Origin of the sequence: Streptomyces violaceusniger Tu 4113, from assembly GCF_000147815.2 — a bacterium.
GTDB classification, from domain to species: Bacteria; Actinomycetota; Actinomycetes; order Streptomycetales; family Streptomycetaceae; genus Streptomyces; species Streptomyces violaceusniger_A.
In genome coordinates this window covers 2457389-2688074 of the sequence record NC_015957.1, presented here as the reverse complement: position 1 = coordinate 2688074, position 230686 = coordinate 2457389, and the positions used below count along the sequence as shown (strand labels likewise).

Annotated in this window: 191 protein-coding genes, 1 tRNA gene and 8 pseudogenes (2 of these 200 cut by a window edge); 97 read left to right on the top strand and 103 right to left on the bottom strand. The window is 71.5% G+C overall.

All coding sequences use genetic code 11. From position 1 onward, the window contains the following. A protein-coding gene (locus tag STRVI_RS11750) for a hypothetical protein (protein ID WP_014055867.1) crosses the window boundary here: on the top strand, positions 1-240 show its 3' portion. It extends 384 nt beyond the left edge of the window; 240 of the gene's 624 nt are visible here — the last part of the coding sequence; its start codon lies off the left edge, out of view; it ends in the stop codon at positions 238-240. A 26-nt stretch (positions 241-266) separates the two neighbouring features. Here STRVI_RS11750 and STRVI_RS11745 read toward each other — a convergent pair whose 3' ends face one another. The 4 genes from STRVI_RS11745 to STRVI_RS11730 all read right to left on the bottom strand — a co-directional run bounded on the left by STRVI_RS11745 (position 267) and on the right by STRVI_RS11730 (position 3484). After that, positions 267-554, bottom strand: a complete 288-nt coding sequence (locus STRVI_RS11745) for a hypothetical protein (protein WP_014055866.1) — start codon at positions 552-554, stop codon at positions 267-269. A gap of 46 nt (positions 555-600) precedes the next feature. Then, positions 601-1173 carry a transposase gene (locus STRVI_RS11740; RefSeq protein WP_014055865.1) on the bottom strand — a complete coding sequence of 191 codons (573 nt, stop codon included), beginning with the start codon at positions 1171-1173 and terminating at the stop codon, positions 601-603. A gap of 185 nt (positions 1174-1358) precedes the next feature. Beyond that, entirely contained in the window at positions 1359-2171 is an 813-nt protein-coding gene (locus tag STRVI_RS11735; protein ID WP_043235771.1) for an inositol monophosphatase family protein, read from the bottom strand. 26 nt (positions 2172-2197) lie between these two features. Further along, the gene (locus STRVI_RS11730) at positions 2198-3484 is read right to left on the bottom strand and encodes an IS256 family transposase (protein WP_014055863.1); all 1287 of its coding nucleotides are present in this window, start codon (positions 3482-3484) and stop codon (positions 2198-2200) included. A gap of 88 nt (positions 3485-3572) precedes the next feature. Between STRVI_RS11730 and STRVI_RS52035 the strand changes: the two genes are divergently transcribed. Further along, entirely contained in the window at positions 3573-3764 is a 192-nt protein-coding gene (locus STRVI_RS52035) for a hypothetical protein (protein ID WP_150112887.1), read from the top strand. 115 nt (positions 3765-3879) lie between these two features. After that, on the top strand, positions 3880-5565 hold the full coding sequence (locus STRVI_RS46260) for a recombinase family protein (RefSeq protein WP_078505225.1): 1686 nt from the start codon (positions 3880-3882) through the stop codon (positions 5563-5565). Here the strand turns inward: STRVI_RS46260 and STRVI_RS11725 are convergent. The 4 genes from STRVI_RS11725 to sucC all read right to left on the bottom strand — a co-directional run bounded on the left by STRVI_RS11725 (position 5530) and on the right by sucC (position 9546). Continuing rightward, positions 5530-5614, bottom strand: a tRNA-Leu gene (locus tag STRVI_RS11725). The genes STRVI_RS46260 and STRVI_RS11725 overlap by 36 nt on opposite strands. A gap of 135 nt (positions 5615-5749) precedes the next feature. Beyond that, positions 5750-7324, bottom strand: a complete 1575-nt coding sequence (locus STRVI_RS11720) for an aldehyde dehydrogenase family protein (RefSeq protein WP_014055862.1) — start codon at positions 7322-7324, stop codon at positions 5750-5752. A gap of 174 nt (positions 7325-7498) precedes the next feature. Then, positions 7499-8395 carry a succinate--CoA ligase subunit alpha gene (sucD, locus tag STRVI_RS11715; RefSeq protein ID WP_014055861.1) on the bottom strand — a complete coding sequence of 299 codons (897 nt, stop codon included), beginning with the start codon at positions 8393-8395 and terminating at the stop codon, positions 7499-7501. Between the two features lie 11 nt (positions 8396-8406). Beyond that, the gene (gene sucC, locus STRVI_RS11710; protein WP_286012077.1) at positions 8407-9546 is read right to left on the bottom strand and encodes an ADP-forming succinate--CoA ligase subunit beta; all 1140 of its coding nucleotides are present in this window, start codon (positions 9544-9546) and stop codon (positions 8407-8409) included. A 177-nt stretch (positions 9547-9723) separates the two neighbouring features. On the opposite strand from sucC, the gene STRVI_RS11705 reads away from it, so the two are divergent. The 4 genes from STRVI_RS11705 to STRVI_RS11690 all read left to right on the top strand — a co-directional run bounded on the left by STRVI_RS11705 (position 9724) and on the right by STRVI_RS11690 (position 16281). Further along, positions 9724-11406 carry a thiamine pyrophosphate-binding protein gene (locus STRVI_RS11705; protein ID WP_014055859.1) on the top strand — a complete coding sequence of 561 codons (1683 nt, stop codon included), beginning with the start codon at positions 9724-9726 and terminating at the stop codon, positions 11404-11406. A gap of 12 nt (positions 11407-11418) precedes the next feature. Beyond that, the gene (gene frc / locus STRVI_RS11700) at positions 11419-12675 is read left to right on the top strand and encodes a formyl-CoA transferase (RefSeq protein WP_014055858.1); all 1257 of its coding nucleotides are present in this window, start codon (positions 11419-11421) and stop codon (positions 12673-12675) included. A 2-nt stretch (positions 12676-12677) separates the two neighbouring features. Further along, positions 12678-14813 carry an acetate--CoA ligase family protein gene (locus tag STRVI_RS11695; protein ID WP_014055857.1) on the top strand — a complete coding sequence of 712 codons (2136 nt, stop codon included), beginning with the start codon at positions 12678-12680 and terminating at the stop codon, positions 14811-14813. A gap of 76 nt (positions 14814-14889) precedes the next feature. Next, positions 14890-16281 (top strand): OFA family MFS transporter, encoded by a 1392-nt coding sequence (locus STRVI_RS11690; RefSeq protein WP_014055856.1) that lies wholly within the window; start codon positions 14890-14892, stop codon positions 16279-16281. Positions 16282-16303: 22 nt separating this feature from the next. Here STRVI_RS11690 and STRVI_RS11685 read toward each other — a convergent pair whose 3' ends face one another. The 16 genes from STRVI_RS11685 to STRVI_RS11610 all read right to left on the bottom strand — a co-directional run bounded on the left by STRVI_RS11685 (position 16304) and on the right by STRVI_RS11610 (position 38284). Further along, positions 16304-17356, bottom strand: a complete 1053-nt coding sequence (locus STRVI_RS11685; RefSeq protein ID WP_014055855.1) for a sugar phosphate isomerase/epimerase family protein — start codon at positions 17354-17356, stop codon at positions 16304-16306. Then, positions 17353-18786 (bottom strand): nucleotide pyrophosphatase/phosphodiesterase family protein, encoded by a 1434-nt coding sequence (locus STRVI_RS11680; protein WP_014055854.1) that lies wholly within the window; start codon positions 18784-18786, stop codon positions 17353-17355. The genes STRVI_RS11685 and STRVI_RS11680 overlap by 4 nt, the downstream gene beginning before the upstream one ends. Then, positions 18783-19961: a metabolite traffic protein EboE gene (eboE, locus tag STRVI_RS11675; RefSeq protein ID WP_014055853.1), complete on the bottom strand. Its 1179-nt coding sequence runs from the start codon at positions 19959-19961 to the stop codon at positions 18783-18785. The genes STRVI_RS11680 and eboE overlap by 4 nt, the downstream gene beginning before the upstream one ends. Before the next feature lie 10 nt (positions 19962-19971). After that, entirely contained in the window at positions 19972-20859 is an 888-nt protein-coding gene (locus tag STRVI_RS11670) for a TatD family hydrolase (protein ID WP_014055852.1), read from the bottom strand. Next, positions 20859-21611: an EboA domain-containing protein gene (locus STRVI_RS11665; protein WP_208949229.1), complete on the bottom strand. Its 753-nt coding sequence runs from the start codon at positions 21609-21611 to the stop codon at positions 20859-20861. The genes STRVI_RS11670 and STRVI_RS11665 overlap by 1 nt, the downstream gene beginning before the upstream one ends. Positions 21612-21859: 248 nt before the next feature. Continuing rightward, positions 21860-22744 carry a sugar phosphate isomerase/epimerase family protein gene (locus STRVI_RS11660; RefSeq protein WP_014055850.1) on the bottom strand — a complete coding sequence of 295 codons (885 nt, stop codon included), beginning with the start codon at positions 22742-22744 and terminating at the stop codon, positions 21860-21862. Continuing rightward, positions 22741-24138, bottom strand: coding sequence for an SCO3242 family prenyltransferase (locus STRVI_RS56365; RefSeq protein ID WP_014055849.1), 1398 nt, complete (start codon positions 24136-24138; stop codon positions 22741-22743). The genes STRVI_RS11660 and STRVI_RS56365 overlap by 4 nt, the downstream gene beginning before the upstream one ends. Then, positions 24135-25310, bottom strand: a complete 1176-nt coding sequence (locus STRVI_RS11650; RefSeq protein WP_078505222.1) for an inositol-3-phosphate synthase — start codon at positions 25308-25310, stop codon at positions 24135-24137. Before STRVI_RS11650 ends, STRVI_RS56365 begins: the two co-directional genes overlap by 4 nt. A 1150-nt stretch (positions 25311-26460) precedes the next feature. Next, entirely contained in the window at positions 26461-27768 is a 1308-nt protein-coding gene (locus tag STRVI_RS11645; protein ID WP_106685866.1) for a ThuA domain-containing protein, read from the bottom strand. Between the two features lie 266 nt (positions 27769-28034). Continuing rightward, positions 28035-30476 carry a PQQ-dependent sugar dehydrogenase gene (locus tag STRVI_RS11640; protein WP_014055846.1) on the bottom strand — a complete coding sequence of 814 codons (2442 nt, stop codon included), beginning with the start codon at positions 30474-30476 and terminating at the stop codon, positions 28035-28037. Between the two features lie 286 nt (positions 30477-30762). Next, positions 30763-31770, bottom strand: coding sequence for a sugar phosphate isomerase/epimerase family protein (locus STRVI_RS11635; protein ID WP_014055845.1), 1008 nt, complete (start codon positions 31768-31770; stop codon positions 30763-30765). A gap of 14 nt (positions 31771-31784) precedes the next feature. After that, the gene (locus tag STRVI_RS11630; RefSeq protein ID WP_014055844.1) at positions 31785-32975 is read right to left on the bottom strand and encodes a Gfo/Idh/MocA family protein; all 1191 of its coding nucleotides are present in this window, start codon (positions 32973-32975) and stop codon (positions 31785-31787) included. A 60-nt stretch (positions 32976-33035) separates the two neighbouring features. After that, positions 33036-34091 carry a substrate-binding domain-containing protein gene (locus STRVI_RS11625; RefSeq protein WP_014055843.1) on the bottom strand — a complete coding sequence of 352 codons (1056 nt, stop codon included), beginning with the start codon at positions 34089-34091 and terminating at the stop codon, positions 33036-33038. Then, a complete protein-coding gene (locus tag STRVI_RS11620; RefSeq protein ID WP_014055842.1) occupies positions 34088-35164 on the bottom strand; it encodes an ABC transporter permease in 1077 nt (358 codons plus the stop codon). The genes STRVI_RS11625 and STRVI_RS11620 overlap by 4 nt, the downstream gene beginning before the upstream one ends. Then, the gene (locus STRVI_RS11615) at positions 35161-36690 is read right to left on the bottom strand and encodes a sugar ABC transporter ATP-binding protein (protein ID WP_014055841.1); all 1530 of its coding nucleotides are present in this window, start codon (positions 36688-36690) and stop codon (positions 35161-35163) included. The genes STRVI_RS11620 and STRVI_RS11615 overlap by 4 nt, the downstream gene beginning before the upstream one ends. A gap of 412 nt (positions 36691-37102) precedes the next feature. Then, positions 37103-38284, bottom strand: a complete 1182-nt coding sequence (locus tag STRVI_RS11610) for an ROK family transcriptional regulator (protein WP_043235769.1) — start codon at positions 38282-38284, stop codon at positions 37103-37105. A 231-nt stretch (positions 38285-38515) separates the two neighbouring features. Between STRVI_RS11610 and STRVI_RS11605 the strand changes: the two genes are divergently transcribed. Beyond that, a complete protein-coding gene (locus STRVI_RS11605; protein ID WP_014055839.1) occupies positions 38516-38803 on the top strand; it encodes a hypothetical protein in 288 nt (95 codons plus the stop codon). A gap of 62 nt (positions 38804-38865) precedes the next feature. Here the strand turns inward: STRVI_RS11605 and STRVI_RS11600 are convergent, their stop codons facing one another. Beyond that, positions 38866-39543, bottom strand: coding sequence for a GntR family transcriptional regulator (locus STRVI_RS11600; protein ID WP_014055838.1), 678 nt, complete (start codon positions 39541-39543; stop codon positions 38866-38868). A gap of 141 nt (positions 39544-39684) precedes the next feature. Between STRVI_RS11600 and STRVI_RS11595 the strand changes: the two genes are divergently transcribed. From STRVI_RS11595 to STRVI_RS11570, 7 genes are all read left to right on the top strand, one after another. Continuing rightward, entirely contained in the window at positions 39685-41073 is a 1389-nt protein-coding gene (locus STRVI_RS11595; protein ID WP_014055837.1) for an L-lactate MFS transporter, read from the top strand. Then, positions 41070-41192, top strand: a complete 123-nt coding sequence (locus tag STRVI_RS55515; RefSeq protein WP_014055836.1) for an MFS transporter small subunit — start codon at positions 41070-41072, stop codon at positions 41190-41192. The genes STRVI_RS11595 and STRVI_RS55515 overlap by 4 nt, the downstream gene beginning before the upstream one ends. Before the next feature lie 322 nt (positions 41193-41514). Beyond that, on the top strand, positions 41515-43464 hold the full coding sequence (locus tag STRVI_RS11590; protein ID WP_014055835.1) for a molybdopterin oxidoreductase family protein: 1950 nt from the start codon (positions 41515-41517) through the stop codon (positions 43462-43464). Between the two features lie 2 nt (positions 43465-43466). After that, positions 43467-45524: an NADH-ubiquinone oxidoreductase-F iron-sulfur binding region domain-containing protein gene (locus STRVI_RS11585; RefSeq protein WP_014055834.1), complete on the top strand. Its 2058-nt coding sequence runs from the start codon at positions 43467-43469 to the stop codon at positions 45522-45524. Continuing rightward, complete coding sequence (locus STRVI_RS11580) at positions 45521-46393, top strand: 2Fe-2S iron-sulfur cluster-binding protein (protein WP_014055833.1); 873 nt, start codon at positions 45521-45523, stop codon at positions 46391-46393. Before STRVI_RS11585 ends, STRVI_RS11580 begins: the two co-directional genes overlap by 4 nt. A 5-nt stretch (positions 46394-46398) precedes the next feature. Then, on the top strand, positions 46399-47286 hold the full coding sequence (fdhD, locus tag STRVI_RS11575; RefSeq protein WP_014055832.1) for a formate dehydrogenase accessory sulfurtransferase FdhD: 888 nt from the start codon (positions 46399-46401) through the stop codon (positions 47284-47286). Positions 47287-47457: 171 nt separating this feature from the next. Further along, positions 47458-48042, top strand: coding sequence for a TetR/AcrR family transcriptional regulator (locus tag STRVI_RS11570; RefSeq protein ID WP_014055831.1), 585 nt, complete (start codon positions 47458-47460; stop codon positions 48040-48042). Positions 48043-48400: 358 nt separating this feature from the next. Here the strand turns inward: STRVI_RS11570 and STRVI_RS56360 are convergent, their stop codons facing one another. Continuing rightward, entirely contained in the window at positions 48401-49627 is a 1227-nt protein-coding gene (locus tag STRVI_RS56360; protein WP_014055830.1) for a transposase, read from the bottom strand. A 225-nt stretch (positions 49628-49852) separates the two neighbouring features. Between STRVI_RS56360 and STRVI_RS11560 the strand changes: the two genes are divergently transcribed. From STRVI_RS11560 to STRVI_RS11545, 4 genes and pseudogenes are all read left to right on the top strand, one after another. Then, complete coding sequence (locus STRVI_RS11560) at positions 49853-50611, top strand: SDR family NAD(P)-dependent oxidoreductase (RefSeq protein ID WP_014055829.1); 759 nt, start codon at positions 49853-49855, stop codon at positions 50609-50611. Between the two features lie 220 nt (positions 50612-50831). Beyond that, positions 50832-52118 (top strand): serine hydrolase domain-containing protein, encoded by a 1287-nt coding sequence (locus STRVI_RS11555; RefSeq protein WP_014055828.1) that lies wholly within the window; start codon positions 50832-50834, stop codon positions 52116-52118. Positions 52119-52190: 72 nt separating this feature from the next. Further along, positions 52191-52478, top strand: a pseudogene (locus tag STRVI_RS11550) (MerR family transcriptional regulator); the annotation flags it as partial. Between the two features lie 119 nt (positions 52479-52597). Beyond that, on the top strand, positions 52598-55741 hold the full coding sequence (locus STRVI_RS11545; RefSeq protein WP_014055826.1) for a Tn3 family transposase: 3144 nt from the start codon (positions 52598-52600) through the stop codon (positions 55739-55741). A 205-nt stretch (positions 55742-55946) separates the two neighbouring features. Here the strand turns inward: STRVI_RS11545 and STRVI_RS46250 are convergent, their stop codons facing one another. Next, the gene (locus STRVI_RS46250) at positions 55947-56261 is read right to left on the bottom strand and encodes a hypothetical protein (protein WP_014055824.1); all 315 of its coding nucleotides are present in this window, start codon (positions 56259-56261) and stop codon (positions 55947-55949) included. Continuing rightward, complete coding sequence (locus tag STRVI_RS52575; protein WP_167543201.1) at positions 56237-56410, bottom strand: hypothetical protein; 174 nt, start codon at positions 56408-56410, stop codon at positions 56237-56239. The genes STRVI_RS46250 and STRVI_RS52575 overlap by 25 nt, the downstream gene beginning before the upstream one ends. Positions 56411-56962: 552 nt before the next feature. Between STRVI_RS52575 and STRVI_RS11530 the strand changes: the two genes are divergently transcribed. Continuing rightward, positions 56963-59833 carry an AfsR/SARP family transcriptional regulator gene (locus STRVI_RS11530; protein WP_251982589.1) on the top strand — a complete coding sequence of 957 codons (2871 nt, stop codon included), beginning with the start codon at positions 56963-56965 and terminating at the stop codon, positions 59831-59833. Between the two features lie 415 nt (positions 59834-60248). On the opposite strand, the gene STRVI_RS11525 is transcribed toward STRVI_RS11530, so the two are convergent. From STRVI_RS11525 to STRVI_RS54125, 6 genes are all read right to left on the bottom strand, one after another. Next, positions 60249-61166, bottom strand: coding sequence for an alpha/beta hydrolase (locus STRVI_RS11525; protein ID WP_014043566.1), 918 nt, complete (start codon positions 61164-61166; stop codon positions 60249-60251). Between the two features lie 456 nt (positions 61167-61622). Further along, a complete protein-coding gene (locus STRVI_RS11520) occupies positions 61623-63794 on the bottom strand; it encodes an integrase (protein ID WP_014043568.1) in 2172 nt (723 codons plus the stop codon). After that, the gene (locus STRVI_RS11515; RefSeq protein WP_014043569.1) at positions 63791-65509 is read right to left on the bottom strand and encodes a hypothetical protein; all 1719 of its coding nucleotides are present in this window, start codon (positions 65507-65509) and stop codon (positions 63791-63793) included. The genes STRVI_RS11520 and STRVI_RS11515 overlap by 4 nt, the downstream gene beginning before the upstream one ends. Beyond that, positions 65509-65784: a hypothetical protein gene (locus tag STRVI_RS54130; protein WP_251982588.1), complete on the bottom strand. Its 276-nt coding sequence runs from the start codon at positions 65782-65784 to the stop codon at positions 65509-65511. Before STRVI_RS54130 ends, STRVI_RS11515 begins: the two co-directional genes overlap by 1 nt. Continuing rightward, positions 65688-66638 carry a hypothetical protein gene (locus STRVI_RS11510; protein WP_251982587.1) on the bottom strand — a complete coding sequence of 317 codons (951 nt, stop codon included), beginning with the start codon at positions 66636-66638 and terminating at the stop codon, positions 65688-65690. Before STRVI_RS11510 ends, STRVI_RS54130 begins: the two co-directional genes overlap by 97 nt. Before the next feature lie 28 nt (positions 66639-66666). Beyond that, entirely contained in the window at positions 66667-66936 is a 270-nt protein-coding gene (locus STRVI_RS54125) for a hypothetical protein (RefSeq protein WP_251982586.1), read from the bottom strand. A gap of 14 nt (positions 66937-66950) precedes the next feature. Here STRVI_RS54125 and STRVI_RS11505 point away from each other — a divergent pair, with 14 nt between their 5' ends. Both STRVI_RS11505 and STRVI_RS11500 read left to right on the top strand, forming a co-directional pair. Next, positions 66951-67625: a recombinase family protein gene (locus STRVI_RS11505; protein WP_014055820.1), complete on the top strand. Its 675-nt coding sequence runs from the start codon at positions 66951-66953 to the stop codon at positions 67623-67625. Between the two features lie 552 nt (positions 67626-68177). After that, a complete protein-coding gene (locus STRVI_RS11500; protein ID WP_078505220.1) occupies positions 68178-70145 on the top strand; it encodes a sialidase family protein in 1968 nt (655 codons plus the stop codon). Between the two features lie 22 nt (positions 70146-70167). Here the strand turns inward: STRVI_RS11500 and STRVI_RS11495 are convergent, their stop codons facing one another. Further along, entirely contained in the window at positions 70168-70626 is a 459-nt protein-coding gene (locus STRVI_RS11495; RefSeq protein WP_014055818.1) for a VOC family protein, read from the bottom strand. A gap of 94 nt (positions 70627-70720) precedes the next feature. Between STRVI_RS11495 and STRVI_RS11490 the strand changes: the two genes are divergently transcribed. Next, entirely contained in the window at positions 70721-71416 is a 696-nt protein-coding gene (locus STRVI_RS11490; protein WP_014055817.1) for a class I SAM-dependent DNA methyltransferase, read from the top strand. A gap of 9 nt (positions 71417-71425) precedes the next feature. Here the strand turns inward: STRVI_RS11490 and STRVI_RS11485 are convergent, their stop codons facing one another. Next, entirely contained in the window at positions 71426-72502 is a 1077-nt protein-coding gene (locus STRVI_RS11485; protein ID WP_014055816.1) for a bile acid:sodium symporter family protein, read from the bottom strand. A gap of 185 nt (positions 72503-72687) precedes the next feature. Between STRVI_RS11485 and STRVI_RS11480 the strand changes: the two genes are divergently transcribed. From STRVI_RS11480 to STRVI_RS11440, 9 genes are all read left to right on the top strand, one after another. Beyond that, a complete protein-coding gene (locus STRVI_RS11480; RefSeq protein WP_014055815.1) occupies positions 72688-73581 on the top strand; it encodes a LysR substrate-binding domain-containing protein in 894 nt (297 codons plus the stop codon). Between the two features lie 185 nt (positions 73582-73766). Further along, the gene (locus STRVI_RS11475; protein ID WP_014055814.1) at positions 73767-75593 is read left to right on the top strand and encodes an AMP-dependent synthetase/ligase; all 1827 of its coding nucleotides are present in this window, start codon (positions 73767-73769) and stop codon (positions 75591-75593) included. Positions 75594-75612: 19 nt separating this feature from the next. Continuing rightward, positions 75613-76293, top strand: coding sequence for a hypothetical protein (locus STRVI_RS11470; RefSeq protein WP_014055813.1), 681 nt, complete (start codon positions 75613-75615; stop codon positions 76291-76293). 52 nt (positions 76294-76345) lie between these two features. Next, positions 76346-77158: an effector-associated domain EAD1-containing protein gene (locus tag STRVI_RS11465; RefSeq protein ID WP_014055812.1), complete on the top strand. Its 813-nt coding sequence runs from the start codon at positions 76346-76348 to the stop codon at positions 77156-77158. A gap of 89 nt (positions 77159-77247) precedes the next feature. Next, complete coding sequence (locus STRVI_RS11460; RefSeq protein ID WP_014055811.1) at positions 77248-78078, top strand: aldo/keto reductase; 831 nt, start codon at positions 77248-77250, stop codon at positions 78076-78078. A 216-nt stretch (positions 78079-78294) separates the two neighbouring features. Next, on the top strand, positions 78295-79470 hold the full coding sequence (locus tag STRVI_RS11455) for a S1 family peptidase (protein WP_014055810.1): 1176 nt from the start codon (positions 78295-78297) through the stop codon (positions 79468-79470). A 255-nt stretch (positions 79471-79725) separates the two neighbouring features. Then, entirely contained in the window at positions 79726-80310 is a 585-nt protein-coding gene (locus tag STRVI_RS11450; protein WP_014055809.1) for a sigma-70 family RNA polymerase sigma factor, read from the top strand. Continuing rightward, the gene (locus STRVI_RS11445; RefSeq protein ID WP_014055808.1) at positions 80307-81083 is read left to right on the top strand and encodes an anti-sigma factor; all 777 of its coding nucleotides are present in this window, start codon (positions 80307-80309) and stop codon (positions 81081-81083) included. Before STRVI_RS11450 ends, STRVI_RS11445 begins: the two co-directional genes overlap by 4 nt. A 58-nt stretch (positions 81084-81141) precedes the next feature. Then, positions 81142-82506: a cryptochrome/photolyase family protein gene (locus STRVI_RS11440; RefSeq protein ID WP_014055807.1), complete on the top strand. Its 1365-nt coding sequence runs from the start codon at positions 81142-81144 to the stop codon at positions 82504-82506. A gap of 46 nt (positions 82507-82552) precedes the next feature. Here the strand turns inward: STRVI_RS11440 and STRVI_RS11435 are convergent, their stop codons facing one another. Next, a complete protein-coding gene (locus STRVI_RS11435; RefSeq protein ID WP_014055806.1) occupies positions 82553-82864 on the bottom strand; it encodes a 4a-hydroxytetrahydrobiopterin dehydratase in 312 nt (103 codons plus the stop codon). 79 nt (positions 82865-82943) lie between these two features. Between STRVI_RS11435 and STRVI_RS11430 the strand changes: the two genes are divergently transcribed. Continuing rightward, positions 82944-83747 (top strand): helix-turn-helix domain-containing protein, encoded by an 804-nt coding sequence (locus STRVI_RS11430; protein WP_043238513.1) that lies wholly within the window; start codon positions 82944-82946, stop codon positions 83745-83747. Here the strand turns inward: STRVI_RS11430 and STRVI_RS11425 are convergent. Then, positions 83734-84105 (bottom strand): nuclear transport factor 2 family protein, encoded by a 372-nt coding sequence (locus STRVI_RS11425; RefSeq protein ID WP_014055804.1) that lies wholly within the window; start codon positions 84103-84105, stop codon positions 83734-83736. The two genes, STRVI_RS11430 and STRVI_RS11425, sit on opposite strands and share 14 nt — an antisense overlap. 158 nt (positions 84106-84263) lie before the next feature. Further along, positions 84264-85727 carry a glycine betaine/L-proline transporter ProP gene (gene proP / locus STRVI_RS11420; protein WP_014055803.1) on the bottom strand — a complete coding sequence of 488 codons (1464 nt, stop codon included), beginning with the start codon at positions 85725-85727 and terminating at the stop codon, positions 84264-84266. Between the two features lie 253 nt (positions 85728-85980). Between proP and STRVI_RS11415 the strand changes: the two genes are divergently transcribed. Genes STRVI_RS11415 through STRVI_RS11405 form a run of 3 tightly spaced genes read left to right on the top strand, consistent with a single transcriptional unit; the run spans position 85981 to position 88337 of the window. Beyond that, on the top strand, positions 85981-86844 hold the full coding sequence (locus STRVI_RS11415; protein ID WP_014055802.1) for an isocitrate lyase/PEP mutase family protein: 864 nt from the start codon (positions 85981-85983) through the stop codon (positions 86842-86844). A gap of 16 nt (positions 86845-86860) precedes the next feature. Next, positions 86861-87298, top strand: coding sequence for a hypothetical protein (locus STRVI_RS54120; RefSeq protein ID WP_014055801.1), 438 nt, complete (start codon positions 86861-86863; stop codon positions 87296-87298). Beyond that, on the top strand, positions 87291-88337 hold the full coding sequence (locus tag STRVI_RS11405) for a bile acid:sodium symporter family protein (RefSeq protein ID WP_014055800.1): 1047 nt from the start codon (positions 87291-87293) through the stop codon (positions 88335-88337). The genes STRVI_RS54120 and STRVI_RS11405 overlap by 8 nt, the downstream gene beginning before the upstream one ends. Positions 88338-88370: 33 nt before the next feature. On the opposite strand, the gene STRVI_RS11400 is transcribed toward STRVI_RS11405, so the two are convergent. From STRVI_RS11400 to STRVI_RS11375, 7 genes and pseudogenes are all read right to left on the bottom strand, one after another. Further along, complete coding sequence (locus tag STRVI_RS11400) at positions 88371-89477, bottom strand: PP2C family protein-serine/threonine phosphatase (RefSeq protein WP_014055799.1); 1107 nt, start codon at positions 89475-89477, stop codon at positions 88371-88373. A gap of 65 nt (positions 89478-89542) precedes the next feature. Next, on the bottom strand, positions 89543-91021 hold the full coding sequence (locus STRVI_RS11395) for an amino acid permease (protein ID WP_014055798.1): 1479 nt from the start codon (positions 91019-91021) through the stop codon (positions 89543-89545). Between the two features lie 37 nt (positions 91022-91058). After that, a complete protein-coding gene (locus tag STRVI_RS49950; RefSeq protein ID WP_014055797.1) occupies positions 91059-93488 on the bottom strand; it encodes a phage holin family protein in 2430 nt (809 codons plus the stop codon). A 93-nt stretch (positions 93489-93581) separates the two neighbouring features. After that, entirely contained in the window at positions 93582-94835 is a 1254-nt protein-coding gene (locus STRVI_RS11385) for a methyltransferase domain-containing protein (RefSeq protein WP_014055796.1), read from the bottom strand. Further along, positions 94832-95842: an ATP-binding protein gene (locus STRVI_RS11380; protein WP_043235759.1), complete on the bottom strand. Its 1011-nt coding sequence runs from the start codon at positions 95840-95842 to the stop codon at positions 94832-94834. Before STRVI_RS11380 ends, STRVI_RS11385 begins: the two co-directional genes overlap by 4 nt. A 17-nt stretch (positions 95843-95859) precedes the next feature. Further along, positions 95860-95979: pseudogene (locus STRVI_RS54115) on the bottom strand (DSD1 family PLP-dependent enzyme); the annotation flags it as partial. A gap of 45 nt (positions 95980-96024) precedes the next feature. After that, positions 96025-96621: a short chain dehydrogenase gene (locus tag STRVI_RS11375; protein WP_014055795.1), complete on the bottom strand. Its 597-nt coding sequence runs from the start codon at positions 96619-96621 to the stop codon at positions 96025-96027. Positions 96622-96691: 70 nt separating this feature from the next. On the opposite strand from STRVI_RS11375, the gene STRVI_RS11370 reads away from it, so the two are divergent. Continuing rightward, on the top strand, positions 96692-97558 hold the full coding sequence (locus STRVI_RS11370) for a LysR family transcriptional regulator (RefSeq protein ID WP_014055794.1): 867 nt from the start codon (positions 96692-96694) through the stop codon (positions 97556-97558). Between the two features lie 446 nt (positions 97559-98004). After that, positions 98005-98775: pseudogene (locus STRVI_RS11365) on the top strand (recombinase family protein); the annotation flags it as partial. A 32-nt stretch (positions 98776-98807) separates the two neighbouring features. Here STRVI_RS11365 and STRVI_RS11360 read toward each other — a convergent pair. Continuing rightward, the gene (locus STRVI_RS11360; RefSeq protein WP_043235757.1) at positions 98808-98990 is read right to left on the bottom strand and encodes a hypothetical protein; all 183 of its coding nucleotides are present in this window, start codon (positions 98988-98990) and stop codon (positions 98808-98810) included. A 171-nt stretch (positions 98991-99161) separates the two neighbouring features. After that, positions 99162-99536: an ATP-binding protein gene (locus STRVI_RS11355; RefSeq protein WP_043235755.1), complete on the bottom strand. Its 375-nt coding sequence runs from the start codon at positions 99534-99536 to the stop codon at positions 99162-99164. A gap of 131 nt (positions 99537-99667) precedes the next feature. Between STRVI_RS11355 and STRVI_RS11350 the strand changes: the two genes are divergently transcribed. Both STRVI_RS11350 and STRVI_RS11345 read left to right on the top strand, forming a co-directional pair. Further along, positions 99668-100516 carry a helix-turn-helix domain-containing protein gene (locus tag STRVI_RS11350; protein ID WP_251982585.1) on the top strand — a complete coding sequence of 283 codons (849 nt, stop codon included), beginning with the start codon at positions 99668-99670 and terminating at the stop codon, positions 100514-100516. Beyond that, entirely contained in the window at positions 100513-100749 is a 237-nt protein-coding gene (locus STRVI_RS11345) for a DUF397 domain-containing protein (protein WP_014055790.1), read from the top strand. Before STRVI_RS11350 ends, STRVI_RS11345 begins: the two co-directional genes overlap by 4 nt. A 76-nt stretch (positions 100750-100825) precedes the next feature. Here the strand turns inward: STRVI_RS11345 and STRVI_RS11340 are convergent, their stop codons facing one another. The 5 genes from STRVI_RS11340 to STRVI_RS11320 form a co-directional block, all read right to left on the bottom strand. Next, on the bottom strand, positions 100826-101104 hold the full coding sequence (locus STRVI_RS11340; RefSeq protein ID WP_014055789.1) for a hypothetical protein: 279 nt from the start codon (positions 101102-101104) through the stop codon (positions 100826-100828). A gap of 124 nt (positions 101105-101228) precedes the next feature. Beyond that, the gene (locus STRVI_RS11335) at positions 101229-102443 is read right to left on the bottom strand and encodes a sugar ABC transporter permease (protein WP_014055788.1); all 1215 of its coding nucleotides are present in this window, start codon (positions 102441-102443) and stop codon (positions 101229-101231) included. Positions 102444-102445: 2 nt separating this feature from the next. After that, positions 102446-103228, bottom strand: coding sequence for an ATP-binding cassette domain-containing protein (locus STRVI_RS11330; RefSeq protein WP_014055787.1), 783 nt, complete (start codon positions 103226-103228; stop codon positions 102446-102448). Between the two features lie 12 nt (positions 103229-103240). Next, complete coding sequence (locus STRVI_RS11325) at positions 103241-104524, bottom strand: sugar ABC transporter substrate-binding protein (RefSeq protein WP_078505709.1); 1284 nt, start codon at positions 104522-104524, stop codon at positions 103241-103243. Continuing rightward, positions 104521-107040, bottom strand: coding sequence for a SpoIIE family protein phosphatase (locus STRVI_RS11320; protein ID WP_014055785.1), 2520 nt, complete (start codon positions 107038-107040; stop codon positions 104521-104523). Before STRVI_RS11320 ends, STRVI_RS11325 begins: the two co-directional genes overlap by 4 nt. A gap of 244 nt (positions 107041-107284) precedes the next feature. On the opposite strand from STRVI_RS11320, the pseudogene STRVI_RS11315 reads away from it, so the two are divergent. From STRVI_RS11315 to STRVI_RS11300, 4 genes and pseudogenes are all read left to right on the top strand, one after another. Further along, positions 107285-107781 (top strand): annotated as a pseudogene (locus STRVI_RS11315) (N-acetyltransferase family protein). 183 nt (positions 107782-107964) lie between these two features. Next, positions 107965-108624, top strand: a complete 660-nt coding sequence (locus tag STRVI_RS11310) for a cinnamyl-alcohol dehydrogenase (protein WP_014055783.1) — start codon at positions 107965-107967, stop codon at positions 108622-108624. 12 nt (positions 108625-108636) lie between these two features. Further along, complete coding sequence (locus tag STRVI_RS11305) at positions 108637-109245, top strand: hypothetical protein (protein ID WP_014055782.1); 609 nt, start codon at positions 108637-108639, stop codon at positions 109243-109245. Positions 109246-109352: 107 nt separating this feature from the next. Then, a complete protein-coding gene (locus STRVI_RS11300) occupies positions 109353-109988 on the top strand; it encodes a fibronectin type III domain-containing protein (RefSeq protein ID WP_014055781.1) in 636 nt (211 codons plus the stop codon). A gap of 124 nt (positions 109989-110112) precedes the next feature. On the opposite strand, the gene STRVI_RS11295 is transcribed toward STRVI_RS11300, so the two are convergent. Next, positions 110113-110841: a TetR/AcrR family transcriptional regulator gene (locus STRVI_RS11295; RefSeq protein WP_014055780.1), complete on the bottom strand. Its 729-nt coding sequence runs from the start codon at positions 110839-110841 to the stop codon at positions 110113-110115. A gap of 159 nt (positions 110842-111000) precedes the next feature. Between STRVI_RS11295 and STRVI_RS11290 the strand changes: the two genes are divergently transcribed. Further along, positions 111001-112179 carry an FAD-dependent oxidoreductase gene (locus STRVI_RS11290; protein ID WP_014055779.1) on the top strand — a complete coding sequence of 393 codons (1179 nt, stop codon included), beginning with the start codon at positions 111001-111003 and terminating at the stop codon, positions 112177-112179. After that, entirely contained in the window at positions 112176-112961 is a 786-nt protein-coding gene (locus tag STRVI_RS11285; protein ID WP_014055778.1) for an alpha/beta fold hydrolase, read from the top strand. Before STRVI_RS11290 ends, STRVI_RS11285 begins: the two co-directional genes overlap by 4 nt. Positions 112962-112971: 10 nt before the next feature. Here STRVI_RS11285 and STRVI_RS11280 read toward each other — a convergent pair whose 3' ends face one another. Further along, entirely contained in the window at positions 112972-113997 is a 1026-nt protein-coding gene (locus STRVI_RS11280) for a dipeptidase (protein ID WP_014055777.1), read from the bottom strand. Positions 113998-114187: 190 nt separating this feature from the next. On the opposite strand from STRVI_RS11280, the gene STRVI_RS11275 reads away from it, so the two are divergent. Further along, positions 114188-114970 carry an MBL fold metallo-hydrolase gene (locus STRVI_RS11275; RefSeq protein ID WP_014055776.1) on the top strand — a complete coding sequence of 261 codons (783 nt, stop codon included), beginning with the start codon at positions 114188-114190 and terminating at the stop codon, positions 114968-114970. After that, positions 114970-115641 carry a DedA family protein gene (locus STRVI_RS11270; protein ID WP_014055775.1) on the top strand — a complete coding sequence of 224 codons (672 nt, stop codon included), beginning with the start codon at positions 114970-114972 and terminating at the stop codon, positions 115639-115641. The genes STRVI_RS11275 and STRVI_RS11270 overlap by 1 nt, the downstream gene beginning before the upstream one ends. Before the next feature lie 85 nt (positions 115642-115726). On the opposite strand, the pseudogene STRVI_RS11265 reads toward STRVI_RS11270, so the two are convergent. Further along, a pseudogene (locus STRVI_RS11265) lies at positions 115727-116131 on the bottom strand (transposase); the annotation flags it as partial. Between the two features lie 227 nt (positions 116132-116358). Beyond that, positions 116359-117186 carry an enoyl-CoA hydratase/isomerase family protein gene (locus tag STRVI_RS11260; RefSeq protein WP_014055773.1) on the bottom strand — a complete coding sequence of 276 codons (828 nt, stop codon included), beginning with the start codon at positions 117184-117186 and terminating at the stop codon, positions 116359-116361. A gap of 120 nt (positions 117187-117306) precedes the next feature. Between STRVI_RS11260 and STRVI_RS11255 the strand changes: the two genes are divergently transcribed. Together STRVI_RS11255 and STRVI_RS52570 are read left to right on the top strand one after the other, a co-directional pair. Beyond that, entirely contained in the window at positions 117307-117699 is a 393-nt protein-coding gene (locus STRVI_RS11255; RefSeq protein WP_014055772.1) for a winged helix-turn-helix transcriptional regulator, read from the top strand. Between the two features lie 201 nt (positions 117700-117900). Next, entirely contained in the window at positions 117901-118059 is a 159-nt protein-coding gene (locus tag STRVI_RS52570) for a hypothetical protein (RefSeq protein WP_167543200.1), read from the top strand. A 125-nt stretch (positions 118060-118184) separates the two neighbouring features. On the opposite strand, the pseudogene STRVI_RS56355 reads toward STRVI_RS52570, so the two are convergent. Together STRVI_RS56355 and STRVI_RS11250 are read right to left on the bottom strand one after the other, a co-directional pair. After that, a pseudogene (locus STRVI_RS56355) lies at positions 118185-118278 on the bottom strand (IS982 family transposase); the annotation flags it as partial. 109 nt (positions 118279-118387) lie between these two features. After that, entirely contained in the window at positions 118388-120031 is a 1644-nt protein-coding gene (locus STRVI_RS11250; protein ID WP_014055771.1) for an FAD-dependent oxidoreductase, read from the bottom strand. A gap of 165 nt (positions 120032-120196) precedes the next feature. Between STRVI_RS11250 and STRVI_RS11245 the strand changes: the two genes are divergently transcribed. From STRVI_RS11245 to STRVI_RS11205, 9 genes are all read left to right on the top strand, one after another. Continuing rightward, entirely contained in the window at positions 120197-121375 is a 1179-nt protein-coding gene (locus STRVI_RS11245) for a SchA/CurD-like domain-containing protein (protein ID WP_014055770.1), read from the top strand. A gap of 73 nt (positions 121376-121448) precedes the next feature. Then, positions 121449-121856 carry a cupin domain-containing protein gene (locus tag STRVI_RS11240; RefSeq protein ID WP_014055769.1) on the top strand — a complete coding sequence of 136 codons (408 nt, stop codon included), beginning with the start codon at positions 121449-121451 and terminating at the stop codon, positions 121854-121856. Further along, entirely contained in the window at positions 121853-123121 is a 1269-nt protein-coding gene (locus tag STRVI_RS11235; RefSeq protein WP_014055768.1) for a beta-ketoacyl-[acyl-carrier-protein] synthase family protein, read from the top strand. The genes STRVI_RS11240 and STRVI_RS11235 overlap by 4 nt, the downstream gene beginning before the upstream one ends. Continuing rightward, entirely contained in the window at positions 123118-124368 is a 1251-nt protein-coding gene (locus STRVI_RS11230) for a ketosynthase chain-length factor (protein ID WP_014055767.1), read from the top strand. Before STRVI_RS11235 ends, STRVI_RS11230 begins: the two co-directional genes overlap by 4 nt. Continuing rightward, positions 124368-124625, top strand: coding sequence for an acyl carrier protein (locus STRVI_RS11225; RefSeq protein ID WP_014055766.1), 258 nt, complete (start codon positions 124368-124370; stop codon positions 124623-124625). Before STRVI_RS11230 ends, STRVI_RS11225 begins: the two co-directional genes overlap by 1 nt. 2 nt (positions 124626-124627) lie before the next feature. Beyond that, positions 124628-125092 (top strand): SRPBCC family protein, encoded by a 465-nt coding sequence (locus STRVI_RS11220; protein ID WP_014055765.1) that lies wholly within the window; start codon positions 124628-124630, stop codon positions 125090-125092. Continuing rightward, on the top strand, positions 125089-125424 hold the full coding sequence (locus STRVI_RS11215; protein WP_014055764.1) for a TcmI family type II polyketide cyclase: 336 nt from the start codon (positions 125089-125091) through the stop codon (positions 125422-125424). Before STRVI_RS11220 ends, STRVI_RS11215 begins: the two co-directional genes overlap by 4 nt. Before the next feature lie 322 nt (positions 125425-125746). Further along, positions 125747-126316 (top strand): hypothetical protein, encoded by a 570-nt coding sequence (locus STRVI_RS11210; protein ID WP_014055763.1) that lies wholly within the window; start codon positions 125747-125749, stop codon positions 126314-126316. A 138-nt stretch (positions 126317-126454) separates the two neighbouring features. After that, complete coding sequence (locus STRVI_RS11205) at positions 126455-127180, top strand: class F sortase (protein WP_014055762.1); 726 nt, start codon at positions 126455-126457, stop codon at positions 127178-127180. 92 nt (positions 127181-127272) lie between these two features. On the opposite strand, the gene STRVI_RS11200 is transcribed toward STRVI_RS11205, so the two are convergent. The 4 genes from STRVI_RS11200 to STRVI_RS11185 all read right to left on the bottom strand — a co-directional run bounded on the left by STRVI_RS11200 (position 127273) and on the right by STRVI_RS11185 (position 132561). After that, on the bottom strand, positions 127273-128346 hold the full coding sequence (locus STRVI_RS11200; RefSeq protein WP_014055761.1) for a methyltransferase: 1074 nt from the start codon (positions 128344-128346) through the stop codon (positions 127273-127275). 11 nt (positions 128347-128357) lie between these two features. Continuing rightward, on the bottom strand, positions 128358-129443 hold the full coding sequence (locus tag STRVI_RS11195; RefSeq protein WP_014055760.1) for a right-handed parallel beta-helix repeat-containing protein: 1086 nt from the start codon (positions 129441-129443) through the stop codon (positions 128358-128360). Positions 129444-129527: 84 nt separating this feature from the next. Continuing rightward, positions 129528-130772: an MBL fold metallo-hydrolase gene (locus tag STRVI_RS11190; protein ID WP_435532614.1), complete on the bottom strand. Its 1245-nt coding sequence runs from the start codon at positions 130770-130772 to the stop codon at positions 129528-129530. 565 nt (positions 130773-131337) lie between these two features. After that, entirely contained in the window at positions 131338-132561 is a 1224-nt protein-coding gene (locus STRVI_RS11185; protein WP_014055758.1) for an aminotransferase class I/II-fold pyridoxal phosphate-dependent enzyme, read from the bottom strand. Between the two features lie 115 nt (positions 132562-132676). Here STRVI_RS11185 and STRVI_RS11180 point away from each other — a divergent pair, with 115 nt between their 5' ends. Further along, complete coding sequence (locus STRVI_RS11180) at positions 132677-133219, top strand: hemerythrin domain-containing protein (protein ID WP_014055757.1); 543 nt, start codon at positions 132677-132679, stop codon at positions 133217-133219. Here the strand turns inward: STRVI_RS11180 and STRVI_RS11175 are convergent. Continuing rightward, positions 133143-133931 (bottom strand): ANTAR domain-containing response regulator, encoded by a 789-nt coding sequence (locus STRVI_RS11175; protein WP_014055756.1) that lies wholly within the window; start codon positions 133929-133931, stop codon positions 133143-133145. The genes STRVI_RS11180 and STRVI_RS11175 overlap by 77 nt on opposite strands. A gap of 157 nt (positions 133932-134088) precedes the next feature. Between STRVI_RS11175 and STRVI_RS11170 the strand changes: the two genes are divergently transcribed. The 5 genes from STRVI_RS11170 to STRVI_RS11150 all read left to right on the top strand — a co-directional run bounded on the left by STRVI_RS11170 (position 134089) and on the right by STRVI_RS11150 (position 141474). Beyond that, positions 134089-135285 carry a PAS domain-containing protein gene (locus STRVI_RS11170; protein ID WP_014055755.1) on the top strand — a complete coding sequence of 399 codons (1197 nt, stop codon included), beginning with the start codon at positions 134089-134091 and terminating at the stop codon, positions 135283-135285. A 507-nt stretch (positions 135286-135792) separates the two neighbouring features. Then, entirely contained in the window at positions 135793-136758 is a 966-nt protein-coding gene (locus tag STRVI_RS11165; protein ID WP_014055754.1) for a TIGR03557 family F420-dependent LLM class oxidoreductase, read from the top strand. Between the two features lie 122 nt (positions 136759-136880). After that, complete coding sequence (locus STRVI_RS11160) at positions 136881-138701, top strand: thiamine pyrophosphate-requiring protein (RefSeq protein ID WP_014055753.1); 1821 nt, start codon at positions 136881-136883, stop codon at positions 138699-138701. 122 nt (positions 138702-138823) lie between these two features. Beyond that, positions 138824-139378, top strand: coding sequence for a type 1 glutamine amidotransferase domain-containing protein (locus tag STRVI_RS11155; protein ID WP_014055752.1), 555 nt, complete (start codon positions 138824-138826; stop codon positions 139376-139378). Continuing rightward, positions 139375-141474, top strand: coding sequence for a catalase (locus STRVI_RS11150; RefSeq protein ID WP_014055751.1), 2100 nt, complete (start codon positions 139375-139377; stop codon positions 141472-141474). Before STRVI_RS11155 ends, STRVI_RS11150 begins: the two co-directional genes overlap by 4 nt. A gap of 534 nt (positions 141475-142008) precedes the next feature. Here STRVI_RS11150 and STRVI_RS11145 read toward each other — a convergent pair. Together STRVI_RS11145 and STRVI_RS47685 are read right to left on the bottom strand one after the other, a co-directional pair. Next, positions 142009-142584 carry a TIGR03086 family metal-binding protein gene (locus STRVI_RS11145; RefSeq protein ID WP_014055750.1) on the bottom strand — a complete coding sequence of 192 codons (576 nt, stop codon included), beginning with the start codon at positions 142582-142584 and terminating at the stop codon, positions 142009-142011. A 6-nt stretch (positions 142585-142590) separates the two neighbouring features. Further along, the gene (locus tag STRVI_RS47685; RefSeq protein ID WP_078505216.1) at positions 142591-143103 is read right to left on the bottom strand and encodes a phage holin family protein; all 513 of its coding nucleotides are present in this window, start codon (positions 143101-143103) and stop codon (positions 142591-142593) included. Positions 143104-143392: 289 nt separating this feature from the next. Between STRVI_RS47685 and STRVI_RS11140 the strand changes: the two genes are divergently transcribed. The 6 genes and pseudogenes from STRVI_RS11140 (at position 143393) to STRVI_RS11115 (ending at position 146820) form a co-directional block, all read left to right on the top strand. After that, entirely contained in the window at positions 143393-143863 is a 471-nt protein-coding gene (locus STRVI_RS11140; RefSeq protein ID WP_014055749.1) for a hypothetical protein, read from the top strand. A gap of 107 nt (positions 143864-143970) precedes the next feature. Further along, positions 143971-144354, top strand: coding sequence for a DUF2795 domain-containing protein (locus STRVI_RS11135; protein WP_014055748.1), 384 nt, complete (start codon positions 143971-143973; stop codon positions 144352-144354). A gap of 132 nt (positions 144355-144486) precedes the next feature. Further along, positions 144487-144870, top strand: a complete 384-nt coding sequence (locus tag STRVI_RS11130) for a CBS domain-containing protein (protein WP_014055747.1) — start codon at positions 144487-144489, stop codon at positions 144868-144870. 85 nt (positions 144871-144955) lie between these two features. Next, positions 144956-145534, top strand: a pseudogene (locus STRVI_RS11125) (helix-turn-helix domain-containing protein); the annotation flags it as partial. Positions 145535-145627: 93 nt separating this feature from the next. Further along, entirely contained in the window at positions 145628-146443 is an 816-nt protein-coding gene (locus STRVI_RS11120; RefSeq protein WP_014055745.1) for a class I SAM-dependent methyltransferase, read from the top strand. Positions 146444-146466: 23 nt separating this feature from the next. Further along, the gene (locus STRVI_RS11115; protein ID WP_014055744.1) at positions 146467-146820 is read left to right on the top strand and encodes a VOC family protein; all 354 of its coding nucleotides are present in this window, start codon (positions 146467-146469) and stop codon (positions 146818-146820) included. Between the two features lie 33 nt (positions 146821-146853). Here the strand turns inward: STRVI_RS11115 and STRVI_RS11110 are convergent, their stop codons facing one another. The 11 genes from STRVI_RS11110 to STRVI_RS11060 all read right to left on the bottom strand — a co-directional run bounded on the left by STRVI_RS11110 (position 146854) and on the right by STRVI_RS11060 (position 162782). Then, positions 146854-147297: a DUF5709 domain-containing protein gene (locus STRVI_RS11110; protein ID WP_014055743.1), complete on the bottom strand. Its 444-nt coding sequence runs from the start codon at positions 147295-147297 to the stop codon at positions 146854-146856. 825 nt (positions 147298-148122) lie between these two features. Then, on the bottom strand, positions 148123-150348 hold the full coding sequence (locus STRVI_RS11105; RefSeq protein WP_014055742.1) for a DUF5107 domain-containing protein: 2226 nt from the start codon (positions 150346-150348) through the stop codon (positions 148123-148125). 116 nt (positions 150349-150464) lie between these two features. Next, positions 150465-151019, bottom strand: coding sequence for a GNAT family N-acetyltransferase (locus STRVI_RS11100; protein ID WP_014055741.1), 555 nt, complete (start codon positions 151017-151019; stop codon positions 150465-150467). Continuing rightward, on the bottom strand, positions 151012-151755 hold the full coding sequence (locus STRVI_RS11095; RefSeq protein ID WP_014055740.1) for a 4'-phosphopantetheinyl transferase family protein: 744 nt from the start codon (positions 151753-151755) through the stop codon (positions 151012-151014). Before STRVI_RS11095 ends, STRVI_RS11100 begins: the two co-directional genes overlap by 8 nt. Continuing rightward, a complete protein-coding gene (locus STRVI_RS11090; protein ID WP_014055739.1) occupies positions 151752-153794 on the bottom strand; it encodes a prolyl oligopeptidase family serine peptidase in 2043 nt (680 codons plus the stop codon). Before STRVI_RS11090 ends, STRVI_RS11095 begins: the two co-directional genes overlap by 4 nt. A gap of 36 nt (positions 153795-153830) precedes the next feature. Then, entirely contained in the window at positions 153831-155171 is a 1341-nt protein-coding gene (locus tag STRVI_RS11085; protein ID WP_014055738.1) for a M20/M25/M40 family metallo-hydrolase, read from the bottom strand. Beyond that, a complete protein-coding gene (locus tag STRVI_RS11080; RefSeq protein ID WP_014055737.1) occupies positions 155164-155997 on the bottom strand; it encodes a M55 family metallopeptidase in 834 nt (277 codons plus the stop codon). The genes STRVI_RS11085 and STRVI_RS11080 overlap by 8 nt, the downstream gene beginning before the upstream one ends. 205 nt (positions 155998-156202) lie before the next feature. Then, a complete protein-coding gene (locus STRVI_RS11075) occupies positions 156203-156922 on the bottom strand; it encodes a class I SAM-dependent methyltransferase (protein WP_014055736.1) in 720 nt (239 codons plus the stop codon). Next, positions 156919-159405, bottom strand: a complete 2487-nt coding sequence (locus STRVI_RS11070) for a SpoIIE family protein phosphatase (protein ID WP_014055735.1) — start codon at positions 159403-159405, stop codon at positions 156919-156921. Before STRVI_RS11070 ends, STRVI_RS11075 begins: the two co-directional genes overlap by 4 nt. A gap of 165 nt (positions 159406-159570) precedes the next feature. Further along, positions 159571-162120 (bottom strand): MFS transporter, encoded by a 2550-nt coding sequence (locus tag STRVI_RS11065; protein WP_014055734.1) that lies wholly within the window; start codon positions 162118-162120, stop codon positions 159571-159573. A gap of 209 nt (positions 162121-162329) precedes the next feature. Beyond that, the gene (locus tag STRVI_RS11060; RefSeq protein WP_014055733.1) at positions 162330-162782 is read right to left on the bottom strand and encodes an SRPBCC family protein; all 453 of its coding nucleotides are present in this window, start codon (positions 162780-162782) and stop codon (positions 162330-162332) included. Positions 162783-162940: 158 nt separating this feature from the next. On the opposite strand from STRVI_RS11060, the gene STRVI_RS11055 reads away from it, so the two are divergent. Next, positions 162941-163984: an Rv2578c family radical SAM protein gene (locus STRVI_RS11055; protein WP_014055732.1), complete on the top strand. Its 1044-nt coding sequence runs from the start codon at positions 162941-162943 to the stop codon at positions 163982-163984. 76 nt (positions 163985-164060) lie between these two features. Here the strand turns inward: STRVI_RS11055 and STRVI_RS11050 are convergent, their stop codons facing one another. Beyond that, positions 164061-164741: a HEAT repeat domain-containing protein gene (locus STRVI_RS11050; protein ID WP_014055731.1), complete on the bottom strand. Its 681-nt coding sequence runs from the start codon at positions 164739-164741 to the stop codon at positions 164061-164063. Positions 164742-165135: 394 nt separating this feature from the next. Between STRVI_RS11050 and STRVI_RS11045 the strand changes: the two genes are divergently transcribed. Next, complete coding sequence (locus STRVI_RS11045) at positions 165136-166974, top strand: 3-hydroxyacyl-CoA dehydrogenase family protein (protein WP_014055730.1); 1839 nt, start codon at positions 165136-165138, stop codon at positions 166972-166974. Between the two features lie 115 nt (positions 166975-167089). Next, positions 167090-167914: a TetR family transcriptional regulator gene (locus STRVI_RS11040; RefSeq protein WP_014055729.1), complete on the top strand. Its 825-nt coding sequence runs from the start codon at positions 167090-167092 to the stop codon at positions 167912-167914. A 458-nt stretch (positions 167915-168372) separates the two neighbouring features. Here STRVI_RS11040 and STRVI_RS11035 read toward each other — a convergent pair whose 3' ends face one another. Beyond that, entirely contained in the window at positions 168373-170223 is a 1851-nt protein-coding gene (locus tag STRVI_RS11035; RefSeq protein ID WP_014055728.1) for a glycoside hydrolase family 97 protein, read from the bottom strand. Positions 170224-170370: 147 nt separating this feature from the next. Here STRVI_RS11035 and STRVI_RS11030 point away from each other — a divergent pair, with 147 nt between their 5' ends. From STRVI_RS11030 to pssA, 8 genes are all read left to right on the top strand, one after another. Next, a complete protein-coding gene (locus STRVI_RS11030) occupies positions 170371-173238 on the top strand; it encodes a glycosyl hydrolase family 95 catalytic domain-containing protein (protein WP_014055727.1) in 2868 nt (955 codons plus the stop codon). Between the two features lie 367 nt (positions 173239-173605). Next, positions 173606-175051: a crotonyl-CoA carboxylase/reductase gene (ccrA, locus tag STRVI_RS11025; protein WP_014055726.1), complete on the top strand. Its 1446-nt coding sequence runs from the start codon at positions 173606-173608 to the stop codon at positions 175049-175051. Further along, positions 175051-177078, top strand: a complete 2028-nt coding sequence (locus STRVI_RS11020; RefSeq protein WP_014055725.1) for a protein meaA — start codon at positions 175051-175053, stop codon at positions 177076-177078. Before ccrA ends, STRVI_RS11020 begins: the two co-directional genes overlap by 1 nt. Beyond that, positions 177075-178055, top strand: coding sequence for an HpcH/HpaI aldolase/citrate lyase family protein (locus STRVI_RS11015; protein WP_014055724.1), 981 nt, complete (start codon positions 177075-177077; stop codon positions 178053-178055). Before STRVI_RS11020 ends, STRVI_RS11015 begins: the two co-directional genes overlap by 4 nt. 3 nt (positions 178056-178058) lie before the next feature. After that, complete coding sequence (locus STRVI_RS11010) at positions 178059-178565, top strand: MaoC family dehydratase (protein WP_014055723.1); 507 nt, start codon at positions 178059-178061, stop codon at positions 178563-178565. Position 178566: 1 nt separating this feature from the next. Next, the gene (locus tag STRVI_RS11005; protein ID WP_014055722.1) at positions 178567-179769 is read left to right on the top strand and encodes an acyl-CoA dehydrogenase family protein; all 1203 of its coding nucleotides are present in this window, start codon (positions 178567-178569) and stop codon (positions 179767-179769) included. Positions 179770-179949: 180 nt separating this feature from the next. Further along, positions 179950-180606: a phosphatidylserine decarboxylase gene (locus tag STRVI_RS11000; protein ID WP_014055721.1), complete on the top strand. Its 657-nt coding sequence runs from the start codon at positions 179950-179952 to the stop codon at positions 180604-180606. Further along, a complete protein-coding gene (pssA, locus tag STRVI_RS10995) occupies positions 180593-181453 on the top strand; it encodes a CDP-diacylglycerol--serine O-phosphatidyltransferase (protein ID WP_014055720.1) in 861 nt (286 codons plus the stop codon). The genes STRVI_RS11000 and pssA overlap by 14 nt, the downstream gene beginning before the upstream one ends. A gap of 957 nt (positions 181454-182410) precedes the next feature. Here pssA and STRVI_RS10990 read toward each other — a convergent pair. Beyond that, a complete protein-coding gene (locus tag STRVI_RS10990; RefSeq protein WP_014055719.1) occupies positions 182411-183694 on the bottom strand; it encodes a glycerate kinase in 1284 nt (427 codons plus the stop codon). A 99-nt stretch (positions 183695-183793) separates the two neighbouring features. Here STRVI_RS10990 and STRVI_RS10985 point away from each other — a divergent pair, with 99 nt between their 5' ends. Next, on the top strand, positions 183794-184870 hold the full coding sequence (locus STRVI_RS10985; RefSeq protein ID WP_014055718.1) for an ADP-ribosylglycohydrolase family protein: 1077 nt from the start codon (positions 183794-183796) through the stop codon (positions 184868-184870). Between the two features lie 216 nt (positions 184871-185086). Next, the gene (locus STRVI_RS10980; protein ID WP_043238473.1) at positions 185087-185848 is read left to right on the top strand and encodes an SIR2 family NAD-dependent protein deacylase; all 762 of its coding nucleotides are present in this window, start codon (positions 185087-185089) and stop codon (positions 185846-185848) included. 20 nt (positions 185849-185868) lie between these two features. Here STRVI_RS10980 and STRVI_RS10975 read toward each other — a convergent pair whose 3' ends face one another. After that, a complete protein-coding gene (locus STRVI_RS10975) occupies positions 185869-186372 on the bottom strand; it encodes a methylated-DNA--[protein]-cysteine S-methyltransferase (protein ID WP_014055716.1) in 504 nt (167 codons plus the stop codon). Between the two features lie 208 nt (positions 186373-186580). Continuing rightward, positions 186581-188056 (bottom strand): DNA-3-methyladenine glycosylase 2 family protein, encoded by a 1476-nt coding sequence (locus STRVI_RS10970; RefSeq protein ID WP_014055715.1) that lies wholly within the window; start codon positions 188054-188056, stop codon positions 186581-186583. Between the two features lie 153 nt (positions 188057-188209). Between STRVI_RS10970 and STRVI_RS10965 the strand changes: the two genes are divergently transcribed. The 5 genes from STRVI_RS10965 (at position 188210) to hemC (ending at position 197795) form a co-directional block, all read left to right on the top strand. After that, entirely contained in the window at positions 188210-188635 is a 426-nt protein-coding gene (locus STRVI_RS10965; protein WP_435532581.1) for a CU044_2847 family protein, read from the top strand. Between the two features lie 3 nt (positions 188636-188638). Beyond that, entirely contained in the window at positions 188639-190849 is a 2211-nt protein-coding gene (locus tag STRVI_RS10960) for a trypsin-like peptidase domain-containing protein (RefSeq protein WP_014055713.1), read from the top strand. A 100-nt stretch (positions 190850-190949) separates the two neighbouring features. Continuing rightward, positions 190950-191939, top strand: coding sequence for an AAA family ATPase (locus STRVI_RS10955; protein ID WP_043235741.1), 990 nt, complete (start codon positions 190950-190952; stop codon positions 191937-191939). A gap of 6 nt (positions 191940-191945) precedes the next feature. Continuing rightward, positions 191946-196805 carry an SAV_2336 N-terminal domain-related protein gene (locus tag STRVI_RS46240; RefSeq protein ID WP_014055711.1) on the top strand — a complete coding sequence of 1620 codons (4860 nt, stop codon included), beginning with the start codon at positions 191946-191948 and terminating at the stop codon, positions 196803-196805. Positions 196806-196835: 30 nt separating this feature from the next. Continuing rightward, positions 196836-197795 carry a hydroxymethylbilane synthase gene (gene hemC, locus STRVI_RS10940; protein ID WP_014055710.1) on the top strand — a complete coding sequence of 320 codons (960 nt, stop codon included), beginning with the start codon at positions 196836-196838 and terminating at the stop codon, positions 197793-197795. Positions 197796-197820: 25 nt separating this feature from the next. Here hemC and STRVI_RS10935 read toward each other — a convergent pair whose 3' ends face one another. From STRVI_RS10935 to STRVI_RS10895, 9 genes are all read right to left on the bottom strand, one after another. Continuing rightward, entirely contained in the window at positions 197821-199233 is a 1413-nt protein-coding gene (locus STRVI_RS10935) for a phytoene desaturase family protein (RefSeq protein ID WP_014055709.1), read from the bottom strand. Between the two features lie 45 nt (positions 199234-199278). After that, positions 199279-200106 (bottom strand): inositol monophosphatase family protein, encoded by an 828-nt coding sequence (locus STRVI_RS10930; RefSeq protein WP_014055708.1) that lies wholly within the window; start codon positions 200104-200106, stop codon positions 199279-199281. 1267 nt (positions 200107-201373) lie between these two features. Next, positions 201374-202864, bottom strand: a complete 1491-nt coding sequence (locus STRVI_RS10925) for an MFS transporter (RefSeq protein ID WP_014055706.1) — start codon at positions 202862-202864, stop codon at positions 201374-201376. A gap of 119 nt (positions 202865-202983) precedes the next feature. Then, positions 202984-204021 (bottom strand): methyltransferase, encoded by a 1038-nt coding sequence (locus STRVI_RS10920; protein ID WP_014055705.1) that lies wholly within the window; start codon positions 204019-204021, stop codon positions 202984-202986. Between the two features lie 299 nt (positions 204022-204320). Further along, entirely contained in the window at positions 204321-205322 is a 1002-nt protein-coding gene (locus STRVI_RS10915; protein WP_014055704.1) for a TIGR03842 family LLM class F420-dependent oxidoreductase, read from the bottom strand. A 14-nt stretch (positions 205323-205336) separates the two neighbouring features. Then, positions 205337-206740: a dihydropyrimidinase gene (gene hydA / locus STRVI_RS10910; RefSeq protein ID WP_043235736.1), complete on the bottom strand. Its 1404-nt coding sequence runs from the start codon at positions 206738-206740 to the stop codon at positions 205337-205339. After that, positions 206737-208128: an aspartate aminotransferase family protein gene (locus STRVI_RS10905; protein WP_014055702.1), complete on the bottom strand. Its 1392-nt coding sequence runs from the start codon at positions 208126-208128 to the stop codon at positions 206737-206739. Before STRVI_RS10905 ends, hydA begins: the two co-directional genes overlap by 4 nt. Further along, complete coding sequence (locus tag STRVI_RS10900; protein WP_014055701.1) at positions 208125-208967, bottom strand: nitrilase-related carbon-nitrogen hydrolase; 843 nt, start codon at positions 208965-208967, stop codon at positions 208125-208127. The genes STRVI_RS10905 and STRVI_RS10900 overlap by 4 nt, the downstream gene beginning before the upstream one ends. Positions 208968-209260: 293 nt before the next feature. Further along, positions 209261-211108, bottom strand: a complete 1848-nt coding sequence (locus STRVI_RS10895; RefSeq protein ID WP_014055700.1) for a hypothetical protein — start codon at positions 211106-211108, stop codon at positions 209261-209263. A 163-nt stretch (positions 211109-211271) separates the two neighbouring features. Between STRVI_RS10895 and STRVI_RS10890 the strand changes: the two genes are divergently transcribed. The 3 genes from STRVI_RS10890 (at position 211272) to STRVI_RS10880 (ending at position 213894) form a co-directional block, all read left to right on the top strand. Then, positions 211272-211769: a MarR family winged helix-turn-helix transcriptional regulator gene (locus tag STRVI_RS10890; protein ID WP_014055699.1), complete on the top strand. Its 498-nt coding sequence runs from the start codon at positions 211272-211274 to the stop codon at positions 211767-211769. Further along, the gene (locus tag STRVI_RS10885) at positions 211766-213256 is read left to right on the top strand and encodes an MFS transporter (RefSeq protein ID WP_014055698.1); all 1491 of its coding nucleotides are present in this window, start codon (positions 211766-211768) and stop codon (positions 213254-213256) included. Before STRVI_RS10890 ends, STRVI_RS10885 begins: the two co-directional genes overlap by 4 nt. An 80-nt stretch (positions 213257-213336) precedes the next feature. Beyond that, on the top strand, positions 213337-213894 hold the full coding sequence (locus tag STRVI_RS10880) for an isochorismatase family protein (protein ID WP_014055697.1): 558 nt from the start codon (positions 213337-213339) through the stop codon (positions 213892-213894). Positions 213895-213983: 89 nt separating this feature from the next. Here STRVI_RS10880 and ggt read toward each other — a convergent pair whose 3' ends face one another. Continuing rightward, positions 213984-215765 (bottom strand): gamma-glutamyltransferase, encoded by a 1782-nt coding sequence (ggt, locus tag STRVI_RS10875; RefSeq protein WP_050993920.1) that lies wholly within the window; start codon positions 215763-215765, stop codon positions 213984-213986. Between the two features lie 279 nt (positions 215766-216044). On the opposite strand from ggt, the gene STRVI_RS10870 reads away from it, so the two are divergent. Then, positions 216045-216800 carry a hypothetical protein gene (locus tag STRVI_RS10870; RefSeq protein ID WP_014055695.1) on the top strand — a complete coding sequence of 252 codons (756 nt, stop codon included), beginning with the start codon at positions 216045-216047 and terminating at the stop codon, positions 216798-216800. A gap of 60 nt (positions 216801-216860) precedes the next feature. Here the strand turns inward: STRVI_RS10870 and STRVI_RS10865 are convergent, their stop codons facing one another. Continuing rightward, positions 216861-217613, bottom strand: coding sequence for an ABC transporter permease (locus STRVI_RS10865; RefSeq protein WP_014055694.1), 753 nt, complete (start codon positions 217611-217613; stop codon positions 216861-216863). Positions 217614-217714: 101 nt separating this feature from the next. Next, positions 217715-218494, bottom strand: a complete 780-nt coding sequence (locus STRVI_RS10860; RefSeq protein WP_014055693.1) for an ABC transporter ATP-binding protein — start codon at positions 218492-218494, stop codon at positions 217715-217717. Between the two features lie 91 nt (positions 218495-218585). Here STRVI_RS10860 and STRVI_RS10855 point away from each other — a divergent pair, with 91 nt between their 5' ends. From STRVI_RS10855 to STRVI_RS10845, 3 genes are all read left to right on the top strand, one after another. Continuing rightward, positions 218586-219239, top strand: coding sequence for a TetR/AcrR family transcriptional regulator (locus tag STRVI_RS10855; protein ID WP_043235732.1), 654 nt, complete (start codon positions 218586-218588; stop codon positions 219237-219239). Next, positions 219227-219535: a DUF6204 family protein gene (locus STRVI_RS10850; RefSeq protein WP_014055691.1), complete on the top strand. Its 309-nt coding sequence runs from the start codon at positions 219227-219229 to the stop codon at positions 219533-219535. The genes STRVI_RS10855 and STRVI_RS10850 overlap by 13 nt, the downstream gene beginning before the upstream one ends. 430 nt (positions 219536-219965) lie before the next feature. Then, on the top strand, positions 219966-221579 hold the full coding sequence (locus STRVI_RS10845) for an alpha/beta fold hydrolase (RefSeq protein ID WP_014055690.1): 1614 nt from the start codon (positions 219966-219968) through the stop codon (positions 221577-221579). A 22-nt stretch (positions 221580-221601) separates the two neighbouring features. Here STRVI_RS10845 and STRVI_RS10840 read toward each other — a convergent pair whose 3' ends face one another. From STRVI_RS10840 to STRVI_RS10820, 5 genes are all read right to left on the bottom strand, one after another. Beyond that, on the bottom strand, positions 221602-222471 hold the full coding sequence (locus STRVI_RS10840; RefSeq protein ID WP_014055689.1) for an amino acid ABC transporter permease: 870 nt from the start codon (positions 222469-222471) through the stop codon (positions 221602-221604). Beyond that, positions 222468-223112 carry an amino acid ABC transporter permease gene (locus tag STRVI_RS10835; RefSeq protein WP_014055688.1) on the bottom strand — a complete coding sequence of 215 codons (645 nt, stop codon included), beginning with the start codon at positions 223110-223112 and terminating at the stop codon, positions 222468-222470. Before STRVI_RS10835 ends, STRVI_RS10840 begins: the two co-directional genes overlap by 4 nt. A gap of 10 nt (positions 223113-223122) precedes the next feature. Further along, positions 223123-224046, bottom strand: coding sequence for a glutamate ABC transporter substrate-binding protein (locus tag STRVI_RS10830; protein ID WP_014055687.1), 924 nt, complete (start codon positions 224044-224046; stop codon positions 223123-223125). 7 nt (positions 224047-224053) lie between these two features. Further along, entirely contained in the window at positions 224054-224800 is a 747-nt protein-coding gene (locus STRVI_RS10825; protein ID WP_014055686.1) for an amino acid ABC transporter ATP-binding protein, read from the bottom strand. 261 nt (positions 224801-225061) lie between these two features. Beyond that, complete coding sequence (locus STRVI_RS10820; RefSeq protein ID WP_014055685.1) at positions 225062-225502, bottom strand: DUF6278 family protein; 441 nt, start codon at positions 225500-225502, stop codon at positions 225062-225064. Positions 225503-225708: 206 nt separating this feature from the next. Between STRVI_RS10820 and STRVI_RS10815 the strand changes: the two genes are divergently transcribed. Continuing rightward, positions 225709-227535 (top strand): SGNH/GDSL hydrolase family protein, encoded by a 1827-nt coding sequence (locus tag STRVI_RS10815; RefSeq protein WP_014055684.1) that lies wholly within the window; start codon positions 225709-225711, stop codon positions 227533-227535. A 57-nt stretch (positions 227536-227592) separates the two neighbouring features. Here STRVI_RS10815 and STRVI_RS10810 read toward each other — a convergent pair whose 3' ends face one another. The 4 genes and pseudogenes from STRVI_RS10810 to STRVI_RS47680 all read right to left on the bottom strand — a co-directional run. Then, on the bottom strand, positions 227593-228372 hold the full coding sequence (locus STRVI_RS10810) for an exodeoxyribonuclease III (protein WP_014055683.1): 780 nt from the start codon (positions 228370-228372) through the stop codon (positions 227593-227595). Positions 228373-228471: 99 nt separating this feature from the next. After that, positions 228472-229119 (bottom strand): MBL fold metallo-hydrolase, encoded by a 648-nt coding sequence (locus STRVI_RS10805; RefSeq protein ID WP_043238447.1) that lies wholly within the window; start codon positions 229117-229119, stop codon positions 228472-228474. Positions 229120-229321: 202 nt separating this feature from the next. After that, a complete protein-coding gene (pcaDC, locus tag STRVI_RS10800) occupies positions 229322-230614 on the bottom strand; it encodes a bifunctional 3-oxoadipate enol-lactonase/4-carboxymuconolactone decarboxylase PcaDC (RefSeq protein WP_014055680.1) in 1293 nt (430 codons plus the stop codon). A 58-nt stretch (positions 230615-230672) separates the two neighbouring features. Continuing rightward, positions 230673-230686 (bottom strand): annotated as a pseudogene (locus tag STRVI_RS47680) (tetratricopeptide repeat protein); its annotated part runs 198 nt beyond the window's last position; the annotation flags it as partial.

The window sequence follows — 230686 nt, the reverse complement described above, 5'->3', positions numbered from 1 at the left end:
GACCTTGAGGGGCCAAAGGAAGTTCGCGAAGCGGCATTGCGTGTGGTGGAGTCGGCGCACCAGCTCAGCGAGGGATACGAGGGGTTCGAGCTGCTGGCGCGAGCCATGGAGATGGAAGCGAAAATCAATGGCGGAGGCCCCACGAGTACGGCCGCTGACCTTATGCAGGCCGAGGTCTACCGCTACTCGGTCGGGTGCGCCGACTTCAGACTGGAGGTGAAAGCGGCGCTGAAGCTGTAGCAGCTGGCCTGTGTCAGGCAAGTCGGTTAGCCTGCGGCTGGGGTCAGAGATAACGCGCGGCTCCACTCGACGTCAACCGCGGCAAGGAACCGGAACCAGCGAAGCAGGTCAAAGGCATAGGAGCGGCAGGAAGCCGCAGTATTGCCGCAGGCCAGCAACTCCCGCAGGAACTCGGTTGCCGGTGTGATCGCCCGCCCCGCCCCGTCGAGAACCACCCAGGGCAACGCGGTGGCACTGGTCGCCTCCACCCTGCCGACCCGGGCCACCACCAGCCCAGTCACCTCGCGTTCGTCCATCACCGCAGCGTGATCCATCACGTCTCCGTCTCATCGGGAACATCCGAACGGAGACTCCTCGCCCTCACAAAGCCAACACGTAGGACACGCCGATAGTGCGGTCAACGGGTCGATGGACTGCCTTGCCGGAGTACGACAGCCGCAGTGTGAACAGGTGACACTTGACGGCCTGGCCCGCCAGGCGGACCCAGACATCGGCGAAGTCGACCTCGGCCTCCTCGCCGGGCAGATGAACCTGCGGAGCCATCCCGGTCAGGTGCCGACGGCCCTCCAGCACCTCGGCCTCGATCTGCGGGCGCCTGGCCAGCACGTAATCGCAGACCGTGGAATAGGACACCAGGTCAAAGTCGTACTCCTGGGCAAGGCACTGGTAGATCCGGCGGGCAGTGTGCTTCTGCTTGCGCGGCGCGTTAGCGTCTTCCCGCAGCATCGCGTCGATCCACGGCTTGGCCGGGTCCAGGACCGCGACCCGCGGCGCCGGCTTCTTCCGCGGTGGCGGAACCGCAGACAGCAGAGCTTGCCGCACCGTCCTGCGATGCACCCCGTACTTCTCCGCCAGAGCCCGTTGCGACAACCCGGGATCAAGACGCTTATCCCTCCGGATCGCAGCGAACAACTCCGCCCGTGACAAACCCATCCCGGCCTCCCGACACGACCGTGATCAAGCAACACGGCCTCCGACATGACCGTGATCGACGCACAAACCCTGCCGTCGCCGAGCGGACGGAGCAGCGCATTCACTACAAAGAGGGCACGTCGCCGACCTTGTTGTCGGCGAACTCGCGAACATCGCCAGCCACTGGTGCGGCGCAGGCAGCCGCACTAATCACCACTGTCGAAGGCATGCAGGTCACGGCTGTGCGGCAAGCCCTCAACCAGGTGCAGGAAGGCGTCATGGAGTCGGCCGTTGGTGGCCAGCACCGTCATGTCGCCCTCCAGCACGGACGTCCCGCTCAGGTCGGTCACCCGGCCGCCTGCCTCCGTGACGATGACGGGCATCGGCGCCACGTCCTCGTAGCCCATCGGCGGACCGGCGACCACCACCGCATCGGCACGGCCCGTGACCAGATCCACGATGCCGCCCGTCGAGGGCAGCAGGAAGACCTGACGGTGGAGAGCGATAAGGAGTTCCTCCGGCCAGCCGACCGGGTTGTGCATCTGAGTCCTGGCTGCGCGGATGCCGGCCCGTTCTGTGACCCGGGCACGGTATCCCGACTGCAGGTCCGGCTCCGGGCCAGGCAGCACCCAGCACCCCAGACCACGCCCGGCCACGACCATCTGCTGACTCAGAGGCAGGTTGATCACGCCAATGGCCGGGCCGTGCTCGTCTTCGTAGGCGAGATCATTCGAGAACAGAGGAACCCTGCGGGTGAAGTAGCTCGTGCCGTTGATGGGGTCGATGATCCATCGGCGTCCGGATGTTCCGCTGGTCACGCCTCCCTCCTCGCCGAAGACCCCGTCCCCCGGAGCACGGCGGCCTAACCCGGCTCTGATCAGTTCCTCAACCGCTTCGTCGACCTCGGTGACCTCGCTCCCGTCCTCCTTGCGACGGCTGTGCCAGTCACCGAAGAAGCCCTTCACGGACATCTGCCCAGCACGGCTGACCAGGCGGACAGCGAAGTCAGGGTCTGTCAAACGAGTGGTGTAACTGGGGCTGATGGTTACTGACGGGCTGCGGAGAGGCGGCCGTCGAAGGTGATGTCGAAGGCGTTCAGCGCGGTCTTCCAACGCATGGTCCAGCGTGCCTGGCCCTTGCCGGTGGGGTCGAGGGACATGATCGCCATGTAGACGCACTTCAGGGCGGCCTGCTCGTTGGGGAAGTGGCCGCGAGCCTTGACCGCCCGGCGGATGCGGGCGTTGACCGACTCGATCGCGTTCGTCGTGCAGACGATGCGGCGGATCTCGGTGTCGAACCGCAGGAACGGGATGAACTCCTCCCAGGCGTTCTCCCACAGCTTCACGATCGCCGGATACTTCCGGCCCCAGGCATCGGCGAACTCGGCGAACCGCTCCAGGGCGGCCTCTTCGGTCGGCGCCGTGTAGACGGGCTTCAGAAGCTTGGCGATCTTGTCCCAGTCCTGGCGGGCGGCATAGCGGAAGGAGTTCCGCAGCAGGTGCACCACGCAGGTCTGCACGATCGTCCGCGGCCAGAGGGTCTCCACTGCCTCGGGCAGGCCCTTGAGCCCGTCGCAGACGAGCATGAGCACATCACTGACGCCGCGGTTCTTGATTTCGGTGAGGATGTGCAGCCAGTGCTTGGCGCCCTCGCCGCCGTCGCCGGCCCATAGTCCCAGGATGTCGCGCCGGCCCTCGGCGGTGACGGCCAGGGCCACGTAGACGGGCCGGTTGGCGACCGCGCCGTCGCGGATCTTCACGTGGATGGCGTCGATGAAGACCACCGGATAGACGGCGTCGAGGGGGCGGCTCTGCCATTCGGCCATGCCCTCCAGCACCTTGTCCGTGATGGTGGAGATTGTCTGGCGGGAGACCTCGGCACCATAGACCTCCGCCAGGTGGGCCTGGACCTCGCCGGTGGTCAGGCCCTTCGCGGCCAGCGAGATGACCATCTCATCGACGCCGGTCAGACGCTTCTGCCGCTTCTTGACAATCTTCGGCTCGAAGGAGCCGTCGCGGTCGCGGGGCACGGTTATCTCCACAGGTCCGACGTCGGTCAGGACTGTCTTGGAGCGTTTGCCGTTGCGGGAGTTGCCGCCGTTCTTGCCCGCCGGGTCGTGCTTGTCATAGCCGAGGTGGTCGGTGATTTCACCCTCCAGGGCGGACTCCAACAGCCGCTTGGTCAGCTGCTGCAGCAGCCCGCCCTCACCAGTCAACTGCAGACCCCCGGCCTGGGCCCGGCCCACCAGCTCGTCGATCAACTGGTCGTCCACGGCCTTCGCCGGCACAGCCTCCACGGGCTCGACAGAGCCGGACACGTTCTCACTGGTCATCGATGTATCTTCCATGATCGGGAGTTACACCGAACGTTTTACAGTCCCAGACAAGGCTGTGAACGCGCACACACGAAGCGGGGAAGCCATGACACCAGCCGCTACCACCCCAAGCTCCCCAGCAGCAGTGCGCCAGGCCCAGGAAGCGGATGAGCCACCCGAGGTGACCGTGATCCTCCCGGACGGTCCTGTGCCGCTCACCCCGCATGCCGCCAAAGCGCTACTGGCCTTCATCCAGGACGAGTACCAACACCGCCGCACCGTTCATCACAGCGGCTGACCACCCACGACCGGGCGGAGACACGGTGGACGGCTGGCCCTCCGGGCCGAGCCAGAGGTACGACGGACGACCACCGTCCACCGTGCACACCAAGCGATCCCAAGGAAGACGGCCCATGCCCCGCTTCGCCTTCGCCGGACGCTGCTCCACCGAGGACCTCCAGGACCCGGAGACCTCCCGCAACTGGCAGCTCACCCGCGCCCGCGCCCTCATGGAACCCGCTGGAGGCGAAATCGTCGCCGAATACTTCGACGCCGGACACTCCCGCGCACTGCCGTGGAAACGCCGCCCCCAGGCCGCCGCCCTCCTCACAGCCCTGCGTGACCCCCACCGCGGCTTCGACGCGGTCGTGATCGGCGAACCCCAGCGCACCTTCTACGGCAACCAGTTCGGCAATACCTTCCCCCTGTTCACCCACTTCAACGTCCCCCTGTGGGTTCCGGAAATCGGCGGGCCGATCGATCCCGACAACGAGGCCCACGATCTCGTCATGTCCGTCTTCGGCGGCATGAGCAAAGGCGAACGCAATCGCGTCAAGATCCGTGTACGCACCGCCATGGGCTCTCAAGCCAAGATCGAGGGCCGCTTCCTCGGCGGCAGACCCCCATACGGCTACCGGCTCGCCGACGCCGGCCCACACCCCAACCCGGCCAAGGCCGCCGACGGCAAACGCCTCCACCGTCTCGAACCCGACCCCCAAACCGCGCCCATCGTGGTCCGCATCTTCACCGAGTACCTTCGCGGAACCGGCCTATACGCCCTCGCCGAAGGCTTGACCCGTGACAACATCCCCTGCCCCTCGGCCCACGACCGCGCCCGCAATCCGCACCGCGATGGCCACGCCTGGTCCAAGAACACCGTCCGCGCCATCCTCACCAACCCCCGCTACACCGGCCACGAAGTATGGAACAAACAACGCAAACAGGAAATCCTCCTCGACATCGACGATGTCACCCTGGGCCACCGCACCCAACAGACCTGGAACACCCCCGAACAGTGGATCTGGTCTACCCAACCCGTCCACGAACCCCTGGTCAGCAAGACCACCTTCACCCGCGCCCAAGCCAGGAGACACGACCGCCGCCAGCACCACCCCGCAGAACGCAGCCCCCGCACCACACCACGCACCTACGCCCTGCGCGGACTCATCCGCTGCTCCCTGTGCGACCGCAAGATGCAGGGCACCTTCAACCACGGCCACCCCCACTACCGCTGCCGCTACCCGTACGAATACGCCAAGAGCGGCACCCTCGACCACCCGCTCACCGTCTACATCCGGGAAGCCGTCATTCTCCCGGAACTCGACCGGTGGGTCTCACAGGTCTTCGCCCCCGGACAGCTGAAGACCACGCTACAGGCCATGCAGCAATCCCAACGGGCGACAACCACCGCCTTGCCCGGCCTCGAGGCCGCCCGCCGCACCATTACCGACTGCGACCGGCGACTGAACCAATACCGCGCGGCACTCGACGTCGGAGCCAACCCCGCAACCGTCGCCGGCTGGATCAGTCAGGCCGAGGCCGACAAAGCCGCCGCACAAGAACAGCTCATCGCCGCCAGCGCAGCCCGGCCCACCGTCCTCACCGACGAACAGATCCACGGCATGATCAAAGACCTCGGTGACCTCACCGACCGGCTTCTCACCGCCCCCGCCGACCGCAAAGCCCCTCTCTACCAGGCTTTCGGCCTCACTCTCACCTACAACATGAAGAAGCGGGTCGTGACCGTTGAGTCACAACCCGCTTCATCCGTGTACGTAAGATCGTGTCCGAGGGGGGACTTGAACCCCCACGCCCGATAAAGGGCACTAGCACCTCAAGCTAGCGCGTCTGCCATTCCGCCACCCGGACCAGGTGTGTCTCCGCGGCCCGCCGCGGCGACATGGACCACGATACCAAGGTTTCGGAGTGCGTTTCACCTGCGTATGCCGGGCGCCCACCCCTGGGCCGACCTGGGGGGATGGCGGGAGTGGGCACGGAGGGTGACTAGCTGGGCATCAGGTGGTAGTCGGGGAAGTTGCCGGGCAGGCGCTCGGGGTGTGGGCCCTCGGTGACGGCGCGGATCAGGAGGTCGCCGCCGACGAAGGCGCCGCGCCAGGAGGCTCCGAAGCCGCCGAAGAGTTCGTCGCGGTCGCCGCGGGAGCGGGGCGTGCCGTGGCCGGTTTTGAAGGCGCGGATCTGGGGGGCCAGCCGGGCGTAGGTGGCGGGGTCGTCGCAGGAGAGGGTGGCGACGAGGGCGCCGTTGCCGGCGTTCATGGCGGCGAGCAGTTCGGCCTCGGTGTCGACCAGTACGAGGGTGTCGACCGGGCCGAAGGGCTCGGCGTGGTGGAGCGGGGAGGTGGAGGGCGGGTTGAGGAGGGTGACGGGGGGCGTGTAGGCGGAGAGGTCCTGGTCGGGGAGGAAGTGGCCGTCGGCGAGGTCGCCGCGGTGGAGGGGGACGGCGCCGCGGTCGATGGCCTCGGCGACCTGGTCGGCCAGCTCCTTGGCCTTGGCCGCGTTGATCAGGGGTCCGAAGTCCAGGTCGGGGAGCTGGTCGGAGGGGTGCTCCACCGCCAGGGGGTGGCCCATGCGGACGGCGCGCACCGCCGGGAGGTAGACGGCGAGGAAGGCGTCGAAGGACGAGCGCTGGACGACGAAGCGCGGATAGGCGGTGCAGCGCTGTTTGCCGTAGTCGAAGGTCTTGCCGATCAGCGGGGCGAGGGCGTCCCAGTCGGTGAAGTTCCAGATGCCCCAGGCGTTGAGCCCCTCCTGCTCCAGGATGTGGCGCTTGCCGAGGTCGGCGACGGCGGTGGCGACCCGGGCGCCGGTGTCGCGACCGCCGACGAAGGAGACGCAGCCGATCTCGGGCGCGCGGACCAGGGCCTCGGAGAGCTCACCGCCGCTGCCGCTGACGAGGGTGACCGGGATGCCTTCGCGGGCGGCGAGCGCGCAGGCGAGGGTGAGGCAGGCCAGCCCGCCGTCGGTGGGGGTCTTGGCGATGACGGCGTTGCCTGCCAGCGCCTGGACGAGCAGGGCGTGGGCGAGGACGCTCATCGGGTAGTTCCAGCTCGCGATGTTGGAGACCGGGCCGGGCAGCGGGGTACGGCCCTCGGCCATGCGGTCGATCTCGTCGACGTACCAGCGGACGCCGTCGATGGCCCGGTCCACATCGGCCTGGGCGAGCCGCCAGGGCTTGCCGATCTCCCAGACCAGCAGGAGGGCGAGCAGTCCCCGGTGCGCGCAGAGTGCGTCGAGGGTGGCGGACACCCGCGCCCGGCGCTCCGGGAGGGCGATATGGCGCCAGCCGCGGTGCTGGTCGAGGGAGGCGCGTACGGCCTGGTGGGCGGTGGTGGCGTCGAGGCGTGGCGGGCCCGCGATCGGGGTGCCGTCGACGGGGGTGGTGGCGGGGCTGGTGGCGGGGCTGGTGGCGGGGAGGGCCCGGCCGTCGCGGTGCCAGGTGCCGTCCCAGAGGTTGAGGACGCGGCCGTCCTGGAACGCCTCGGGGGCCGCGGCCAGGCAGCGCTGCCAGGCGTCGGCCCAGGCGGTTCCGGGCTTGAGGGTGAGGGTGCGGGTGGGTGCCATCGGGGATCTCCGCTCTCGTTGCACAGGCGGGGCGGGACGTGGCGGTCTGTGGCGGTCCGTACGGACACCCGCCACGTACGCGTCGTGGCTGTGCGTGGCGGGCGGCCGTACGGAGAGGAAGGTGGCGGCACGGAGCGTGACGGTGACCGGTTCGCGGATCGGGTACGGCTCAGCTCACGCGGCGTCGCCGGGTGTTTGGGCCAGCAGGGCCACCACCAGCCCGGCGGTCTCCGTGGGGGTCGCCCCTACGCGCACGCCCGCCGCCTCCAGCGCCGCCTTCTTGGCCGCGGCGGTGCCCGAGGAGCCGGAGACGATGGCGCCCGCGTGGCCCATGGTGCGGCCCTCGGGGGCGGTGAAACCGGCGATATAGCCGACGACCGGCTTGGTGACGTGGTCGGCGAGGTACCGCGCGGCGCGCTCCTCCGCGTCGCCGCCGATCTCTCCGATCATCACGATGAGGTCGGTGTCCGGGTCGGCCTCGAAGGCGGCCAGGGCGTCGATGTGGGTGGTGCCGATGACCGGGTCGCCGCCGATGCCCACGCAGGTGGAGAAGCCGATGTCGCGCAGCTCGTACATGAGTTGGTAGGTGAGGGTGCCGGACTTGGAGACCAGGCCGATCCGGCCCGGTTTGGTGATGTCGGCGGGGATGATGCCCGCGTTGGACTGGCCCGGGGAGATCAGCCCGGGGCAGTTCGGGCCGATGATCCTGGTGGCGCGGGCCCGGGCGTACGCCTGGAAGGCGACCGCGTCATGGACCGGGATGCCCTCGGTGATGACGACGGCGAGCGGGATCCGGGCGTCGGCGGCCTCGGTGACGGCGGCCTTGGCGTGGGGCGGCGGGACGAACAGGACGCTCACATCGGCACCGGTGGCGTCCATGGCCTCGCGTACGGAGCCGAAGACGGGCACCGCAGCGCCGTCGATGTCGACCCGGGTCCCGGCCTTGCGCGGATTGACACCGCCGACGACATCGGTGCCGGCGGCGAGCATCCGCCGGGTGTGCTTCATGCCTTCGGCGCCGGTCATGCCCTGGACGATGACCTTGCTGTCCTTGGTGAGGAAGATGGCCATGATGTGCTCCCCTACGCGGCGAGTTCGGCGGCGCGTGCGGCGGCGCCGTCCATGGTGTCGGCCTGGTGGACGAGTGGATGAGCCAATTGGCCAAGGATGGCCCGGCCACGTGCGGCGTTGTTGCCGTCGAGCCGGACGACCAGTGGTTTGGTGAGGGGGACGGTGTCCAGGGCGCGCACGATGCCGTCGGCCACCGCGTCGCAGGCGGTGATGCCGCCGAAGACGTTGACCAGGACGGAGCGCACCTCGGGGTCGTCGAGGACGAGGGACAGCCCGTCGGCCATCACCTGTGCCGAGGCGCCGCCGCCGATGTCGAGGAAGTCGGCGGGGCGGGCGCCGCAGCCCGCGACGACGTCCAGGGTGGACATCACCAGGCCCGCGCCGTTGCCGATGACGCCCACCTGGCCGTCCAGTTTGACGTAGCCGAGCCCGGCGGCCGCGGCGCGGGCCTCCAGCGGGTCCCGGGCGCGGTCGCCGGAGTCGTCCCATGACGGCTGCCGGAAGCTGGCGTTGTCGTCCAGGGTGACCTTTCCGTCCAGCGCCACGATCGCGCCGTCCCGGGTCACCACCAGCGGGTTGATCTCGACCAGGAGGGCGTCGTACGCGGTCAGGACGGTCCACAGCCGGCGGATGGTCCCGGCCGTCTCCGGCGGCAGTCCCCCGGCGGCGGCGATCTCGGCGGCCTTGGCCTCGGTCACCCCCTCCGCCGGGTCGATCGGGATCCGGGCCACCGCCTCGGGGCGGTGCGCCGCGACCTCCTCGATCTCCATACCGCCCTCGGCGGAGGCGATGGCCAGAAAGCGACCCGCGGCCCGGTCCAGGGTGAAGCCGAGGTACATCTCCCGTTCCACCTCGACCGGTTCGGCGACCATCACCCGGTGGACGGTGTGGCCCTTGATGTCCATGCCCAGGATCCGGCGTGCGGTCCGCTCGGCCGCCGCCGGGTCGTCGGCGAGTTTCACCCCGCCGGCCTTGCCCCGGCCGCCGGTCTTCACCTGGGCCTTGATGACGACGCGGCCGCCGAGCCGCTCGGCGGCGGCGCGGGCGGCTTCGGCCGTGTCCACGACCTCGGCTCGCGGCACCAACACGCCGTTTTCTTGGAGGAGTTCCCGTGCCTGGTGTTCGTACAGGTCCATCGCCCGCTCCCTGATGACCGGTCAACAGCGCTTGATCCAGCGCTGGATCGAACGAGTGGCGCACGCCCCCTGGACATCGCTCGGCCGATGGTGGGATAACAAAGTTCATACAGGATAACGTCGACTGTATGCAATCCACCTGAACCACCCCGCGAGGCAAGCACCGACCCCTACGAAGGGACGCGATTCGCCATGCCCGACGACAGCCAGGACGTCATCTCCGGCGGGCACTTGGTCGCCAAAGCACTCAAGGCAGAGGGCGTCGAGGTCATCTACACCCTCTGCGGCGGCCACATCATCGACATCTACGACGGCTGCGTCGACGAAGGCATCGATGTCATCGACGTACGCCATGAACAGGTCGCCGCCCACGCCGCCGACGGCTACGCCCGGATCACCGGCAAGCCCGGCTGCGCCGTCGTCACCGCCGGCCCCGGCACCACCGACGCGGTCACCGGCGTCGCCAACGCCTTCCGCGCCGAGTCACCCATGCTGCTCATCGGCGGCCAGGGCGCCCACAACCAGCACAAGATGGGTTCCCTGCAGGACCTTCCGCACGTCGACATGATGGCGCCGATCACCAAGTTCGCCGCCACCGTGCCGGACACCGCCCGTGCCGCCGACATGGTCTCCATGGCCTTCCGCGAGTGCTTCCACGGCGCCCCCGGACCCTCCTTCCTGGAGATCCCGCGGGATGTGCTGGACGCGAAGGTGCCGGTGGACAAAGCCCGTATCCCCCAGGCCGGGCACTACCGGGCATCGACCCGCAGCGCCGGCGACCCCGAGTCCGTCCAGAAGCTGGCCGATCTGCTGGTCCAGGCCGAGAAGCCCGCGATCCTGCTGGGCAGTCAGGTGTGGACCACCCGCGCCACCGACGCGGCCATCGAGCTGGTGCGCACGCTCAATGTGCCCGCGTACATGAACGGCGCGGGGCGCGGCACCCTGCCGCCCGGCGATCCGCACCACTTCCAGCTCTCCCGCCGCTACGCGTTTTCCAACGCCGACCTCATCGTCATCGTCGGCACGCCCTTCGACTTCCGGATGGGCTACGGCAAGCGGCTCTCCCCCGACGCCACCGTGGTCCAGATCGACCTCGACTACCGCACGGTCGGCAAGAACCGGGACATCGACCTCGGCATCGTGGGCGACGCGGGGCTGGTGCTCTCGGCCGTCACCCAGGCCGCCTCCGGCCGCATCAATGGAGGCGCGGGCAAGCGCAAGGAGTGGCTGGACGAGCTGCGGGCCGCCGAGCAGAAGGCGATCGAGAAGCGGCTGCCCAACCTCCGGTCCGACGCCTCCCCCATCCATCCGTACCGCCTGGTCAGCGAGATCAACGACTTCCTCACCGAGGACTCGATCTACATCGGCGACGGCGGCGACATCGTCACCTTTTCCGGTCAGGTCGTCCAGCCCAAGTCGCCCGGCCACTGGATGGACCCGGGGCCGCTCGGGACGCTCGGCGTCGGTGTGCCGTTCGTGATGGCCGCCAAGCAGGCCCGCCCCGACAAGGAGGTGGTGGCGCTCTTCGGCGACGGCGCGTTCTCCCTGACCGGCTGGGACTTCGAGACGCTGGTCCGCTTCGACCTGCCGTTCGTCGGCATCGTCGGCAACAACTCCTCGATGAACCAGATCCGTTACGGCCAGAAGGCCAAGTACGGCGAGGAGCGGGAGCGGATCGGCAACACCCTCGGCGATGTGCCCTACGACCAGTTCGCGCGGATGCTCGGCGGCCACGGCGAGGAGGTCCGCGACCCGGCGGACATCGGCCCGGCGCTGCGACGCGCCCGGGAGTCCGGCAAGCCGTCGCTGATCAACGTCTGGGTGGACCCGGACGCGTACGCCCCCGGAACCATGAACCAGACCATGTACAAGTAGGGAGCCGCCACCATGTCCCAGGCTCTTGAGGCCAATCAAGCTCTGACGGGCATCCGCGTCCTCGACATGACGCATGTGCAGTCCGGTCCCTCCGCCACCCAGTTGCTCGCCTGGCTCGGCGCGGATGTGATCAAGCTGGAGAACACCACCGGGGACATCACCCGCAAGCAGTTGCGGGACCTCCCCGACGTGGACTCGCTGTACTTCACGATGCTCAACTGCAACAAGCGGAGCATCACCCTCAACACCAAGTCCGAGCGCGGCAAGGAGATCCTGACCGAGCTGATCCGCCGCAGCGATGTGCTGGTGGAGAACTTCGGTCCGGGCGCCGTGGACCGCATGGGGTTCTCCTGGGAGCGCATCCAGGAGATCAACCCGCGGCTGGTCTACGCCTCGATCAAGGGGTTCGGCGACGGCCCGTACACCAAGTTCAAGGCGTACGAGGTGGTCGCGCAGGCCATGGGCGGGTCGATGTCCACGACCGGCTTCGAGGACGGCCCGCCGCTGGCCACCGGCGCCCAGATCGGCGACTCCGGCACCGGGGTGCACTGCGTGGCGGGCATCCTCGCCGCGCTCTACCAGCGCACCCACACCGGACGTGGCCAGCGGGTCAACGTGGCGATGCAGCACGCGGTCCTCAACCTGTGCCGGGTCAAGCTGCGCGACCAGCAGCGGCTGACGCACGGGCCGCTCGCAGAGTATCCAAACGCAGAAAACACCTCTGAGGCCGACGAGGTGCCGCGCAGTGGCAACGCCAGCGGTGGCGGCCAGCCCGGCTGGGCGGTCAAATGCGCGCCCGGCGGGCCCAACGACTACGTCTACGTCATCGTGCAGCCGGTCGGCTGGGAGCCGATCACCCGGCTCATCGGCCGCCCCGAGCTGGCCGAGGACCCGGAGTGGGCCTCGCCCGAGTCGCGGCTGCCGAAGCTGGCCAAGATGTTCCAGCTCATCGAGGAGTGGTCCAGCACCCTGCCCAAGTGGGAGGTGCTGGAGCAGCTCACGGCCCACAACATCCCGTGCGGGCCGATCCTGTCCACCAAGGAGATCGTCGAGGACGCGTCGCTCGCGGCCAACGAGATGATCGTCGAGGTCGACCACCCCGAGCGCGGCTCCTTCACCACGGTCGGCTCCCCGCTGAAGCTCTCCGACTCCCCGGTCCAGGTCGAGCGCTCCCCGCTGCTGGGTGAGCACAACGAAGAGGTGTACGTCGGGGAGCTGGGACTCGGCGACGAGGAACTGCGGCTGCTCAAAACGAACGGAGTGATCTGACGGTGACGTATGACAACGATGCCGTGCGCGCGGTGCTGGACGCCGCCCGCGCCGAGGGGCGCACGGCGCTGACCGCTCCCGAGGGGAAGCGGATCACCGATGCCTACGGCATCCCGACCCCGGCCGAGGGGCTGGCGGAGACCGTCGACGAGGCGGTGTCGCTGGCCGACCGGATCGGCTTCCCGGTCGTCCTCAAGATCGTGTCCCCGGACATCCTGCACAAGACCGACGCGGGCGGGGTCCGGGTGGGGCTGGCCTCCTGCGCAGAGGTGCGGGGCGCGTTCACCGCGATCGTCGACAACGCCCGCTCCTACGACCCCGAGGCCCGGATCCAGGGCGTCCAGGTGCAGCAGATGGTCCCGGACGGCGGGCAGGAGGTCATCGTCGGCGCGGTCACCGATCCCACCTTCGGCAAGGTCGTGGCGTTCGGCCTCGGCGGGGTGCTGGTGGAGGTACTCAAGGACATCACCTTCCGGCTGGCCCCGGCGACCGAGGACGAGGCACTGTCGATGCTGGACGGGATCCGCGCCGCCGAGGTGCTGCGCGGGGTGCGCGGCGGACCGGCGGTGGACCGCGGGGCGCTCGCCGATCTGATCGTGCGGGTCTCCCGGCTGGTGGCGGACTTCCCGGAGATCACGGAGGTCGATCTCAACCCGGTGTTCGCCACGCCGAGCGGGGTGCTCGCCGCCGATGTGCGGCTGCTGATCGGGGACCCCGCCCCGCAGGAGCGCCGCCGCTACTCACGCGAGGAGATCCTGAGCGCGATGCGCCGGCTGATGCAGCCGCGCTCGGTGGCGGTGGTGGGTGCCTCCAACGAGCAGGGCAAGATCGGCAATTCGGTGATGCGCAACCTCATCGACGGCGGCTTCCCCGGGGAGATCCACCCGGTGAACCCCAAGGCCGACGACATCCTGGGCCGCAAGGCGTACAAGAGCGTCACGGACGTCCCCGGCGAGGTGGATGTGGCGGTCTTCGCGATCCCCGCGAAGTTCGTGCCCGCCGCGCTGGAGGAGGTCGGCCGCAAGGGCATCCCGAACGCCGTGCTGATCCCGTCCGGCTTCGCCGAGACCGGTGAACACGAGCTGCAGCGGCGGATCGTGGAGATCGCCGAGGAGTACGGGGTGCGGGTGCTGGGGCCCAACATCTACGGCTACTACTCCACCTGGCAGGACCTGTGCGCCACCTTCTGCACCCCGTACGACGTCAAGGGGCCGGTGGCGCTCACCTCGCAGTCCGGTGGCATCGGGATGGCGATCCTCGGCTTCGCCCGGACGACCAAGACCGGTGTCTCGGCGATCGTCGGCCTCGGCAACAAGTCCGATGTGGACGAGGACGATCTGCTCACCTGGTTCGCCGAGGACGACCGCACCCAGTGCATCGCGATGCATCTGGAGGACCTCAAGGACGGCCGGGCCTTCGTGGAGGCGGCGCGGGCCACGGTGCCCCGGAAGCCCGTGGTGGTGCTCAAGGCGGGCCGTACGGCGGCGGGCGCGAAGGCGGCCGGCTCCCACACCGGCGCGCTGGCCGGGGACGACGCGGTCTACGACGACATCCTGCGGCAGGCCGGGGTGATCCGGGCGCCGGGCCTCAACGAGATGCTGGAGTACGCGCGGGCGCTGCCCGTGCTGCCCACGCCACAGGGTGACAACGTCGTCATCATCACCGGCGCCGGGGGCTCGGGGGTGCTGCTGTCGGACGCGATCGTCGACAACGGGCTGTCGCTGATGGAGATCCCGGACGACCTGGACGCCGCGTTCCGCCGCTTCATCCCGCCGTTCGGCGCGGCCGGGAACCCGGTGGACATCACCGGCGGCGAACCGCCGTCCACCTACGAGGCGACCATCCGGCTGGGCCTGGAGGATCCGCGGATCCACTCGCTGGTCCTGGGCTACTGGCACACCATCGTCACCCCGCCGATGGTGTTCGCCGAGCTGACCGCGCGGGTCGTCGAGGAGTTCCGCGCCCGGGGCATCGCCAAACCGGTGGTGGCCTCGCTCGCGGGCGACACCGAGGTCGAGGAGGCGTGCGCCTACCTCTTCGAGCGCGGGGTCGTGGCTTATCCGTACACCACCGAGAAGCCGGTGGCCGTCCTGGGTGCCAAGTACCGCTGGGCCAGGTCAGCGGGGCTGCTCACCTGAGCCACCACGTTTCCCGGAGCACGAAGAGTTTGGACAGGGGGCGCTGGCCGGGTTCCTTCGAAGCCAAGGGGACGACATGAGCACAGCAGAACGACCGGAGGGGGCCCTCCCCTTCCGTGAAGTGCAGGACAGCAAGGGACGCACGTATCGCATCGGTGAGACGGACCGCGACATCCTGGGCCACAGCCGGAAGCTGATGGTCTATCTGCCGTGGATCGCGATGATGGCCATCAGCGTGTCCGAGTACGCGTACGGCTCGGCCGAGGACACGCTCTCGGAGGCGCACGGCTGGACCCAGAGCAACACCTTCTGGATCCTGAGCGTCTGGGTGTTCTTCCAGGCGGGAATCGCCTTCCCGGCCGGGTGGCTGCGGGAGAAGGGGATCCTGACCGCCCGCGCGGCGATGTTCCTGGGGTCGGGGCTGTGCCTGATCGGGTTCGTGGCCCTCGCCCACCTGGACAACGTTTTCGCCGCCATCGTCGGCTTCGGCGTCATCGGCGGGCTCGGCTCCGGATTCATCTACGCCACCTGCATCAATATGGTGGGCAAATGGTTCCCGGAGCGGCGCGGGGCGAAGACGGGGTTCGTCAACGGAGGGTTCGCCTACGGCGCGCTGCCGTTCATCTTCATCTTCAACTACTGGTTCGACACGGCTAACTTCGACGAGGTCCTGGACCTTATCGGGGTCTATGTGCTGATCGCCGTGGCGATCTGCGCCTGGTTCTTCAAGGATCCGCCGAAGAACTGGTGGCCCGCCGACATCGACCCGCTGAGCTACAGCGGCAACGCCAAGAGCGCGGCGAGTCTGGCGAAGAACCCGCCGGCATCACGGCAGTACACGCCCAAGGAGGCCATCAGGACCGGGATGCTGCCGCTGATGTGGGTGTGCCTGGTGCTCACCGCCGGGGTGTCCATCTTCGGCATCTCCTTCCAGGTCGACTACGCCAAGGAGGTGGGCTTCGGCCCGCTGGTGGCGGCCTCGTCCATGGGCATCATGTCCGTCATCAACGGTGTCGGACGCGGGGTGGTCGGCTGGCTCTCGGACCTGTGGGGACGGAAATCGACCCTGGTGTTCGTCATCGTGGTGCTGGGCCTCGCCCAGTTCGGGGTGATCTGGGCCGGCAACATACACAACGAGGTGCTGTTCCTCTTCTTCGCCTTCCTCTCCGGATTCGGCGGCGGCGCCTTCTACCCGATGTTCGCGGCGCTGACCCCGGACTACTTCGGGGAGAACTACAACGCCACCAACTACGGCCTGGTGTACAGCGGAAAGCTGATCAGCGGGCTGTTCGGCGGCGGTCTGGGCTCGATGGTGGTGGACTCCTGGGGCTACGACGGCGCGTACGCGCTGGCCGGAGGCATCTCCATGCTGGCGGCCGCGGTGGCCCTGCTGCTGCGGCAACCAGGTCGGCCACGGGTCCGGGACATCGCCCCGAACCCGCAGCCGATCAGCCGCGAGGCCGTCTAGCTCCGCCCCGAGGGGCCCTCGCTCAGCCCCGTCCGCCGCACCGCAGTGACCGCAGATAGCGGGCGGAGCGGCGGGCGGTGGTGAGCGAATCGGCGGGCTGGTCGTGCTCCACCATCCAGTGGTGGTCACGGCGGCCGCCATGGGTCCTGCCGACCGCGGTCAGGAAGCGGCGGTAGTCGATGTCACCGTCTCCGACGTCCACCATCCGGTAGCCGTCGGTGGCGGTTTCGTCGTGTTCCCCATCCTTGACGTGGAAGAGCGGATAGCGGTGCGGGGCCCGCAGGACGTAGTCGAGCGGCTCGAAGGGCGCCGGGGAACCGTCCACCTTCTTGCCGAAGCGGTACTGGGCCACATACGCCCAGTAGATGTCCATCTCCAGATGGACCAGGTCGGGGTCGGTCTCGGCGAGCAGCACGTCGTAGAGGCGGACGTCCGGCCGGTCGGTGGCGAAGGAGAACTCCTCGGCGTGGTTGTGCTGGTAGAACTTCATCCCGCGCGCCTTGGCCGCCGCGCCGTAGGTGTTGAACTCCTCCGCACAGCGCTTCCAGCCGTCGACCGTGGAGCCGTAGCGCCAGGGCCCGGAGGCGGTGCCCACATGCGGCAGGCCCAGGGCCTCGGCGTCGTCCAGCACCTGGGTGAGGTTGGTGGCGAAGGTGTACGCCTTCGGGTCGTCGGAGTAGTAGCCGACGTGGCTGCCGATACCGCGCAGCCCGTGGTCCCGCATCAGCCGCGTGAGCTGCCCCAGGGTGATGTCGCCGGTGCCCTGGGTGTATCCGGCGAACTCCACCTGGTCGTAGCCGTACCGGGCCAGCTCCTTGAAGACCTGGGCGAAGCCGATGGACTGCACCTGGTCGCGGAGGGTGTAGAGCTGGATGCCGAGGTGGCCGCGGGGCACCAGCGGGCCGCCCCGGCCTTTCCGGGCGGCCGTGTCGCTCTGGGCCGAGGTGCCGGTCTGGGCGGCGGTGGCGGTGGCCGTGCCGACCAGAGTGGCGGCCGTGGCACCCGCGGCGACGCCGAGGAATCTGCGGCGGCGGAGCGTCTCGGCGAGTTCGGGGTGTTCCTGAGCCCTCTTCACGGGGTTTCTCCTTCGGTTGCGTTCGTCAGGCCGGCGAGGCGGAGGAGCAGGGTTTTGACGTCGGTGGCGGCCACCTGGCCGCTCACCGCGCCCGGCTGGGAGCAGAGGAGGACGGGCCCGTCCTCCTCGCGGTCCGGCAGGCGGCCGTGGCTGCCGCGCACCGGGGACGGATCGAGCGGGACGACGGCCATGCGGTAGCGCATCCCGGTCTTCTTGCGGGCCAGCGCGGTGGCGGCCCGCACCCGCACATAGGGGTCCTTGGGGTCCATGAACAGCTCGGCCGGGTCATAGCCGGGCTTGCGGTGGATCTCCACGAGCTGGGCGAAGTCGGGGGCGCGGGCGTCGTCGAGCCAGTAGTAGTACGTGAACCAGGCGTCCGGCGCGGCCACCGCGACCAGCTCCCCGGAGCGGGGATGGTCCAGGCCGTGGGCCTTCTTCCCCTCGTCGTCGAGGAGTTCGGCGATCCCGGACAGACCGGCCAGGGCGGCGCGGGTGGCGTCCAGGTCCTCCGGGCGGCGCACATACACATGGGCGAGCTGGTGGTCGGCGACCGCGAAGGCCCTGGAGGCGCCGGGGTCCAGATACTCCATGCCGTCCTGGGTGTGCACCTCCAGCAGCCCGGCGCGGCGCAGCGCCCGGTTGATGTCCACGGGCCGCGAGACCCGGGTGATGCCGTACTCGGACAGCGCCACGACGGTACGGCCGCGGGCGGTGGCATCGTCGAGCAGCGGGCCGAGGGCGGTGTCGAGCTCGGTGGCGGCGGTATGGGCGCGGGGGTCGTCGGGGCCGTACCGCTGGAGGTCGTAGTCCAGATGCGGAAGGTAGGTCAGCACCAGATCGGTGGGACTGGTCCGCAGGATGTGGCGGGTCGCGTCGATGATCCACTGCGAGGAGACCAGATCGGCGCCCGGCCCCCAGAAGTGGAAGAGCGGGAAGGTGCCCAGCTTCGCGGTGAGTTCGTCGTGCAGCGCGGGGGGCCGGGTGTAGCAGTCCGGCTCCTTGCGGCCGTCGGCGTAGTAGACGGGGCGCGGGGTGACGGTGATGTCGGTGTCCGAGCCCATCGCGTACCACCAGCAGATATTGGCCACGGTGTAGCCGGGGTGGACGCGGCGGGCGGCGTCCCACAGCTTGTCGCCGCCGACCAGCCCGTTGTGCTGCCGCCACAGCAGCACCTCGCCCATCTCGCGGAAGTACCAGCCGTTGCCGACGATGCCGTGTTCGGCGGGGGTGGTGCCGGTGAGGAACGTCGACTGGGCGGCGCAGGTGACGGCGGGCAGCACGGTGCCCAGCGCGGCGCGGGAGCCGGAGCGGGCGAGGGCCTTGAGGCGCGGCATATGGTCCAGCAGCCGTGGGGTCAGCCCGACGACGTCGAGGACGAGGAGGGGGGCCGGGCTACCGGTCCCGGCGCTCATGCCGCTTGCGTCGCTCATGGCAGCTCCTTGAGGCCGAGGTCGGTCAACAGGTCGCGGGCGAGGGCGAGTTCGGCGGCGATGCCGTCGGCGAGCCGGTCGCGGGTGCGGGGGCGCAGCTCGGGCGGCAGCGCCTGCCAGGTGTAGGTCTCCACTTCGAGGTGGCGGGTCAGCGGGGCGGGCCCGCCGACGAGCCGGGCGAGGGCGTCGGCCAGCACCGGGAGGGTGGAGGTGAGCGGCGGCTCGGGCGGGGCGTGCAGCGGCACATGGAAGTGGGACCGCCAGGGGGCGGTGTCGCCGAGCCCGCCCGCGAGCGCCTCGTCGAGGTCGTCGGTGCCGTGGACGCCGCCCTCGGGGGCCCGGGTGCGGGTCTGGTGGAGGAAGCGGGGCTCGGCGAAGGCCGCGAGGGCCTCCCGCACCCCGGGCTGTCCCGGGTCCTCGGCGTGCAGCGCGGCGGAGAGCTGCGCCTTGACGACCGGGACCCCGGCGGCGGTGAGCGCGCCTGTGGCCGTGTGCGGGTCCTCGAACTGCGTCGCCAGATGGCAGGTGTCCAGGCAGACGCCGATACGGTCCAGGGGCGGGCCGCCGGGCGCGGTCAGCGCCTCGATGGCCTGCGCGGTCGTCTCGACGGTGCAGCCGGGCTCGGGCTCCAGGCCGATGCGGATGGAGCGGCCGGTGAGCTCCTGGATGGCGTCGAGCCGCTGGGCGAGGGTGGTGAGGTGGCGGCGGGCGGCGCGGGCCCGTTCGGCGTCGAAGGGGGTGCGCCAGGCCAGCGGCAGGGTGGAGACGGAGCCGTCCGCGATGTCGTCGGGGAGCAGCGCGGCCAGCAGCCGGGCCAGATGGGTGGTGTGCTCCAGCCGCTCCGGATCGGTCCAGTCGGGCTTGTAGACGCGGTACTTGACCTCCTGGGCGCCGAACCCCTCGTACGGGAAGCCGTTGAGGGTGACCACTTCCAGGCCGCGGATGTCCAGCGCGGTGCGCAGCTTGCGGAGTTCGGCGGGGTCGGCGCTCAGAGTGCGGGCGGCGTCGCGGGCCAGCCACAGGCCGATGCCGAGCCGGTCGCGGCCCAGGCGGCGACGGACCGGTTCGCAGTACAGCCGGAGCTGCTCCACGACGCCGTCGAGGTCTTCGGCCGGGTGGACGTTGGTGCAGTAGGCGAGGTGGACGGTGGAGCCGTCGGGGTGGCGGAAGCGCATGGTGTCCTCCTCACCGTTCCGTCGGCGCGGCGGCCGGGGCGCCGCCGCCGCGCAGGATGGAGTTGCCCTCGTGGGTGGCGGTGGCCTCGGTCTCCTCGCTGTCGAGGTCGAGGTCCAGGCGGCCGCTGAGCCCGTAGAACGCGACCGGGTTGCGCCACAGCACCTGGTCGACGTCGTCCTCGCCGAAGCCCTCGGCGCGCATCAGGTCGCCGACCTCGCGGGTCTTGAGCGGGTCGCTCCTGCCCCAGTCGGCGGCGGAGTTGACCAGGACCCGCTCGGGCCCGTACGCGCGCAGGATCGCGACCATCCGCTCCTCGTCCATCTTGGTGTCGGGATAGACGGAGAAGCCCAGCCAGCAGCCGCTGTCCTTGGCCTCCTTGACGGTGGTCTCGTTGAGGTGGTCCACCAGGACGCGGTCCATGGGCAGCGCGGACTCCCCGACGACGTCGAGGGTGCGGCGCAGTCCGGCCAGCTTGTCGCGGTGCGGGGTGTGCACGAGGGCGGGCAGGCCGTGGTCGGCGGCGAGCTGAAGCTGGGCGGCGAGGGCGGTGTCCTCGGCGGGGGTCATCGAGTCGTAGCCGATCTCGCCCACCGCCACGACGCCGTCTTTGACGAGATAACGCGGCAGCTCGTCCAGGACGGGGGCACAGCGCGGGTCGTTGGCCTCCTTGGGATTGAGCGCGAGGGTGCAGTGATGGGCGATCCCGTGCTGGGCGGCCCGGAACGGCTCCCAGCCGAGGAGGGAGTCGAAGTAGTCGTAGAAGCTGGCGGGCGAGGTGCGCGGCTGTCCGAGCCAGAAGGACGGCTCGACGACGGCGCGCACCCCCGCGGCGTACATGGCCTCGTAGTCGTCGGTGGTGCGGGAGGTCATATGGATGTGCGGGTCGAAGATGCGCATCAGGACTCCTCGCGGGTCAGGGCGCGGGTGGGGGCCGTCGCGGCTGTCGGGGACGTCGCGGCTGTCGGGGACGTCGCGGCTGTTTGGGACGTCAGGGCCAGTACGCGGTCGAGATCGGCGGGCACGGGGCGGCCGGCGGCGGTGCGCTCGCGGGCGTAGTCGGTGAGCATGCGGGCCAGCTCGGCGTCCCCGCGCGCCCGGCGCTCCCATTCGGCGACGGCGGTGAGCGGGACGCCGGTGAACAGACACTTGAGCACGGCCTGCCGCCAACTGTGGGGCGAGAGGTGGCGGGCAGCGTACGGGCCGACGGCGGCGGCCACGAGCCGGGTGTCGTTGGTCCGCAGAGCGTCCTCGACGAGCGGGACGGCGTCCGAGGCGTCGAGACGGAGATGCGGCAGCGCGAGGAGCACGGCGCGGCGCTCGGCGCCGGTGCCCCGCGCGTACAGCCTCGCGGCGGTCGGCGCGTCCGCGTCGGCGGCGTGGAGGAGCAGGATGCGGGCGGCGTCGGGGAGGTCGTGGGGGGCGAGGTTGTCGGGGGCTGGCGGCGTACGGCGGTCGGCCGAGCCGCCGGTGGGGACGACGCGCGCCTCGTGCCCCGGGGCCGGAGGACCGGCATGCTCGGCTCTCCGAGCGTCGTCCTGGTCCCCCGGGCCGTCCGGAAGTTCCGGCGCCTCGCCGACGCCTCGGGCTTCCTGGGTGCCCGCGGCCTCGCGGGTACCAAGAACTTCGCGGGCCTCGCGGGTGCCCGACACCTCGCGGGCCTCGCGCGCGTCCCCGGTGCCTCCGGGGTGCCGTGCTCTCCCGGTCGCCCCGGCATCGGTGGACCGGACGTGGCGGCCCGCGGAGGCGAAGTCCCGCTCCCAGCGGGCTGGGCCCGACGCGGGGCCGGAATCTCCCGGTCCCGGCCCGGCTTTCGCCGCCTCCGTCAGGGCCCTGTCCAGCCAGGCGCGTCCTGCCTCGTCCAGTCGCCGCTCCACGGCGGCGCGCAGCCCGTTCGGGGTCAGCACCGGACACCTCCCTCGATCGCGGCCCGTTCGGCGTCCTGGAGGAAGCGCAGGGAGGTGCGGGCCAGTTCGGGACCGGCGTGGGAGTGGCGGGGCAGTTCGACGCCGACGAGCCCCCCGTACCCGGCGGCGCGCAGCGCCTCCAGGACCGGCGGGAAGTCGATCTCCCCCTCGCCGAACGGCAGATGCTCGTGCACCCCGCGCCGCATGTCCTCGATCTGCACATGCCGCACCCAGGGTGCCGCCGCACGCACGCACTCGGCGGGCGGGTCGGGCTCCAGACACTGGCAGTGGCCGATGTCGAGGGTGAGGCCGAGGGCGGCCGGATCGCCGAGCGCCGTGCGCAGCCGGTGGAATCCGGCGAGGTCGGCGAGGAGATGCCCCGGCTCCGGCTCGATCGCGAGGGCCACGCCCGCCGCCTCGGCGGCGACGATCACCGGACCGAGGGCGTCCGCCAGCCGCCGCCACGCCGTCTCCTCGGACTCGCCGGGCGGCAGCATCCCGCTGAAGCAGTGCACGGCCGGCGCCCCGAGGTCGGCCGCCACCCGCACCGCCCGCAGCAGCAGATCGACACGGGCGCCACGGGCCTCGGGGTCCGGGTCGAGCAGAGTGGGGTGGTGCTTGCGCCGGGCGTCGAGAACGTACCGGGCGCCGGTCTCGATCGCGACGCCGAGGCCGAGCCGCTCGAGGTCGCGGGCGACGTGGCGGGTGCGGGAGGCGAGGTCCGGGGCGAGCGGGTCGAGATGCATATGGTCGAGGGTCAGCGAGACGCCGTCGTAGCCGAGGTCGGCGAGCAGGGCGAGGGCGTCGGTCAGGCGGAGGTCGGTCAGACCGTTGGTGCCGTAGGCGAAGCGCAGGGATTCCGGGCGGGGACGGCTCATGTGGCGCTGACCTTTCTCGACAGCCGTCGGGCGACGGGCATCAGCGCGAGCAACCCCGCCGCCGTCCGGTGCGCCCCGGCGCGGGAGGCGAGCACGGCCTGAAGCGGGATCATCGCGCGGATGCCGCTGCCGACGGCACGCTGAAGGAAGTACGGCGAGGGGTTGAGCGCGGCATGCGCCAACGGCCGGGCGACCGTGGCCACATAGCCCCCGGCGAGCACGGCCCCCGCGACGGCCGCGAAGCGGCCGGCCGCCGCGCCGGGCAAGGCGGCGGTCCCGATGTTCCGGGTCGGCGCGGCCCCGGCACGGCCGCCCACGAGGCCGACCCCGGCGACGGCCGCGATGCGGCTGACCGGACGCGTACGCTCGGCCGCCGCGCCGCGCGAGGCGACGGTCAGGGGCAACCCTGCCCCGGCACGCGGCCCGCCCGGCGGACCGCCACCGGTGGCCGCCGTGACGAGCCGCCTCGCGGCACCACCGCGCCGCGCCCCGAGTCCGCCCGGCGGACCGCCATGCCCGGTGCCCGCCGCGACCGCCACGCGTCGGCCCGCCACGACCGCCGCGACGAGCCGCCTCGCCGGACTGCCGCGGCGTAGCCCCGCGCGGGAGAACTCCCTCGCGAGGGCCGCCGTAGCGCCTCCGGCTGTCGGGCCACCCGGCGGAGTGCCGCGGCGGCTCGGCGTGGTGGCGCCATTCGCAGCCGCGAGCGGCGCACGGTGACCCGCTTTGGGGCCACGCCCCGAGGCGGGGGCCGGACGCCTGGTCGCGGCCCAGGCGATCGCCGTGCCCACCGCGAGGGCCCCGAGAGGGGCCGCCGAGGAGCCGCCGACGGCCTCCCGGCGGGAGACCATGGTCACCGCGAGGGTGTGGGCGCCCAGGAGGGCGGCCGGGGGCAGGGCGGGGCGCAGGGTGGCGGGGGCGGTGGCGGTGGCGCCGAGGAGGAGGTCCAGGGCGCGGGCGGCGGCCATGGCGGGCGGGCCCGCGGGGGTGTTCTTCAGCCCCAGGTCGTAGGCCCACACCGTGCCCGCCAGGGCCGTCGCCGTGGCGAGGGCCGGGCGGCCCGCGGCGGCGGCGCAGAGCAGCCCGGCGGCGGTCAGCCCGGTCGCCGCGGTCAGCGCCGCGCCCGGGGCGATACGGCCCGACGGCAGCGGGCGGCCGGGGCGCTCCACGGCGTCGATGTCCCGGTCCGCCCAGTCGTTGAGCGCCATGCCCGCCTCGTACAGGCACAGCGACGCGCAGACCGCGAGCGCGGTGCCGCGGTTGGGGCCGCACCGGGCCGCGGCCGCGCCCGCCAGGGCGTCACCGGGCACGGTGAACAGGGCCGAGACCCGGAGCAGTTCGGCCCAGTCGCCCCCGTTCCCCCAGCCACCACGCTCCCCCGCCGCCCGCGTCATGAGCGGCCCCGCAGCCGCCCGGCGAGGCCGACCAGCGCCGTGTACTGGTCGGCGAGGGCAGCCGGGCCGCCGTCCGGGTCCTTGAAGTAGAAGCCGAGTTCGGGGAGCGGCCCGGCGAGGCCCACCTCGTGGGCGCGGGCGGTCAGCCGGGCCAGATCGAGGACGAGCGGTGCGGCGAGGGCCGAGTCGCAGCCCTGCCAGATGGTCTGCAGAACCATCCGCGAGCCGAGGAAGCCGTCGAAGGCGATGTGGTCCCAGGCGGTCTTCCAGTCGCCGAGCGCGGGCACGTTGTCGATGTGCAGCTCGCCGTCGGGGAGTTCGCCGAGGGTGTCGGAGAGGACCCGCGCCTTCCCCGCGTTCTTGGCCGCCGCGGCGCCCGGGTCGGCGAGGGCGGCGCCGTCGCCGCCGCCGAGGAGGTTCGTACCGGACCAGCTCCGTACGGCGAGCGCCCGCTGGGCGAACATCGGCGCGAGGACGGACCGCAGCAGCGTCTGCCCGGTCTTGCCGTCGCGCCCCGCGTACGGCAGTCCGGAGCGCTCGGCGTGCTCGCGCAACCGGGGGTGGTGGAGCCCGGTGGAGGGGGTGAAGTTGACGTACGGGCATCCGGCGCGCAGCGCGGCGGCGGCGTAGAGGGAGCTGGGCGGCAGGGTCCCGGTGTCCTCCGGAGCCGCTTCGGTGGAGGCGACGTTGACGACGACGGCGCGGGCCAGCCCGTGCGTACGGAGGAAGTCGGTGAGGTCGGCCGCGAAGGCCGCGATCAGCTCCTCCTCACCACGGCCGTCGCCGGGCTGCGGCCCGCCGGGGCGCACGGCCGTGTCGGCGGTGGCGAGTTCGGCGCGTACGGCAGCGGGCAGCCCATGCGGCAGCACCCCGTCGGCGGCCAGCGCCTCGGCCCGCTTGGGCAGCGAGGTCGTGGCGGTGTCATGGCCGCCGAAGACGAGGTCGGCGAGTGCGGGAAGGCGGCTGTCCGCGAACGGCGCGGTCTCGGTGACCATTCCGGTCGCCGGCTGCAACCCCCCGGCGACGGCGGCACAGCCCGCCACGGCGGTGGTGGCGACGGAGCCGCGAGCGCCGATGAGCCAGACCCCCGTACGGGGTGCGTCGCGGGGTGGGGTGATGTCGTCGGGGCGGGTGGTCACTGGCTGCCTCCCGGGTGGGCGTGGGTTGCGCATGTGGTTCGGGGCGCCGCGGATCCGCGTTCGCGGCGGCGGCAGGTGGTCGGCGCCGGTTCGGTCGTGTCGTACGGGTGTCGGGGGTCGGGGTCGGGTGGGTCGGGGTCGGTCCGGCGGGGTCGGTCCGACGGGGTCGGTCCGACGGGGTCGGGTGGGTCGGGGTCGGTCCGGCGGGGTCGGTCCGGCGGCGTCGGGTGGGTCGGGGTCGGTCCGGCGGGGTCGGTCCGGCGGCGTCGGGTGGGTCGGGGTCGGTCCGGCGGGGTCGGTCCGGCGGCGTCGGGTGGGTCGGGGTCGGTCCGGCGGGGTCGGTCCGGCGGCGTCGGGTGGGTCGGGGTCGGTCCGGCGGGGTCGGTCCGGCGGCGTCGGGTGGGTCGGGGTCGGTCCGGCGGGGTCGGTCCGGCGGCGTCGGGTGGGTCGGGGTCGGTCCGGCGGGGTCGGTCCGGCGGGGTCGGGTGGGTCGGGGTCGGTCCGGCGGGGTCGGTCCGGCGGCGTCGGGTGGGTCGGGGTCGGTCCGGCGGGGTCGGTCCGGCGGGGTCGGTCCGGCGGCGTCGGGTGGGTCGGGGTCGGTCCGGCGGGGTCGGTCCGGCGGGGTCGGTCCGGCGGGGTCGGTCCGGCGGGGTCGGTCCGGCGGGGTCGGGTGGGTCGGGGTCGGTCCGGCGGGGTCGGTCCGGCCGGGGTCGGGTGGGTCGGGGTCGGTCCGGCGGGGTCGGTCCCCGTCGGCTCCTCGGTCCGTCCGTGCGGGTGGCACGGTCGGGCGGGCCTTGCGTCGAACGGCGCGTGCGGTCGGACAGGTCTCGCGGTCGAGCGGGGGCGGCCGAGGTCGCCCCGCTTCCTGGGGCCGGGGCCCCTGCCCCGGGGTGGCCCCGGGCCCGGACAAGGCCAGGGCGCGGAGTCCTCGTCCGGCTCCCGGCGAAGTCGCGGTCCACCGGGCCCGGGCCCCGGCCCGGAGTCCCGGGGTGGCCGGGACCGGGACGGGCAGCCCGGGCAGAGCCCAGCCCGAGAGCCGGAGCCGGGGCGGGTGGGCCCCGGTGTCCTGCCCCCGGGTGGGTGGTCGAGGTGGCGGCGGGAAGGAGGCGGCGTACTCCTGCCCGCCGCCACGCCGCCCCCACGGCTCCCCTCGGGCCGTCGGGACGGCGAATCGGGGCCGCGCCTAGCGGTGGTGGTGGCCGCCGCCCCTCACCGGCAGGTCCTTGACGCGGATGTTGCGGAAGGAGACCTCGTCGCCGTCCCCGTGGTTCTGGATGCCGACGTAGCCCTGGAGCAGGCTGCGCGCCGGGTCGGGGTTGGTGAAGTCGTTGATCTGCACGCCGTTCAGCCAGATCCGCAGCCGTTCGCCCTCGACCCGGATCTCGTAGGTGTTCCACTCCCCCGGCGGGTTCAGCGCCGCGTCCCGCTTGGCGAGGTCGGCGGACTGGAAGCCGTAGACCGAGCCGGTGGTGTGATCGGGGGTATCCGTGGCGTCGATCTGCACCTCGTAGCCGTTGTCGACCGCCGACCAGGGGTCGTCGGAGGGCGGGAAGCCCACGAAGACGCCGGAGTTGTCGTCGCCGGCGACCTTCCAGTCCAGCTTGAGCGAGTACGCGTGCAGCTCGCGCGCCTCGTACCAGAGCATGCCCATGCCGCCGGTGGAGGTCAGGGTCCCGGCGGCCGGATCGAGGGTGAACGCGCCGGGGCCCGCCTGCTTCCAGCCCGCCGTGGAGCTGCCGTCGAACAGGCTCTGGTAGCCCTGTTCGGGGCGGCAGTCGGCGTGCGCTGCGCCGGTGGCGTAGCGGATGCCGCCGAGCAGGTGCTGCCGGAAGGCGGGGTCGGTGTAGGACTCCTTGGTGTGACCGAAGCCGGTGTAGAAGGCGCGGCCGCCCTGGTACTCCTGGCACCAGGCGATCGGGTGGTCCTCGCCCATCGAGCCGCCCTGGTACGAGGACTCGTCGAGGGTGGCGAGGACATGGGCCCGCTCGCGGGGGTTGGTGCGGTAGTTGTACCACTCGTCGGTGCGGTCCCAGGTGGCGCCCAGGTGCGCGGTGGCGGGGTGGGCGCGGTCCTCGACGTCCACGGTGGCGGGCTGGATGGCGGGGTGGGACTGGAAGTACGCGCCGGCCAGGCCGCCGTAGAACGCCCAGTCGTACTCGGTGTCGGCGGCGGCGTGCACACCGACGTAGCCGCCGCCGGCCTGGATGTAGCCCTCGAAGGCGGACTGCTGGGTGGCGTCGAGGACATCGCCGGTGGTGGAGAGGAACACCACCGCGTCGTAGCGGGCGAGGTTGCCGGGGCTGAAGGCGGCCGCGTCCTCGGTGGCGTCGACGGCGAAGCCGCCCTGGGCGCCGAGGTCCTGGATCGCGGCGATGCCGTCGGGGATGGAGTCGTGGCGGAAGCCCGCGGTCTTGGAGAAGACCAGGACGCGGTCGTCGTCGGCCGCGGGCGAGGACGTGGCGGGTGCGGCGGACGCCGCGGGGAGGGCCATGGCGGCGAGCAGGAGTGCGGCCGCCACGACCGCGAGCCGCCCGGTGGCCCGGGGAGTACGCGTCGTACGGGCCGTACGAGTTGCACGGGTCGTACGCGTCGCACGCGTCGTGCAGGAGGCGCGGGAAGCGCGCGGGAGGGGGAAACGCCGTCTCGGTCCGGGCGGTCCGGACGGTGTGGGGGAAAGGTGCGAGTCCATAAGCGTCGGGCTCCTTGTTCCCGGACCCCGGGGCCGGGGGCGGCCCGAGCCGCCCCCGGCGCCGGTCGTCAGCCGGTGCCGATGGTGAAGTCGTCCACGTCGAAGAGCGCTCCCGCGCCGCCAGTGAACACCAGGTAGAGCTTGGTGGTCTCGGCCGGCGGGTTCCGCAGTGGCGTCGTGACGTCCTGGAAGGTCTCCCAGTCGCCGGTCACCGGCACGGTGGCGCTGCCGAGCAGCGTGCCGGTCGGGGATCCGGCGCGGACCTCCAGCGTGCCGCCGGCGCCCGCGGAGGAGACGCGCGCGGTGAGGTCCTTGGCATTGGCGAGCAGGTAGGGGGTGAAGGCGATCCAGTCCCCGTTTTCGATGTTGCCGACCGTCTTGCCGCCGTTGGCCGGGGTGTGGTTGATCACGTCGACGCCCTGCGAGTCGCCGTAGTGCTCGGCCTGCCGGTGCTTGGGCTGAGTGATGTTCTGGTCGTGGGTGGTCAGCGGCGGCTGGCCGCCCCCGCCCTGGTCGGTGTACTCGGCGTCGAAGACCCCGAAGACGTTGGCGTTGGGGTCGTGCTCGCTGTCGGCGGACGTCTGGAGGGTGCCCTCGCAGCCGTTGGCCGAGGTGACCGGGTGGCCGTGGCTGTCGTGGCCGAGGATGTGGGTGACCTTCACCTTGGAGCAGTCGACCGTTCCGTCCTCGGGGTCGGTCACGGTCACCTTGAACGGCACCTTGTCGCCGAAGGTGAACAACTGGCCGTCACCGGGCAGTTCCAGGGTCACCTTCGGTGCGGTGTTGCCGACGGTGACGTGTGCGCCGGCGGTGGCGGTGAGCCCGCCGGCGTCGGTGGCGGTCACCGTCGCGGTGTAGGTGCCGTTCTTGTCGTAGGTGTGGGAGGGGTTCTGCTCGGTGGAGGTGGCGCCGTCACCGAAGTCCCACGCGTAGCTGAGCTGGTCGCCGTCGGCGTCGGTGGCCTTGGCGGTGAACTCGGTGGTCAGCGGGGCCTGGCCGCTGGTCACCGAGGCGCTCGCCTCCACGATGGGGGCGTGGCCGCCGGTGGCGTTCTCGATCCGGTACAGGGCGGAGTTCTCGTCGCCGTTGAAGTAGCCGGTGCCGTAGTCCAGGACGTACAGGGCGCCGTCCGGGCCGAAGGCCATGTCCATCACCTGGGTGCCGGCCCACGGGAAGTCGTTGATCTTCTGGACGGTGCCGTCGGTGCCCTGCTCGATCCGCTTGATCCAGCGGCGGCCGAACTCGCCCGCGAAGAAGTTCCCGTCGTAGCTCTCGGGGAACTTCACCGGGGAGTCCAGCGAGGCGTCGTAGCGGTAGACCGGGCCGCCCATCGGGGATTCCGAGCCGTCGCCGAACTCGGGCACCGAGGCGCCGTCGTAGGGGATCCACGCCTCCTGGGCGGGCGGCAGGTCGGTGAGGCCGGTGTTGTGCGGGGAGGCGTTCTTCGGGGCGGCGCAGTCGAAGGCGGAGCCGGAGGCGCCGGTGGCGAAGTCGTAGTCGACGTAGGCGTCGTTCTTGCCGGTGCAGTACGGCCAGCCGAAGTTGCCCGCCTTGGTGACCCGGGCGAACTCCACCTGCCCGCCGGGGCCGCGCTTCGGGTCGGCGGCGCCCGCGTCCGGTCCGTAGTCGCCGACGTAGACGGTGCCGGTGGGCTTGTCGACGCTCAGCCGGAAGGGGTTGCGGAAGCCCATCGCGTAGATCTCGGGCCGGGTCTTGTCGGTGCCCGGCGCGAAGAGGTTGCCGTCCGGGACGGTGTACGAGCCGTCGTCGGCGACCTTGATGCGCAGGATCTTGCCGCGCAGGTCGTTGGTGTTGGCGGCCGAGCGCTGGGCGTCGTAGGCCGGGTTGCGGTCGGACCGCTCGTCGATGGGCGAGTAGCCGTCGGAGGCGAACGGGTTGGTGTCGTCGCCGGTGGACAGGTACAGGTTGCCCTGTGCGTCGAAGTCGATGTCACCGCCGACGTGGCAGCAGGTGCCGCGGGAGGTGGGGATCTCCAGCACCTTCTTCTCGCTGGCCAGGTCGAGGGTGCCGTCGGTCTTCAGCACGAAGCGGGACAGCCGGTTGAGGCCGTCGAACTTGGCGAAGTCCGCCGGGGTGCCGTTGTCGGGCGCGTCGCCGGCGGGGGTGTCCAGCGGCGGGGCGTAGTACAGGTAGATGGCGCGGTTGTCGCTGAACCCCGGGTCGACGCCGACGCCCTGGAGCCCTTCCTCGTCGTGGGTGTAGACCGGGATCTTCCCCGCGACCGTGGTGTTGCCGCCCGCGTCCGTCAGCCGCAGGGTGCCGTCGCGGGAGGTGTGCAGCACCGAACGGTCGGGCAGCACCGCCAGGGTCATCGGCTCGCCCATCTCGGGCTCGCCCTTGGCGAGGGTGACCTGCTGGAACTCCTCGGCGGCCGGGGCCGGTTGATCCGCGCCCGCCGGCGGAGCGGTGAGCGCGAGCCCCGCGCCGACGAGCAGGGCGCTCGTGACGAGCGCGAGGGGTCCGCGCAGTCGAAGCCTTTTCCTGTGCACGCTGATCCTCCGTGGAAAGAGGGGGTGTACGGGCGGGCCGTCAGGCCGCCGTGACTGGCACAGGCGCGCGCCGTCGCGCCGGGATGACCGGTCCGGGGCGAGGGGCCCCTATGTGACCGGTACATCTCAAGGACCGTAGCGGTGTTTGTCCGGTTCGGAAACCCCTTTGACGCAAAGTAGGCCCTGCTTCATCCACGGGCAGGACAAAGCTGGGTGGGGGCGCGGTGTGCGGTCCCCCACCCAGGGCCCCCCTTGGGGCGGGTCCTCGATCGCCGGACGGGCCGGGCTACTTCTCGCCGCCTCCGAAGGCCGCGTCGAACGACGCCGTCGGCGGGTCGAAGTCGAAGTGCTTCAGCCGGGCCAGCGCCTCCGGGGCGCCGGTGAGCCGGTCCATCCCGGCGTCCTCCCACTCGACCGACACCGGACCGTCGTATCCGATCGAGCGCAGCATCCGGAACACGTCCTCCCACGGCACATCGCCGTGGCCCGCCGAGACGAAGTCCCAGCCGCGGCGGGGATCGCCCCAGGGCAGATGGGAGCCGAGGCGGCCGTTGCGGCCGTCCAGCCGCTTCCGGGCCTCCTTGCAGTCGACGTGGTAGATCCGGTCCCGGAAGTCCCACAGGAAGCCGACGGGGTCCAGGTCCTGCCAGACGAAGTGGCTGGGGTCGAAGTTGAGCCCGAAGGCGGGGCGGTGGCCGAGCACCTCCAGGGCCTGGTGGGTGGTCCAGTAGTCGTAGGCGATCTCGCTGGGGTGCACCTCGTGGGCGAAGCGCACGCCCTCGGCGTCGAAGACGTCGAGGATCGGGTTCCAGCGCTCGGCGAAGTCCTCGTAGCCCCGTTCGATCATCCCCGGCACCACCGGCGGGAACATCGCCACCAGATGCCAGATGGAGGAGCCGGTGAAGCCGATGACGGTGCGGACCCCGAAGGCGGCCGCGGCGCGGGCGGTGTCGGCCATCTCGGCGGCGGCCCGCCGCCGGACGCCCTCGGCCTCGCCGTCACCCCAGATCCGGGCGGGCAGGATGGCCTGGTGGCGCTCGTCGATGGGCGAGTCGCACACGGCCTGGCCGACCAGATGGTTGGAGACGGCGAAGCACTTCAGGCCGTACTTCTCCAGCAGACTGTGGCGCCCATCCAGATAGCCGGGCTCGCCGAGCGCCCGGTCCACCTCGAAGTGGTCGCCCCAGCAGGCGAGTTCCAGGCCGTCGTAGCCGAAGTCGCGGGCCAGCCGGCAGACCTCCTCCAGGGGAAGGTCGGCCCACTGGCCGGTGAAGAGCGTGAAGGGTCTGGACATTCCGGCCTCCTTTCTCAGACGGGTACGGGGGTGTAGACGCAGTTCTTCTCCGCGCTCTCCTCGACGGCCGCGAGCACCCGCTGCACCTGCAGCCCGTCCTCGAAGGACGGCTCGGGTCCGGTCCCCTCGGCGACCGCGAGCACCATGTCCCGCGCCTGGTGGACGAAGGTGTGCTCGTAGCCGAGGGCGTGGCCCGGCGGCCACCACGCGTCCAGGTAGGGGTGCTCGGGCTCGGTCACCAGGATCCGGCGGAAGCCGGAGTCGGCGGCGGGCTCGGTGTGATCGTGGAAGGACAGCTCATTGAGCCGTTCCAGATCGAAGGCGAGCGAGCCGTGATCGCCGTTGAGCTCGATCCTGAGCGAGTTCTTACGGCCCGCGGCGAAGCGGCTGGCCTCGAACGACGCCACCGCACCGGAGCCGAACCGCCCGGTGAACAGCGCCGCGTCATCGACCGTGACCGGTCCGCGCGCCGCCCCGCCCGCCCCGGAGCCGCCGAGCCCCGCCACCGCACCGGCCGGCAGCGGCCGCTCCCGGATGAACGTCTCGGTGAGCGCCGAGACGCCGATCAGCCGCTCCCCCGCCAGATACTGCGCCAGGTCGACGATGTGCGAGCCCAGGTCACCGAGCGCGCCGGAGCCCGCGTACTCCCGCCGCAGCCGCCACACCAGGGGGAACTCCGGGTCGACGATCCAGTCCTGCAGATAGGTGACCCGTACGTGCCGCAGCACGCCGAGCCGCCCCCGCTCCACCATCCGGCGGGCGTAGGCGATCGCGGGCGCGCGACGGTAGTTGAAGCCCACCATCGCCACCTGTCCGCGCTCCCTTGCCCGCCGCGCCGCCTCCACCATGGCCTGCGCCTCGGTCACGGAGTTGGCGAGCGGCTTCTCGCACAGCACGTGCTTGCCCGCCTCCAGGGCCGCGATGGCGATCTCGGCATGGCTGTCGCCGGGGGTGCAGACGTCGACCAACTGCACATCGTCCCGGGCGATCATCGACCGCCAGTCGGTCTCGGCCGCGGCCCAGCCGTGCCGGTCCGCGGCCCTCCGTACGGCGTCCGCGTCGCGCCCGCAGATGGCGGACATCACGGGGCGCGCGGGCAGGTCGAAGACACGGCCGACGGTACGCCAGCCCTGGGAGTGTGCGGCGCCCATGAAGGCGTAACCGACCATGCCGACGCCGAGCGTCTTCGCTTCAGGACTTTCCATGGGACTCCTTCTGACGATCGCAAACCGACGCGAGGTGGGGGGTCTGGCCCTCTATCGGGCTCAGCTGAATCCCGTGGGGAGGTATTCGTCCACGTTGTCCTTGGTGACGACGGCGGAGTAGAGCGTGAGGGAGGCCGGGATCTCCAGCTCCGCGAGGCCGCCGACGCCCTTGCCCTGGCCGAGCGCGCGGGCGAGGTCGATGGCGGAGGCGGCCATGGTCGGCGGGTAGAGCACGGTGGCCTTCAGCACGGTGTTGCCGGCCTTGATGGCGTCCATGGCGTGCTTGGCGCCCGCGCCGCCGACCATGAGGAAGTCATCGCGCCCGGCCTGCTTGATGGCGCGCTCGGCGCCGACGCCCTGGTCGTCGTCGTGGTTCCACAGGGCGTCGAAGTCGGAGTGGGCCTGGAGGAGCTGGGCCATCTTCGACTGACCCGACTCGACGGTGAACTCGGCGGCCTGGCGGCCGACCTTCTTGATGTTCGGGTAGTTCTTCAGGGCGTCGTCGAAGCCCGCGGTGCGCTGCCGGGTCAGCTCCAGGTTGTCGATCCCGGCCAACTCGATGACCTTGGCGTTCTTCTTGCCCTTGAGCTGCTCGCCGATGTAGCGCCCGGCGTTGAGGCCCATGCCGTAGTTGTCGCCGCCGATCCAGCAGCGGTACGCCTGCGGGGAGGCGAAGACGCGGTCGAGGTTGACGACCGGGATGCCCGCCCGCATCGCCTTGAGCCCGACCTGGGTCAGCGCCTTGCCGTCGGCCGGCAGGATGACCAGGACGTCGACCTTCTTGTTGATGAGGGTCTCGATCTGCCCGATCTGCTGGGCGGTGTCGTTGGAGCCCTCGGTGATCTCCAGCGTGACGTCCTTGTACTCCTTGGCGCGCCGCTTGGCCTGCTGGTTGATGGCGTTGAGCCAGCCGTGGTCGGCCTGGGGCCCGGCGAAGCCGATGGTGACCGCCTTACCGGGCTTGTCATTGGCGGTGTTCGCGGCCTGCTTGCTGTTCTCGCCGCTGTCGTTGTTCTCGTTGCTGGTGCACCCGGCGGCGAACAGCGCGCCCGCCGCGGCGGTGCCCAGGAGCAGGTTTCTGCGACTGGTGGGGGAGGAGCTCTCGGGGTACCTCATGGCGTCGAACGACCCTTCTGTACCAGGACGGCGGCGACGATGATCGCGCCCTTGGCGATCTGCTGGACATCGCTCTGAAGGTTGTTCAGGGCGAACAGATTGGTGATGGTGGTGAAGACGAGGACGCCGAGGACGGAGCCGGTGATGGTGCCGCGACCGCCGGTGAGCAGCGTGCCGCCGATGATCGCGGCGGCGATGGCGTCGAGTTCGTACAGGTTGCCGTTGGTGTTCTGGCCGGAGCCGGTGAGGACGACCAGCATGAAGGCGGCGACACCGCAGCACAGCCCGGAGAGCAGATACAGCATCAGCCGCTGCCGTTTGACGTCGATGCCCGCGAGCCGGGCCGCCTCCGCGTTGCCGCCGATGGCGACGGTGCGCCGGCCGAACGTCGTGCGGTTGAGCACCAGCCAGCCGAGGACCGTCACGGCGGCGAAGATGATCACCAGCGGCGGTATGCCGAGGACGTAGGAGTCCGGGAGCCCGAGGTCCAGGACCGGGTTGACGGTGACGACCTGGGTCCTGCCGTCGCTGATCTGCAGGGCGAGCCCGCGGGCGGAGGCGAGCATCGCGAGGGTGGCGATGAACGGGACCATCCCGCCGTACGCGATGAGCACCCCGTTGACCAGTCCGCAGCCGAGCCCCACCAGGACCGCGCACAGCAGGATGCCGCCGAGTCCGTAGTCCTGGGTGGCGAGCGTGGTGGCCCACACCGAGGCGAGGGAGACCATCGCGCCGACCGACAGATCGATGCCGCCGCTGGTGATGACGAAGGTCACGCCGACGGTGACGACGCCGATGACGGACGCCTGGGTGAGCACGAGCTGGAGGTTGTCGGTGCTGAGGAACTCGTCGGGCTTGGTGAAGCCGCCGACGATGATCAGCACCGCCAGCACTCCGACGAGGGAGAGGTTGCGCAGGTCGGCCAGGCGCCGCAGCCTGCTCAGCGGATCGGTGCCGGTGCGGCCGGCCGGCGGTTTGCCGACCGGACCGGCCGTCAGCGTGGCGCCCGCGCCCGGTACCGGCGCGGGGTCGGCCGGGGGGCTGGACGCCGGCGTGCTCCCGGGTGAGTTCACGACGGGCTCCCTTCCATGACGAGATCGAGGACACGGTGTTCGTCCAGCTCCCGCGCGGGCGCCGTATGGACGACGCGGCCCTCGCGGAGCACCAGCACCCGGTCGGCGAGGCCCAGGACTTCGGGCAGTTCGCTGGAGACGAGAAGGACGGCCATGCCGTCGTCGGCGAGTCGGCGGATCACGGCGTACAGCTCGGCGCGGGCGCCGACATCCACCCCGCGCGTCGGCTCGTCCAGCAGCAGCACCCGGCAGCCGCGCAGCAGCCAGCGGGCCAGCACGGCCTTTTGCTGATTGCCGCCGGACAGGGTCCGCACCGGCCGCTCCGGGTCGTCGGGGTGCAGCGACAGGTCGCGGACGCACCGGCGGGCCGCCGCCCGCTCCGCGCCGCGGTCCACCCACCCGGCGCGGGAGAAGCGGGGCAGCGAGGAGACCGAGACATTGCGGGTGACGGACTCCAGCATCAGCAGCGCCTGCGCCTTGCGCTCCTCGGGGGCGAGCCCGAGCCCGGCGCGCACGGCGGCCGTCACGCTGCCGGGGCGCAGCGCGCGGCCGTCCACCAGGACCCGGCCCGAGGTGGGACGGCGGGCGCCGTAGACGGTCTCCAGGATCTCGGACCGTCCGGAGCCGACGAGTCCGGCGAGCCCGACGATCTCGCCGGGCGCCACGTCGAGGTCGATCGGCTCGAACTCCCCCGCCCTGCCGAGGTTTTCCAGCCGCAGCACGGGCGCGGCGCCGGCGGACGGCGGTGCCGTGGTGCGGCGGGGGAACGCGTACTCCACGTCCCGGCCCGTCATCAGGGCCACGACCTCGCGGGTCGGGGTGGTGCGGGCGTCCAGCCCGCGGGCCGCGGCGCGGCCGTCCTTGAGCACGGTGACGCGGTCGCCGATCCGGCGAATCTCCTCCAGCCGGTGCGAGATGTACACGACGGCGACCCCGGCGGCGGTGAGATCGCCGACGATGCGGAAGAGGTTGTCGACCTCGTCGGGGTCGAGGGCCGCGGACGGCTCGTCCATCACGATCAACTGGACGTCGTGGGAGAGCGCGCGGGCCATCGAGACGATCTGCTGCCCAGCCGCGGACAGCTCCCCCACCAGCCGCCCCGGGTCGATCTCGGGATGCCCGAGCCGGGTCAGGAGCGCGGCGGTGGCGGTGCGCGCCGCACGGGAGCGGACGAACCCGGCGGTGGCCATCTCATGGCCGAGGAAGACGTTCTCGGCGACGGACAGCCCCTCCACCAGGTCGAGTTCCTGGTAGATGGTGGCGATCCCCAGGCGCATGGCGGCGATGGGCGACTTGAGGGTGACCGGCGCGCCCCGCCAGAGGATCTCGCCGCTGTCGGGCTGATGCGCCCCGGCGACCACCTTGATCAGGGTGGACTTGCCGGCGCCGTTCTGGCCGAGCAGACAGTGCACCTCGCCCGCTTCGACATCGAGGTCGACGCCGTCCAGGGCCCGTACGCCGGGGAAGGACTTGGTGATCGCGGACATGGTGAGCAGCGGGCGCGGGTCGGGTGGTGCCGGTGCCATGGCTGGCCTCCTCGGCGGGTTCGCTCGATGCGGTGCGGGTCGCTGGGCGTGCCGCAGCCGCTGCGGGCGCGCGGCGGGGCTGGGGATAGGGCTGGGGCTGGGGCTGGGTGGAGCGGTGATGTGGTGATGTGGTGCCGTGGTGAGGTGCGGGGCGTGCCGGGGTACGGCGCGCCGCCACGGTGGTACCGGGTGGTGCGGCTCAGTGGTACCGGGTGGTGCGGCTCGGTGGTGCCCTGTGGTGCGGCTCGGTGGTACCTGGGTGGTGCTCCGGTGGTGCCGGTCGTGCGGCTCGTGCTTAGACGTGGCGTACGTCGAAGGGCGGTGCGGATGCCGTGCGCTGCGCTGTGCCGAGGTACGGACCCGGCCGTGGCCGGGCGGGATCAGGCCGTCAAGCCATCAGGTCGTCGGGCCGTCATGCCGGTGAGAAGAGGTGGTCGCTGATCAGGCGGGCCGCGCCGGTGACCCCGGCGGCCGGGCCGAGTTCGCCCAGCACGATGGGGAGGTTGCCGGTGGCCAGGGGCAGGGACTGGCGGTAGACCTGGGTCCGTATGGCGGCGAGCAGCGTATGGCCGAGCCCGGTGACACCGCCGCCGATGACCACCAGACCGGGGTTGAAGAAGCTGACGAGCCCGGCGATGACCTGGCCCGTACGGGTGCCGCCCTCCCTGATGAGGTCGAGGGCGGTCGCGTCGCCCGCCGACGCCGCCGCGGCGACGTCCGTGGCGGCGAGGCTGCCCACCTCCTCCAGCCGGGCGGCGAGTTCGGCGGACCGGCCGTCGCGGGCGGCCGCCTCGGCGTCGCGGGCCAGCGCCGCGCCGCCGAAGTACGCCTCCAGGCAGCCGTGGTTGCCACAGGCGCAGGGGCGGCCGTCGGGTTCGGCCTGGATGTGGCCGATGTCGCCCGCGCTGCCCGTCGTACCGCGGTAGACCTCACCGCCGACGACGATCCCGCAGCCGATACCGGTGCCGATCTTCACGCAGAGGAAGTCCTTGACGGAACGGGCGACTCCGGCGTGCTGCTCCCCCATCGCCATGAGGTTCACATCGTTGTCGACCATCACCGGGCAGCCCAGCTCCTGGCTGAGCGCCTCCCGTACGGGGAAGCCGTCCCACCCCGGCATGATCGGCGGTGCCACCGGCACGCCCTCGGGGAACCGCACGGGGCCGGGCACTCCTATGCCCGCCCCGTCGAACCCCTCGGCCACCCCGGAGGCCCGGAGCTTCGCGGCCATGTCCAGCACCTGCTCGAAGACCGCGACGGGTCCCTCGCGCACATCCATGGGCTGGTTGAGATGGCCGAGAATCTCCAGTTCGGCATTGGTCACGGCGACGTCCACGGAGGTGGCGCCGATGTCGACGCCTAGCAGCCGCAGCCCGGGCGCGAGCCGGATGTTGTGCGAGCGCCGGCCGCCGCGCGAGGCCGCGAGCCCGTCCGCGGCCACCAGTCCGGTCTCCAGCAGTCGGTCGATCTCCACGGCGAGCTTCGAACGCGAGAGGTCGATCTGATCGCCGAGCTGAGCACGGGAGTTGGGGCCGCCGTCGCGCAGCAGACGGAGCAGTCGCGCCTGATGCGCGTTCGCCGGTCGTGCCGTCATGCGCCTCACGCTGCCCCTCCCGCCGTCATCGGCATCCACGTCACCGGGCTTTCACGGGGAACGTAGCAGCGGTTGTCGGGGGTGGGAAGAACTTGCGCCGCAATTGGCTACGACTTTCTCCTGTCGCAGGACAAAGCCGAGTTGATTTCGGGACAGCACCGGGAGGCACCGGCTCAGGAGCGCGGGAGCGGCGAAAGGGTTCGGCCACTTCGGCCACTACGATCGGTGATCATGGAGATAGCGACGTACCTCGTGATCGTGGCCCTCGTTCTGCAGTATCCGCTGCTGGAGTCGAGGATTCAGAAGATCCAGCGCAGGGCGGACCGCATCGAGCGCAAGCTGGACCTGATCCTCGGCCACCTGGAGATCCAGGTGGCCGAGCCCGGTCTGGAGCGGGTGGCGGACCTGCTGCGGGAGGGCAAGAAGCTCGAGGCCATCAAGGTCTACCGGCAGCTCACCGACGCCGATTTGAAGGAGGCCAAGGAAGCGGTCGAGCGCATGGACGCCGCTCGGGGATGACGCCACCCGTACTGACGCCATCCGGCAACGGCCGGTGCGGCGGAGGGGTCAGGGCGGAGGGGTCAGGACCGCTCGCGGTCGTGGTACGTGTGGCGGGTGTGTTCGGTGTGGGTGCGCATGACTGCCGTGGCCCCGTGTTCGTCACCGGCGGTGATGGCCGCGATCAGCTCGCGGTGCTCGATCCAGGACTGCTTGCCGCGCTGACGGGCGACCGGGGTGTAGTACCAGCGGACCCTGCGGTCCACCTGGGCGGCCAGCTCGGACAGGACCGCGTTTCCGGCCAACTCCATCACCTTGGCGTGGAATTCGGCGTTCGCCGCCACCGCGCCGTCCACATCGTCGTCCAGCACCGCGCGCTCGCCCTTCGCGCACAGATCCTCCAGCGCGGCGACCCCGGCCGCGTCGATCCCCGCGGCGGCCAGCCGGGCGGCCTCGGCCTCCAGGAGCGTGCGCACCGTAAGGAGCTGATCGGCCTCCTCCTCGGTGGGCTCGTGGACGAACGCGCCCTGCGCGGGCCGCAGATCGACCCAGCCTTCGGTGTTCAGCCGCTGGAGGGCCTCGCGCACCGGCTGACGGGAGACCCCGAGCTGCCCGGCGAGCTCGCTCTCCACGAGGTGCTGACCGGGACGGAGGGCGCGGGTGGTGATGAGTTCGAGCAGCGCCTCGTAGACGCGCTCGCGGAGTGGACCGGGCCGCTCCAGCTTCGGTACCGCGCCGTACGGCAGTCCCCTGGACAGCATCGCGCCCCCTCTGGCTCGCCGTTCACCGGATGCCCGGATTGGTTATTGTCTACAGTTTACCCATCCCGTCCACGCGGCCGACACATCCCAGGCGCTTCTACGTCTAGTCATTGCCTCGTTCAATCCTTAAAGTCCGGGCACATGCTCACCAATGATCGACTCGGCCCGTTGCATCGCTCGCGCACCCTGGCCCCACCGGGCTGGAGCCGCTGGCTGGTGCCACCGGCCGCCCTAGCCGTCCATCTCTCCATCGGCCAGGCGTATGCCTGGAGCGTGTTCAAGCCGCCCCTGGAATCCTCCATGGACCTCTCGGGCACGGCCAGCGCACTCCCGTTCCAGCTTGGCATCGTGATGCTCGGCCTGTCGGCCGCCTTCGGCGGGACGCTGGTCGAGCGCAACGGCCCGCGCTGGGCGATGTTCGTCTCCCTCGTCTGCTTCTCCTCCGGCTTCCTCGTCGCCTCGCTCGGCGCCGCCACCAGCCAGTACTGGCTGGTCGTCCTCGGCTACGGGTTCATCGGCGGGATCGGTCTCGGCATCGGATACATCTCCCCCGTCTCCACGCTCATGAAGTGGTTCCCCGACCGGCCCGGCATGGCCACCGGCATCGCCATCATGGGCTTCGGCGGCGGTGCGCTGATCGCCTCGCCCTGGTCGAGCTGGCTGATGGAGCGCTTCGGCACCGACAACAGCGGCATCGCCGCCACCTTCCTGGTGCACGGCCTGACCTACGCGGTCTTCATGACCCTCGGCGTGCTGCTGGTGCGGGTACCGGCCGACGGCTGGCGGCCCGCCGGCTGGGAGCCGCCGCAGGAGCAGGGACACATGGTCAGCGCGGCCGACGTCTCCGCGCGCAACGCCCTGCGCACCCCGCAGTTCTGGTGTCTGTGGGTGGTGCTGTGCATGAACGTGACGGCGGGCATCGGCATCCTGGAGAAGGCCGCGCCCATGATCGGCGACTACTTCAAGGACACCGACACCCCCGTGACCGCCACCGCGGCGGCCGGTTTCGTCGCCCTGCTGTCGGCTGCCAACATGGCCGGGCGGCTGGTCTGGTCGTCCACGTCCGACCTCATCGGGCGCAAGAACATGTACCGGATCTATCTGGGCGTGGGCGCGCTGATGTATCTGGCCATCGCGCAGCTCGGGGACTCCTCCAAGCCCCTGTTCGTGGTGTGCGCGCTGGTGATCCTCTCCTTCTACGGGGGCGGGTTCGCGACCGTTCCGGCGTATCTGAAGGACCTGTTCGGCACCTATCAGGTGGGCGCGATCCACGGCCGGCTGCTCACCGCGTGGTCGGTGGCCGGGGTCCTCGGCCCGTACATCGTCAACAAGGTGGCCGACCACCAGGAGGCGGCGGGGAAGACCGGCCCCGAGCTGTACTCGCTCTCCCTCACCATCATGATCGCGCTGCTGGTCGTCGGCTTCGTCGCCAACGAGCTGGTACGGCCGGTCCATCCGCGCTTCCACGAACCGGCTACCGCCAAGGCCGACGCCGAGGCGGCGCCCGCCGAGAAGGGAGCGGACCGATGACCGAACCCACCACCAATCGCACCGCGCTGACCGTGGCCGTCTGGGCCTGGGTGGCGCTGCCCTTCGCGTACGGCGTCTACGAGCTCATCCGCAAGGCCACACAGCTCTTCACGGGCTGAACCCGCCTTACCGGCTTCACCGGCTGAACTCGCGCAACGGCTTCACCAGCCGAACTCGCACGACCGGCTTCACTGGCCGAACTCGCTGTACCGGCCGAGCTCGCTTCCCCGGTGAGCTCTCTTAACCGGCCGACGTCCCATCACCGTTCGGGGCCCATTACCGCCCAGGGCCCCATCACCGGCGGACGGGAGGGGGGTTGAGGTGTCGTTCGACTCCTTGACCCCCTCCTAGGGCATACTGTATTCAATATCCTGTCGACGATACCCGGACGTTCGGTTCCCTCACGTCGCACCGCGGCGTGACCGCCGTAAGGAGCCCGTCGTGGCCCGTAACCGCCAGCGCAACCGACAGCAGAAGCAGTACCCGCGGCTGACCCACCCCCTGGTGCGGGATTCGGTCAGCGGTGAACTCCGCCGCGCTTCCTGGGACGAGGCGCTCAGCCGGGCCACCGCCGGGTTCCGGGCCGTGACGGCGGCCCATGGGCCCGACGCGTTCGGCATGTTCTCCTGCGCCCGCGCCACCAACGAGATGAACTACGTGGCCCAGAAGTTCGCCCGGGTGGTGATGGGCACCAACAACGTCGACTCCTGCAACCGCACCTGCCACGCGCCCAGCGTCGCGGGGCTGTCCGCCGTCTTCGGCTCCGGCGGCGGCACGTCGTCGTACGCGGAGGTCGAGGACACCGACCTCATCGTGATGTGGGGCTCCAACGCCCGCTTCGCGCACCCGATCTTCTTCCAGCATGTCCTCAGGGGCATCCGCAACGGCGCCCGGATGTACGCGGTCGATCCGCGCCGCACCTCGACCGCCGAATGGGCCGAGAGCTGGCTGGGGCTCAACGTGGGCACCGACATCCCGCTCGCCCACGCCGTGGGCCGCGAGATCATCCACGCGGGGCTCGCCAACCGCTCCTTCATCGAGCGCGCCACCAGCGGCTTCGAGGAGTACGCGGCCCATGTGGAGCCCTGGACCCCGAGCGTCGCGGAGAAGGTCACAGGCGTCCCCGCGGACGCCATCCGCGATCTCGCGCACGCCTACGCCACCGCCGAGCGCGCCCAGCTCTGCTGGACGCTCGGCATCACCGAGCACCACAACGGCACCGACAACGTCCGGGCGCTGATCAATCTGTCCCTGCTGACCGGCCATGTCGGCCGGTACGGCTGCGGACTGCAGCCGCTGCGCGGCCAGAACAACGTCCAGGGCGGCGGCGACATGGGCGCCATCCCCAACCGGCTGCCCGGCTTCCAGGACATCCTGGACCCGCCCACCCGGTCCAAGTTCGAGCGCGCCTGGGACGTGGTCATCCAGCCGCGCTACGGGCTGAACCTCACCGAGATGTTCGAGGCCATGGAGGCCGGCGAACTGCGCGCCGTCTACTGCATCGGAGAGAACCCGGCCCAGTCCGAGGCCGACACCGAACAGGCCGTCCGGCGGCTGGAGTCGCTGGAACACCTGGTGGTCCAGGACATCTTCCTCACCAGGACCGCCGAGTTGGCCGATGTGGTGCTCCCGGCGACCGCCGGCTGGTGCGAGACGGAGGGCACCACCACCAACAGCGAGCGCCGCGTCCAGCGGGTGCGCAAGGCCGTGGAGCCGCCGGGCGAGGCGCGCGAGGACATCGACATCATCTGCGAGCTGGCGCGGCGGCTCGGCCACGACTGGAAGTTCGAGGGCGCGGAGGAGGTGTGGAACGAGCTGCGGGCCGTCTCCCCCGATCACTTCGGCATGACCTACGAGCGGCTGGAGGAGCACCAGGGCATCCAGTGGCCCTGCCCCAGCACCGACCGTCTCGAGCCCACCTATCTGCACGGCCGGCTGTGGGAGGGCGATCCGGCGCGGCGCGGCGCCCTCGCCCCCTTCGGCCCGGTGAAGCACGATCCGCCGGTCGATCTGACCGATGACGCCTTTCCGATCCGGCTCACCACCGGGCGCCGCCTGGACTCGTACAACACCGGGGTGCAGAGCGGGAGTTTCGCCTCTCCGCTGCGGCGCGGCGAGTACATCGAGCTGTGCCCGGAGGACGCGGCCCGCTACCGGGTGGAGACCGAGGAGCGGGTGCGGGTCACCTCGCGGCGCGGCTCGGTGGTGGCGCCGGTGTGGATCGATCCCGGGCTGCGGCCGGGGCTCGCCTTCATGACCATGCACTTCCCCGACGAGGTGGACACCAACTCCCTGACGATCGAGGCGAACTGCCCGATCGCGGGGACGGCGGAGTTCAAGGCGTCGGCCATAAGGATCGAGAAGATTCCCGTGACCGCCGTAAGGAGCTGACCGTGGATCTGCGCTTCGGTGCCGGCAAGCCCACGGACGAGGAGCGGGCGGCGGTCGACGCCCTGCTCGGCCCGCCCGAATCCGCCTGGGAGGGCGCGGACGACCGCAACGACAGCGATCTGCGCTGGGCGCGCGGCGGCCGCGAGGCACGTGAGCGGCGCGAACTGCTGTTGCCGGGGCTGCATGCCCTCAACGACCGGGTGGGCTGGATCAGCGAGGGCGGCCTGGACTATCTGTGCCGCCGGCTGACGGTCCCTCCGGCGGAGGGCTACGGGGTCGCGACCTTCTACGCGATGTTCGCGGTGAAACCCCGTCCGGCGACCGTCGTCCACGTCTGCACGGATCTGGCGTGCGCGGCCCGGGGCTCCGCGCGGGTGTGCGCGGAGCTCGAACGGGACCTGGGCCCGGCGGGCTCGGCCGGGTCCGGAGCCGTCTGGCAGCCCAGCCCGTGTCTGGGCCTGTGCGAACGCGCCCCGGCGGCCCTGGCGATCCGCGCGGGCGAGGCCCCTCAGACCGCGGTCATCGCCCCCGCCACGGCCGAGGCGGTGGCCGACGCGGCGTCGGCGCCGCACGACGCGCCGCCCGAACCATCCGCGGCGGCCGCGGTCCCCCAGACCGGCGCCCCTGCCCCCCAGCCCCCGCCCGCCGCACGGGCGGGCACCCATGGCGCCGTGGCCGCGCCCGCCCCGCGCCCCGACTCCGGGCCGCTGCCGGACGCCGGACAGCGGCCGGACGCCGGACAGCGGCCGGGCAACTCCGCGCATGCCGAGCGGCACGCCGACCCAGGCGCGCGGCCGGAGAGTTCCACGCCGCGGAACGCATCCGTGCCCCAGACCGGAGGCCACGCCCTGGTGCTGCTGCGCCGGGTCGGGGTCGTGGACCCGGGGTCGCTCGACGACTACCGCACGCACGGCGGATACGCCGCCCTGCGGCGCGCGTTCACGCTCGGGCCCGCCGGGGTGATCCGGGAGGTCACCGAGGCGGGGCTGGTCGGGCGGGGCGGGGCCGCGTTCCCGACCGGGCGGAAGTGGGCGGCCACCGCACAGCAGCCCGACCATCCGCACTATCTGGTCTGCAACGCCGACGAGAGCGAACCGGGCACCTTCAAGGACCGGGTCCTGATGGAGGGCGATCCGTACGCCCTGATCGAGGCCATGACCATCGCGGGCTATGCGACCGGGGCCCACCGCGGCTATCTGTATCTGCGCGGCGAGTACCCCCGTGCGCTGCGCCGGCTGCGCACCGCCATCGACCGGGCCCGGGCCCGGGGCTTCCTCGGCGAGGACGTCATGGGGCAGGGGTTCGCGTTCGAGATCGAGATCCGGCGCGGCGCGGGCGCGTACATCTGCGGTGAGGAGACCGCGATCTTCAACTCGATCGAGGGGCGGCGCGGTGAACCGCGCAGCAAACCGCCGTTCCCGGTCGAGAAGGGGCTGTTCGGCAAGCCGACCGCGGTCAACAACGTGGAGACGCTGGTCAATGTGTTGCCCATTCTGATCGAGGGTGCGCAGGCGTATGCCCGCACCGGGACCGGCACCTCCACCGGCACCAAGCTGTTCTGCGTCTCCGGCACGGTCGCCCGGCCCGGCGTCTACGAGCTGCCGTTCGGGGCGACGCTGGGCGAGCTGCTGGAGCTCGCGGGGCCGCCCGAGACCCTGCGCGCGGTGCTGCTCGGCGGCGCGGCGGGCGGTTTCGTACGCCCCGACGAGCTGGACGTCCCGCTCACCTTCGAGGGCACGCGCGCCGCGGGCACCACCCTCGGCTCGGGGGTGGTGCTGGTCCTGGACGACAGCGTCGACCTGCCCCGCGTCCTGCTGCGCATCGCGGAGTTCTTCCGCGACGAGTCCTGCGGCCAGTGCGTCCCCTGCCGGGTGGGCACCGTACGGCAGGAGGAGGCGCTGCACCGGATCAAGGACCTTACGGGCGCCGCCGCGGCCGGGGACATCGCGCTGCTGCGCGAGGTCGGCCAGGCCATGCGGGACGCCTCGATCTGCGGTCTGGGCCAGACCGCCTGGAACGCCGTGGAGTCCGCCATCGACCGCCTGGGAGCCTTCAAGTGACCGCGATACCGCTGCGACCCCCGCGCCGTCTGGTCGACCTCACCCTGGACGGCGAGCCGGTCCGCGCCCCGGAGGACAGCACCCTGCTGGACGCGTGCCGCGCCGCGGGCAAGGACGTCCCGACCCTGTGCCAGGGCGACACGCTCACCCCGAAGAACGCCTGCCGGGTGTGCGTGGTGGAGGTGGAGGGCGCCCGCACCCTCGCCCCGGCCTGCTCCCGCCGGGTGGAGCAGGGCATGGAGGTGCGCACGGACACCGAGCGGGCCCGGCACAGCCGTAAGGTCGTCCTGGAGCTGCTGGCCTCCTCCACCGATCTGTCGACGACCCCGCGCGCGGCCGAGTGGATCGAGGAGTACGGAGCCGAGCCGGACCGCTTCGGCGCGGACGCCGCCCGGGTGGACGAGGAGCCGAAGGTCGACAACGACCTGTACGTCCGCGACTACGACAAATGCATCCTCTGCTACAAGTGCGTGGACGCCTGCGGCGAGCAGTGGCAGAACACCTTCGCGATCGCGGTCGCGGGCCGCGGTTTCGACGCCCGGATCTCCACCGAGCACGACGCGCCCCTTACCGACTCCGCGTGTGTCTACTGCGGCAACTGCATCGAGGTGTGCCCGACCGGCGCGCTGAGCTTCAAGACGGAGTTCGACATGCGGGCGGCCGGGGCGTGGGACGAGTCGGCGCAGACGGAGACGACGACGGTATGCGCCTACTGTGGTGTGGGGTGCAACCTCACCCTCCATGTGCAGGACAATGAGATCGTGAAGGTCACCTCGCCGCACGACAATCCCGTCACCCACGGGAACCTGTGCATCAAGGGCCGTTTCGGGTACCAGCACGTACAGAACCACGCACAGAACCGGGACTGATCGACATGGGACGGGTCACCGAGCGACGCCGCGTCATCCGCATCCGGGACGGGGCGGTCAGCACCCGGCCGGACACCCTCGTGGCGGAGGAGCCGCTGGAGATCCGGCTGAACGGCAAACCGCTGGCGATCACCATGCGCACACCGGGCGACGACTTCGCCCTCGCCGCCGGGTTCCTGGTGAGCGAGGGCGTCCTCGGGCGCGCGGACGAGCTGGCGAACATCGTCTACTGCGCGGGCGCGACCGAGGACGGCTCCAACACCTACAACGTGGTGGATGTGACGCTCGCTCCGGGCGTGCCGGTCCCGGACATCACGCTGGAGCGCAATGTCTATACGACGTCCTCCTGCGGGCTGTGCGGCAAGGCCAGCCTGGACGCGGTGCGGACGACGGCGCGCTGGCCGCTCGCGGACGGCCTCGGTGACGGGGCGGACGGCGGGGCGGACGGCGGGGGCTCTCCCGTCCGGATCGAGCCGGAGACGCTCTCCGTGCTCCCCGACCGGCTCCGTGCGGCGCAGCGCGTCTTCGACCGGACCGGCGGGCTGCACGCGGCGGGGCTGTTCACCCCGGACGGTGAGCTGCTGGACCTGCGGGAGGACGTGGGCCGGCACAACGCGGTGGACAAGCTGGTGGGGCGGGCGCTCCAGCAGGGTCTGCTGCCGCTGTCGGGGTCGGTGCTGATGGTTTCGGGCCGCGCCTCCTTCGAGCTGGCGCAGAAGGCGGTGATGGCGGGGATCCCGGTGCTGGCGGCGGTGTCGGCGCCCTCCTCACTGGCGGTGGATCTGGCGGCGGAGACGGGGCTGACCCTGGTCGGCTTCCTCCGCGGCACTTCGATGAACGTGTACGCGGGCGAGCAGCGACTCGCCCTGCGGACAGCGGTCGGCGGGACCTGAGAAGCGGTCCGCCCGCTGCACGGGTTGGCGGGCCGGCCGGCGGGGAGCGCCCCCTGCGTCGGCCGGCCCCTACCGGGTCCCGTACATGTGTTCCGCATCCGGGCCTTCATCCGGGCCTTCACTCGAAAGTGTTCTTGACCGCTCGTTCTGGTTAGGTGCTACCGTCGGGCCATGGCCAGAACGAAGGAATTCGACCCGGAGGCCGCCCTGCAGTCGGCTCTCGAGCTGTTCTGGCAGCGCGGCTATGAAGCGACCTCGATGGCGGACCTCGTCGACTATCTCGGCATCGGCCGCGCCAGTATCTACGCGACCTTCGGCAGCAAGCACGAGCTGTACCTGAAGGCCATGGACCGCTATGCGGAGACGCGCGACCCGTCCCTGCTGGCCGAGCTGTCCCAGCCGGGTCCCGCACTGCCCGCGGTGCGGGCGGTGGTGCGGCGTTTCGCCGAGGAGGCCGCCTCCCCGGAGAGGCGGCTGGCCGGCTGCCTGGTGACCAACACAGCGGCCGAGCTGGCTCCGCACGACCGGGCGGCCGCCCGCCGGGTGGAGCTGAGCTGGGACCACGTGGAGACCCCGCTGCACTCCGCACTGATACGGGCCCAGGCCCAGGGGGAGCTTCCCGAGGACCGCGACCCCCGCGCGCTGGCGCGGATGCTGTTCGTGCTGATGCAGGGGCTGCGGGTGGTCGGCAAAGCGTCGGACGACCCGGCCCGGGTGCGGGACGCCGCGGAACAGGCGCTGGCATTGCTGGATTGATCGCCACGGCCTGACGCCTCCGACCTGAGCTCTCCGGGCCTGAGCTCTCCGGCCCGAAGTAGCAGCCGGTCCGCCCCCAGCGCGGAGCCGCACCACATCACGATCACGGGAGTGAGACAGAGCCCATTCGTATGCCCGAATATTAAAACGATAGGTCAAATATTGGGGGACAGATGACCGTCACCGACACCCCGTGCGGCACCGGCACCGCGCCGCGACGGGGGCCGCGCTCGCCCTCGTCGCCGCCCTGAACCTCCGCGTCCAGCGGACCCGTCCATCCCGTCCCTCCTCTCTTCCTCAAGGAGCCATGCAGTCACCTTCTCGGCCGTGAACGACCGAGCTTGTGTGGCTCGGTGGTTCACGCCTTGTCGCGCTCCCGACTGCCCCCTACGACGGGACGGTCACGGGTCGCATCTCGCTTCAGGCCGGGGTGTGCCCTGGAGCGACGGGCATGGTGACGAATACCCACGCCGAGCGTGCGCGATCGCGCACGTTGACCCCGGCGACGAGGTCGGCGGGGCCAGCGAGCCCGCACCGACGACAACGGAAATGGTCCCGGTCGGGCCGGTTGGCCCGACCGGTGTGCCCACAGCGCGGACAACGCTGCGAGGTATAGGCCGGATCCACTTCGAGGAACGGCACCCCGGCCCGGCGGGCCTTGTAAGCGAGGTGCTGTCCCAACTGGTGGAAAGGCCAGGCAGAGAGCGTGCCGCGCTGGTCCCGGCGTAGCCGTACCCGGTCCCGGACCGCCGAGTTCCTCGACAGCCATCCCGCGACCGGTGCGTTGCGCGACCGACACGATCTCCTTGCTGATCACATGGTTCATGTGGGTGGCATGACGGTGCTCCCTCTTGGCGCGGCGGGCCAGCCGACGGGTGGCCGAGCGGGTCTTCCTGGCCTGGAGCTCGGCGCGTTTGCGGGCCTGCCAACGCCGGTAACGGGACAGGCGCCGTCCCTGGTAGTTGGTGTTGTCGCTGGTGGTGGCGAGATTGACGATGCCGCGGTCCACTCCGATCCAGTCGACCGGCTCGAACACCTCGGGGTCGGGGATCTCACAGGTCGCGGCCAGGAACCACTTCCCGTCCCGGAAGATCAGGTCACTTTCGCCCTTGCGGTACGCGACCAGGGTCTTGAGCTGGTCGGGCGAGGCGGCGAAGCCGACGTTCTTCAGACGGCCGTGGACGGTCCAGACCGAGACGGTGCGAGCGTCCATCTGCCAGGACAGGCAGCGGTCGTCGAAGGGCTGGGCCGCCTGCGGCCGGAAGGCGATCGGGGAGCCGGTGGCCTTCCGGTACCTCTTCGAGTCCGCCGGGCCGAGACGGCCCGTCTTCAGGTTCGCGCGCAGGGTGGCGTAAGCGTCCACGACTTTCTTCACCACCCGCACCACGGGCTGCGCGGACAGTGCGTACCGGGTCTTCAGATCCGCGTAGACAGCCTTTTGCAGATCGTTGCGGCTCGTCACACCCGTCTCGTACGCAACCCTCGAAGCCTGGTCGGCGGCCCGGTTGCAGGCACACAAGGTGGCCTCAAGTGCCGCCGCCTGCACGGGCGTCGGCAGCAGCTTCACCTGCACCACCAGCTTCATGACCCAGACGATAGTGCGACCATGCGACAGACATGCCAGTCGTCCAGCCCCTTCATCACGATCGGCGACCAGCAGTACGTATGTACGCATTGCCCGGCTCGCCGGGCAGCTGGGGCGGACGCTCCGCGCCCACAGAAGAAGACCGACGCGGCGACGCTCCGCGTCGCGGGCCTGGGATGCGATTCCTCCCCGGCGTGAACACCGGGGCATCCTCGCAAGAATCAGGTGAACCGCTTCACCGGAAAGACCGCCCTCGTCACCGGAGCGGGCACCGGCCTCGGCCGTGCCATCGCGCTCGCCTTCGCCGCCGAAGGCGCCTCCGTGGTGGCCACCGGGCGCACCGCATCCACCCTGGCCGAGACGGTCCGCCTGATCGAGGCCGCCGATGGCCGGGCCGCCGCCGTGCCCGCCGATGTCACCGACTCCGGGCAACTGCGGGAGCTGGTGCACCAGGCCGTCACCCGCTTCGGCGGACTGGACATCGCCGTCAACAACGCCGGGATCATGCGCGGCCAGGGGCCCCTCGGAGAGGTCAGCGAGGAGGACTGGGAGGCGGTGCTGCGCACCAATGTCACCGGTGTCTGGCTGGCGATGAAGCACCAGATTGCGCATATGAAGGAGCACGGCGGCGGGGCGATCGTCAATGTCTCCTCCAACCTCGGCGCCCACCTCCGGGTCCCGGGCCTCGGCGCGTACAGCACCTCCAAGGCGGCGGTCGCCACGCTGACCCGGGCCGCCGCGCTGGACCACATCCACCAGGGAATCCGGATCAACGCGGTCAGCCCCGGCGCCTCCGACGCCCCCATGTCGCTGCGGCCCGGGGAGACCGAGGCCGACCGCGCCGAGCGGATGAAGACCGAGAATCCGCTGGGCCGGATAGCGGAGGCGGAGGAGATCGCGGCGGCCGTGCTCTACCTCGCCTCACCGGCGGCGGGCTCCGTGGTCGGCACGGATCTGGTGGTGGACAGCGGCTCGTCGGCCTGACCGCCCCGAGCGATCGGACCGGCCCCGAGCGCCTGACCGCGCCGAGCGATCGATCGGCCGGAGCAGCCCGGCCATGGAGCTCCGGCCGTGAGGCTCCGGGCCACGGGGCTCCGGGCCACGGGGCTCCGGCCATGGGGCTCCGGCCATGGGGCTGCCCCCACTCTTACGCGGGGGCTTGCCGCATGGCCGGGGCGGCGCCGCACCCGGAAGCTGTTGAGACATGAACGCACCCACGAAGCGCCCTCGTTTACGCCTCGTCATGGCCGCCGCCGTCACCGTCGCCCTCCTCGGTGGTGCGGCCGCGGTCCCGGCCGCCGCCACCACCTCCGCCCCCGGAGCCCCCACGGCGCCCCAAGCGCCCACAGCGCCCGGCTCCGACTCTTCCGACCACCGGCTCAGCGAGGACGAGCTGCGTCGCGAGGTGGCCCGGACCCTTGAGGACGCCGGTTTCATCGGCCTGACCGTGGAGGTGCGCGACGGCCACCGCCGGATCCACGCCCGCGCGGGCGAGGCGGAGCTGAACACCGGCCGTCCCATGCCGTACGGGGCGCACTACCGGGCCGCGAGCGTCACCAAGTCCTTCGTGGCCACCGTCGTCCTCCAACTGGTCGCCGAGGGGCGGCTCTCGCTGAGCGATCCGGTGGACACGTGGCTGCCGGGTGTGGTGAGCGGTAACGGCAACGACGGCCGCCGGATCACCGTCAGGAATCTGCTCCAGCACACCAGCGGCATCCACAACTACGCCTACAGCGACGACACCGGCGACTCGGCGGCGGACTTCGATCGGACCCGGTTCGACCATGTCTCCCCCGAGCAGGTGGTCGCGGGGGCGATGAAGCACCGGCCCGACTTCCCGCCCGCCCCGGCCGATGACCAAAAGCCCGACTGGAACTACTCCAACCCCGGCTATGTCCTCGCCGGAATGATCATCCAGAAGGTCACCGGGCGCGCATGGCCGGAGGAGGTCCGCGAGCGCATCATCCGCCCGCTGGGCCTGACCGGCACCTATGAGCCCGGGGACGATCCGCGGCTGAAGGCCCCGTACGCGCATACGTATCAGCGCTTCCCCGGCTCCGACACCTGGACGGACACCACGCTCCGGAACGTCTCCTGGGGCGGTGCGGCCGGTTCGCTCATCACCACCGACCGCGATCTGGACCGGTTCTTCACCGCGCTGCTGGGCGGCCGTCTGCTGCCCCCGGCGCAGCTCGCCGAGATGCGCCGGACCGTCCCCGTCGGACCGGACTTCGAGGTGGCCTTCCCGCATGCCCAGTACGGGCTCGGGATGATGCGGCAGCCGCTCAGTTGCGGCGGCTACCGCTGGGGCCACGGCGGCGACCTCGAAGGGGCCACGGTGCGGACCGGCTTCACCGAGGGCGGGCGGCGCTCGGTGACCATCAGCTCCAGCGGCAAGACCGCCGACGACGAGCAGTTGCTCCGGGCCGAGGCGGCCCTGCAGCGCCTCACCGATCGCGTCCTGTGCGACGGCGTGCGCCCGAAGCCGTAAACCCTGACATCCGTTGGAGAGTTTCGGGGCCTGAAGAGAGTTCCGGGAGTGAGGGCGTGCGGAGGAGGGCCCATGCGGATCGGCGAGCTGTCCCGCCGTACCGGGGTGAGCGAGCGGCTGCTGCGCTACTACGAACAGCAGGGCCTCCTCCAGCCCGAGCGGCTGCCCAGCGGCTATCGCGCATACCGCGCGTCCGATGTGGCAGTGGTGCGGCGCATCCGCGCGCTGCTGGCGGCCGGGCTCTCGACGGCGACCATCTCCCAGGTCCTGCCCTGCCTCCGCGACGACGGCGGTGAGCACCTCGTGCCCACCTGCCCGGATCTGCTGGGCGAGCTGCGGGCGGAGCGGGAGCGGATGACCGGGGTTGAGTAGCAGCGGTACAGCCATTAACGCTAAGCAGTTGATCTTGTCTGAGGGGTCGGTTCCGGTTCGGTGAAGTTGGCGGCACGGCGACGCCCGCCCGCGTACGGTCACGCGCCATGCCAGTGGAGTTTTTGACCGACGAACAGGCCGCGTCGTACGGGAAGTTCAATGAGGAGCCGACGCGCCCGGAGCTGGAGCGGTTCTTCTACCTCGACGACGAGGATCGGAAGCTGATCGCGAAGCGGCGCGGGGATCACAACCGGCTTGGGTTCGCGCTGCAGATGTGCACGGTGCGCTACATCGGCCGGTTCCTGACGGACGATCCGCTCGATGTGCCGTGGGTGGTCATCGAGCACATCGCAGGGCAGCTTGGCATCGAGGACGTCTCGGCGGTCAAGCGGTACACCGAGCGGCAGCCGACGACATATGAGCACTCGTGGGAGATCCGGGACGTCTACGAGTACCACGAGTACGAGGACCCGCAGTGGTCGCGGAGGTTCCGTACGTTCCTGCATGGGCGGGCGTGGACAGCGCATGCGGAGGGCCCGAAGGCGCTGTTCGATCACGCGGTGGGCTGGCTGCGGAAGAACCGGGTGCTGCTGCCCGGGGTGTCGGTGCTCGCGCGGCAGGTGTCCGAGGTCCGCCAGATCGCGGACAAGCGGCTGCACGCGACGGTGGCCAAGGCGACGTTCCGCGCGGACAAGTCCCTGCCCGGGGACCTGGCAGGACTGCTGGTGGTGCCGGAGGGGAAGCGGTTTTCGTACCTGGAGGAGTTGCGCCGGCCGCCGACGAGGACGACAGGTACGGCGATGAAGGGTGCCCTGCAGCGGGTGGACGAGATCGCGGTGTATCGCCTGGGCCGCCTCAAGCTGGACAAGCTGCCGCCGAACCGGCTGGCCGCTTTGGCCCGGTACGGCCTGGGGTCGAAGGCGGCGACGCTGGAGCGGGCGAGTGATCCCAAGCGCACGGCGATGCTCACCGCGGTGATGCGGCACCTGGAAGCCAAGGCGATCGACGAGGCATTGGACCTGTTCTCGGTGCTGATGGCCACGCGCCTGATCAGTACCGCGAAGAGGCGTACCGACAAGGAACGACTCTCCACCCTGCCGCAGCTGGAGAGGGCGTCGCGCATCACGGCCCGCATCTCCAAGGTGGTCATGGAGGAGCTGGAGCACCTCGCGCAGACCGGCGGCGCCATGGACGCGGACGCGATGTGGCGGGCCCTGGAGGAGGTCGCGCCGAGGGCCCAGCTGTGGAGCGCGGCCACGCTGGTGGCCAGCCTTGTTCCGGAGGACGACGACTCGGCGGAGATCGCGATACGCGAGGCGCTGGCGCTGCGCTACAACACCGTCAAGCCGTTCCTGTCGCTGCTGGGTGACACGAAGATGCTCGGCGCGGCCCCGGCCGGCAAGCGCATCCTGGCCGCGGTCAGGTGCCTGCCCGCCCTCTCCCGGCGCCGCGTGGGCGAGAAGCCGCTGCTGAAGCGGGAAGTCGACGAGAAGGTGGTGCCGCCGTACTGGCGCAAGGCGGTGTACGCGAATAAGGACCTGCCGCAGGGCGCGGTCGACCGCGACGCCTATGTGGTGTGCGTGCTGGAGCAGCTGTACCGGGCGTTGATGGGCCGCAACATCTTCGCCTCCCCGTCACACCGCTACTCCAACCCGCGCGCCCGTCTGCTGGACGGCAAGCCCTGGGCAGCCGTACGGGAGGACGTTCTGGCGGGCCTGAGCCTGGACATGCCCGTCACCGAGCACCTCACCGACCTGGTGCGGGTGCTGGACGCCGCGTGGAAGCAGATGGGCGACCGCCTCGAAGAGGCCGGCGCGGAAGCGAAGGTGTCCATCGAGTTCCCCGAAGGCGGGGGCCGCGCGAAGCTGAACGTCGACAAGCTCGGGGCGCTGGGCGAGCCCAAGTCGCTGCGCTGGCTGCGCCGGCGGGTGGAACGGATGCTGCCCAAGGTCGAGCTGCCGGACCTGCTGTTCGAGGTGCACTCCTGGACCGGGTTCCTGGACGCGTTCGTGCACCTGGGCGACGGCAAGACCCGCATGGAGGACCTGGCCACCTCGGTGGTGGCGCTGCTGGTGAGCGAGAGCTGCAACATCGGGCTCACCCCGGTCATCAACCCGAGCAACGTGGCCCTGACCCGCTCGCGGCTCTCCCACGTCGACCAGTACTACCTACGCGCCGACACCATCGCCGAGGCCAACGCCACGCTGATCGCCGCCCAGGCAGAGGTGCCCGTCGTTGCGCACTGGGGCAACGGGCTGCTCGCCTCGGTGGACGGACTGCGGTTCGTCGTCCCGGTCCGCACCATCAACGCCGCACCGAATCCGAAGTACTTCGGATTCAAGCGCGGGATCACCTGGCTGAACGCAGTGAATGACCAGGTCGCGGGCATCGGGCAGATGGTGGTGCCCGGCACGCCGCGCGACTCCCTGCACATCCTGGACGCCCTGCTGAACCTGGATGGCGGGGTGAAGCCGGAGATGGTCGCCACCGACAACGCCTCCTACTCCGACATGGTGTTCGGCCTGTTCAAGATCCTGGGATACAACTTCTCCCCGCGCTTCCGTGACCTGGACGACCAGCGGTTCTGGCGCGCGGAGATGCCCGGCGTCGAGACCGGCGAGTACGGAGTTTTGGAGGACCTGGCGAAGAACAAGGTGAACCTGAACAAGGTCATCCAGCACTGGGAGGACATGCTCCGCGTGGCCGGTTCCCTGGTCACCAACCAGGTCCGCGCGTACGACCTGCTGCGGATGTTCGGCAGCGCAAGCAAGCCGGCCCCGCTGGGGCAGGCGTTCGCCGAATACGGACGCGTCGCCAAGACCCTGCACCTGCTGCAGGTCGTCGACCCCGTCGACGACACCTACCGCCGTCAGATGGGCAAGCAGCTCAGCGTGCAGGAGTCCCGCCACAGCCTCGCCCGGGACATCTGCCACGGCAAGAAGGGCACCATCCACCAGGCGTACCGCGACGGCATGGAGGACCAGCTCGGCTCGCTCGGCCTGGTCCTGAACGCCGTCGTCCTGTGGACCACCCGCTACATCGACGCCGCCGTCGCCCAGCTCCGCGCCGAGGGACACGAGATCAGCGACGACGACATCGCACGGCTGTCCCCGCTCAAGCACAAGAACCTCAACGTGCTGGGCCGCTACAGCTTCACCCCATCCACCCCGGCCGGGGGCATCCTGCGCCCGCTGCGCGACCCGGACGCCCCGATCCCCGAGGACGAGGAAGAGGAGGGCAGCCTGGTCTGAACCTCAGCCGACGGGGACCAGGGCAGCGTCAAACTGCTCGACGGCCAGGGCAGCACCACGCAGGAGAGCAGGAACCAGTCGTTGTAGCGGTACAGGTCCCAGTCGCGCACGGGGAAGTGGAACTCGGAGGCCGTGAACTCCTCCAGGGAGTCCCCAAGGGGCCGGTCGGCGTCAACGCGGTCCTCGAAACGGCCCAGCGTGCGCATCAGAGCCGCCTCGGTGTCGAACTCAGCCCAGCGTAGTCCGACCACAGCCATTCCTCGGCGTCCTCGGCTCGGATGTGCTCGTGCCGCTTCACCGCCTCGGCCACGGCCTGCCGCACATAGACGCGGGCGCGGTCCTCGGCGTACTCCTTGACCTCGCTGCCGGAGCCCGGAACCAGCTTCTGCGCCCAGTACGTCGGGTTGACGCGGGTCACGTTCCGGCTGGGCCGGAAGAACTCGAACATGTCCTCAACGCGGGTGAACGACCAGCAGCCCAGGCCGCCACGCAGGGTCAGTACGCCGGGCCAGGTGACCACCTCGCACGGCCCCCAGGACGCCTTCGGGAACCGGAACGACAGGTGCCGGTGGACACCGTCATCGTCGCGCCGTCGACCTCGGAGGCGAACCGCTCCTCCGCCTCGGCCATCTGCTTCTTCAGCTCGTCGTACGGATCGATCTCGCTCACCCGGAGTCCTCGCCCCGGTTACCCCTGGCCGCTGGTGCTGCACAAGCACGAATTCACGGAATGTCGCACAAAACCGGCCGACCGGGGGAGAAACCGCCCGGTCGGCCTGTTGCGGTCTGAGAATGGCCCTGGTTCGTGCTGAACGCGTTTCCGCCTCAGGTCCTAGTCGCCCGGTAGCTACCGCTGGTGATGTACGCACCGTTGCGGCATTCCGCCTTCTGGTACTCCCACCGCTTCGGTCCGTTGATGGGCGAGCCGGAGCTGCAGGTGACCGAGACCGTCACGTAGTACCCGGGGCACTGCACGTGGAATCGCTCAGCGCCGCCGCTGCCAGCATTGTCGAACCACTCCGTGCACGCTGCCGCGGGGGAGCGCACCGCTGTGGTTGTCGTCGAGGCGGCCTGTGCGGGCACGACCATCGTGCCGACGGCCACGGCGGTTCCGAGCCCTGCACTTGCAAGTGCGTGACGCAGTCGCATCGTTTTCTCCCTATTTGTTGGAGACGGTTGGAACTGACATCACTGTGTTCGACGGGTATCGGACGATTCTTGGATGAACCTTGAATCGGCTGGTGGGGGCGGTTGTCCCGGGGCTAGGGTTCCGGCCGAGGGGGTGGTCGGGATGGCGGTGGAGTTCGGCTTACTCGGCACAATTGAGGTGCGCGTCGATGGCCGTGCGGCGGATGTGGGACACCTTCGGCAGCGGTGTGTGCTGGCCGTTTTGCTCGTGGATGCCAACCGGGTGATATCGGTCGACGAGCTCATCGACCGGGTGTGGGCAGGCCGGGCGCCGCAGCGGGTCAGGGGAACGCTGTACGGTTATCTGTCCCGTCTGCGCCAGACGCTGGAGGCCGCAGCGGAGGAGGTGCGGATCACGCGGCAGCCCGGCGGCTATGTCCTGGAGGTGGACGCGGCAGCCGTGGACCTCCACCGGTTCCGGGACCTGGTCGCGAAGGCCCGGACGGTCGGCGACGAGCAGGCGGCGGCGCTGATGGGACGGGCGCTGGGGCTGTGGCGTGGGGAGCCGTTCGCCACCGTGGATACCCCGTGGTTCTGCGATCTGCGCCAAGCCCTTGAGCGGGAACGGCTGTCGGCCGAACTGGATAGCGCCGACATCCGATTACGGAGCGGGCTGCACGGCGAGTTGCTGCCCGAGCTCACCGCCCGCGCCGGGCAGCACCCGCTGGACGAGCGACTGGCCGGTCAGTTCATGCTCGCCCTGTACCGCAGTGGACGGGCCGCAGACGCCCTAACCTGCTACCAGGATCTGCGGCGGCGGTTGGCGGGGGAACTGGGCACCGACCCCGGGCAGCCACTGCAGCAGTTACACCAGCAGATCCTCACCGCCGACGCGGCCCTGACCCTCCCGAAGCCAGAGCCCGCCCCCCGCACCGGGGCGGGTGCCCCGGTGCCCCGCCAGCTTCCCGGCCGACCGCGCTGGTTCACCGGCCGGGAGCACCAGTTCGCGGAGCTCACCAAGGCGTTGGACTCGGTGGGTGAGCCTGGCGGGACCGTAGTGATCTCCGCGATCGGCGGCAGCGGTGGGATCGGAAAGACCTGGCTGGCCCTGCACTGGGCGCACCAGAACATCGACCGGTTCCCGGGCGGGCAACTATACGTCGATCTGCACGGTTTCGATCCCTCGGGAGGCCCTGTCACACCGGCCGCGGCGGTACGCGGGTTCCTCGACGCGCTGGGAGTGGATTCCGGCGCCGTGCCCGGGGACGTGCAGGCTCAGATTGGACTGTACCGGAGCCTGGTCCAGGGCAAACGAATGCTTATCGTGCTGGACAACGCCGCCGACGCCGAGCAGGCGGCCGCGCTCCTGCCAGGCAGCGCCACCTGCGCGGTGCTGGTCACCAGCCGCCGACGGCTGGCCGGGCTGGCAAGCGCCCACGGGGCCCGGATGCTGACGCTCGACGTGCTGACCGACACCGAAGCACGGGAGCTGATGGGCCGCCACCTGGGGGAGGACCGGGTAGGGGCCGAACCGGAAGCCGTCGCCGCCTTGCTGGAGCACTGCTCGGGGTTGCCGCTGGCGATCAGTGTGGTGGGAGCCCGCGCTGCGGCTCATCCGGATTTCCCGCTGACAGCGCTGGCTGAGGAGCTCCAGGACGAGTCGGCGCGGCTGGACGGCCTGGACGCGGGTGACCTGACGGCCAATGTGCGATCAGCCTTCACTGTGTCGTACCGCGCCCTGACCGTCGGGGCGGCGGAGGTATTCCGGCTCGTTGGACTGGCCCCGGGGCCGGAGATCGGGCCAGCCGCCGGCGCCAGCCTCGTCGCCCGTCCTGTCACCGCCGTACGTGCGGCGCTGCGGGAACTGGAGAACGCACACCTCGTTCAGCAGTTCGCACCCGGCCGGTATCGCCTGCACGACCTGCTGCGCCTGTACGCGGCGGAGCAGGCTCACCGGACCGACCGACAGCAAGAACGCAACGTCGCGCTGCGGCGGCTGGCCGATTTCTACCTCCACACAGCCCGCGAAGCCGAACAGCTAATGCACCCGCATCGCACAAGAATCGAATTCCCTGAGCCGTCCGCCGACTGCCGGCCGCTGGCACCGGTGGATCAGGCGGAGGCAATGGCCTGGCTAGAGACCCAGCACGCCGGGTTGCTGGCAACCCAGCGATTGGCTGCCGACTCAGGCTGGTACGACGTGGTGTGGCGGATGGCGTGGGTACTGGACACCTTTCACCGCCGCAACGGCCATCTGCAGGCCCAACTCGCCGCCTGGAGAAGGGGGTTGGAGGCAACCCGGAAACTCGGCGACTCGGAGGCGGAGATCTTCGCCCGTCGCAACCTGGGCATCGCCTGCATCAGGTCCGACCTGCACGATGAGGCACTGGACCACCTTCACCAGGCCTTGTCCCTGAGCAAGACCTACGAGGACGTAGACCAGACGGTCCATACTCTCCTGGTGCTCGCCTATGCCTGGGAGCGCCAGGAGAACCATGAGCAGGCGCTTGAACACTCCCGCGACGCCCTCGCTCTTCTCCAGACATTGGAAAAGCCGGTCTGGGAGGCCCAGGCGCACAACCAGGTTTCCCTGTATTGTGCCCGGCTGGGCCAATACGAGGAGGCCCGCGTCCATGGCGAGACCTCGCTCGACCTGTTCCGCCGTCACCAGGAACGGGACGGCGAGGCAGACGTCCTTGGCACGCTGGGCCGCCTGGCCCACCAGAATGGGCAGCACACTCTGGCCCTGACCCGCTTCCAGCACGCACTGGCACTGCTACGGGAGATCGGCCACGCCTACGAGGAAGCCAACACCCTGGCCCACATAGGCGACGTCCACCATGCCCTCGGCCAACACGACCAAGCCGGTCAAAGCTGGCAGCAGGCGACCGATCTCTACCGAGTACAGCATCGCGAGGATGACGCCAAGCAGCTCCGGGACAAGCTGCGAGCCCTGAAACCATGAACCGCCCAGGGCTACGGGGCTGAATGCGGGCATCCTGTTCGGACCCGGCTCAGTCGTCGATGGAGTGCCGTACCTGCGGCGCGATGCTCCGAGCACGAAACCCGGAGTGGATCGCGAACCGACTCGAAAGTGTCGGCAAACGATCGTCTGCCGACACTTGGGGACGTGATCACGAACCCGCAGGTGGGCAGTGTCGGAAACTCGCGTCGGAAAACAGCGTCGGTGAACGGTGCACCCGATAGATTCCGACACATGCTCATCGGCTACGCGCGATAGCCGGGCATGAGACGTGTCCGGTCGATCGATGTCGACTGCGCGCCTGATGGTTTGCCGCCCACGTCGGCGGGAGTGCGCGAGGCTGTGTCTCACGTAATCGACCTCTGGGACTGGGATCCTTCGAGATCGCGGTCAGTCCCTACGATTGCGTAATCCGGTCGCGCAGCCAGGAGTCGACGCTGCTGAGCGCTGTCCTGGCCATTGCCGTGGGGTGGGCCGTGAAGCCGTGAGGTGAGTCGGGGTAGACCCGGAGCTCGACGTCATTGCCAGCCGCTGACAACCGACCTGCCAGCGCCAGGTTGTCTTCCAGCAACACGTCTGCGCTTCCGACGATCAGCAGCGTTGGGGGAAGCCCGCGAAGAACGCCGTAGATGGGAGAGATGTCGGGAACGGTGCGGTCTTCCACATGGCCGGCGTACGCCTGGATGAAGTATTCGTCCGCGATGCGGCGACCGGCCGGGGTTCGTGCGCTCAGGTCGTAGGTCCCGAATTGGAGTGCCGCGCCGGTGAACTGACCAACGGTATCTCTGTCCCTCAGCCGGAGCAGGGTCGCCAAGGCGAGTGTGGCTCCCGCGGAGCTCCCGCCGATCGCAAGTCGGGACGTTCCGAAGCGGGCATCGGCTTCTTCGACGAGCCAGAGCGCCGCTGCTTCGCAGTCGTCGGGTGCCGCTGGCCACGGGTGCTCGGGGGCCAGCCGGTAGTCGACGCTGACAACGGCGAGGTGGAGGGCGTCTGCGAGTTCGCGGTTGCGTTTGTCTCCTCGCGCTGCGGAGTCCATGTAGAAGCCGCCGCCGTGTATGTCCAGGTAGACGCCCTGCGGCGGACCGTCGATAGGAGTGAAGATTCTGACAGGGACGCGTGCTTCTGCGGCTTCGATCGTCTCTTCGATGGCAGGCGGATCGGCGGCAGGAGGAGCTGACCTCTTCGCTCGGACATCCTTCAGCTCCTCCAGTGAGCCGGGGCCACGGCCTGCCGCCCTCGACTTGTAGAAGTCGCGAGCTTCATCGAGCTGCTCCGCGGGCACGTCAGCGAACAGTGCGTCCAGCGCGAGTCGCACGCGCCCTCCTCATCACTCGGGTCTAACTCCACGCTATCGAGGAAGTGTGCGGACTGACGCCACCGGGGTGGCGTCAAGCTGTCGTCGAAGCGTGGTGATCTCTTCGTGCTGGGCTGCGAGGCGGGACAGGGCTGTGGCCTGGAACTCCTTCAGAGCGTCTAGCCTCAGTGTTCTTCCTGCTGAGGCGCTCGCGCAGAGTGGCAACCTCGGCCTTGAGACGTTCGATCTGAGCCAGGCGTGGGTCGGGCTGCTGTCCGGCTTCCTGGGCGGCTTGGCGCTGACGGTCGAACTCGGCCTTGAGGTGTGGGTAGGTGCGGTAGAGCGTCGCTCGCGGTACTCCTGCGAGGGTGCACAAGCTCTTGACGTCGCACTTCAGCCCGTCGGGAACGGGCCCGGCGAGAAGTTGCCGCATCGCGTTCTGAATCCTGGCCTCGGGTTCCGCTTGGGGGTTGTGCATCATGAGCGCGGCTCCTCGTCAGGGTGGCCGGCAGCGTCGATATCGGCGACGATGCGAGTGGCACGGTCGAAGGCGGCCTGGGCTCGGGCCCGTTCGGGCTTGGAGAGTCTGGGGTTGCCGAGAAACACGGCCCGAGTGCTGTCGGCGTGTTCGGCCCAGATCTGCCGGTGCTGGGGGTGGTGGGTGGCCTGCGGGCAGCGGGCCGAGTCGCACATCCCCATCAGCGGCTCGGCTGCGTCCGGGGTGCCGGCGATTTTCAGGCACAATGCCTTGCCCGGATCGGAGAACCAGCAGTAGTTGCCGACACCGAGGTGCAGGGTCTTCGCCTTCGCTTTGAGGACTCGCTCGACGCGCCGGTCGTCGATGACGGTGACCGGCCCGGCGTCGTGCCGCCCCAGGACTTGGTCGACGGCCCTGAAGGCGCCAATGAGGTCGCGGGCGCCTTGGCCGCTGGGCAGGATGCCGCGCTGGTAGTCCTCGTAGGCGGCGACGGTCAACCGCAGGTGTTCGGCTTCTTCCTCGGCGGCGACTTCGGCGGCGAAGGCGGCCTGGTGTCCGCCGGGGCGGGCGGCATAGCCCTCGGCTGTGGCGACGCTGGCATGCTTGAGGTGCAGTTTCACGGCCATAAGGCCGTGCGGGCGCTGGGCGATGGCCATCGCGAGCGTGCGCCGCAGAGCTCGGGGATTGACCGGGCCGTCGGGGATGGGCTCCAGGCCGAGCCGCTGTCCGTACTCGCCGTTCACCCATGCGCGCAGGGCGGTATAGCGGCTGTTGCTGTTGTTGGATGCCTTGGCGAACAGCCGCTCACCCGGGGCGGCGCCTGTGAGGGCTTCGGCGGTGGCGATGGCCAGGTGCACGTCTTCGGTGACTACCCACGCGTCCTCGGTCCCGCCGAATACCTCGCCCTTGATGCGGCGGGAGACCAAGCGGTAGCGGGTGCCGCCGCCGGGCCGCTGTTCCTGCTGGCGGCAGTTGCTCGTCAGTTCCGCCAGTTCCGAGGAACGCATCCCGGAAAGCGCCGAGGTGAGGAAGTAGGCGGCAGAGGTGACGGCATGGACCGTGACGTCCAGTTGGTGCCGGGCCATCGGCAGGGCCCAGGGCACCGGGGTGCCGTCATCGGGGCGGGACACCAGGGCTGCATCGCGGCACCAGGGCTGCTGAAGGCCGCACTCACTTACCCACCGTTCCAGTTCGGGACGGAGTCTCTCCAGGTCCCTGCGGTGTCCCATGGCTCCCGCCGCCTGAACGACGAGCGGATGCCACGACATGTGCAGGAGCGGGTCGCCCGCGTCCCATCCGCGCTTCAAGCGCTGAGTGACGGTCGCGTCAGCGGCCCGTGCAGCGGCAAGCCCGGTCTCTCGCCGTCGCTCGATGACCTCGCGCAAGCCATCGACCTCAGTGACCAGCAGGCCGCGCCGCGAGGCGGCCTCACGTTGGTCGGCAGCGCGGGCCACGGCCGCCTCGGCCACCAGCAGCGGGCCGATCGTCTCCAGCAAGTACAGACAGTTCGCCAGTAGAGGCCGCAACAGGGTGTCCGGGACCGGCGGCACCCGGTTCTCGTCACTGCGTACATATCCCGTGACCTCGTCCGCGCTGCGGCCCGGCCACGGGGTGAAGCCCGGCTGGTAGCAATCGCTGAGGATCTCTGTATAGAGGACGAGGAACTGTGGAATGCGGACCATCGCCACCGTGGTCGCGGGTGACAGCAGCCGGTCAGGGTCGGTGGCACTGCGCGAGGCAGCCGCGAGATAGACGTCGCAGTGATGCTGGCGGACCTGCGACAGCGAGGTGATGCCAACCGCGGTGAGGTGGTTGAACCACAGGGCCAGGTGCTTGAGTTCGGACCAGAGGGAGTTCGGGTTCAGTGGGGTGCGGAACGCCTGCGGCAAGACGGCCACGTCCGGATGGAGCGGGGCCATCCGCGCCATCAGGTACTCGCGGGCAACCTGCCGCCAGCGGGGGTTGATGATGGCGGTGAAGTCCAGGATCTTGCGGTGTGCGCTCATCACCACCGGGGCGTCGGCGAGGCCGGTCAGGTCCCAGACATCCTGGTCGAATACGGGCCGCGGGCTGCCGGGCTCACGCCGCAGGCCGGCGGTCTCGATGACCGGGAGACCGTGGAAGGGGCGCCGCCCGGCCAGGGCCGGGGAAGAGGCATGGGCGGTCGTCACTGGGGCTGTTCCTCCAGGTGCAGCGGCAAGAAGGCGGCGGTCTCGGTGCTCTGCCGGGTGACGGCCTCGATGGCGGCCGGGCCGAAGCGGGGCAGGATGTCCTCGTCCAGGCGGGCCGTGTATGGCCCGAAGATCCGCAGGAACTGCGTGGTGGTCATCTGCTGGGCCTGCCGGGAGAAGTACGCCTTGAGCCTGAGCAGATTGGGCAGGTGACGGGTCGCGAACGCGGCGAGCGGACACAGCAGACACACCCAGGGCCGGGCCGGACACAGGGTTCCCGCCGGGGCGCGCGGGCCGTTGAGCGGGCTGGCGCACGCGGCGACGAACATGTCCTGCTCACCGGAGAGCAGAGCCTGGATGGCCGCCGCGTCCAGACCGGCTTCCTCGACCAGGCGAGGGAAGCCCGCGGCGAACGCGGCAGCGTCCTCACCGCTGATCACGACCGGCGGGCCGGCCTTGCGCCGCACATCGCCCTGGGCCTGCTCGATGACGCCCTCAAGCGCGTCCAGCTGGGCCGGGGTGTGAGAGCTGAGGTAGTGATCTCCCTCGACGCGGGCGCTGTGGTTGGGGTCGATCGTCGTGCGGCCGGTCCAGGCCGTGCGGTCGCGCCGGTGGTGGTAGGTGGCCCTGACCCGGCCGCCGTGCACCGGAAGGGACTGCCCGTCGTCGCCGAGCACGCCCGAGGACTCCATCCAGGCCCGGCGCTGGCGCTGGCCGCGGGGGCGGTCGAAGATCCTGCCCTGCCCTCTTCCGAGTCCGTCGCGGCCCACATAGATCCATACACGATCAGCCAAATCCCCGGCGTGCTCACGTAGTTGGGCTGAGTGCTCCAGCCAGCGGTCCAGCAGCCGCACGGCATCACGGGGCAGGTTGAGCGCCTCGTCCCCGGTGCGGCCCTTGCGGTAGGAGAGCAGGACGGTGTTCGCCGAGGTCCGGGTGATGTTGTCGAGTCGCAGGGCGTCGATGCCGTCAGGGACGATGCCCGTGCGCATCGCAAACAGCGTGAGGTAGGCGAACGCCGTCTCCGAGGCCGGGAACAGCGCGGCTTCGACCGCTGCGAGCTGAGCCCGGTCAACACCGGCGCCCATCGTGCCGAACCGCTCGATGGCCTTTCTCGCCTCCGCGGGGCCCGCGTGGAGCCAGAGCCAGGCGAGGTTGTCGAAGGTGACGCCGTGGACGGACGGATCGGCACCCCGGCCGGCTGCCTCCTGCGCCTGACGGTGTGCGCGGCGGGCCGCCGCGATCTGTTCGGTGCAGGAGGCTTCCAGCCGCCGCCATTCACCGTCGCTGTAGGGCTGGTTGGGCCGGCTCTTCTGCACCTTGTTGATCCGCCGCCCGGCCAGGTGACGGCAGATACCCGGGTCCAGTCCTCCGGCTGTCTCCTGGAAGGCGTCCAGCACCACGCGGATGCGCCGTTCGCGGTGGTAGTCGCAGGTCAGCCAGTACTGGACCAGAGTGCCCGGGGTCAGATCGGCAAGACCGCCCGTGACACCCCAGGCATCGAGGTCGCGCGCCATCCGGCGCATCGTCGTCATGTACTGCCGGGCCACCGAGCGGGTGCGGATCGGCCCGTGCGGATGCGTGGCCGCAACCAGTCCCACGGCCAGGTCCGTGGCAAGCTGCTGGTTCGGCAGATCGTGCAGGACACCGTGGTGGATGACGCCGTCCGGCAGCGTGAACAGCACCGCCAGGGGGTGCTGGATCTCGGCTGGCATCAGACCTCGCCCTCGAACTCGGCGACCGCGTCGGCATCCACGGTCAACGCGCCTCCGGCGGTCGCGTAGGCGTCCCGGTAGATCCGCTGGATGTCGAGCAGATGCAGATACGCCTGAGTAGTGGCGGCACTGGTATGTCCTAACAAATCACGCAGCACCAGCAGGGGATCGGCCTTGGTCAGATAGAGCGCCAGGGCGTCGTCGCCGCCCGTGTCCACGACGAGCTGGGCGGCCTGCTGGTAGTAGCCGCGTACCAGCCGCTCCAGCGTGGCCATCGCGAAGGTGTGCCTGGTGACATGGGGATGGACATGTGGGAAGGACGACTCAAAGCGGTCCCGGATCCGTAGCGCGGTCCGGCGCAGAACGGTCGCCCAGTCGACGAATGGCTTCCGCCGGACTGCACTGCCAGCAGGGCGCTGCCTCCGCCGGGTGCCACCAGCCGCAGCCGCTCGGCCGGGGTGAGGGTGTGCCAGCGGCGTCGCATTCCGTTGATCAGCGCGCCGTCGTGAGTCGGGGCCTCGACGAACAGCGGATCACAGGGCTGCCAGCGCGAGCCCTCCGCCGCCGCGGCCCGCTCCCAGCCGATGTAGTCGTGGACCCGGGCCAGGTCCTCGTAACCGATCCACGTCGACCGGCCCTTCCTGCCCTTCGCCGTCGGCGGAGCGAGCACCAGCGGCACCGGCACCGCCGTGCGGCGGCGCGGCAGCGGCGGCAGCTCGTAGACCGTCAGATGCGTGAACTCCTGCGACCGCAGCCCGCTGGACAGCGCCAGGCCGATCACGGCCGCGTTGCGACCGGTCTCCCGCCCCCGGAACGAGACATCCCGCTCACCCGCCGGGTCGTTGCCCGCCAGGGCCTGCATCAGCAGCTCAGCGTACGGCCTCTCCAGGTACTTCCGCGTCGCGCGCGCGTTGCCCGAACGCACCGTCGCCAGGTTCCTGGTGACCTCCACCCGCGCACCGTCCGGGCGGGTCATCGACTGGCGCACGTAGGAGAACGGGACCGTCGGCGCGTACCCCTCGGCCGCCGCCCACCGGTAGAAGGACGACAGCGTCTTGACCGCCAGATTCCAACTCGCCGAGCTCAGCCGCACCTCCAGCGGCCCGGACAGCCGGTACTCGGCGTACATCGACAACGCATCCCGAAGCCGCTGCCGATCAGCGAAGACCGGGATCCGGCGGGCGCCCGAGAAACTCCACCCAGCCCTTGAGCGCCTGGGCGTACGTACGCCACGACTTCGGCGACGGCGCCCCGCTCACCGGTAACTCCCGGAGCCACAGGTTCATCACCACCGTCGGCCGAGGCACCGCAGCGTCCTCGAAGCAGAGGTCCTCGTCGATGAGGACGGGCATGGTCTCCCGGATGACGGGCCGCTCGTACAGGCCCCACTCTTCCCACCCGGCGGAACTGAAGTAGTGCAGGATCACGGAACGAACCTGGAGTGAGGCACGAGACAGAGCAAGAGCTAACACTCGTACGAGGGACAGAACTTCACCCTCACGAGACACGCTCAAACCGCAGAGCTAACGCGCGGGTCTCGACCGCCGACCAGAACCCCGATCATCAGATCGACGCCCTACTGCGGGCCGGGGTCGACCGCGACAACATCCACGTCGACACCGCGAGCGGCGCGAAGGCATCCCGGCCGAAGCTCGACCTCGTGCTCCAGTTGTTGCGCGAGGGCGACAGGTTGAAGGTCACCCGGCTCGACCGGCTCTCCCGCTCCCTGCTCCACCTGGTGACGCTCGGCGCCGACCTGCGCGAGCGCGGCATCGGGCTGCACGTGATTGAGCAAGGCATCGACACGTCCACGATGGAGGGACGGGCGATGTTCGGGATGCTGTCCGTGCTGGCCGAGCTCCAGCGCGAACTGATCGTGGCGAACACCAACGACGGGCTTGCCTCCGCCCGCGCCCGGGGCCGAGTTGGCGGGCGCCGGCCGAAGCTCACCGAGGACCAGGCCGCGCTCGCCCAACGGCTCTACGACGAGCGAGAGAAGACCGTCCAGCAGATCGCCGACATGTTCAGCGTGCCAAGGTCGACGGTGTACGGGCACCTTGACAAGACCAAGACCGTGCCCCGCCAACCCAAGAAGACCGCCGCCCCGAAGTCCTGAAATCAACCAGCGGGTTACTTTGCCCCTGGGGACAAAGCTGGGAGTCCGGGGCCGTGATCACGGGCTTAGCGTTAATGGCTGTACCGCTGCTACTCAACCCCGATGACCGCGGCCATCGAGGAGCTCGAGCTGTCCCGGTCGCTGCTGGACAGGGTCATCACCGCGGGCCAGTCGGTCATGAACTGACCGAAGCGGGCGCGGCCCGGGGCAGCAGGGCAGCCGGGGGCGGGGAGCAGCCCGGGGCAGTGGGGCAGCCAGGGTGCGGGGCCTGGCCCGGAGTAGTGGGGGCGGCCGGGGGGCGGGGCGCGGCCGGGGGCGGGCGCCGTCCTCTCGCGCCCCGCCGCACCTCAACTGGCCTAGTGTCACGAGGATATGACGCACGGTCCTTGTCCCGGACGACCGCAGGACGAGACACTTTCTGCCGCAGTCATGTGTGAGACATGGGATGTCTTGATGTCCTGACGGTGTGATGCCTCCTGGCGTGATGCCCGACGGCCTTGACGTCCAGATGCCGGTGCCTCCATGAGGCAGTCTGAAGGGCAGGCCGTGACCATGGCGTCAGTTCTCCGCACACGTCCCCGCACCAGACCACCCCACCCCCGTGCCAGACCATGGCGGCGCCGCGCCTCCGTGCTCCTCACCGCCGCGGCGCTGGCCCTGATTCCGCTTCCGGTACGGGCCGCGGACACGGATTCCTCCGCGTCCGCGGCCCGCGCCGACTCCGGCTTCGAACAACAGGTCCTCTTCAAGTCTGCCCAGGAACAGGGCTACTCGTGCTTCCGGATCCCGGCGATCGTCAAAGCCAAGGACGGCTCCCTGCTCGCCTTCGCCGAGGGCCGGGTCGACAACTGCGGCGACGCCGGGGACATCGATCTGGTCCTCAAGCGCTCCACCGACGGCGGCCGCACCTGGGGCCCGCTCCAGGTGATCAACGAGGGCGGCGGCGACACCCACGGCAACCCCGCGCCCGTCGTGGACCTGCGCACCGGCCGCATCGTGCTCGCCAGCACCTACAACACCGGCCGCGACGACTCCCAGAGCTGCGACGTCCCCTGTGACCGCTCCCCGCATCTGCAGTACAGCGACGACAACGGCGCCACCTGGTCGGCCCCGCGCGATCTGAGCTCCTCGCTGATGCCGCCCCAGTGGAACTCCTGGTACGCCACCGGCCCCGTCCACGGCATCCAGCTCCAGCGCGGCCGGCACAAGGGCCGGCTGCTCTTCACCCTCAACACCGAGAGCTACAGCGGCGGCCGCATCACCGACAACCATGCCGCGCTCGCCTACAGCGACGACGGCGGCAACCGCTGGCGCATCGGCGCGATGGACACCTACCCGCTCACGGAGGACGGCACCTTCCGTCAGAAGCCGTCCGAGATGACGCTGGTGGAGCGCGCCGACGGATCGGTCTACGTCAGCGGGCGGGAGCAGGACGGCACCGATCTCGGCCACCGCGACTACGCCATCAGCCGGGACGGCGGCCAGAGCTTCACCGGGCCCTTCCGCACCATCCCCGATCTGCCCACCCCCCAGGTGCAGGGGTCGATCCTGCGGCTGCGCGATCCGGCCCGCGACGGCCACAGCAGGCTGCTCTTCTCGGCCCCCGCCGACCCCGACCGCCGCCGCACCATGATGGTCCGCTCCTCCTGGGACGAGGCCCGCACCTGGGACGGTGTCGAGCGCGGCAAGGTCGTCACCACCGACTGGTCCGGCTACTCCGACATGGTCGCGGTCTCCCGCGACACGGTGGGGCTGCTGTACGAGGGCGGTGCGGTGGATGCCCGTGACGAGATCCGCTTCGCCCGCTTCACCGAGGACTGGCTGGGTCCCCGCCAGGCGCCCGCCCCCACCACCGACGACCGCGCGTCCGGCGCCCGGTCCGCGACCGTGCTCGGCGGCGCGGCGGCGCGCGGCGACGGCCGCTTCGGCGGCGGGATGTCCTTCGACGGCACGGACGACGCGGTACGCGTCCCGTACCGGACCGCACTGCCGCTGGGCACCCGTGACTTCACCGTGAGCCTGTGGTTCCGCTACTCGGCCGCCTCCGGGCAGCATCCGTTCCTGTGGATGGGCGGGATCGGCACCAAACAGCCGCAGGTCTGGCTGCGCGGTGAGCCAGGGAGCAACCGGATCCGGGCGCTGATGACGACGGTCAACGGCTTCTCCACCTTCACCAGCGCCTCGGTGTCCAGCGACGCCGCGTACAACGACGGGCAGTGGCATCACCTCGCCCTGACCCGCAGCGGCGGACGACTCTCCCTCACCGTGGACGGCGGCACGGCCGTCACCGCCCCCGATGCCCCGGGCACCGTGAGCCGCACCGCGCCGTTCGGCCTCCACCTCGGCCAGGCCGTGGACGGCCGCTCCCATATGACCGGCGATCTCGATGAGTTCCGCCTGTACGGCCGCGCCCTGACCGACACCGAACTGCGCCGCGTCCGCGAGTTCAACGCCCCGCTCGACGACTCCGGCGCCCTCGTCCACCTCCCCCTGGACCGCGTGCGGTCATCTCATCACTAGCCGCCCACCATCAGACAACCGACTAGACCACACAGAACTCATTGCCCTCCGGGTCCTGGAGCACCACCGCGTAGTACTCCATCCCCGGCTCGTCCATGGTCCGCTGCACCGTGGCTCCGGCGGCCTTCAGCCGGTCCACGGTCGCGGTGACCCGCTCGGTGCGGACCGCCAGGGACACATCGCGCCCACCGCCCACCTTCAGATCCAGATGCAGCCGGTTCTTGGTGACCTTCGACTCCGGAACCTGCTGGAACCACACCCTCGGACCCTGCCCCTCCGGATCCACGATGGACTCCGCGGTCTCCCCGGCCCCGGAGGGCAGCTCCTCCGCGGGCACCCCCATGTCCGCCCAGTACTCCCGCCAGGTGGCATGGCCGCCGGGCGGGGGCTCGGGCACATAGCCCAGGGCCTCGGACCAGAAGGCCACCATCCGGCGTGGCTCGGCACAGTCGATGGTGAGCTGCAGGGTGAGCGTCGTCATGCCCGTGAGTCTCGCAGGGGGGGCTGACAACAGCCTCCCGAAAGGGCCTGAAAACGAGACCCGCCGCAGGTGGGTCCCGCTAGGGTGAACGGCCGTGACCGAAGCCGACTTCCTCAACTCCACCCGGGCGTCCTACAACGCCATAGCCCTCGACTACGACAAGCGGTATCGCGACGAACTGGCGGCCCAGACGCTTGAGCGGGCGGTGTTCGCCGGGTTCGCCGAGCTGGTGCGGAACGCCGGGGGCGGGCCCGTGGCCGATGTGGGCAGCGGACCGGGCCGGGTGACCGCCCACCTCCATGCGCTGGGGCTGTCCGTGTACGGGATCGACCTGTCGCCGGCGATGGTGGAGCTGGCCCGGCGGGAGCATCCCGGGCTGCGGTTCGAGGAGGGGTCGATGCTGTCCCTGGACATCGCGGACGGCACCCTCGCCGCCGTGGTGGCGTGGTACTCGACGATCCACATTCCCCAGGAGCGGCTGCCGGATGTGTTCGCCGAGTTCCACCGGGTGCTGGCGCCCGGTGGATACGCGCTGGTGGGCTTCCAGGTGGGCGATGAGCCGAAGGTCTACACGGAGGCGTTCGGTCATGAGGTGTCGCTGAGCTTCCGCCGGTGGCAGCCGGACCGGATCGCCGAGTTGCTGGCCGCGGCCGGACTGCCGGTCCGCGCCCGGACCTTCCGGGAGCCGGAGCGCTGGGAACCCACCCCGCAGGCGTTCCTCATCGCCCGCAAGCCGCCACTGCCGCCTGCCGACGACCAGACCGCCGGAGACCAGGCCGCCGAAAGCTGACGCCACACGTCAGACGCGGGTCAGCGCGGCGTCGTCCGCGCTGACCGTACGAGCCCGAGCGGCCTCCGGCCCCGTCTCGGCCCCCGTCACCGCCGCCTCCGGCGCCCGCGCCGCGTAGCGGCGGGCCAGCACCGCGCAGACCATGAGCTGCATCTGGTGGAAGAGCATCAGCGGCAGCACCGCCAGGCTCGCCTGGGCGCCGAAGAGCACGCTCGCCATCGGCAGCCCGGCGGCCAGGCTCTTCTTCGATCCCGCGAACACGATGGTGATCCGGTCCTCGCGGACGAAGCCCAGCCTCCGCGAGCCGTACGAGGTGAGCGTGAGCATCACCGTGAGCAGGACCGCCTCGACGCCGAGGAGGATCGCCAGCCGGGCCGGGGTGACCTGGTGCCAGATGCCCCGGGTCATGCCCTCGCTGAACGCCGCGTAGACCACGAGCAGCACCGAGCCGCGGTCGACCAGGCGCAGCACCGCCCGGTGGCGGGAGATGAAGCCGCCGATCCAGCGGCGCAGTAGCTGACCGGCGAGGAAGGGCGCCAGCAACTGGAGCCCGATCTTGACCATCGAGTCGGCCGAGAAGCCGCCGCCGCTGCCGCCCAGCAGCAGCGCGGCCAGTACCGGGGTGACGACCACGCCGAGCAGGCTGGAGAAGGAGCCCGCGCAGATCGCGGCGGCGACGTTGCCCCGGGCGATCGAGGTGAAGGCGATGGAGGACTGGACCGTGGAGGGCACCAGGCACAGGAAGAGCAGCCCGGTGTAGAGGGGGTGCGTCAGCACGTACGGCACCAGGCCGCGCGCGGCGAGGCCGAGGGCCGGGAAGATGACGAAGGTGCACACCAGCACGGTCAGGTGGAGCCGCCAGTGGCGCACTCCGTCCAGCGCCTCACGGGTGGAGAGCCGGGCGCCGTAGAGGAAGAAGAGGAAGGCGACCGCGACCGTGGTGGCCCCGTCGGTGACGGTGGCGGCCCGGCCGCTGACCGGGAGCAGTGCGGCGAGCGCCACGGTGCCGATGAGTCCGAGGATGAAGCCGTCCAGCGGGAGCCAGGAGGGAAGGGCGATCTTGCGGGGGTGCGGGCGGTGCGGCATTCGTTCTCTTTCTCGCTCTTTCTCATCCGGCGTGGGCTGGTATGGATCGGCATGGACTGGCGTGGACTGGCGTGGCCACGGACGGGGCCCCGTCCATAGTGCTCCTGATCAAGGCCATCGGGAATCCTGCATACCGCTCTGACTGCCATCGCCTTCCGTGATGGGTCTCGGCATACAGTGGCTCCATGTACGACCCCGCCCAGCTCCGGACGTTTCTCGCGGTGTCCCAGACCCTCAGCTTCACTCAGGCCGCCGACCGCCTCGGGGTGCGCCAGTCCACCGTGAGCCAGCAGGTGCGCAAGCTGGAGGCGGCCGTGGGGCGGCAGCTTTTCGCCCGCGACACCCACGGGGTGGAGCTGACCGAGGACGGCGAGGCGATGCTGGGGTTCGCCCGCTCGATCCTGGAGGCGAACGAACGGGCGGCGAGCTGGTTCCGGGGCACCCGGCTGCGCGGCCGGCTGCGCTTCGGCGCCTCGGAGGACTTCGTGGTGACCCGGCTGCCGGAGATCCTGGAGGGGTTCCGCCGCGATCATCCCGAGGTGGATCTGGAGCTCACCGTGGAGCTGTCGGGCACGCTGCATGAGCGGCTGGAGGCGGGCAAGCTGGATCTGGTGCTGGCCAAGCGGTCCGAGGACCGGCCGGGCGGCCAGTTGGTGTGGCGGGACCGGCTGGTGTGGATCGGCGCCGAGCGGCTGCGACTGGATCCGGACCGTCCGCTCCCCCTGATCGTCTTTCCGCCACCCGGGCTGACCCGGGCCCGCGCGCTGGATGTGCTGGAGCGGCACGGCAGGTCATGGCGGATCGTCTGCACCAGCGGCAGTCTCAACGGCCTGGTCGCGGCGGCGCGTGCCGGGCTCGGGGTGATGGCACACACCCACGGCCTGATTCCGCCCGGCCTTGCGCCGGTCCCCGAACGGGCCGGGCTGCCCGACCTCGGCCCCGTGGATTTCGTACTGCTGTACGGAAAGCGGCGGCAGGACGGCGTCTCGCACGCCGCCGCGGAGCGACTGGCCGCCGCGATCCTGGCGGGGCCTGTGCCACGATCGGAGAGATTTCGTGCAGAAGACCGTTACATATAAGCCACACACGCGGCGCATAGGACCAGACTCCACGCAATCCGCCCTCGTCGGCGCCTGATTGACCCTCTTTCACCTCACTGGCCGCCCGGCATTCCGTGCGTTCCGGGCACAAAACACCTCTCCCGCATCGGGGCCGGATCGGGTACGGTCGCGGCGCTGTGCCCAGCGGCTTCAAGGAGCAGGTATTGCGCGAGTTCACCGTCCCCCCGATGGCGACGGCGCCCCAGGCCGGAGGACTGGCGGATGCCGTCTTCGACCATGCGGACGCCGATCCCCACCGGGTGGCGCTGGCACGCAAGACGGCGGATGACCGCTGGCAGGACGTGACCGCGGGCCAGTTCCGGGACGAGGTGACGGCGCTCGCCAAAGGGCTGTTGGCCCAGGGCGTCCGGTTCGGCGACCGCGTCGCGATCATGTGCCCCACCCGCTACGAATGGACGCTCTTCGACTTCGCGCTGTGGACCCTGGGCGCCCAGAGCGTCCCGCTGTATCCCACCTCCTCCGCCGAGCAGGTCTGCTGGATGCTGCATGACGCGGGGGTCTCCGCCTGTGTCGTGGAGCATGAGGACCACGCGATGACGGTCGGCTCGGTGGTCGGCCGGCTGCCGCATCTGCGGCGGCTGTGGCAACTGGACGCGGGGGCGCTGGAGGAGTTGCTGGCGGCCGGGGAGTCGGTCGAGGACGATCTGGTCGAGCGGCACCGGCTGGCCGTGACCCCCGAGCAGCCCGCGACCATCGTCTACACCTCGGGCACCACCGGCCGCCCCAAGGGCTGCGTGATCACCCACGCCAATCTGATGACCGAGTGCGACAACATCGTCGAGCGGTACGAGGAGGCCTTCCACTCCAAGCGCGGCGACGAGGCCGCCACCCTGCTCTTCCTCCCGCTCGCCCATGTCTTCGGCCGCATGGTCGAAGTCGCCGCCATCCGCGGCAAGGTCAAGCTCGGGCACCAGCCCAGGCTCTCGGCCGCCGCGCTGCTGCCCGATCTGAAGACCTTCCGGCCGACCTTCATCCTCGCGGTGCCGTACATCTTCGAGAAGGTGTTCGCGGCGGCGCGCCGCAAGGCCGAGGCGGAGGGCAAGGCCGGGGTGTTCGAGAAGGCCGTGGACGTGGCGGTGCGGTACGCGGAGGCGCTGGAGGCCAAGGCGTTCGGCACCGGGCCGGGTCCGGGCGCCGCGCTGCGCATGCAGCATCAGTTCTTCGAGAAGGCCGTGTACGGCAAGGTGCGCGCCGCGATGGGCGGCCGGGTCCGGCACGCGATGTCGGGCGGTTCCGGCATGGAGCGGCGGCTGGGCCTGTTCTTCGCGGGCGCGGGCGTCACCATCTACGAGGGCTACGGCCTGACCGAGTCCACCGCCGCCGCCACCGCCAACCCGCCCGAGCAGACCCGGTTCGGCACGGTCGGCGTGCCCATCCCCGGCACGACGGTGCATCTCGCCGACGACGGCGAGGTGTGGGTGCGCGGCGGCCAGGTCTTCGAGGGCTATCTGGGCGACCCCAAGGCGACCGACGCGGTGCTGCGCGACGGCTGGCTCGCCACCGGCGACCTGGGCACGCTGGACGACGACGGCTATCTCACCATCACCGGGCGGAAGAAAGAGATCCTGGTGACCTCCAGCGGCAAGTCGGTCTCCCCCGGCGGCCTGGAGGAGCGGGTGCGGGCCCATCCGCTGGTCGCCCAGTGCATCGTGGTCGGCAACGACCGTCCGTATATCGCGGCGCTGGTCACCCTGGACTCGGAGGCGGTCGCGCACTGGCTGACGATGCGCGGCAAGCCGGAGCTGCCGCCGGGCGACCTGGTCCGGGACCCCGATCTGGAGACCGAGATCCGGCGCGCGGTGGTGGCGGCGAACACCACCGTCTCCCAGGCGGAGTCGATTCGTACCTTCCGGATACTTGCCGCGCAGTTCTCCGAGGAGCATGGTCTGCTGACGCCGTCGCTGAAACTGAAGCGAAAGGCCATCGAACAGGCGTACGCCGTCGAGGTCGAGGCGCTGTACCACTCCTGAGCCGCGAAGGGGGCACGAAATGATCGATGTCATTCTCCCCGCACTTCCCGAACGTGAACTGTCCCTGTTGTCCGAGGAGACACCTCAGCCCAGCGGCCCGAGACTGGCCGGGCGAGTGGTCCTGGGCGGGCCGGTGGCCTTACCGGTGACGGCGAAGCTCGTCGAACCGGATCCGGAGCTGCGGGACTTCCTGCGAACCGAGGCCGACAACGCCGTCTACCACCTGGTGCATCTGTCGGTGACCTGCGCCCGGGACGCGCCGGACCCCGCCCTGCACTCGGTCAATCTCGATGTCACGCTCACGGCCGAACCGGTGCGGCGGGGCACCACGGTCTTCCAGCCGGTGGCCTGGTCCATGACCCCGCGCCGGCTCACCGCGGAGGCGAAGGCCACGCCACCGGCACAGGCGGCCCATCTCGGCCCGCGGCTCGGTTTCCGGGAGGTTCTGCACACCGCGTACGGCGAGCGGGTGTTCCTGGAGGCGCGGCGTGAACTGCGCTCCGATCCGGGCTGGGAGATCCGGCACACCTCGGCGGCGCGCATCGGCGGGACCTACCGGCTGGCCATGGTGGTGCGGGCACCGCGCGGGGCGGTGAGCCGGGCGGCGGTCGCGGTGGGCGCGACGGTGCGTGAGGGGCACACCCTGCACCGCTTCCGCGAGGAGCTCGAGGAACCGCTGCGCCTCACCGCGGATCAGTAGATACGGGGCGGGGCACGAGCGGTACGAGCACAGGCAAGGAGCGACGGGAACGGTGGACGGCCAGGACGGGGACGGACATCCGGCGCTGACGACCGAGGAGATCCGGGAGTTGGCGCGGGTCTTCCCGCCCGGCCCGTCCGCCGTGGCACTGCTGCGCAGGGCGGGCCTGACCGCCGAGCGCATCCCGGCGGCGGCCGGCACCACCGCCGGGGAGTTCTGGTCCGCGGTGGCCCGCGCGGTGGCCGCGGACCGGATCGCGGACGGCAGGCTGCGCGTCCTGGCCGCCGCCTGTGTCACCTATCCGCACAACGCGGTCTTCCGCGCCGCCTTACGGGAGCCGGGCGGCGGTCTGCGGCGGGTGCTGGTGACCGGCGCCGCCCCGGGGTCCCAGGAGTTAGCCGCGGTCCAGCGGGCCGCGCGGGGCGTGCTGACGGTGGACCGGTGCCCCGCCTCGGCCGCCACCGATCTGCGGCGGATCCTCACCGTGCGCCCGGATGTGCTGCATCTGGTCTGCCGCCGCGAGGGGCACACGCTGGTCTTCGAGGACGGCGACGGCCAGGCGCATCGCACATCCGCCGCCCGCCTGGCCGAGTTGCTGACCGTCTATCGCCGGCTGATCGGCGCCCCGCTGCCCGGTGTGGTGCTCGGCTGCCCCGACGGCGCGCCGCTGGCCGCGCTCTTCGCCCGGGCGGCCGAGGTGGTGGTCGCCCATCGCGGACCGCTGGACGCCGCGGCGGCCTTCGCGGGCGGGCTCTACGGCCTGCTCGGCGAGGTGCCCACGCTGGCACACGCGGCGCGGCGGGCGGCGGAGCGCATCGGGCGGGACGGCGGCGGGGTGGTGGTCCTGCGCGGACGGTCCTGGTGAACGGGGCCCCGGCGGGAATGTCCGCAGCTTGTTGATCGTTGTACCTGCGGAAGCATGCAATCCACATCCGACGTAAGGATCGACTGCCCGTGAGCAAGGTCCCGTTCATCACCCTCAACAACGGCGTCCGGATACCGCAGCTCGGCTTCGGGGTCTGGCAGATCCCGGACGACGAGGCGCAGGTCGCGGTGCGCACCGCGCTCGACGCCGGGTACCGCAGCATCGACACCGCCGCGATATACGGCAACGAGGAGGGCACGGGGAAGGGGCTCGCCGCGTCGGGCATCGCACGCGACGAGCTGTTCGTCACCACCAAGCTCCAGAATGCCGACCAGGGGTACGACTCGACCCTCCGCGCCTTCGACGCCTCGCTGACCAGGCTGGGCCTGGAGTATGTGGATCTCTACCTGATCCACTGGCCGCTGCCCGGGGTCGACAAGTACGTGGACACCTGGAAGGCGTTCGAGAAGATCTACTCCGAGGGCCGCGCCAAGGCCATCGGCCTGTCCAACTTCCACGCCGCCCACACCCAGCGGCTGCTCTCCGAGACCTCGATCATCCCGGTGATCGACCAGATCGAGCTGCACCCGCAGCTCCAGCAGGCGGAGCTGCGCGCCTTCAACGCCCGCCATGACATCGCCACCGAGGCGTGGTCCCCGCTCGGCCAGGGCAAGGGCCTGCTGGACGACCCGAAGCTCGCGGCCATCGCCCGGAAGCACGGGAAGTCCCCCGCCCAGGTGGTGCTGCGCTGGCATCTGGACCTCGGCAATGTGGTGATCCCCAAGTCCGTGACCCCGTCCCGGATCCAGGAGAACATCGACGTCTTCGACTTCCAGTTGGACTCCGAGGACCTGTCGGCGATCGACTCCCTGGAGGCCGGCAACCGGCTGGGCTTCGACCCCGAGACCTTCAACGGCTGAGCCCCGGCGCTCCACCGCCGCGCCGTCCGCCCCGTCGCGTCCCCCGCGGCGGGGCGGACCCGTATCCGCCCGCACCCCGCGTCGTGGCATATCCCGGGCGCATGACCCCCCATCCGGGGCTCATGCGCCCGCCGAGCGAGGCACGTCCCCGGCAATTACGCTTGGCGCCCAGATGGGAACACAGCGTGACCATGCCCCGAGCCGAGGAGACCGAAGATGTCCCGCAGACGCCGTCACGGCCTTGAGCTGGCCGCCGGTTGCACCGTCGCGATAGCCGCCCTCCTCCTGGGGAGCGGCATACCCGCGGTGGCCAACCCCGGTGAACCCTCCCCCCGCCCCCGGAGGGAGGTACCCCCCGAGATGCTGGCCTCGATGCAGCGCGATCTGGGCCTGACGGCCGATGAGGCGCGGACGCGGATATCCAATGAGTACCGGGCCGGGGCCACCGAACCGGGGCTGCGCAAGAGCCTGGGCGGCAGCTACGGCGGCGCATGGGTGACCGGCAACACCGCCGAACTCACCGTCGCCACCACCGACGAGCAGCAGAGCGGCACCATCACGGCCGGCGGCGCCAAGGCCGCGGTCGTCAAGCACAGTCTCAAGGCCCTCACCGACGCCAAGCAGGCCCTGGACCGCACCGCCTCGGAGCGCCCTCCGGCGGCCGATGTCGCCTCCGCCTGGTACGTCGACGTCAAGAGCAACAGCGTCGTGGTGCAGTCGGCCGAGCCGAGCGAGGCGGCCGCCTTCGTCGCCACCAGCGGCGCGGACCGCGAGGTCGTACGGGTGGTCGAGTCGGCCGAGCGTCCGAGTCCGCTGTACGACCTGCGCGGCGGCGAGGCGTTCTACATCAACGACGCCGCCCGTTGCTCGATCGGCTTCTCGGTGACCCAGGGCGAGCAGAACGGCTTCGTCACCGCGGGCCACTGCGGCAGCCAGGGGGACACCACCACCGGCTTCAACCAGGTGGCCCAGGGCAGCTTCCAGGGCTCCAGCTTCCCCGGCCATGACTACGCTTGGGTGTCCACCAACGCCGACTGGGTGCCGCAGCCGTGGGTGATCGGCCCCGGAAGCACCAACGTCACCGTCACCGGCTCCCAGGAAGCGCCGGTGGGCTCGTCCGTCTGCCGCTCCGGCTCGACGACCGGCTGGCACTGCGGCACCATCCAGCAGCACGACACCAGCGTGCAGTACCCGCAGGGCACGATCAACGGGGTCACGCGCACCAACGTCTGCGCCGAACCGGGCGACTCCGGCGGCCCGTTCATCTCGGGCAGCGAGGGGCAGGGCATCACCTCCGGCGGCTCCGGCAACTGCACCGTCGGCGGCACGACGTACTACCAGCCGGTGAACCCGATCCTGACGACCTACGGGCTCACCCTCACCACCGGCTGACGCCGGGGTGCCGAGGCCGCCGCGGTCGAACGGACCGGCGGCGGCCTCGCGCGTGCGCTCACGCGTGACGTGGCGCGTGTCCTCGCGCGTGTCCCCACGCCCGTTCCCACGCCCGTCCCCACGCCCGTCCTCGCGCGTGTCCCCACGCCCGTCCTCGCGCGTGTTCGGAGCACCTTGACCAATCCGCACCCCTCCGGGCGACGAATGAGGTACGACACCTCCGTGTGCGCCGCATCGTTCCCGGAAGGACGGCTTGTGAGAGAACCCGTGTACATCGGCGGACCGGCCGCGCGCGGACCGGACCCCGAGGAGTTGCTCCAGATGGTGGCCCGCGGGGACCAGAACGCGTTCGGAGCCCTCTACGACGCCGTCAGCGGGCCGGTCCTGGGGCTGACGCGCAGCCTGCTGCGCAACCCGGCGCAGGCCGAGGAGGTCACACAGGAGGTCCTGGTCGAGGTGTGGCGGTCCGCGGCGCGGTTCGACCCGGGCCGGGGCAGCGCCATGGCCTGGATCATGACGGTGGCGCACCGGCGCGCCGTGGACCGGGTGCGCTCGGCGCAGGCCGCCTCCGACCGCGAGGAGCGCGCCGCGCTGCTGTCCCGTACTCCGGCGTTCGACGAGGTGACCGAGCAGGTGGAGGCCAGGCTGGAGCGCGAGCAGGTGCGCCGGTGCATGCGGACGCTGACCGAGTTGCAGCGGCAGTCGGTGACGCTCGCCTACTACCGGGGCCGCTCCTACCGTGAGGTGGCGGAGCTGCTGTCGCTGCCGCTCGGGACCGTGAAGACCAGACTCCGGGACGGGCTCATCCGGCTCCGGGACTGCATGGGGGTCGGCGCATGACCAGAGCGGATCTGCACACCTTGACCGGGGCCTACGCGGTGCACGCCCTGTCGGGGCGGGAGTTGGCCGAGTTCGAGCGGCATCTGGCGGTCTGCGACGCCTGCCGTCAGGAGGTACGGGAGCTGCGCGAGACGGCGGCGAAGCTGGCGGTGGCCACGGCCCTGACCCCGCCCCCGACGATGAAGGACGATGTGATGCGGCGGATCGCCACGGTCCGCCAGGAGCCGCCCCGGGTGGCGGCACGGGAGGCCCGGGAGTCCCATGCCGGTCCCCGGCGGCGCACCGGGCGGCGGGCGCTGAACTTCGCGCTGGCGGCCTGTGTGGCGGCGGCCGTCGCCTTCGGCGGGGCCGCGGTGTGGCAGTACCGGCAGGCGTCCGACGCCCGCGACACGGCCCGCCGCTCCGAGCAGCGGGTGACCCAGGCTCAGGAGGTGACCCAGGTGCTGGCCGCGCCCGACGCGCGCAGCCGCAGCGGCCGGATGACGGACGGCTCGACCGGCACGGTGGTGGTCTCGCGCGGGCTGAACAGGGCGGTGTTCCTCGCCTCGGGGCTGCCCGAGCCGCCCGCCGGGCGGATCTACCAGCTCTGGCTGAGCGACGGCGGCACCATGCGCCCGGCCGGGCTGATGGACTCCTCGGGTGCGAGCGTGGCGGCGGTCCTGAGCGGCGCGGTCGGCAAGGCGTCGGCCATGGGGGTGACGGTCGAGCCCGCCGGAGGGTCGAAGGCGCCGACGAGCGATCCGCTGGTCCTGCTGACGTTCCCCTCGGCGTGAGCGGGTGACATCGGGCGAAATCCCTCGATACGGGGGCGGTGTGGGGTAAGGGAGGGGGATGAGCACGTCCCTCTCCGTCTTCACCTCCGATCTGCGGCTGTCCGACAACCCCGTGCTGCGCGGTGCGACGCGCTCCGCCGAGCGGGTCGTTCCGCTGTTCGTCGTGGACCGCGGCCTGGCCGGGACGGGGTTCGCCGTCCCCAACCGGGTGGCGTTCCTCGCGGACGCCCTGGCCGATCTCGACGCGGGGCTGCGCGAGCGCGGCGGGCGGCTGGTGGTCCGCCGGGGCGACGCGGTGGCGGAGATCCTGCGGGCGGCCCGGCAGGCGGACGCGGAGGAGGTGCATATCGCGGGCGGGGTGAGCGGCTACGCCACCCGCCGCGAACAGCGGCTGCGCGAGGCGCTGGAGGCGGACGGGCGGCGGCTGCGGGTGCACGGCGCGGTGGTGACGGCGGTGGAGCCGGGCGAGGTGGCCCCGGCGGGCAAGGACCACTTCGCGGTCTTCACCCCGTACTTCCGCGCCTGGCAGCGGGCCGGGCTGCGCGAGGCGCTCACCGCGCCGCGCACGGTGAGCGTGCCGTCCGGGCTGCGCTCGGAGCCGGTGGCGGCGGTCACCTCGCTCGCCCCGGGCAGCCCCTCCCCCGGGCTGCCCGAGGGCGGGGAGACGGCGGGCCGCCGCCGGGTCCGCTCCTGGTGGCGGTCGGGGCTCGCGGACTACGCCGACCGGCAGGACGATCTGGCGGGCGACGCCACCTCCCGGCTCTCCCCGTATCTGCACTTCGGCTGTCTGTCCCCGGTGGAGCTGGTGCACCGGGCGCGGAAGGCGGGCGGCGCGGGCGCCGACGCCTTCGTACGGCAGCTTGCCTGGCGGGACTTCCACCACCAGGTGCTGGCCGCCCGGCCGGACGCCGCACACGCCGACTACCGCCCGCGGGGCGACCGGTGGCGCCACGACGAGGCGGAGATCGCGGCCTGGAAGGCGGGCCGCACCGGCTATCCGCTGGTCGACGCCGGGATGCGGCAGTTGCGCCACGAGGGCTGGATGCACAACCGGGCGCGGCTGCTGGTGGCCGGCTTCCTCACCAAGACGCTCTACCAGGACTGGCGGATCGGCGCCCGGCACTTCCTGGACCTGCTGGTGGACGGGGATCTGGCCAACAACCAGCTCAACTGGCAGTGGGCGGCGGGCACCGGCACCGACACCCGTCCCAACCGGGTCCTCAATCCGCTGACGCAGGCCCGGCGGTTCGACCCGGACGGCGCGTATGTGCGGCGCTGGGTGCCGGAGCTGGCCGAGGTGACCGGCTCCGGCGTCCATACGCCCTGGCGGCTGCCGAAGGCCGAGCGGGACCGGCTGGACTACCCCGGCCCGATCGTGGACCTCCAGGAGGGCCTGGCCCGCTTCCGGGACGCCCGGGGGTGACCTGGGCCCTGTTCAGCCGGTCAGGCGGCGACGCGAGCCCGGCCGGTCAGTCGGCGCGGGCGCCGTGCTGCGGGGCGATCTCCTCGATCCGGCCGGCGAGCTCGAAGTCGAGCCCGGTCACCTTGCCCCCGGCGCTGTGGGTGTTCACCGAGACGCCGACCTTGTTGTAGCCGAGGGTCAGATCGGAGTGGTGGTCGAGCTCCTCCTGGATCGTGGCGATCTCCGCCACCATCCCGGCCGCCTGCGGATGCCCCTTGAAGACATACGTCCGCGAGAGCCGGTCGTCCGCGAACGACCAGCCGGGAAGCTGCTCCACACGCTGCTGGATCTCCTGGTCGGTGAGTGGCTGGACTGCCATGACACATCCCTTCGTCGCGGGTGACCGGTGGCCCTTCCACCCTGCCATGGGCGCGCCCGGTGTCGGCTACCTTCAGCTCATGACGACTGCCGCGCCGCCCCGGGTGGGCACACTGCTGCGCGAGTGGCGGGACCGCCGCCGGTTGAGCCAGCTCGAGCTCGCGCTGCGCGCCGACTCCTCCGCCCGCCACATCAGCTTCATCGAGACCGGCCGGTCGCGGCCCAGCCAGGCGATGGTGCTCCGGCTCGCCGACCATCTCGACGTCCCCGTCCGCGAGCGCAACGCCCTGCTGATCGCCGCCGGTTACGCCCCGCACTATCCGGAGCGGTCGGTGGACGACCCTTCGATGAGCGCCCTGCGCGCATCGCTGGAGCGGCTGCTGACGGGCTACGAGCCGTATCCGGCGCTCGTGGTGGACGGCACCTATGGGGTGCTGGCGGCCAACCGGGGCATCGCGGCGCTCCTGGAGGGGGTGGCGGAGCATCTGCTGAAGCCGCCGCTGAACGCGATGCGCCTCACCCTCCACCCCGAGGGTCTCGCCCCGCGCATCCGCAACCTCCGCGAATGGCGTGGCCATCTGCTGGACCAGATGGACCGGCAGCTTGCGCTGATGCGCTCCTCGCCGCTGCGCGCGCTCTACGACGAGGTGGCCGCCTATCCGCTGCCCGAGACCGGCGGCCGGGAGACGGCGACCGCCGGTGACACCCCGCCCTTCGCCCTGCCGATGATGATCGAGCACGGCGGGCGGGTGCTGTCGTTCATCTCGACGATCGCGACCTTCAACACCCCGATGGACGTCACGGTCTCCGAGCTGGCCATCGAGACGTTCCTCCCGGCCGACCCGGAGACCGCCGCCGCGCTGGGAGAGTTCAGCCGGTCGTAGGGACCCGGTCCAGGAAGCCGAGGACGGAGCGGATCCGGCCGTCCTCGGCCAGGGTGATCACATCGGTCGCCGCGACCGGGGCGGAGCCGTCGGCCGTGGAGACCAGCTCCCAGCAGAAGCGGGCCATGTCGTGGTGGCCGTCCACGGCGCCGGTGAGCCGGAACTCATGGCCGGGGAACTGCTCCCGGGCCCCGGCGATGACGGCGGCGAGCTGCTCATGGCCCCGCGCCTCGGCCAGCGGGTCGGTGTAGCCGCCGTCCTCGATCCAGGCGGCGGCGATGGCCTTGGCGCGGGCCTCGGGGCCGGTGGCGTTCCACGCCTCGAAGTAGCGGGCGACGGCGGTTTCGTACTGCGTCATGTGGTTACTCCTCCATGAAATCCCCTGGTCGGACCCGGGTCCCGGACCGGAGGGCGCCGGCCCGGAACCCGATGCCTCAACCCTGCCGCCGTCGCGGACGGGGGTCGATTACCGCCGAGGTAATGGAGGCGCGGAGACACCGCCCGGGGAAGGGGAGCTCAGGAGCGCTGGGACTCCACGAGCGCGATGGCCTCCTCCTTGGTGGCCACGGCGGGCGGCGAGCCCTCCAGCGGCTTCCGCGCCGTCTCCTTCATCACGGCGGCGGCGATGATGCCGACGACGGCGGCGAGCATCGTGTAGTAGGCGGGCATCAGATCGTCCCCGGTGCTGCTGATCAGGCCCTCGGTCACCAGCGGCGTGGTGCCGCCGAAGAGCGAGACGGAGATGTTGAAGGCGATGGAGAGCGAGCCGTAGCGCACATTCGTCGGGAAGAGCGCGGGCAGCGAGGCGGACATCACGCTCACATACGGCAGCAGACACAGCCCCAGGAGCAGCAGCCCGGCGAAGACCGGGACCACCCCGCCCTGCTTGATGAGCAGGAAGCACGGCACGGCGAGCACCAGGAAGCCCACGGACCCGGCCATCAGCACGGGCTTGCGGCCGATGCGGTCGGAGTACCGGCCGACGAAGGTGATGGCCGCCATGAGCACCAGCATCACGATGATGATCGAGACCAGGGCGCTGGTGCTGCTGTAGTGGAGGGTGTCCGACAGATAGGTCGGCATGTAGGACAGCAGCATGTAGTCGGTGATGTTGTACGCGGCGACCAGCGCGATGCACAGCGCCATCGCACGCCACTGGGTGCGGAACACCTGCCAGAACGGCAGGCTCTCGCGCTCCCCGGCGCTGGTGGAGCCCTCGTCCTCCAGCTTCTGGAAGGCGGGGGTGTCGTCCAGCTTCAGCCGCAGATACAGCCCGACGAGGCCGATCGGCGCGGCGGCCAGGAACGGGATGCGCCAACCCCAGGAATTCATGGAGGAGTCGGCGAGCGTCACGGTCAGGATGGTGACCAGTCCGGCCGCCGCGGTGTAGCCGATCAGCGTGCCGAACTCCAGAAAGCTGCCGAAGTACCCACGGCGCTTGTCGGGCGCGTATTCGGCGATGAAGGTGGAGGCGCCGCCGTATTCCCCGCCGGTGGAGAATCCCTGGAGCATACGGAAGAGGATGAGCAGCGCCGGTGACCAGAAGCCGATGGCGGCATAGCCGGGGATCAGCCCGATGGCGAGCGTGCTGGACGCCATCATGATCATGGTGAAGGACAGGACCTTCTTACGGCCGATCCGGTCGCCCAGGGGTCCGAAGAACATGCCTCCCACCGGGCGGACCAGAAAGGCCACCGCGAATGTCGCGAGGGAGGAGAGCACCTGGACCGTGCCATTACCGGACGGGAAGAAGACTTTGCCGATGGTGACCGCGAGATAGCTGTAGATCCCGAAGTCGAACCATTCCATGGCGTTTCCCAGTGCGGCGGCCTTCACCGCTTTCCGGACGGTCTTCTCTTCGGTGACCGTGATGTCGCTCCGGCGCAGTGGAGGGTTCTTGCGTCGCTGGACAGCACGCCAGAGCAGGTGGTGCCGGGAGGGTGCGGACGCGGAGGCTTCGACATCGGTCGGGACAGGCACGAGCAACTCTTTTCAGTGGACAGGCTTGTTGCGCATACCCCGCGAAGGCCGGGGCATGCCAGGCGTGTCGCAGACCACCCGGGGAACGCGGGCCAGGGCGCTCAAGGGGTGTTCGACCCCAACCCGAGCCGGGCCGGGCATCTTCAGGGAACCCGGCGGGTTGCTTTACTGTTTTTTGGCCTTCCGTAAACCGAACCGCGCGGACACATAACCATCACGCAACGCCGAAAGGCACCGAACTCAAGGGGACATCATGCTCTATGGCAATGCCCTCCGAAAGGCCATCAGTTCATCCGGCACCACACCTCTCATCGGCATCTACGACATGTACTCGGCGTCCATCGCCGCACAGCACTACAACGGCTTCTTCGTATCCGGATTCGGGTTCGCCGCATCACATTACGGGCTGCCCGACATCGGCTTCATCGCCTGGCCCGACATGCTCGCCTTCGTGGAGCGGCTGCGTCTCGCCTTCCCCGAGCACCATCTGCTCGTGGACATCGACGACGGCTATGTGGATCCCGAGGTCGCCTGCCATGTGGTGCAGCGACTGGAGCGCACCGGGGCCTGTGGGGTGATCCTGGAGGACCAGCGGCGCCCGCGCCGCTGCGGCCACGCGGAGGGCAAGCTGACCCTGCCGCTCGAGGAGTACCTCGAAAAGCTCCAACTGGTGCTGAGCAGCAGGAAGGACATGGTGGTGGTGGCGCGCACGGACGCCACCGAGGAGCCCGAGATCCTGCGGCGGGCGGCCGCGCTGGCGGAGACGGACGCGGATGTCGTCCTCGTCGACGGGGTGCGCAGCGTGGAGTGGATCCGCAAGGTCCGCAAGGTCATCGGCGACAAACCCCTGCTGTTCAACCAGATCGCGGGCGGGAAGTCGCCACGGCTCTCGCTGTCCGAGCTGTCCGACCTGGGGGTGGATGTCGCCATTTACAGCACCCCTTGCCTCTTCGCCGCCCATGGGGCGATCGACGGGGCGCTGAGCGATCTCAAAACGGCGGACGGGCGGCTGCCGGACACCCGGGAGGCCGCGGCCATCGGGGTCAAGGGCGCCACGGAACTGCTGGAGAAGAACATCAGCAGGCACCACGGCCACCGTCAGCCCGCCAGGGTCTGAGCCGGGGCCGCGCGGTATGCCCTCGACATTCCTCGGGCCCGGCCCCGGCCGGCGCCGTAAGCCCGGAAAAGACACCGGCTCGTCCCGTCCGTCCACGGCCGGGCTCATCCTCGCGGCCACCGCGGGCGTCCTGTGCGCGGGCGCCGCGGTCTCCGCCAAGGCGACGCCCGCGCCCGTGGACAGCACCCCGCGGGAGGACTGCGAGCCGGACGACACCCCCACGGTGGTCACCGGGCCGCATAACGGCCTTGTGGTCATCGACAACTCCTCGGCGGACTCCTGGCTGGAGGTCGACCGCACCCTCAATACCCTGCTGCTGAGCCGTGGCACGGCGGGCAGCGACCACGACGGAGGCGGCGGCGCCATCGACGTCGTGACCGGCGGCCCCACCGGTACGGATCCGGTGCTGCCGCAGATCGGCCCCCCGCCGTGGCAGGCCGGGAGCGGTGATTGATGTGACGTGGAAGTCCTGGCCGCTGTCGTGGCCGGGCCGGCTCGGGAGGGCGGTCGACCCCTATGTCGCCGCCCTCCTCGGGACGGTCGCGCTGGCGGCGCTGCTGCCCGCGAGCGGGGCGGCGGCCACGGCCGTCGGCGAGGCCGCGGACCTCGCGATCGGGCTGCTCTTCTTCCTCTACGGTTCGCGGCTGTCCACCCGCGAGGCGCTGAACGGCCTGCGGCAGTGGAGGCTGCACCTGGTGGTGGGCGCGAGCACCTTCGCGCTCTTCCCGCTGCTGGGGCTGGCCGCAGGCGGCCTCGCCCCGTTCCTCCTCACCGACCGGCTCTCCACCGGACTGCTCTTCCTGTGTGTCGTGCCCTCGACCGTCCAGTCCTCGGTCGCCCTCACCTCCACCGCGCGGGGCAATGTCCCGGCCGCCATCTGCGCGGGTACGTACTCCAGCCTGCTCGGCATGATCGCCACCCCGCTGCTCGCGGCGTGGCTGATCGGCTCGGACGTGCGCTTCTCGGCCGAGGGGCTGCTGGCCATCGCCACCCAGTTGCTGCTCCCCTTCCTCGCCGGGCAGGCGCTGCGCCGCTGGACCGCCCGCTTCATCGGCCGCCACAAGAAGGTGCTCGCCCTCCTGGACCGGGGCTCGATCCTGCTCGTGGTCTATACGGCGTTCAGCCGGGGCATGACGGAGGGCATCTGGAACCAGATCACCTTTGCCCGGCTGTGCGCGCTGCTGGGGCTGGCCGCTGCGCTGCTGGGGCTGGCCCTCAGCGCGACGTCGTTCACCGCGCGGCGGCTGGGCTTCAGCCGGGAGGACCGCGTCACCATCGTCTTCTGCGGCTCCAACAAATCCCTGGCCACCGGGCTGTCGATGGCGGCGGTGCTGTTCGGCGACGCGGCCGGGCCGGTGATCCTTCCGCTGATGCTCTTCCATCAACTGCAACTGATGGTGTGCGCGGTCATCGCGGGGCGCTGGTCCCGCCGGGTGCCGGAGGCCGAGCCCGCTTCCGGCGGGCAGGTGCAGGTCACCGAGGCGACGAAGTAGGGGGAGGACGTGAGCGAGGACGGGGGCGGTGGCTCAGGCGCAGCGGACGATCACCACGATGGCCGCGTCGTCGTTGACGACCCCTCCGGTATGCCGGAGCAGATCGGCGTGGAGATAGTCCACCAGCGCCTGGGGGCTGCCGCCCTTCCAGGCCGCGAGCCGCTCCGGGAGCGGATAGAAGGCGCCGCTGCCGTCCCGGGCCTCGACGACCCCGTCGGTGTACAGCACCAGAACATCGCCGTACTCGAAGCGGAACATCTCGACCGGGTAGTCCCGCTTCGCCAGCACCTCCAGGCCCAGTGGCACCGCGGGGTCGCGCACGTCCAGCGTCGCGACCTCGCCCTTGTGCAGCAGCAGTGGTGGAGGGTGTCCGCAGTTCACCATCCCGGCCACCGGGCCGTCGTCGTAGACGTCCAGCACCACGGCGGTCACAAAGGACTCCAGGACATTCCGCTCACCACCGGCGCTGTGGTGCCAGTGCCAGCACATGGCGTTGTCCAAATGGGCGACGATGCCAGGCAGCGAGAGGTTGCGGTACGCGGACCCCCGGAAGGCCCCGATCAGCACGGCGGCGTCGCCGATCGCGGCCATCCCTTTTCCCCGTACGTCCCCGATGACCAGCCGGGTCGCCCCCTCGGTGCGGACGGCCGCGTACAGATCACCGCCGATCTGCGCCTCCTCGTCGGCCGCGAGATAGAGGGAGGCGATCCTCAGCTCCCCGATCCGTTCGGGCAGCGGCCGCAACAGCACCTCCTGCGCCGCCACGGCCACCGTACGCACCTGGCTCAGCTTGCGCCGGTGCCGGTCGGTGACATAGCGGAAGCTCGTCACCAGCCCCGAGATCACGATCAGGGCGATGATCTGCGCCTGGTGGTTGGCGGTCATCAGACCGCCGTGCAACACACCGATGAGGACCTGTGCCGCCACGGCGAGGGCTCCGATGGCGGCGGTTCCGCCCGCGCCCGCGAAGGAGGCGGTGATCGCGGGGGCCGCGATCAGAAAGGGGCCGAGGTGGACGGAGGCCGGCGTGTACAAGTCGGTCACCGTGACCGCCAGGATGATCACGAGCGGGAGGGCGAACAGCGCCCGGCTCGACCGCGTTTCCCCACCGATACGGATGAGGTCCGGCGAAACGCGCATATCTCTTGCTTACACCCGATACGCACGTAACGCCGATCCGGGCCGCGAGACGATCGCGGGTACGCTCAGGCGACGCTGTCGGCCGCGACCGCCGGGCTCCCCGCCGCGACCGCCGAACCGGCCGCCGGACTCGCCGCCGCGACGTCGACGGCCTCGGTGGCGTCGGCGCCCTCTGTCGGCTCCGCGCCCTCCGCCGGGTCCGCGCCCTCCGTGGCCTCCGCGTCCTCCGCCCGGCTGGTGCGCCGCGCCGCCATCCACACGTACACCAGCACCCCGGCGAACAGGAACAGCACGCCCTGGTACACCGCCGCATACCCGGCGCCCGCGACCAGCCAGAACGAGAAGCCGAAGCCCGCGAGCGCGAGCACCAGGTCCCGGACGAAGCGCCCGGTCCGCACCTGCTCGCGGCGCCCGGACAGCAGGAAGTAGAGCTGCGCGCCCGCCGCCAGCAGATAGGGGACCGTCGCCGAGAAGGTGGTGATCAGCACGAGGATCTCGAAGAGCCCGCTCGAACCCGAGGTGTAGTTGACCACGGTGAGCAGGGACGCCAGGAGCACGCCGACGATGACGCCGAAGGTCGGCACCCCGCGCCGCCTGGTGGCGAACGCGGCCGGGAAGAGCCCGTCCCGTGCGGCCGCGTACGGGGCCTGCGCGCTCATCAGGGTCCAGCCGTTGAGCGCGCCGACGATGGACACCACGGCGGCGAGCGCGATCAGCGTAGGGCCCCAGCCCCCGCCGAACATCGCGTCGACCGCGTCCGAGAAGGGGGCGGTGGAGCCGACCAGGTCCTTGTGGGCGACGGTGCCGAAGACCGACACCGTGCCGAGCAGATAGACCACGGCCGCGCCGACCGTGCCCAGCACGCTCGCCCGCCCCACATTGCGCTCCGGGTCCCGGACCTCGCCCGCGCTCATCGAGGCCGACTCCACGCCCACGTAGCTGTAGAGCAGGATCGCGGCAGCCGCCGATACGCCGCCGAGCGCGCTGCCGCCGCTCTCGTTGAACGAGCCGAGATTGTGCGGGTCGAAGAAGAAGAGGCCGACGATGGCGACGAAGAGCAGCGGGATGAACTTCAGCACGGTGGAGACGAGTTGCACCGCGCCCACCCAGCGCGTGCCCGCGAGGTTGGCGAGCGCGGGGAGCCAGAGCGCCAGCAGCGCCACGGCCAGGTTCGCGCCCTTCGAGTCATGGCCGGGGACGAGCACATGCACATAGCCGACCGCCGCCACCGCGAGCGCCGCGTTGCTCACCCAGGTCATCGTCCAGTACGACCAGGCCGACAGAAAGCCGGCGAAGTCGCCGAAGGCCGCGCGGGCGTGCACATACGGCCCGCCGGTGCGGGGGTCGCGCTCCGCGAGCCGCCCGAAGACCAGCGCGAGCGCGATGGCGCCCACCGTCAGGACGACGAAGGAAAGGAGGCTGAGGGTGCCGAACGGGGCGACGGAGGCGGGCAGCAGAAAGATGCCGCCGCCGATGATGTTTCCCATGACGAGCGCGGTCGCCGTGGGCAGGCCGAAGCGGCGGGAGTGGGGCTGGTCGTGCATATGACCATGGTCACAGAACGTGTAGGGTGCATCCAAATCACCGGGTTTTGTTCGGCAGACCCGGGCTGACCACGGTAAATGGTGCGGCGGGAGCGCCGTCCCACCGGGAATCCTGCACCGTGCGCGCCACGTCGGACGCCCTCGGCAGCCCCGTTTCGGCCGGTACCTCCACCTCCGTCGGCCCCTGCGCGGCCGGGGCCTCCGCCGCCGGGGCCTCTGCCGCCGGGCCCGCTCCCGTCAGCGCCACCGCCATCGTCGGCGCATACCTCTCCCCCGTGGCCGCTGTCTCCTCCTCCGGCACCTGAGGCCCGTCCGCCTCCTCCAGCCAGCGCCGCAGCACCCGGTGCACCCGCTCCGCCCCGACCAGCTCCTCCCCCGCGGCCACCGGCGGGGTCAGCTCGGCCGGCCACAGCAGAAAGGGATGGCCCTGCTCCCCGCCGAGCCCGCCGTGCGAGCCGATCTGCTCCTCGAAGGCGTGCACCGTGCCACGCGCCGGGTCGTAGGCGGAGTTGACCATGATGTCGGGGGTGTTCCGGAAGTGCGCGGTGCGCCGTACGGCTGCCTCGGCGCCGGGACCGAAGACCGTGAGCGGGCTCGCCCCGAAGACCTCCCCGGTGTCCAGACGGTGCTCGGCGCCCTCGGCGCCCAGCACCACCGCGCCATGCGCCTCGGACCGTACGAGCAGGAAGCCCACCCCGGGGTGGTCGGCGAGCGTGCGCAGCAGCGCGGGATGGCGGGCGTCGATCTGCTCGCGGCTCATCCGCCCCGGCACATCGGGGAAGGAGACCAGGCCCAGATTTCCGGACGCGAGCACGATCGGATCGGACGCGGGGGCGGCGCCGCCCGCGACACCGGCCGGGTCGGCTGTGTCAGCTTTGTGGGCGACCCCGGCGGCGTCGGCCGGGCCGCGCCCGCCGCCCTGACCGCCCCGTCCGCCCCAGGCATCCCGTCCGGCGCACCGCCCGTCCCCGTCCACCTCGGGCTTCTCCGGCCGGTGCAGCGCCGCCCGCCCCGCCTCGCGCGCCTCCGCCCCGCTCGGGGTCCGCCCGGCCCGCCGCGACACGGGCAGACCGCAGCCGACCCGCACCAGGTCCTCCAGCGTCAGCCCGTACGCGCCCGCGAAGGTCTCGCCGGGGCTCTGCCCGTGGTCGGACAGCAGCACGATCCGGTAGTCGCGCGGGGCGCGGTCGGCGACCTTGGCGATCAGCGCGATGGAGCGGTCGAGCCGGGCGAGCACCTGCCGGGCGTCCCGGCTGCGCGGCCCCGAGTGGTGGGCCACCTCGTCGTACGCCACCAGATCGGCGTAGATCGCGGTACGGCCCGAGAGGATGTCCCCCATCACCGCCGTCACCACCACGTCCCGCTCCACGACGGTGGCGAACGCGCGGATGAACGGATACAGCCCGCCCCGCTTGACCCGGGGCGTCTCGCGGCGCAGCTTGGCGCGCGTGGACTGGCAGATCTCCCGGACGACCTCGGCGAGGAACGACACGGCGGTGCGGGTCGCGTTGGCGGGGTCGGCGAAGTACGCGAAGTATCCGGAGCGGGAGCGGTTGTGCGGACCGCGCCGCGCCGCGACCGAGAGGACCAGGGCAAGCTGATCGGCGCCGCCGGTGAAGAGGTTGCCCCGGCTCGCCCCGTCCACCGTGAGGAGCCCGTCGTGTCCGGCCCGGGCGGCCGCGCGGCGCTGGAGCACCGCCGCGCTGGTCGGCCGGTTGCTCACCATCACCTCCCCGCTCTTCTTCTCGTACCAGCGGAAGGCGGGCACATCCTCGTTGGAGCCGTGCAGGATGCCGAGTTGGCTGGCGCCGGTCTGGCTGGACCAGTCGGTGCGCCAGGGCGTGACCTTGTGGGTGCTCCGGATCAGGCGCGCGACGGTGGGCATCACCGGGGGCCGGTTGTCGCGCTCCCGCAGCGCCCCCCGCAGCACCGCGTGCCCCACCCCGTCGAGTTGCAGGAACACCGTCCCCGGGGGCTCTTCGCTCCCGCCGTCCTCACCGAGCCGCCGCCTGCGCCGCCCGGCCAGCCGGGCCAGCCGCCGCCGGTACGCGCCGTCGTCCCGCACGGCCAGGAAGGTGCTCGTCGCCGACGACGCGGCGGACATCACGGCCGCGACCACGACGGCGGTCTCCGGCTCGACGGCACCGCGCCCGTCCGGGATCAGGCTGATCGCGATCAGCAGCATCGAGCCGTTGAGCACGAACACCAGCAGCCCCAGCACCAGCGCGGGCATCAGCAGCAACGCCCGTACGAGCAGCGGCCACACCAGCGCGCTGAGCACACCGAAGACTCCGGCGCCGATGGCCGCCGTGATCGCGATCCGCGTCGCGCTGTCACCGCCATCCGACTTCAGGCGAAAGTCGGGCAGGATCCCGGCGAGCGCCAGCATCGTGAGCGTGGCCACCGCCCACACCGCCGTCACCCGCAGCAGGGTTCCCCCCACCGTCTTCCATCGGGGCTTCTGCACGCCGCGGCCTCACTTCACGTCACCGGCCCGCACCATGCGCGCGAACCGGCTTCAAGCGTGGCACAGCGCCCCCGCGACCCGGCGGACGGCGGGTTACCAGGACGGATCGATTCCACTTACGGCAGCCCATGAGTTGGCCAGGAGCGCGTCGCCGCACACCCCGCTCTGCGGGGACCAGGAATCGGCCGGATCGTCCAGCCACACCCGCTGACCGGCGGGGCCCGGGCCGACCGTGAGGCCGAAGCGGGTGTGATCCGGCCTGCCATGGCCGACCCACCACCCGTACGCGGCCTCGGCCTCATCCCACAACCGCCGCTCCCCCGCCTGCCACACGCGCGCTTCCGCCTCCCCCTCACGGAACACGACACACGCCCAGGAACGGTCGGTCAGCCCGTAGAGCCACATGGGTCGCGCGCCATCGTGCGGGGCGGCCACCACCTGCACGCAATGCCGTACCCGGAGCCCCAGCGCGAAGGGAAGGGCGGCGTACCGCGGGGTGACGAACTCTCCCTCGGGAATGCCGGTGGTCGAGGTGTCGGCGCCACCCTCTCCCTCGGCCGGGACGTAGGCATGGTGCGGCGGCAGCGACAGCCGCTGGCCGCGCAGCTTCATGAACTCGACGGGGCCGGTGAATCGCCCCGACGCCGTCCCGTCCCCACGCACCACCAGCCGGGCCACCGCGTCCGCATGGGTGTAGTGCGTGCCCCAGGGGGCGACGATCACGCCCCCGGGCCGCGTCTGCTCGATCCATGCCCCCGGGATCTCCCGAAGGCCGACGGTGGCCAGGACCCGGTCATACGGCGCGCCGCCCGCACAGCCCTTACCGCCGTCGCCGAGCACGACCTCCGGCCGCAACCCCGCCGCGGCCAGCCGCTGACGTGCGTGCCGCGACACGGCGGGGTCCACCTCGACCGTGGTGACCTTACGGCCGCCACAGCGATGCGCCAGCGCCCCGGCGGTCTCGCCCGTGCCGGTGCCCACGTCGAGCACGGCCATGCCCTCGTCCACGGCCAGGTCCCGCAGCAGGGCGTAGACGACAGAAGGCATGGACGATGAACTGGTGGACGCCCGCCCCGGCGCGGGGCCGGTGTGCTCGCCGTCGTTCCACTGCGTCACGATGGGCGCATCGCTGTCGGCGGCGGCGTACCAGGCATCCGGGTCCTCGGCCTTGTCGATGGCGACGGCCCCCTGTGTCCGCGTGTCGAACGGCCACATCAACTCCGGCAGAAACGCGGCCCGGTCGACGGCGGCGAAGGTCGGCGCCCAGTCCTGCCCCATCACCCCCGCGTCGAGAAGCACCCGCCCCAACGCGGCCCGGCCGGACCGGGCGATGCCCTCGAACGTCATGCGACCTTGGGCGGGTTCGGCACCCCGGGCCCACCGTCAGGAGTCGGCGGCGGAAGCGGACCAGGGTAGGGCTGTCCGGGCAACTTGTCACCGTTTCCGCCGTCGTCCCGGCCCCGGATGATGCCCGGTTCGCCGCCCGCGTCATCGAGGATGCGCCGCTCGAGGCCCGGGTCGTACTCCACGGCCGGGATGCGCTTGACCGGTTCACTGATCACTTCAGCGAGCTGATCCCGGGACATCGGTGTGAGCGGGACCGTCACCCCCCTGTTCAGCGCGGAGCCGAAGCGCGCGTGGTTCAGCGCCGCGTCCATGAAGTCGGCCCGCAGCGTGATCAACACCCGTAACCCGTCCCGCGGCAGCTCGGAGAACAGCAGACCGGCGAGCTCCTCGGCAACGGCTTCGGAACCTTCCAGAAGCGCTTCGGCCTGATCGAGTACGACGAGGAGCCGGTCGGCCGATGAACCCAGGGCACGGTGTACGGTGTCCGCCAGCCCCAAGTTGGCGAGCCACGCCTCCACTTGGTCGGCGTTTTGCGCACGCGGTGGCCCGTGCGGCTCCGACCTGGAGATCTCGAACAGTTCGGTGGCGAGCGCGGACCGCAGAGAAGCGAAACGTGTGGCGTTCAACTGCAGAATTTGGTAGCCGTCCCGCCGCATCCTCGGCACCACACCGGCCAGTGCGAGCGACGACTTGCCGCAGCCCGACGGCCCGTACACCGTGATGGTGAGCTGGTCGCCCCTCAGCGCGGTGACCACTCGCTCGATGTCGTCGTCCCGGCCGAAGAAGACATCCGCGTCATCCTCCTGAAAGGTGGACAGGCCCCGAAAAGGCGTGGCCGGACTCACGTACGGGGCGAGTTCGGGCACTTCCTTCAGAAGAGTTCTCGTCCGCAGGACGAACGCCTGCTGGGCCTCACGCACCGGCTGCGCCGCCACCATCATCCCGACGGCGGCACCCAGTTCGTTGTCCCAGACAGGGCTGCCACTGAAGCCCCCCTTGACGTGCACGGCCGCACCGTTGGCCCGCGCACTTCGGTGACACCGGTGAGGTCCTCGGCCGCGTGCGCGGTCGGTGTGGAGCCGACGCTGACCGTACCGACGGGTAGCCCGGCGGCGCGTAGCCGCTCCGCTGCCGCGACCGCGGTGCCCGCCGCATCGTCGGCGAGCACCTGGTCTGCGACAACTCGCCTCTACAGCGCGTAGACCTGGCCGGTCTGGGCGCCCTCGACGGAGCGGACGTAGACCTGGGCGACGTCGGCGAGATCAACCGAACCCATGCCGGGGAAGTAGTTCCCGTAGTAGGAGAGGCTCTCGGTGAAGACGGTGGGGCTGACCGCGTTGATGCGCTGCGGGGCGATCTCGATGGCGGCGGCGCACACGAACGCCTCCACCGCGCCGTTGGCCATGGAGGCGGCGGTGCCCGTGGGGATCGGCTCGCGTGCCAGTACGCCCGTGATCAGAGTGAAGGAGCCCCGCTCGGCGATGCGGGTCACGCCCTGCCGGACCAGGTCGATCTGGCTGAGCGCCTTGCCCTGGAAGGCTGCCAGATAGTCCTCGGGGGTCATCTCCGTGACCGGCTTGAACGGCACGTCGCCGGCGGTGCTGACCACCGCGTCCACACGGCCGGCGCACTCGTACATCGCGGCGGTCTGGGCGGGGTCAGTGACGTCGTACCGCAGGTCGCCGCCGGTGCGCCCGACAGCCAGGATCTCATGGCCTCGGGCGGACAGCTCCTTGTGCACGGCCGTGCCGAGCGTGCCGGTGGCACCGATGAGCAGAATCTTCATGTCAGCGACGCTAGGCCCGGCCCACCGGGGCAGGGAAATGCCGTTTGCGAAGCGCTTATGCTTGGCGGTTATGAATGTCGAGCTGCGGCATCTGCGAGCACTGGCCGCGATCGGGGACGAGGGCACCATCACCGGTGCCGCTGCCGCTCTGCACATCAGCCAGCCCGCGCTGTCCCGGACCCTGGAGCAACTGGAGAGCCGGCTCGGCACGCGCCTGGTGGAGCGCACCACCCGCCAGCTCTCCCTGACCGACGCCGGTCGCCTGCTGTATGAGCGCGCTCACCTGATCCTCAATCAGCTGGACGATGCGCTGTCGGAGGCCCAGGCGGGGCTGCGGCCGCTGCGGATCGGCTTCGCCTGGGCGGCCCTCGGCGACCGTACCGTGCCGTTGCTGCGGGCCTGGCGTGAACAGCACCCCGACATCCCGGTACGGGTACACCGCCGGAACGATCCCGAAGCGGCGCTCCGCCGGGGCGAGATCGACGCCGTCTTCCTGCGCACTCCGCCCACTGCCGACGCCGAGCTGATGACCGAGGAACTCTACCGGGAGCGCCGTCTGGCCGCCGTGTCGGACAGCGACCCGCTGGCCGGCCGCTCCGTCGTGCGTCTGGCCGACCTCGCCGACCGGTCGGTCGTACTCTGCGCCACCGCCGCCAGCACGGCCAACCTCTGGCCCCGCGGGCAGCAGCCCGCCACGTTCGAGGTGGCCAACGTCGACGAGTGGCTCACCACGATCGCCACCGGAGAAGCGGTCGGCGTCACCACGGAGGCCACCGAGCACAGCCACCCGCATCCCGATGTCCGCTACCTGCCCCTCGCGGACTCCGCCCCCGTGACGGTGCGCCTGGTCTGGCCGCGCACCCCTACGCATCCCGCCACCCGCACCTTCCTCAAGCATGTACGACGCATGATCGGCGCTGCCGAACCCGAGCTGTAACGAACAGCGTCCGTCGCGTCTCTCGTCCCGGCAGCAGTCTCACGAAAAATCGGACGTCAAGGCCCCTTTCCCGAGTGCCGCCCGTCACAGGCCGATCTTCCAGCAAAAGCACAGGCAATGGCCATGATGTCGGGAAACGATCGAATGACGACAGAGGCGGCGTGCGTCCAATGAACCCAATGATTCCGGGGCCTGACGACGGCTCCGATCCAATGAGATCCGATGGCGATTGACGACAGGGTTAGATGACACCCGAGGTCCGATGCGCCGACAGGAGCGGGGAACAGCGTGGCCAATCTCGTCTACAAGCGGGTGTCGACCGACCAGCAGTCGACTGACCGGCAGAACCTCGTCCTGGACGAGGCCGGGATCGAGGACCGGTCGTCTTCGAGGAGGAGTCTGGCACTTCCAGCCGCCTACACCCGCTTGAGCATCCGAAGTTCGGCGACCTGCTCACCTATGCACGGCCGGGTGACACCGTGCACATCTCCGAGATGTTCCGCCTGGTGCGCGGCACCGGGCACATCCTCGACGTGCTCGACGTCCTGCACCGCGACCGGCTCGCGCTGCGCATCCACGACGGCGCGTTCTCCGGCATGGACCTCACCGCCCGCCACCCGCGCACCGGCGAGCTGCTGGTCACCGTGAAGTTCATGGTGCAGACTCTCGCCGCCGCCGGCGAACTCCAGCGCGATCTCCAACGCGAGCTGACGTACGACGGGCTGCGGGCCGCCGCGGCCAAGGGCAACAAGGGCGGACGCCGCCCCGTCCTCGCGCGCGACACGGTCACCGACGTACGGGCCGCCTACCTGGAGGGCCAGTCCATCGCCGCACTGGGCCGCGAGTACAGCGTCAGCCGCGGCGCCATCCGTACCGCCGTCGCCGACCTCCTGCCCGAGCACGTCGCCGCCGCCGAACCCGTCCCGGCCCCGGAGTTGCCGGTCACCCTCGACATGCCGGGCAAGGTCGCCGACTTCCTCCGCACCACCGAGTTGGAGCCCGCTCAGCAGGCCGCGCTCGACCAGGGGGCGACCGTACGGCGCGGCCAGGGCTACACCCTGCGCGTGACCGCCGTCCTCGCGGTGCACCACCAGCTCCTCGCCCGCTGCCAGCCGCTCGACGGCGCCCAGGGCGTCCCCGCAGTCCCGGCACAGTGCAAGGCCCGCCGCGAGTATGCGAACCGAGTCAGCACCCTCGGGGCTACGGCCGGACCATGATCAACAGCTTAGCGTTGTTTTTTCGGCGAGAACTACCCCCAGGGCTCGGGATCGATCGCGTAGCGGCCCCGCGGAACGGTGGAAGGTGCCCGGCGTGTCTTCCGGTCCCGGTCCCGGTCGCGGTCGTCGTCGGAGACGTCAGGGATGGCGGCAAGCTCGGCCAGCTCCGGCGTGATCGCGGTGCCGCACTTGGAACAGAGGAAGACGAACAGCAACGGGTGCTGCGGACCGACAGGCGACGAGGGGCTCAACCGGGCCTGCCCCTGCGGTGCTCCGGTCGCGACCCTCGCGGCCGACTGCTTCGGGCCCCACGAACTGCACCTCGATCCCGTCCGGACCTACGCGTTCTCCGAGTAAGACGGCGGCGCGCGCCGGGGCGGGTACCGCTAGAGGCGGATTCGGGCCCAGACGGTTTTGCCTACGATGCGTTCACGGACGCCCCATGCGTCGGCGAGCGTGTCCACGATCGCCAGACCGCGTCCGGACTCGTCGTCCGGGGTCGGGTCCGCCAGGGCGGGGCAGCCCTCGCGCGGGTCGGACACCTCGACCCCGACCAATTTTTCTGCGTCATATGCGATACGCACCTCGAAGTACCGCCCCCGTACGCGTCCATGGCAGACCGCGTTGGTCGCCAGCTCGGAGACGACGAGCAGGACGAGGGCGGCCGAGCCCCGGTCCAGGCCCCAGGCGCGGAGGGCGGCATCGGCAGCGCGGCGGGCGTGGGGGACGGAGGGGGGACGGGTGTAAACCTCTGCATCCAGCCATGGAGCGGGTTTACATCGTGACTTTCCGCGTTCATGCTCCCACTGTCAGTGCAGGCGGCTACCTTCACCAGTAACAGAGCGTCGACTGCGACGACCGACAACTCTGGTCGAACGCAGGTTGATTGGCGTTGACCGATGTTGAGGGGGTGGCCTGCGTGGCCCAGTCGAAGAAGAAGGACTCCGCTCCGCCGACCGTGCAGTACTTCGCCGCTGTCCTGCGGCTTCTGCGCGAGCGGTCGGGGCTGACCCAGGACGAGCTCGGCGCGCTCATGAACTACACGGGGTCGGCGGTGAGCGCCGTGGAGACATGCGCCAAGCCGCCGACGGACGAGTTCATCGACGCGGCCGAGAAGGCACTGGACGCGGGCGGGTTACTTCGTTCCGCGATCAAGTACTTGCGGCTTGAGCGGTATCCGGCCCACTTTCAGGGGCTCGCCCAGTTGGAGCAGGAAGCGCTCAGTCTGTCGTCGTACTGCACGCATCTGATTCACGGCCTGCTACAGACTGAGGAGTACACCACGGCGCTGTTCGACTACGCATTCCCGCCGCTCGACAGAGAGGAGGTCACGAAGCTCGTCGCCGCGCGAATGGACCGCAAAGCACTCTTTGACCGCAAACCGGCAGCCGTGGTCAATGTCATCCTCGAAGAGGCCGCGCTACGGCGCCACATCGGCGGGCCGGAGGTCATGCGCGCCCAGTACGCACACCTCACCGAGTGCACCGCCCGCCCGAATGTCGTCGTCCAGGTCATGCCCATGAGCCAAGCTGGGCACGCCGGGCTTCCCGGCCCGATGACGTTGATCGAGACACCCGAGGAAACGCCCGTGGCCTACCTTGAGGGCCATGGCCAAAGCATCCTGTTGTCCAAGCCGGAAGAGGTCGGTGTTCTGGCCCGCCGCTATGCCATGATCAGGTCTCAGGCCCTCAGGCCGGAGGAATCCGTACGCTTCATCGAGAAGTTGATGGGTGAGTTATGAGCAGACTCGTGTGGTTCAAGAGCAGCTACAGCGACAACACGGGCGGCGAGTGCGTCGAGGTCGCCTACGACTGGCACAAGTCGAGCTACAGCGACAACACCGGCGGCCAGTGCGTCGAGGTCGCCACCACCTCCACCACCGTCCACATACGGGACTCCAAGAACCCCGGCGGTCCCCGCCTCCGCATACCCGCTACCGCCTGGGCCGACTTCCTGACGTTCGCGAGGGCTTGAGAAGAGCCAAGAAGAGTCGTCGGCAGAGGGACCGGCCGGGGCCGGTCCCTCCCGTGTCGGTCACGGACACGGTCCGCTAGCCGCGGGTGTTCCGGCAGTCGGATCCCGAACCGCCGGTCGAGCCGGGCTGGGCCGCACTGGCGCTGACTCCAGCGCCCACGCTGTCCACGGGGGATCCCACCGACAATCTGGAGTCGCACTGATTGTCCTGGTCCGGCCCCAGCGTGGTGAGGCCGCGGAAGAACGCGTCGGGAAGGCCGGGCCACTGCTGGGCCTGTGCCGCGTTGACGCCTCCGAAGACCAGGGCGCAGGAAACGGAAGTACCCAGCACCAGTACGCGAATGAGCTTCTTCACCAGAGCCACCTTCTCGAAAAGCTCGATAATTCGGTCGGCCAATGTTGCCCCGCAGCCTGCCCAACGGCCGCGATCAGCGGCAGGAACGACACGACCGCTTAGTGCGAATGGTCGCGCCGGAACATCAGGCCCGGCCGTGTGCCCGTTGTGCGCGGCGGGACAGGGAGTCGACGACGACGGCGAGCAGCAGCACCCCGCCGGTGATCATGAATTGCACGGCGGTCTGGATGTCCATGAGTGCCACGCCCGAGGCGATCGACTGGATGACCAGGACGCCCAGCAGGGCGGACCAGGTGCTGCCGCGGCCGCCGAAGAGGCTGGTGCCGCCGATGACGGCCGCGGCGATGGCGTTCATCAGCAGGTCGGTGGAGACCGATGTCTGGCTGACCGAGTTGATCCGGGAGGCCAGGAACAGGCCGCCGATGGCGGCCATCGTGCTCGACATCATGAACGCCGAGGTCCGCACCCAGACCACATTGACCCCGGCGCGACGGGCCGCCTCGACCCCGCCGCCCAGGGCGAAGATCATCCGCCCGTAGGCCGTGCGGCGCAGGACGTAGTCGAGGATGACGAGGACGACCAGGAAGATCAGGAGGGCGAGGGGCAGGCCCTGGAACTTGTTGAGCACGTACGCGGCGGCGAAGGCGATCACCGCGAGCACCCCCGTGCGCAGGGCGATCTCGGCCGGGGCGCGGAAGGGCACGCCGACGGCGCGGCGGCGGGTGACGTCCCGCCAGGCGGTCAGGAAGTACCCGGCCGTGCCGACCGCCGCCAGGGCGTAGGCGGCGGCGACATCGGAGAAGTAGAAGTTGGTCAGCTTGGCGACCAGGCCCTGATCGTCGAGGTTGATGGTGCCGTAGGCGCCCATGATGGCGAGCATCAGCCCGTACCACCCCAGCAGTCCGGCGAGGGTGACCACGAACGCGGGGACGCCGACCACGGCGGTGAAGAAGCCGTGGACGAAGCCGACCGCCGTACCGCAGAGCACTGCCAGGACGATGGCGGGTGGCTCGGGCATGCCGTAGTTGACGCTCAACACGGCGAACAGGGCGGAGGCCAGGCCGCTCACCGAGCCCACCGACAGATCGATCTCGCCGATCAGCAGAACGAAGATCACACCGACCGCGATCATGCCGGTGCCGACGATGTCCACGCTGAGGTTGGAGAGGTTGCGCGGGGAGAGGAAGTGAGGATTGAGGATCTGGAAGATCAGCCAGATCGCGAGCAGTCCGAGCACGACCGGGACGGAGCCGAGCGCTCCACCGCCCAGTTTGCGCCCGAAAGCGTCGGCGAAGCGTTCGGCACCGTGCGCGCTGGGTCCGCCGATCCCGCCGGGCACGCTCACAACTCCCCTTCCCGCGTCGCCCGCCGCGTCACCGCGTTGTCGGAGGCGCCGGTGATGGAGGAGACGATCTGTTCCTGGGAGGTGGTGGTGACGTCGAAGAACCCGTTGTTGCGGCCCAGGCGCAGCACCGCGACATAGTCGGCGACGGCCTTGACATCGCCCAGGTTGTGGCTGATCAGCAGCACTCCGAGGCCGCGTTCTCGGAGCCGTTCCACCAGGTCGAGGACCTGGGCGGTCTGCTCGATGCCGAGGGCGGCGGTGGGCTCGTCCAGCATGACCAGGCGCGGCTCGCCGAGCAGCGCCCGGGAGATGGCGACGGTCTGCCGCTGGCCTCCGGAGAGCGAGGCGACGGGCCTGCGCACATCGGGGATGCGGATGGCGAGGGTGGCCAGCAGATCGCGGGTACGGCGCTCCATCTCCACCTCGTCCAGGATGCCGAACCGGGTGATCTCACGGCCGAGGAAGAGATTGCCGACGACGTCGAGGTTGTCGCAGAGCGAGAGGTCCTGGTAGACGGTGGCGATCCCCAGATGCTGGGCGTCGTGCGGGCGGCCGACGTGCACGGGGCGGCCCCGCCATTCGAGGGTGCCCATGTCGGCCGGTTCGACCCCCGCGATCGCCTTGACCAGGGTTGACTTCCCCGCGCCGTTGTCACCCACCAGGGCGATGACCTCACCGGCGTGGATCTCCAGATCGACGTCCGTGAGCGCCTCGACCGCGGCGAAGCGCTTGAAGACGCCACGCAGCGCCAGCAGGGGCGGGGCCGACGGTTGGGCCATCCGCTCCTCCCTTCATCCCGCGTCGTGCGATGAGCCGTTCCGGCCGATGAGCCCGGCCCTGCGGCAGTCATCCGCATACTTCTTGGTGCATATCTGATCGACGCGATACAGACCGTCCTTGATGACGGTGCTCTTGATGTTGTGCACGGTCACGGCCACCGGAGTGAGCAGCACCGCGGGGATGCCCCGGGTGGTGGAGTTGTTGACCCGCTGCGTCGCGATCCCGTTGAGCGATCTGCCGCGTCCCAGTGCGATGGCCATCTCCGCGGCGGTGTACGCCTCGGGCCTGAACGGCTTGTAGACGCTCATGTACTGCTCACCCTTGACGATCCGCTGAACGCCCGCGAGCTCGGCGTCCTGGCCGGTGACCGGGGGTATCGGATGGATCCGGGCCGTCTTGAGGGCGCTGATGACACCCGAGGCCAGGCCGTCGTTGGCGGCGAGGACGCCGTCGATGGCATGGGGGCCCAGGGCGGCGATGGCGGCGGACATGTTGCGGTTGGCGTTCTCCGGCCGCCAGCCGACGGTCTCGTAGGACTTGACGATCTTGACCTTGCCCTGGAGGACGGAGCGCGCGCCCTGTTCGAACCAGTCCGCGTTGGGGTCGGTCGACGAGCCGTTCATCATGACGATCTGGCGGTTCTTGGGGTTCGGGCCCAGCGCCCTCAGCAGCGCCTCGCCCTGGAGCCGGCCGACGCGCGCGCCGTCGAAGGAGACGTAGCCGGAGATGGGCCCCTCCGCGAGACGGTCGTAGGCGACGACCGGGACGTTGGCGCGGCGGGCCTGGATCACGGAGTGGCGGATGGCCTTGGTGTCCACCGCGTCCAGGATGAGCACATCGATCCCGTTCGTGATCATGGCTTCGATCTGGTTGCGCTGGGCGGCCGGATCGTGCTGGGCGCTGGCGTAGCTCACCGTGCAGCGCGGGCAGAGCTCCTTGACTCGCTTCTGGATCAGGGGTGCGTCGAAGCGTTCGAAACGGACGATCTCGTTCTCCGGGAGCAGCAGGCCGATCCGCAGCGGCCCGCGGTGCGGCCCGGCCGCGCCGACCGTCTGGCCGACCTGAGCCGCCTTGCCGCAGGCGGCGAGGGACACGGCAAGGACCAGGCCCACCGCGACGGCGACGGCCGCACGGAGGTGATTACGCGCCCGGGAGCGCGGCCGGGCACGCGTCGGGGCGTCCGTCCGAGCACGCGTCGAAGTGCGCGTCCGGGCGGTCGTACGGGAGCGCGTCCAGGCGTGCGGCCAAGCGGTCGTCCGGGAGCGCGTCCAGGCGGTCGTACGGGAACGGCTCATCGCCTTGCCCTCCTCCCTCTCCTCCCCCTCGCCCCCCGCGTCCACGGTTCGTCTTCCGCGTCGGTCGGTCCTTCCGGCGGCTCCTCCGGGGGCGGCCCGCTTGGGGGCTCCTCCCGCGGGGACGACAGGGAGAGCTCACCCCAGACCTGCTTGCCCCCGCTCAGCGGCACCGAGCCCCAGGTCTGCGACATGGCCTCGATGAGCAGCAGCCCCCGCCCGCCGGTCGCCTCCCAGTCCACGGTCGCCGGTTTGACGGGGGTGCGCGGCGAGGGGTCGTTGACCGCGATCCGCAGCCGGTCCGCGGTCAGCGTCAGATTCAGCCGCACCTCGCCCCGGGTGTGCACCAGGGCGTTGGTGACCAGCTCGGAGGTGACCAGCAGCGCCACGTCCAGCTCGTCCGGCAGGCCCCAGTTGCGCAGGGTGCGGGCGGTGAAGCGGCGGGCGTGCATCACGGCGTCGGGCAGCCGCCACACCGTCCAGCTCGCCCGGGTGGGCCGCACCCGCATCCCGTCGTAGCGCAGCAACAGCAGCGCCACATCGTCGTCCCGGCGGCTGTGTCCGCCGAGCAGCTCGTCCGCCACCCCGCCGGGGTCGGCCGGGTCGGCGCGGGCGAGCGCCTGGCGCGCCCGGCGCACCCCTTCGTCCAAGTCGAGCCGGGCGGACTCGACCAGGCCGTCGGTGACCAGGGCGAGCAGGGTGCCGGAGGACAGCCCGGCCGCGGTCATCGGGAACTCGGCGTCCGCGACCACGCCCAGCGGCGGGCCGCCCTCGACATCGAGCTCCTCGGTGGTGCCGTCCGGGTGGCGCAGCAGCGGCTGGATGTGTCCGGCCCGGACGAACCACGCCTCGCCCTCCTCCATGTCGAGGTCGGCGTAGCAGCAGGTGGCGAAGAGGTCGGTCTCCATGCCGACGAGCAGGCGGTTGGCGTGCGCCACGACCACATCGGGCGGATGGCCCTCCACGGCGTAGGCCCGGATGGCGGTGCGCATCTGGCCCATGATGGTGGCGGCCGCGGCGCTGTGGCCCTGCACATCCCCGATGACCAGGGCCACATGGCCGTCGGCCAGCGGGATCACGTCGTACCAGTCGCCGCCCACCTCCAGGCCCATCGTCGCGGGCAGATAGCGGGTGACGGCCACCCCTCCGGGCAGCTCCGGCAGCTTCCGCGGCAGCAGGCTGCGCTGGAGCATGGTGGCCAGCTCGTGCTCGGCGTCGAGGGCGTGCGCGCGCACCAGGGCCTGCCCCACCAGACCGGCGGTGGCGGTCAGCAGCGAGCGCTCCTCCGGGCCGAACTCATGCCGCCGCTCCCAGCCGATCAGGCACACCCCGACGATCCGGCCGTCCGCCGGGAGCGGGAGTACGGCGAGGCCGCCGGGGCCGATACCGGCGAGTCCGGGTTCGAGGGCGGAGCCTTCGGGCCAGATGCTGACCTGGCCCTCCCGCAGCGCCTCCGCCAGCGTGGGGAGGGCATGGCTCGGCGGCTCGGGCCATTCGGACCGCCAGGCGGACCGCCACACCTCTGGCCAGGCGGCGGGCTCGGCGGGCGAGAGGACGCCGACCACCAACTGATCGGCCTGGACCTCGGCGACCGCCACCCGGCCCGCCCCGAGCGGATCGCGCAGCGCGCCGACCACGGCCCGGCCCACGTCCCGGACGGTCGTGGCCCCGGCCAGGGCGGCGGACAGCCGCTGCACCAGGGACACCTCGTCGGCGCGGGGCCGCAGGTACGAGGTCTCCGCGACCACGCCGAGCATGCGCCGGGGCGTGCCGTCCGGGCCCGTCTCGACCCGGGCGCGCAGGCCCAGCCAGCGCAGCTCACCGTTGGGCCGGCGGATCCGGAACTCGAGCTGCGCGGTGCCGGAGGTCAGCACGTCGGGCTCCAGGACCGACATCAGGGCGGGCACGTCGTCCGGGACGGCGACCGTCAGCAGGGTCTCCACCCGTCCGTCGAAGTCCTCCCCCGCGATGCCGAAGAGCTCGAGCACCTGGGTGTCGGCGGTCATCCGCCCACTGCCGAGGTGCAGCACGAACGAACCGACCCGCAGCCGGTCCAGGGTGGGGCCGGGGAGGTCGGGATGCGGCTGGGTGAGCGCCTGCGGCCCGGCCGCCTCGATCCCGGCGGCCACGTGGTGGGCGTAGAGCTCGATGAAGCCCCGGCGGTCGGCGTCGATGCCGTCGGGTGCCTCGTCCACGACCACCAGACACCCCAGCCCCTTGCCGTCCCCGCCGAGCGGCAGCACCCCCAGCGAGACGCCGGGTGTGGTGGGGGTTTCCGGGGTGGTGGGGCCGGTGGGGCCGTAGGCGGCGAGTTCGGTGGGGGTCAGCCACAGGGGGCGGCCGTCATGGAAGGCGTCGGTGACGGGCGAGCGCCCGGAGAGCGGGTAGCGGGCCGGCAGCGCGTACGACCGCCCGGCGTTGCGCACCGTTTCGGCCAACCGCAGCTCGGCACCTTCCGCGTCCAGCACATAGACAGCCACCAGCGCGGTCCCCGTGAACGTCAGCACATGCCCGGTCACAGCACGCCTGCACCGCCTCCGTGCGCGGACCGCCGGTCTTGTGGGCGTACCCGGGCCCTTGATCGGCCTTCGCGCGGCGACCGGTCACGACCACCGGCGGGGCCTTCGCTGCCGCGCCCCCTCGAAAGGGTGGGCGCCTTTCCTCAAAGCATGGCACAGCGGTCTGAACCCGGCCATCTCCCCTCGGAATCGGCGGTACGCGACGGCGATCGGCGGCAATCGGTGATGCGGGAGACCTGGCCGCATGGTGGATCTGCGGGTGGTTACGAGGGACGACTGGCCGCTGTGGCGGGACGTCCGCCGGGCGGCGCCGGCCGAGGCGCCGCACGCCTTCACGTCCCGGCTCGCCGACTGGCCCCGCGGCGGGGAGGAGCGGTGGCGCGCCCGGCTGGAGACGCCGGGCGCCCACCACGTCGTCGCCCTGCTGGACGGCCGGGCCGTCGGAATGGCGGGCGGCCTGCCCGGGGACGGCGGGCCGCCGGAGCTGAGGTCCGTCTGGGTCAGCCCCGAGGCGCGCGGCCATGGCGTGGGCGACCGGCTGATCGCGGCGGTCGGGACCTGGGCGCTGCGGGCGGGCGCCACGGCGCTGCGGCTCGCGGTATCGCGGTACTCCCGGGCAACGCCCCGGCGATCGCCCTCTACGAGCGGCACGGTTTCGTCGCCACGCAGGAGCCGGGGGATCTCCTCGCCGACGGCGTGACCAGGGAGCTGGTCATGGTGCAGGCGCTGCGGCGGAGTTGATCCCGCCGACCCACAGTCGTGAATTCCGTTCATTGATATGGACACGCCATGATCCTTGCCCTACGTTGACTCTTGGTCTAGACCATGATCCATCCAGGGAACGGAACGGACCGGAGGTGGGCCCATATGCCCGCGTTACGCACCACCAGACGCGCCAGACGCTCCCCACACACCAGGACGGCCATGGCCGTCGCCGCACTCATGGGCATCCTGACGGCGGGGGTCGCGTCCGGAGGGACGGCCACGGCGAAGGAAGCCGCGGCGTCACCGACGGACGGATGGACGCAGACGTCGTTCACATACTCGATGCACAAGCCGTGGAATCTCGACCTGAGTGAGCGCTACCGCTACGACTCGGGCTCGAAGACCCACACGATGTGGGTGAATTCCACCGATGAGCCGCTCGAAGAGGGCAGCAGCACCGATCCGCGCACCGAAATGCGGTGGCAGCAGGAGTACACCTCGGGGCAGCACATGTGGGACGCCGATGTGTATGTGCCGTCCGGTACGAACGGCGCCGACATCATGCAGATCCTGCGGGTCAAGCACCCGAGCGGCACACCGGCCACCGACATCATGTTCCGGGCGTCCAGCGAGAACGGCGGAACGCTCAGGCGCTATACGGACACCGTCATCAAGTCCGGTATCTACAACAAGTGGTGGAACCTAAAGGTGGCCCACAACGCGGGCACCGGAAAGATCCAGGTCTACGCCGACGACAAACCGGTGCTGACGGTCGACGACCGGGGCCCGGCGACCCGCCACTTCAAGAACGGCGTCTATCACCACGGCAACGGCCGGGCCGAGGCCCGGTTCCGCAACATCCGCTATTGGGTCAAGTAGAGGAGTCGGACGGTGTCCATCAAATACCGCGTCATTGCCGGAATCTCGGCCGCCTGCGGACTGCTGCTGGCGGCTTCGGGCGCCGCGCACGCCGAGGTCGAACCGGGCGGCTGGTCGTCCGAGTCGCCGGGGTTCAAGGTGCAGGAGCGGGGGTGCGGGCAGGTCGACAACCTCACCTTCACCCTCACCTGCTCCACCGCGAGCGGGGACCAGCGGGCCGAGCGGCGCTATGACACCTACAACGGGGGAACCCACCAGTTCGAGGGATACTTCCGGGTCACCAGCATGGGCGGCACCCGGATCAGCCTGAAACAGACGTTCAACGACACCGACGGCGACGCCGGTCCGTACTTCATGCTCGCGGTCGAGCGGGGCGGGCGGCTGTACGCCGTGCACGGCGGGGACACCCTGTCCAACGCGGGGACGGTCGGGGCCACGGTGCGCGTCAATACGGTGCACGAGGTGGGCAAGGAGCACCGTACGTACATCAACGGCTCGCTCAAGCACACCGTGGACAGCCCCGGCGGCAGTTTCTACGACAAGTTCGGGGCGTACCGCACCGGCAGCGGCAACGGCCCCGCCACCGTGGTGTGGAGCAACGTCAAGTTCTGGCGCAAGTGAGCGGCTCGGTACGCGCCCTGGCGGCGGCGGTTCTCGCCGTCGCCGGGCTTTCCGGAGTCAGCGGGTGCGCATCCCCGGAAGCTCCCCGGGAACCCCGGACCGGCACCGTGCTCATCGTCACCCGGGTCTCCCCCGTCGACGCGAAGCTGAGCTGGCACGGGAAGGCTCCGGGCGCCGCGGGACGGATCGTGGAGTTCGCCACCGAGCCCCGGGGGCCCTGGACGATCCTCACCTACGCGCCGCTCGGCCAGACCACGTACCGGCACCCGGATCTGATACCGGAGACCCACTTCTACTACCGGCTGCGGCCGTACTACGGACCCGCGTCCCGGCCGGTGGACGTCACGCTGCCGAAGGGGTCGTTCACCAAGGCGGAACAGCGCCAGGAGCACGATTGGGCGCCGCCGCGCACCATCCGGCGGGCCGGTGTCCGCACCAGCCCCGCCCGGCGGCCCGCCGCGACGCCGACCGATCTGCGCGCGAAGATCATGCACGCCAACGGCATCCGGTTCACCTGGACCGACCACGCAGAGGGCGAGCGGGACTATCTGCTGGAGAACCGGCCGCGGGGCGGCGGCTCCTTCCGTCCGGTCGCCGTGCTCGACCCGGACATCAACTCCTTCGGGCTGATCACCCTGCCGAACGAGAAGCGGGCCTCCTACCGGGTCCGGCCCGTGACCTACGGCGAGCGGTCCAACATCGCCCGGCTCACAACCGGCGAGCGGCCCGCCGGGCGCGGCTGAGCGTCGCCGCTCCAGTCCCCTGGGCGCCGCCGCCTCAGTCCGCTGGGCGCCGCCGCTTCAGTGCCCTGGGCGCCGCCGCCTCAGTCCCCCGAGCGCCCCGTCTCAGGCCCCTCGGCGCCACCGTTCAGTCCCCGATGTCCGCCGGGGACGGGGAGAGCACCTCCGGCAGCGGGGTGTGCCGCGCCCCGGCGATCAGGACATCGAAACCCCAGGCCAGCCGGTCCTGCGGGGACCCGGACAGCAGCCGCGGGCCGAGCGCGGCGATATGCGGATGGGTCCGCGGTGAGACGTCCCGCACCACCGCGGCGAGCGCCTGCCAGTCCGCCTGGTCCTGGGGGGTGTCGCCGGGGACCCGGTGGGCGTGCTCGGCCGCGGTCGCGGTGCCGTACTGCAGCAGCAGGTCGATCAGCCACGCGGCCCGGTCGGGCTCCAGGCCGCCCTCGTCCAGCAGCGTCAGCAGCGCCTCCACCAGCCGCAGATAGTGCTTCCCGAAGGGGCGGGCCACCAGCGCGGACTGGGCGAGGCCGGGGTACTCGAACAGTACCGAGGTGTACGAGGTGAGGATCCGCACCAGCCGGTCGTGCCAGTCGCCGCCCGCCCCGGCCGGGCTCAGGTCGACCTCGCCGAGAAGCTCGTCCAGGACCGCCGCATGCAGCTCGGCGATATTGCGGACGTAGACGTAGAGCGAGGCCGGCCCGGTGTCCAACTCCTTGGCCAGGCGGCGCATCGTGACCCGCTCCAGGCCCTCGGCACGCATGAGTCCGACCGTGGTGGCGATGATGCCTTCCCTGGTCAGGGCCGGTTTCGCCGGACGTTCCCGGCGGCTACGCGGGGCGGTGGGATGCGCTGTCATGGCGCCATCGTACCTGCCTGCGAACGCGTTCGTCACAGATGTGTTCGTCACAGACGCGTTCGTCACGAACGTGTTTGCCACGAACGTGTTCGTCACCCTACGCTCATCCCATCGCCGCGCACCGGCGCCGAGCCAGCGCCGAACCAGGGAGGCATTGCCATGTCCGGAGCACCTCGTATCGCCATCGTCGGAGGAGGTCTTGGCGGGCTGACGCTGGCGCGCGTTCTGCACGTCCACGGCATCGCCTCGACCGTCTACGAACTGGACGCCTCGGCGACCGCACGCGACCAGGGCGGCTCGCTGGACTTGGATCCCGAGTCCGGTCAGCGGGCGCTGCTGCACGCCGGTCTGCTGGAGGAGTTCCGGCCGCTCAGCCGCCCCGAGGACGGGGAGCTGCGGCTGCTCGACAAGGACGCCGCCGTCGGCTTCCGCAGCCCCGCGCCGGAACCGGGCGAGCGAGACGAGGGAAAAGAGCGGCCCGAGATCGACCGCAGGGCGCTGCGGGATCTGCTGCTGGGCTCGCTGCCCGAGGGGACGGTCCGCTGGGGCCACAAGGTGCGCGCGGTCGCCCTCGGCGTGGCGGGCCGGCCCACGCTCACCCTGTCCGACGGCCGGACCGTCGAGACGGATCTGCTGGTCGGCGCGGACGGGGCGTGGTCCAGGGTCCGGCCCCTGGTGTCCGACGCCGACCCGGTCTACTCGGGGGTCTCGTACGTGGACTGTCTGCTGCACGACGTCGACGCCCGGCACCCCGCCGTCGCCGAACTCGTCGGCCGGGGAACGATGTTCGCCCTGGCCGACGAGAAGGGGCTGATCGCCCAGCGCAACGGCGGCGACCGCATCCGCGTCTACGCCGCGGCCAAGGCGCCGGAGGAGTGGAGCCGTTCGGGCCTGATCGACCCGGCGGACCCGGTGGCGGCCAGGAAGCGGCTGCTGGACCTCTTCCCCGACTGGGACGAGGGGCTGCGCGCCCTGATCGCCGACAGTGACGGCCCGCTCGTCCCCCGGCCCATCCACGCCCTGCCCATCGGCCATCGCTGGGACCGGACGCCCGGCGTCACGCTCGTGGGCGACGCCGCCCATCTGATGTCCCCCTTCGCGGGGGCGGGCGCCAACCTCGCCATGCTCGACGGCGCGGAACTCGCCCTCGCCCTCACCACCCACAACGACCTGGAGACGGCTCTGAACGCCTACGAGACACCCATGTTCCCGCGCGCCGAAGAGGCGGCCGCGCAATCCGCCGACAACCTCACCGGCTTCTTCCGCCCGGACGGGCTGCGGATCGCCTGCGACACCTTCACCGCGGTCACCTCCGGCTCCGGCGGTGAGGCCCGATGACCACCCACCAGACCACCGGATTCACCATCGAGCCCTACCCCGGCCTGCCCCTGACGGTGCGGGACGTGGGCGCGGGCCGGCCCGTTCTCGTCCTGCACGGCGGCGGCGGACCCGCCTCCGTGACCGGCATCGTGGACCACTTCGCCGCCACCTCCCGGGTGCTGGCGCCGACCCATCCGGGCTGGGAGGACACCCCGCGGCCCGAGTGGTTCTCGGACGTGGGCGACCTCGTCGAGACCTATCTGGACCTGCTGGACGACCGCGACCTGCGCGATGTCCTGGTCGTCGGCGCCTCGTTCGGCGGCTGGGTCGCCGCCGAGATGACCGTGCGCGACCGGGCCCGCCGCATCGGCGGGCTGGTCATCATGGGCGCCTTCGGACCGCATATCGAGGGGCACGAGGTGCAATTCCCCACCGCACCGCCCGGCCCGCCCGGCCCGCTCGGACCGCCGCCCGGTCAGGGCTCCGGCGCACCGGCATCGGCATCGGCACCGCGCCGAGGCCCCTCGCCCGCGGCCCTCCAGGCTTTGGCGACCTACGCGGGCCCGACAAGGTCCGATCCGAAGCTGCTGCACCGGCTGGCCCGGGTGAGCGTGCCCGCCCTCGCGGTGTGGGGGGAGCAGGACACCGCCGTCCCGCCCGACTTCGGCCGCGCGTACGCCGCCGCCATCCCGGGGGCGCGGTTCGAGCTGATCCCGGGCGCGGGCCACATTCCCACCCGGGAGGCCCCGGAGGCCACGTTCGCCGCGATCGACGCCTTCGCGGCCGCCATCGTGCGGTAGCAGGCATCCGTCAGGCGGGGCGTCCCAGCTCCTTGCGGAAGAGCTCCAGCACATTGCCGCCGAGGATCTTCTCGACGTCCCCCTCGGGAAGGCCCCTTCGGACCAGCGCCTCGGTCACCAGAGGCAGTCCGCGGGGGCCTTCCAGGCCGGGGACCAGCAGCCGGGCATACTCCACGTCCTCGCAGCAGGGCGGGGTGGTGTCGCCGATGACCTCCTTGATGAAGTCCGGCCCCAGACCCACACGGCCGACGCCGATCACCTCGGCGATATGGACGATGTGATCCGCCAGCCGGTCCACCGTGCGATCGGCCTGGGCGGTGGCCAGGAACTCGCCGAGGAAGTTGACGCACACCATGCCGCCGGTCGCGGCGATCCCGCGTAGCTGCTCATCGGTGAGGTTGCGATGGTGGTCCAGGAGCGCGCGGGCGGAGGAGTGGGTGGCCAGTACGGGGCGGGTGGCCAGCTCCAGCACATGGGCGACCCCGGAGGCGCCGAGGTGGGAGACGTCGAAGAGGATGCCCAGCCGCTCCATCTCCCTCAGCGCCAGGACCCCGGCCTCGGTGAGCCGGCTCCCGGTGGCGTCCTCACCGCTGCCGTCGGCCAGGGCGGTGCGGCCCCAGTGGGCGAGCGAGGCGATGCGCACCCCGAGGCGGTGGAGGGTCGGGAGGAGCTCCACGTTCGCGTCCAGCCCGGGGGCGCTCTCCAGCGCGAGCACCAGGGCGATCCGGCCGTCGGCGAGGGCTGCGTCGATGTCGTCGCCGTCCAGGCACAGCCGTACCTCGTCGGCGTTGCCCTCGGCGAGGGTGTGGGCGCACTCGATCATCCGCAGCGTCTCGCGCAGCGCGCCCTCGGGGCGGAACCGGTCGTCGATGAAGACCGGCAGCACCTGCACATCCACTCGGCCCTCGCGGAGTTGCGGCAGCCAGCGCTCCCGGAAGTAACCGGCCCAGCGGTGCGGTGGGCGGGCGGTGACGGCGATCAGCAGGTCGTTGTGGGCGTCGGCGACGACGGCGCGCTGGTGAAGCTCACGGCTCATAAGGACGACGGTGGCCTTTCGTGGGACGTTCGCGGAACGTTCGTGGGACGGGAAGCGGCGTCGGCCATCGTGACGTACGCGCCTGCCGCCGAGCCATGGGATTTCGGTGCGACGGCGGCGGGCGGAATCCCCGAGCCCGTCGGCCGGGTGAGAGGATCGGACGGACGGGCCCGAGGGACGGAGGCGGGAGATGTCGGTGGAGATCACCTGGTGGGGGCACGCCACCGCGACCGTGTGGGACTCCGGGGTGCGGGTGCTGACCGACCCCCTGTTCGTACGGCGCCTGGCGCATCTGCGGCGCCGCCGGGGGGCCGTGCCACCGGCGGCCGCGGCGGTGGCGGACGTGGCACTGGTCTCCCATCTGCACGCCGACCATCTGCACCCCGGCTCGCTGGCCAAACTGCTGCCCGGCACCCGGCTGGTGGTGCCGCGCGGGGCCGGGCGGGCGGTGCCCGGGCTGCGGCGGGTGGTGGCGGCGCGGGGGCTGCGGGTGACCGAGATGGCACCGGGTGATGTGTGCACGGTCGGCGAGGTGCGGATCCGGGCGGTACCGGCCGAGCACGACGGGCGGCGGCTGCCGTACGGGCCGAGCCGGGTGCCCGCGCTGGGGTATGTGCTGAGCGGCGAATCGACCACGTACTTCGCGGGCGACACCGGGCTGTTCGACCGGATGGCGGAGGCGGTGGGCGAATGCGATGTGGCACTGCTCCCGGTCGGCGGCTGGGGGCCCTACCTCGGCCCCGGCCATCTCGACGCGGGCCGCGCGGCACAAGCGCTGGCCCGGCTGGGGGCGCGGTGCGCGGTGCCGGTGCACTACGGGACGTACTGGCCGATCGGCATGGACGCGATCCGTCCGCATGAATTCCACACCCCCGGCGACGACTTCGTGCGCCACGCCGGGCGGCTGGCCCCCGACACGGTGGTGCACCGGCTGGGGCACGGGGAGTGCGTCCGGCTGGAGCCCGCCAGGTGATGGGGGATCTGGCGAAGCTGGCGGACGTGGTCGATCTGGCCCGGAGCGTGCCGTCCGAGTCGACCCAGCAGGCGGTGGGGTATCCCTCGCTGTTCCTGCTGGTGGTGTTCGGGTCGCTGGTGCCGGTGGTGCCCACCGGTGCGGTGGTCTCCTCGGCCGCGGTGGTCGCCATCCACCAGACCGCTCCCCCGCTGTCGCTGCTGGTGGTCTTCGGGGTGGCCTCGCTGGCGGCCTTCTCGGGCGACGTGATGCTCTACTGGCTCGGGCGGCGCGGGGTGGCTTCGAAGAACGGCTCGCGATGGCTGGAACGAATCCACGACCACGCGGCACCGGAACGGCTGGACCAGGCACAGGCTCGGCTGGAGGAGCACGGCGTGGCGGTCCTGGTGCTGTCCCGGCTGATTCCCGCGGGGCGGATACCGGTGATGCTGGCCTGCCTGCTGGCACGCTGGCCACTGCGCAGATTCGCCCGCGGCGCCGCACCCGCGGCACTGGCCTGGGCGGCGACGTATCAACTGATCGGCATCCTGGGCGGCTCGCTCTTCCCCGAACCATGGGAGGGCGTGGCAGCGGCCGTGGTGCTGACGGTGGTGATCAGCACGGCCCCCGCGCTGTGGCGACGGCTACGACGCCGCACCGCGGGCGACGCCCGAAGCGAGGCGGCGGGCTGACGGCGCCCCCTGCGAGCCGGAGCCGGGCAGCCGCCGTCGTACCGGCCAGAACGTCGACCCCGAGGCGGCCAGTCGGCTCGGTTACTCAGGTTGAACTCGTGGAGTCCGGCCGTCTGATCGCGTCGTCGTCCATGGTCAGACCGGTGGGTGGCAGACAGCCGTCGACCAGGTGGAGCCGGTACTGGATCTTCTTGAGCTTCCGCTTGATCACACGGGTCAGGTGGGCGAGGTCGGCGGCGGGGAAGTCGGCCAGATGCCGCTTGAGCAACGACCAGATCCCCTCGGCCGGGCTCAGCTCCGGCGCGTAGGAGGGCATCTGGAAGATGCGTAACCAGTCCTTGTGCTCCTCGGCGAAGTCCGCCAGCTCCTTCACCAGATGCACGTTCAGGTTGTCCCAGCACCACACCACCGGGGTGCCGAGCTGAATGTGGGTCATGACGATCAGGTCGCGGTACTGGCGCCAGGAGAACGCCTTCGGCTCGCCCCGGCGCGCCGCCTCAAGACGCACCCACTCCCGCTTTTCCTGCTCCTTGGGCGTCAGCCCGCCCCCATGCGCGTACCGCATGACGACGTCGTACCGCAACGATCAAGAACCGTCACTGAGCCGAAGCCCAGGAGTCGTCACCTGCGGAGCCGCGTGAGCCGGCGAAGCGGAACAGTCGAAGCAGTCTGGTTGTCACCAACAAGGCATGTGACTTGGCACAGGCGCTCATTCAGCTACCCGGCGAGATCGCGGAACAGACCCTCGAGGTCCTGTTCGCCGTCCCGGGTCTGGGCGCCGTTGGCCAGCCCGGCGCCCATGAGCTGTGCTGTGGCGGGGCGGAATACGAGCCCGGCCCAGGCGTCGTTCTCCCGCGCCAGGCCATCAGAATGATCGCGAAGGGCGATGGCGCGCTTGGCTGCCGCGACGACGCCGCCGGGCAACGCGGCTATGTTACCGGCGAGGCGGTCGACGAACGTGTCGAGCTGGTCGGCGGGGACGGCTCGGTTGACCCAGCCGTACCGCTCCGCGGTCTCGGCGTCCATCAGGTCGGCGCCGAGCACGATCTCCAAGGCACGGTTACGGCCGAGGCGCTCGGTGAGGTACTGCGTGCCGCCGCCGCCGGGGACGATGCCCATGAGGGCTTCGATCTGGCCGAGCCCGGCCTTGCCGATCGCTGCGAACGCCATGTCCGCGGCCACGACGAACTCGGCTCCGCCGCCGCGCGCCTTGCCTGCGAGCTTGACGATGGTCACCTGAGGCTGGCGGCGTAGTTGCTCCCCGACGGCCTGGAAGACGTTGACTCCGTCCGGCAGGTCGGCCATGAGTCCGGCGAGGGCGTCCGGGGTGGCGGTCATGTCGACGTGGGCGAGGAAGAAGTCCGGGTCCGCGCTGTCGAACACGATCACGCGTACGGTGTCGTCGCTGGCCAGCGTGGTGAGCAGGCGCCGCACATCGGTCATGACCGCGACGCTGAGGACGTTGACCGGCGGGTTGTCGATCGTGACGTGCGCGACTCCGTCCTTCTGGCTGACCTGCAAGGTTTGGTAGGCGTCGTGGCCCATGGCTTCGCCCCTAGGTATCTGGCAGGAATCTGGTTCCTGTTGTATACCTACTGTGAAACCGTGTTTGACCTGCGTCAATAACGCACTTCAGGCATCCTAGGGATCGTGGAGGATACCGCCATGGCCACTTCTGAGATCTACCGGGCCATCGCCGAGCACGACGTGGTGTTCCGGTCCGACTGTCCGAGCCGGCCGATCCTCGATCAGATCGCCGACAAGTGGTCGATGATGGTGATGGCGGTCTTGGTCGAACCACGTCGGTTCAACGAGATCAAGCGCCGCCTCGATGGCGTCACGCAACGCGTCCTCACGCAGACCTTGCGTCGGCTCGAACGCAACGGGATGGTCGAACGCCGCGTGCTGCCGACCTCGCCGGTCGGCGTCGAATACTCGCTGACCTCCCTCGGCGAATCCCTGCGCGAGCCGTTCGCTCACCTCTACGACTGGACCGTCGCAAACGCCTCCGAGATCCAAGCACGCCAGCGCGACTACGACCAGCGAGCCCCGCGCTGACACCACGGCCATGAAGCCGAGCCGGAGCGAGCGGCACCTGCACGGCCCGGTGACCTGTGCCGTCCGCCGACCGCGACCGGCGACTCAAGCTCATGCGGAGAGCCGTGACAGTTGGGGAGACGGTGCCGATGGTGTCGTTCATCGAAGAACTGAGGGCCGCGGCCCCGGTGTAAGCGCGCTGCCCTGATCAGTCCGGGTGACGTGATCGGCTACGACGGCGAGTGGCGCACGGTCAAGGAGGCGTCGACCGCGCAGGGGCCAATGGGCGGGACAGCCGTCGTGGTCACCTGGGAGGAGGGCGGCACGGCCCGCTTCCCCGCCGGGGACGAACTCCTCCTGAAAGGAGCAGACGCCGACTGACCTGCCGCTGGGCCCCGCCCTGTCAGGGGCGGGGCCCAGCGACGTTTTCCGTATCCGTATCCGGCCCAACCGGCCAGGGCCAGGGCCGACCGCTTCCCCGTCGACCTCGACATGCCGCACGGCACCGCGGTGGAACCGGGACTCCGAGGTGAAGCCCAGCATTGCTTGAGCAACGGCGAGGCAGACGGGTTCAGAGTCTGTCAACTGCGGTGGACGGCCGGGGCGCCCCCCGGCCCGGCGCCCGGCGCCCCGTCCCACAGCCCCGGGCGGGTGGCACCCGGAAGCGGGGTGGCGTCCGGACACCGATGGCCTCCGGGAAGGGGCGGGGTCAGCCGTCCAGCCGCAGCACCCCGCGCAGCGCACGCGTCAGCGCGGCCTCCGGGTCGGGCACCGAGCGTTCCACCCGCCAGGCGACGAAGCCGTCGGGGCGGACCAGGACCGCTCCGTCCGGGGCGGTGCCGTGCAGTTCGGCCCAGTCCACGCCCGGTTCGGGGGCGAGTTCATGGTCCGGTCCGTCGCCCACCCGGTAGCAGTCCAGCGGTACGCCGAGGGCGTCGGCGGCGCGGTGGCCCGCCTCGTACCAGGAGGCGCCGCCCGGCCCGGTGAGCAGCACACAGGTGCGCTCGTACAGGTCGAGGGTGGACAGCCGCACCCCGCAGCGGTGCACCCACATATGGGGTGCGCGGCTGCCGGGTTCGGCCGAGACCGTGAAGTGGTCGGGCACCGCGGGCGCGGCGGGGTCGGCGCCGACGACCGCGCCGCGCACATAGCGGTAGCCCATGGCGACGGCCATGACGTTGCTCTGCGGGCCCCGGTCCTCGGTGGCCGGTGCCGAGTAGCCGGGGTGGCTGTGTTCGGCCGAACGGGCGGCGGCGCGGGCGCTGGTGGCCTGGGCGACCGGCCGCCGCTCCACGCCGTAGGTCTCCAGCAGCCCGGGGCCCGCCCAGCCGCCCATGACGGCGGCGATCTTCCACGCCAGGTTGTGGGCGTCCTGGATACCAGTGTTGGAGCCGAAGGCGCCGGTGGGCGACATCTCGTGCGCGGAGTCCCCGGCGAGGAAGACCCGGCCGTCGGAGTAGCGGTCGGCCACCCGCTCGGCCGCGTGCCAGGGCGCCTTTCCGGTGACCTCCACCTCCAGGTCGGGCATGCCGACGGCGGTACGGATGTGCTGGGCGCAGCGCTCGTCGGTGAACTCCTCCAGTGCTTCGCCGCGCTCGGGGTGCCAGGGGGCGTGGAAGACCCACTGCTCCTGGTTGTCGACGGGCAGCAGCGCCCCGTCGGCCTCCGGGTTGGTGAGGTAGCAGGCGATGAAGTGGCGGTCCCCGACCGCGTCCGCGAGCCGCTTGGCGCGGAAGGTGATGGACACGTTGTGGAACAGCTCGCCGCGTCCGCTGTGCTCGACGCCGAGCGCCTCGCGCACCGGGCTGCGGGGGCCGTCGGCGGCGATGAGGTAGTCGGCGCGGACCGTGGAGCGCCGTTCGGATCTGCGGTCCAGGAGCACGGCGGTGACCCCGTCCGCGTCCTGCTCGAAGGAGATCAGCTCGGTGGAGAACCGCAGATCGCCACCGAGCCCCTGGGCCGCGCTCAGCAGCACCGGCTCCAGGTCGTTCTGGCTGCACAGGCACCATCCGGCAGGGCTGATCCGGGCGGCCTTGCCACCCGGGTCCATTTCCCGGAAGAGCCAGTTGCCCTCCGCGCCGGTCAGGGACGGGGTCTGCAGAATTCCGTGGTTGTCGGCCAGGACGGACGCGGCCTCGCGGATCGCGGACTCCACTCCGGCGGTGCGGAACAGCTCCATCGTCCGGATGTTGTTCCCCCGTCCGCGCGGGTGGTGCGAGGTGCGCGGGTGTTTTTCGACCAGTAGATGACCGATCCCCAGTCGGCCCAGGAACAGTGAGGCGGACAGGCCCACCAGGGAGCCGCCCGCGATGAGGACGGGCACACGCTCAGCATTGTCGGCAAGACGGTTCATTGTGCTGCTATGCCCGGTGCTTCCGGGCTCTTCCGAGACGCTGACGAGGCGTTCGCTCGGATGGCTCACATATCTCGCGCCATTGGTGGGTGCGCCCCACGATCGTCTAACGGGCGGGTGTCCTCGATGCCCGGAAGGACGCGTCCGCGAAATAAGGAGTGGTATATGAGCACCCTGTCCGACATTCCGGAGACCATGGTGAGCCAATCGCCGACGACCGTGGAATCCGCGCTCACCGACACCAGATTGCGCGTCGTCTTGCTGGTGCAGGTCAACAGCGGTGCCGAGCAGCGCTTTCTACATGCCTATGACCAGTTGTCCCGACAGGTGGCCGCGGTGCCCGGGCACATCAGCGACCAGCTCTGCCAGTCGATCGAGAATCCCTCCCAGTGGCTGATCACCAGCGAATGGGAAAGCGCCCCGCCGTTCCTGGCCTGGGTGGACTCTCCCGCGCACCGGGAGATGGTCAAGCCCTTCCACGGCTGTGTCGAGGACACCCGCTCGCTGCGGTTCAGCATTCTGCGGGAGACCCTGACCGCCGGATCCGCGCCGGTCGATGTCACCACCCGGGGTGTCGACGCCGCGCTGCGGGTCGGCGACGGGCTGGTCCGGCAGGCGCTCACCTTCACCGTGAACCCCGGCAGCGAGGACAGCGTCGCCAAGATCCTCGCCGATTACGCCTCACCGGAGGCGCGGGTCGACCAGACCACCCGGCTCTCCCGCACCTCCGTCTTCATGAGCGGCAACCGGGTCGTGCGGGCCGTGGAGGTCAAGGGCGACCTGACCGCGGCACTGCGCTTCGTGGCCCGGCAGCCGGAGATCAAGGCCGTCGAGGAGGCCATCAATCCGTATCTGGAGGAGGACCGCAACCTCGACGACCCCAGCTCGGCACGGGAGTTCTTCGCCCGGGCGTCGCTTCCGGTGGTCCACCACATGACGACCGGCGGCCCGCGCCCCGCCCAGGGCGTCCACCGGCACGCCCTGCTCTACCCGGTCAAGGCCGGCTGCGGACCGGCGGTGGCCAGTCTGCTGGCCCGGCAGGACGAGCTGGCGGTGAACAAGGAGATGACCGCGGAGCAGTCCGCCAAGACCCTGCTGAGCAGCACCATCTTCCAGCGTGACGACATCGTGGTCCGGCTGGTGGACCTGAGCGTGCCGCTGGACCGGCACCCCGCCATGGCGGCCGGTGTGAGCGGACGGCGGGCGGCCGCCGTGCTGGGCCGTCTCCTCGACCTCGGGGCGGACGGGGCGGTGATCGACCTCTCCATGGACGACGGGCTGCGCCGCTTCCTCGCCGACTGCGACATGACCCCGATCACCGACCGCCAAGCGGCGGACCACTGACGACCCCTTCCCCCTTCGCACCTTCCCACCCCCTGTGGCGCGGACCGCGCAACGCTACCTGGAGGAACTCATCATGACCACGCACTCCCCTCTCGTCGTCGACCTCGCCGCGGTCGCCCCCAACCGCCGGCGCGGTGGCGATGTGCGCGCCATGCTCACACCGCCGCTGGTGGGCGCCACGAGCGGCTTCATGGGGATGGCCATCGTGGGGCCCGGTGAACGGGTCACCGAGCACTACCACCCGTACTCCGAGGAGTTCGTGTACGTCGTCAGCGGCGACATGGAGGTGGACCTGGACGGCGAGGCGCATCCGCTCCGCCCCGACCAGGCGATGCTGATCCCCATCAATGTGCGGCACCGGTTCCGCAATGTGGGCAGCACCGAGGCCCGGATGGTCTTCCACCTCGGGCCCCTGGCGCCGCGCCCCGAGCTCGGTCATGTGGACACGGAGTCCGCCGAACCCGCCGAGGCGACGTCGTGACCCGACGGGTGGTGGTCACCGGGCTCGGCGTCGTCGCCCCCGGGGGCCTGGGCGTTCCGGCGTTCTGGGACATGCTCACCGCGGGCCGTACGGCCACCCGCAACATCACGCTCTTCGACGCGGAGCGGTTCCGCTCCCGGATCGCCGCCGAATGCGACTTCGACCCGCTGGCCGGCGGTCTGACCTTCGAGCAGATCGAACGCTCGGACCGCTATGTGCAGTTCGCGCTGGTGGCGGCCAAGGAAGCGGTCCGGGACGCCGGGCTGGACCTCCAGGCGCTCAACCCCTGGCGGATAGGGGTCTCCCTGGGCAGCGCGGTCGCCGCCTCCACCCGGCTGGAGCAGGACTACGTCAAGGTCAGCGATGCCGGAGAGCACTGGGACGTGGACCACCGCAAGGCGGGTCCGCATCTGCAGCACGCCTTCTCCCCGAGCGCACTGTCCTCCGGGGTGGCGGAGCTGACCGGTGCGCAGGGCCCCGTGCAGTCCGTCTCCACCGGCTGCACCTCCGGTCTCGACGCGATCGGATACGCCTTCCAGGCGATCGAGGAGCGCCGGGCCGATGTGTGCATCGCCGGGGCCGCGGACTCGCCGATCACCCCGCTGACCGTGGCCTGCTTCGACTCGATCAAGGCCACCTCGGCGAACAACGACAACGCGGCCACCGCGTCCCGGCCGTTCGACGCCCACCGGGACGGCTTCGTCCTCGGCGAGGGCGCCGCCGTGCTGGTGCTGGAGGAGCTGGAGCACGCCCGGGCCCGAGGGGCGCGGGCCTACTGCGAGTTCCGGGGCTTCGCCACGTACGGCAACGCGTACCACATGACCGGTCTGACGCGGGAGGGACTGGAGATGTCCGAGGCGATCGACCACGCGCTCGGCCACGCCCGCGTCAACAGCGACGAGATCGACTACGTCAACGCGCACGGCTCGGGCACCAAGCAGAACGACCGGCATGAGACGGCGGCCGTGAAGCGGTCCCTGGGCGAGCACGCGTACAAGACCCCCATGAGCTCGATCAAGTCCATGGTGGGCCATTCCCTGGGGGCGATCGGCGCCATCGAGGTGGTCGCCTGCGCCATGGCGCTCGCCCATGGCGTGGTGCCGCCGACGGCCAACTACGAGACCCCCGACCCCGAATGCGACCTCGACTATGTCCCGCGCACCGCCCGCGCCCTCCCGCTGCGCAATGTGCTGTCGGTCGGCAGCGGGTTCGGCGGCTTCCAGTCCGCGGTGGTGCTGGGCCGGACGGACGGGAGGGCGGCATGAACGCGGCGATGAACACCCGGAACCGGGGCGCGGCCATCACGGGCCTCGGGGTGATCGCCCCCAACGGGGTGGGCACCGACGACTTCTGGAAGGCGACCCGGGAGGGGATCCCCTGCCTCGACCGGATCTCCCGCGAGGGCAGCGGCCACTTCCCGGTCCGGATCGGCGGCCAGGTCCGCGGCTTCGATCCGGGGTCGATGATCGAGGAGCGCTTCCTCGTCCAGACCGACCGCTTCACCCACTTCGCGATGGCCGCGGCCGATCTCGCGCTGGACGACGCCCGGCTGCCGGTGGACGACATGTCGCCGTTCGCGGTCGGCGTGGTGACCGCCTCCGGTTCCGGGGGCGGCGAGTTCGGCCAGCGCGAGCTGCAGCAGCTCTACGGCAAGGGGCCGCGCTATGTGGGCCCGTACCAGTCCATCGCGTGGTTCTACGCGGCCAGCACCGGCCAGGTCTCCATCCGGAACGGGTTCAAGGGCCCCTGCGGGGTGGTGGCCAACGACGAGGCCGGCGGTCTGGACGCGCTCGCGCACGCCCGCCGGTCCATCCGGCGGGGGGCGGACGCGATGGTGGCCGGCGCCTCCGAGGCATCGCTGGCCCCGTACTCCATCGTCTGCATGCTCGGCTGGGACGAGCTCAGCCGGGCCCGCGACGCGGGCCGGGCCTATCTGCCGTTCACCGAGGACGCCTGCGGATTCGCGCCCGGGGAGGGCGGGGCGATGCTGGTCGTGGAGGAGGAGGGGGCCGCCCGGCGCCGCGGGGTGCCGATCCGGGGCTTCATCGCGGGGTACGGCTCCACCTTCACCGGGGCCTCCCGGTGGGAGCGGTCCCGGGAGGGGCTCGCCCAGGCCATCCGCGTCGCCCTGGAGGACGCGGAGTGCGCGCCGGAGGAGATCGACATGGTCTTCGCCGACGCGCTCGGCGTGCCCGAGGCCGACCGCGCCGAGGCGCTGGCCATCGCCGACGCCCTCGGGCCGCACGGCACCCGGGTCCCGGTGACCGCGCCGAAGACCGGCTTCGGCCGGGTGCACTGCGCGGCGCCCACGCTCGACGTGGTGGCCGCCGTGCTCTCCATGGAGCACCGCGTCGTGCCCCCGACCCCGTACGTCACCGACGTCTGCCATGAGCTCGACCTGGTCACCCGCAGCTCCCGCCCGGCCGAGCCGCGGACGGCGCTGGTGCTCAGCCGAGGGCTCATGGGTTGCAACGCGGCGCTCGTGCTCCGCGGACCGGAAGGAGATTACTGATGTCCAGTCAACTGTCCTATGGGGAACTGGCCACGCTGATGAAGCGGTGCGCCGGGCTCACCGTCGATCCGGACACGATGCAGACCCGGCCGGACTCCACCTTCGAGGAGTACGGCCTGGACTCGCTTGGCCTGCTCGCCATCGTCGGTGAGCTGGAGAACCGGTACGGCACCCCGATCGAGCCGGGTGCCGAAAGCTGCAAGACCCCCGGGGACTTCCTCGACGTCATCAACACCTCACTTACCTCAGGAGCATGAAGATGGCAGGCCACACCGACAACGAGGTCATGATCAAGGCGCCGTTCGACCTCGTCTGGAACATGACCAACGACCTGGAGAACTGGCCGCAGCTTTTCAGCGAGTACGCCTCGGTCGAGGTGCTCCAGCGGACCGGGGACACCACCACCTTCCGCCTCACCATGCACCCCGATGAGGACGGCAAGGTCTGGAGCTGGGTCTCGGAGCGGGAGACGGCCCGCGATGTACGCACGGTATGGGCGCGGCGCGTCGAGCCCGGCCCCTTCGCGTACATGAACATCCGCTGGGAGTACGAGGAGGAGTCCGAGGGCACCCGCATGCGCTGGACCCAGGACTTCGAGATGCGGCCCGACGCGCCGGTCGACGACCCCACGATGACCGACCACATCAACCGCAACTCCCGTATCCAGATGGATCTGATCCGGGACAAGATCGAGCAGCGGGCCCGGGAGACGGTGAGGGCATGAGCGTGTACCGCACCATGATCGTCGCCAAGATGCAGCGGGACGCGGCCCCCCAGGTGGCCAAGATCTTCGCGGAGTCCGACCGCGGCGAACTGCCCAAACTGATCGGCGTCACCGGCCGCAGCCTCTTCCAGTTCGGCGATGTGTATCTGCATCTGATCGAGGCCGACCGGCCGCCGGCCACCGAGGTCACCAAGTACGCCAAGCACCCGGAGTTCCGCGACGTCAGCGCCCGCCTCCAGCCGTATATGCAGGCGTACGACCCGGCGACGTGGCGCGAGCCCAAGGACGCCATGGCGCATGAGTTCTACCGCTGGGAGCGCGACGCGGGCTAGCGGACGCGTCCCGCCGCACGGGGCCGCCGACGGAGTTCACAGCTCCCGGCGGCCCTTTCCTTATGCCCCGTCAGCGAAAATCTCACACTACTGGGCTCATCGGAATGATGTCTGCTGAAAAGGTGAAAGGACGTCAGTCCATTCGCGCGGCAAATGAGTGATCATTGCGCTTATCTACACCCAGAGGGCTTACAACCGAGCAGATCGCAGGCCGCGCCGAGTGGCAGGGGAAGCCCTCTTCGCTGACGGTGGTTAAGACGCCGATGCGATCCCTTTATCTGGCAAATAGTCAGTATCGTGACGGCGCCGGAAGGAATGACTCATGCGATCTACTCGCGCGCTCTTCACCGGGGCGGCGATTGCCGCCACCCTGACCCTGGGCGCCCCCGCCGCCGCGTTCGCCGCCGACGTCTCGGACCCGGGCGGTCACGGTGGGTACTCGAGCAGCCAGGAGTCCTCCGAGGACGGCTACGGCCAGGGCGGCAGCTCCTGGAAGGACAAGGACGACCACGGCCGCGAGGACGGCCGGGAAGACCACGGTCGCGAGGACGGCCGGGAAGACCACGGCAAGGAAGAGATGAAGGGCAAGGACGAGGGCGGCGACTTCGACCACGGCAAGGACGAGGGCCGCGACTTCGACCACGGCAAGGACGAGGGCCGCGACTTCGACCACGGCAAGGACGAGGGCCGGGAGCGCGACCACGACTGGTCCGGCGGCTCCTGGAAGGACCACGAGAAGGGCGACAAGCCGCGCGGTGGTGTCCACACCGGTGGTGGCGGCATGGCCACCACGGGCAGCGGCATGGCCGCCGGCTCCGTCCTGCTCCTCGGTGGTCTCGGCGCCGGCGCCTACGCCCTGCGTCGTCGCAAGCCGACCGGCACCGCGATCTGAGCCTGACGCTTTCGTAATTCCGTGCTGCCGTGGCACCTCCGCCGAGCGGTGGTGCCACGGCAGCGCCACGAGCGCTGTGAAAAGCGGCTGTGAGAAAAGCACTGTAAGAAAGGCGCTGTGAGAAAGGCGAACACCCCTATGGGAAAGCCGGCCAAGCAGGGCGCTGCCGACAGCAACACCCGCATCCTCCGCTGGGGCGCCGCGTCGGCCCTCATCGGCGTATTCCTCATCTACAACTCCGTCGACGCCGTCTCCCAGAACACCCCGGCGTCGGCCCGGCCCACGGCCAGCGCCCCGGCGTCCATCTCCGAACCGGAGAACGACACTTCGGCCGAGGACGACTACGCGGACTCCCCGGAGTCGACGGCCGCCCCCGAGTCCCGTCCCGGACCCGCGCTGCCGCGCTCCCCCGCATCCCATCTGGACATCCCCTCGATCGGCGTGAGCGCGCCCTTCACCCCCATCTCGCTGGACGCGTCGGGTGTGCTGGTCCCGCCGCCGGACACCGAGCAGAACCTGGTGGGCTGGTACGAGGGCGGCCCCTCCCCCGGTGAACGCGGCAACGCCATCGTGGCCGGGCATGTGGACACCAAGATCGGCCCGGCGGTGTTCGCCACCCTCAGCCAGCTCAAGCTGCAGGGCAAGGTGGACATCACCCGCGAGGACGGGATCGTCGCGAGCTTCGTCGTCGACAAGATCAAGACGTTCAAGAAAAACGACTTCCCGGACCAGAAGGTGTACGGGGACACCCCCAACGCCCAGCTACGGCTGATCACCTGCGGTGGGGCCTATGACCACACGGCCAAGGACTACACGGCCAATGTGGTGGTGTTCGCACACCTCAGCTCGTACCGCTACAGCTGACGGACCAACAACGACAAACAAGCCGAGCACACGCCACGGTGCCCGCGTCGCCGGGGACGGACGACGCGGGCACCGTGGCGTGGCGTATGCGGCTAGCGGCGGCCCGTGGCGGGCACCGTGGAGTCGAAGGCGTGCAGCGCGCCGTTGACCGGCCGGATGTCGGTCACGTTCAGACCGGCCTCGGTCATCCGCGTCACCATGCTGTCCTCGGTGTGCTTCCGGCCGCCCACATTGAGCAGCAGGAACAGGTCCATCGCCGTGGTGAAGGAGGAGGGGCTGTTGTCGACGAGGTTCTCGATGACGACCACCCTGGCGCCGGGCCGCGCCGCCGCGACCACGTTGGCGAGCGTCCGGCGGGTGCTCTCGTCGTCCCATTCGAGGATGTTCTTGATGATGTAGAGGTCGGCCTCGACGGGGACCTCACGACGGCAGTCGCCGGGCACCAGCGTCGCCCGCGAGGCCAGTGGCCCGCCGTCCCGCAGCCGCGGATCGGCGTTCGCCACCACCTGCGGCAGATCCAGCAGCGCGCCCTGCAGCGCCGGATGGCGCTCCAGGAGACTGGCCAGCACATGGCCCTGGCCGCCGCCGATGTCCACCACGTCCTTGACCCCGTCGAGGTCGAGGAAGGCGGCGACATCGGCGGCGGACTGCCGGCTGGAGGTGGTCATCGCGGCGTCGAACACCCGGGCCGACTCCGGCGCGTCCTCATGGAGATAGGCGAAGAAGTCCTTGCCGTAGATCTCATTGACGACACAGCCGCCGCCGCGCACCGCCCGGTCCAGCAGCGGCCACGCCTCCCAGGTCCACGGCTCGGTGCACCACAGGGCGATGTTCCGCAGACTGCCCGGGGTGTCCTCGCGCAGCAGCCGGGACGTCTCGGTGTGCCGGAAGTGGCCGTCCGCGGTCTCGGCGAAGATCTGACAGCAGGCCAGGGAGCGCAGCAGTCGGCGCAGCGGATCGGGCTCGACGTCCACGGCGGAGGCCAGTTCGCCGATGGAGGCGGGCTGTTCCCCCAGCGCGTCGGCGATCCGCAGCCGGACCGCGGCACGCACGGAGGCCGCCCGTGCGGCGCCGAAGACGATCTCCCGCAGTTGCATGGGCGGCGGGAGCGCGGCCGGTGGGGGCTGTGCCGCGGCCGCGGGGGTGGTGGTGTCCACAGTGGTCATGACGTCGCCTCTCAGCACCGGCCCGTGGGCGCGGACAGCTCGCACACGTTGTCGGTGAAGGTGTTGTCGGGGCCCTTGTCCCGGTCGGCCAGGTCGGCGGGCTTGTTGCCGCTCATCACGTTGCGGCTGATGGCGTTCTTGGCGTTGGGGGCGCCCACGGTGCTGGTGAACAGCACGATCCCGCCGGACATGGGCGAGGTGCCCACGTTGCCGGTCACCTGATTGCCCGTCACCCGGGTGCCCTCGGTGCCGGTGAGCACGATGCCGGCGCCCTGGATGAAGGGGAGCCGGTCGGTGGCCTCGCAGTAGGCGTTGTTCTCGTACACGGAGTTGTGGCGGACGTTCAGGTCCCCGGCGCGCGGGGTCGATTCGTCGCCGACGACGAACACCCCGGCGCAGTTGCCGGTGATGGTGTTCCCCTCGACGGTGAGGTCGCGCAGCCGGCGGACCACGACACCGGTCCGGTTGCCGCTGAGCTGGTTGCCGGCGACCAGCGTGCCCAGGGCGTCGGTGGCGCCGCCCTCGGCGTCCATGGTGTTGGCCAGGAAGATGCCGGACTGCTTGTTGCTCCGCGAGACGTTGTCGGCGAAGGTGCCGCGGGTGGACATCTCCTGGCCCATGCCCTGCTGGCCGTTGTCCTCGGCGACGGTGTTCCGCACGGTCATCCGGTCGGTGCCGGAGCCCCAGATGCCGTTCTTGGCGAAGCCGGTGACCTTCAGTGAGCCGATCCGTACATCCGAGACGGGGTCTTCGGCCGTCCCGGTGACGCAGATGCCGTGACCGGCCGCGCCACAGGCGTTGTCCGACGGCTTCGCGGCCGGCGAGAGCACGGTGCTCTCGCCCGCGCCGAGCAGGGTCAGCCGGTCGGTGGTGATCTGGATGTTCTCCCGGTAGGTACCGGGCCGGAGCTCGATGGTGTCGCCGGGCTTGGCCGCGTCCACGGCGGCCTGGACGGACTGACCCGGCTGCACCACATGACGGGTCGCGGCCTGGTCGGCGGGGTCGACGGGGGCGGCGTGGGCTCCGGGGAGCTGGGCGAGTTCGATGACGAGGACGGCCGTGAGGCCTGCGAGGTGACGAAGTTTCAGAGTGCGCATGAACAGGAAGCTAGGTGGGCTCCGCACCACTCGCCACTTATGATCCTTTTGTCACCTATGCACGACATTCCCCCACTTGGCCCCCTATTCGAGCACGCGCGAGGCCCCGACCGGCAGATCCCACAGCTCCTCGCGCGGGCGGCCGGTGGTCTCCCAGGCCGCGCGGATCCGGCGCAGCGGCTCCAGGGGCGGCTCGGCCGAGAGCAGGAAGGTCGACCAGTGCATGGGCGCCAGCACCCGCGCCCCCAGGTCCTGATGCGCCCGTACGGCGTCCTCCGGATCGGTGTGCACCCCCTCCAGCATCCAGCGCGGCTCATAGGCGCCGATGGGCAGCAGCGCCAGATCGATGCCCGGGTAACGGCGGCCGATCTGCCGGAACCAGTGGCCGTAGCCGGTGTCCCCGGCGAAGTACACCCGCCGGCCGCCGGGCGCGGTGATGACCCATCCGCCCCACAGCGAGCGGCAGGTGTCGGTGAGAGTGCGCTTGCTCCAGTGGTGCGCCGGGACGAAGTCGAAGCGGACCGGGCCGTCCTCGCCGGGCAGTTCGGCCGCCTCCCACCAGTCGAGCTCGGTCACCCGGGTGAATCCGCGGGTCCGGAACCAGCCGGCGAGCCCGGCCGGGACGAAGACCGGCGTCGCCCTCGGCAGCCGCTTGACCGTGGGTGCGTCCAGATGGTCGTAGTGGTTGTGGCTGATGACGACCGCGTCGACGGGCGGCAAATCCTCCCAGCGGACCCCCACCGGGGTGACCCGGGCCGGGGTGCCGAGGATCCTGCGGGCCCAGACCGGATCGGTGAGCACGGTGAGCCCGCCGATCCGCACCACCCAACTGGCGTGCCCGGCCCAGGTGACCGCGGTCCGGCCGGGGGCGGGGAGCGGCAGCGGCCCCGGTTCGAAGGGCAGCTCGGGGATCTGGCGGAGCGACTCCACGGACGCTCTGAGCCGCCCCTCCCGAGCCAGCCGGGCCACGGCCCGCACCCCCGGCAGCGGGGAGGTGAGCCGATCAGCGAACGACCGCGGCCAGCGACGGACCTCGTACAGCGGACGGGGGGCGGTCGGCTCGGGGCTGGCTGGCCCGGGGGCCGCCGGACCGGAGGCGGCTGGCCCGGGGGCCGCCGCACCGGAGGCGGCTGGCCCGGGGGCCGCCGCACCGGAGGTGGCTGGCCCGGGGGCCGCCGGACCGGAGGTGGGCGACTCGGGGGCCGCCGCAGCAGGGGCAGCCGGATCGGGGCTGGATGGCTCGGAAGTGGCCGCCTCGGGGACGGCCGAACCGGAGGCGGCAGGCTCTGGGGCAGCCGCACCGGGACTGGATGGCTCGGAAGTGGCCACCTCGGGGACGGCCGGACCGGGGGCCCCCGAACCGGAGGCGACCGGACCGAGGGCCGCCGAACCGGAGGCGGCAGGCTCGGGGGCCGCCGCACCGGGACTGGATGGCTCGGCAGTGGCCACCTCTGGGACGGCCGGATCGGAAGTGGCCGACTCGGAGGCGACCGGACCGAGGGCCGCCGAACCGGAGGCGGCAGGCTCGGGGGCAGCCGGACCGGGACTGGATGGCTCGGAAGTGGCCACCTCGGGGACGGCCGGACCGGAAGTGGCCGACTCGGAGGCGACCGGACCGAGGGCCGCCGAACCGGAGGCGGCCGGACCGGAGGTGGCCGGACCGGGGGCCGCCGGACCGGACGTTGCCGACTCGGACGTTGCCGACTCGGGGGCGGCCGGATCGGAGGCGGCCGAGTCTCGGGTAGCGGACTCGGGCGTGGCCGGGAGCGGGCGGGGTCGTTCGGCCGGTTCTGCCGGGTCGGCCTGCTCGGCGTGGTCGGTCATGGCCTGGCTCCCTTCCCTCTCTGGTCCGGCCCTTCCGTGCCGGCGCGTCATGGCGGCGGTCCCGGGCGGCTCAGGCCACCGGGCCGTCCTCGATCAGGTCCCGGAAGGCCGTCTCGAAGGCGGCCAACGCCGCCGCCACATGGGGCAGTTCCAGCGGATCGGGCGCCTGGAGCGCCCGCAGCCGCGACTCCTCCGCCGCCCCCAGCAGCGGCAGGGTCGCCAGCCGCAGGCGCAGCGTGTGCGGGGGGTCGCCGAAGCGTTGGCCCCCGGCCACGCTCCGGCCGATCCGCCGCACCAGCTCGCGCTCCAGCTCCACCGAGTCGGTGATGCCACGGGCGGCGAGCACCCCGCGCAGCTCGTCGAGGTCGGCGTAGAGATGGCGGCCGGCCTGCGGCGGGCGGGCCAGCGCCCCCACGGCGGTCAGCGCGCGGTAGGCGGCCGCGGCCACGGCCCCGTGCGCCCGGGCCGCGGCGGCCATCCGGCCCCGGACCGGCTCGGGCTCGCCGAGGGCGTACGCGGCGGCCGCGGCGACGGACGCGGGCAGCCCGGAGCGTACGGCGGTGAGCAGGGACAGCACCCGGCCGCGCAGCTCCACACCGCGCTCGGTGGCCGGGAACCGGGCGATCGCGGCGGGCCAGCCCGCCGGGGTGAAGGCGCCCACCAGATCGGAGAGCACGATCACGTTCTCCGGGCTCATCTCGGCGGGGCTGAGCAGCACCGTGCCATGCGGATGGTGGACGGTGTCCCGCCAGGTCTCATCGCTGACGATCAGCAGCCCCTCGGCCACGGCCGCCTCGCACACCTCGTGCAGCAGCTCGGGCGGGGCCACGGTGCCGGTGGGGTCATCGGCCACCGAGAGCAGCAGGACCCGGGGCACCCCGCCCTCGGCGCGGATCCTGCGGACGATCTCCAGCAGCGCGAACGGATCGGGCAGCCCACCGCATTCGGCCGGGACGGGAGCGTGGTGGGCGCGCCGGTTCACCAGCCGCGCCAGCGGCGCGTACCAGGCGGCGCAGGGCCGGGGCAGCAGCACATCGCCGCCGGGGGCCGAGGCGAGCAGCGCGAGCAGCAGCGGCTCGGCGCCGGGGGCGACCACGACATGCTCCGGGTCGGTCCACAGCCCGCGCCGCGACCAGTAGCCGCAGGCGGCCGAGCGCAGTCCGGCCGAGCCGCCGACCGGCTCCGGCGCGGTGTGACCGGCCGTCGCGACGAAGCTGTCGAGCAGCTCCGGGAGGACCGGCAGCCCGCCGTCGTCCCGGTCCGCCGGGGCCGGGGCGGTCCACTGCCGCTGCATTCGCCACACCTCCGCCCGTGCCGGACGCGTCACCGCCTGCGTATGTCCACCTTCTGTCCACCTTCGCAGATCTCCGGCGCCGTTTCGCGGAAGGCGGCCGGGGGACCCGGGCGCCATGACAGCCATGCCGGAACAGCACGATGTGGTGGACGTCCTCACCGCCGACCACCACGCGGTGCGCGCCCTCTTCGAGGGGTACCGCGCCACGACCGACCCCGGCCAGCGGCGGCAGCTCGTCGACCGGATGACGGTGGAGGTGGTGCGGCATTCCGTGGCCGAGGAGACCTACCTGTACCCCACGGTCCGCAAGGCGCTGCCGAACGGCGACCGGATCGCCGACGAGGAGATCGAGGAGCTGACCGAGGCCGAGCGGATCCTGTCCGAACTGGACGCCGTGGACCCCCGGGACCGGCGGTTCGACCCGCTGGTACGGGATCTGATGGACGTGGTGTCCATGCATATCCGCGGCGAGGAGGATCTCGTCTTCCCCGAGCTGCGGGAGCGGCTCACCCCCGAGGAGCGGATGATGCTGGGCCTGCGCGTCGGCGAGGCGGCGGCCGCGGCGCAGGGCGTGCCCCCGGTCAGCCCGGAAGGTCCCGGTCCGGGCCGGACGCTGGCCGACCGGGTCCGGGAGCGGCTGACCGGTCGAACGCGATGAGTTCCTTCTCCAGGCCACGGCCGCGGGTGCGCACCACGGTCTCGGCGAGTTCCGCCAGCTTGTTGTTGGTCCGCTGGGAGAGCCGGCGCAGCAGGTCGAACGCCTGGTCCGCGTCGCAGCCCAGGACGTACATGACGATGCCGCACGCCTGGTCGACCACCGGCCGGGTGCGCAGCGCCGTGTCCAACTGGTCGACCTGGACGAGGGCGGCGCGGTAGAGCCGGTCCCGGGCCATGCTCTCGGTGGCCAGGTCGCCGAGCAGCTCGGTGGCGCCCTGGGCGGCCTTCTTCAGGGGGCCGGGGCGCAGCCCGTAGACCGAGACGGTCACGGTGAGCCCGTCACAGACGAAGGGCAGGGTGGCGGTGGACCGGACGCCCGCGTCCAGCGCCCGGGCCCGGTAGCGCGGCCAGCGGTCGTCGTGGAGCAGATCGTCGGCGCCCGCCGGGCGGCCGGTGTCGAGCGCCGCGAGGATCGGGCCCTCCCCGGCGCGCATCTGGACCGACACCAGCGCGGACAGATCGGGGTGGGTGGCCGCCGTGGTCCGGTCGGCGGCCGCGGCGCCGGAGGACTCCACGGCGAGCACGGCGGTGGCGGTGGCCCCGCAGCTTTCGGGCGTGCCCGCGGCGGCCTGCTCGGCCAGTTCGGCCAGGCCGCGGCCCAGGGACGGCGCGTCGGTCTGGCAGGCCGTGCGGATGTGCGTACGGTCGGGCATCGCCGGGTCCGCTCCTTTCGCTCGGTTTCGCTCCGGTGCGATGTGCGCTTACGGCCCCGTCCCCGTCCAGGGCCCCGATTTCTTCGCCTTCCCACGGCATTGAGCGGAAAACGACACCCGTGCCGTCCGCCGCGTCCGGTCAGGCTACGGTGTGCCCATGCCAGGCGCTCAGGAGTTTGGTGCGGAACTCACAGACTTCCGCAGACGGGTGGACGAATTGCGGACCGCGCGGGCCTCGCTGCCCTCGCAGGAGCGGCTGTCCTTGCTGGACGCCGCTCTTTTCGAGCTCCAGCATGTGGTCGACGTGCTGTGGCCGCGCCACGAGGAGCTGACGGCGGCCTCCCGGAGCCCCGGCGGGGGCCGGGCCGACCCGCAGGAGCAGCAACTGCTGCGGGCGCTGTTCCAGCGGCTGCCGGTCCCGGCGGTCCTGCTGGACCGCGACACCGTGGTGCGGCGCATGAACTTCGCCGCCACCCAGCTCTTCCACACCCGCGCCGGATACGCCACCGGGCGCCCGCTCGCCGCCTCGCTGCGGCGCGACGGGCAGGCGGCATTGCGCTCGCAGGTCGCCGCGGTCGCGCGCGGCGAGGGCGACCGCAGTCTGACGGTGCGGCTGTCGCAGCCGTCGGCCGACGGTGAGGTGCGGGTGACCCTGGCCGCGCTGCGGCCGCCGGGCGAGCCCCGTCCGGCGGTGCTGGCGGCGTTCCAGCCCGGGATGATCGGCGCCCCGGCGGATGAGGGGACGGCCGGGACGCGGCGCCCGGAGTCCCGGCCGGACCTGGCGGAGGTGACCCGCCATGCCGAGCTGCTGGACCTGGCCGACGACATGGCGGCGGCGCTGCTGAGGGTGGCGCTGGCCGGGGGCGGTCCGGAGGCCGTGCTGGCCAGGGCCGCGGAGGTGCTGCACGGCCGGTTCGCGGACTGGGTGATCGCCGACCTGGCCCCGGAGAGCGGTCCCGGCGCCCCGCGCCGGGTGGTGGCGCTCGGCCCGCGGGACGCGGTGGGCGACCGTACGGCGTCCCTGGCCGAGCAGGACCCGGCCGACTGCCCCCTGGTGGTGAACGCACTGTCCGACGGGGTCTCCGCGCTGCGGGTGAGCCCGGCCGACGCCGACACCTTCGGCCGGGACGCGACGGGTGCGCCCATCTTGGTGCGGGAGGAGGTCACCTCGCTGCTGTGCATACCCCTGCGCGCCTCCGCCACGGAGCCGGTCCGCGGGGCGTTCACGCTCTTCCGTACGGGCGGGCGCGGTGCCTTCGAGATGGCGGAGGCGGGCGTGGCGGACCGGATCTCCCGCCATGTCGCCCTGGCCATGCCGCGTACGGCTCCGCGCGCGCCGGCGCCGGGGGCGTGATTCGAGGACTGGCCCGCATTCGGTCCCGGCTCAGGCGGCACCCGCCGACCCGTCTGATCCGCGTCCGGCCCGGCTCAGGCGGCACCGGCACCGGCCCGCCTGCTCGGGCGGGCGCGTCGGCGCGGGTGTCGCCGATCGGGCGGGAGGCGGGCGTCCGGGAGACGCCGAGCCGGTCCGCGATCCGGCTGTGAAAGTGCCGCTCGACCTCCCCGGCCACGATCGGGATCGACGGCCCGTCCGGCAGGGCGGGGATCCGTAGCCCACCGGGCGGGTGCCCGTCAGCAACACCGGGCGCATGCCCGTTCCAACGCGGGGCGCGCGTGCCCGTCGGCACACCGGCGCGTGCCCGTTCCAGCGCCGGACGCGTGCCGTCAGCACACCGGCGCGTACCCTCGGCGCAGCACCGCGTGCCCGTCCCGCGCCGGATTAAACGAGGTTTCCTTCCCCGGGCGCCGGTTACCCGTCGCATCGGCCGACATCCGCCGGCTCCGCGCTCGAGGAGGCCCCATGACCGAGTACGGCTATTTCCTGGCCGCCGAAGAACACGGGCCCGCGGAACTCATCGAGCAGGCCCGGATGGCGGAGCAGGCCGGTTTCAGCGCCTTGTGGATCTCCGACCACTATCACCCCTGGAACGACGCCCAGGGCCAGAGCTCCTTCGTCTGGTCGGTGATCGGCGCACTCGCGCAGGCCACCAGCCTGCCCGTGCAGACCGCGGTGACCTGCCCCATCATCCGTATCCACCCGGCCATCGTGGCCCAGGCCGCCGCGACCAGCGCGGTACTGCTGGAGGGTCGCTTCCGGCTGGGCGTGGGCAGTGGCGAGGCGCTGAACGAGCATGTGCTGGGCGACCGCTGGCCGCCCGCGCCGATCCGGCTGGAGATGCTGGAAGAGGCCGTGATGGTGATGCGCCAGCTCTTCGAGGGGCGCCGCGTCACCCATCACGGCAAGCACTACACGGTGGAGAACGCACGGCTGTACACGGTGCCCGAGGAGCCGGTGCCCATCGACATCGCGGCCTTCGGATCGGCGGCCGCGGCGCTGGCGGGGCGGGTCGGCGACGGCTTCATCACCGTGGTCCCGGACGCGGAGCTGGTGGCGCGGTTCCGGCGCGGCAGCGGCGCCGGGGGCAACAGCAAACCGGCCCGCGGCGGGCTGAAGGTCTGCTACAGCCCGGATCCCGACGAGGCGCTGCGCACCGCCCACCGGCTGTGGCCGACCGAGGCGCTGCCCGGCGCGGTGCTGTCGACGCTGGCCACCCCGAGCCAGTTCGAGCAGGCCGCCCAGCTCGTCACCCCCGAGCGGCTGGCCGAAAAGGTGGTCTGCGGGGATGACGCGGAGGCGCATGTCAGGGCGCTCAACGCGTACGCCGAGGCCGGATTCGACACCGTCTACGTCAATCAGATCGGCCCCGACCAGCGGGGCTTCTTCGACTTCTACCGCACCAAGGTGCTGCCGCAGGTAGCCCGCTGAGAAGTGGAGCCAGGGCCGGGAACCGCCACGCGTGGCCGACCGACGACCGCCGCGGGGTGCGGGGACCGGCCCGCCCCGAACCGTGAGAACGGCTGAACCGCCGAGAGGAGCGATGACCCACCATGACCATGAAAGTGGCCGACTACATCCTCGCCCGACTGTCCGAGTGGGGTGTCGAGCATGTCTTCGGCTACCCGGGGGACGGCATCAACGGCCTGCTCGCCGCATGGGGGCGGGCCGAGAACGAGCCCCGGTTCATCCAGGCCCGGCACGAGGAGATGGCGGCCTTCGACGCCGTCGGCTACGCCAAGTTCAGCGGCCGCCTCGGGGTGTGCGCGGCCACCTCGGGCCCCGGCGCGATCCACCTGCTGAACGGGCTGTACGACGCCAAGCTGGACCATGTGCCGGTGGTGGCCCTGGTCGGCCAGACCCACCGCAGCGCGATGGGCGGCTCGTACCAGCAGGAGGTGGATCTGCACAGCCTCTTCAAGGACGTGGCCTCCGACTTCCTGGAGACGGTCACCGTCCCCGAGCAGTTGCCCAACGTCCTGGACCGGGCGATCCGCACCGCCTACGCCCGCCGCGCCCCCACCGCCGTGATCATCCCGGCGGATGTGCAGGAGCTGGACTACTCCCCACCCACCCATGAGTTCAAGATGGTGCCCTCCAGCCTGGACCGCAGCGGCTGGTCCGCGGTGCCGTCGAGCACCGCGGTGGAGCGGGCCGCGGAGGTGCTGAACGCGGGCGAGCGGGTGGCGATCCTGGTCGGCCAGGGCGCCGCCGGGGCGCGCGAGGAGGTCCGGCGGATCGCCGAGACCCTCGGCGCCGGTGTCGCCAAGGCGCTGCTCGGCCTGGATGTGCTCAGCGATGAACTGCCGTATGTGACCGGGCCCATCGGGCTGCTGGGCACCCGGCCCTCGTACGAGATGATGCGGGACTGCGACACGCTGCTGACGATCGGCTCCAGCTTTCCGTACGCCCAGTTCCTGCCGGAGTTCGGCAAGGCGCGCGGCGTCCAGATCGATCTCGATCCGCACATGATCGGGATGCGCTATCCGTACGAGGTCAATCTGGTCGGCGACGCGCGCGAGACCCTGCTGCGGCTGCTGCCGCTGCTGGAGCGCAAGAAGGAGCGCGGCTGGCAGGAGGAGATCATCGCGGGCGTACGGCGCTGGCGCGAGGTGATGGCCTCCCGCGCGGCGGTGTCCGCCGACCCGATCAACCCCGAGTACGTGGCCCACTGCCTGGATCCGCTGCTGCCCTCCGACGCCATCATCACCTGCGACTCCGGCTCCGTCGCCAACTGGTACGCCCGCCATCTGCGGATGCGCGGCGAGATGCGCGCCTCGCTGTCGGGCACGCTGGCCACGATGGGCTGTGGGGTGCCGTACGCGATCGGCGCCAAGTTCGCCCATCCGGACCGGCCGGCGGTGGCGCTGGTCGGGGACGGCGCGATGCAGATGAACGGCATGGCGGAGCTGATCACGGTGGCCAAGTACCGCCAGTCGTGGGAGGACCCCCGGCTGGTGATCGGCGTCTGGAACAACCAGGACCTCAACCAGGTCACCTGGGAGATGCGGGCGATGGGCGGGGCACCGCAGTTCCTGCCCTCGCAGGAACTGCCCGACGTCTCCTACGCGCGGTTCGCCGAATCGCTCGGCATGACCGGCATCCGGGTGGAGAAGCCCGAGCAGGTCGAGCAGGCGTGGCGGGAGGCGCTGGCCGCGGACGGCCCGGCGGTCGTGGAGTTCCTCACCGATCCGGCCGTACCGCCGATCCCGCCGCATGCCACCTGGGAGCAGATGGAGGCCACGGTCGAGTCGATCATCAAGGGCGACTCGGACCGGGCGGGCATGGTCCGCCAGGGCCTGAAGGCGAAGGTGCAGGAGTACCTGCCGCACCGGAAGAAGGCCGCGGAGGACAAGGCCACGGACGACGCCTGACGTACCGGGCACGTACCCATGGCCACCCGTAGCCCCTGAGGTATCCGTTTCGACCCCGTCCGCGCTGGCTACCCGCCGCACCGGACGGACGCGATTACCCGGACCGGAAGGACGTGAGCAGCATGAAGGTCGCCTTTCTCGTCGCCCCTGAAGGCGTGGAACAAATCGAGCTGACCGACCCCTGGCAGGCGGTCCGGGATGCCGGGGGCACCCCTCGTCTGGTGTCCACCAAGCCCGGCCGCGTCCAGGCGTTCAACCACCTCGACAAGGCGGACACCTTCGAGGTCGACCAGGTGGTCAAGGACGCCACGGTCGAGGAGTACGACGCCCTGGTGCTGCCCGGCGGGGTCGCCAACCCCGACTTCCTGCGCCTGAACGACAAAGCCGTCGCCTTCGCCAAGGGCTTCTTCGACGCGGGGAAGCCGGTGGCCGCGATCTGTCACGCGCCGTGGACGCTGGTGGAGGCCGATGTGGTGCGCGGCCGCACCCTGACCTCCTGGCCGAGTCTGCGCACCGACATCACCAACGCCGGCGGGACCTGGGTGGACGAGCAGGTCAAGGTCTGCACCAGCGGCCCCAACACCCTGATCACCAGCCGTAAGCCCGATGATCTCAAGGCGTTCCGTGAGGCGTTCCTGGAGGAGTTCGCGAAGGCGACGAAGGGATCGGCGTCATGACGGAGGACCGCAAGGAGCGGCAGCGCGACCAGTACCGCGCCCCCGACCCCGCCGAAGGACCGCTGACCACCGACCAGGGCGTGGCGGTCGACCACACCGATGACTCCCTCACCGTGGGCGAACGCGGCCCGACGCTGATGGAGGACTTCCACTTCCGCGAGAAGATCACCCACTTCGACCATGAGCGCATCCCGGAGCGGGTGGTGCACGCGCGGGGCGCGGGCGCGTACGGCTACTTCGAGCCGTACGAGTCCTGCGCGGAGTTCACCCGCGCCGCGTTCCTCCAGGACCCGTCCGTGCGCACCCCGGTCTTCGTACGGTTCTCCACCGTGCAGGGGCCCCGGGGCTCGGCGGACACGGTGCGGGACGTGCGGGGCTTCGCGACGAAGTTCTACACCTCGGAGGGCAACTACGACCTGGTCGGCAACAACATGCCGGTCTTCTTCATCCAGGACGGGATCAAGTTCCCCGACTTCGTGCACGCGCTCAAGCCGGAGCCGCACAACGACATCCCGACCGGCGCCTCCGCCCATGACACTCTGTGGGACTTCGTCTCCCTGCAGCCCGAGACGATGCACATGATGATGTGGCTGATGTCGGACCGGGCCATTCCGCGCAGCTTCCGGATGATGCAGGGCTTCGGGGTGCACACCTTCCGCTTCGTGGACGCGCAGGGGCGCGGCACCTTCGTGAAGTTCCACTGGAAGCCGAAGCTGGGCGTCCACTCGCTGGTGTGGGACGAGGCGCAGGAGGCCGCGGGCCGCGACCCGGACTTCAACCGGCGCGATCTGTGGCAGGCGATCGAGGCGGGTCAGTACCCCGAGTACGAGCTGGGGGTGCAGTTGATCCCGGAGGAGGACGAGTTCAACTTCGACTTCGATCTGCTCGACGCCACGAAGATCATTCCGGAGGAGCAGGTACCGGTGCGGCCGATCGGCCACATGGTCCTGAACCGCAACCCGGACAACTTCTTCGCGGAGACCGAGCAGGTGGCCTTCCACACGGCGAACGTCGTCCCCGGTATCGACTTCACCAACGACCCGCTGCTGCAGGCCCGGAACTTCTCGTATCTGGACACCCAGCTCATCCGGCTGGGCGGCCCCAACTTCTCCCAGCTCCCGGTCAACCAGCCGGTCACCCCGGCCCGGACCAACCACCGGGACGGCTACCACCAGACCATGATCCACAAGGGCACCAACTACTCCCCCAACTCACTCGGCGGCGGCTGCCCGGCCCTCGCGGGCGCGGACGGCTATGCCTTCTCCCATTACGCGGAGCGGGTCGAGGGCCACAAGATCCGCAAGCGGAGCGAGTCCTTCAAGGACTTCTACAGCCAGGCCGCGCTGTTCTGGAACAGCATGAGCGACTGGGAGAAGCGCCATATCGTGGACGCCTTCCGCTTCGAGCTGGGCAAGGTCGAGGCGGTGCATGTGCGCGAGCGCACGGTCGAGCAGTTGGCCCGGGTCGACTACGGCCTGGCCTCGCAGGTGGCCCAGGGCATCGGCGTGGCGATGCCGGAGCCGGGCGCCAACACCCACAAGCCGCAAGCCTCGCCCGCGCTGAGCCTGGAGAACCTCCAGGGCGACGGCTCGATCCGCACCCGCCAGATCGCGGTACTGGTCACGGACGGGGTGGACACCGCCCAGCTCACCCAGGCCCAGGAGGCGCTCACCGCCCAGGGCGCCGTCGTCGAGGCCCTCGCCCCGCACGACGGCAAGGTGGTCGGCGCCGACGGCAACGGCTACGCGGTCGACCGCGCCCTCCCCACGGTCGCCTCCGTCCTCTACGACGCCGTCCTCCTCCCCGGAGGCCCCCCCGGCACCCCCGACCTGGCCTCCGACAGCGCGGCCATGCGCTTCGTCCGCGACGCCTACCGCCACGGCAAACCCATCGGCGCACTGGGCTCGGGCGTCGGCATCCTCTCCTCCCTCGACCCGGAGGGCCTCCACATCGCCTCCGGCCACGGCCACGTCTGCGCCGACCGCGGCGTGGTCACGGACACGACGACGGGCACGGCGAGCGAAGAATTCACCAGGGCCTTCACCGAAGCGATAGCGGCCCACCGGCACTGGGACCGCCCGCGGGTCCGCTGCTGAATTCCGCGGGGCGCGGTGGGCCGCCGGTCATCGGGCGGGGTGGGGGTGCGAGCGGAACGTCTCTCCGCTCACACCCCCACCCCCGCATGTCTTCTGCCGTCCCGCCCAGCTTCCCTCGCCCCCGACCTTGGCCCGCGTTCGCGCGTCGGGCACGCCCCGGGGCCCTTCTTCGGCCCGTCGGGGCGCGGGGGTCGGCCCGTCGGGGCGCGGGGGCCCGCCCGTCGGCCCGCCGGAGCGTGGGGGCCGGCACGCCGGAACGCGGGGAGCCGTCGGCCCGCCGGAGCGCGGGAGCCCGGAGCGCGGGGGCCGGGCCGTCGGCCTCCGCCAAGACCCGGGTCGCGCTCGTGGGTCGGGTCCCCGGCCTCGGCCAGGGCAGGGGCACCCCGGAGGTACGTGCGCTGGGGCTGGGGGCGATGTGCCGCTATTCCAGCCTCTCCGGCGTTTGAGGAGCGGGGTCCGGGGCGGAGCCCCGGGCGGGGGTCGAGGGGGCGGAGCCCCCTCGTTTCGGGAAGGGGCGGGGTGGGGGAAACCTGCCTACGGCTCGCGGCCGAGCAGGGCCAGGAGCCGGGTCTGCGCATCCGCCCCCGGCGGCGGCTCCACGGGCGCCGCAAAAAGCCCGCTCTCCTCCAAGTCCGCCGCATACGGCGCGACCTCCCGCACCGAAAAGTCCACCAGCGGCTTCGGAATGCGCTCCTCCGCCCCAATGGCCCGCGACAGATCCCACGCGTGCACGGCCGCGTCAGCCGTCATCTGGGCGCAGTAATGCGTGGCGGGGCTCTCCCCGTACGAGAGCTCGACCATCCGGTCCAGGGCCCCCGGCTCGCGGAAGGCGTCCCGCGCCGCGGCGACCACCACGTCCCACGTGGCGACCGGGTCGTCACCGAGCAGATCGCCCTCCAGCGCATTGCTCTGGTCGGCGACGCTCGCCCCTTCCCGGACCAGCGGCGGCACCCACATCTGCTCGACCGCGAGATGGTTCACCAGATCGCGTACGGTCCATTCGGTGCAGGGCGTCGGGTCGTCCCACTGGTGGGGACGGATCGCGTGCACCCGTTCGGTGAAGAGGTCCAGCGCCTCGCAGTGCCTGGCCAGCAGCGGATTCTCCGCCATGGGCGATCACCCCGTCCGAGGAGGCTGCGGGGGCTGAGGAGGCACCCCGGACCCCGGCGCCGGCGGCGTGGGAGGCGCGGAGGGCCCGGCGGGCCCGGCGGGCCCGGCGGGTCCAGCGGGTCCGGATGGGCTGGCGGGCCCCGAAGGAGCGGCGGGGCCCGAAGGGCCCATAGGCGGGGCAGGCCCCGAGGGCGCCGAAGGCGCGGTCGTCCCCGGCCCCGACGCCTGCGCCGCGGAGTTCTTCAGCCACCCCGCCGCCACCAGCAACAGCGCGAAAACGATCAGCGCCGCCGCCCACGCCGGAAGCGCGAGGGCGAAGAGCAGCACCAGGCACGCCGTCAGCGCACCCCCCGCGTAGAGCGCGGCCGCCGCCGCGCCACCGTAGAGCCGGACCGCGCGCCGTCCGGACTGCTCCCGCAGCTCCCTGCGGACTTCATCGCGGACGGCCCGTGCGACCGGCTCCGCCAGGTCCCCGGCCGAGGGTATGCCCGCCTTCGGGTAGCCCGATTTATCAGTCATGCGCCGCCGGGTACCCGTGCCCCGGCCTCGTTAACAGTCCCAGCCCATACGGGCGGGACGCGGGACGGAACACGGATACGCGGGCACATCCGCAGGGCAGGGCAAGACGGGGGCACGGCGTCGAACGCGGCCCCTGATGTCCCACGTCCGACGCCGCTCCTCACTCCCTGCGGGCCGCTCGGCCGCACGACGGGTCCCCGCCCCCGGGGGCCTCAAACGCGCCCGGCAACCTGGTGTCGATGCCATCGCGACGGGTACGCGTGGGGGACGCGAAAGCTGGAGGGAGTACATGCGACTCGAACATCCGGATCCGGTGGTGCGTGCCGGGGACCCGCGCGAGCGGCGCGGGGTCCTCGATCGGCTGCCCAAGGCGTTGCGCTCGGCGGCGGTGGAGACCGCGCGCGGGGGCCGTGCCCCCGGTTCTGCCTCGCCCGGCACCCACGCCGCCCGGCCGCTGGACCAGGAGGTCGACGGCGCCCGCGCCCGGCATGCGCGGGAGCGCGGCGCGGCGGCGATGGAGCGGTTCCCGGCCGGCCGGATCCCCTCGGACGGGCACCTGGAGGCAGCCGAAGGAGTTCCGGCCCTGGTCGACGCGGCGCGCGAACACCGCATAGGCTCGTTGCTGATACGCCCCAAAGAGCCCGATCTCTACCGCGAGGTATGGGTGGGCACCAACCGGACCAGCCGGCCTCGCATCGCACCGATGTCCAGCATCTGGGCGACGCCCGGCCGTCCCCGGCCCGCGCCGACGACGCGCTGATCCGCACGGACTGACCATCCCCGAAGACGACCACCTCGGAAGACGACCATCCCGGAAGACGACCATCCCGGGAGACACATACGGACCCGCTGAGGAAGGGGACCGACATGCAGCGAGGCAGCGACCGGCTGAGCGTCCACAAGGACGACGAGATGAAGCACGAGCTCCAGGGGCTGATCCGCTCCGGGCACCCGACCCGTGCCGAGGAATGGCACGACCCGGAGCCGGCCGCCGACGACGACCCGGACGTGACCCAGGGGCCGATCCCGGCCCGCGGGACGACCGGTGAGGCCGAGACGGTGCGGTTCGAGTTCGCGCGCCGGCTGGGACGTACGTCGTTCCCCGCCGATCGTGAGGAGCTGTTGCGCGTCCTGGAGGAACGGCACACACCGGATGGTCTGATCGCTCTGGCCGAGGAACTGCCCGCGGACCGGACGTTCCACACGGTGCAGGAGGTGGTCTCGGCGCTGGGGCTGCGCCCGGCCTCGTAAGACCCTCGCAAGACCGTCGTAAGACATGGAGCGACGGCGACACACCGAGGGACGGCGCACACCGGCACGCATAGCCCCCGCCCCGCGCGGGTACTGCGGGCAGCACATCACCCACGAAGGGGAGGTGGACAGATGTCCCAGGACCCACCTCGCTATGTGCGGGAAGTCATGACGCGGCCCGTGATCTGGGTGCACCCCGATGCCTCGCTGGTGGAAGCAGCTCAACTGATGCGCGCACAGGGCATCGGCGATGTGCTGGTCGCCAGCGACGGGGAGCTGCTCGGTGTGCTCACCGACCGCGACATCACCCTCCGCGCTGTCGCCGAGGGCATCGACCCCCTCGCCGTCACCTGCCACGCCGTGTGCACTCCGGACCCGGTGACCATCGGGCCGGACGAGGAGGTGGCCGAGGCGGCCGCGCTGATGCGGAGATATGCGGTCGGGCGGCTTCCGGTCGTCGAGGCGGGGCGTCCACTGGGCGTGATCAGCCTGGGCGATGTGGCCGAGCCGCCCTGAATTCCCGCAGCACGTTCCGCCGAAGGGGCGGTGGGGGTCCCTTGGGTTCTAGGAGTCGTTGCAACACCCCAGTTCAGGGGATGCGATGGACTTCGAGATCCGTAAGGACCGGACGAAGCCTCAGGGTAGGAAGAAGCTGACCCGGGAGCGGGAGGCATACTCCCGGCTCATGCAGCAGGGCGTGAGCAACCGGGAAGCGTGCCGGATCGTCGGGATCGACGAACGGACCGGCCAGAAGTGGCGCAACGGGCGTCACGCATACGGAAACCGGAAGGCGCTGCCACCGGTCAACGCGGTGGCAGCGCCTTCCGGGCCGTCCCGGTACTTGCCTGAGGCAGACCGCATTCACATCGCGGACCGGCTGCGGGAGAAGGCCACGATCCGCGCGATCGCCGCCGAACTGGGCCGCAGCCCGTCCACGGTCAGCCGGGAAGTCCGCCGCAACCGCACCATGGGCACTCGCGGCACATGGCACTACCGCCCGCACGCGGCCCAGGCTCGCGCGGACGCCCGCCGCCCCCGCCCCAAGCCCCGCAAGATCAACGAAGCTCCCGGGCTGCGGGACGCTGTCCAGGCGATGCTGGACGAGAAGTGGAGCCCGGAGCAGATATGCCAGGCTCTGCGGCAGAAGTTCCCCGACCGGCCGGAGATGCACGTGACCCACACTGCTTGCATAGTGAGACGGTTCTTCTCGTGATGCGAGACGCCTTCTATCGTGGAGCCACCCGCTCACCGGTCCCGAAGGGGGAGTTCCGCCATGTCGAAGGACGCCGCCGTCTACACCCACGGCCACCATGAGTCGGTGCTGCGCTCGCACACCTGGCGCACGGCGGCCAACTCCGCCGCGTATCTCACCGGCCATCTCCGGCCCCATATGCGGATCCTGGACATCGGCTGCGGCCCCGGCACCATCACCGCCGACCTGGCCGAACTGGTCCCCCAGGGGCAGGTCACGGGCGTCGACGCCGCGGACTCCATCCTGGAGCGGGCCCGCTCGGTGGCCGAGGAGCGCGGGCTGACGAACGTGTCCTTCGCGGTCGCCGACGTCCACGCACTGGACTACCCCGACGACTCCTTCTGCGTGGTCCACGCCCATCAGGTGCTGCAGCACGTCGGCGACCCGGTGGGGGCGCTGCGCGAGATGCGCCGGGTGTGCGCGCCGGGCGGCATCGTGGCGGTGCGCGACTCCGACTACGCCGCCATGACCTGGTACCCGTCCGTCCCCGGCCTGGACGGCTGGCTGGACCTCTACCACCGGGTCGCGCGGGCCAACGGCGGTGAGCCGGACGCCGGTCGCAGGCTGCGCTCCTGGGCGCTGGAGGCGGGGTTCACCGACATCGGCATCACCTCGACCGCCTCGGCGTGGTGCTACGCCACCGAGGAGGAGCGGGCGTGGTGGAGCGGGCTGTGGGCGGACCGCACGGTCGCCTCCTCCTACGCCCGGCGCGCGGTGGACGGCGGCCATGCCACCGAGGAGGAACTGCGGTCGATCGCGGAGGCGTGGCGGGCGTGGGGCGAGGCCCCGGACGGTTGGTTCGCCGTCCTGCACGGTGAGATCCTCTGCCGCGTCTGAGCAGTTCAACTAGGCTCGCCCGCATGGATATTCTGGGGACTTCACTCCGCGTGTGCGTCGACGATCTGGATTCGGCGATCGCCGTCTACGAACGGCTGACGGGGGCCGAGGCGGTGCGCTTCCAGCGCGGCCCCGTCTCGGTCGCGGCGGTCGGCTGCTTCTTTCTGATGAGCGGTCCGGAGTCGGAGCTGTCGATTCTTCGCAAGATCACGGCGACGATCGCGGTGAAGGACGTGGACGAGGCGATCGCGGATCTCACGGCGGTCGGTGGGCAGATCGTGGCCGGTCCGCTGCCCGCCCCCGTGGGCCGGACCCTGGTGGCGCGCCACCCCGACGGCTCGATCTTCGAGTACGTCGACCGGAATCCGATGGCGTGACCCGCCCGTGAACTCAACCGTCCGGCAGACCCGTCAGGAGGGCGGTCCCGGGTCCTCGGTGAGCTCCTCGTCGTCGAACTCCTCGTAGAGATCGTCCACATCACGGAGTTCATCGCTCTTGATCCGGACCGCCTCCTCCTCGGCGGACAGCCCGCTGGTCGAGCCCTCCTGGGAGTAGACGTCCTGCTCGCGCGGGAAGTCGGGGTCCGGCTCGTCGTACAGCAGCCCCGCCCGTTCCGCCTCGATGCCGACCGGCTCCCCCGTCTCCGGCTCCTCATCGGTCAAGCGCTCCTCGAGCGACTCCCGCTCATGCGTCTCCGCGCTCGTGGTGTCCCGGTATTCGGCGATCGTCGGCTCGTCCCCGGGCACGGGCAACTGCTCAGGATCCTCGGCCCGCTGCTGCGCGGGCGTACCGTCCTGCAGATCGGGGATCCCCTCATCCTCGGGATCCGCGCCGGGGTCATGCGGTGTCCTCACGGTCGCGGCTCCTTCCGCTAGCTCGTGCGCTATGCCGACGTCCACGACCGGGTGCCCCCTGCGCCAGCCCTATGCGGGCCACACGCGCGGCAGCCGCGCGGCATCCATGGGGGATGCACCCCACTCGCAGGGGCAGGCCGCCCGCCCCCGCCACCGGGCAGGCCCGTACTCCCGCTCTCGGACGAGACCGCCTGCGGGCACAACCCGGTCAGGCCCGTATGCGGGCCGCAGGCCACTTGGACGGCGCAGGCCGCCTGCGGGCACGCCCCAAGCAGGCCCGCTCTCGGCCAAGATCGCCTGCGGACACAAGCCGGACGGCCCGCTTCCGGGCGAAGCCGCCTGCGGGCACAACCCGGCCAAGGCACGCGCCACATGCGGGGGCGCAACCCGGGCAGGCCGCCCTGCGGCCCGCAGGCCACTGACAGGACGCAGACCGCAGGGCAGCCGCTTGCCAGGCAGGCCCGCTTCCAGACGAGACCGTCTGCGAGCACAACCCGGTCAAGAAACTCGCCATGCGGCGCAATCCGAACACGCCCCACGCGAGATGCAGGCCGCTCGCGGCCGCACCCCGGGCAGGCTCACTGCCAGGCGAGACTGCCTGCGGGCACAACCCAGACAAGCCCGCCTCCAGACAAAGCCGCCTGCGGGCACAACCCGGCCAAGCCACGCGCCACATGCGAGGGCGCAACCCGGGCAGGCCGCCCTGCGGCCTGCAGGCCACTGACAGGACGCAGACCGCTCACGCTCACGCCCCGGGCAGGCCCGCCCCCGGGCGAGACCGCCTGCGGGCGCACCCGGGCCGTTCCAATGCGGGCCGTAGGCCCGCTATGTGGGGCGCATGCGGAACTCGTAGCGGCCGGGTAGCGGGTGTTCGGTCCTGGCCTGTGCTCGTGCCTCCTCGGTCAGAGGTTCCTCGGTCCCCGTCACCAGCCGTTCCACGATCGCGTACCAGGTGTCGCTCAACGCCTCGTCGCCCTCGCGCAGATCGCAGACCTCGAAGCCCTCGTCGAAGACGGCGCGGGCGGCCAAGGCGTCGCCCTGGGCCAGTAGCACCTGTGCGCGCAGCAGCCGGAAGCGGCCGCGGGCCCGGATGGCGGGGCGCAGGGCGTCGAGGACCGCTCGGGCGTCGTCGGCGCGGTCGGCCGCGAGCAGCGCGACGATCGCCTCCCGGCCGAGTGCCGCCTCCGCCGCCTCCAGGGCGACCGGGTCGGCGGCGGCAGCGAGGGGCGGTGCGGCCAGCGAGACGGCGGTCGGTGCTCCGGCCGCCTCCGCCCCCTGTCCCGTTCCCGCTCCCACTCCCACTCCCGGCCCCTGCCCCGCTCCCGCCGCTTCGAGCACCGGGTCCGCTTCGAGCACCGGGGCCGCCTCCCGCAGCGGGACGGTGCCCGAGGCGAGGAGGAGCTGTACGGCGCGCAGCAGCCGGTCCGCCGCGCGCGCGGGATGGCCGGAGGCGGTGTCGGCGACGGCCAGACAGCGCAGTGCCCAGGGCGTTTCGGCGCACCGCAGCGACCGCTCCCAGCTCCGCTCGGCCTGTGCGCGGTCGCCCGCATGCCACTGGGCGACGCCCAGGTGGTATTCGGCGCCCGCGGTCGAGGGGGCCGCTTCGAGGAGGTCGCGCCAGGCGGGCGCGACCAGGGAGGCGCCGGGGTCGGCCTGGGAGGGGCCCGGCTCCCAGTCGGGAAGGGCGCCGGTGCGCAGCAACCGGCGCCACGGCTCCTGGTCCTCCCCCAGCGTGCCCGGATCGAACGGCGTACCGGGCAACTGGAACCCGCCGCGCTCGGCCTCCAGCGCGCCCCAGCCGGAGCCGGTCGCGAGGCGCTCCGCCGGTTCCGCGTCGGCGTACGGACGCCAGGTGGCGTAGGCCGCGTCGACCGCGGCGCGCGGCAGCGCCGCCTCCAGCCGGGTCTCGGTCTCGCGGCGGGCGGCGGCCCAGTCGGTGCCGTGGACGGCGACCGGGTCGGCGGTCAGCGGACCGTACGCCTCCAGCCAGGCGAACTCCTCGCCTGCCTCCAGCGGGATGTGCTCGAGCTGGGTGCGGGCGAGCCCGGCCTGGATCTCGGCGTAGCCGCCGGTGCCGGGCTCGGTCAGCCACTGCTGCCAGCGCCGTCCTCCGGGGCCCGCGCCCCAGACGAAGAGCTTGCGGCCGCGCAGCAGATCGGTCGAGGTCTGGACGAGTCCGCTGCCGTCGGCGCCGAGGGAGGCGATCCAGCGGCGGGCGCCGTCGGGCACCTCGTAGAAGTAGTCGGCGGGGTAGGCGCCGCGCAGCGGATAGGTGCGGTCGGCGCCGTCCCACTCCGGGACCGGGACCTTGCTGAGGGTGCGGGCGTAGCCGAAGTGCCAGGCGTCGTCGGCGGGGGCGAGGACGCGGGTGTGCTCGTCCTCGGGGACGGCGATGTTGGACCACCAGTAGACGGGGGCGGGGAGGTGGTGGGGGTTGCGGATCCTGACGCCCACGTAGAGGAACGCGGAGTCGGCGGGCAGCCACAGATCCACCTGGAAGGGCAGATCGCGCAGCCGCTCCCACTCCCACAGCCGCACCATCGCGCCCCCGTCGGCGGCGTCGGGGGCGGGGACGCGGGCGGCGTGCAGGGGTGCGCAGGACAGGGTGGTGTGGCCGGTGGCGCCGATGTTCCACTCGATCCCGCCGGAGAACCAGGCGCCGTTGAGGGCGAAGTCGGCGGGCTGGAGCACCGGGTTGCGGTACAGCAGCTCGATGTCGGCGGAATCGCCGGTGGACTTGTGGATCAGCGAGTGGACCCGGCCGCCGAGCCCGGGCAGCACCGTGGCCCGCAGCCGGTCGTTCTCCAGGACGATGGCGTCGAGCGTGGCGGGGGCGCGGTCGCGGCCGTAGCCGTCGCGCAGCCGCACCGGCAGCACCGACCGCAGGGGGGCATGGGCGACCTGACGGGCCATGTCGGAGGGGAGCGTGGCCCGGACGCGGTCGTCCACGCGGTGCACCTCGTCGAGGGGGCGCAGCACGGGCAGGGGGTTGTCGGGCCCGAGGGGGGCGGTGGGAAGGGTCAGGGTGGTACGTCGCACGCTCGTGGCCACGGGCTGCCTCGCTCCGACTGCCTTGGGTCACCTCGGTGCGGCGACCGTCCGATGACCATGGAACAACGTCGTGGGGCCGCTGAACAGAGCCGCTTCGGACCGATCATGGTGCCCCGTCAGCCAGGACCGGTCGGCTGGTCCAGCATGTCGCTGGTCATGGCCCAGCGCTCATGGTCGCGCCACGCGCCCTCGATATAGAGGAAGTCTGGGGAAAACCCTTCCAGCCGGAAGCCATGGCGCTTCACCAGCCCCAACGACGCCTTGTTGCCCGGCTGGATGTTGACCTCGACGCGGTGCAGCCCCAGGGGCCCGAAGGCATGGCGCAGAACGAGCCCCAGCGCCTCGGACATATAGCCCTGTCCGGCGGCGGGCGGAAAGGCTCCGTAGCCGATCGATCCGCACTGGAAGGCGCCGCGCACAATGTTGTTGATGTTGATGAAGCCGACCATGTCCCCGGTTTCCCGGGCACAGACGAGGAAGCCCTCGCGGTCCTCGCGCTCAAGCTGGGCGATGTAGTGCAGATAGGCCTGCTCGGTGGTGGGGAGGGTGAGCCAGGGGCGGTGGAACTCCATGCTCTCCCGGGCGCGCCTGACGAACTCCGCACCGTCCGTGCGGGTGGTGCGGCGGATGGCCGCCCGGGTTCCCTCAGTGACATACCGGACGTCAGGCATGCGGCAATGATGACAGCAGCGCCATGGCCGCCGCATAGCCGGAGCCGCCGGATATAGCCTGGTCCACGGGGATGTCGGTCATCGCCCACGGGCCGACGGGCACGGGGGAGAGCCCGGTGCCGACATAGTTGACCGCCGGGTCCCGCGACAGGCCGGTGCCCAGGCCCTTGAGATAGGCCTCCTTACGGGTCCAGCAGCGGGCGAAGGCGGCGGGCCGGTCGGCCGGCGCCAGCGCGTCCAGCTCGGCGCGCTCCTTGGGATGCAGGCTCTCGGCGACCTGGTCCACCACCGAGGCGGGCTGCAGCTTCTCCACGTCCACGCCGACCGGGGAGCCCGCGAAGGCGAAGAGCACCAGATCACCGGCGTGCGACATGTTGAAGTGCAGCGGGGTGCCGGATACGGCGGGGCGGCCGTGCGGACCGCCGCAGCCGGGGCATGCCTCGCGGGTGAACGGAACGTCGGCCGGGGGCATGCCCAGATAGGCGCCGAGCAGCTCGCGCAGCCCCAGATGGGCCGCCGTATAGCGCTCGCGGTCCTCCGCCCGCAGGAACTTCGCGGCCCGCTCCCGCTCCTCGGCGTCCAGGATCGTGCCGGGCGCGCCCGGGTCCATGGCCGCGGTGTACCGGGAGACGCTGAGCAGCCAGGTCTCTGGCTCGCCGCCCAGCGGCCAGGCACCGGCGACGGCGGTGGGCAGCGGCTCGGGGCCGACGATGCGCGGGGCCGATGGGGGTGTCAACTCGCTCCTCCAGTGGAGTTCGGGGCCGCTGAGGTCAGCAGCTCCAGGGTAGGCACATCGGATCTGATCAGCCCGAAGGTCTGGATGTACAGCGACAATTCGGCCTCCAGGGCGCGGATCATCGTATCGGCGCGGCGGAAGCCATGGCCCTCGCCCTCGAAGGTGAGGCAGGCGTGCGGGATGCCGCGCCCGGAGATCGCCTCCAGGAACCGCTCGCACTGCTCGGGCGGGCAGATGGTGTCGTCCAGCCCCTGGAGCAGTACGAAGGGCGAGCCGATGCGGTCGGCCCGGTGCAGCGGGGAGCGCCCCCGGTAGCGGTCCGCCACTTCCGCGAGCGGGCCGACCAGCGATTCGGTGTAGCACGACTCGAAGTCATGGGTGCCGCCGGTGGCCCAGGAGACCAGGTCGAGGATGGGGTAGGTGACGGTGGCGCAGGCGTAGAGATCCGTGGCGGTGAGAGAGACCGCCGCCGTCCAGCCGCCCGCGCTGCCGCCGCGGATCGCGAGCCGGGCGCGGTCGGCGATGCCCTCGTCGGCGAGCGCCCCGGCGACGGCGGCGCAGTCCTCGACGTCGACCACGCCCCACTGCTCGCGCAGCCGCTCGCGGTAGGCGCGGCCGTAGCCCGTGGAGCCCCCGTAGTTGACCTCGGCGACGCCGATGCCGCGTGAGGTGAAATAGGCGATCTCCAGGTCGAGCACGAGCGGGGCGCGGCCGGTGGGCCCGCCGTGGGCCCAGATCACATACGGCGGAAGCTCTCCGTCCGGTGCGGTGTGGCCGGGATGGTTCGGTGGATAGAGCTGGGCGTGGATCTCCCGGCCGTCCGGTCCGGTGAAGGTGCGGGCCAGAGGCCGGGGGTAGTACGCGGGGTCCACGGGGTCGGTGTGGGCGTTGCCGATGACCCGGGAGCGGCCGGTGCAGACGTCCAGCTCCATCACCTCATGGCCACTGTGCGGGCTCGCCGCGACGCCGACCACGCGCGTGCCGTTCACGGCCAGCGTCGGCTCCCATTCGGTCCAGGGGCCCGGCACATCGGCCGTCCCGCCGGTCCGTGGATCGAGGATGCCGAGGGCAGCCGCGCCCCGGCCGTGCAGCACCGCGATCAGACCGCCGGCCAGCGGGGCGAACCAGCGGTGGCCCAGCTTCCACAGCGGCCCGCCGAACTCCTCCTCGCGGGGGCACAGCGCCACCGGCCGCCCGGCCCGGGCCCATTCCCGCGCACCGGCCACCTCCGCCGGCGGCTCCAGACGGTGCAGATTCCACCAGCCGGTGCGGTCGGTGGCCGCGAGCAGCGCGCCGTCCTCGGCCCACTCGATCTGGGCGACCGACTCATCCGGCCCGCCCAGCACCGCCCGGGCGCCGGTGAAGGAGCCGTCCTCCGCGACATCGGCCAGCATCACCTCCGTGCCGTCCCAGGGCATCCGGGGGTGGTCCCAGACGATCCAGGCGACCCGCCGGCCGTCGGGCGAGAGCCGGGGCCCGGTGAGGAAGCGATGCCGGTCGTCGGTCAGCTCGCGCACCGCCGCGCGGTCCTCGGCGGCCGAACCGTCCAGCGGTACGGCGGCGATCACCCGCCGCACATCCGTCGGCCCCTCGCCCGTGAACTCCTCCAGCACACACCACACCTCGCCGCGCTCCGGGCGCAGCACCGGATCCACCCAGCGCAGCCCCTCCCCCACCGCCGACAGCGGGGTCAGCGGGCGCGGCGCGCCCCCGGCCGGGGCGTCCGGCTCATGGACGTACAACCGCTGGTCGGCGAAGTGGACGAACACCACCAACGGGCCGCTCGCGCGGTCCACCGCGGCCCAGGGCATCCCGCCGTACCCCATCACCTTGCTGCGCACATTCCACGGCGGGGCCAGCACCGGGACCTCCGCGCCGTCGGTGCGCCGCCGGATCAGGGCGCGGCGGCCGCCCTCGCCGGGGCGCGGCGCGGTCCACCACACCTCCTCGCCGACCGTGCCCACATACTCCGGATGGCCGTCGTACGAGGCGACGAGCGCGGCGTCGACCGGGGAACTCCAGGCTCCGTAGGGGGCCATGACGGCCGTCCGCTGCTGCACCGTTCGCACCGATCCTCACGCCCTCTGCAGGAAGTGGTCGAGCACCCGGACGCCGAAGTGCAGGGCCTCCACCGGGACCCGCTCGTCCACGGCGTGGTAGAGCGCCTGGTAGTCGAAGCCTTCGGGCAGGAGCAGCGGTGAGAAGCCGTATCCGGCGATGCCGAGCCGGGAGAACTGCTTGGCGTCGGTGCCGCCCGACATGCAGTACGGCACGGCCCGGGCGCCGGGGTCGAAGTGCTCGACGGCGGCGCGCATCGCCCGGTAGGTGGGGGTGTCGATCGGCGCCTCCAGCGGGCGCTCCCGGTGGAGGAACTCCCACTCCACGTCCGGCCCGGTGAGCCGGTCCAGGGTGTCGTGGAATTCGTCCTCGCCGCCGGGCAGCATCCGCCCGTCCACATAGGCGGTGGCGCTGCCGGGGATCACATTGACCTTGTAACCGGCCTCCAGCACCGTGGGGTTGGCGCTGTTGCGCACGGTCGGCTCGATCAGGACGGCGGCGGGCCCCAGCTTGGCCAGCAGGGCGTCCACGTCGAAGTCCGCGGCGTCCACATCGGCCGGGATGCCCTGGAGTGCAGCCAGTTCGGTGAGCGCGGCCTCCACCGTGGGCGTCAGCCGGACCGGCCAGCGGTGCTCGCCGATCCGGGCGACGGCGGCGGCCAGCCGGCTGACCGCGTTGTCCCGGTTGACCTTGGAGCCGTGTCCGGCACGGCCGTGCGCGGTGAGCTTCAGCCAGGCCGTGCCGCGCTCCCCCGCCGCGATGGGGTAGATCCGCGCTCCGGGCCCGGTGTGGAAGGTGAAGGCTCCGGACTCGCTGATGCCCTCGGTGCAGCCCTCGAAGAGGTCGGCATGGCGCTCGGCGAGGAAGCCGGAGCCCCAGGCGGCGCTGTCCTCCTCATCGGCGGTGAAGGCCAGCACGATGTCCCGGCGCGGCCGCACGCCCGTCCGCGCCCAGGCCCGGACGACCGCGAGCACCATCGCGTCCATGTTCTTCATGTCGATGGCGCCCCGGCCCCAGACGACGCCGTCGCGCACCTCCCCGGAGAAGGGGTGCACGGTCCAGTCGGCGGGCTCGGCGGGCACCACGTCCAGGTGGCCGTGGACCAGCAGCGCGGGCGCGGACGGATCGGTGCCCTCGATCCGGGCCATGACATTGGTGCGCCCGGGCGAGCGCTCCAGCAAGGTGGGCTCGATCTCCACATCGCCGAGCATCTCCGCCACATACTCGGCGGCCGGGCGCTCCGAGCAGTCACCGCCGCCGCGGTTGGTGGTGTCGATCCTGATCAGCTCGGAGGTGAACCGCACCACCTCCTCGAGCGTCTGGGCGTCGATGGTCTCCGGACGGTCCGTGTCAGCCATATTGCTCCTCCACCGCGGCCGAGACGACCGTCGTGACGGCCTTGAAGCAGCGGATCCCCTCGTACATGGTCGGTGAGGTGTACGCGACGCGCCGCTCGCCACTGCGCTCCACGCCCGGGACGACGCTCGCCGCCCCCACCAGATGCTCGGCGTCGAATTCCAGCTCCACCGTGAACGGCCCGCCGCGGGCGGGCTCGTGGCGCACCGCCAGCACCGCCGCCTCCCGCGCCGCCGCCCGGATGTCGGCGGCCGTGCGGGCGGGGGTGCGGCAGACCGCCGCATAGCGCGAGACATAGTCCTTGACCGCGACCGACCGGGCGTCCGGCGCATAGTCCCCGGCGTCCTCACAGGTCTTGTCGTCCCCGGTCACCAGCACCACCGGCACCCCGTACTCGGCGGCCACCAGAGCGTTGAGCCGCCCCTCGCTCGCCCGCGCGCCGTTCACCCACACTCCGGTGATCGAGTTGGCCAGGTAGGTGTGGGCGAGGACGCCCTCGGTGCCCGCGCCGGTGTGGTAGCCGACGAACGCCACTCCGTCCACATCACCGTGCTGCACGCCCTCGACCATGCTCAGGCTCTTGTGCCGGCCGGTGAGCATCTGGGCGCGATCGTCCAGCTCCTCCAGCAGCAGATTGCGCATGGTCCAATGCGCCTCGTTGATGAGCACCTCGTCCGCACCGCCGTCGAGGAATCCGGCGACGGCCGCGCTCACATCGGAGGTGAACAGACGGCGGCAGCGCTCCCACTGGGGGGTGCCGGGCAGCACATCAGCCGGCCAGGTGACGCCGGTGGCGCCCTCCATGTCGGCGCTGATGAGGATCTTCATGCCTCGTCACGTTACGCGCCGCGCCCGACCCGAACCACCCCTGTGGATAACTGGTCCAGTCCACTGTCGCGCCCGGCCCGTGTCCGCCTCGTCCGGGGCATGCCCGCCGCGCCCCGACCGTGCGCCGAGAAGGGCCCCGACCACCCGCGAACCCGCGCCCCGACCACCCGCGAACCCGCGCCCCAATCGCCCGCGGGCAAGGGCCCTACGCCCGCGAGACCACGAACCAGCGGGCCGGGAGCTCGACCCGTGAGCCGTCCGGCCACTGCTCCGTCTGGGCCAGCGCCGTCGGGCCCTCGGCAAGGATCTCCAGCCCGGCCTCCGCCAGCACCTCCGGCACCTCCTTGTCCGCCGCGTCGGCCGGCCGCAGCCCGTGGTCGAAGACCCGGCGCAGCTTCAGCGGCGGACCGTCCGGGCTCGCCGTCAGCTCCGCCAGCACGGCCTTGGACTCCGCCGTCAGCTCCACGACGAACCCCCGCCCGCGCCGCCCCAGCAGCGTGGCCACCGCCTCCGCGACCGGATGCCGGTCGACGGCGTCGCTCTGGTGGATGACGGCGCGCATATACACATTGGCGTCGCCGAGCCGCCGGGCCAGCTCCGCCACCCCGGCCGCGTCCGTCAGGCTCAGTTGCCGGTACTCCGCCGTGCCCGCCGGATCGGCGCGCCGCGCGTGCTCCACCGCGGCGCGGGACAGGTCGACGCCCACCGCCCGCCCGAAGCGGGCGGCCAGATAGCGGGTCTGGGTGCCGTTGCCGCAGCCCAGGTCGACGACCGGCAGCGAGGAGTCGGCGTACGGCGCCAGCAGGTCCAGATGCGGGGCGGCGCTCAGCGAGGGGTCCGCGTCCCAGATGGCCTCCCCCGGGGCATCCGAGGTCTGCTGCCAGTAGCTCTCCCACGCCTGCCGGTAGCGCTCCGAGACGCTCATCGCCGCTCCCCTGGGTGTGCCAACGCCTGCTCGAACCACACTGTTTTACCGCGCCCCGTGCGACTCGTACCCCACTCGCGCGCCAGTTCGCTGATCACTCGCAGCCCGCGCCCGCTCTCGTCGTCGCGGTCCGCGCTCAGCAGCGCCGGCAGTTCGTGGTCGTCGTCGGTGACCTCGCACAGCAGGGCGTCGGTGCGGACCAGTCGCAGCCGCACATGGTGGGTGTGGGCATGCCGTATCGCGTTGGTCACCGCCTCGCTCACCAGAAGCTCGGCGGTCTCCACGGACTCCGGCAGCCCCCACCGCAGCAGCCGCTCGCGGACGAGCCGGCGGGCCCGCCCGACCTCGCTGGGGTCCAGCGCGAGCCGCCATTGGGCGACCTGCTCGGCCGGTATGCCGCCCAGCCGGGCCATCAGCAGCGCCACGTCGTCCTTACGGCCGTCACGGCCGTCCTTGTCGCGGGAGGCGGCGGCCAGCGCCCGGATGATGGTGTCGCACGCGTCGTCCATGGACGCCGCCGGATGCGCCGCGGATTCGCACAGCGCGGCGATCCCGGCGCCGATGTCCTGGCCGCGCACCTCGACCAGGCCGTCCGTGCACAGCACCAGCCGGTCCCCGGGTTCCACCCGCACCGTCACCGTCTCGAAGGGCACCCCGCCCACGCCGATGGGCGCCCCGGTCGGCAGGTCCAGCAGCTCGCTGCGGCCGTCCTGGGCCCGCACCAGCACGGGCGGGATATGGCCCGCGTTGGAGAGCACCAGCTCGGAGCAGACGGGGTCGTAGACGGCGTACAGACAGGTGGCCAGATAGTGCTCGCCGAGCCGCTGGGCCAGATCGTCGAGGTTGCGGAGCAGTTGGGCGGGCGGCAGATCGAGCGCGGCCATGGTCTGCACGGCGGTGCGCAACTGCCCCATCATCGCCGCCGAGGTGAGCCCGTGTCCCATCACGTCGCCGACCACCAGCGCGGTGCGCGACCCGGGCAGCTTGATGGTGTCGAACCAGTCTCCGCCGACCCTGCCGAGCCGGGTCCCGGGCAGATAGCGGGTCGCGGTGTCGCAGCCCGTCATGCGCGGGGGCACCTGGGGCAGCATGCTGTCCTGGAGCGTCTCGGCGACGTTCTCCTGGTAGGTGTACATCCGGGCGTTGTCGAGGACGAGCCCTGCGCGGGCGGCCAGTTCGGCGCCGGTCGTGCGGTCCATGTCGTCGAACGGCTCACGCCCGGGGCGCCGCAGCAGCACCATGAAGCCCAGCACCACATCGCGCGCCTTGAGCGGCACGATCAGGATCGACCGGCCGTTGATCAGCGGTCTGAGGTCGCGCTTCTCGAACTGCCCGGCGATCCGGTCGCCCACCTCGTCGCCGATGTAAGGGATCAGCACCGGCTCGCCCGTGACCATGCACTGGAAGAACGGAGTGTGCTCGGGAAACGCGATGCTCTCCCCGACCGGCACGGTGTCGTCCCAGCGGCCCGGTTCGTCGTTGTGCTCGACCCAGACGCGGTGCCAGACGGTGGTGACGTCGGGCGGGCCGTCCGGGAACCCCTCGCCCGCCAGGACCTGGGCGCGCAGATGGGTACCGGCGAAGTCCGCGAAGCGCGGTACGGCGGCGCTGGTCACCTCGCGGATGGTGCGGGCGAGGTCCAGGGAGGTGCCGATACGGCCGCTGACCTCGTTGAGGAACTCCAGCCGCTCACGGACCGCCGCGTACTCCAGGTCCACCTCATCGGGGTCCAGCGACCGCCCGGAGGCGTGCGCGCGATCCGGTGCGCCGTCCGCCGTGACCGCGCGCTGTCCTACGGCCTCCTGGCGCGCCCGGCGCTCGCGGTAGCGCGGCATCCCCCAGTCCGGCGTCACCGGGACGCGCTCGTAGTGGCTGATCTCCAGTACCGGATAGCCCAGTTCCAGCACCTGGGCGACGATCCGGCCGACCGTGGCCGGGCCCATGTTGGGCAGGATGTCCGGCAGCCGGCCGGCCAGCCGCTCGGCGCCGGGGAACTCGGTGTGCAGCGCGAATCCGGGCGCGATCCGCCCGTCCGGCCCCAGCGCGTCCCCGCCCACTGCGTTGGCGTCCGCCGCCAGTACGAGCAGCCGCTCCGGCCCGGGGCCCACCAGGGGATACGCCCACCACAGGACGTCCGCCCGGCCATGGTCCGGGTCCGCCATACGGGCCCGGCCCGCGGTGGGGTAGTACATGGCGCCGAGCTGCGAATCGTCGAGCTCCGGGTGACCCGTCGCGTCGGTGCGCACCTGCGCGCCGCGTAACGCCCCCGAGACCGGCATCAGGTCGACGGCGGGGCAGCCGACGGCCTGTTCGCGCGTGGGTCCGAAGAGCCTGCGGGCCCCCGAACTCCAGTGCGTGACGCGCCCTTCGGCGTCGATGACGACGACCGCGAGCGGCATCCTTCCGGGGACACCCCTGCGCTGCTCCGGCACCGCGGGCCGCTCGCCCTGGCCGTCGTCGCAGCGCGACGTGCCGTACTCCATAGGCGGAAGACTCCTTCGCACGCAAGATCTGCGACAGCGCTACCCACGGTACGGCTGTTGCGGGCGTCCGGGGGAGGCAATACCCGAATAGGTGTCATGTGTGTGCAGGTGCGAAGGAGTTGTTGCCGGGAGGCGCCGCGGCGCGCCTCCCGGCGGGGCGCCGGCCTAGTCCTCGTAGCCCAGTTGGAGATCGCGCTCCGTACGGCCGCCGCCCGCGATCTGGAGGACCGTCGCCACCGGCGGGTAGCCGGCCGCGATGACCGTGTACTCGCCCGCCGACAGGTCGATGAAGCGGAACGCGCCGTCGGGGCCCGTCGTCGCCGTGTCGACCACATTGCCCGCCGCGTCCAGCAGCGTGACCCGGGCGTCCTCCACCACCCGGCCGCCGGTGGCCCGGACGACCCCGCGCAGGACCGCGCCACCGGCCAGTTCGATGTCCTGCCGGGTCTCGCGGGCGGCCTGGACGGTGATGGGGAGGGCGGCGGGGCGGAACGCGGGGGCGCTGGCGGCGAGGGTGTATTCACCCGCCACCAACTCCTCCATCACATAGCCCCCTTCGCGGCCGCTGCGGGTGGCCGCGACGACCTCGCCGCGCACATCGGTCAGGGTGACGGTCGCCTCCCTTACGGGGGTGCCGTCCGCCGTAAGGACGGCACCGGCGAGCCGCCCCGCCCCGCCGAGGACCACGTCCAGGTCGACCGGCCGGTCCCCGACGGTGACGCTGACCGCCCGCGGCTGGTGACCGCCGGCCGCCGCGATCAGGACGTACGACCCGGCGCCGGGCGTGCTCAGCGCGTACCGCCCGTCCTCCCCGGTGGCACCGCGCCCGATCTGGCGTCCGCCGATGTCGATGAGGGTCAGGGCCGCCCGTGGGACCGAGGTGCCGTCATGGTGCTGGACCGTGCCGCAGACCGGGACGCCAGCGGAGGGCGGCGGCGCGGAGGGCGCGGCCGCCGCGGAGGGCCGGGCGCCCGTGCGCGCGGCCGGCACCACGGGGTCTTGCAGGTCTTGCTGGACGACATAGTCGGTGTGGGACACCAGAGGTTTCTCCTTCAGGAGGAAGGCGAGCAGGAAGCCCAGGACGAGCACCGGCACGAGATAGAGGAAGATCCGCGGCATGGCGTGGGCGTACGCCGCGATGTAGCCGTCCCGCAGGGCGCCCGGCATCGCGTGCACCATCTGCGGGGTGACCGAGTCGGGGTCGGGCAGACCGGTTCCGTCGCCGCCGCGCCCGTACGCCGCTCCGGAGGGCAGGTCGACCTCGAAGCGGTCGGCGAGCCGGTTGGCGAAGAGCGTGCCGAAGACGGCCGCGCCGACGCTGCCGCCGATCTGCCGGAAGTAGTTGTTGGCGCTGGTGGCCGAGCCGAGGTCGGCCGCGGGCACGGCGTTCTGCACGGCGAGGATGAGCACCGGCAGGACGAGTCCGAGGCCGAGTCCGAGGACGCCCATCCACAGGCTGTAGTCCTGGCGGGAGGTGTCCTCCTCCAGCCGGGAGAGCAGCCACATGCCGACGACGGAGATCAGCCCGCCGACGATGGGGAAGACCTTGTAGCGGCCGGTGGCGCTGATGAGCTGGCCGGAGATGATCGAGGCCAGCACCATGCCGCCCATCATGGGCACCATCAGCAGCCCCGACTCGGTGGCCGAGACGCCGTCGACCATCTGCAGGAAGGTCGGCAGATAGCTGGCGGCGCCGAAGAGGGCGACGCCGATGCCGGCGCCGATCAGCCCGCTGACGCAGAAGACCGAGTCGCGGAACAGCCGCATGGGGATGATCGGTTCGGGGACGACGCACTCCACGACGACGAAGAGGATCACCGAGCCCGCCGCCCCCAGGGCGAGCCCGAGGATGACGCGGGAACCCCACGCGTACTCCGTGCCGCCCCAACTCGTCAGCAGCACCGCGCAGGTGGAGAACAGCGACAGGAACAGCGCGCCCAGATAGTCGAAGCGCGCCCGCCGCGGCGGCTCCGGGACCTTGAGGACGGCGGCCACGACGGCGAGGGTCACCAGCCCGAAGGGGACGTTGACGTAGAAGCACCAGCGCCAGGAGGCATGGTCGGTGAAGAAGCCGCCGAGCAGCGGCCCGGCCACCGAGGCGAGGCCGAACGCGGCGCCGATGAGCCCCATATAGCGGCCACGTTCCCGGGGCGGAACGATATCGGCCATGATCGCCTGGACGCCGATCATCAGACCGCCGGCGCCCACGCCCTGCACCGCGCGGAAGGCGATCAGCTCGTCCATCGTGCGGGACCAGCCCGCGAGCGCGGATCCGGCGGCGAAGACGACGATCGCGAAGACGAAGACGCTCTTACGGCCGATGAGGTCGCCCAGCTTGCCGTAGACCGGCAGCACGATGGTGACCGCGAGGAGGTAGGAGGTGACGGTCCAGGACATCTTGTCCAGGCCGTGGAGTTCGCCGACCACCTCGGGGAGGGCGGTGGCGACGATGGTCTGGTCGAGGGCCGCGAGCATCAGCGCGAGCATCAGCCCGAAGAAGACCATCCGGACCCGGGCGGGGCTGAGCGGGGCGGGCTCCGGGGCGGCGCCCGCCACCGGAGGCGGGGCCGCGCCCGCCCCGGCGCCCCCGGCCCCGTCGGTTCCCTCGTCGGTGGTGTGGGCGGGAGGGCCCGCCGGTTCGTACCCCCCGTGCCGCTCGTGGCTCTCTCGCCGCTTCGGCACGGTGGCCCCGGTGGTCCCGGTGGTGCCGCCCACGTCCTTCTCCCCTCGTCACGCCTGCGCCGCCCATTTCTCGCATCACGCGCAACCAGGGGCAAACAGCGACGAATCACCGACGAGGGGCCATCGACGGCATTCCCCCCGGTGGGAGTGTGTGCGGGGGGTATGCCGGACCGCGGAGAAAACCACCCGAACCGGTGAGTGCGACGTTCGGTCCGGGGGACGGAATCAGGACGCGCCGAGCGCTACTGGGCGGTCTGGGCCGTCTCGGCGGCGAGCTTGGCCAGCAGCTCGTCGTAGATCCGGGCCAGCCCCTTGGGGGCGAAGGTCCGCTCGAAGAAGCCGCCGATGCCACTCGCACCGGTCCAGGTCGAGGTGACGACGACCCGCGACTTGCCCTCACCCGCCGGGGTGACGGTCCAGGTGGTGACCATGGAGGAGTTCCGGTCCTTCTCGACCAACTGGCCGTCGCTCGGCTCGGAGACCTCGAGCAGGCAGTCGCGCACCCGCTTGCTGGTGGCCTGGAGCTTCCAGTGCACGACGGTGCCCTCACCGTCGCCGCCCTCGCGTACCTCGTACTCGCTGAACTGCTGCGGAAGCAGCCGGGGGCGGGTCTCGCGGTAGTCGGCGAGTGCGTCGAACACGTCCTCGGGCTTACCCGTGACGATCCGCTCCGTAGTGGCCTCGACCTGGCCCATCGCATGTCCCTCCGCGCTCGACGTGGCGCCCCAGCCCGTGACGCCTTGACGAGCGCAAGCCAACCACCTCAGGGTCACCCGCCCAAATCGGGGGTTGACGAAAACCAATCAAACATGTGTTCTATTGTGGTAACGAGCGAGACCCGGAGGTGCCTGCGATGCGCTGGGACAACCTGACCCGAGACGACACATCGGCCACCCCGGCCCTCTTCGCGGCGGACGCGGTGACCACCCGTACCTTCGACACCCCGGAGTTCCGCGGGATCACCTTCCATGAGATCCGGGCGCGCTCGATCATCAACCGGGTGCCCGGGGCGTCCCGGATGCCCTTCGAGTGGACGGTGAACCCGTACCGCGGCTGCACCCACGCCTGCGTCTACTGCTTCGCACGCAAGACGCACAGCTATCTCGACCTGGACACCGGAATCGGCTTCGACTCCCAGATCGTGGTGAAGACCAACGCGCCGGAGCTGCTCCGCCGCGAGCTGGCCTCCCGCCGCTGGGCCGGCGAGCACATCGCCATGGGGACCAACGTGGACTGCTACCAGCGCGCCGAGGGCCGGTATCAGTTGATGCCCGGCATCCTTACGGCGCTCGTGGAGCGCGCCAACCCCTTCTCGATCCTCACCAAGGGCACGCTGATCCTGCGCGATCTGGAGCTGCTGCGGCGGGCCTCACGCGTCACCGACATCGGCGTCTCGGTCTCGGTCGGCTTCACCGACGGCGAGCTGTGGCGCACCGTCGAGCCGGGCACGCCCTCGCCCGAGCGGCGCCTGGACGTCGTACGGACGCTGTCCTCCCACGGGATCCCGTGCGGCGTGCTGATGGCGCCGGTGATCCCCTTCCTCGGCGACTCCGCCGAGCAGTTGCGCGCCACCGTAAGGGCGATCGCTCAGGCCGGAGCCACCTCCGTGACCCCGCTGGCGCTCCATCTGCGCCCGGGCGCCCGCGAGTGGTTCACCACCTGGCTCACCCACCACCACCCTCGGCTTCTGCGGCGGTACGACGCGCTCTACGAGGGCGGCTCGTACGCCCCGAAGTGGTACCAGCGGCGGATCACCGGGATGGTCCACGACTTCGCCGCCGAGTACGGCATCGGCCCGTACGCGGCGGGCACCCACCGCAATGTGCCGGAGGAGCCGGAGGAGCCGGACGCCCGGGCCGACTCGCCGCCGGCGCCCGCCCAGCTTTCCCTGCTGTGAGCACGCGCGCGTGTGAGCACGCGCGTCACCGCCGTGAGCACACGCACCCCGCGGCGGGCGGTGTCCCTGCTGCCCCTCACGGCACGCGCGCCTCACCCACCTTCTCCGCCGCGCCGCCCTTGCCCGCCGGCTCCGGGGCGCCTCCGCCCGTGACGGCGCCTTCGCCGGTGATGCGGGCCAGGGCGGCGGCGGCAGCCGCGCTGAGGCGTATGTGCTGCGCGGCGGCGGTCAGGGCCGGGATGGCGCGCTCGTCGCCGATCGCCCCCAGGCCCTCGACGCAGGCGCGGGCGATCACCCAGTGGCGGTCACGGGCCGCCAACTGCCGTTCCAGCGCGGCGACCAGGGACGGCACGGACTCCGCGGCCCGCAGCTCCACCAGCAGCCGGATGGGATGCAGGGAGTACGCGGTGCGCAGCGGGTTCGTGGCCAGGGCGGCGGCGGCCCGCGCGGTGCGCGGATCGCCGAGGCGGGCCAGCACCCGGGCGGCGGTCGCACAGCGGGCCGGCTCACGGTAGTTGAGCAGCAGGACAAGGGTTTCGAAGGCCCTGCGGTCTCCTGCGCTGCCGAGCACGAAGGCGGCCGTCTCCCGCGCCCACAGCGGCTGCTCCGGCGCCACCAGGATGCGGGCGAGCTGTTCACGCGCGGCGGGGGTGCCCTGCCGTACGAGCGCGAGCAGCGAGGCATGGGCCGCCGTTTCCTGCGGGGTTGAGAGCGAGGCCCGTACCCGCTCCGTCAGCGTCCGGAATTCTTCGTCCATACGAGGTCTCCCCTCCCCGGTGGGCCGCGCCCGGGCACGGCCGCACTATGAGCTCTGGCATCTTGGTTACCCACGAGTTAATATGGCGACACGAGCAGCACCCCTGCTCCGGCGGCCTGGTGACGCAGCCGCCTTGTGTGACGTCGGTTCGGCAGTTCCAGAAAAGCGAGTACGGCATGGCCCCGGGACAGGGCCGGCCGCGTGTCTCCCACAGGCAGTTTCCTCCGTGCGGCGCTGTCCGTAAGGGAGCGTGCAAGCCCTTCCATCGGGGATTTGTGTCAGCCGCGTCAGCCCCCCGCGCATGCGTGGCGTGAACGGCAGCAGTGGCATGGCACGAGCTCCCCTCAGTCGTCACTTCATCCCCTTTTGCGGGGAACACCCTCTGGAGTCCGCGATGGACCGTCTGCCACACACCGGCGTCAGCACTACGTCCCCCTCTGATCTCTCCCCCTCCCGGGCCCCGCTCACTACTGTCGCCGTCGTCGGGCTCGGCACGATGGGCACCGGCATCGCCGAAATCCTGGCCCGGGCGGGCCGCGAGGTGATCGGCGTCGACATCAACGAAAGCGCCTGCCGCCGAGCCGTCACCGCGCTCGAGGTCGCCACCGCCCGCGCCGTGCACCGCGAGCGGATCAGCGAGCGGGAGCGCGCCGGGATCCTCGACCGCTTCCGCATCTCCACCGATCTGCGCGCCGCCGCCGACGCGGAGCTGGTGATCGAGGTGGTGCCCGAGGACTACGACACCAAGCACGAGATCTTCGCCGCGCTGGACACCGTCGTCAGCCCCTCGGCGATCATCGCGACCGGCACCAACGCGCTGTCGGTGACCCGGCTGGCCGCCGAATCCGCCCATCCGGAGCGGGTCTTGGGCCTGCACTTCTTCAATCCGGCGCCCGCGATGAAGCTCGTCGAGATCGTCTCCAGCGTGCTGACCGCCCCCGCGGCCATCGAGGCGGTCACCGCGCTCGCCCGCGATCTGGGCAAGGAGCCGGTGGCGCTCGGCGACCGGCCCGGATTCGTCGCCGACGGGCTGCTGTTCGGCTATCTCAACCAGGCCGCCACGATGTACGAGGCCAAGTACGCGGCGCGGGAGGACATCGACGCCGCGATGCGGCTCGGCTGCGGGCTGCCGATGGGCCCGCTGGCCCTGCTCGACCTGATCGGCATCGACACCGCCCGTACCGTCCTGGAGGCCATGTACGCCGCCTCCGGCGACCGGCTGCACGCACCCGCGCCGATCCTGGGACAGCTCTCCGAGGCCGGTCTCACCGGCCGTAAGGCGGGCCGCGGCTTCTATACGTACGAGGCGCCGGGCAGCGCCACCGTCGTCCCGGACGCCGCGACGGCCGAGGTGCGGCACTCCACGGAAGGGGCGCGCCCGGTGCGCGCCGTGGGCGTCGCCGGCTCGGGCACGATGGCCTCCGGGATCGCCGAGGTCTTCGCGAAGGCGGGCCTGGAGGTGGTGCTGGCCGGCCGGACCCTGGAGAAGGCCGAGCGGGCGAAGGCCCGCATAGGGAAATCCCTGGAACGCTCGGTGTCCAAGGGGCGGATGACCGAACGGGCCCGGGAGCAGGCGCTGGAGCGGATCACCGCGGCCGACGCACTCGACGCGTTCGCCGAGGTGGATCTGGCCGTGGAGGCGGTGGCCGAGGATCTGGTCGTCAAGCGGGAGCTCTTCAAGGTGCTCGACAAGGTCTGCAAGCCGGGTGCGGTGCTGGCCACGACCACCTCCTCGCTGCCCGTCGTGGCCTGCGCGCGGGCGACCTCGCGCCCACAGGACGTGGTGGGCCTGCACTTCTTCAACCCGGCGCCCGCGATGAAGCTGGTCGAGGTGGTGCGCACCGTGCTGACCGCGGACGATGTGCGCGCGACCGCGCACGCCGTGTGCGCGGCGGTGGGCAAGCATCCGGTGGACTGCGGCGACCGGGCGGGCTTCATCGTGAACGCCCTGCTGTTCCCGTACCTCAACAACGCCGTGAAGATGGTGCAGGAGCACTACGCCACCCCGGACGCCATCGACGCCGCGATGAAGCTGGGCGGCGGCTATCCGATGGGGCCCTTCGAACTGCTCGATGTCGTGGGGCTCGATGTGTCGCTGGCCATCGAGCGGGTGCTGCACCGGGAGTTCCGTGAACCGGGCCTGGCGCCGGCGCCGCTGCTGGAGCATCTGGTGGCCGCGGGGTGCCTGGGGCGCAAGACCGGGCGCGGCTTCCGCGAGTATGCAAAAGCCTGAATTCTGCTCCGGGTGGGGCGGACCGTCTGAGTCCGGTTCCGGGTGGGGCGGGCTGCTGGAACCTTCCGTCGGTCTGCCCCCGCACCGGCACTCACAAGCGTGTTACGTTCCCCACATGTCCCAGCCCGTGAAGGCCACGCGTACGGAGCGTACGAAGCGATCCCCCTCATCCGGTGGCGGTGAGAGCGCGGGAAGTCGCCGCGCCGCGGCCCAACGTCTGTCCATGCGCCGCAAACTCGCGGCCGCGGCGATGGAGTTGTTCGCGACGCAGGGGTACGAGGCGACGACCGTCGACGAGATCGCGGCCAGGGCGGGAGTGGCGCGCCGCACCTTCTTCCGGCACTTCCGCTCCAAGGAAGAGGCGATCTTCCCGGACCACGACGACACACTGGTGCGGGCCGCGGCGGTGCTGGACGCGGCGCCTCCGCATGAGCACCCTCTGGACACCGTGTGCCGCGGGATCAAGGAGGTCATGCGGATGTACGCGGGCGCGCCGACCGTCTCCGTGGAGCGCTACCGGCTGACCCGTGAGGTACCGGCGCTGCGGGAGCGGGAGATCGCCTCGGTGGCCCGCTACGAGCGGCTGTTCACCAGCTATCTGCTGGGCCACTTCGACGAGGGCGCCCACCACGACGGCGACGACGATCCGCTGCTGGCCGAGGTCGCCGCGTCGGCCGTGGTCACGGCCCACAACCATGTGCTGCGGCGCTGGCTGCGGGCGGGCGGCCAGGGCGATGTGGAGACCCAGCTGGACCACGCCTTCGCGATCGTCCGCGAAACCTTCGGGAGCGGCATCGGCGCCCGCCCCGTCCCGTCCGGCAGCCGCCCCGCGGCGAAGGTGTCGGCGACGGACGAGGACGAGGTGGTGGTGATGGTGGCGCGGACGGACGCGCCACTGGCCGAGGTGATGCGCACGATCAAGGAAGCGCTTAAGCGGTAGCTCTGGCGGTCCGGGTGCGCCGGTCCGGGGCGCGCCTCCTGGGGCGGGGTGGCCCGCCATGCGGATGTGGTGGGTGCCGGGGGCGGGGCCTCCGGTGCGGCGCCCTGGACCGCATATTTACGGCGCCGGTGCTCGGGGGCGTTGGGTGGGCCGGGGATTGGCGCCACAAATATGCGAAAGCGTCCAGGACACCACCCCTCCGACCCCACCCCCTCCCGTCTCACGGCGGCTCCCCGCCGGTGGCCGTCCGTCCCGCGGCCGGCGGCCCGCCCGCGTCTCGCCGTCGCGGCGGGGAGGAGGAGCGGGGGCCGCCCCCGCTTGCGGGCCCAGGGTGGGACACGGAGGGGCGGGACCCGCCCCCCACAGGCAGGTCCCGCCCCGGCCGGGTCCCCGTCCCCGCCGGGGCGGGGGCCCGGCTCGGCGCCGCCCCGGTGCCGGGTCGGGGCGGCGCGGGCGCGTCAGCCGATCTTGGTCAGCTTCGCGGCGAAGCCGCCGTTCTTCGGGACGTCCACCGAGAGCCGCGAGTCCCGTGTGACCTCGTGGGTCTCGGTGACGACCTTGCCGTCCGGACCGTCCTTCCACACCTCGATCCGCCAGCCGCCCTTGCCGAGGAAGCTCAGCGGCTCGTCCAGCGTGCGGGCCGCGCCCGAGGTGATCGCGCCCAGGTACCAGGTGTCGCCGGAGCGGCGGGCCAGGACGGCGCGGTCGCCGGGGTCGCCGTCGACCAGCCGCGTCTCGTCCCACACCGTGGGCACCTGGTTCAGGAACTTCAGCTCCACCGGCCGGCTCTCGTACGACTCGACGCTGTCGGCGAAGTGCTGCACCCCGGACTCGTAGACGACCGAGAGCGCGAGTTCGGCCGCGTCACTCGTGGGCCGCACGCCCGTGAAGGTCACCGGTGTGAAGTCCATGGGCCCGATGAGGTTCCGGGTGAAGGGCAGGGTCGTGTAGTGCGCCGCCGGGAAGGGCTGGCGGCCCGGCTTGGGGCGGGTGCCCTCGGCGCCCTTGACCGCCTCGGTGCTCATCAGTTGCGGCCAGGTCCGCTCCTGGCCGCGCGGGATGGTGGCGCCGTGGAAGTTCAGCATCAGCTCGTTCCGGGCGCTGTCCTTGAAGACCGCGTCGTACCAGCGCATCCGGTCCTGGCCGTCCGACTCCAGGAAGTCGATCTTCAGCCCGGCGATCCCCCAGGACTTCCACAGCGGGAACAGCCGGTCGCGCTCGCTCTGCGCGTCGATGGTCTGCCAGCGGGCCCACAGCCAGACGCCGACGCCCTTCTCCTTGGCGTACGCGGTCAGCTCGGGCATCCAGGAGTCGCTCCAGCCGGAGTCCACCAGGATGTACTCCCAGCCCTCGCGCGCCGCGAAGTCCACGAACTTCTTCTGGGCGTCCAGGCTGGTCGGGCTCTGCCCGTCGGACCACCAGGACCACGCCGCCCGGCCCGGTTTGATCCATGAGGTGTCGGCGACCTTCGAGGGGGCGGCCAGATCGGTCGGCAGATCGCTCTCGGTGACGGTGGCGAGGTCCCCGATGACCATGGTGCGCCAGGGGGTGGTCAGCCCGGGGCCGCTGACCTCGGCGGGGTCGGGGAGGGTGAGCTCGAAGCGGTCGGTGGCGGAGTCGAGGGCGAGCCGGGAACCGCCGTACGAGCTGTTCAGGTCCGCTTCCTCGATCAGCATCCAGCTCTTGCCGATGTGGAAGAGCGACGGATAGCCGTAGTCGCCCGCCTCGGCGTCGGCGACCGTGCCGTGGTCATGGGCGGATTCGTAGTCCTGGCGGCCGTTGTCGTACGGCAGGAGGAAGGAGTCGGCGGACGGCGGGACGGCGAACTCCGAGTGCTCGCCGAGGACCGTGACCGTCCCCTTGTCCGGCACCACATAGCGGTAGGCCAGTCCGTCGGCCGAGACCCGGATGACCACCTTCAGCGTCCGCCCGTCCTTGCGGAAGGTGAAGGTCGACTCGGAGGCGTCGGAGGTGTGGTGGGTGCGGCGGCCGGTGGTGGTCGGGTAGGTCTCGTGGACCTTACGGTCGCTGCGCCCCGCGAACCGCAAGCCCTTGCTGAAATCGGTCTCCGCAGTGCGGATTCCCAGGCCCGACGGCCGCAGCACGGTGGTGCCGCCATGGCGCGCGGACAGCGTAAGACCGCCCTCGTTGCTCAGTCTGAGCTCGCCGCTGACCTGCCCCTCTCCGGTCAGCCGCCAGTCCTGCGCACGACCGTCCGATGCCGCCGCCGCCCGGAGCGGCACCAGCACGGCGGCCGCGCAGGCGAGCGCGGCCACGGCTCTGGTGACCTTTGATCGTGCCGTATGCATCGTTCCTCCTCGTACACCGCACCTCGACGCGGCGCTCGATACATCAGAGCAATCGCCTACCTTGACGCATCATTAGCCCGTTCCTACGCTCCCGTCTAGCCAAATCATCGGATCAATCTGATCGCTTCGAGGACGGGAGATGACGGGATGCCAGTCAGCAGACGTGGGTTCCTGGGCCGGGTGGCGGCGGGTGCGGCCGCGAGCACGGCCGTCGGCGCGGCCCTCCCCGAACAGGAGGCGGCCGCACAGCCACAGCAATCGATGGTCCTGCGGGGCATGCGCACCGACCGGGAGTGGGAGCGCTTTCTGGGCGGCCAGGATCTGATCTGGAAGCGCTTGCCGAGGACCTGGTACGAGGGGCCCTTCCTCGGCAATGGGCTGCTCGGCTCGATGATCTATCAGGAGCCCGGCGAGAACGCGCTGCGGTTCACCATCCACCACAGCGAGGTGCAGGACCACCGGCCCACCGAAGGCGGCAGCGACTGGGGCGTGGCACGGCTTCCGGTCGGCAATCTGCTGCTGCGCCCGGTCGGCGCCATCACCGGCGTCGATCTGCGATTGGATCTGTGGAACGCCGAGCTGCGCGGCACGATCACCACGGACAAGGGGAAGCTGAAGCTCCGCGCCCTGGTGCACAACGACCGCACCATGCTGCTGGCCACCGTCGAGGCGAGCGCCGGCGAGGAGGGCTTCGGCTGGGAGTTCAAGCCGTCACCGGCGGTCAGCCCGCGCATCGTCCGCGAGGATCCGCCGAAGGGCTTCGAGCCCAACCCGGCCCCGGTCACGCGTACCGAGGACGGGCTCGGCATCACTGTCCAGTCGCTGGTGGCGGGCGGGCAGACGGTGAGCGCGTACAGGCAGCGCGGCAGCGGCCGGGAGCGCACGTACTACCTGGCCGTGGCGCACTCCCACCCCGGTACGGACGCGGAGGGCCGGGCCCGGACCACCGTGCGCAAGGCGTCGGCGCTGCCGGTCTCCAGCCTGCGGCGCACCCACTACGAGTGGTGGCACCGCTTCTACCGCAAGAGCTTCATCTCGGTGCCCGACGGGATGCTGCAGAGCTTCTACTGGATCCAGCTCTACAAGCTGGCCTGCGCCGCCCGTGAGCACGCGCCCGTCATGGCCACCACCGGCCCGTGGGTGGAGCCGACCCCCTGGCCCGGCGTGTGGTGGAACCTCAACGTCCAGCTCGAGTACTGGCCGGTCCACGGCTCCAACCACCTGGAGCTGGACGCGATTCCGCGCACCCTCGCCGAGAACACCGATGTGCTCATCGGCGCGCTCAAGCCCGAGTACCGCGCCGACTCGGCCGGGCTGCGCCGCTCCACGGACGCGCAGTGCGAGGACAACGGCACGGTCCCGGTGCCCGGCGTCGGGGACTCCCCCGAGGTCGGCAATCTGCCCTGGGCGCTGCACAACGTCTGGCTGACCTACCGCCACACCATGGACCGGGGCGTGCTGGAGGATGTGCTCTATCCGCTGCTGCGCCGCTCCACCAACTACTACCTGCACTTTCTCACCGAGCAGTCGGACGGCAGGCTGCATCTGCCGAAGACCTTCTCGCCCGAGTACGGCGCGGCCCCGGACTGCACCTACGACCTGGCGCTGCTGCGCTGGTCCTGCCAGACCCTGCTGACGACGGTCGAGTTGCTGGACAAGGACGATCCGCTGGTGCCCAAGTGGCGCGAGGTGCTGGAGAAGCTGGTCGACTATCCGGTGGACGAGAACGGCTTCATGATCGGCACCGGTGTCCCGTTCGCCAAGTCCCACCGCCACTACTCCCATATGCTCTCGGTCTACCCGCTCTACCTGGTCAACTGGGACCAGCAGGAGCACCGGGACCTGATCGCCCGGTCGCTGAAGCACTGGATCAGCTTCGAGGGCGCGCTGCGCGGCTACAGCTTCTCGGGCGCGGCCTCGATCTCGACCCAGATGGGGCGCGGCGATGACGCGCTGACGTATCTGCGGGAGCTGGTGGCGCGGTTCATCCAGCCCAATACCCACTACTACGAGGCGGGTCCGGTGATCGAGACCCCGCTGTCGGGTGCGCAGGCGATCCACGACATGCTCTGCCAGAGCTGGGGCGGGACCATCCGCTTCTTCCCGGGGGTGCCGGGCGAGTGGAAGGACGTCACGCTGCACGACTTCCGTACCGAGGGCGCGTTCCTGGTCAGCGCGGTGCGGGCGGGCGGCAGGACGCGCTGGGTGCGGGTGCGCAGCCTGGCCGGGGAGGCCTGCCGAGTCCGCCATTCGATCGGCGGCCGGGTCGCGGTCGCCGGGGTCGGGGGACCCGCGCCGAAGTGGCGCGACCTGGGGAACGGCGAGATCGAGCTGGAGCTGGACCGGGAGGACGAGGCGGTGATCTATCCGGCGGGCACCCGGCCGGACTTCCGGATCGCCCCGGTCAAGGTCACCACCCCGGCCGAGCCCTGGGGCCTGCCGGAGCTGCCGCAGGCGGGCGCGGTCACCCAGGTCGATCTGACCGGGCACTTCGACAACGACGCCATCACCACCGAGATGTACTACGGGGACGGCGACTTCGACGGTACGGGCCGCACCTATCCGATGGCGCAGTTGCCGCAGACCGGGCAGACCGAGGACGACGGGATCACCTTCGCGTTCACCAACGGCAGCGAGGGCTCCGACAACAACGTGATCGCGGCGGGCCAGAAGGTCGCGGTCCCGGCGGGCAGCTACGCGAAGCTGCACGTGCTGGGCGCGGGCGACACCGGCAATGTGTCCGTGCCCGCCCGGGCCACGTACGCCGACGGCTCCACGGGCACGCCGACCATCCAACTGACGGGCTGGATGTCGGGTCCGGCGTACGGCGAGACGGAGGCGGTGCGGACCAGCCAGATCCACACCCGCACCGGCCCGTTGGGCACCAAGGCCGCGATCTTCCACCAGGTGGTGGAGCTGGACCCGGCCAAGGAGCTGTCGGCGATCACGCTGACCGCCCCCTCGGGCACCGCACGGGCCCATGTCTTCGCGCTCTCGCTGGAGAAGAACGACTGACAAAACACGCATAACCGCATACCCACCGTGACGGCCGCCCTGCTCCAGGGCGGCCGTCATTGCTCATGTGTGCAGCCGAGATGACAACTGAGGGAATTTGTTGGCACGCAGTGTCTTGCGGGGTGGCACGGCGTGCCATACCGTGAGTGGAGTCCGGGCGGCCGGCGCACTGCCAACCTTCGTGCGCCGGCTGTCCCCGCAAACCGCTTTGTGCGCCCGGACAACGCCTGCGTCACCAGGCAATCGGCGCCACCCGCGCCGCATCGAGCACCACCTCCGCCGAACCGACGGCACCGCATCAGCATCACCCGTCACGAGCCCAGCGTTCCCTCAGGCGTCCTTTCTGGACGCTTCGCCGGAGGCACCGATGAACGAGATACTTGACGCGATCCTGGCGTCGGACACAGCACCCGAGGACTTCGCGGCACTGCGCATCCCCGAGTCGTACCGCGCGGTGACCGTGCGCAAGGACGAGGCCGAGATGTTCGCGGGCCTCACCACCCGGGAGAAGGACCCCCGCAAGTCGTTGCACGTGGACGAGGTGCCGGTGCCGGAGCTCGGCCCCGGCGAGGCACTCGTCGCCGTGATGGCCAGCTCGGTCAACTACAACTCCGTGTGGACCTCGATCTTCGAACCGCTGCCGACCTTCGGTTTCCTGGAGCGGTACGGCAAGCTCTCCCCCCTGGCCAAGCGGCACGATCTGCCGTACCACATCATCGGATCCGACCTCGCGGGCGTCGTGCTGCGCACCGGACCCGGTGTGAACGCCTGGCAGCCGGGCGCCGAGGTCGTCGCGCACTGTCTGTCGGTCGAGCTGGAGAGCTCCGACGGCCACAACGACACCATGCTCGACCCCGAGCAGCGCATCTGGGGCTTCGAGACCAACTTCGGCGGGCTCGCCGAGATCGCCCTGGTCAAGTCCAACCAGCTGATGCCCAAGCCCAAGCATCTGAGCTGGGAGGAGGCGGCCGCCCCGGGCCTGGTCAACTCCACCGCCTACCGGCAGCTCGTCTCCCGTAACGGCGCCGGGATGAAGCAGGGCGACAACGTCCTGATCTGGGGCGCGAGCGGCGGGCTCGGCTCCTACGCCACCCAGTTCGCGCTGGCCGGCGGCGCCAACCCGATCTGCGTGGTCTCCTCGTCGCAGAAGGCCGAGATCTGCCGGCGGATGGGCGCCGAGGCGATCATCGACCGCACCGCCGAGGACTACAAGTTCTGGAAGGACGACGGCACCCAGGACCCGCGCGAGTGGAAGCGGTTCGGCAAGAAGATCCGCGAGCTGACCGGCGGCGAGGACGTGGACATCGTCTTCGAGCACCCGGGCCGGGAGACCTTCGGCGCGTCCGTTTATGTCACCCGTAAGGGCGGCACGATCGTCACCTGCGCGTCGACCTCCGGCTACACCCACGAGTACGACAACCGCTACCTGTGGATGCAGCTCAAGCGGATCATCGGCTCGCACTTCGCCAACTACCGCGAGGCGTGGGAGGCCAACCGCCTGATCGCCAAGGGCAAGATCCACCCGACGCTGTCCAAGACCTACCGGCTGGAAGACACCGGACAGGCCGCGCATGACGTCCACCGCAACCTCCACCAGGGCAAGGTCGGCGTGCTGTGCCTGGCCCCCGAGGAGGGCATGGGCGTGCGCGACCAGGCGATGCGCGAGCAGCACATCGACGGCATCAATCTGTTCCGTAACGACTCGTCGGAGCGGACCAACAAGCACAGCCGGGACGACTCCTCGGCGCGGACCAACAAGCACAGCCGTGACGACTCCTCGGCGCGGACCAACAAGCACAGCCGGGACATCTGATGAGTGGCACACCCCGCCCCAAGGACCGGCCCTGGCTGATGCGCACCTACGCCGGGCACTCCACCGCCGAGGCGTCCAACGAGCTGTACCGGCGCAACCTGGCCAAGGGCCAGACCGGGCTTTCGGTCGCCTTCGACCTGCCCACCCAGACCGGCTACGACCCCGACCACATCCTCGCCCGCGGCGAGGTGGGCCGGGTCGGGGTCCCGGTCTCCCATCTGGGCGACATGCGGCGGCTGTTCCAGGAGATCCCCCTGGAGCGGATGAACACCTCCATGACCATCAACGCGACCGCGATGTGGCTGCTGGCGCTGTATCAGGTCGTCGCGGAGGAGCAGGGCCTTGACCAGAGCGCCATCGGCAAGCTCCAGGGGACGACGCAGAACGACATCGTCAAGGAGTACCTCTCGCGCGGTACGCATGTCTTTCCGCCGGGCCCGAGCCTGCGGCTGACCACCGACATGATCGCGTACACGGTGAACCACATCCCCAAGTGGAACCCGATCAACATCTGCAGCTACCACCTGCAGGAGGCCGGGGCCACTCCGGTGCAGGAGATCGCCTTCGCGATGTCCACGGCGATCGCCGTCCTGGACGCGGTGTTCGCCTCCGGCCAGGTTCCCGAGGACCGTAAGGGCGATGTGGTGGCCCGGATCTCCTTCTTCGTGAACGCGGGCGTCCGCTTCATCGAGGAGATGTGCAAGATGCGCGCCTTCGGCCGCATCTGGGACCGGATCACCCGTGAGCGGTACGGCATCGAGAACCCCAAGCACCGCCGGTTCCGCTACGGCGTCCAGGTGAACTCGCTCGGCCTGACCGAGGCCCAGCCGGAGAACAACGTCCAGCGCATCGTCCTGGAGATGCTGGCCGTCACCCTCTCCAAGGACGCCCGCGCCCGCGCCGTCCAGCTCCCGGCCTGGAACGAGGCGCTGGGCCTCCCCCGCCCCTGGGACCAGCAGTGGTCGCTGCGCATCCAGCAGGTCCTCGCCCTGGAGAGCGATCTGCTGGAGTACGACGACATCTTCGAGGGCTCCCATGTGATCGAGTCCAAGGTCGCCGCGCTGGTCGAGGAGACCGAGGCCGAGATCGAGCGGATCGAGAAGATGGGCGGGGCGATGGCCGCCGTCGAGTCCGGCTACCTCAAGGCGCAGCTCGTGGCGTCGCACTCCGAGCGCCGGGCGCGGATCGAGGCGGGCGAAGAGAAGATCATCGGCGTCAACTGCTTCGAGTCCACCGAGCCCAATCCGCTCACCGCCGATCTGGACACCGCGATCATGACGGTGGACCCGGAGAACGAGGCGCGGGTGGTCTCGGCCCTGCACTCCTGGCGCGAGCAGCGCGACGAGGGCCCCGCCCAGGAGGCCCTCACCGCCCTCCGTAAGGCCGCCGCGGGGACCGAGAACCTGATGCCGGCGACCCTGGCCTGCGCCCGCGCGGGCGTGACCACCGGGGAGTGGTCCTGGGCGCTGCGCGACGTCTTCGGCGAGTACCGCGCGCCCACCGGGGTCGGCGGCGCGCCCCTGGCCGTCGCCACGGAGGCGGGCTCCCTGCTGTCCTCCGTCCGCGACAAGGTCGAGAAGACGGCGGCCGAGCTCGGCGGCGGCAGACTGCGGCTGCTGGTCGGCAAGCCCGGTCTGGACGGGCACAGCAATGGCGCCGAGCAGATCGCCGTACGGGCCAGGGACGCCGGTTTCGAGGTGGTCTACCAGGGGATCCGGCTCACCCCCGAGCAGATCGTCTCGGCGGCCGTGGCCGAGGACGTGCACTGCGTCGGGCTGTCCATCCTGTCCGGTTCGCATGCCGAGCTGGTGCCGGACGTCCTGGAGCGGCTGCGCGACGCGGGCGCCCAGGAGATCCCCGTCATCGTCGGCGGGATCATCCCGGCCACGGACGCGGCCGCGCTGCGGGCCGCGGGTGTCGCCGCCGTTTTCACCCCCAAGGACTTCGGTATCACGGAGATCATCGGCCGTATTGTCGATGAGATCCGCGCCGCGAACACGCTTCCCCCTCTGGAGGTTCTCGTATGACCGCCCCCGACCGCGCAGACGCCGCGACCCGTCTGCGCCCTCGCCGCTCCTGCCTGGCCGTCCCCGGCTCCAATCCGCGCTTCCTGGAGAAGGCCCAGGGGCTCGCGGCCGACCAGGTCTTCCTGGACCTGGAGGACGCCTGTGCGCCGCTGGCCAAGGAGGACGCCCGGCACACCATCGTCAAGGCGCTGAACGAGGGCGACTGGACCGGTAAGACCAAGGTGGTGCGGGTCAACGACTGGACCACCCACTGGACGTACCGGGACGTCATCACGGTCGTCGAGGGCGCGGGCCCCAACCTGGACTGCATCATGCTGCCCAAGGTGCAGGACGCCCAGCAGGTGATCGCGCTCGACCTGCTGCTCACCCAGATCGAGAAGACGATGGGCTTCGAGGTCGGGCGGATCGGCATCGAGGCGCAGATCGAGAACGCCAAGGGCCTGGTCAACGTGGACGAGATCGCGGGCGCCTCGTCGCGTCTGGAGACCATCGTCTTCGGCCCGGCCGACTTCATGGCGTCCATCAACATGAAGTCGCTGGTCGTGGGCGAGCAGCCGCCCGGCTATCCGGCGGACGCCTATCACTACATCCTGATGCGGATCCTGATGGCGGCCCGCATGCATGACCTCCAGGCGATCGACGGCCCCTACCTCCAGATCCGGAACGTGGACGGCTTCCGCGAGGTGGCCGGGCGCGCGGCCGCCCTCGGCTACGACGGCAAATGGGTGCTGCACCCCGGCCAGGTGGAGGCGGCCAACGAGGTCTTCTCGCCGTCCCAGGAGGACTACGACCACGCCGAGCTGATCCTGGACGCCTATGACTACTGCACCTCGGCGGAAGGCGGCATGAAGGGCTCGGCGATGCTCGGCGACGAGATGATCGACGAGGCCAGCCGCAAGATGGCCCTGGTCGTCGCGGGCAAGGGCCGTGCGGCCGGGATGACCCGTACGTCCACCTTCCAGCCCCCGGAGGCATGAGCCATGCAGTTCGGCCGTACCTATGAGGAGTTCACGGTGGGCGACGTCTACCGGCACTGGCCGGGGAAGACGGTCACCGAGTACGACGACCACCTTTTCTGTCTGCTCACCATGAACCACCACCCGCTGCACATGGACAGCAACTACGCCGAGAAGACGACCGATTTCGGCAAGAACGTGGTGGTCGGGAACTACATCTACTCACTGCTCCTGGGGATGTCCGTCCCCGATGTCTCCGGAAAGGCCATCGCCAATCTGGAGGTCGAGTCGCTACGGCATGTCGCGCCCACCTTCCACGGCGACACGATCTACGGCGAGACGACGGTCCTCGACAAGACGCCGTCGAAGTCCAAGACGGACCGGGGCATCGTGCAGGTGGAGACCAAGGGCTACAAGCAGGACGGCACCCTGGTCTGCATCTTCCGGCGCAAGGTGATGGTGCCGACCGCCACGTACATCAAGGAACGGGGCGGCGAGCAGCCGGGCCGCCCGGAGCTGGGAGAGCAGTGATATGAGCCGCCTGGCGCAGACCGAGGGCCTGACCGACATCCAGCGGGAGATTCTCTCCACGGTCAGGGATTTTGTCGACAAGGAGATCCTGCCGGTCGCGACGGAACTGGAACATCGCGATGAATATCCGACCGCGATCGTCGAAGGGCTGAAGGAGCTCGGCGTCTTCGGGCTGATGATCCCGGAGGAATACGGCGGTCTGGGCGAGTCACTGCTCACCTACGCGCTGTGCGTGGAGGAGATCGCACGCGGCTGGATGAGCGTCTCGGGCATCATCAACACCCACTTCATCGTGGCGTACATGCTCAAGCAGCACGGCACCGAGGAACAGAAGGAGTATTTCCTTCCCAAGATGGCGCTGGGCGAGATCCGGGGCGCCTTCTCGATGTCGGAGCCGGGGCTGGGCTCGGATGTGTCGGCGATCACCAGCAAGGCTGTGCGGGACGGCGACGAGTACGTCCTGAACGGGCAGAAGATGTGGCTGACCAACGGCGCCACCTCCACTCTGGTGGCGGTCCTGTGCCGGACCGGTGACGCCCAGGAGGGGGTCGCGCCGCACAAGGCGATGACCACCTTCCTGATCGAGAAGGAGCCGGGCTTCGGCGAGGTCCGGCCCGGTCTGACCATCCCCGGCAAGATCGACAAGATGGGCTACAAGGGTGTCGACACCACCGAGCTCATCATGGACGGACTGCGCATTCCGGCCGATCGGGTGCTCGGCGGGATGCCGAACCGAGGTTTTTACCAAATGATGGACGGAGTCGAGGTCGGCCGGGTGAATGTCGCCGCCCGCGGCTGTGGTGTGGCGCGGCGCGCATTCGAGCTTGGCGTTGCATACGCACAGCAGCGGCATACCTTCGGTAAGCCGATCGCGCAGCACCAGGCCATCCAGTTCAAACTGGCCGAAATGGGAACAAAGGTCGAGGCGTCCCATGCGATGATGGTCAATGCGGCCCGGAAGAAGGATTCGGGCGCGCGCAACGACCTCGAAGCGGGAATGGCCAAGTACCTCGCCTCGGAGTACTGCAAAGAGGTCGTGGAGGACGCCTTCCGCATCCACGGCGGGTACGGCTTCTCCAAGGAATACGAGATCGAGCGCCTCTACCGCGAGGCACCGATGCTTCTCATCGGCGAAGGTACCGCCGAGATTCAGAAAATGATTATTGGACGGAGGCTCCTGGAGGAATACCGAGCCCAAGACTGAACGTCCCTTTTGGGGTGGTATCCGAGAGAAGAAGGTCACACCGCGCCGAGGGTCTTCGGTCACTGACCAGCCACCGACAGGCCCCGGCGCTTGCCCAGTTACCGCTCGCAACCGATACCATCCGGTAAAGCCGCCGTCCCCAGTCTTGCGTCGCGGCATCCTCCGCTACGAAGGTCATCCATGCCCCACAGCCAATCCTCTGCACAACGCGACAGCCCGGTCGGTGTACGCCTCGCGCGCGGAGCATCGCCGTGGCTCCTGCCGACCGTCGCCACCGCGGCGGTCAGTCTTGCCCGGGCCCGCCGCTCCGGACGCTGGGCGGCGGTCGCCGTGCCCGCCACCGCGCTCGCGGCGGGCATGCTGTGGTTCTTCCGCGACCCCGAGAGAGAGATCACGCACGGCCGTGTGATCTCCCCGGCCGACGGCGTGGTGCAGAGCATCATGCCGTGGAAGGACGGGCGCACCCGCGTCGCCATCTTCATGAGCCCGCTCAATGTCCACGTCAACCGCGCCCCGCTGGCCGGCACGGTGACCTCCGTGGAGCACATCCCCGGCGGCTTCGTTCCCGCGTTCAACAAGGAGAGCGAGAACAACGAGCGGGTCGTCTGGCACTTCGACACCGAGCTCGGCGACATCGAGATGGTCCAGATCGCCGGTGCGGTCGCCCGGCGTATCGTGCCCTATGTGCCACAGGGCACGAAGGTCGAGCAGGGTGAGCGGATCGGTCTCATCCGCTTCGGCTCGCGGGTCGACATCTACCTTCCCGAGGGTGTCGATATCGCGGTCGAGGTCGGCCAGGCCACCACCGCGGGGGTGACACGCCTTGACCGTGATTGATCCCGACACACAGGCCGCCTGGGTCCCCGAGGCCGAGGTGGACGCCGTCGACGAGACGGACGACATGCCGCTGTCGACGCGACTGTCGATAGCCGACACGCTGACCCTGGGCAACGCCACCTGTGGCTTCCTGGCGGTCTACTTCACCACCACCGGCGTCCTCATCCCGCACCTGACGGGCAGCGAGGACGGCGGGATGGCCCGGCACAGCGCGGCGTCGGCCGTCATGCTGATGCTGCTCGCCTCCGTCTTCGACCTCTTCGACGGACTGGTCGCGCGGAAGCTGCGCAGCTCGGCGATGGGCGCGGAGCTGGACAACCTCTCCGACCTGATCAGCTTCGGCCTGGCCCCCGCGTACTTCGTCCTCGTCTGGGGCATGGTCTCCGACGACGCGTATCAGCGGGTCTCGGTGGTGGGCGCGATCGTGGTGCTGCTGGCGGTGGTGCTACGGCTTGCCAGATTCTCCTGTGTCACGCTGCGTGACGGCGTCTTCCAGGGCATGCCGAGCCCCTTCGGCGCCCTGACGGTGGTCTCGGTGGTCCTGCTGGGCCTGCCGTTCGTGCCGACGCTGCTCGCGATCATCGGCGTCGCCTGGCTGATGGTGAGCCGGGTGGAGTACCCCAAGCCGCGCGGCCGGCTCGCGGTGGCCATGCTCGGCTGGATCGTCACCAGCATGGCGCTGCTGGCAGCCTGGGCCTTCGAGGCCCCCGGCGGCGAGCTGCTGCTCCAGTCGGCCTGCGCCCTGCAGGTCGTCATGGGCGCGGTGATCCCCCTCTTCGCCACGGCCCGCCGGGTGAACGCTTTCCGCGACAACCGCCGCGAGGCGAGGGCAGCGCAGCTGCCGTAGCGGCCTTCGGCCGCACCTGCCGGATGGGGTGGGCCCGAGCTTTGCGCTCGGGCCCACCCCATTCGCCGTTCCCGGTGCGTTGCGCTCCGCGGCGGGAGCTTGCGGCTCGAGGCCGGGTGGGCCGACGCGGCCCGGGGGCCGTGGCCGGCGGGCGCGTGGCGCTCCCGGCGGCGGCTTGGGCGGCGCGGACGCTCGCCGCGCAGGCCGCGGGTGCCGGGAGCTGTTCCCCACCCCGCGTCCGCCGCGTCGCCTGCCGGGGCTGTTCCCCACCCCGCCCCTTCCCGAACCCGGGGGCAAGCCCCCGGACCCCCGGGCCGCACCCCCGCCCCCATCGGGGCAAGCCCCGCCGCCTACCGTGTCCCCGGTACGGGCCCCAGGACACCGCCCCAGTCGAGGGCCCAAAGGCACGAACTTGGTACGGGCCCAGGGCACGGCCCCAGTCGAGGCCCGCGGGCACAGCCCCCGTGGGGGTCCGGGGCGCAGCCCCGTTGGGGCCCGGGGGCTTGCCCCCGGTTCCGGAAGGGGCGGGGTGGGGAACAACCCCCGCCGGGCATCCGGCCGGACGCCGGGCTGATGGGCCGAGGACATCGCAGGGCCGAGACGCGGGCCCGGCAGCTACGGCCAGAGCCGGTACAGCGCCCAGGCCCCAAGGCGAGGCCAGGGGCACAGCCCCAGACGGGCGTCCAGGGGCGCAGCCCCGGTGAGGCCCCGGGCCCAGCCCCGGTGAGGCCCCGGGCCCAGCCCCGGTGAGGCCCCGGGCCCAGCCCCGGTGAGGCCCCGGGCCCAGCCCCGGTGAGGCCCCGGGCCCAGCCCCGGTGAGGCCCCGGGCCCAGCCCCGGTGAGGCCCCGGGCGCAGCCCCGGTGAGGCCCCGGGCGCAGCCCCGGTGGGGCCGGAGGCTTCCCCCGGTTCGGGGGTGGGGCGGGGTGGGGAAGGGCCCCCGGTGGCCCAGCCCGGGGTCAGGTCAGGAAGTCTGCCGCCAGGCGTTCTGCGGCGCGTTCCAGGAGGGGGCCGGCCTCGGCGATGCAGCGGGCCGGGTCCGGCTCCAGGTCGGTGAGGGGGTAGGCGCGGCGGATGCCCGCGTTGCCCAGGGCCACCGGGGCGAGGGCCAGACGGCCGCAGACCGCGACCACCTCGATGCCCCGCGCCCGGGCCGCCGCCGCGACGCCCGCCGGGGCCTTGCCGTGCAGGGTCTGCTCGTCCAGCGAGCCCTCCCCCGTGATCACCAGGTCCGTGCCCTCCAGCGCGGCGGGGAAGCCGAGGACGTCGAGCATCACCTCGATGCCGGGGCGGAAGGCCGCGCCCAGGCCGACGAGGGCGCCGAAGCCGATGCCGCCCGCCGCGCCCGCGCCGGGCGCGAGGGCGTCCTCGGCGGCCGAGGCCCCGACCGCGCGCTCCAGGACGCGTACGTAGTGGGCGAGGGCGGCGTCCAGGGCCGCCACATCGTCCTCGCCCGCGCCCTTCTGCGGGCCGTAGACCGCCGCCGCGCCCTTCGGGCCGGTCAGGGGGTTGTCGACATCGCTGGCCAGGACGGTCTCGGTGTCGGCCAGGCGCGGGTCGAGGCCGGACAGATCGGCCGTGGCGAGGTCGCGCAGCGGGCCTCCGCCCGGTGCCACGGGCGTACCGTCCTCGCGCAGGAAGCGCGCGCCGAGCGCGCTGAGCATCCCGGCGCCGCCGTCCGTCGTGGCGCTGCCGCCGACGCCGAAGACGATCGTGCGGGCGCCCGCGTCGAGCGCCGCGCGCAGCAGCTCGCCGCTGCCGTACGTGGTCGCGGTGAGCGGTGCGAACACCCCGGCCGGCAGATGGCGCAGCCCTGACGCCTCGGCCATCTCCACCACGGCCGTGGTCCCGCGCAGCGCGTAGGCCGCCGTCACCGGTGCGCCCAGCGGCCCGGTGACCTGCGCCTCGCGCCGTTCGAACCCGGCCGCGACCGCCGCGTCCACCGTGCCGTCCCCGCCGTCGGCGACGGGCAGCGCCGCGATCCGCAGTCCCTCGCCGCCGTGGGGCGCGCCGCGGCGCAGCCCCGCCGTGACGCGCTCGGCGACCTCCACCGCCGTGAGCGAGCCCTTGAACTTGTCCGCGGCGATCAGTACGCGCTTCGGACGCGTCGCCTGCCCCTCCGCCCACGTCTTGGTCTCTGGTTTGGTGTCTGTGTCTGTCTCTGTCGCTGTCTCTGCGTCTGCCGCGGCCTCTGCTCTCGAAGCGCCCGTAGCGCCCGAAGTCTCCGTCGAAGCGTCCGTCACCTTGGTAACTCCTCGCATTCGCACAGGCGGTCGCGCCGCTGTGACCCTATCCGGCGCGGGCTCACCGGTACACCCACCTCATATGGGTACACCTGACCCATGGCCCTCAGCGGGAGCGCACTCGCGGACCGGATCCACGGCGGCTGGCTCGGCCGGATCGCCGGGAACATGCTCGGCAAGCCCATCGAAGACGGCAACCACTGGACCCGCGACCGGATCGACCGGTATCTGCGCCGCGCCGACGCCCTGCCGCTGACCGGCTACCTCCCCGCGCTGGAGCCGCCGCCCGACCCGGTGGAGTTCGCGCTGCGCCCCGAGTGGCAGAGCTGCGTCCGCGGCCGGATCCACGGCAGTTGCCGCGACGACGACGTGGATTACTCCGTCCTCGGCCTGCACCTGCTGGAGACCCACGGCCCCGGCTTCACCACCGAGCAGGTCGGCGAGGTGTGGCTGCTGCGGCTGCCGTATCTGCAGACCTTCACCGCCGAGCGGGCCGCCTACCGCAACCTCACGGCCGGGGTGAGGCCGCCGCTCAGCGCGACCCTCGACAACCCCTACCAGGAGTGGATCGGCGCCCTGATCCGCGCCGACGTCCACGGTTGGGTCAACCCCGGCGATCCGCACCGGGCCGCCGCGATGGCCCGCCGGGACGCCGTCCTCTCCCACACCGGCAACGGGGTGTACGGGGCGATGTGGGCGGCCGCGCTGATCGCGGCCGCGTTCACGGCGGACGGTCCGCGCGCCGCCGTCGCGAGCGCCCTGGACCGGATCCCGCCGCGCTGCCGACTGGCCCGTACGGTGCGCCGGGCCGCGTCCCTGCACGACGCGGGCGTGGCGTGGGCGGACACGCTCGCCCAGTTGGAGCGGGAGACCGCCGGGCTGCCCTGGATCCATGTGGTCCCCAACGCCGCCGTTCTTACGGCCGGACTGCTCTACGGCGCGGGCGACTTCACGAAGACGATCGCCCTGACGGTGCGCGGCGGCCTGGACACCGACTCCAACGGCGCCACGGCCGGGTCGGTCGCGGGGGTGCTGTGCGGCGCGGCGGCCATCCCGCCGCAGTGGACCGAGCCGCTGGAGGACCGGGTGCGCAGCGCCGTCTTCGGCTTCGACGGCGCCCGCATCAGCGACCTGGCGGCCCGTACCCACCGGCTGGCGGTCGCGGCGGAGCGCTAGCCGGTCTCAGTCGGCCCGATGACGGTGTGGGCCGCCCGGATCGGCGATCCGGTCGAGCCACTCCCGCAGGAGGCCCCGTTCGGACGTACCGAACCTGCCCGGGCCCGCTCGCCCCCACTCTCCCCGTCCGCCGCGTCCGTCCCGGTGTCGGACGGACTTCACCCGGCCGGGGAAAGGCGGTCGCCGTCGGCCGTGCGGCGTGCGTACGCTCGCCGCATGAGCAGCGAGACAACGCACCGGCCGCTGGTGGCGATCCTGAGCGGGGCGGGCATCTCCACCGACTCCGGCATCCCCGACTACCGCGGTCCGCAGGGTCTTTGGCGGCGCGACCCCGAGGCCGAGAAGCTCGTGACGTACGAGTACTACATGACCGACCCGGAGATCCGGCGCCGCTCCTGGCAGATGCGGCGCGACAGCGAGACGCTGCGCGCCCGGCCCAACGGGGCGCATGAGGCCGTCACCCGGCTGGAGCGCTCGGGGGTGCCGGTGCGGGTGATCACCCAGAACGTGGACGGGCTGCACCAGATCGCCGGGATGCCCACGCGCAAGGTGCTCGAACTGCACGGCACCGCGCGGGCCGTGCTGTGCACCCACTGCGAGGCGCGGTCCGGGATGGAGGAGGCGCTGGAGCGGGTCGCGGCGGGTGATCCGGATCCGGCGTGCCGGGAGTGCGGCGGGATCCTGAAGTCGGCCACGGTGATGTTCGGGGAGAGTCTCGATCCGGAGGTGCTGACCGAGGCGGTCGCGGTGGCGCAGGCGTGCGAGATCTTCATCGCGGTCGGCACCAGCCTCCAGGTCCAGCCCGCGGCCTCGCTCGCCGGGCTGGCCGCCGAGCACGGCGCCCGGCTGATCATCGTCAACGCCGAGCCGACGCCGTACGACGAGCTCGCGGACGAGGTCGTCCGCGAGCCCATCAGTACGGCGCTGCCCGCCGTGCTGGACCGCGTTGCCGCAGGCGGCGGGGGCGGCGGCGGCTGAGCACCGGGCCCGAAAGGCGTTCAGAAGAGGCCGGGCAGTTGCTGCCGCGCCTCGAACTCCAGCAGCCGCCGCTTGCGGTCCAGGCCGCCGCCGTAGCCGGTGAGGCTGCCGCTGGAGCCGACGACGCGGTGGCAGGGGACGATGATGCCGACCGGGTTCTTGCCGTTCGCCAGGCCCACGGCACGGGACGCGGTCGGCTGCCCGATGTGGTCGGCCAACTGCCCGTACGACCACGTCCCGCCGTACGGGATGCGCCGCAGCTCGGCCCAGACGCGCCGCTGGAAGGGCGTGCCGTCCAGGTGCAGCGGCAGGTCGAACGCGGTCAACTCGCCCTCGAAGTAGGCCGCGAGCTGGCGGACGGTCTCGGCGAAGGGGGCGTCGTCGGGGCCGCCGGGCGCGCCGAAGGTCTCCTCGGGCGGGCGGTGGCGTTGCTCGACCATGTAGAGGCCGGACAGTTGCGGGCCGGTGGCCACGAGGGTGAGGGGGCCGTAGGGGCTGTCTACGACGGTGTGGGTGCGATGCACGAAGTTCCTCTCGGGTGCGGGTTGGGCGGCTTCCCCGGGTGGCGGGCCACCGTCTCGTCGCCGGGTGCGGGCCGGTGGCCGGTTTGTGCCCACCCGTCCCTCCCCCAGCTACCGCTGGGAGGCCCCCCTGCGGGACGATTGCCCACAAACCGGTTCGTCGCCCAGCCGGTTTCCACCGTTTCGTTGCCGGGTGCGGCCCGGCGGGCCATCACGCCGCGGGCAGGCGGTTGATGGCGTGGGCGGCATCCGTCGCCCAGAGGTGCTGGACGGCGTACGCGCGCCAGGGGCGCCAGCGTGCCGAGTGGCGGGTGAGGGCGCCGGGCGTGGCGGGCAGTCCCAGTTCGGCGGCGGCGCGCCGCACCCCGAGGTCGGTCGGGACGAAGGCGTCCGGGTCGCCGAGGGCGCGCATCGCGATCACCTCGACGGTCCAGGGGCCGAGCCCCGGCAGCGTGCCCAGGGCCGCGCGGGCGTCGTCCCAGTCGCTGCCGACGCCGAGTGCGACCCGGCCCTCGGCGAGCGCGCCGACCAGCCCGGTGAGGGTGGCGCGGCGGGTGCGGGGCATGGCCAGCGTCTCGGGGTCCAGCCCGGCGAGGGCCTGGACGGACGGGAAGAGGTGGGTCAGGCCGCCCCCCGGGTCCTCCACCGGCTCGCCGTGCGCCGCCACCAGCCGCCCGGCGTGGGTGCGGGCGGCGGCCGTGGACACCTGCTGGCCGAGCACGGCGCGCACCGCGAACTCGTCCGCGTCCACCGCGCGCGGCACCCGCCGCCCCGGGGCCTTGTCGACCAGCGGCGCCAGTTGAAGGTCCGTACGCAGCAGGTCGTCCACGGCGGTCGGGTCCGCGTCGAGGTCCAGCAGCCGTCGGCAGCGGCTGATCGCCCCGGCCAGGTCGCGGAGGTCGGCAAGCGAGAGCTGGCAGGCGATGTGGTCCGGCCGTGGGCTCAGGGTGACCACCCCGGGCCCGTACGGCAGCCGCAGCGTCCGCCGGTAGGCGCCGTCGCGCCACTCCTCGACTCCGGGGACGGCGGTGGCGGCCAGATGCCCGAAGAGGTTGTCCGGGCACAGCGGCGCCCGGAACGGCAGCCGCAGGGTGAGCGCCCCCGGCACGCTGGTGCGCGGCCCGCGGGTGGCCCGCTGCCGCAGCTCGGTCGGGGAGAGCGCGAAGACCTCCCGTACGGTCTCGTTGAACGCGCGGACGCTGGCGAACCCGGCCGCGAAGGCGATGTCCGCCATCGGGAGCGCGCTGGTCTCGATGAGCAGCCGCGCGGTCTGTGCCCGCTGCGCCCTGGCCAGCGCGAGCGGGCCCGCGCCGAGCTCGGCGAGCAACTGCCGCTCGACCTGCCGGGTGCTGTATCCCAGCCGGGCCGCCAGCCCCGGCACCCCGTCCCGGTCCACCACGCCGTCGGCGATCAGCCGCATGGCCCGCGCGACGAGGTCGGCGCGCTCGTTCCACTGCGGCGATCCGGGGCTGGCGTCCGGACGGCACCGCTTGCAGGCCCGGAACCCGGCCTGCTGGGCGGCCGCGGCGCTGGGGTGGAAACGCATGTTCTCGGCCTTGGGCCCGACGACCGGACAGCTCGGCCGACAGTAGATCCCGGTGGTCACGACGGCGACGAAGAACCACCCGTCGAAGCGGGCGTCCTTCGCCTGTGCGGCGCGGAGACAGCGGTCGGTGTCGGTGTGCATGGGTCCAGCATCCGTCAGCGGGGCGGGTCCGTTCTCGCGGGAATCCGACGTTGACCTCACCGGGCGACGCCCGCCCGCCTCGCCCCGCGCCATGTCCCCGTTCCGGCGGTGTTTGGTGCGAAGGGGCAGACCGGGGGCCTGATGATCGGCATGATGAGGAATGTGACGGAACACCGTGAGATACCCCTGGCGAACGGCACCACCGTACGGCTGGAACTGGCCCCCGTAGGGGACGCCTCTCTCGAGGACGCGTACGGCGGCGTCGGTGGCGTGACCCCGGTGGGGCGCGGTGCGCAGGCCGCGGTCACGCTCGCCAACGCCAGCCTGAACGTCATCCTCCAAGGGCTGGGGTCGGTGCTGGAGGATGTGCACGACGCCGTCCGCTCGACTCCCCATCCGCCCCAGGAGTTCACCGTGCAGTTCGGGGTGCAGGTCGGCCAGGACCTCAAACTCGGCATCGTGGGCGCCAATGGGAACGCCAACTTGACGCTCTCGGCCACCTGGAGGCCGTCGGAGCGGCCCGAGCCGACGGTGCCGCCGCAGCCGCCACAGCCGTCCCGGCCCGGCCCCTCGGCCTGAGCCATGGGGTGGTTCCACGCGCACGGGTCCTTGTCGCGGCCCGCCGTATCCATTCTCGCCAAGGCCGACGGAAGACCGGCGGGCGCGGGCGTCCTGCTGCCCCGCCGCCATCTGCTGACCTGCGCTCATGTGGTCAACAGCGCCCTTGGAAAGGACAGGCTGGCCCCGGATCACCCGGGCCCGGTCGCCGTTCCCGTAAGGCTCCACGGACCGGAGCACACCGTCGAGGCCGAGGCCGAGCTGGCGGTCTGGATACCGCCCCGGACGGACGACGGCGGCCTGGGCGCCTTCGAGTGGAACGGCGACCTCGCCGTACTGCGGCTGTCCGCGGCCCTGCCGCCCGCGATCGAGCCACCGCGCTGGCACCCGATGGCCCAGCGGCAGCTCGTACGGGCCTGGCACGGCAGCGGTGAGCCGGGGGTCTTCGCCGATGCCGAAGTGAGCGAATGCGACGGGCGGTTCGGCTACTTCGACGGAGCCGAGCGCGCCCTGGACATCGAACCCGCCTACAGCGGCGGCCCGTTGTGGTCCAACGAGGAGGGCGCCGTCGTCGGGCTCGTGACGGCGAAGCTCCGCATCCAGGGGACGCTGCGCCGCGCCTGGGGAATCCCCTGGCAGCGCGTGGCGCGGGAGCTGCACGACGCCGGGGCGGGCCATCTGCTGCCCCGGCAGCCCGAGGAGGACGTACGCGACCACCCGGGCTACGCGGAGCTCGTCTCCCTGCTGGACGGGCCGTTGCCGCGGTCCGAGGGCTGGATACGCTCCTGCCGGACGGTCGCCCGGCAGTGCGGCCTCGGCCATCGTGCGGACGGCGTGCCCTCCGCCGACGAGTTCGCCCATCTGCTGCTCACCCGGGGGCGTGCCCTGCCCGCGCTGGTCGAGGCGGTGCGCGGCACGGCGGGCACGGCGGGCACGGCGGCCGACGACCTCCTCGCGATCGGACGCCGTTGCGGTCTGCCCAAGCTGCTCTCGCCGGGTGAGCACGAGCGGCTGCTGGTGCTGCTGCGCGCCCTGCCCACGGCCGCCGCGGCGGGTGTCCCCGGGGCCGTACGGGCGGCGCTGCCGCTGGCGGCCCTGCCCGCGGCGCTGCTCACCGGCGGTGACGGCGGACATGGCGGTGACGGCGGCCACTGTGATGAGGGCAGGAACAGCACCGGCCCCGCCGGGCGGTTCGAGGCTCTGATCGCCCATCTGGAGGGGCTGCACGGCGACAGCTCGCCGATCGACGACGGGGTCATGGCCGTGCCGGGGCTGCTGCGCGCCGTGGAGTTCGTGGCCGCCGGGTGCTGTCCGGCGGACCAGCGCACCCCGCTGCGGCGGTGGAACGCGGCGGTCGCCCGCCGCCTCGGCGTCCATGACGCCGCCATGACCGAACGCCGCCTCGAGGCCGAGCAGTGGGCACAGAGCGCCTCCCGGGGCTCCGCGCCCCGCGTCGTGGCGAAGCTGGACCTCTGCGGGGCTCCATCGGGTGGCACGTCGGCGACGGCGCGGGAGGAGCCGGAGCGGTACCGGCTGCGGCTGTGGTGCGACGACGGGGACGGGCTGCGCCAGGTGTCGGACGACAGTGAACGGCCGCGCGGCGCCGAGGAGGTGGCCCAGGAGATCTTCGCCGCCGTGGGCTCGCTGCGCCGACCCGACCCCTCGGGGCCACGGCCCGTCATCGAACTGATCGTGGACCGGGACGCCCTGGAGGTGCCCGTGGACCGCTGGAAGGCCGCGGGCCCGGGCGCGGTGCTCCCCATGCGGCTCGGCACTCCGTACCCCCTGGTCGTCAACTGCCCCGAGCTGCGGGAGCTGAACGGCGGCACCATGCTCGACCAGTGGCGGGAGCGCTGGGTCCGGCTGGACGCCGAGGAGCCCGTGCACATCGACGACGCCACGGCCCCGGACCCGGAGGCGGTGTGCGGGCTGGTCATGGAGCGGCTCACCGCCCGGGTCACCATCGATGTGGCGGCCCACCGGCGCACCGGTGTGGTGCAGATGTGTCTCGCCGCGGGTATTCCGGTGGTGCTGTGGGACCGGAGCGGGGAGGCGGGATCCCCGGCCGTGCGCCACGCGGCGGGGGTGAGCACCCGTGAACTGCCCGAAGCGGTACGGACCTACCGCACGAAAACCCTGCAGAGACCCGAGGAGTACAGCGGGCGGCCGGTGCTCGCCTGGGCCGACGCCGGACGGGCGCTGCCACGGCTGGACCTCGCGGACCCGACGGAGTGACGGTGGGGCGCGGTGGCCGTGCTGGGCGCGGACGGCAGGACGTGATGATGACAGGAGGCGCGCGATGTCCGCTGAGGCGGACCGAAAGGGAGGTTCCCCGATGAATCCACGGGACCGGCACGACTGGCGGCTGTTCCGGGGGGACGGCGTGCCCCGGCGCGTGGAGATGCCACCCGCCCCGCCGTGGCGCCGCTTCGACGGCGGGGACCAGGAAGCCCCCGGCGGGGAGCAGGCGCCGTCCGCTTCCGGTCCGGCGGGCCCGGCGCCGTATCTCATCTCGCCCGAACACGCCGACGTGGTCAATGCCGCCCTCCATCTGCGACGTCCGCTGCTCGTCACCGGCAGCCCGGGGACCGGCAAGTCCTCGCTCGCGCAGGCGGTCGCGCACGAGATGGGGCTGGGCGAGGTGCTGCGCTGGCCGGTCAACAGCCGTTCCACCGTGCAGGACGCGCTCTACCGCTACGACGCCATCGGGCGGCTGCGCGAGACGGCCCTGACCCGCGACCGTGGCGAGGCCGAGCCCGACATCGGCAGCTTCGTGCGGCTCGGACCGCTGGGCACCGCGCTGGTGCCGAACGAACGCCCCCGGGTGCTGCTCGTCGACGAACTCGACAAGGGCGATGTCGACCTGCCGAACGACCTGCTGACCGTCTTCGAGGAGGGCGAGTTCGAGATCCCCGAGCTGGCCCGGCTGCCGGAGGACCAGTCGGTGGTGGAGGTGCTCACCGCACGGGCGGGCGAGCGGGCCACGGTGCGTCGGGGCCGGCTGGTGTGCGAGGAGTTCCCGGTCGTGGTGATCACCAGCAACGGCGAGCGCGACTTCCCGCCCGCCTTCCTGCGCCGCTGCGTACGGCTGGAGCTGCCCACCCCCGACGAGGGGCGACTGCGCGCGATCGTCACCGCGCATCTGGGGGACGACGCGCTGGAGGAGGTCGATCAGTTGCTGGACGCCTTCCTCCGTCGGCGCGCGGCCCGCGAGCTGGCGACCGACCAACTGCTGAACGCCGTGTTCCTGCGGGCGGGCGGCATGGACGTGACGGCGGACGGGCTCCTGGAAGCGGTGCTGCACCGGCTGGGCGGGGCGGTGTAGCGACGCATGAGCCGGGGGGACGCTGGGCGGGGCGGCACGGGGCAGGGCGGTGCCGGGCGGGACGACGCCGAGCCGAGCGACGCCGGGCAGGGGGGCGCCGGGCAGGGCGGCACCGAGCCGAGCGACGCCAATCCGAGCGACACCGAGCAAGACTGCGCCAAGCCGAGCGGCGCCGGGCAAGACTGCGCCAAGCCGAGCGACACCGAGCCGAGCGACACCGAGCAAGACCGCGCCAAGCCGAGCGACGCCGAGCAAGACCGCGCAGGGCAGGACGGCACCGAGCCGAGCGACGCCGGACAAGACCGCGCCAAGCCGAGCGGTGCAGTGCAAGACCGCGCAGGGCAGGACGGCACCGAGCGGTTGGGGCGGCTCGACGAGGCGATGGTGGTCCTCGCCTCCAGCGGTCTCGAACTGTCCAGGGAGGAGCTGCTCGACGCGCTCTGGCTGGCCGGCCGGCTGCCCGAGGACGGCGTGGAGTGGGCACCCCTGGCCCGCGCGGTGACAGGTGGCGGGACGGCGCTGCCCGCCACGCGCCCCGAGACCGCCCGTCCCCCCGCCACGGCCTCCCCGGCCGCGTCCGCCCAGCCGACCCCCGAGCCGACCGCCCCCGCCCGTACCCCCGAAGCCGAGGGCCCCGGCGCCCAGCCGTCCGCCCCCGCGAAGGGGCGCCCGGACGACCCGCCGGACCAGCCCCGCCCCCACCCCCGTGGCGATCAGCGGCTGCGCGGCCTGTACGGCGGAAGCCAGGGCCCCGGTACGGATGGGGCGCCCGACGCGCGGCGCGCACTGCCGCTGCGCGTGCCCGAGGACAAGGCGCTGCGCCAGGAGCTGTCCATCGGCCGTGCCCTGCGCCCGCTGAAACAGCACCGCCCCAATCCGCTCAAGCGGGAGTTCGACGAGGCCGCCACCGCCACCGCGCTCGCCGAGACCGGTCTGCCGGACGTGGTGACCCGCCCCGCCCGCGAGCGCTGGCTCGATCTCGCGCTCGTCATCGACGACGGGATGTCGATGCTGCTGTGGCGGCGGCTCGCCGTCGAACTGCGCACGGTGCTGCAGCGCTCGGGCGCGTTCCGCGTCGTACGCGTCCTCGGGCTGCATACGCGCGGCACCGACGCCCCCGCGCTGCGCGCCCGGCCCTACGCCCCGGACGCGCCCAGGCTCCCCACGACGGCGCTCTCCGACCCCTCCGGGCACACGCTGGTGCTCGTGGTGAGCGACGGGGTGGGGGCGGCGTGGCGCGACGGGCGGATGGGCCGGGTGCTGGCGCGCTGGGCGGGGGTCGGCCCCACGGCGGTGGTGCACGCGCTGCCGCCCCGGCTGTGGGAGGGCTCCGGGATCCGGGCGCGGCGCTGGCAGGTGCGGACCCGCAGACCGGGCTCGGCCAATACGGACTGGACGGTCGCGGATCCGGTGCTGCCCGCCGCCCTGGCGCGGTTCGAGGGGGTTCCGGTGCCGGTGCTGGAACCGGACGCCGGACCGCTGGCCGACTGGGCCCGGCTGATCGCCTCCGCGAGCGGTACGGCCGTCCTGCCGCTGCTGGACCCGGGGCGCGGCGGCCCCCGCCCCACCCCGGCCGCCACATCCCCCGGCCCGGCCGCCGCCCCGACCCCGGCCGATGAGCTGAGCCGCGTGCAGCGCTTCCGGGACGCGGCGTCCCCGGAGGCGTACCGGCTGGCGGCCCATTTGGCCGCCGTGGCTCCGCTGCCGGTTCCGGTGATGCGGATGGTGCAGAAGGCGGTGGACGGCCGGACCGACACCGGACGTCTCGCCGAGGTGTTCCTGGGCGGGCTGATGCACCCCGTCGAACCGCCCGCCTCGGCGGGACCGGACCCGCTGCCGCCCGAACACCGTCCCTTCGCCTTCGCCGACGCGGCGCAGCGGGCCCTGCTGGGCGCGGTACCGCTGTCCGAACTGGTCGCGACCAGCAGGCTGATCGGCCAACGGCTGGAACAACTGGCGGGCCGCTCCCCCGACTTCCCGGCCTGGCTGGCCGACACGCGCGGCACCGACCGGCTTCCGGCCGGCGCCCGGCCGTTCAGCGCGCTGGAGCGACGGCTGGCGACCCGGCTGGGGGCGCCGTCGCTGCCGTCGGCGTTCGCGACCCCCACCGCAGCGCAGGAGTGGCGCCGCCCGGAACCCGGTGACCCGCCCACGCTCGGGCCGTACCGGCTGACGATGGCCGGGCCGCCGGGAGCGCGAGTCAATCCCTTTCTGGGCCAGGACGCCTACGGTGCGGAGGCCATCGTCCGGATCGCCCGCCATCTGCGCGGACAGCAAGCCGCCGACCTGCTGGGCGTGGAGGCAGAGGCACTGCGCCGGATGGACGGGCGCTACTCCCGGCGTCTGCTGCGCACAGGGCTGGGCGACGACGTTCCGTGGCTCGCGGAGGAAGCCTTCATCGGGGACCGGCTGGACTACATCCTGCGCGGCGACGCCGAGGGATGGGACCACCGGCTGGACGTCCTGCGCGGCGACGCCGAGCGATGGGACGACCGGCTGGACGAGGCCACCCGTACCGACCCCGGGCGGTGGGACGGGCGCACCGCCCTCGGGCTCGCCCGCCAAGTCGCGGACGCGGTACGGCTGTCCGAGGAGGCGGGCATGGTGCACGGTGACCTCACCATCAGCACCGTGCATGTCGCTGGTGCGGACATCCTCCTGACCGGCTGGTCATCGGCGTCCATCGACGGTGTGCCGTCGCCGGCACTCGGCGGCGACCGCCCGCCGACCCCCGAGGACAACGTCAGGGCGCTGGGCGACATCCTGGTGAGCCTCGGCGGCGGGGCGCCGACGCGTCGGCCCGCCCCGGGGCTCTATTTCATGCCGCGCTGGAGCAGTGCCGCCTGGGAGCCGCTCCGCGCCCTGGTGATGTCGTGCCGGGAGAGGCCCCACGGCCACACCGCGCACGAGGTCTGGGAGTTCCTCACGCACTTCCGGCCGGAGGCCGGGGCTCCGGAGCCCCGCGCCCGACGCCCCCGGACCGAGCGGCCCATCGTCTGCGCGCAGTGCGGCAGTCCGCTGGCCCCGGACGACCGCTTCTGCGATACCTGCGGTTCGGATGTCTTGACGGCCCCACCATCGTCGGCGCCACCCGACTCCGTTCGCGCCTCCCGCCCGGAGCCCGAGAGCGGCCTGCCGTCGATCAACGCGTATCGGGCCTACCGCAGGCTGGGTGGCAGTCGGGGGGAGGGCGTCTATCTGGCCCGTCGGCCGGGCGCGTCGAACGATGTGGTGATACGCATCGCCCCTGGCGGCACCGCCCAGGGCAGCGGGCGGCGACTGCGGGCCGAGGCGGACGCGCTGCGGCGGATGGCCGGGCACTACGCCCCCCGGCTCTTCGTCGACGCCTCCTCGCTCAACCCTCCGGGGCTCGTGGTGGAATGCGTCCGACTGCCCGACGGCTCCCCGGCCCCACCGCTGTCCTCGCTCATGGGCCGAAGGCCCGACGGCTCACCCCGGCTGGACGCCGTACACGCCGCCACCATCGGCCTCCGCATCGCCGAAGCGGTGAACATGTGCTCGCTGAAGGGCGTTGTGCCAGGGCCGCTCACGGCGGACACCGTGCTCGTCACCGACAGCACGGTGAAACTGATCGGCTGGACCGAGGCGAGTGTCGGCGACCGCCTCCAGGGAGCTCCCACCACCCCGGACAGCGTCTACGCCCTGGGCCAGATCCTCCGCACCCTGAGCGACACGCAGCCGACCGGAGAGCTCATCCGCACCATGGACCTGTGGCGCAACCCCCAGTTGCTCTCGACCATCTCCGCCTGTCTGGACGACCGGCCGAGCAGGCGACCGTCGGCGGGGCGGGTGGCGGACGTCTTCGTCCAGTGCCTGACGACCATGCCGACGTTCGGCCACGAGACGCTGTACGAGCTCGAGTCGACGGACGCCCAACTCCCGACGGACGCCCAACTCCCGGACGACTCGCCGCCGGACACCTCCGTCCCCGGCTCTCAGGTGCCGCTTCCGGAACAGCCCGAGGCCCCGCCCGCCCGCGCCGCGCGCCCCAGCCGTCTGACGACCATTCTCCGGAACGCCGGATTCGGCAGAAGTGCCCGGCGGCAACGTAAACGGAAGGTGATCCTGAGGGACCTGACGGTCTGTCACCGCATCGCGGTGATCAGCCACCCGATCGGGGTCGGGCGGACCGCGACGACCCTCGCGCTCGGCGCCATCTTCGCGACTGAGCGCGAGGAGCAGGTCCTCGCGGTCGACGCGATCCTCGGCGGCCGGGGTCTCACCCGTCGCGTTCGGCACGAGACCAGGGCGACCATCCGTGATCTGGCGCACAGCGATCCGTTTCCGGACGACCATGCGTCCCTGGAGCAATTCACCACACAGAAGCCGTCCGGACTCGAGATCCTCGCGGGGGACTATGACCAAAGGAGCCTGGGAACCCCCCGAGTCCCGGTCACCAACGAGGAGTACCGCCGCGTCATCGGGGCGCTGAGCAGGCACTACTCGATCATTCTCGCCGACTCGGACGCCGGCGCGTCCCGCACCGGCATGCGGGGCGTGCTCGACCTCGCCGACCAGCTCATCATCGTCACCACCCCGTCCGCGGAACTCACGAACAGCGCGCACACGATCCTGGACCGGCTGGCCGAGGACGGCCACGGGGACCTGGCACGAAACGCCATCACCGTGATCAGCACATCACACGAGACGTCCCAGCCCGACCCGAGAGAAGACCCGGTCACGGAGTTCCGGGCCCGTTGCCGCGACGTGGTCGTCGTGCCGTACGACGACCATGTGGCCGCTGGAAGGGAAATCGACCTCGAGCAGCTGGCGCCCAGGACCTTCGACGCCTACCTCGATCTCGCGGCGCTGGTCGCGGAGGGGTTCCCCGGGGCCCGGACATAGCGCCCGCCCCGAGGGCCTATCCTCTAGGCCATGTCTTCCGTCTCCGACTCCGGTCACGGCTCCGCCGAACTCATCCGCATCGTCTCCCGTTCCTCCCCCATGGCCCTGGCCCAGGTGGAGCGGGTCCGCGCCGAGCTGGCCGCGCTGCGGCCGGGCATCCGTACGGAGGTCGTGCCGGTCACCACCTCCGGGGACCGGTGGATGGGTGATCTGTCGAAGCTGGGCGGGAAGGGGGCGTTCACCAAGGAGGTGGACGCCGCGCTGCTGGCGGGCGAGGCGGACCTCGCGGTGCACTGCATCAAGGACGTGCCCGCCGACCGGCCGCTGCCCGCGGGCACGGTCTTCGCCGCGTACCTCAAGCGGGACGACATCCGCGACGCCGTGATCCACCCCGAGGGGCTGACCCTCGACGAGATGCCCGCGGGGACCCGGATCGGCACCTCCTCGGTCCGGCGCGTCGCCCAGCTCGCCATCACCCACCCGGAGCTGGAGTGCGTGCCGATGCGCGGCAACGCCAACCGCCGGCTGGAGAAGCTGGAGGCGGGCGAGTGCGACGCGCTGATGCTGGCCGTCTCGGGGCTGGAGCGGATCGGCCGTACGGACCGGATCAGCGAGATCCTCCCGGTGGACACCATGTGCCCGCCCATCGGGGCCGGGGTGCTGGGGCTGCAGTGCCGCGAGGACGACACCGAGACGATCGAGGCCGTGGCCGGGCTCGGCGACGCCGACGTCTGGAAGGAAATCACCGCGGAGCGGATGCTGCTGCATGTGCTGCAGGGGCACTGCAACTCCCCCATCGCCGGCTACGCCAAGGCCGAGCGCGACGGGCGGCTCTCACTGCGCGCCCGGGTCTTCAGCCCGGACGGCAAGAGAGTGCTGGACGCCCACGAGTGGGCGGGCCCGCTGGACCCGGCCACCCTGGGCACGTCGGTCGCGGTGGCGCTGCTGCGGCAGGGCGCCCGCGAGGTCATCGACACGATCCCGCACTGAGGCAGCTCCCGCCGCCGTCCGGGCCCTACCGCGCCCGCAGCCTCCGCCACACCGCCCGCGCCGCGTGGTGTCCCGACATGCCGTGGACGCCGGGCCCCGGTGGGGTGGCGGAGGAGCACAGGAAGACCGCCGGGTGGGCGGTGGCGTACGGGACGCGGGCGAGCTTGGGCCGTATGGCCGCCTGGATGCCCTCGAAGGCGCCGCAGGCGATGTCGCCGTCGATGTAGTTGGCGTTGCGCGCGGCGAGTTCGGGCGGTCCGGCCACCGCGCGGGCCAGGACCAGATCGCGGAAGCCGGGGGCGAAGCGCTCGAGCTGACGCTCGATCACCTCCGTGGCGTCGCCCTTCCACCCGCTGGGCACATGGCCGTACGCCCAGAAGGTGTGCTTGCCCTCCGGGGCCCGGGAGGGGTCGAGCAGGGTCGGCGATGAGGTGATCAAGAACGGGACGGAGGGGTCGCGCCCGTCGACGGCGGCCCGTAGCGCCGCGCCGATCTCGCCCGAGGTGGGGCCGACATGGACGGTGCCCGCGCGCCGGGCCTCGGGCGCGGTCCAGGGCACCGGGCCGGACAGCGCGTAGTCGAGTTTGAAGGCGCCGGCCCCGTAACGGTAGTGGCGGTAGGCGTTGCCGAGACCGGCGATACGGGCCAGGGCGCGGGGCGAGGTGTCGAAGATGTACGCGCGGGCGGGCGGCAGCTCGTCGAGCCGCTTGACCTCGGTGGAGACGTGGATCGTCCCGCCGTTCTCGCGCAGATACGCCCCCAGCGCGTCCACGATCGACTGGGAGCCGCCGCGCGGAATCGGCCAGCCGACCTCATGGGCCGCGACGGCGAAGATCAGGGCGAGTCCGCCGGTGACCAGTGCGCTGGTCGGCGCGATGGCATGCCCGGCCAGCCCGGTGAACAGGGCGCGCGCCTTCTCGTCCCGGAAGCGGAGCGGCCCGGCGAGCAGCGAGACCGGCTGCAGCGCGTGCAGCCCGAAGCGGGCCCAGGTAATCGGGTCGCGGGGCACCCCGTCCCAGGGGGTGCGCAGCATATCGGGGGCGAGGGTGGCCCATTTGCCCAGGTAGGGCGCGATCAGCCGACGGTAGGTACCGGCATCGCGCGGGCCGAGCGACCTGGCCGTCTCACCGACCGAGCGGGCCAGCACCGCGGCCGTGCCGTCCGGGAAGGGGTGGGCCAGCGGCAGTTCGGGGTGGAGCCACTCCAGGCCGTGCCGGGCGAGCGGCATCCGGTCGAAGGCGGGGGAGCCGATGGCGAGGGGGTGCACGGCGGAGCAGGGGTCGTGCCGGAAGCCGGGGAGGGTCAGCTCCTCGGTGCGGGAGCCCCCGCCGATGGTGTCCGCGGCCTCGAAGATCTCCACCGCACAGCCGCGGCGGGCGAGTTCGACGGCCGCGGTCAGCCCGTTCGGCCCGGCTCCCACAACGACCGCGTCGAGCATGGACGGCACCTCGGCCCCCTCGTCCTTGAGGAATCAGTGGAACGATCAGCCGGCGGCGGCCAGCAAGCCCAGGATATGCGCAACGGTCGCCTCGTCCCTGGCGGCCGTGAAAGGAAGGGCATTGCCCCCGGTGATCCGGAACGGCTCGCCGGCCAGCGTGGCATGCGCCCCGCCCGCCTCGCCGACCAGCAACAGACCGGCGGCGTGGTCCCAGGCGTTCTCCCAGGTGAAGGCGACGGCGTCGAGCAGCCCTCGGGCCACGTTCAGATACTCCAGGCCGGCCGAACCGCAGGGGCGCACCTCAACTCCCGGCACCTGCAGCCCCGACAGAGCGCGCTTCTCCTCGTCGGTGGTGAAGTCGTAGTGGGAGACGGCCACGTGGAGGACCGCGCCGGGCTCCGGGGAGCCGCAGTGGATCGGCTCGCCGTTCAGCAGGGCGCCCCCGCCGCGGCGGGCGATGGCCATCTGGTCGAACACCGGGGCGTAGGTCCAGGACGCGAGGAGCTCTTCGCCGTGGGCGAGGGTGACCAGCGTCGCGAAGCCGGGGTCGCCGTGGACGAACTGCCGGGTGCCGTCGACCGGGTCGACGATCCATACGGGTGCGTCGCCGCCGAGGGCGGTGAGCACGGCCGGGTCGGCGTGCACCGCCTCCTCGCCCACCACCACGGAGCCGGGCAGCAGCTTGGTGAGGGCGCCGGTCAGATGCTCCTCGGCCTGCCGGTCGGCGGTGGTCACCAGGTCGTGCGGACCCTTCTTCTCCACGATCTCGTGGGCGGCGAGCTGCCGGTAGCGCGGCATGACCTCGTCGGCGACCGCCGTGCGGATCGCCTGCTCCACCGCGCCGAGATCACCGGCGAGAAATTCATCGATCATGCGTTCATCGAATCATGTCTCAGCGACGGCAGGTGGCATACCGACTGCCAGACGGTGTCATCGAGGTGAAGGGAGCGACCGCCGCAAATCCCTTTTCGACCGGCATCAGGGCTTACCCCGTCGATATACGGCAACGGGCCCGGTGCCGGGCGCGTTGCCGGGGTCCGGGAGCCAGCACGGTGCCCGGCGCGGTGCCCCGGGTCCGGGAGCCAGCACGGTGCCGGGCGCGGTGCCCGGGGTCCGGAAGCCAGCACGGTGCCCGGCGCCGCGGGCCCGGGGTCCGGAAGCCAGCACGGTGCCCGGCGCCGCGGGCCCGGGGGGCGCGGGAACGAGCACGCCGCCGCGCGCCAGGAGCCCGGGAACGGACGCGCCGCCGCGCGCAACGCAAAGGGACGGCACAGCAACAGGCACGCTGCCAGGCGCGGTCCCCGGGGTCCGGAAGCCAGCACGGTGCCCGGCGCCGCGGGCCCGGGGGGCGCGGGAACGAGCACGCCGCCGCGCGCCAGGAGCCCGGGAACGGACGCGCCGCCGCGCGCAACGCAAAGGGACGGCACAGCAACAGGCACGCTGCCAGGCGCGGTGCCCGGGGTCCGGGAGCCAGCACGGTGCCGGGCGCCGCGGGCCCGGCGGCGGGCGCGGGAACGAGCACGGTGCCACGCGCCAGGAGCCCGGGAACGGACGCGCCGCCGCGCGCAACGCAAAGGGACGGCACAGCAACGGGCACGCTGCCAGGCGCGGTCCCCGGGGTCCGGAAGCCAGCACGGTGCCCGGCGCCGCGGGCCCGGAACACAAGCGCTGCCAGACGCCGGGGGCCCAGGGCCCGGGAACGAGCACGCCGCCGCGCGCCAGGAGCCCGGGGACGGACGCCCCGCCGCGCGCAACGCAAAGGGGCGGCACCGCAACAGGCACGCTGCCAGGCCCCCCGGGCCCGGAACCGCAGCGCTGCCAGACACCTGGGTTCCGGGAACGAGCACGGTGCCGGGCACCGCAGGCGCGGGAACGAGCACGCCGCCACGCGCCAGGAGGCGGCACAGGAACGGGTGCGGCGCCGGGCGCCGCGGGCGCGGAACCGCAGCGCTGCCAGGAGCCCCGGGGTCCGGAACCGCAGCGCTGCCAGACCCCAGGGGCCCAGGGCCCGGGAACGAGCACGCTACCGAGCGCCAGGAGCCCGGGGACGGACGCCCCGCCGCGCGCCAGGAGCCCGGGGACGGGTGCCCCGCCGCGCGCCAGAGGTGGCACAGGAACGGGCGCGGTGCCGGGCAGGGGGTCAGCGCACGCGCTGGGCGGGGCGGTCGGGGGCCGGATTCGGGCTGGGGTCTGCCGGGCCGCGGGCTCGGGGGCCGGTGGTGAGCAGGCCCAACGTCACGATGGCGAGACCGCAGCCGGCCATGATCGCCCAGCCCAGATGGCTGGCCTCGGGGAAGCCGGAGGCGAAGGGGCCGTGCACCCGGGCGGTGGAGACCGAGCCGAGGACGGCGACGCCGAGGGCCGCCCCCACCTGGCGGCCGGTGGAGGTGACCGCGGCGGCCACCCCGGCCTGGGAGCGCGGCATCCCGGACACGGCCGAGTAGGTGAGCGGGGCGTCGAGCATGCCGAAGCCGATGCCGAACGCCACATACGCGATCACGAGGTACCAGATCGGGGTGTCCGCGCCCACCCGGGTCAGCAGCAGTCCGCACCCCGCCGTACCGGCCCCGGCGATCACCATGGGGATACGCGGGCCGCGGGCGCCGACGATACGGCCCGCGAGCGGTGAGGAGATCAGGGTCATGGCCGCCATCGGCAGCGTGAGCAGCCCGGTGTGCAGCGGGGAGAAGTCCCGTACGTCCTGCAGATACAGGGCGTTGAGGAAGAGGAACCCGGCGAGCGCGGCGAATCCGCACACCGCCGAGGCGATGGCGCCGCTGAACGAGGGGCTGCGGAAGAAGCGGACGTCCAGCAGCGGTTCGGCGCGGCGGAGTTCGTAGCGGATGAGGGTGGCGGCGGCGACGGCCGCGACGGTGAAGCAGCCGATGATCTGTGCCGAGCCCCAGCCCCTGACCGGGCCCTCGATGATGCCGAATGTGAGCGTCGCCAACAGCACGATCACCAGGAGCTGCCCCACCGGATCGAGCCTGCGCGGCCGCGGGGCCTTGGACTCGGGGACGAAGAGCGCGGTGAGGACGAGGGCGAGGGCGGCGACCGGGAGGTTGACCCAGAAGACGGCCTGCCAGCCGGTCGAGTCCACCAGCGCACCGCCGACGACGGGCCCCAGCGCGATGCTCACCCCCGCGACCGCACCCCACAGCCCGATCGCCCTGGCCCGCTCCCTGAGGTCGGTGAAGGTGTTGGCGATGATCGAGACCGCGACGGGGTTGAGCATGGCGCCGCCCATGGCCTGCACCATCCGGAAGGCGATGAGCGAACCGGTGTCGGTGGCGAGCCCGCACAGCAGCGACCCCAGGCTGAACAGCAGCAGCCCGGTCTGGAAGGTCCGGCGCCTGCCGAACCGGTCGGCCATGGAGCCGGAGAGCATCAGCAGACTGGCGAGCACCACGGTGTAGGAGTCCACCGTCCACTGCAGCCCCGAGGGCGAGGCGTCCAGATCGTCCTGGATGGACGGCAGGGCGAGATTCACGATGGTGGTGTCGAGGCCGACCATGAACAGGCTGATGCAGCAGATCCCCAGGATCAGCCACTTGTGGCGGTGGTGCGGCGGCGGACCGTCTCCCTCGCCGTCCGCGTCGCCCGGGGTGGCTTGGCTCGTGGCGCCGGCCATGGTTCACCTCCTGGTCGGGGCGGGTCATGCCCCGGCGCACGGACCGCTGCGACCTCCGCATCGAAGGGTCCGCCCGCCGGGGGTGCCTCGCCTGGTTCCGGACTATGCCTTGCGGCCGGCTATGCCTTGCGGCCGGTGATCACGACGGTGTCCGCACCGAGGGGCAGCCGTCCGGTGGGCTCGAAGCCCACCGCGCGGAACCACTGCTCGTACTCGGCGCCCGTGTAGACCATGCCCTCGCCGGAGGCGATGGTGTGGAAGTAGGCGGACAGCATCGCCGCCCGCTCGGGTCCGGTGCCGTCGTCGTCCTGGCGCGGGGTGACCACGTAGATCCCGCCGCCGGGCGGGAGGGCTCGGGCGGCCTTGGCGAGCAGTTCCTGGATCCGCTCGGGGGACCAGATCTCCAGGAAGTGCGCGAAGAGCACTCCGTCGCAGCCGGCCGGGAACTCGTCGTGGAGGGCGTCGAGGCTCACCGCCCGCACCCGGTCGGCCAGCCCGAGCTTCTCGATCTTCTCGTTGGCGGCGGTCGTCACGGAGGGCAGATCGGCGATGGTGATGCGCAGGTCCGGCCAGCGGGCGGCGAGGCTCGCGGCGTTGATGGCCGTTCCGCCGCCGATGTCCAGGAGGTGGCCGCACCCCGAGAGCTCCAGCCTCTCCCCCAGCTCGGCGCCCACGAGCCTGCTCACCGACGACATCATGGTGTGGAATGTGCTCTCCAGCTCGGGATTTTCGGCGAGCCGCCCGTAGAGCGTGGACGCCGTTCCCGGAATTTCCCGCCGCAGACCGATGTTGGTGTCTTCCTTGAGGGATTCACAGAACCAGGCCATCGCCCGGTAGATACCGTGTTGTTCCCAGGGAATGTTGGACGCGGGCGACTCGTCGAAGTTCGCGGTCAGCGGCTTCGAGAGCGGAGTGGTGTGGTAACCCTCGCCGTCCTTGCGCAAAAGCCCGAAGACCGTACAACCGAGAAGGAGGATGCGGGTGGGCTGCTCCTTGAGATCCAGCCGTGCGGCGATCTCCCGTACGGCCAGGCCGGGCTCCTTCTCCGCCAGCGCGAAGAGCCCCAACTGGAATCCCGCGCTCAGGAACTGAAACCGATAGTGGGCCTTGTAGAGCCCTCTGAGCTCCACTTCTATCGGTACCTCGGTTTGCGTCATGCCCAACCCTTCTCTGCCAAGGAGTCGTTCGGCCGACGGCATATCAGAGCACAAAATCCGAGGTGATTGTAGCCATGTTCGAAGGTTCAGGGGACGGGAGTGTCATTTATTCTCCGGGCCCCAAAAACGGAATTGACCCTTCCTTGAGAAAGGGCCTTTGCCGGGCTGGGAGGCGGAATCGCGAGAAGGGTACGGCGAATGATCCCGGGGGCCCGGATGCCGGCCGGTGGTCGGCCGGCCGGCAGTCGCGCGATACGCGGACGTACGGGTGCGGGTGGTGCGAGCGCGCGGCTGAGCGGTCAGCCGGTGAGCGCGGGAATGACCCGCTCGCCGTACGCGTCGAGCGTGCGCTCCTTCGCGTCGTGCATCGCGTAGACGGCGAACTGGTCGACCCCCAGGGCGCGCAGCCGCTCCAGCTTCTCGATATGCGCCTCGGCCGGGCCGAGCAGGCAGAACCGGTCGACGATCTCATCGGGGACGAAGGCCGTGTCCGGATTGCCGCTGCGGCCGTGGTGTGCGTAGTCGTACCCCTGCCGCTCCTTGATGTACGCGGTCAGGGACTCGGGCACGGCGCCGGAGTGCTCGCCGTAGCGGGAGATCAGGTCGGCCACATGGTTGCCGACCATGCCGCCGAACCAGCGGCACTGCTCACGGGCGTAGGCCAGGTCGTCGCCGACATACGCGGGGGCGGCGACGCAGATGGTGACCGCGTCCGGATCGCGCCCGGCCTCGGCGGCGGCGGTGCGCACCGCCTTGACCATCCACTCCGTCAGGAAGGGGTCGGCGAGCTGCAGGATGAATCCGTCGGCCTTCTGCCCGGCCAGCGCGAGCGCCTTGGGGCCGTACGCCGCCATCCACACCGGCAGCCTGCTGTCCTCGATCCAGGGGATGCGCATCGGGCTGCCGTCCACGACGGCCTCCCTGCCCTCCGCCAGATCGCGGATGGCGTCGATGGCCTCGCCGAGGCGGGCGAGGGTGTTGGGCTTGCGACCGGCCACCCGCAGCGCGGAGTCACCACGGCCGATACCGCAGACGGTGCGGTTGCCGTACATCTCGTTGAGGGTGGCGAAGGTGGAGGCGGTCACCTCCCAGGTGCGGGTGCCCGGATTGGTGACCATGGGGCCGACGATCAGCCGCTCGGTCCGGGCCAGGATCTGGCTGTAGATGACGAACGGCTCCTGCCACAGCACGGCGGAGTCGAAGGTCCAGCCGTAGCCGAAGCCGTTGCGCTCGGCGCGGCGCATCAGCTCGACGACGGCCGAGGCGGGCGGATCGGTCTGCAGGACGAGTCCGAAGTCCATGCTCGCTCCCTGGCTCAGCCGAGGTACTGACAGGTGTCGCGGACGAGGAACTGGCCGTGCCCGGCACGCCCGGTGTACTCCCGCCGGTCGATGACGGGGACACCGCGCGACAGCACGGTCTCGACCTGCCCGGTGATCCGCTTGCCCTCGTACGCCGAGTAGTCGACGTCCATGTGGTGGGTCTCGACGGACAGGGTCTGCTGGGCCGCCGGATCGTAGACGACGATATCGGCGTCGGTCCCCGGCGCGATGGTGCCCTTCCGCGGGTAGAGGCCGAACATCCTGGCCGGGGTGGCGCAGGCGATCTCGATCCAGCGGCGGCGGGAGATATGGCCGTCCACCACGGCCTGGTGGAGCAGGTCCATCCGGTGCTCCACCCCCGGCATCCCGTTGGGGATCTTGGAGAAGTCGCCCCGGCCCAGCTCCTTCTGCCCGGTGAAGCAGAATGGGCAGTGGTCGGTGGAGACCACCTGGAGGTCGTTGGTCCGCAGCCCCCGCCACAGCGCGGCCTGGTGCTCGACGGGCCGAAGCGGTGTGGAGCAGACGTACTTGGCGCCCTCGAAGTCCGGTTCTGCGAGGTTGTCCGTGGACAGGAACAAATACTGCGGACAGGTTTCGCCGAAGACCGGAAGCCCCAGGTCACGTGCCTGCGTCAGCTCCGCGAGGGCCTCCTGGGCCGACACATGGACGACATACAGCGGGGCGCCGGCCACCCGGGCGAGCTGGATGGCGCGATGGGTCGCCTCCGACTCCAGCAGCGCCTTGCGGACCTCACCGTGATAGCGGGGGTCGGTCCTGCCCTCGGCCAGGGCCTGTTCCACCAGGACGTCGATCGCGATGCCGTTCTCGGCGTGCATCATGATCAGCCCGGCGTTGGCGGAGGCGCGCTGCATGGCCCGCAGGATCTGTCCGTCGTCGCTGTAGAAGACCCCCGGATAGGCCATGAACAGCTTGAAGCTGGTCACGCCCTCCCCCACCAGGAGATCCATCTCCTTGAGCGCGCTCTCGTTCACATCGGAGAGGATCATGTGGAAGCCGTAGTCGATGGCGCAGTTGCCCCGCGCCTTCAGGTCCCAGGCGTCCAGCCCCTCGCGCAGGGCGTGGCCCACCGTCTGGATGGCGAAGTCCACGATGGTGGTGGTGCCGCCCCAGGCCGCCGCCCGGGTGCCGGTCTCGAAGGTGTCGGCGGCGTAGGTGCCGCCGAACGGCATCTCCATATGGGTGTGCCCGTCGACCCCGCCCGGGATGACGTACTTGCCGGTGGCGTCGATCGTACGGTCGGCCGTCCAGCCCTCGGCGTACGCGCTGCCGGACGAGGCGAGGGCGGCGACCTTCCCGTCCTCGATCAGCACATCGGCCAAGGTCTCCTCGGCGGCGGTGACGACCAGACCGCCGCGGATCACGGTACGGGACATCAGCTCACGCTCCTTCCGGACCGGGTGGTCTTGAGAGCGGCCTCGAGGATCTCCGCGCCCTCCTCGGCCTCGGCGACGGTGAGGCTGAGCGGCGGGGCGATCCGCAGCACGCTGCTGTTGTGCCCGCCGCCCTTGCCGATGAGCAGCCCGCCCTCCCGGGCGGCCTCCAGAACGGCGGACGCGCCCTCGGGGTACGGGGCGCCGGTGCCCGGTTCGACCAGCTCGATGCCGATCATCAGCCCCCGGCCGCGGACCTCGCGCACGGTGTCCAGACCGGCGCAGGCGGCGCGCAGCCGCTCGATCAGCAGCCCGCCGACCCGGCGGGCGTTGCCCTGCAGATCGTGTTCGACCAGGTGGGTGAGGTTGGCCAGACCGGCGGCCATCGTGATGGGACTGCCGCCGAAGGTGGAGATGGAGTTGGCGCCCAGGCAGTTCATGACCTCGGCGCGGGCGACGACACCGCCGATCGACATGCCGTTGCCGATGCCCTTGGCGAAGGTGAGGATGTCGGGCGGCCCGGAGCGGTCGTGCGCCTGCCAGCCCCAGAAGTGGTCACCGGTGCGGCCCCAGCCGGTCTGCACCTCATCGGTGATCCACAGGATGCCGTGCCGGTCGAGCACCTCGCGGAAGGCGGCGAACAGCCCGTCGGGCGGCGAGGTGAAACCGCCGACGCCCTGGACCGGCTCGGCGATCAGCGCGGCGACATTGCCGTGCGCCTGGCCGAGGACGTCCTCGAGATCGGCGACGCACGCCTTGATGAACTCCCCGTCGGACAGCCCGGCGAACGGCCCCCGGGTGCGCACCCCGCCATGCACATACAGCGTCTGCAGCGGGGACAGGCTGGTCGGCGACCAGCCGCGATTGCCGGTGATGCCGACGGCCGAGAACGAACGGCCGTGGTAGCTGTTGCGCATCGCCAGGATCTGGTTGGAGCGGCGATAGGTGGTGGCGAGCAGCAGGGCCGTGTCATTGGCCTCGGTGCCGGAGGTGGTGAAGAAGACCCGCGCGTCCGGGATGCCGGACAGGGTGGCGACCCGCTCGGCCAGGTCGACCATGGGCCGGTCGAGGTAGAGCGTGGAGGTGTGCAGGATCCGGCCCGCCTGCTCGCTGATGGCCTTGGTGACCTCGGGGAGGGCGTGCGCGGTCATGGTGGTGAGGATGCCGCCGAAGAAGTCGAGGTAGCGGTTGCCCTCGGCGTCCCAGACATGGCGGCCCTCGCCGTGGGTGATCTCGATGGGGCGCTGGTAGTAGACGGCGAGCCAGTCGGGGAGCACGGCTTGGTGCCGGGTGTGCAGGGCCGCGTGGGTGCCGCGGTTGGCATCGCCGCCGCTCGTTGCGCTGCTGCTGCCGCTCACGGCATCCCTACCGCTCACGGCATCCCTGCCGCTCATGGCTTCACCAGCCCCTCGTAGGCGTCGGGGCGCCGGTCGCGGTAGAACGCCCACTGCTGCCGCACCTCGTCGATCAGGCCGAAGTCGAGGTCGCGGATGATCAGCTCCTCCTCCTTGTCACTGGCCGCATCGCCGACGAACTGGCCGCGCGGATCGACGAAGTAGCTGGTGCCGTAGAAGTCGTTGTCGCCGTACTCCTCGGTGCCGACGCGGTTGATCGCGGCGATGAAGTACTCATTGGCGACGGCCGCGGCGGGCTGTTCGAGCTGCCAGAGGTAGGCCGACAGCCCACGGGAGGTGGCCGAGGGGTTGTAGACCAGTTGCGCCCCGGCCAGGCCCAGCGCACGCCAGCCCTCGGGGAAGTGGCGGTCGTAGCAGATGTACACCCCGACCTTGCCCACGGCGGTGTCGAACACCGGCCAGCCCACGTTCCCCGGCTTGAAGTAGTACTTCTCCCAGAACCCCTTGACCTGCGGGATGTGGTGCTTGCGGTACTTGCCCAGATAGCTGCCGTCCGCGTCGATCACAGCCGCGGTGTTGTAGTAGAAACCCGACTGCTCGAGCTCGAAGACCGGCACCACGATCACCATGCCGGTCTCCCGCGCCAGCTCCCGCATCCGCTGCACGGTCGGCCCATCCGGTACCGGCTCCGCCCACCGGTAATGCTCCGCCTCCTGCACCTGGCAGAAGTAGGGCGCGTTGAACACCTCCTGGAAGCCAATCACCTTGGCGCCCTGCGCGGCCGCCTGCCGGGCGTACTCCTCATGCTTCGCGATCATCGATTCGGTATCGCCGGTCCAGGTGGCCTGGACGAGAGCGGCACGTACGAGGTTGGCCATGATGAGCTCCTCAACCTGTGTCTACGCACGTAGAATCCGGCTCTGAAGAACGTAAGAGCGCACTGACCACTCTGGCAATACCGCCGCCGTTACTCAACGAAGACGATCACGTTTCCTGTTTTATCGGGTTGCGGGGTGGGTGGATGGGTGCGGGTTTCAGCTCGCGCCTTCGGCGCGAAACGGCGCCGCACCCAACCAAGCCGACCAACCCGAACCACCCGGCCGGCCACCCCGAACAGCCCGAACCACCCGTCTAGCCCGAACGAGCGCCACTCGGGACTCAAGGCTCATGCTCAGGCGAGACCGGGTACGCCCGGCAGCCCCGCGGCGCGCAGCGCATGGGCGAGATCGTGGTAACTGCTGGAGGACACACCTGCGGCAGCATCGAGCAGCAGGGGCACCAACGTGGCGGGGTCCTCCGCCGCCGCCCGTGCCGCCTCCTCCGGCGTGCGGGCCCGTACCAGCGCCTCCAGCAGAAACGCCGCCCTGCGAGGGACGCCCGCCGCGAGGAGCGCCTGGGCGGTGTGGGCCACCTCGGGGACGGGTCGCGAGACGCTCTGCCGTAACAGCCGCTCGCCGTCGGCCTCGCGGTCCGCCGCGACCAGCGCTTCGGCGGCTGCTGCGAGCCGTCCGGGCGGCAGACACGCCATTTCCCACAGCAGCGTGGACACATCGGCCCCGAGTCCGGCGCGCTCCAGTTCCTCCGCGAGGACGGGCAACCGTGGGGCGGGCCAGGCGGCGGCCTCGCACAGCACGGCATGGGCCTCGCCGGATCGGCCCGCCACCCGGAGTCGGCCGACCCGCGCGACGGCCTCCTGTGCCGCACGTCGCGCGGCGGCGCGCTCCGCCGCCTCCCGGGCAAGCCGCCGCCCATCGTCCGCCGCCTTGTCCCGCTTACGGCGCTTGCCGCCGCCCTCGCCGTCGTACGCCCCGGCGAACCGGGCACCGCGCGGGGTCGCGGGGAGCTCCGTTCCGCTCTCCGCCGGGGGCGGGGCAGGTGAGGACGGCAGCAACGCCGCCGTGCCCCCGCCTCCGGCCCCGGCGAACCGCGCCCCGCGCAGCCGAGGGGAGGCAGAGGCGGGCGCGGGCGGCACGGGCTCCCGGCCCTGCACGGGGACTTCGAAAGCCACGTCCGCACCCGAAGCCACACCGAGCGCGGGGGTGTCCGGCGGCGTGGCCTCCACCGCGGCCTCCGAGACCGACGGCCCGGGCGCCGCGCCCACCTCCTCCACCCCGGCAAACCACGCCCCACGCGGTACAGGTCGCGCGGAACCCGCAGCAGGCGCGGGGGCAGGCGCGGGGGCACCCACGGAGGTGCCCGGCGGCGTGGGCCCCGCCGCCGGGGCCGCCGGCCAAGGCGCCGGGGTGGACGCTGGCGGCGCGGGCCGCAAGCCCTGCGCGGGCGGCTCGGCAGACGCGTCCGCGCCCGAACCCACAGCGGACGCGGAGGTGTCCGGCGGCGTGGGCCCCGTCGTCGGGGCCAACGGCCGGGGCGCCGGGGCAGGCGCGGTCGGCGTGGGGCCCGTCGGGGCTGTCGGCCGGGGCGCCGGGGCCTGTGCGGTTGGGGTGGGGCCCGCTGGTGGGGGCGCCGCGGGGGTGGGGGGTCCGGGCTGCGGGGGCGGTGGCTGGGAGGGGCGAGGCGTGAGGGCGGTGAGGCGGGCGTGGAGTTCTTCGGTGCGGGCCGTCGCGCGACGCCAGTCATCGTGGGCCCAGGCCAGCTCCGCGCCGAGGCGTTCGCGGTCGGCCGCGCCCTCGGCGGCGGACACCGCCGCCTGGAGGTCGCGTTCGCGACGGGCGGCGTTCCGCTGTTCGCGGAGCATGCCGTCCAGGCGGTCCTGGAGTGCCTCGCGACTGCCGGGTCCGGCGTCGTGGGCCGCGACCGAGGCACGGTAGAGGGTCGCGGCGCGGGCCGCCGCCTCCTGCGCGGGCCCGGCGCCGCGCTGGGTGGAGAGGTCCTGCAGCAGGGATTGGACGACGTCCCACGGCGGCACCTCGAGGCCGTCGAGGCAGGCCCGCAGTCCCTCGGGGTCGCGCAGGGCGAAGACGCCGTACCAGCCCGTCCCCGCGTCCAGCCGCCTCGTCAGCGCCCGCAGATAACTCGCGAACTCCTCGACCTCGGCCGGGAGTTGCCCGCTCGCCATGGCCTCCGCTCCCCTCCCCCTCGGACGATGCACGGCCCAAGGCCACGCATTCGACACCCTGCGTGTTACGGAATCGGTTACGGCTGCGCTACGAGCGCTTTTCCTGCTCCGCACACGACAGGCAAACTTGCAAGTTTGTCTGTTGAACTCCTAGGGTGAGGGCATGGCCACGCCCGATCATCCGCCCACCGAGCCCGCCCACCGGCCAGAAACCGGGCCCCGTACAGAGACCGGCCCGCGGGCCGAGGAGCGGATCGCCGTCGACCTCGCCGCGGTCGTCAGTCAGCTCATGCGCCGTATGCGGGCGGCCTCCTCGCACGGGGCGCTCACCCCCTCCCAGCGCGCGGTCATCAGCCGGCTCTACACCGAGGGGCCGACCACCACCGCCGCGCTGGCCCGCGCCGAGCTGGTGCGGCCGCAGTCGATGCGCATGATCCTGGCCGCGCTGGAGGAGCAGACGCTGGTGGAGCGGGCCCCGCATCCCACCGATGGGCGGCAGGTGGTCTTCTCGATCACCGAGCGGGGGCGGGAGGCGATCACATCCGTACGGCAGGCCAAGCAGAGCTGGCTGCTCGACGCGATCGACACCCGTCTCGACGCCGATGAGCGCCGAACCCTCGCCGAGGCCACCGAACTCCTCAAACGGCTGGTCCAGGAATGACCGACACCGCGGGCAAGCCCGCCATACCCCCGACGACGGGGACGGCGGGCGCGAACCCGGTCCTGGGCAACCCCGCCGACCCCGCCGCGGCCACCACGCCCACCGACTCCGCCGACCCCTTCGGCCCCCGGCTGATGGCCCCGCTGCTCATCGGCTCGGTCCTCAACCCCGTCAACTCCACGATGATCGCCACCGGACTGGTGGCCATCGGCCAGGACTTCGGCGTCGGCTCCGCCCAGACCGCCTGGCTGGTCGCCTCCCTCTACCTCGCCAGCGCCGTGGGGCAGCCCGCGATGGGCCGGCTCGCCGATCTGCTGGGGCCGCGCCGGGTCTTCCTCTGCGGGCTGCTCGTGGTGTGCGCCGCCGGGATCGTGGGCGCGCTGGCGCCCGCGTTCGGCTGGCTGATCGCCTCGCGGGTGCTGCTCGGCATCGGTACGTCCGCGGCGTACCCCGCGGCGATGGCGCTGCTGCGCGCCCAGTCCGTCGCCACCGGACGCGAGACACCGCGCCCCGTGCTCGGCCGGCTCTCGCTCGCCGCGCTCGGCAGCGCGGCGGTCGGGCCGGTGCTGGGCGGGGTGCTCACCGCGACGGCCGGATGGCGGGCGATCTTCGCGGTCAATGTGCCGCTGGCCCTCATCGGCATCGCCCTCGCGCTGCTCTGGCTCCCCAGGACCCGTATGGCGAGCGCGGACGGCGAGAACGCCGGGGCGCGGACGGCGGGCGCGGCCTTCGATCCGCTCGGGATCGCGCTGTTCACCGGCACCCTCACCACCCTCATGATCTTCCTGATGGACCTGGAGCGGCCCAACTGGGCGCTGCTGCCCGTCGTCCTGGTCCTCGCGGCCGCCCTGACCTGGTGGCAGTTGCGCCGTCCCCGCCCCTTCATCGATCTGCGGATGATCGGCCGCAACCGCTCCCTCGCCCTCACCTACCTCCGCCACGGCACGGCGTACCTGGTCATCTACATGGTCATGTACGGGTACGCACAGTGGCTGGAGGAGGGGCACGGCTACTCCGCCTCCCGGGCCGGTCTGATCATGCTGCCCATGTCGGGCGCGGCCGCCGTGTGCTCACTGCTCGGCGCCCGTACGAAGGGCATCTACGCACCGCTCGTCCTTGCGGCCGTCCTGCTCGCCGCGGGGAGCGGGGTACTGCTCCTCGCCGACGAGTCCACCCCGCTGCTCGCGCTGCTGCTGGCCGCGGTCCTCTTCGGGCTGCCGCAGGGGCTGTCCTCGACCGGCAACCAGGCCGCCGTCTACACCCAGGCCCCGCGCGAGAGCGTCGGCGCGGCGGCCGGGCTGCAGCGCACCTCGCAGTACCTCGGCGCGATCACCGCCGCCGGGCTGATCGGGCTCTTCTACGGACAGCGGGCGACCGCCGCCGGGCTGCACGGCATCGCCATGGTGGCGGGTGCGCTCAGCCTCGCGGTGCTGCTGCTGACCGCCACCGACCGGGCCCTGCGCGCCCGCGCCCGTACCCGCACCTGACCACCCCCCTTCCCCCATACGACCCACAGACCCGCAGACCCGCAGACCCGCAGACCCGCAGACCCACCCCAGGAGGCACCATGCCCGCCACCACGCTCGACCCCGACACCGCCCTGGTCCTCGTCGACCTCCAGAAGGGCATCACCGGACTGCCCACCGTCCACCCCACCGCCGAGGTCATCGAGCGCGGCGCCCGGCTGGCGGGCGCGTTCCGCAAGCGCGGGCTGCCGGTCGTCCTCGTCCGGGTCGTGGCCGGGGCGCCGGGCCGCACCGAGGCGCAGCGGGGCGGCGGAGGCGGGCAGTTCCCGGCCGACTTCGCCGACCTCGTGCCGGAACTCGGCCACGAGGACGGCGACGTCGTGGTCACCAAGCACACCTGGGGCGCCTTCCACGGCACCGACCTCGACCTCCAGCTCCGCCGCCGCGGGGTGACCCAAGTGGTGCTCGGCGGCATCGCCACCAGCATCGGTGTGGAGTCCACGGCCCGTGGCGCGTACGCGCACGGGTATCACGTAACCCTGGCGACCGACGCCATGACCGACATGGACGCCGAGGCGCACCGCAACAGCGTCGAGAAGATCTTCCCCCGGCTCGGGGAGACCGACTCCACCGACGCGATCATCGGCCTGCTGGGCTGAGAAGCCGCTGGGCAGAGAAGCCGCAGAGCTGGAGCCTGGGCGGCGGGCTCCTGGATCGCACCAGGAGCCCGCCGACCCACCGCGTCGGATCAGCGCTTCGGGCTGACCACCATCGCCGAGCCGCCGCCCCGCCGTTCAGTCTCGGCCGCCGCCAGCCACCGTCCGCCGGACAGCCGCTGCACACCGGTCGCCGCCCCGATCTCGGGGTTCTGCTTGAAGGAGTGGCCGAGCGCCTCCAGCTTGGCGCGCTCGGGGCCGTTCCACAGCCCCGGTTCCAGCTCCGTCTGGGCCGCGTTGCGCTGGCTGGCGCGCGGTGCGGCGATCGCGTCGACCAGCGGCATGCCCCGGTCGAGATGGTTCAGCAGGGTCTGCAGCACGGTGGTGATGATGGTCGCCCCGCCCGGGGAGCCCAGCGCCAGCACCGGCTTGTGGCCGTCCAGCACGATCGTCGGCGACATGGAGGAGCGCGGCCGCTTCCCCGGGCCCGGCAGGTTCGGGTCGTGGACGGCGGGGTCGGCGGGCGCGAAGGAGAAGTCGGTCAGCTCGTTGTTGAGCAGGAAGCCACGGCCGGGGACGGTGATCCCGCTGCCGCCGGTCTGCTCGATGGTGAGGGTGTAGGCCACGACATTGCCCCACTTGTCGGCGACCGTGAGATGCGTGGTGTTCTCGCCCTCGTACGTGGTCGGGGCGGCGTGGCCGCGGGTGTCGCAGGAGCCGGGCGCGGCCGGGCTGTTCGGGTCGCCGGGCGGTACGGGGCTCTTGAGCACCGCGTCGTCCTTGATCAGGCAGGCCCGGGAGTCGGCGAACCGCTGCGAGGTGAGCCCCTTGGTGGGGACGTCCTCGGCGGCCGGGTCGCCGACCCAGCGGCCCCGGTCGGCGAAGGCGATCCGGCTGGCCTCGATATAGCGGTGCAGATACTCGAGGTCGCTGAGCTTGGAGAGGTCGGTCTTCTCCAGGATGTTGAGCGCCTCGGCGACGCTGGTCCCGCCGGAGGACGAGGGCGCCATGCCGTACACGTCCAGACCGCGGTAGGCGGTCCGGGTCGGGGCCTGCCGCTTCGTTCCGTAGGCCCGCAGGTCCTCGGCCGTCAGATCGCCCGCGCGCACGACGCGCTGCGCCTTCGGGTCGACGGGCGGCTTGCGCACGGTGTCGACGATGCCGCGGCCCAGCTCGCCCTTGTAGACGGCGCCGACGCCCTTCTTGGCCAGCAGCGCGTACGTACGGGCGAGGTCGGGGTTGCGGAAGGTCGAGCCGACCGCCGGGAGCTCGCCGCCGGGCAGGAAGAGCTTGGCGGTGGCCGGGAAGTCCTTGAAGCGGGCCTGGTTGTCGGCGGTCTGCTGCCGGAAGGTGCTGTCGACGGTGAAGCCGTCGCGGGCCAGCCGCTCGGCGGGCCTGAGCACCTGCCCCAGCGAGCGGGTGCCCCAGTTCTTCAGCGCGTCGTTCCAGGTGGCGGGGGTGCCGGGGGTGCCGATGCTCAGCCCGCTGGTGACGGCGTCGGCGAACGGCAGCGGTTTGCCGTCCTTGCCGAGGAAGAGCTTCTCGTCCGCGCTGCGAGGCGCGGTCTCGCGGCCGTCGAGCGTGGAGACCTTGTGCCGCTTGGCGTTGTAGTAGACGAAGTAACCACCGCCGCCGACACCCGACGAGTACGGCTCGGTGACCCCGAGCGCGGCGGCGGTCGCGACCGCCGCGTCCACCGCGTTGCCCCCGTGCCGCAGCACATCGATCCCGGCCGCCGAGGCGTCGGCGTCCACGCTGGAGACCGCGCCGCCGTAGCCGACGGCCACGGGCGTCTTGGCGGGAGCGGGCTTCGCGGTGTCGTCCCGCTCCTGCCCGGCGGCTCCGGCCGGGACGACGCCCAGCACCGCGACCATTCCGGCCGCGGCCGCCAGCGCGGGCAGTCGGCGCCGGACGGCCGCCGCGGCGGAGGCGCGAGTGGTGGACGTGGTTGACGATGCGGCTGGTCGTACGGCGTGCCCCATCCGTGACCTCCAAGCGAAACGACAGGGAGCGGAGCCTACCCGCGAGCCTCATGCCCACGACAGGGGTAGTAGATCGCCGGTCCGTCCCGCCATCCGTACATGTGTCCGTGCCCGCGTTCGTTCACCCGTACGCTCGAACGCGTACCCGATCGGCCGCTACGATGCGCGGCCATGACAGACACCCTGCAGGACCTGATCGCCTCCGCGGCGGCCCTGATCGTGGGCCTGGCTGCCGGCTGGGCCGTGCACTCGGCGTTCGGGCGCCGCAAGCGCGCCCGCGAGCAGCGCTTCTTCGGTCTGCCGGACGGTTCGGAGTGCGTGCTGGTCACCCACCGGGACAGCACCTCGGCCCACTGGAGCATCCCCCGCCATGACGCGCTCGCGCTGCTCGGTCTCGCGGCGATCGTGGAGAACTGCGGGGCGCATACCGAGGTCGCCCCGCATGACACGGGGCTGCAGGGCTTCGGCGCGCGCACCGAGTTCTGCGTCGGCGATCCGACCGCGCACCGCAGGCTCGCCGCCCATATGACCAATCTACTGCCGGGCGTCACCGTGCACCCGGGGGACGACTCCGGCACGGACCGGGGGATGTTCACCATCGCCGGTACGCACTACCGCCCGGAGCCGGGCACGGTCGAGTATGTGCTGCTGGCCCGGCTGACGGCGGGCGAGGACAGCCGGCCGGTGTTCCTGGCGGCAGGTCAGCGGCCGGTCACCCATCGTGCCGCCGTCCGCCATCTCGTCCGCAACCGCGCCCGGCTGGCCCGGAAGTACGGCGCCCAGGGCTCGTTCTGTCTGCTGCTGAAGGTGGTCAACTCCCAGGCGTACGGCCCGGACCTGGTGGAGCTGGTCGCGGATGTGACCAAACCGGCGACCACTCCGGCGGGCCCCCGCGCCGCCGCGAAGGCGGCCGCGAAGGACGACTGAGCCCAGCCAAGGGCGGCTGAGCCCAGCCAAGGGTGGCTGAGTCGGCCAAGGACGACCGGCTCAGCCGCGGACCCGGCCGAACAGGCGCGCCCCGCCCATCAGACACAGCGCCGCCAGGGCGAGGGTGACGGCCGCCCCGACGGCGACCGTGGTGTTCGCGTAGTGCCCCAGGAACACCTGGCGCACCGCGTCGACCGTGTAGCGGAACGGCACCGCGCGCGAGGCGCCCTCCAGCCATCCGGGAGCCAGGGCCATCGGCAGCAGCAGGCCGGAGAGCAGCATCAGCGGCATGGCCGCCGTGTTGGCGATGGCGGCGAACTCCGGGGATGTACGGACGTTCATGGCCAGCCCGTAGGAGAGCGCGGACAGCGCCGCCGCGAGCACGGCCACGAACAGCAGGCCGATCAGCACGCCGGGGAGCGGGGCACGCAGCCCGAAGGCCAGGCCGAGCAGCACCAGCAGCACCGACTGGGCCACGAGCTGGACGACATCGCGCAGGGTGCGGCCGAGCAGCAGCGCCAGCGGGCTGACCGGGGTGACCCGCATCCGGTCCAGAACGCCGAGGTTGCGGTCCATCAGCAGTCCGAGTCCGACGTACGACCCGCCGAGCAGGGCGAGCTGGACGAGCACACCGGGGACCAGCGTCTGCCAGGACGATCCGCTGACGCCCATGTCGAGTCCGGTCAGCAGCGGGCCGAAGAGGGCGAGCAGGAGCAGCGGCTGCAGCATCCCGAAGAAGAGATTGGTCTTCGAGCGAAGCGTCGAGCGCAGACAGCGGCCGAAGACGATGCCCGTATGGGCGAGAAGAGTCATGAGAGGGCCTTGGGTGGTCGGGTGCGGCGTCGGATTGCTCAGACGGCTCAGACGGCTCAGATAGCTCGGATGGCTTAGACAGCTCAGATGGATCGGACGGCTCAGATGGCGAGTGGCTCATCGGCCGTGGACCGGCCGGTGATGGCGAGGAAGGCGTCCTGGAGGCTGGCGGCCGGATCGCCCGCATGGCGGCTCTTGAGCTCGGCGGAGGTGCCCTCGGCGACGATCCGCCCGGCGTCCACGACCGCGATCCGGTCGGCGAGGGCATCGGCCTCGTCCAGGTAGTGGGTGGTGAGGAAGACCGTGGTGCCGTGCTCGGCGCGGACGCGCCGCACCAGGTCCCACAGCTCGACCCGGCTGCCGGGGTCGAGACCGGTGGTGGGCTCATCGAGGAAGAGCACCTCGGGCCGGTTGACCAGGCCCAGCGCGATCTCCACCCGGCGGCGCTGACCGCCGGAGAGGGCGGCGGTCGGGCGGTCCATGAGCCCCGACAGGCCGAGCTCACCGGCGAGTTCATCGGCGCGCCCGGCCGCCGCGCCCCGGGACATCAGATGCAACCGGCCCTGGGTGACCAGCTCCTCGCGTACGGAACACGCGGGGTCCAGGCCGCCCGACTGGGCCACATAGCCGATCCGCCGGCGCACGCCCGCCGGATCGCGGAGCAGATCGCGGCCGGCGATCTCGGCCTCGCCTCCGCTGGGCGGCAGCAGGGTGGTGAGCATGCGCAGGGTCGTGGTCTTACCGGCTCCGTTGGGGCCCAGGAAGCCGAGGATCTCGCCGCGACCGACGGTCAGATCGATGCCGCGGACGGCATACACGGGGCCGCTGCCCAGCACGAAGGTCCGGGTGAGGCCGCGAACGCGGATGACGGATGAGGACATGCCCTCGATGAGAGCACAACGGGCCCCAAACTTGCAATGGACTTAAAACTTAGAGGCAAGCGCAAATTTGCAACGGGATACACTGACGGCCATGAGCGAAGGACTGCGGGAACGGCACAAGCGCCGTACGCACCGACGGATCGCGGACGTGGCCACCGGCCTGTTCCTGGAGCGGGGCTTCGACCGGGTCACGGTCGCCGAGGTCGCCGAGGCCGCGGAGGTGTCCGTCAACACCGTCTACAACTACTTCCCGGCCAAGGAGGATCTGGTCCTGCCGCCCGACCAGGCGTCCCCGCGGCGGCTCGCCGACATCGTGCGCGAGCGCCCGCCCGGCCGGTCCGCCGCCCAGGCGGTGCTGGACCGGCTGCGCGAGGAGGTGGAGCGCCGCGATCGCTCACTGGGGCTGACCGAGGGCTTCGGCCCGTTCTTCGCGATGATGCGGGCCGCCCCCACGCTGGTCGCCCGGCTGGAAGAGCTCGGCCACCGGATGAACGGCGAACTGACCGCCGTGCTCGCCGAGGAGACCGGCACGGCGCCCGAGGATCCGCTGCCGCGTGTGGTGGCCGCCCAGATCAGCGGCTATCACTCACTCATCTTCGGCGAGATCGGCCGACGCGTCACGGCGGGCGAGCGCCCCGACGCCATCGCCAAGGCCGTGACGGAACTCCTCGACGCCATCGAGGAGATGCTCGGCGCGCCGATGCTCGGCTACGCCGTACGGGAGGAGCGACCGTGTTCCGAGTGACCATCCGCGGGGCCTTCGAGGAGCTGGGCAAGGACGAGCGCGAGGCGCTGCGCACCGCGGTCGGCTCCTTCCAGGTGGGCTTCACCGAGGCGGGCACCTTCACCTGTGACCAGAGCCTTTCGGCGTTCACCTTCCGCTGCCAGGTTCCGGCGGAGGAGCCGGACGACGGCGAACACGAGGCGACCGAACGGGCCATCGCGGTGCTGACCGCGCATGGTCACCCCCATCGGATCCTGCGGGTCGGGGTGACGGACATGCCGGACATCAAGATCCGCCGCAAGGGCAAGCGGGGCTGAACGGCCGCGGGCCGACCGGGACTCGGCGCGGAGCCGGGGGCTCGGCCAGGACCCGGGGCTCAGCCACAGGCGGGGATCGCGCGCGAGCGACGCCAACCGCGGGCGGCACTCCGCGCGGGAGTCAAGACCCGGGGCCAGCACTTCAGCCGCGGGCGGTATGCAGCGACGAGCGGGATTCAGCGCGGGCCGGGCTCAACGCGAAGCCACAACATAACGGCGTAAGGGGCTCCGCATAGGCGGGGCCGGACCCTTGCGGATCCGGCCCCCGGATAGCGCCCCGGGCCGGGCCGGCCCCGGCAGCCGACCACGGCCTCTATCGTTACCCAGGCGTAACTTACCGCGCTATTACCGCCGGTAAACCCCCGAGTTACCGTCAGGTCACCAGCACCGGTGCTCCCCTGCCCCCACGGCACCCCCACCAGGAGCCACAGTGACCCCTGCCCGCAAAGCCCTGCGCCCCACCATGGCCGCCGCCGTCTCGGTGACCGTCCTGGCCGGCACGGCCTTCGGCCTCGCCCCCTCCGTCCAAGCCGCGGCACCGACCCCGCCCGCCGCCACGACCGCCTCCGCCTCCTCGGGCGTCTCCATACGGTTCGTCGACATCCCCGGCGACGGCGGCGTGAAGCTGGCCGCCAACGTCGTGGCCCCCGCGGACGCCGACGCCTCCCGCCGCCTGCCCCTCGTCGTCCTGCCCACCAGTTGGTCCCTGCCCCAGGTCGAATATCTCGCCCAGGCCAAGAAGCTCGCCGAAGCCGGGTATGTGGTGCTCACCTACAACTCCCGAGGCTTCTGGCAGTCCGGCGGGAAGATCGAGACGGCCGGGCCGCCCGATATCGCCGACGCGTCCAAGGTCATCGACTGGGCGCTGGCCAACACCCCCGCCGACCCCGACCACATCGGCATGGCCGGGCTCTCCTACGGCGCCGGGATCAGCCTGCTCGCGGCCGGTGCCGACCCGCGGATCAAGGCCGTGGTGGCCATGAGCGGCTGGGCGGACCTGGTCGGCTCGATCTACAGCGGGCGCACCCAGCACGCCCAGGCCGCCGGGCTGCTCGCCGGGGCCGGGGAGCTGACCGGCCGGCCCAGCGATGAACTCCGGCAGATCCTCGACGACTTCTTCTCCTCCGACCTCGCCAAGGAGCCGGACCTGATCGCCTGGGGCAAGAAGCGGTCCGCCGCCGCCCAGCTCGACCGGATCAACGCCAATGGCGCGGCCATCATGCTGGGCAACTCCTGGGGCGACTCGATCTTCCCGCCCAACAGCTACGCCGACTTCTTCGAGAAGCTCACCGGCCCCAAGCGGCTGGAGCTGCGGCCCGGCGACCACGCCACCGCCGAGCTCACCGGCCTGCTCGGACTGCCCAACACCACCTGGAGCCACGCCAGGCAATGGCTGGACCGCTACCTCAAGGGCGAGCGCAACGGCATCGACACGCAAGCGCCGGTGCAACTGATGTCCCGTACGGCGGGCGGCGACGACTACGAGGGCTACCCGAGCTGGTCGGCCGTCCCCTCCGGGCACCGCCGCGTCCCGCTCGCCACCACCGAGAAGATCACCGCCAACCACGACTCCGGTGCCAACGCCGGGACGGTGCTGCTGAGCGGCGCCCTCGACCAGTTCCTGAAGGTCCCGCCGCTGGCCTCGATCCCGCTGCTGCCCCGGTCCCGCGCGGCGGTCTGGCAGACCGGAGCCTCGGCGCGCGAGCAGCGCGTCCGCGGCACCGTGAAGCTCCACACCACCGTGACCACCGACCGCTCGGACGGTACGGCGGTCGCGTATCTCTACGACGTGGGCCCGCTGGGCATCGGCAAGCTCATCACCAACGCCCCGGTCACCTTCCACGACCGCACCCCGGGCACGCCCTTCGGAGTGGACCTGGAGCTGTTCTCCACGGCGTACGACGTCCCGGCGGGCCATCGGCTGGCGCTGGTCGTCGACACCGTCGACCCGCTCTACCTCGAGCACAACCCCGACGGCGCCCATCTCACCTTCTCGTCCCCGGCCGCCGATCCGTCCTACCTCACGGTCCCGGTCCGCGATTGAGGCACCGTCCGGCCGCCCCGGCTCAGCCGCGGGTGTCCCCCGGCATCGGGGCGGCCGGTTCGGCGGCGGCGACCTCGACCTGGCGGGTCTTCACACTGCGCCGCTCCCGCTTGGCCACCCAGTTGGCGAACCATGACAGCAGCATGCACATCCCGATGTAGATGGGTGAGATCACCATGACCACCGGGATGAACGGCAGGTCGTAGTCGAGATTGGACGCGATCAGCTTTCCGGCGTGCAGAAACTCCTCATAGGTGATGAGAAAACCGAGCGAGGTGTCCTTCAGGGCCACCACCAGTTGGCTGATGATGGCAGGCAGCATCGCCCGCACCCCCTGCGGCACCAGCACGGACGTCATGACCTGGGTCTTCCGCAGGCCGAGCGAGTACGCCGCCTCGCGCTGGCCGCGGTCCACCGAGTTCACCCCGGCCCGGAACACCTCGGCCAGCACCGAGCCGTTGTACAGCGTCAGCCCGGTGACGAGGGCGGGCAGCGGCTGGACCTTCAGCGCCACGAAGACGAAGAAGATCATCACCAGGACGGGCATCGCCCGGAAGAACTCCACCAGCAGCGTGGCCACCCAGCGCACCGGGCGATGCTCGGAGAGCCGCCCGGCGGCGAGCACCCCGCCGAGGGCGAGCGAGAGGACCGCGGCGATGCCGAACGCCTTGAGGGTGCCCGCGAGCCCGTTCAGCAGCAGCTCCTGGATGCCCTTGTACTCGAACGGCATCCACTTGCGGTAGGCGAACTGGCCGGTGTGGATGAGGAGATAGACGACCCAGCCGAGCAGGGCCAGCAGCACGGCCGTCCCGGCCAGCGCGTAGATCCGGTGCCGGCGCCGGGTGTGGGGCCCGGGGACGTCGTAGAGGGCGGTGGTCGAGGGGGCGGTCATCGCTGCACCCCCCAGCGCCGCTCCAGGAGGGCGAAGATCGCGCTGATGGCGAGGGTGATGATCAGATACCCGGCGGCGATCCAGACGAAGGACCAGATGACGCTGTACCCCCGCTCATTGAGGGGTTTGTAGGTGCCGAGCAGTTCGGTGACGCTGAACGACCCGGCGATGGCCGAGTTCTTGGCGAGCGCGATCAGGGTCGACCCGATCGGCGGGATGACCGATCGGAACGCCTGCGGCAGCACCACCGCGCTCAGCGTCTGGTCGAACGTCATGCCCAGGCCGCGGGCCGCCTCGCCCTGCCCCACCGGCACCGTGTTGATGCCCGCGCGGACCGCCTCGCAGATGAACGCCGAGGTGTAGCAGCCGAGCGCGATCACCGCGAAGACCGTGAACGGCAGCACAAGACCGAAGCGCGGCAGCCCCAGCATCACCGCGAAGAACAGCAGCGTCAGCGGGGTATTGCGGAGCACCGTCACCCAGGCGGTGCCGAACGCGCGCAGCGAGGCGACCGGCGCCACCCGGAAGGCGGCCATCAGGATGCCGAGTGCCAGGGCGAGCAGCGAGGCGTAGACGGTCAGCTCCACGGTGCCGAGGAAGCCCTTGCCGTAGAGCGAGAAGTTCTGGGTGAGCACGTCCATGGGAGGGCCTTCAGCCGGTGCGGTAGCGGTCGATGGGGGGCGGCTTGGGGGCGGGCACACCGGAGAGGCCGAGGGTCGCCTCGTACGCCTTCTTCCAGTCGCCGTTGCGCTCATGGACCTGGATCGCGTCGTCCAGCGCGAAGCGCAGCGCGTTGTCCCGCTTGGGCACGCCGATGCCGTACGGCTCCTTGGAGAAGGGCCGGCCCACGACCTTCAGCTCCTCGGGGGCCTTGGCCGCGTAGCCGAGCAGGATGGTGTTGTCGGTGGTCACCGCGTCGACCTGGAAGCTGAGCAGGTTGTCCACGCACACCGAGTACGTGTCGTACGCGACCGCGTGGGCCTTGGGGTAGTCGGTCTGGATGCGCTGCAGCGGGGTCGAGCCGGCCACCGAGCAGACCGTTCTGCCCGCGAGGTCGGCGGGGCCGTGGATGTCGTTCTCGTCGGTGCGCACCAGCAGCGACTGGCCGGCCATGAAGTACGGCCCGGCGAAGCCGACCAGCCGTTTGCGCAGCGGATTGATGGTGTAGGTGCCGACGTAGTAGTCGATCTGGCCGCTCTGGAGCGCGGTCTCGCGGTTGGCGGAGGCGATGGTCTGGAACCGGATGGTCTTCGGGGCGAAGCCGAGGGAGGCGGACATCATGCGGGCGATCTCGATGTCGAAACCCGAGTAGCGGCCGGTGGCCGGGTCCCGCTCGCCCAGATAGGGCTGGTCCTCCTTGACCCCGACGGTGAGATGGCCGCGGTGCTCGGCCCGGCGCCAGGTGGGCGAGGAGGGCAGCCGGAAGCCGGTCGCCACCTTGTAGGTGGGCAGCTTCTCGGCCCGGGGTCCCTTGGCGGGCGGGCTGCCCTCCTTGCCGCAGCCGACCGTGAGCAGCAGGGTCAGGGCCGTGGCGAGGGCGGCGGTCGCGCGGCGCAGACGCCTCATGTCCGTCATCACCGGCTCAGTGCTTGAGGATCTTGGACAGGAAGTCCTTGGCCCGCTCGCTCTCCGGGGCCCTGAAGAACTCCTCCGGCGGACGGTCCTCGACGATCCGGCCGTCGGCCATGAAGACCACCCGGTTCGCGGCGGAGCGGGCGAAGCCCATCTCGTGGGTGACGACGACCATCGTCATCCCTTCCTCGGCGAGCCGGCGCATCACCTCCAGCACCTCGTTGATCATCTCCGGGTCGAGGGCGGAGGTCGGCTCGTCGAAGAGCATCACCTGCGGATCCATCGCCAGCGCGCGGGCGATGGCCACCCGCTGCTGCTGGCCGCCGGAGAGCTGGGCGGGGAACTTCCCGGCCTGGTCGGCGAGTCCCACCCGGTCCAGCAGGTCGAGCGCGCGCCGCTCGGCGTCCTGCTTCCCGCGGCGGCGGACCTTGGTCTGACCGAGCATCACATTGGCCACCACGGTCCGGTGCCCGAAGAGGTTGAACGACTGGAAGACCATGCCCACCTCGGCCCGCAGCCGCGCCAGCTCCTTGCCCTCGTCGGGCAGCGGCCGGCCGTCGACGACGATGGAGCCGGACTGGACGGTCTCCAGCCGGTTGATGGTCCGGATCAGGGTGGACTTGCCGCCGCCGGAGGGGCCGATGACCACGACCACTTCGCCGCGCCCGACGGTCAGATCGATGTCCCGCAGAACGTGCAGCGCGCCGAAGTGCTTGTTGACGCCGTGCAGCTCGATCAACGGCTCGCCGACGGCCATACCCGGCCCCACCCACCTTCCGCTGCGTCCCGGTCAGCGCAAGCTATCCAGACAACTGCGGAGCTTGGGGTACGGACACGCGCTGATGGGCGGATACCGCCCGACAGGGCCTACGGGGTGTCGGCCCCGCCAGGGCTCCGCCCCGAACCCCGCTCCTCAAACGCCGGAGGGGCTCGATTACCCCGGGGTCTGGGGCGGAGCCCCAGTTGAGGGAAGGGGCGGGGAACAGCCCGCCGCAGGCGTCACGATCCGCCGGACCCCCTACGCCTCGGCGACCTCGGCGTAGCACCGGGAGAGTTCGGGGGCGCCGTCGGCGGCCCACTGCTGACCGGCCTCCACGACGTCGACCTCCCGGCCCGAGGCCAGCATCACGACGGGCCGGCCGTTGGGCCACACCTGCCAGACGGCCCCGGGGACGGTGCGGACGATGACCGTGCCGAGGTAGAGACCGGCGTCGTTACCGAGCCAGGGGAGCTCGTCCGGGTCGTCGCGCCAGCGCGGCGCCATCTGGTCCAGCGCCTCCAGGGAGGCTGTCGAGTCATCAAGTCCGATGCCCGCGGAGGCGGCCCGCGCGCGCAGCAGCTCGCATTCGGAGAGCAGTTGGGCGACGCCCTGGGGGTCCTCCTCCTGGGCGCCCATCAGGGCCGTGCCCGAGGCGGGGCCGCGTCGCTTGCGCCAGTTGCCCAAGAAGGAGATGTTCATACGACTCAGCGTGGCATCCTGACCACCGGCGCACCACAGGGCGCGCGGTGTGAGCTGTGACCCGATGCTTGTTGGGCGGCGCGAAAGCGGCGCGACGCGACGCGAGACGTGACCCGTTGCTTGTCTTGACGACACCCACCCGCCTTTCTACGTTCTTCCCGCGCCTGTCGAATCACCGGTCAGGTGGGTTGCGAGAGGGGACACTTATGCGCGTCGCGAGACCCTGGACAGCCGCCGGGATCGTCGCGGGAGGTGTCACTCTCGCACTCCTCGCGCCCTCCTCCGCCGCACCGGCCGGCGTGCCGACCCAGGCGACCCGGCCGACCCAGAAGCCGCTCCCTTTGGAGCGGCTTTTCGACAACAGGGCGGTCAGCGATGACGCCCGGCCGGGTGACGCCGACTTCGACGGTGCGGGCGCCTCGCTCTCCGCACAGGATCTGCGGGCCGCCGGCTGGACCCCGGGGCGCGGCATCGCCCTGGACGCCGCGAGGCTGACCTGGCCGCGGAGCGCGGGGGCACGGCCCGACAACGTGATCGCCGATGGACAGGCGGTGCGGCTGCGCGGGCGGGGCGAGGCGGTGACCTTCCTGGTGGCGAGCAGTTCACCGGACGGGCCCGGCGCGGGGGCGGGCGGTGTCGGAACGGTGCGCTACCGGGACGGGTCGAGCCGTCCCTACACGCTGAGCGCGCCGGACTGGCGGGCGGGCCCCGCCGCCACCAAGGCCGTCGGGCTCCCCCATCTCAACACCGCCGCCGGGCAGCGGCAGGAGACGGCCCGGCTGTACGCGGTGACGGTGCCGCTGGAGCGCGGCCGGGATGTCGCGTCGGTGGTGCTGCCGAGGGATCCGGGCGCGGCGGCCGATCTCCATGTCTTCGCCGCGTCGCTGCGGCAGCCCACGGACGGCTGGACCGGGAGCTGGGCGGCGAGCACCGCCGGGTACACCAAGGTCGGGCCGTGGACCGATCAGACGCTGCGACTGGTGGTGCACACCAGCGCGGGCGGGCCGAGGGCCCGGGTCCGGCTGGAGAACACCTTCGCCGCATCTCCCGTGGAGATCGGCCATGCGACGGTCGCGCTCCAGGCGGGCGGCGCGGCGGCGCAGGGCGCACCGGTGCCGCTGACCTTCGGCGGGCGGCCCGGGACCTCGGTCCCCGCGGGGGCGCAGGTGTTCAGCGATCCGGTGGACTTCCCGGTTCCGGCGGACGTCAATCTGCTGGTGAGCATCCATCTGCCGGGTCCGGTCGCGGCGGTGCCGGTGCACAGCCAGGCCACCCAGCGGTCGTATCTGAGCGCGGCGGGCAGCGGTGACCGGACCGGTGAGCCGGGCGCCGAGTCCTATACCGGCACCCTCACCACCTGGCCGTTTCTGACCGGGGTCGATGTGCGGGGCGGGCCGGGTTCGGTGGTGGCGCTCGGCGACTCGATCACCGACGGCACCAAGTCCACCAATGACGCCAACCGCCGCTGGCCCGATGTGCTCTCGCGCCGGCTGCGCGGCCAGTCCGAGATCCCGGCGTACGGCGTGCTCAACGCGGGCATCTCCGCCAACCGCGTGGTCGCCGACCGCTATCCGGGCGAGGGCGTCTCCACGGACACCGGCGGGGTCAGCGCACAGCACCGGCTGGAGCGGGATGTGCTCGCCCAGACCGGGGCCCGTACGGTCGTCGTCTTCCAGGGCATCAACGATCTGCGCTGGGGCAGCTCGGCCGAGGAGCTGATCGCGGGGCTGCGGTCGCTCGCGGCGCGTATGCATGAGCGCGGGCTGCGGGTGGTCGGGGCGACCATCGCCCCGTGCGAGGGCGAGTCGCTGTGCACGGCGGACGCGGACGCGCGGCGCTCGGCCGTCAACGCCTTCCTGCGGGACAGCGGCGGGGCGTTCGACGACGTACTGGACTTCGACGCGGTGGTGCGGGACCCCGAGCATCCGGCGCGGATCCTGCCCGCCTACGACAGCGGGGACCATCTGCACCCGGGGGACGCGGGGTTGCGGGCGATGGCGGAGTCGATCGACCTGCGGAAGCTGGTGGCGTAAGCGGGCGCCTCGGGGGCTCCCGCGTATGGGGGCTCCCCGTACAGCACGCCCCTGGGGTCACACCTCCAGGTCGACGACGACCGGGGCGTGGTCGGAGGCGCCCTTGCCCTTGCGCTCCTCGCGGTCCACATACGCGTCGCCGACCGCCTTGGCGAACACCTCGTTGCCGTAGACCAGGTCGATCCGCATACCGCGGTTCTTGGGGAAGCCCAGCTCGCGGTAGTCCCAGTAGGTGAAGGGGCGGTCGTACTTCAGCGGCCGGGGCACCACATCCGACAGCCCGGCCTCGCGCAGCGCCGCCAGGGCCTCGCGCTCCAGGTCGGTCACATGGGTCAGCCCGTCGAAGGCGGACCGGTCCCAGACGTCCTCGTCGGTCGGCGCCACATTGAAGTCGCCCAGGACCGCGAAGGGGCGGTCACCTGCCGCGTCTCCGGCGACGGCCGTGCGCAGTGCCTCCAGCCAGCGCAGCTTGTAGTCGTAGTGGGGGTGGCCGATCTCCCGGCCGTTGGGCACATAGACCGACCAGAGGCGGACCGGGCCGCAGGTGGCGCCTATCGCCCGCGGCTCCTGGTCGCCGTCGTAGTCCGGGCCGCCGGGGAGGCCCACGGTGACGTCCGTGAGACCGGCCTTGGAGACCAGCGCCACTCCGTTCCACCGCCCGGTGGCGTTGACCGCGGCCTCGTAGCCGAGCTCGCGCAGCGGCTCGTACGGAAAGGCGGACTCGGCGCACTTGGTCTCCTGGACGCACAGGACGTCCGTGCCACTGCTCTCCAGCCAGGCGAGCAGCCGGGGCAGCCGGGCGGTGATCGAATTGACGTTCCAGGTCGCGATGCGCATAGGGGACAACCTACATCCCGGCTATGACAGCCCCCCCGGCCCGCACAGGGCGCCGGTCTCGGCCGAGTCCGGCCCTCACCGGTCGCCGGACCCCGGTCCTCAGAGGGTGAGGGATTCGCCCGGCGTCAGCCGCAGGTGCTCGGCGCCGCCCGTGCCCGGTCCCTCGGGGCCGAGCATGCGGCCGTAGACCATGTGCGCGAGGTCGGACAGCAGGGCGTCGTGGATGTCGACGGCCCGGCGCGGGTCGACCGCGCGGACGTAGTCGAGGACCTCGGCGAGCTTGTTCCAGGGGGCGTGCACCGGCAGCATCAGCGTGTCCACCTGCCGTCCGACGGGGACGGTGAGCGCGTCGCCGGGGTGGAAGAGCGTGCCGTCCACGAGGTAGCCCACATTGGTGATCTGCGGGATGTCGGGGTGGATGACGGCGTGCAACTGGCCGTGCACCTCGAGGTCGAATCCGGCGGCGGTGAAGGTGTCGCCCTCGCCGACGGTGTGCACCCGCCCGGGGAACGCCGCCGAGATCTGGCCGGAGACGCTGGAGAGCGTCCAGATGTGGGCGGCGGGGTTGGCGTCGAGCGCCGTGCGCAGCCGCTCCTCGTTGAAGTGGTCGAAGTGCTCGTGGGTGACCAGGATCGCGTCCGCGCCGACCGCGGCGTCCTCTTCGCTGAAGGTCCCGGGGTCGATGACGAGCGCCTGCCCGTCCTTCTCGATCCGGACGCAGGCATGGCCCTTCTTGGTGAGCTTCATGGAGATCATTGTGCTCCCGCGGGCCCCGTGGCCGTGCTAAGCGGATCGGCACTCAGCAGATCGGCGGAAGTCGGCTGCGGTTCGAACGCGCCCTGAAGGGGCGCGGGACTGTGTCGATGGGCGGTTCCGCCGCGTGGGCGCGCTCGGCCACGACGGCGCCGCAGACGATCGACGGCATGTCGGGGCACTTCCAGCGGAGCGCTCAGCCCTCCGGGCTTGTCTCCTCGCGGATGATCCGCTGGGCCACGGCGAAGGCAGAGTTGGCGGTCGGCACCCCGCAGTAGACGCCGGTGTGCAGCAGCACCTCCTTGATCTCGGTGGGGGTCAGCCCGTTGCGCAGCGCGGCGCGGGTGTGGAAGGCGAGTTCGTCGAGGTGGCCGCGGGCGGCGAGGGCGGTGAGGGTGACCACGCTGCGGGTGCGCCGGTCGATTCCGGGCCGGGTCCACACCTCGCCCCACGCGTAGCGGGTGATGAAGTCCTGGAAGTCGCCGGTGAACTCGTCGGTCAGGGACTGCGCGCGGTCCACATGGGCGTCGCCGAGCACCTCGCGGCGCACCTTGATGCCCTGGTCGTACGCGTCGGAGCGGGCGTCCAGCAGCGGCTCGGGCACATTGTGGCCGTATTCGACGAGCTCGGCGCCGGGCGGTACCGGGGAGAGCACGGGCTTGACCGGGGGCGCGGGGATCGCGGTCATCCCGGTCGGGTGGTCCGGGGACTGCCAGGAGCTGGAGAAGTGGCGCACCAGCAGATCGGTGACGGCCATCGGCTGTTCGACGGGGGTGAGATGGGAGGCGCCGGGGACGAGCGCGAGCCGGGCGTCGGCGATGCCGGCGACCATGACGCGGGCGTCGGCGGCCGGGGTGACCTGGTCGTCGGCGCCGGCCACCACGAGGGTGGGGATGCCGATCCGGCCCAGTTCGGCGCGGATGTCGAAGGCGGCGAGGGCCTCGCAGGCGGCGATGTAGCAGCCGGGGTCGGTGGTGCGGACCATCTGGACGGCCCAGTCGACGATGGCGGGCTGCGAGGCGGCGAAGGCGGGCGTGAACCAGCGCTCGGGGGTGGCGCGGGCGATCGGGTCGAGGCCGTTGGTGCGGACCACGACGCCGCGCTGCCGGAAGGAGTCGGCGGTGCCGAAGCGCGGGGAGGCGGAGACGAGGGCGAGTGAGCCCACTCTATGGGGATGTCGGAGGGCGAGTTCGGCGCCGATGGCCCCGCCGATCGAACAGCCCGCGTAGCCGAAGCGCTCGACCTCGAGCTCGTCGAGGGTGGCCAGCAGCCGGGCGGCGAGCTCGGCCACGGACGGGGCCGGATGGGCGGGCGCGCCGCCGTGGCCGGGCAGGTCGAAGCGGAGGACGCGCCAGTGGCGGGAGAGCTCGGGTATCTGGCGGTCCCACATGTGCCATGTGGTACCCAGTGAGGGACCCAAGGCCAGGACAGGTGCGTCTGCCGGCCCGTCAAGGCGGTATTGCAGGGTGTTCGGTGGTGTCTCGCTCACCCGTCCGACCCTCTCATGTATCACGGAATCTCACATCGCCGGGGCGAACCTGGCGGGTCGCCTCGTCGAAGC

Coding starts and splice junctions, on each gene's coding strand:
- STRVI_RS11145 (WP_014055750.1), bottom strand. CDS start 142,584: ATGGCGGAGAATCCGCTGCTGGCCAGGCACTGCGAGGCGCTGGACCTC.
- STRVI_RS11015 (WP_014055724.1), top strand. CDS start 177,075: ATGACCGCCCCCGACCGCGCAGACGCCGCGACCCGTCTGCGCCCTCGC.
- STRVI_RS10830 (WP_014055687.1), bottom strand. CDS start 224,046: ATGACGGACATGAGGCGTCTGCGCCGCGCGACCGCCGCCCTCGCCACG.
- STRVI_RS11010 (WP_014055723.1), top strand. CDS start 178,059: ATGCAGTTCGGCCGTACCTATGAGGAGTTCACGGTGGGCGACGTCTAC.
- STRVI_RS11515 (WP_014043569.1), bottom strand. CDS start 65,509: ATGCCAGCCGAGATCCAGCACCCCCTGGCGGTGCTGTTCACGCTGCCG.
- STRVI_RS11740 (WP_014055865.1), bottom strand. CDS start 1,173: ATGGGTTTGTCACGGGCGGAGTTGTTCGCTGCGATCCGGAGGGATAAG.
- STRVI_RS11325 (WP_078505709.1), bottom strand. CDS start 104,524: ATGAGCCGTTCCCGTACGACCGCCTGGACGCGCTCCCGGACGACCGCT.
- STRVI_RS11610 (WP_043235769.1), bottom strand. CDS start 38,284: ATGACGGCACGACCGGCGAACGCGCATCAGGCGCGACTGCTCCGTCTG.
- frc (WP_014055858.1), top strand. CDS start 11,419: ATGTCCCAGGCTCTTGAGGCCAATCAAGCTCTGACGGGCATCCGCGTC.
- STRVI_RS10820 (WP_014055685.1), bottom strand. CDS start 225,502: ATGAACATCTCCTTCTTGGGCAACTGGCGCAAGCGACGCGGCCCCGCC.
- STRVI_RS11150 (WP_014055751.1), top strand. CDS start 139,375: ATGACGGAGGACCGCAAGGAGCGGCAGCGCGACCAGTACCGCGCCCCC.
- STRVI_RS10930 (WP_014055708.1), bottom strand. CDS start 200,106: ATGATCGATGAATTTCTCGCCGGTGATCTCGGCGCGGTGGAGCAGGCG.
- STRVI_RS10825 (WP_014055686.1), bottom strand. CDS start 224,800: ATGGCCGTCGGCGAGCCGTTGATCGAGCTGCACGGCGTCAACAAGCAC.
- STRVI_RS11600 (WP_014055838.1), bottom strand. CDS start 39,543: ATGCTGTCCAGGGGACTGCCGTACGGCGCGGTACCGAAGCTGGAGCGG.
- STRVI_RS11470 (WP_014055813.1), top strand. CDS start 75,613: ATGATCGATGTCATTCTCCCCGCACTTCCCGAACGTGAACTGTCCCTG.
- STRVI_RS11155 (WP_014055752.1), top strand. CDS start 138,824: ATGAAGGTCGCCTTTCTCGTCGCCCCTGAAGGCGTGGAACAAATCGAG.
- STRVI_RS11050 (WP_014055731.1), bottom strand. CDS start 164,741: ATGGACGAAGAATTCCGGACGCTGACGGAGCGGGTACGGGCCTCGCTC.
- STRVI_RS52035 (WP_150112887.1), top strand. CDS start 3,573: ATGACACCAGCCGCTACCACCCCAAGCTCCCCAGCAGCAGTGCGCCAG.
- STRVI_RS10895 (WP_014055700.1), bottom strand. CDS start 211,108: ATGGCGAGCGGGCAACTCCCGGCCGAGGTCGAGGAGTTCGCGAGTTAT.
- STRVI_RS11485 (WP_014055816.1), bottom strand. CDS start 72,502: ATGCCGCACCGCCCGCACCCCCGCAAGATCGCCCTTCCCTCCTGGCTC.
- STRVI_RS10840 (WP_014055689.1), bottom strand. CDS start 222,471: ATGACCGCCCCCTCGACCACCGCCCTCTACGACGTCCCCGGGCCCCAC.
- STRVI_RS11250 (WP_014055771.1), bottom strand. CDS start 120,031: ATGAACCGTCTTGCCGACAATGCTGAGCGTGTGCCCGTCCTCATCGCG.
- STRVI_RS11690 (WP_014055856.1), top strand. CDS start 14,890: ATGAGCACAGCAGAACGACCGGAGGGGGCCCTCCCCTTCCGTGAAGTG.
- STRVI_RS11605 (WP_014055839.1), top strand. CDS start 38,516: ATGGAGATAGCGACGTACCTCGTGATCGTGGCCCTCGTTCTGCAGTAT.
- STRVI_RS11630 (WP_014055844.1), bottom strand. CDS start 32,975: ATGGAAAGTCCTGAAGCGAAGACGCTCGGCGTCGGCATGGTCGGTTAC.
- STRVI_RS55515 (WP_014055836.1), top strand. CDS start 41,070: ATGACCGAACCCACCACCAATCGCACCGCGCTGACCGTGGCCGTCTGG.
- STRVI_RS11345 (WP_014055790.1), top strand. CDS start 100,513: ATGAGCAGACTCGTGTGGTTCAAGAGCAGCTACAGCGACAACACGGGC.
- STRVI_RS11075 (WP_014055736.1), bottom strand. CDS start 156,922: ATGAGCGTCTCGGAGCGCTACCGGCAGGCGTGGGAGAGCTACTGGCAG.
- STRVI_RS11135 (WP_014055748.1), top strand. CDS start 143,971: ATGCAGCGAGGCAGCGACCGGCTGAGCGTCCACAAGGACGACGAGATG.
- STRVI_RS11625 (WP_014055843.1), bottom strand. CDS start 34,091: ATGAGGTACCCCGAGAGCTCCTCCCCCACCAGTCGCAGAAACCTGCTC.
- STRVI_RS11415 (WP_014055802.1), top strand. CDS start 85,981: ATGCTCTATGGCAATGCCCTCCGAAAGGCCATCAGTTCATCCGGCACC.
- STRVI_RS11175 (WP_014055756.1), bottom strand. CDS start 133,931: ATGCCCGACCGTACGCACATCCGCACGGCCTGCCAGACCGACGCGCCG.
- STRVI_RS11085 (WP_014055738.1), bottom strand. CDS start 155,171: ATGGCTGACACGGACCGTCCGGAGACCATCGACGCCCAGACGCTCGAG.
- STRVI_RS10805 (WP_043238447.1), bottom strand. CDS start 229,119: ATGAAGCTCACCAAGAAGGGCCATGCCTGCGTCCGGATCGAGAAGGAC.
- STRVI_RS11310 (WP_014055783.1), top strand. CDS start 107,965: ATGGCCGTCGCCGCACTCATGGGCATCCTGACGGCGGGGGTCGCGTCC.
- STRVI_RS11240 (WP_014055769.1), top strand. CDS start 121,449: ATGACCACGCACTCCCCTCTCGTCGTCGACCTCGCCGCGGTCGCCCCC.
- STRVI_RS11680 (WP_014055854.1), bottom strand. CDS start 18,786: ATGAGCGACGCAAGCGGCATGAGCGCCGGGACCGGTAGCCCGGCCCCC.
- STRVI_RS11270 (WP_014055775.1), top strand. CDS start 114,970: ATGGGGGATCTGGCGAAGCTGGCGGACGTGGTCGATCTGGCCCGGAGC.
- STRVI_RS10900 (WP_014055701.1), bottom strand. CDS start 208,967: ATGGCCAACCTCGTACGTGCCGCTCTCGTCCAGGCCACCTGGACCGGC.
- STRVI_RS11100 (WP_014055741.1), bottom strand. CDS start 151,019: ATGCCTGACGTCCGGTATGTCACTGAGGGAACCCGGGCGGCCATCCGC.
- STRVI_RS11070 (WP_014055735.1), bottom strand. CDS start 159,405: ATGGAGTACGGCACGTCGCGCTGCGACGACGGCCAGGGCGAGCGGCCC.
- STRVI_RS10960 (WP_014055713.1), top strand. CDS start 188,639: ATGGGGTGGTTCCACGCGCACGGGTCCTTGTCGCGGCCCGCCGTATCC.
- STRVI_RS11195 (WP_014055760.1), bottom strand. CDS start 129,443: ATGCGCACTCTGAAACTTCGTCACCTCGCAGGCCTCACGGCCGTCCTC.
- STRVI_RS11290 (WP_014055779.1), top strand. CDS start 111,001: ATGTCCGGAGCACCTCGTATCGCCATCGTCGGAGGAGGTCTTGGCGGG.
- STRVI_RS11160 (WP_014055753.1), top strand. CDS start 136,881: ATGACCATGAAAGTGGCCGACTACATCCTCGCCCGACTGTCCGAGTGG.
- STRVI_RS11370 (WP_014055794.1), top strand. CDS start 96,692: ATGAATGTCGAGCTGCGGCATCTGCGAGCACTGGCCGCGATCGGGGAC.
- STRVI_RS11330 (WP_014055787.1), bottom strand. CDS start 103,228: ATGGCCCAACCGTCGGCCCCGCCCCTGCTGGCGCTGCGTGGCGTCTTC.
- STRVI_RS11555 (WP_014055828.1), top strand. CDS start 50,832: ATGAACGCACCCACGAAGCGCCCTCGTTTACGCCTCGTCATGGCCGCC.
- STRVI_RS11615 (WP_014055841.1), bottom strand. CDS start 36,690: ATGGCACCGGCACCACCCGACCCGCGCCCGCTGCTCACCATGTCCGCG.
- STRVI_RS11385 (WP_014055796.1), bottom strand. CDS start 94,835: ATGACGTTCGAGGGCATCGCCCGGTCCGGCCGGGCCGCGTTGGGGCGG.
- STRVI_RS11495 (WP_014055818.1), bottom strand. CDS start 70,626: ATGACGACGCTCACCCTGCAGCTCACCATCGACTGTGCCGAGCCACGC.
- STRVI_RS10935 (WP_014055709.1), bottom strand. CDS start 199,233: ATGCTCGACGCGGTCGTTGTGGGAGCCGGGCCGAACGGGCTGACCGCG.
- STRVI_RS11645 (WP_106685866.1), bottom strand. CDS start 27,768: ATGGCCCTCCCCGCGGCGTCCGCCGCACCCGCCACGTCCTCGCCCGCG.
- STRVI_RS11670 (WP_014055852.1), bottom strand. CDS start 20,859: ATGCGCATCTTCGACCCGCACATCCATATGACCTCCCGCACCACCGAC.
- STRVI_RS11730 (WP_014055863.1), bottom strand. CDS start 3,484: ATGACCAGTGAGAACGTGTCCGGCTCTGTCGAGCCCGTGGAGGCTGTG.
- STRVI_RS11020 (WP_014055725.1), top strand. CDS start 175,051: ATGAGTGGCACACCCCGCCCCAAGGACCGGCCCTGGCTGATGCGCACC.
- STRVI_RS10905 (WP_014055702.1), bottom strand. CDS start 208,128: ATGAGCGGCAGGGATGCCGTGAGCGGTAGGGATGCCGTGAGCGGCAGC.
- STRVI_RS10810 (WP_014055683.1), bottom strand. CDS start 228,372: ATGCGCATCGCGACCTGGAACGTCAATTCGATCACCGCCCGGCTGCCC.
- STRVI_RS11530 (WP_251982589.1), top strand. CDS start 56,963: ATGAACCTTGAATCGGCTGGTGGGGGCGGTTGTCCCGGGGCTAGGGTT.
- STRVI_RS11500 (WP_078505220.1), top strand. CDS start 68,178: ATGGCGTCAGTTCTCCGCACACGTCCCCGCACCAGACCACCCCACCCC.
- STRVI_RS11030 (WP_014055727.1), top strand. CDS start 170,371: ATGCCAGTCAGCAGACGTGGGTTCCTGGGCCGGGTGGCGGCGGGTGCG.
- STRVI_RS11170 (WP_014055755.1), top strand. CDS start 134,089: ATGCCAGGCGCTCAGGAGTTTGGTGCGGAACTCACAGACTTCCGCAGA.
- STRVI_RS11275 (WP_014055776.1), top strand. CDS start 114,188: ATGTCGGTGGAGATCACCTGGTGGGGGCACGCCACCGCGACCGTGTGG.
- STRVI_RS11165 (WP_014055754.1), top strand. CDS start 135,793: ATGACCGAGTACGGCTATTTCCTGGCCGCCGAAGAACACGGGCCCGCG.
- STRVI_RS11375 (WP_014055795.1), bottom strand. CDS start 96,621: ATGAAGATTCTGCTCATCGGTGCCACCGGCACGCTCGGCACGGCCGTG.
- STRVI_RS54130 (WP_251982588.1), bottom strand. CDS start 65,784: ATGGCCACGCTGGAGCGGCTGGTACGCGGCTACTACCAGCAGGCCGCC.
- STRVI_RS11090 (WP_014055739.1), bottom strand. CDS start 153,794: ATGGCCCCCTACGGAGCCTGGAGTTCCCCGGTCGACGCCGCGCTCGTC.
- STRVI_RS11200 (WP_014055761.1), bottom strand. CDS start 128,346: ATGACCACTGTGGACACCACCACCCCCGCGGCCGCGGCACAGCCCCCA.
- STRVI_RS11060 (WP_014055733.1), bottom strand. CDS start 162,782: ATGGGCCAGGTCGAGGCCACTACGGAGCGGATCGTCACGGGTAAGCCC.
- STRVI_RS10865 (WP_014055694.1), bottom strand. CDS start 217,613: ATGACTCTTCTCGCCCATACGGGCATCGTCTTCGGCCGCTGTCTGCGC.
- STRVI_RS11210 (WP_014055763.1), top strand. CDS start 125,747: ATGCGATCTACTCGCGCGCTCTTCACCGGGGCGGCGATTGCCGCCACC.
- STRVI_RS11570 (WP_014055831.1), top strand. CDS start 47,458: ATGGCCAGAACGAAGGAATTCGACCCGGAGGCCGCCCTGCAGTCGGCT.
- STRVI_RS11205 (WP_014055762.1), top strand. CDS start 126,455: ATGGGAAAGCCGGCCAAGCAGGGCGCTGCCGACAGCAACACCCGCATC.
- STRVI_RS46260 (WP_078505225.1), top strand. CDS start 3,880: ATGCCCCGCTTCGCCTTCGCCGGACGCTGCTCCACCGAGGACCTCCAG.
- STRVI_RS11220 (WP_014055765.1), top strand. CDS start 124,628: ATGGCAGGCCACACCGACAACGAGGTCATGATCAAGGCGCCGTTCGAC.
- STRVI_RS11035 (WP_014055728.1), bottom strand. CDS start 170,223: ATGCATACGGCACGATCAAAGGTCACCAGAGCCGTGGCCGCGCTCGCC.
- STRVI_RS11720 (WP_014055862.1), bottom strand. CDS start 7,324: ATGGCACCCACCCGCACCCTCACCCTCAAGCCCGGAACCGCCTGGGCC.
- STRVI_RS11510 (WP_251982587.1), bottom strand. CDS start 66,638: ATGTACGCCGAGTACCGGCTGTCCGGGCCGCTGGAGGTGCGGCTGAGC.
- STRVI_RS10880 (WP_014055697.1), top strand. CDS start 213,337: ATGCCCGCCACCACGCTCGACCCCGACACCGCCCTGGTCCTCGTCGAC.
- STRVI_RS11255 (WP_014055772.1), top strand. CDS start 117,307: ATGGCCACTTCTGAGATCTACCGGGCCATCGCCGAGCACGACGTGGTG.
- STRVI_RS11545 (WP_014055826.1), top strand. CDS start 52,598: ATGCCAGTGGAGTTTTTGACCGACGAACAGGCCGCGTCGTACGGGAAG.
- STRVI_RS11115 (WP_014055744.1), top strand. CDS start 146,467: ATGGATATTCTGGGGACTTCACTCCGCGTGTGCGTCGACGATCTGGAT.
- STRVI_RS11280 (WP_014055777.1), bottom strand. CDS start 113,997: ATGAGCCGTGAGCTTCACCAGCGCGCCGTCGTCGCCGACGCCCACAAC.
- STRVI_RS11635 (WP_014055845.1), bottom strand. CDS start 31,770: ATGTCCAGACCCTTCACGCTCTTCACCGGCCAGTGGGCCGACCTTCCC.
- STRVI_RS11650 (WP_078505222.1), bottom strand. CDS start 25,310: ATGCGCAACCCACGCCCACCCGGGAGGCAGCCAGTGACCACCCGCCCC.
- STRVI_RS11045 (WP_014055730.1), top strand. CDS start 165,136: ATGGACCGTCTGCCACACACCGGCGTCAGCACTACGTCCCCCTCTGAT.
- STRVI_RS11440 (WP_014055807.1), top strand. CDS start 81,142: ATGAGCACGTCCCTCTCCGTCTTCACCTCCGATCTGCGGCTGTCCGAC.
- STRVI_RS54120 (WP_014055801.1), top strand. CDS start 86,861: ATGCCCTCGACATTCCTCGGGCCCGGCCCCGGCCGGCGCCGTAAGCCC.
- STRVI_RS10835 (WP_014055688.1), bottom strand. CDS start 223,112: ATGGACGTGCTCACCCAGAACTTCTCGCTCTACGGCAAGGGCTTCCTC.
- STRVI_RS11215 (WP_014055764.1), top strand. CDS start 125,089: ATGAGCGTGTACCGCACCATGATCGTCGCCAAGATGCAGCGGGACGCG.
- STRVI_RS47685 (WP_078505216.1), bottom strand. CDS start 143,103: ATGACTGATAAATCGGGCTACCCGAAGGCGGGCATACCCTCGGCCGGG.
- STRVI_RS10980 (WP_043238473.1), top strand. CDS start 185,087: ATGAGCAGCGAGACAACGCACCGGCCGCTGGTGGCGATCCTGAGCGGG.
- STRVI_RS11130 (WP_014055747.1), top strand. CDS start 144,487: ATGTCCCAGGACCCACCTCGCTATGTGCGGGAAGTCATGACGCGGCCC.
- STRVI_RS10885 (WP_014055698.1), top strand. CDS start 211,766: ATGACCGACACCGCGGGCAAGCCCGCCATACCCCCGACGACGGGGACG.
- STRVI_RS11225 (WP_014055766.1), top strand. CDS start 124,368: ATGTCCAGTCAACTGTCCTATGGGGAACTGGCCACGCTGATGAAGCGG.
- STRVI_RS11745 (WP_014055866.1), bottom strand. CDS start 554: ATGGATCACGCTGCGGTGATGGACGAACGCGAGGTGACTGGGCTGGTG.
- STRVI_RS10955 (WP_043235741.1), top strand. CDS start 190,950: ATGAATCCACGGGACCGGCACGACTGGCGGCTGTTCCGGGGGGACGGC.
- STRVI_RS10915 (WP_014055704.1), bottom strand. CDS start 205,322: ATGGACTTCGGACTCGTCCTGCAGACCGATCCGCCCGCCTCGGCCGTC.
- STRVI_RS10890 (WP_014055699.1), top strand. CDS start 211,272: ATGGCCACGCCCGATCATCCGCCCACCGAGCCCGCCCACCGGCCAGAA.
- STRVI_RS10855 (WP_043235732.1), top strand. CDS start 218,586: ATGAGCGAAGGACTGCGGGAACGGCACAAGCGCCGTACGCACCGACGG.
- STRVI_RS11295 (WP_014055780.1), bottom strand. CDS start 110,841: ATGACAGCGCATCCCACCGCCCCGCGTAGCCGCCGGGAACGTCCGGCG.
- STRVI_RS11705 (WP_014055859.1), top strand. CDS start 9,724: ATGCCCGACGACAGCCAGGACGTCATCTCCGGCGGGCACTTGGTCGCC.
- STRVI_RS11140 (WP_014055749.1), top strand. CDS start 143,393: ATGCGACTCGAACATCCGGATCCGGTGGTGCGTGCCGGGGACCCGCGC.
- STRVI_RS10985 (WP_014055718.1), top strand. CDS start 183,794: ATGGCCCTCAGCGGGAGCGCACTCGCGGACCGGATCCACGGCGGCTGG.
- STRVI_RS10860 (WP_014055693.1), bottom strand. CDS start 218,494: ATGTCCTCATCCGTCATCCGCGTTCGCGGCCTCACCCGGACCTTCGTG.
- STRVI_RS10920 (WP_014055705.1), bottom strand. CDS start 204,021: ATGACGCAAACCGAGGTACCGATAGAAGTGGAGCTCAGAGGGCTCTAC.
- STRVI_RS11430 (WP_043238513.1), top strand. CDS start 82,944: ATGACGACTGCCGCGCCGCCCCGGGTGGGCACACTGCTGCGCGAGTGG.
- STRVI_RS11260 (WP_014055773.1), bottom strand. CDS start 117,186: ATGGGCCACGACGCCTACCAAACCTTGCAGGTCAGCCAGAAGGACGGA.
- STRVI_RS46240 (WP_014055711.1), top strand. CDS start 191,946: ATGAGCCGGGGGGACGCTGGGCGGGGCGGCACGGGGCAGGGCGGTGCC.
- STRVI_RS56360 (WP_014055830.1), bottom strand. CDS start 49,627: ATGAAGCTGGTGGTGCAGGTGAAGCTGCTGCCGACGCCCGTGCAGGCG.
- STRVI_RS10970 (WP_014055715.1), bottom strand. CDS start 188,056: ATGCACACCGACACCGACCGCTGTCTCCGCGCCGCACAGGCGAAGGAC.
- STRVI_RS11435 (WP_014055806.1), bottom strand. CDS start 82,864: ATGGCAGTCCAGCCACTCACCGACCAGGAGATCCAGCAGCGTGTGGAG.
- STRVI_RS11000 (WP_014055721.1), top strand. CDS start 179,950: ATGCCCCACAGCCAATCCTCTGCACAACGCGACAGCCCGGTCGGTGTA.
- STRVI_RS11425 (WP_014055804.1), bottom strand. CDS start 84,105: ATGACGCAGTACGAAACCGCCGTCGCCCGCTACTTCGAGGCGTGGAAC.
- ccrA (WP_014055726.1), top strand. CDS start 173,606: ATGAACGAGATACTTGACGCGATCCTGGCGTCGGACACAGCACCCGAG.
- STRVI_RS11080 (WP_014055737.1), bottom strand. CDS start 155,997: ATGAAGATCCTCATCAGCGCCGACATGGAGGGCGCCACCGGCGTCACC.
- STRVI_RS10925 (WP_014055706.1), bottom strand. CDS start 202,864: ATGGCCGGCGCCACGAGCCAAGCCACCCCGGGCGACGCGGACGGCGAG.
- ggt (WP_050993920.1), bottom strand. CDS start 215,765: ATGGTCGCGGTGCTGGGCGTCGTCCCGGCCGGAGCCGCCGGGCAGGAG.
- STRVI_RS11455 (WP_014055810.1), top strand. CDS start 78,295: ATGTCCCGCAGACGCCGTCACGGCCTTGAGCTGGCCGCCGGTTGCACC.
- STRVI_RS10965 (WP_435532581.1), top strand. CDS start 188,210: ATGAGGAATGTGACGGAACACCGTGAGATACCCCTGGCGAACGGCACC.
- STRVI_RS11445 (WP_014055808.1), top strand. CDS start 80,307: ATGACCAGAGCGGATCTGCACACCTTGACCGGGGCCTACGCGGTGCAC.
- STRVI_RS11595 (WP_014055837.1), top strand. CDS start 39,685: ATGCTCACCAATGATCGACTCGGCCCGTTGCATCGCTCGCGCACCCTG.
- STRVI_RS11400 (WP_014055799.1), bottom strand. CDS start 89,477: ATGCGCGTTTCGCCGGACCTCATCCGTATCGGTGGGGAAACGCGGTCG.
- hemC (WP_014055710.1), top strand. CDS start 196,836: ATGTCTTCCGTCTCCGACTCCGGTCACGGCTCCGCCGAACTCATCCGC.
- eboE (WP_014055853.1), bottom strand. CDS start 19,961: ATGCGCTTCCGCCACCCCGACGGCTCCACCGTCCACCTCGCCTACTGC.
- STRVI_RS10870 (WP_014055695.1), top strand. CDS start 216,045: ATGACAGACACCCTGCAGGACCTGATCGCCTCCGCGGCGGCCCTGATC.
- STRVI_RS11285 (WP_014055778.1), top strand. CDS start 112,176: ATGACCACCCACCAGACCACCGGATTCACCATCGAGCCCTACCCCGGC.
- STRVI_RS56365 (WP_014055849.1), bottom strand. CDS start 24,138: ATGACGCGGGCGGCGGGGGAGCGTGGTGGCTGGGGGAACGGGGGCGAC.
- STRVI_RS11480 (WP_014055815.1), top strand. CDS start 72,688: ATGTACGACCCCGCCCAGCTCCGGACGTTTCTCGCGGTGTCCCAGACC.
- sucD (WP_014055861.1), bottom strand. CDS start 8,395: ATGGCCATCTTCCTCACCAAGGACAGCAAGGTCATCGTCCAGGGCATG.
- STRVI_RS11005 (WP_014055722.1), top strand. CDS start 178,567: ATGAGCCGCCTGGCGCAGACCGAGGGCCTGACCGACATCCAGCGGGAG.
- STRVI_RS11055 (WP_014055732.1), top strand. CDS start 162,941: ATGCGCTGGGACAACCTGACCCGAGACGACACATCGGCCACCCCGGCC.
- STRVI_RS11185 (WP_014055758.1), bottom strand. CDS start 132,561: ATGCAGCGGCAGTGGACCGCCCCGGCCCCGGCGGACCGGGACGACGGC.
- STRVI_RS11660 (WP_014055850.1), bottom strand. CDS start 22,744: ATGAGCCGTCCCCGCCCGGAATCCCTGCGCTTCGCCTACGGCACCAAC.
- STRVI_RS11395 (WP_014055798.1), bottom strand. CDS start 91,021: ATGCACGACCAGCCCCACTCCCGCCGCTTCGGCCTGCCCACGGCGACC.
- fdhD (WP_014055832.1), top strand. CDS start 46,399: ATGGGACGGGTCACCGAGCGACGCCGCGTCATCCGCATCCGGGACGGG.
- STRVI_RS11040 (WP_014055729.1), top strand. CDS start 167,090: ATGTCCCAGCCCGTGAAGGCCACGCGTACGGAGCGTACGAAGCGATCC.
- STRVI_RS11230 (WP_014055767.1), top strand. CDS start 123,118: ATGAACGCGGCGATGAACACCCGGAACCGGGGCGCGGCCATCACGGGC.
- STRVI_RS11120 (WP_014055745.1), top strand. CDS start 145,628: ATGTCGAAGGACGCCGCCGTCTACACCCACGGCCACCATGAGTCGGTG.
- STRVI_RS11180 (WP_014055757.1), top strand. CDS start 132,677: ATGACAGCCATGCCGGAACAGCACGATGTGGTGGACGTCCTCACCGCC.
- STRVI_RS10815 (WP_014055684.1), top strand. CDS start 225,709: ATGCGCGTCGCGAGACCCTGGACAGCCGCCGGGATCGTCGCGGGAGGT.
- STRVI_RS11245 (WP_014055770.1), top strand. CDS start 120,197: ATGAGCACCCTGTCCGACATTCCGGAGACCATGGTGAGCCAATCGCCG.